Source organism: Modestobacter lapidis (assembly GCF_054780755.1).
In genome coordinates, this window is sequence record NZ_BAAGVS010000001.1 from 1 (window position 1) to 230,686 (window position 230,686).

The 230,686-nt window shown below is 74.1% G+C and carries 203 protein-coding genes, 5 tRNA genes and 1 riboswitch (1 of these 209 cut by a window edge); of the genes, 163 read left to right on the plus strand and 45 right to left on the minus strand.

Translation table 11 applies throughout. The annotated features are described in order from the left end of the window. The 17 genes from ACYVG5_RS00005 to ACYVG5_RS00085 form a co-directional block, all read left to right on the plus strand. Positions 1-1,805: peptidoglycan D,D-transpeptidase FtsI family protein (locus tag ACYVG5_RS00005; RefSeq protein WP_460682865.1), on the plus strand; the 1,805-nt coding region annotated here is incomplete at its 5' end. An 89-nt stretch (positions 1,806-1,894) separates the two neighbouring features. Further along, positions 1,895-3,451, plus strand: coding sequence for a UDP-N-acetylmuramoyl-L-alanyl-D-glutamate--2,6-diaminopimelate ligase (locus ACYVG5_RS00010; RefSeq protein ID WP_222044846.1), 1,557 nt, complete (start codon positions 1,895-1,897; stop codon positions 3,449-3,451). Continuing rightward, entirely contained in the window at positions 3,448-4,899 is a 1,452-nt protein-coding gene (locus ACYVG5_RS00015) for a UDP-N-acetylmuramoyl-tripeptide--D-alanyl-D-alanine ligase (protein WP_222044848.1), read from the plus strand. The genes ACYVG5_RS00010 and ACYVG5_RS00015 overlap by 4 nt, the downstream gene beginning before the upstream one ends. Beyond that, complete coding sequence (gene mraY / locus ACYVG5_RS00020) at positions 4,896-5,975, plus strand: phospho-N-acetylmuramoyl-pentapeptide-transferase (RefSeq protein ID WP_222044850.1); 1,080 nt, start codon at positions 4,896-4,898, stop codon at positions 5,973-5,975. Before ACYVG5_RS00015 ends, mraY begins: the two co-directional genes overlap by 4 nt. Before the next feature lie 23 nt (positions 5,976-5,998). Next, the gene (murD, locus tag ACYVG5_RS00025; RefSeq protein WP_222044852.1) at positions 5,999-7,405 is read left to right on the plus strand and encodes a UDP-N-acetylmuramoyl-L-alanine--D-glutamate ligase; all 1,407 of its coding nucleotides are present in this window, start codon (positions 5,999-6,001) and stop codon (positions 7,403-7,405) included. Between the two features lie 7 nt (positions 7,406-7,412). Continuing rightward, positions 7,413-9,044, plus strand: coding sequence for a putative lipid II flippase FtsW (ftsW, locus tag ACYVG5_RS00030; RefSeq protein ID WP_460682866.1), 1,632 nt, complete (start codon positions 7,413-7,415; stop codon positions 9,042-9,044). Next, positions 9,041-10,204: an undecaprenyldiphospho-muramoylpentapeptide beta-N-acetylglucosaminyltransferase gene (murG, locus tag ACYVG5_RS00035; protein ID WP_460682867.1), complete on the plus strand. Its 1,164-nt coding sequence runs from the start codon at positions 9,041-9,043 to the stop codon at positions 10,202-10,204. Before ftsW ends, murG begins: the two co-directional genes overlap by 4 nt. Beyond that, positions 10,201-11,646 carry a UDP-N-acetylmuramate--L-alanine ligase gene (gene murC / locus ACYVG5_RS00040; protein WP_222044854.1) on the plus strand — a complete coding sequence of 482 codons (1,446 nt, stop codon included), beginning with the start codon at positions 10,201-10,203 and terminating at the stop codon, positions 11,644-11,646. Before murG ends, murC begins: the two co-directional genes overlap by 4 nt. Beyond that, on the plus strand, positions 11,643-12,467 hold the full coding sequence (locus ACYVG5_RS00045) for a cell division protein FtsQ/DivIB (RefSeq protein ID WP_222044856.1): 825 nt from the start codon (positions 11,643-11,645) through the stop codon (positions 12,465-12,467). The genes murC and ACYVG5_RS00045 overlap by 4 nt, the downstream gene beginning before the upstream one ends. Before the next feature lie 52 nt (positions 12,468-12,519). Beyond that, complete coding sequence (locus ACYVG5_RS00050) at positions 12,520-13,104, plus strand: peroxidase-related enzyme (RefSeq protein WP_222044858.1); 585 nt, start codon at positions 12,520-12,522, stop codon at positions 13,102-13,104. Between the two features lie 329 nt (positions 13,105-13,433). Continuing rightward, positions 13,434-14,723 (plus strand): cell division protein FtsZ, encoded by a 1,290-nt coding sequence (gene ftsZ, locus ACYVG5_RS00055; protein WP_222044860.1) that lies wholly within the window; start codon positions 13,434-13,436, stop codon positions 14,721-14,723. An 87-nt stretch (positions 14,724-14,810) separates the two neighbouring features. Further along, on the plus strand, positions 14,811-15,542 hold the full coding sequence (gene pgeF / locus ACYVG5_RS00060; RefSeq protein WP_222044862.1) for a peptidoglycan editing factor PgeF: 732 nt from the start codon (positions 14,811-14,813) through the stop codon (positions 15,540-15,542). 94 nt (positions 15,543-15,636) lie between these two features. Continuing rightward, entirely contained in the window at positions 15,637-16,365 is a 729-nt protein-coding gene (locus ACYVG5_RS00065; RefSeq protein ID WP_222045395.1) for a YggS family pyridoxal phosphate-dependent enzyme, read from the plus strand. 89 nt (positions 16,366-16,454) lie between these two features. After that, complete coding sequence (locus ACYVG5_RS00070; RefSeq protein WP_222044864.1) at positions 16,455-17,198, plus strand: cell division protein SepF; 744 nt, start codon at positions 16,455-16,457, stop codon at positions 17,196-17,198. A gap of 53 nt (positions 17,199-17,251) precedes the next feature. Then, positions 17,252-17,551, plus strand: coding sequence for a YggT family protein (locus ACYVG5_RS00075; protein ID WP_222044865.1), 300 nt, complete (start codon positions 17,252-17,254; stop codon positions 17,549-17,551). Positions 17,552-17,657: 106 nt separating this feature from the next. Further along, positions 17,658-18,392 (plus strand): DivIVA-like cell division protein Wag31, encoded by a 735-nt coding sequence (gene wag31 / locus ACYVG5_RS00080; protein WP_222044867.1) that lies wholly within the window; start codon positions 17,658-17,660, stop codon positions 18,390-18,392. Between the two features lie 152 nt (positions 18,393-18,544). Further along, positions 18,545-19,621, plus strand: a complete 1,077-nt coding sequence (locus ACYVG5_RS00085; RefSeq protein WP_460682868.1) for a hypothetical protein — start codon at positions 18,545-18,547, stop codon at positions 19,619-19,621. A gap of 91 nt (positions 19,622-19,712) precedes the next feature. Here the strand turns inward: ACYVG5_RS00085 and ileS are convergent, their stop codons facing one another. Further along, positions 19,713-22,883 carry an isoleucine--tRNA ligase gene (gene ileS, locus ACYVG5_RS00090; protein WP_460682869.1) on the minus strand — a complete coding sequence of 1,057 codons (3,171 nt, stop codon included), beginning with the start codon at positions 22,881-22,883 and terminating at the stop codon, positions 19,713-19,715. 118 nt (positions 22,884-23,001) lie between these two features. Between ileS and ACYVG5_RS00095 the strand changes: the two genes are divergently transcribed. Continuing rightward, positions 23,002-24,513, plus strand: coding sequence for a potassium/proton antiporter (locus ACYVG5_RS00095; protein WP_222044871.1), 1,512 nt, complete (start codon positions 23,002-23,004; stop codon positions 24,511-24,513). Positions 24,514-24,667: 154 nt separating this feature from the next. On the opposite strand, the gene mqo is transcribed toward ACYVG5_RS00095, so the two are convergent. Further along, positions 24,668-26,149, minus strand: a complete 1,482-nt coding sequence (mqo, locus tag ACYVG5_RS00100) for a malate dehydrogenase (quinone) (protein WP_222044873.1) — start codon at positions 26,147-26,149, stop codon at positions 24,668-24,670. 246 nt (positions 26,150-26,395) lie between these two features. Between mqo and lspA the strand changes: the two genes are divergently transcribed. The 5 genes from lspA (at position 26,396) to ACYVG5_RS00125 (ending at position 33,547) form a co-directional block, all read left to right on the plus strand. Further along, the gene (lspA, locus tag ACYVG5_RS00105) at positions 26,396-27,010 is read left to right on the plus strand and encodes a signal peptidase II (RefSeq protein ID WP_222045399.1); all 615 of its coding nucleotides are present in this window, start codon (positions 26,396-26,398) and stop codon (positions 27,008-27,010) included. Between the two features lie 67 nt (positions 27,011-27,077). Then, on the plus strand, positions 27,078-28,040 hold the full coding sequence (locus ACYVG5_RS00110; protein WP_222044876.1) for an RluA family pseudouridine synthase: 963 nt from the start codon (positions 27,078-27,080) through the stop codon (positions 28,038-28,040). A 12-nt stretch (positions 28,041-28,052) separates the two neighbouring features. Further along, positions 28,053-28,844, plus strand: a complete 792-nt coding sequence (locus ACYVG5_RS00115) for a CPBP family intramembrane glutamic endopeptidase (protein WP_222044878.1) — start codon at positions 28,053-28,055, stop codon at positions 28,842-28,844. A gap of 286 nt (positions 28,845-29,130) precedes the next feature. Further along, positions 29,131-32,697: a DNA polymerase III subunit alpha gene (gene dnaE / locus ACYVG5_RS00120; protein ID WP_460682870.1), complete on the plus strand. Its 3,567-nt coding sequence runs from the start codon at positions 29,131-29,133 to the stop codon at positions 32,695-32,697. Between the two features lie 118 nt (positions 32,698-32,815). Next, positions 32,816-33,547: a DUF2567 domain-containing protein gene (locus ACYVG5_RS00125; RefSeq protein ID WP_222044880.1), complete on the plus strand. Its 732-nt coding sequence runs from the start codon at positions 32,816-32,818 to the stop codon at positions 33,545-33,547. Here the strand turns inward: ACYVG5_RS00125 and ACYVG5_RS00130 are convergent. Beyond that, complete coding sequence (locus tag ACYVG5_RS00130; protein WP_222044883.1) at positions 33,544-34,389, minus strand: LON peptidase substrate-binding domain-containing protein; 846 nt, start codon at positions 34,387-34,389, stop codon at positions 33,544-33,546. The two genes, ACYVG5_RS00125 and ACYVG5_RS00130, sit on opposite strands and share 4 nt — an antisense overlap. 104 nt (positions 34,390-34,493) lie before the next feature. On the opposite strand from ACYVG5_RS00130, the gene hisD reads away from it, so the two are divergent. Genes hisD through ACYVG5_RS00150 form a run of 4 tightly spaced genes read left to right on the plus strand, consistent with a single transcriptional unit; the run spans position 34,494 to position 37,698 of the window. After that, positions 34,494-35,798: a histidinol dehydrogenase gene (gene hisD, locus ACYVG5_RS00135; protein WP_222044884.1), complete on the plus strand. Its 1,305-nt coding sequence runs from the start codon at positions 34,494-34,496 to the stop codon at positions 35,796-35,798. 17 nt (positions 35,799-35,815) lie between these two features. Then, on the plus strand, positions 35,816-36,928 hold the full coding sequence (locus ACYVG5_RS00140) for a histidinol-phosphate transaminase (RefSeq protein ID WP_246629417.1): 1,113 nt from the start codon (positions 35,816-35,818) through the stop codon (positions 36,926-36,928). Next, complete coding sequence (hisB, locus tag ACYVG5_RS00145) at positions 36,925-37,521, plus strand: imidazoleglycerol-phosphate dehydratase HisB (RefSeq protein WP_222044888.1); 597 nt, start codon at positions 36,925-36,927, stop codon at positions 37,519-37,521. Before ACYVG5_RS00140 ends, hisB begins: the two co-directional genes overlap by 4 nt. Positions 37,522-37,524: 3 nt before the next feature. Next, positions 37,525-37,698 (plus strand): hypothetical protein, encoded by a 174-nt coding sequence (locus tag ACYVG5_RS00150; protein WP_222044890.1) that lies wholly within the window; start codon positions 37,525-37,527, stop codon positions 37,696-37,698. Between the two features lie 57 nt (positions 37,699-37,755). Here ACYVG5_RS00150 and ACYVG5_RS00155 read toward each other — a convergent pair whose 3' ends face one another. Together ACYVG5_RS00155 and ACYVG5_RS00160 are read right to left on the minus strand one after the other, a co-directional pair. Beyond that, positions 37,756-38,088: a MerR family transcriptional regulator gene (locus ACYVG5_RS00155; protein ID WP_246629541.1), complete on the minus strand. Its 333-nt coding sequence runs from the start codon at positions 38,086-38,088 to the stop codon at positions 37,756-37,758. A gap of 14 nt (positions 38,089-38,102) precedes the next feature. Beyond that, positions 38,103-39,578, minus strand: coding sequence for a SulP family inorganic anion transporter (locus ACYVG5_RS00160; RefSeq protein ID WP_222044894.1), 1,476 nt, complete (start codon positions 39,576-39,578; stop codon positions 38,103-38,105). Positions 39,579-39,723: 145 nt separating this feature from the next. Between ACYVG5_RS00160 and hisH the strand changes: the two genes are divergently transcribed. Beyond that, a complete protein-coding gene (hisH, locus tag ACYVG5_RS00165) occupies positions 39,724-40,359 on the plus strand; it encodes an imidazole glycerol phosphate synthase subunit HisH (RefSeq protein ID WP_222045403.1) in 636 nt (211 codons plus the stop codon). Between the two features lie 76 nt (positions 40,360-40,435). Here hisH and ACYVG5_RS00170 read toward each other — a convergent pair whose 3' ends face one another. Both ACYVG5_RS00170 and ACYVG5_RS00175 read right to left on the minus strand, forming a co-directional pair. Next, positions 40,436-41,212, minus strand: coding sequence for an SDR family oxidoreductase (locus ACYVG5_RS00170; protein WP_222045405.1), 777 nt, complete (start codon positions 41,210-41,212; stop codon positions 40,436-40,438). A gap of 10 nt (positions 41,213-41,222) precedes the next feature. Next, a complete protein-coding gene (locus ACYVG5_RS00175; protein WP_222044896.1) occupies positions 41,223-41,855 on the minus strand; it encodes a nitroreductase family protein in 633 nt (210 codons plus the stop codon). Positions 41,856-42,153: 298 nt separating this feature from the next. Here ACYVG5_RS00175 and ACYVG5_RS00180 point away from each other — a divergent pair, with 298 nt between their 5' ends. The 7 genes from ACYVG5_RS00180 to ACYVG5_RS00210 all read left to right on the plus strand — a co-directional run bounded on the left by ACYVG5_RS00180 (position 42,154) and on the right by ACYVG5_RS00210 (position 47,385). Beyond that, positions 42,154-42,333 (plus strand): hypothetical protein, encoded by a 180-nt coding sequence (locus tag ACYVG5_RS00180; protein ID WP_460682871.1) that lies wholly within the window; start codon positions 42,154-42,156, stop codon positions 42,331-42,333. Between the two features lie 20 nt (positions 42,334-42,353). Then, positions 42,354-43,088 (plus strand): bifunctional 1-(5-phosphoribosyl)-5-((5-phosphoribosylamino)methylideneamino)imidazole-4-carboxamide isomerase/phosphoribosylanthranilate isomerase PriA, encoded by a 735-nt coding sequence (gene priA / locus ACYVG5_RS00185; protein WP_222044900.1) that lies wholly within the window; start codon positions 42,354-42,356, stop codon positions 43,086-43,088. Next, positions 43,085-43,477 carry a RidA family protein gene (locus ACYVG5_RS00190; protein WP_222044902.1) on the plus strand — a complete coding sequence of 131 codons (393 nt, stop codon included), beginning with the start codon at positions 43,085-43,087 and terminating at the stop codon, positions 43,475-43,477. Before priA ends, ACYVG5_RS00190 begins: the two co-directional genes overlap by 4 nt. Beyond that, the gene (gene hisF / locus ACYVG5_RS00195) at positions 43,474-44,268 is read left to right on the plus strand and encodes an imidazole glycerol phosphate synthase subunit HisF (protein WP_222044904.1); all 795 of its coding nucleotides are present in this window, start codon (positions 43,474-43,476) and stop codon (positions 44,266-44,268) included. Before ACYVG5_RS00190 ends, hisF begins: the two co-directional genes overlap by 4 nt. Before the next feature lie 205 nt (positions 44,269-44,473). Then, positions 44,474-46,483, plus strand: coding sequence for an HNH endonuclease signature motif containing protein (locus ACYVG5_RS00200; protein ID WP_222044906.1), 2,010 nt, complete (start codon positions 44,474-44,476; stop codon positions 46,481-46,483). A gap of 166 nt (positions 46,484-46,649) precedes the next feature. Then, complete coding sequence (locus tag ACYVG5_RS00205) at positions 46,650-47,093, plus strand: hypothetical protein (protein ID WP_222044908.1); 444 nt, start codon at positions 46,650-46,652, stop codon at positions 47,091-47,093. Then, positions 47,083-47,385, plus strand: coding sequence for a transcriptional regulator (locus tag ACYVG5_RS00210; RefSeq protein WP_222044909.1), 303 nt, complete (start codon positions 47,083-47,085; stop codon positions 47,383-47,385). Before ACYVG5_RS00205 ends, ACYVG5_RS00210 begins: the two co-directional genes overlap by 11 nt. A gap of 6 nt (positions 47,386-47,391) precedes the next feature. On the opposite strand, the gene ACYVG5_RS00215 is transcribed toward ACYVG5_RS00210, so the two are convergent. After that, on the minus strand, positions 47,392-48,018 hold the full coding sequence (locus ACYVG5_RS00215; protein ID WP_222044912.1) for a TIGR03085 family metal-binding protein: 627 nt from the start codon (positions 48,016-48,018) through the stop codon (positions 47,392-47,394). A gap of 75 nt (positions 48,019-48,093) precedes the next feature. Between ACYVG5_RS00215 and ACYVG5_RS00220 the strand changes: the two genes are divergently transcribed. The 16 genes from ACYVG5_RS00220 to ACYVG5_RS00295 all read left to right on the plus strand — a co-directional run bounded on the left by ACYVG5_RS00220 (position 48,094) and on the right by ACYVG5_RS00295 (position 70,476). After that, positions 48,094-49,953 carry an ABC transporter ATP-binding protein gene (locus tag ACYVG5_RS00220; RefSeq protein ID WP_222044914.1) on the plus strand — a complete coding sequence of 620 codons (1,860 nt, stop codon included), beginning with the start codon at positions 48,094-48,096 and terminating at the stop codon, positions 49,951-49,953. Beyond that, positions 49,950-51,770: an ABC transporter ATP-binding protein gene (locus ACYVG5_RS00225; RefSeq protein WP_460682872.1), complete on the plus strand. Its 1,821-nt coding sequence runs from the start codon at positions 49,950-49,952 to the stop codon at positions 51,768-51,770. The genes ACYVG5_RS00220 and ACYVG5_RS00225 overlap by 4 nt, the downstream gene beginning before the upstream one ends. 66 nt (positions 51,771-51,836) lie before the next feature. Then, the gene (locus tag ACYVG5_RS00230; RefSeq protein ID WP_222044916.1) at positions 51,837-52,262 is read left to right on the plus strand and encodes a hypothetical protein; all 426 of its coding nucleotides are present in this window, start codon (positions 51,837-51,839) and stop codon (positions 52,260-52,262) included. A 68-nt stretch (positions 52,263-52,330) separates the two neighbouring features. Next, positions 52,331-53,986, plus strand: a complete 1,656-nt coding sequence (locus tag ACYVG5_RS00235; protein ID WP_222044918.1) for an FAD-binding dehydrogenase — start codon at positions 52,331-52,333, stop codon at positions 53,984-53,986. Then, entirely contained in the window at positions 53,983-54,603 is a 621-nt protein-coding gene (locus tag ACYVG5_RS00240) for a hypothetical protein (protein ID WP_222044920.1), read from the plus strand. Before ACYVG5_RS00235 ends, ACYVG5_RS00240 begins: the two co-directional genes overlap by 4 nt. A gap of 33 nt (positions 54,604-54,636) precedes the next feature. Further along, entirely contained in the window at positions 54,637-54,999 is a 363-nt protein-coding gene (hisI, locus tag ACYVG5_RS00245; protein ID WP_222044921.1) for a phosphoribosyl-AMP cyclohydrolase, read from the plus strand. Then, positions 54,996-56,522, plus strand: a complete 1,527-nt coding sequence (locus ACYVG5_RS00250; RefSeq protein ID WP_222044923.1) for an anthranilate synthase component I — start codon at positions 54,996-54,998, stop codon at positions 56,520-56,522. Before hisI ends, ACYVG5_RS00250 begins: the two co-directional genes overlap by 4 nt. A gap of 158 nt (positions 56,523-56,680) precedes the next feature. Next, a complete protein-coding gene (locus ACYVG5_RS00255; RefSeq protein WP_222044925.1) occupies positions 56,681-57,385 on the plus strand; it encodes a Trp biosynthesis-associated membrane protein in 705 nt (234 codons plus the stop codon). Positions 57,386-57,580: 195 nt separating this feature from the next. Beyond that, positions 57,581-58,390 (plus strand): indole-3-glycerol phosphate synthase TrpC, encoded by an 810-nt coding sequence (trpC, locus tag ACYVG5_RS00260; RefSeq protein WP_222044927.1) that lies wholly within the window; start codon positions 57,581-57,583, stop codon positions 58,388-58,390. Positions 58,391-58,437: 47 nt separating this feature from the next. Next, the gene (gene trpB, locus ACYVG5_RS00265; protein ID WP_460682873.1) at positions 58,438-59,802 is read left to right on the plus strand and encodes a tryptophan synthase subunit beta; all 1,365 of its coding nucleotides are present in this window, start codon (positions 58,438-58,440) and stop codon (positions 59,800-59,802) included. After that, positions 59,799-60,605 (plus strand): tryptophan synthase subunit alpha, encoded by an 807-nt coding sequence (gene trpA, locus ACYVG5_RS00270; RefSeq protein WP_222044929.1) that lies wholly within the window; start codon positions 59,799-59,801, stop codon positions 60,603-60,605. Before trpB ends, trpA begins: the two co-directional genes overlap by 4 nt. Next, a complete protein-coding gene (gene lgt / locus ACYVG5_RS00275) occupies positions 60,602-61,597 on the plus strand; it encodes a prolipoprotein diacylglyceryl transferase (protein ID WP_222044932.1) in 996 nt (331 codons plus the stop codon). The genes trpA and lgt overlap by 4 nt, the downstream gene beginning before the upstream one ends. Positions 61,598-62,011: 414 nt before the next feature. After that, positions 62,012-66,658, plus strand: coding sequence for a glutamate synthase large subunit (gene gltB, locus ACYVG5_RS00280; RefSeq protein WP_222044936.1), 4,647 nt, complete (start codon positions 62,012-62,014; stop codon positions 66,656-66,658). After that, positions 66,651-68,138 (plus strand): glutamate synthase subunit beta, encoded by a 1,488-nt coding sequence (locus ACYVG5_RS00285; RefSeq protein WP_222044938.1) that lies wholly within the window; start codon positions 66,651-66,653, stop codon positions 68,136-68,138. The genes gltB and ACYVG5_RS00285 overlap by 8 nt, the downstream gene beginning before the upstream one ends. A gap of 23 nt (positions 68,139-68,161) precedes the next feature. Further along, positions 68,162-69,577 (plus strand): pyruvate kinase, encoded by a 1,416-nt coding sequence (gene pyk / locus ACYVG5_RS00290; RefSeq protein WP_222044940.1) that lies wholly within the window; start codon positions 68,162-68,164, stop codon positions 69,575-69,577. Then, a complete protein-coding gene (locus tag ACYVG5_RS00295; RefSeq protein WP_246629550.1) occupies positions 69,577-70,476 on the plus strand; it encodes an acyl-CoA thioesterase in 900 nt (299 codons plus the stop codon). Before pyk ends, ACYVG5_RS00295 begins: the two co-directional genes overlap by 1 nt. Here ACYVG5_RS00295 and ACYVG5_RS00300 read toward each other — a convergent pair. Further along, positions 70,462-72,165 (minus strand): pyridoxal-dependent decarboxylase, encoded by a 1,704-nt coding sequence (locus ACYVG5_RS00300; RefSeq protein ID WP_460682874.1) that lies wholly within the window; start codon positions 72,163-72,165, stop codon positions 70,462-70,464. The genes ACYVG5_RS00295 and ACYVG5_RS00300 overlap by 15 nt on opposite strands. Positions 72,166-72,471: 306 nt before the next feature. Further along, a tRNA-Leu gene (locus tag ACYVG5_RS00305) sits at positions 72,472-72,545 on the minus strand. A 67-nt stretch (positions 72,546-72,612) separates the two neighbouring features. Here ACYVG5_RS00305 and ACYVG5_RS00310 point away from each other — a divergent pair. Continuing rightward, the gene (locus ACYVG5_RS00310; RefSeq protein WP_222044941.1) at positions 72,613-73,239 is read left to right on the plus strand and encodes an ANTAR domain-containing response regulator; all 627 of its coding nucleotides are present in this window, start codon (positions 72,613-72,615) and stop codon (positions 73,237-73,239) included. A gap of 220 nt (positions 73,240-73,459) precedes the next feature. After that, positions 73,460-74,797 (plus strand): ABC transporter substrate-binding protein, encoded by a 1,338-nt coding sequence (locus ACYVG5_RS00315; protein ID WP_222044944.1) that lies wholly within the window; start codon positions 73,460-73,462, stop codon positions 74,795-74,797. A gap of 192 nt (positions 74,798-74,989) precedes the next feature. Here the strand turns inward: ACYVG5_RS00315 and ACYVG5_RS00320 are convergent, their stop codons facing one another. The 5 genes from ACYVG5_RS00320 to ACYVG5_RS00340 all read right to left on the minus strand — a co-directional run bounded on the left by ACYVG5_RS00320 (position 74,990) and on the right by ACYVG5_RS00340 (position 79,783). Beyond that, complete coding sequence (locus ACYVG5_RS00320) at positions 74,990-75,853, minus strand: ABC transporter ATP-binding protein (protein ID WP_222044945.1); 864 nt, start codon at positions 75,851-75,853, stop codon at positions 74,990-74,992. Then, positions 75,850-76,896 (minus strand): ABC transporter ATP-binding protein, encoded by a 1,047-nt coding sequence (locus tag ACYVG5_RS00325; protein ID WP_222044947.1) that lies wholly within the window; start codon positions 76,894-76,896, stop codon positions 75,850-75,852. Before ACYVG5_RS00325 ends, ACYVG5_RS00320 begins: the two co-directional genes overlap by 4 nt. Beyond that, positions 76,886-77,884, minus strand: a complete 999-nt coding sequence (locus ACYVG5_RS00330; protein ID WP_222044949.1) for a branched-chain amino acid ABC transporter permease — start codon at positions 77,882-77,884, stop codon at positions 76,886-76,888. Before ACYVG5_RS00330 ends, ACYVG5_RS00325 begins: the two co-directional genes overlap by 11 nt. A gap of 3 nt (positions 77,885-77,887) precedes the next feature. Then, positions 77,888-79,135 carry an ABC transporter permease subunit gene (locus ACYVG5_RS00335; protein ID WP_222045415.1) on the minus strand — a complete coding sequence of 416 codons (1,248 nt, stop codon included), beginning with the start codon at positions 79,133-79,135 and terminating at the stop codon, positions 77,888-77,890. Between the two features lie 240 nt (positions 79,136-79,375). Further along, the gene (locus ACYVG5_RS00340) at positions 79,376-79,783 is read right to left on the minus strand and encodes a PaaI family thioesterase (RefSeq protein ID WP_222044951.1); all 408 of its coding nucleotides are present in this window, start codon (positions 79,781-79,783) and stop codon (positions 79,376-79,378) included. A 98-nt stretch (positions 79,784-79,881) separates the two neighbouring features. Here ACYVG5_RS00340 and polA point away from each other — a divergent pair, with 98 nt between their 5' ends. Then, positions 79,882-82,629 carry a DNA polymerase I gene (gene polA, locus ACYVG5_RS00345; RefSeq protein ID WP_222044953.1) on the plus strand — a complete coding sequence of 916 codons (2,748 nt, stop codon included), beginning with the start codon at positions 79,882-79,884 and terminating at the stop codon, positions 82,627-82,629. A gap of 25 nt (positions 82,630-82,654) precedes the next feature. On the opposite strand, the gene ACYVG5_RS00350 is transcribed toward polA, so the two are convergent. Both ACYVG5_RS00350 and ACYVG5_RS00355 read right to left on the minus strand, forming a co-directional pair. Beyond that, complete coding sequence (locus tag ACYVG5_RS00350) at positions 82,655-83,218, minus strand: XRE family transcriptional regulator (protein WP_222044955.1); 564 nt, start codon at positions 83,216-83,218, stop codon at positions 82,655-82,657. A 60-nt stretch (positions 83,219-83,278) separates the two neighbouring features. Continuing rightward, positions 83,279-84,133, minus strand: a complete 855-nt coding sequence (locus ACYVG5_RS00355) for a class I SAM-dependent methyltransferase (RefSeq protein ID WP_222044957.1) — start codon at positions 84,131-84,133, stop codon at positions 83,279-83,281. A gap of 235 nt (positions 84,134-84,368) precedes the next feature. Here ACYVG5_RS00355 and rpsA point away from each other — a divergent pair, with 235 nt between their 5' ends. Beyond that, positions 84,369-85,835: a 30S ribosomal protein S1 gene (gene rpsA / locus ACYVG5_RS00360; protein WP_222044959.1), complete on the plus strand. Its 1,467-nt coding sequence runs from the start codon at positions 84,369-84,371 to the stop codon at positions 85,833-85,835. 531 nt (positions 85,836-86,366) lie between these two features. On the opposite strand, the gene ACYVG5_RS00365 is transcribed toward rpsA, so the two are convergent. Further along, entirely contained in the window at positions 86,367-86,624 is a 258-nt protein-coding gene (locus ACYVG5_RS00365; RefSeq protein WP_222044961.1) for a hypothetical protein, read from the minus strand. A 165-nt stretch (positions 86,625-86,789) separates the two neighbouring features. Here ACYVG5_RS00365 and coaE point away from each other — a divergent pair, with 165 nt between their 5' ends. Then, positions 86,790-87,386: a dephospho-CoA kinase gene (gene coaE, locus ACYVG5_RS00370; protein ID WP_222044963.1), complete on the plus strand. Its 597-nt coding sequence runs from the start codon at positions 86,790-86,792 to the stop codon at positions 87,384-87,386. Positions 87,387-87,475: 89 nt separating this feature from the next. After that, positions 87,476-87,967 (plus strand): VOC family protein, encoded by a 492-nt coding sequence (locus tag ACYVG5_RS00375; protein ID WP_222044965.1) that lies wholly within the window; start codon positions 87,476-87,478, stop codon positions 87,965-87,967. Positions 87,968-88,030: 63 nt separating this feature from the next. Here ACYVG5_RS00375 and ACYVG5_RS00380 read toward each other — a convergent pair. The 4 genes from ACYVG5_RS00380 to ACYVG5_RS00395 form a co-directional block, all read right to left on the minus strand. Then, positions 88,031-88,105 (minus strand) — tRNA-Val (locus tag ACYVG5_RS00380). Positions 88,106-88,150: 45 nt separating this feature from the next. Further along, positions 88,151-88,221, minus strand: a tRNA-Cys gene (locus tag ACYVG5_RS00385). A 42-nt stretch (positions 88,222-88,263) separates the two neighbouring features. Beyond that, positions 88,264-88,336, minus strand: a tRNA-Gly gene (locus tag ACYVG5_RS00390). Between the two features lie 121 nt (positions 88,337-88,457). After that, positions 88,458-88,931, minus strand: coding sequence for an SsgA family sporulation/cell division regulator (locus tag ACYVG5_RS00395; RefSeq protein WP_222044966.1), 474 nt, complete (start codon positions 88,929-88,931; stop codon positions 88,458-88,460). 159 nt (positions 88,932-89,090) lie between these two features. Here ACYVG5_RS00395 and ACYVG5_RS00400 point away from each other — a divergent pair, with 159 nt between their 5' ends. From ACYVG5_RS00400 to ACYVG5_RS00515, 24 genes are all read left to right on the plus strand, one after another. Then, positions 89,091-89,720 carry a sigma-70 family RNA polymerase sigma factor gene (locus ACYVG5_RS00400; protein ID WP_246629418.1) on the plus strand — a complete coding sequence of 210 codons (630 nt, stop codon included), beginning with the start codon at positions 89,091-89,093 and terminating at the stop codon, positions 89,718-89,720. After that, positions 89,717-90,646 carry an anti-sigma factor domain-containing protein gene (locus ACYVG5_RS00405; protein ID WP_222044970.1) on the plus strand — a complete coding sequence of 310 codons (930 nt, stop codon included), beginning with the start codon at positions 89,717-89,719 and terminating at the stop codon, positions 90,644-90,646. The genes ACYVG5_RS00400 and ACYVG5_RS00405 overlap by 4 nt, the downstream gene beginning before the upstream one ends. 14 nt (positions 90,647-90,660) lie before the next feature. Beyond that, the gene (locus tag ACYVG5_RS00410) at positions 90,661-91,164 is read left to right on the plus strand and encodes a TIGR02611 family protein (RefSeq protein WP_460682875.1); all 504 of its coding nucleotides are present in this window, start codon (positions 90,661-90,663) and stop codon (positions 91,162-91,164) included. Between the two features lie 26 nt (positions 91,165-91,190). Then, positions 91,191-91,262 (plus strand) — tRNA-Val (locus tag ACYVG5_RS00415). A gap of 95 nt (positions 91,263-91,357) precedes the next feature. Further along, a complete protein-coding gene (locus ACYVG5_RS00420) occupies positions 91,358-91,738 on the plus strand; it encodes an HNH endonuclease (protein ID WP_222044972.1) in 381 nt (126 codons plus the stop codon). 40 nt (positions 91,739-91,778) lie between these two features. Continuing rightward, positions 91,779-92,351, plus strand: coding sequence for an MOSC N-terminal beta barrel domain-containing protein (locus tag ACYVG5_RS00425; RefSeq protein ID WP_222044974.1), 573 nt, complete (start codon positions 91,779-91,781; stop codon positions 92,349-92,351). A gap of 108 nt (positions 92,352-92,459) precedes the next feature. Continuing rightward, a complete protein-coding gene (thrS, locus tag ACYVG5_RS00430; RefSeq protein WP_222044976.1) occupies positions 92,460-94,514 on the plus strand; it encodes a threonine--tRNA ligase in 2,055 nt (684 codons plus the stop codon). Continuing rightward, a complete protein-coding gene (locus ACYVG5_RS00435) occupies positions 94,511-95,083 on the plus strand; it encodes an HIT family protein (protein ID WP_222044978.1) in 573 nt (190 codons plus the stop codon). The genes thrS and ACYVG5_RS00435 overlap by 4 nt, the downstream gene beginning before the upstream one ends. A gap of 1 nt (position 95,084) precedes the next feature. After that, positions 95,085-95,732 (plus strand): phosphatidylinositol phosphate synthase, encoded by a 648-nt coding sequence (pgsA, locus tag ACYVG5_RS00440; protein ID WP_222044980.1) that lies wholly within the window; start codon positions 95,085-95,087, stop codon positions 95,730-95,732. Beyond that, positions 95,729-96,688: a phosphatidylinositol mannoside acyltransferase gene (locus ACYVG5_RS00445; protein WP_460682876.1), complete on the plus strand. Its 960-nt coding sequence runs from the start codon at positions 95,729-95,731 to the stop codon at positions 96,686-96,688. The genes pgsA and ACYVG5_RS00445 overlap by 4 nt, the downstream gene beginning before the upstream one ends. Beyond that, positions 96,688-97,911, plus strand: coding sequence for a glycosyltransferase family 4 protein (locus ACYVG5_RS00450; protein ID WP_222044982.1), 1,224 nt, complete (start codon positions 96,688-96,690; stop codon positions 97,909-97,911). The genes ACYVG5_RS00445 and ACYVG5_RS00450 overlap by 1 nt, the downstream gene beginning before the upstream one ends. Before the next feature lie 9 nt (positions 97,912-97,920). Further along, on the plus strand, positions 97,921-98,457 hold the full coding sequence (locus ACYVG5_RS00455; protein ID WP_222044983.1) for a LemA family protein: 537 nt from the start codon (positions 97,921-97,923) through the stop codon (positions 98,455-98,457). Positions 98,458-98,510: 53 nt separating this feature from the next. Next, positions 98,511-99,425: a pyridoxal 5'-phosphate synthase lyase subunit PdxS gene (gene pdxS, locus ACYVG5_RS00460; RefSeq protein ID WP_222044985.1), complete on the plus strand. Its 915-nt coding sequence runs from the start codon at positions 98,511-98,513 to the stop codon at positions 99,423-99,425. Further along, on the plus strand, positions 99,422-100,081 hold the full coding sequence (gene pdxT / locus ACYVG5_RS00465) for a pyridoxal 5'-phosphate synthase glutaminase subunit PdxT (protein WP_460682877.1): 660 nt from the start codon (positions 99,422-99,424) through the stop codon (positions 100,079-100,081). Before pdxS ends, pdxT begins: the two co-directional genes overlap by 4 nt. Next, complete coding sequence (locus ACYVG5_RS00470) at positions 100,078-100,830, plus strand: YebC/PmpR family DNA-binding transcriptional regulator (RefSeq protein WP_222044987.1); 753 nt, start codon at positions 100,078-100,080, stop codon at positions 100,828-100,830. Before pdxT ends, ACYVG5_RS00470 begins: the two co-directional genes overlap by 4 nt. 209 nt (positions 100,831-101,039) lie before the next feature. Then, positions 101,040-101,990, plus strand: a complete 951-nt coding sequence (locus ACYVG5_RS00475; RefSeq protein ID WP_222044989.1) for a L,D-transpeptidase family protein — start codon at positions 101,040-101,042, stop codon at positions 101,988-101,990. An 86-nt stretch (positions 101,991-102,076) separates the two neighbouring features. After that, positions 102,077-102,646, plus strand: a complete 570-nt coding sequence (ruvC, locus tag ACYVG5_RS00480; protein WP_222044991.1) for a crossover junction endodeoxyribonuclease RuvC — start codon at positions 102,077-102,079, stop codon at positions 102,644-102,646. Continuing rightward, positions 102,643-103,287 (plus strand): Holliday junction branch migration protein RuvA, encoded by a 645-nt coding sequence (ruvA, locus tag ACYVG5_RS00485; protein ID WP_222044993.1) that lies wholly within the window; start codon positions 102,643-102,645, stop codon positions 103,285-103,287. The genes ruvC and ruvA overlap by 4 nt, the downstream gene beginning before the upstream one ends. Beyond that, complete coding sequence (ruvB, locus tag ACYVG5_RS00490; RefSeq protein WP_460682878.1) at positions 103,284-104,411, plus strand: Holliday junction branch migration DNA helicase RuvB; 1,128 nt, start codon at positions 103,284-103,286, stop codon at positions 104,409-104,411. Before ruvA ends, ruvB begins: the two co-directional genes overlap by 4 nt. A 147-nt stretch (positions 104,412-104,558) precedes the next feature. Then, entirely contained in the window at positions 104,559-104,903 is a 345-nt protein-coding gene (gene yajC / locus ACYVG5_RS00495; RefSeq protein ID WP_222044995.1) for a preprotein translocase subunit YajC, read from the plus strand. Positions 104,904-104,917: 14 nt separating this feature from the next. Then, positions 104,918-106,492, plus strand: coding sequence for a protein translocase subunit SecD (gene secD / locus ACYVG5_RS00500; RefSeq protein WP_222044997.1), 1,575 nt, complete (start codon positions 104,918-104,920; stop codon positions 106,490-106,492). After that, a complete protein-coding gene (gene secF / locus ACYVG5_RS00505; RefSeq protein ID WP_246629419.1) occupies positions 106,489-107,988 on the plus strand; it encodes a protein translocase subunit SecF in 1,500 nt (499 codons plus the stop codon). The genes secD and secF overlap by 4 nt, the downstream gene beginning before the upstream one ends. Beyond that, the gene (locus ACYVG5_RS00510) at positions 107,985-108,578 is read left to right on the plus strand and encodes an adenine phosphoribosyltransferase (protein WP_460682879.1); all 594 of its coding nucleotides are present in this window, start codon (positions 107,985-107,987) and stop codon (positions 108,576-108,578) included. The genes secF and ACYVG5_RS00510 overlap by 4 nt, the downstream gene beginning before the upstream one ends. 95 nt (positions 108,579-108,673) lie before the next feature. After that, positions 108,674-111,076, plus strand: coding sequence for a RelA/SpoT family protein (locus ACYVG5_RS00515; RefSeq protein WP_222044999.1), 2,403 nt, complete (start codon positions 108,674-108,676; stop codon positions 111,074-111,076). 61 nt (positions 111,077-111,137) lie between these two features. Here ACYVG5_RS00515 and ACYVG5_RS00520 read toward each other — a convergent pair whose 3' ends face one another. Then, positions 111,138-111,704 (minus strand): DUF3105 domain-containing protein, encoded by a 567-nt coding sequence (locus tag ACYVG5_RS00520; RefSeq protein WP_460682880.1) that lies wholly within the window; start codon positions 111,702-111,704, stop codon positions 111,138-111,140. After that, a complete protein-coding gene (locus ACYVG5_RS00525; protein ID WP_222045001.1) occupies positions 111,701-112,492 on the minus strand; it encodes a peptidylprolyl isomerase in 792 nt (263 codons plus the stop codon). The genes ACYVG5_RS00520 and ACYVG5_RS00525 overlap by 4 nt, the downstream gene beginning before the upstream one ends. A gap of 173 nt (positions 112,493-112,665) precedes the next feature. Here ACYVG5_RS00525 and ACYVG5_RS00530 point away from each other — a divergent pair, with 173 nt between their 5' ends. From ACYVG5_RS00530 to aspS, 4 genes are all read left to right on the plus strand, one after another. Then, a complete protein-coding gene (locus ACYVG5_RS00530) occupies positions 112,666-113,349 on the plus strand; it encodes an MBL fold metallo-hydrolase (protein ID WP_222045003.1) in 684 nt (227 codons plus the stop codon). Beyond that, positions 113,349-114,614, plus strand: coding sequence for a histidine--tRNA ligase (gene hisS / locus ACYVG5_RS00535; protein ID WP_222045004.1), 1,266 nt, complete (start codon positions 113,349-113,351; stop codon positions 114,612-114,614). The genes ACYVG5_RS00530 and hisS overlap by 1 nt, the downstream gene beginning before the upstream one ends. A gap of 79 nt (positions 114,615-114,693) precedes the next feature. Next, a complete protein-coding gene (locus ACYVG5_RS00540; protein WP_460682881.1) occupies positions 114,694-115,719 on the plus strand; it encodes an aldo/keto reductase in 1,026 nt (341 codons plus the stop codon). 28 nt (positions 115,720-115,747) lie between these two features. Beyond that, on the plus strand, positions 115,748-117,523 hold the full coding sequence (gene aspS, locus ACYVG5_RS00545) for an aspartate--tRNA ligase (protein ID WP_222045007.1): 1,776 nt from the start codon (positions 115,748-115,750) through the stop codon (positions 117,521-117,523). Between the two features lie 492 nt (positions 117,524-118,015). On the opposite strand, the gene ACYVG5_RS00550 is transcribed toward aspS, so the two are convergent. Further along, complete coding sequence (locus tag ACYVG5_RS00550; protein WP_222045009.1) at positions 118,016-118,891, minus strand: aldo/keto reductase; 876 nt, start codon at positions 118,889-118,891, stop codon at positions 118,016-118,018. Between the two features lie 60 nt (positions 118,892-118,951). Between ACYVG5_RS00550 and ACYVG5_RS00555 the strand changes: the two genes are divergently transcribed. The 15 genes from ACYVG5_RS00555 to nusB all read left to right on the plus strand — a co-directional run bounded on the left by ACYVG5_RS00555 (position 118,952) and on the right by nusB (position 133,339). Then, positions 118,952-120,304: a replication-associated recombination protein A gene (locus ACYVG5_RS00555; RefSeq protein WP_222045011.1), complete on the plus strand. Its 1,353-nt coding sequence runs from the start codon at positions 118,952-118,954 to the stop codon at positions 120,302-120,304. A gap of 131 nt (positions 120,305-120,435) precedes the next feature. Further along, entirely contained in the window at positions 120,436-120,861 is a 426-nt protein-coding gene (locus ACYVG5_RS00560; protein ID WP_222045013.1) for a DUF948 domain-containing protein, read from the plus strand. Beyond that, the gene (locus ACYVG5_RS00565) at positions 120,861-121,148 is read left to right on the plus strand and encodes a hypothetical protein (RefSeq protein WP_222045015.1); all 288 of its coding nucleotides are present in this window, start codon (positions 120,861-120,863) and stop codon (positions 121,146-121,148) included. Before ACYVG5_RS00560 ends, ACYVG5_RS00565 begins: the two co-directional genes overlap by 1 nt. A gap of 85 nt (positions 121,149-121,233) precedes the next feature. Continuing rightward, positions 121,234-123,921 carry an alanine--tRNA ligase gene (alaS, locus tag ACYVG5_RS00570; RefSeq protein ID WP_222045017.1) on the plus strand — a complete coding sequence of 896 codons (2,688 nt, stop codon included), beginning with the start codon at positions 121,234-121,236 and terminating at the stop codon, positions 123,919-123,921. 153 nt (positions 123,922-124,074) lie between these two features. Continuing rightward, positions 124,075-124,494: a Holliday junction resolvase RuvX gene (gene ruvX / locus ACYVG5_RS00575; RefSeq protein ID WP_460682882.1), complete on the plus strand. Its 420-nt coding sequence runs from the start codon at positions 124,075-124,077 to the stop codon at positions 124,492-124,494. Next, entirely contained in the window at positions 124,491-126,401 is a 1,911-nt protein-coding gene (gene mltG, locus ACYVG5_RS00580; protein WP_222045021.1) for an endolytic transglycosylase MltG, read from the plus strand. Before ruvX ends, mltG begins: the two co-directional genes overlap by 4 nt. 55 nt (positions 126,402-126,456) lie before the next feature. Beyond that, positions 126,457-127,260, plus strand: a complete 804-nt coding sequence (locus ACYVG5_RS00585; RefSeq protein ID WP_460682883.1) for a shikimate dehydrogenase — start codon at positions 126,457-126,459, stop codon at positions 127,258-127,260. Positions 127,261-127,270: 10 nt separating this feature from the next. After that, the gene (locus tag ACYVG5_RS00590; protein ID WP_222045023.1) at positions 127,271-127,927 is read left to right on the plus strand and encodes a prepilin peptidase; all 657 of its coding nucleotides are present in this window, start codon (positions 127,271-127,273) and stop codon (positions 127,925-127,927) included. 72 nt (positions 127,928-127,999) lie between these two features. Then, positions 128,000-129,214, plus strand: a complete 1,215-nt coding sequence (gene aroC, locus ACYVG5_RS00595) for a chorismate synthase (protein WP_222045026.1) — start codon at positions 128,000-128,002, stop codon at positions 129,212-129,214. Then, entirely contained in the window at positions 129,211-129,765 is a 555-nt protein-coding gene (locus ACYVG5_RS00600) for a shikimate kinase (RefSeq protein ID WP_222045028.1), read from the plus strand. Before aroC ends, ACYVG5_RS00600 begins: the two co-directional genes overlap by 4 nt. After that, positions 129,762-130,835: a 3-dehydroquinate synthase gene (aroB, locus tag ACYVG5_RS00605; protein WP_222045030.1), complete on the plus strand. Its 1,074-nt coding sequence runs from the start codon at positions 129,762-129,764 to the stop codon at positions 130,833-130,835. Before ACYVG5_RS00600 ends, aroB begins: the two co-directional genes overlap by 4 nt. Further along, positions 130,832-131,260 carry a type II 3-dehydroquinate dehydratase gene (aroQ, locus tag ACYVG5_RS00610; protein WP_222045032.1) on the plus strand — a complete coding sequence of 143 codons (429 nt, stop codon included), beginning with the start codon at positions 130,832-130,834 and terminating at the stop codon, positions 131,258-131,260. The genes aroB and aroQ overlap by 4 nt, the downstream gene beginning before the upstream one ends. Before the next feature lie 5 nt (positions 131,261-131,265). Beyond that, positions 131,266-132,366 (plus strand): M24 family metallopeptidase, encoded by a 1,101-nt coding sequence (locus tag ACYVG5_RS00615; protein ID WP_222045034.1) that lies wholly within the window; start codon positions 131,266-131,268, stop codon positions 132,364-132,366. Beyond that, a complete protein-coding gene (gene efp / locus ACYVG5_RS00620; RefSeq protein WP_222045036.1) occupies positions 132,367-132,927 on the plus strand; it encodes an elongation factor P in 561 nt (186 codons plus the stop codon). 7 nt (positions 132,928-132,934) lie between these two features. Then, positions 132,935-133,339 (plus strand): transcription antitermination factor NusB, encoded by a 405-nt coding sequence (gene nusB / locus ACYVG5_RS00625; RefSeq protein WP_222045038.1) that lies wholly within the window; start codon positions 132,935-132,937, stop codon positions 133,337-133,339. A gap of 107 nt (positions 133,340-133,446) precedes the next feature. Here the strand turns inward: nusB and bldD are convergent, their stop codons facing one another. Continuing rightward, positions 133,447-133,989: a transcriptional regulator BldD gene (bldD, locus tag ACYVG5_RS00630; protein WP_222045435.1), complete on the minus strand. Its 543-nt coding sequence runs from the start codon at positions 133,987-133,989 to the stop codon at positions 133,447-133,449. 210 nt (positions 133,990-134,199) lie between these two features. Between bldD and pyrR the strand changes: the two genes are divergently transcribed. The 15 genes from pyrR (at position 134,200) to ACYVG5_RS00705 (ending at position 151,074) form a co-directional block, all read left to right on the plus strand. Then, positions 134,200-134,820, plus strand: a complete 621-nt coding sequence (pyrR, locus tag ACYVG5_RS00635) for a bifunctional pyr operon transcriptional regulator/uracil phosphoribosyltransferase PyrR (RefSeq protein ID WP_460682884.1) — start codon at positions 134,200-134,202, stop codon at positions 134,818-134,820. Beyond that, positions 134,817-135,746, plus strand: coding sequence for an aspartate carbamoyltransferase catalytic subunit (locus ACYVG5_RS00640; protein ID WP_222045040.1), 930 nt, complete (start codon positions 134,817-134,819; stop codon positions 135,744-135,746). The genes pyrR and ACYVG5_RS00640 overlap by 4 nt, the downstream gene beginning before the upstream one ends. After that, on the plus strand, positions 135,743-137,047 hold the full coding sequence (locus tag ACYVG5_RS00645) for a dihydroorotase (RefSeq protein WP_222045042.1): 1,305 nt from the start codon (positions 135,743-135,745) through the stop codon (positions 137,045-137,047). Before ACYVG5_RS00640 ends, ACYVG5_RS00645 begins: the two co-directional genes overlap by 4 nt. Continuing rightward, the gene (gene carA, locus ACYVG5_RS00650) at positions 137,044-138,225 is read left to right on the plus strand and encodes a glutamine-hydrolyzing carbamoyl-phosphate synthase small subunit (RefSeq protein WP_222045044.1); all 1,182 of its coding nucleotides are present in this window, start codon (positions 137,044-137,046) and stop codon (positions 138,223-138,225) included. Before ACYVG5_RS00645 ends, carA begins: the two co-directional genes overlap by 4 nt. A 1-nt stretch (position 138,226) precedes the next feature. Then, positions 138,227-141,568: a carbamoyl-phosphate synthase large subunit gene (carB, locus tag ACYVG5_RS00655; protein WP_222045046.1), complete on the plus strand. Its 3,342-nt coding sequence runs from the start codon at positions 138,227-138,229 to the stop codon at positions 141,566-141,568. Between the two features lie 131 nt (positions 141,569-141,699). Continuing rightward, positions 141,700-142,533: an iron-sulfur cluster-binding protein gene (locus ACYVG5_RS00660; protein ID WP_460682885.1), complete on the plus strand. Its 834-nt coding sequence runs from the start codon at positions 141,700-141,702 to the stop codon at positions 142,531-142,533. Further along, positions 142,530-143,504, plus strand: a complete 975-nt coding sequence (locus tag ACYVG5_RS00665) for a dihydroorotate dehydrogenase (RefSeq protein ID WP_460682886.1) — start codon at positions 142,530-142,532, stop codon at positions 143,502-143,504. Before ACYVG5_RS00660 ends, ACYVG5_RS00665 begins: the two co-directional genes overlap by 4 nt. Then, positions 143,501-144,379, plus strand: a complete 879-nt coding sequence (pyrF, locus tag ACYVG5_RS00670) for an orotidine-5'-phosphate decarboxylase (RefSeq protein WP_222045049.1) — start codon at positions 143,501-143,503, stop codon at positions 144,377-144,379. The genes ACYVG5_RS00665 and pyrF overlap by 4 nt, the downstream gene beginning before the upstream one ends. After that, positions 144,376-144,669: a hypothetical protein gene (locus tag ACYVG5_RS00675; protein WP_222045051.1), complete on the plus strand. Its 294-nt coding sequence runs from the start codon at positions 144,376-144,378 to the stop codon at positions 144,667-144,669. The genes pyrF and ACYVG5_RS00675 overlap by 4 nt, the downstream gene beginning before the upstream one ends. A 239-nt stretch (positions 144,670-144,908) precedes the next feature. Continuing rightward, entirely contained in the window at positions 144,909-145,238 is a 330-nt protein-coding gene (mihF, locus tag ACYVG5_RS00680; protein WP_222045053.1) for an integration host factor, actinobacterial type, read from the plus strand. A gap of 47 nt (positions 145,239-145,285) precedes the next feature. After that, positions 145,286-145,897: a guanylate kinase gene (gene gmk / locus ACYVG5_RS00685; protein WP_222045056.1), complete on the plus strand. Its 612-nt coding sequence runs from the start codon at positions 145,286-145,288 to the stop codon at positions 145,895-145,897. A gap of 66 nt (positions 145,898-145,963) precedes the next feature. Further along, on the plus strand, positions 145,964-146,227 hold the full coding sequence (gene rpoZ, locus ACYVG5_RS00690) for a DNA-directed RNA polymerase subunit omega (protein ID WP_014741310.1): 264 nt from the start codon (positions 145,964-145,966) through the stop codon (positions 146,225-146,227). Positions 146,228-146,385: 158 nt separating this feature from the next. Further along, positions 146,386-147,636: a bifunctional phosphopantothenoylcysteine decarboxylase/phosphopantothenate--cysteine ligase CoaBC gene (coaBC, locus tag ACYVG5_RS00695; RefSeq protein WP_222045058.1), complete on the plus strand. Its 1,251-nt coding sequence runs from the start codon at positions 146,386-146,388 to the stop codon at positions 147,634-147,636. Positions 147,637-147,748: 112 nt separating this feature from the next. Then, positions 147,749-149,008: a methionine adenosyltransferase gene (metK, locus tag ACYVG5_RS00700; protein WP_222045060.1), complete on the plus strand. Its 1,260-nt coding sequence runs from the start codon at positions 147,749-147,751 to the stop codon at positions 149,006-149,008. A gap of 95 nt (positions 149,009-149,103) precedes the next feature. Then, on the plus strand, positions 149,104-151,074 hold the full coding sequence (locus ACYVG5_RS00705) for a primosomal protein N' (RefSeq protein WP_460682887.1): 1,971 nt from the start codon (positions 149,104-149,106) through the stop codon (positions 151,072-151,074). A gap of 186 nt (positions 151,075-151,260) precedes the next feature. Here the strand turns inward: ACYVG5_RS00705 and ACYVG5_RS00710 are convergent, their stop codons facing one another. Continuing rightward, positions 151,261-151,749: a hypothetical protein gene (locus ACYVG5_RS00710; RefSeq protein ID WP_222045062.1), complete on the minus strand. Its 489-nt coding sequence runs from the start codon at positions 151,747-151,749 to the stop codon at positions 151,261-151,263. Between the two features lie 62 nt (positions 151,750-151,811). Here ACYVG5_RS00710 and def point away from each other — a divergent pair, with 62 nt between their 5' ends. The 12 genes from def (at position 151,812) to ACYVG5_RS00770 (ending at position 161,465) form a co-directional block, all read left to right on the plus strand. Beyond that, complete coding sequence (gene def / locus ACYVG5_RS00715; RefSeq protein ID WP_222045064.1) at positions 151,812-152,369, plus strand: peptide deformylase; 558 nt, start codon at positions 151,812-151,814, stop codon at positions 152,367-152,369. Further along, positions 152,294-153,295, plus strand: a complete 1,002-nt coding sequence (fmt, locus tag ACYVG5_RS00720) for a methionyl-tRNA formyltransferase (RefSeq protein WP_460682888.1) — start codon at positions 152,294-152,296, stop codon at positions 153,293-153,295. The genes def and fmt overlap by 76 nt, the downstream gene beginning before the upstream one ends. Further along, complete coding sequence (locus ACYVG5_RS00725) at positions 153,292-154,692, plus strand: RsmB/NOP family class I SAM-dependent RNA methyltransferase (RefSeq protein ID WP_222045066.1); 1,401 nt, start codon at positions 153,292-153,294, stop codon at positions 154,690-154,692. Before fmt ends, ACYVG5_RS00725 begins: the two co-directional genes overlap by 4 nt. Positions 154,693-154,726: 34 nt before the next feature. Next, positions 154,727-155,224 (plus strand): hypothetical protein, encoded by a 498-nt coding sequence (locus ACYVG5_RS00730; protein ID WP_222045068.1) that lies wholly within the window; start codon positions 154,727-154,729, stop codon positions 155,222-155,224. A 280-nt stretch (positions 155,225-155,504) separates the two neighbouring features. Continuing rightward, positions 155,505-156,173 (plus strand): ribulose-phosphate 3-epimerase, encoded by a 669-nt coding sequence (gene rpe, locus ACYVG5_RS00735; RefSeq protein WP_460682889.1) that lies wholly within the window; start codon positions 155,505-155,507, stop codon positions 156,171-156,173. Then, a complete protein-coding gene (ribD, locus tag ACYVG5_RS00740) occupies positions 156,170-157,243 on the plus strand; it encodes a bifunctional diaminohydroxyphosphoribosylaminopyrimidine deaminase/5-amino-6-(5-phosphoribosylamino)uracil reductase RibD (RefSeq protein ID WP_460682890.1) in 1,074 nt (357 codons plus the stop codon). Before rpe ends, ribD begins: the two co-directional genes overlap by 4 nt. A 1-nt stretch (position 157,244) precedes the next feature. After that, positions 157,245-157,877, plus strand: coding sequence for a riboflavin synthase (locus ACYVG5_RS00745; RefSeq protein WP_222045070.1), 633 nt, complete (start codon positions 157,245-157,247; stop codon positions 157,875-157,877). Continuing rightward, complete coding sequence (locus ACYVG5_RS00750; protein WP_222045072.1) at positions 157,874-159,169, plus strand: bifunctional 3,4-dihydroxy-2-butanone-4-phosphate synthase/GTP cyclohydrolase II; 1,296 nt, start codon at positions 157,874-157,876, stop codon at positions 159,167-159,169. The genes ACYVG5_RS00745 and ACYVG5_RS00750 overlap by 4 nt, the downstream gene beginning before the upstream one ends. A gap of 73 nt (positions 159,170-159,242) precedes the next feature. Continuing rightward, positions 159,243-159,773 (plus strand): 6,7-dimethyl-8-ribityllumazine synthase, encoded by a 531-nt coding sequence (ribH, locus tag ACYVG5_RS00755; RefSeq protein ID WP_222045074.1) that lies wholly within the window; start codon positions 159,243-159,245, stop codon positions 159,771-159,773. Then, positions 159,770-160,033, plus strand: a complete 264-nt coding sequence (locus ACYVG5_RS00760; protein ID WP_222045076.1) for a phosphoribosyl-ATP diphosphatase — start codon at positions 159,770-159,772, stop codon at positions 160,031-160,033. The genes ribH and ACYVG5_RS00760 overlap by 4 nt, the downstream gene beginning before the upstream one ends. A 98-nt stretch (positions 160,034-160,131) precedes the next feature. Then, positions 160,132-160,995 (plus strand): ATP phosphoribosyltransferase, encoded by an 864-nt coding sequence (gene hisG / locus ACYVG5_RS00765; RefSeq protein ID WP_222045077.1) that lies wholly within the window; start codon positions 160,132-160,134, stop codon positions 160,993-160,995. Between the two features lie 11 nt (positions 160,996-161,006). Then, positions 161,007-161,465 (plus strand): SSI family serine proteinase inhibitor, encoded by a 459-nt coding sequence (locus ACYVG5_RS00770; protein WP_222045079.1) that lies wholly within the window; start codon positions 161,007-161,009, stop codon positions 161,463-161,465. A gap of 42 nt (positions 161,466-161,507) precedes the next feature. Here ACYVG5_RS00770 and ACYVG5_RS00775 read toward each other — a convergent pair whose 3' ends face one another. After that, positions 161,508-162,521 (minus strand): oxamate carbamoyltransferase subunit AllH family protein, encoded by a 1,014-nt coding sequence (locus tag ACYVG5_RS00775; protein ID WP_222045081.1) that lies wholly within the window; start codon positions 162,519-162,521, stop codon positions 161,508-161,510. A 330-nt stretch (positions 162,522-162,851) separates the two neighbouring features. Between ACYVG5_RS00775 and ACYVG5_RS00780 the strand changes: the two genes are divergently transcribed. From ACYVG5_RS00780 to ACYVG5_RS00790, 3 genes are all read left to right on the plus strand, one after another. Then, a complete protein-coding gene (locus ACYVG5_RS00780; RefSeq protein WP_460682891.1) occupies positions 162,852-164,750 on the plus strand; it encodes a helix-turn-helix domain-containing protein in 1,899 nt (632 codons plus the stop codon). Between the two features lie 129 nt (positions 164,751-164,879). Next, a complete protein-coding gene (locus ACYVG5_RS00785; RefSeq protein ID WP_222045086.1) occupies positions 164,880-166,397 on the plus strand; it encodes a uracil-xanthine permease family protein in 1,518 nt (505 codons plus the stop codon). A 91-nt stretch (positions 166,398-166,488) separates the two neighbouring features. Then, positions 166,489-167,247, plus strand: a complete 759-nt coding sequence (locus tag ACYVG5_RS00790) for an SDR family NAD(P)-dependent oxidoreductase (protein ID WP_222045088.1) — start codon at positions 166,489-166,491, stop codon at positions 167,245-167,247. Positions 167,248-167,293: 46 nt separating this feature from the next. Here the strand turns inward: ACYVG5_RS00790 and ACYVG5_RS00795 are convergent, their stop codons facing one another. Continuing rightward, the gene (locus ACYVG5_RS00795; protein ID WP_222045090.1) at positions 167,294-168,226 is read right to left on the minus strand and encodes a LysR family transcriptional regulator; all 933 of its coding nucleotides are present in this window, start codon (positions 168,224-168,226) and stop codon (positions 167,294-167,296) included. Between the two features lie 97 nt (positions 168,227-168,323). Between ACYVG5_RS00795 and ACYVG5_RS00800 the strand changes: the two genes are divergently transcribed. The 6 genes from ACYVG5_RS00800 to ACYVG5_RS00825 all read left to right on the plus strand — a co-directional run bounded on the left by ACYVG5_RS00800 (position 168,324) and on the right by ACYVG5_RS00825 (position 174,629). Then, positions 168,324-169,970, plus strand: a complete 1,647-nt coding sequence (locus ACYVG5_RS00800; RefSeq protein WP_222045092.1) for an FAD-dependent monooxygenase — start codon at positions 168,324-168,326, stop codon at positions 169,968-169,970. A 52-nt stretch (positions 169,971-170,022) separates the two neighbouring features. Continuing rightward, on the plus strand, positions 170,023-171,051 hold the full coding sequence (locus ACYVG5_RS00805; protein ID WP_222045094.1) for an Atu2307/SP_0267 family LLM class monooxygenase: 1,029 nt from the start codon (positions 170,023-170,025) through the stop codon (positions 171,049-171,051). 158 nt (positions 171,052-171,209) lie between these two features. Then, a complete protein-coding gene (locus ACYVG5_RS00810) occupies positions 171,210-172,727 on the plus strand; it encodes an HNH endonuclease signature motif containing protein (protein ID WP_460682892.1) in 1,518 nt (505 codons plus the stop codon). Positions 172,728-172,899: 172 nt separating this feature from the next. After that, positions 172,900-173,499 carry a class I SAM-dependent methyltransferase gene (locus ACYVG5_RS00815; RefSeq protein WP_222045451.1) on the plus strand — a complete coding sequence of 200 codons (600 nt, stop codon included), beginning with the start codon at positions 172,900-172,902 and terminating at the stop codon, positions 173,497-173,499. A 72-nt stretch (positions 173,500-173,571) separates the two neighbouring features. Continuing rightward, on the plus strand, positions 173,572-174,486 hold the full coding sequence (locus ACYVG5_RS00820; RefSeq protein WP_222045096.1) for an alpha/beta fold hydrolase: 915 nt from the start codon (positions 173,572-173,574) through the stop codon (positions 174,484-174,486). Then, on the plus strand, positions 174,483-174,629 hold the full coding sequence (locus ACYVG5_RS00825; RefSeq protein ID WP_222045098.1) for a hypothetical protein: 147 nt from the start codon (positions 174,483-174,485) through the stop codon (positions 174,627-174,629). The genes ACYVG5_RS00820 and ACYVG5_RS00825 overlap by 4 nt, the downstream gene beginning before the upstream one ends. Here the strand turns inward: ACYVG5_RS00825 and ACYVG5_RS00830 are convergent. The 3 genes from ACYVG5_RS00830 to ACYVG5_RS00840 are packed head-to-tail and all read right to left on the minus strand — an operon-like array spanning position 174,598 to position 180,610. Then, positions 174,598-176,994, minus strand: a complete 2,397-nt coding sequence (locus tag ACYVG5_RS00830; RefSeq protein WP_222045100.1) for a penicillin acylase family protein — start codon at positions 176,992-176,994, stop codon at positions 174,598-174,600. The genes ACYVG5_RS00825 and ACYVG5_RS00830 overlap by 32 nt on opposite strands. Beyond that, complete coding sequence (locus ACYVG5_RS00835) at positions 176,991-178,322, minus strand: M20 family metallopeptidase (RefSeq protein ID WP_222045102.1); 1,332 nt, start codon at positions 178,320-178,322, stop codon at positions 176,991-176,993. The genes ACYVG5_RS00830 and ACYVG5_RS00835 overlap by 4 nt, the downstream gene beginning before the upstream one ends. A 56-nt stretch (positions 178,323-178,378) precedes the next feature. Then, positions 178,379-180,610 carry a hypothetical protein gene (locus ACYVG5_RS00840; protein ID WP_222045105.1) on the minus strand — a complete coding sequence of 744 codons (2,232 nt, stop codon included), beginning with the start codon at positions 180,608-180,610 and terminating at the stop codon, positions 178,379-178,381. Positions 180,611-180,851: 241 nt separating this feature from the next. Between ACYVG5_RS00840 and ACYVG5_RS00845 the strand changes: the two genes are divergently transcribed. After that, entirely contained in the window at positions 180,852-181,721 is an 870-nt protein-coding gene (locus ACYVG5_RS00845; RefSeq protein WP_460682893.1) for a tryptophan 2,3-dioxygenase, read from the plus strand. A gap of 79 nt (positions 181,722-181,800) precedes the next feature. Here the strand turns inward: ACYVG5_RS00845 and ACYVG5_RS00850 are convergent, their stop codons facing one another. Next, the gene (locus tag ACYVG5_RS00850) at positions 181,801-183,663 is read right to left on the minus strand and encodes an AAA-type ATPase lid domain-containing protein (protein WP_222045107.1); all 1,863 of its coding nucleotides are present in this window, start codon (positions 183,661-183,663) and stop codon (positions 181,801-181,803) included. 324 nt (positions 183,664-183,987) lie between these two features. On the opposite strand from ACYVG5_RS00850, the gene ACYVG5_RS00855 reads away from it, so the two are divergent. The 9 genes from ACYVG5_RS00855 to ACYVG5_RS00895 all read left to right on the plus strand — a co-directional run bounded on the left by ACYVG5_RS00855 (position 183,988) and on the right by ACYVG5_RS00895 (position 192,451). Beyond that, positions 183,988-185,643: a ferritin family protein gene (locus tag ACYVG5_RS00855; protein ID WP_222045109.1), complete on the plus strand. Its 1,656-nt coding sequence runs from the start codon at positions 183,988-183,990 to the stop codon at positions 185,641-185,643. Between the two features lie 127 nt (positions 185,644-185,770). Then, positions 185,771-186,841 (plus strand): 2Fe-2S iron-sulfur cluster-binding protein, encoded by a 1,071-nt coding sequence (locus ACYVG5_RS00860; protein ID WP_222045111.1) that lies wholly within the window; start codon positions 185,771-185,773, stop codon positions 186,839-186,841. 92 nt (positions 186,842-186,933) lie between these two features. After that, positions 186,934-188,064, plus strand: a complete 1,131-nt coding sequence (locus ACYVG5_RS00865) for an aromatic/alkene monooxygenase hydroxylase subunit beta (RefSeq protein WP_222045113.1) — start codon at positions 186,934-186,936, stop codon at positions 188,062-188,064. Further along, positions 188,061-188,417 carry a propane 2-monooxygenase effector subunit MimD gene (gene mimD, locus ACYVG5_RS00870; protein WP_222045115.1) on the plus strand — a complete coding sequence of 119 codons (357 nt, stop codon included), beginning with the start codon at positions 188,061-188,063 and terminating at the stop codon, positions 188,415-188,417. Before ACYVG5_RS00865 ends, mimD begins: the two co-directional genes overlap by 4 nt. Before the next feature lie 125 nt (positions 188,418-188,542). Then, on the plus strand, positions 188,543-190,192 hold the full coding sequence (groL, locus tag ACYVG5_RS00875; RefSeq protein ID WP_222045117.1) for a chaperonin GroEL: 1,650 nt from the start codon (positions 188,543-188,545) through the stop codon (positions 190,190-190,192). A 43-nt stretch (positions 190,193-190,235) separates the two neighbouring features. After that, positions 190,236-191,564, plus strand: coding sequence for an Nramp family divalent metal transporter (locus ACYVG5_RS00880; protein ID WP_460682894.1), 1,329 nt, complete (start codon positions 190,236-190,238; stop codon positions 191,562-191,564). Positions 191,565-191,775: 211 nt separating this feature from the next. Beyond that, positions 191,776-191,982: a hypothetical protein gene (locus ACYVG5_RS00885; RefSeq protein WP_222045119.1), complete on the plus strand. Its 207-nt coding sequence runs from the start codon at positions 191,776-191,778 to the stop codon at positions 191,980-191,982. Between the two features lie 5 nt (positions 191,983-191,987). Beyond that, positions 191,988-192,278 carry a hypothetical protein gene (locus ACYVG5_RS00890; protein ID WP_222045121.1) on the plus strand — a complete coding sequence of 97 codons (291 nt, stop codon included), beginning with the start codon at positions 191,988-191,990 and terminating at the stop codon, positions 192,276-192,278. Beyond that, positions 192,275-192,451: a hypothetical protein gene (locus tag ACYVG5_RS00895; protein WP_222045122.1), complete on the plus strand. Its 177-nt coding sequence runs from the start codon at positions 192,275-192,277 to the stop codon at positions 192,449-192,451. The genes ACYVG5_RS00890 and ACYVG5_RS00895 overlap by 4 nt, the downstream gene beginning before the upstream one ends. 93 nt (positions 192,452-192,544) lie before the next feature. Here ACYVG5_RS00895 and ACYVG5_RS00900 read toward each other — a convergent pair whose 3' ends face one another. From ACYVG5_RS00900 to ACYVG5_RS00910, 3 genes are read right to left on the minus strand one after another with little or no spacing between them, the layout of a single operon-like run. Then, a complete protein-coding gene (locus ACYVG5_RS00900; protein ID WP_222045124.1) occupies positions 192,545-193,570 on the minus strand; it encodes an NAD(P)-dependent alcohol dehydrogenase in 1,026 nt (341 codons plus the stop codon). Further along, positions 193,567-194,340, minus strand: a complete 774-nt coding sequence (locus tag ACYVG5_RS00905) for a metal-sulfur cluster assembly factor (protein ID WP_222045126.1) — start codon at positions 194,338-194,340, stop codon at positions 193,567-193,569. The genes ACYVG5_RS00900 and ACYVG5_RS00905 overlap by 4 nt, the downstream gene beginning before the upstream one ends. Continuing rightward, entirely contained in the window at positions 194,340-195,383 is a 1,044-nt protein-coding gene (locus tag ACYVG5_RS00910) for an amidohydrolase family protein (protein WP_222045128.1), read from the minus strand. The genes ACYVG5_RS00905 and ACYVG5_RS00910 overlap by 1 nt, the downstream gene beginning before the upstream one ends. A gap of 176 nt (positions 195,384-195,559) precedes the next feature. Here ACYVG5_RS00910 and ACYVG5_RS00915 point away from each other — a divergent pair, with 176 nt between their 5' ends. Both ACYVG5_RS00915 and fahA read left to right on the plus strand, forming a co-directional pair. Next, positions 195,560-197,455: an FAD-dependent oxidoreductase gene (locus ACYVG5_RS00915; RefSeq protein ID WP_222045130.1), complete on the plus strand. Its 1,896-nt coding sequence runs from the start codon at positions 195,560-195,562 to the stop codon at positions 197,453-197,455. A gap of 17 nt (positions 197,456-197,472) precedes the next feature. Then, on the plus strand, positions 197,473-198,657 hold the full coding sequence (gene fahA / locus ACYVG5_RS00920; protein ID WP_222045132.1) for a fumarylacetoacetase: 1,185 nt from the start codon (positions 197,473-197,475) through the stop codon (positions 198,655-198,657). 2 nt (positions 198,658-198,659) lie between these two features. Here the strand turns inward: fahA and ACYVG5_RS00925 are convergent, their stop codons facing one another. Beyond that, positions 198,660-199,949, minus strand: a complete 1,290-nt coding sequence (locus ACYVG5_RS00925) for a D-arabinono-1,4-lactone oxidase (protein WP_460682895.1) — start codon at positions 199,947-199,949, stop codon at positions 198,660-198,662. Positions 199,950-199,983: 34 nt separating this feature from the next. Further along, complete coding sequence (locus ACYVG5_RS00930) at positions 199,984-200,136, minus strand: hypothetical protein (RefSeq protein ID WP_222045134.1); 153 nt, start codon at positions 200,134-200,136, stop codon at positions 199,984-199,986. Between the two features lie 2 nt (positions 200,137-200,138). Between ACYVG5_RS00930 and ACYVG5_RS00935 the strand changes: the two genes are divergently transcribed. The 4 genes from ACYVG5_RS00935 to ACYVG5_RS00950 all read left to right on the plus strand — a co-directional run bounded on the left by ACYVG5_RS00935 (position 200,139) and on the right by ACYVG5_RS00950 (position 202,816). Continuing rightward, on the plus strand, positions 200,139-200,348 hold the full coding sequence (locus tag ACYVG5_RS00935) for a hypothetical protein (protein WP_222045136.1): 210 nt from the start codon (positions 200,139-200,141) through the stop codon (positions 200,346-200,348). Positions 200,349-200,436: 88 nt separating this feature from the next. Next, a complete protein-coding gene (locus tag ACYVG5_RS00940; RefSeq protein ID WP_222045138.1) occupies positions 200,437-201,324 on the plus strand; it encodes a polysaccharide deacetylase family protein in 888 nt (295 codons plus the stop codon). 55 nt (positions 201,325-201,379) lie between these two features. After that, entirely contained in the window at positions 201,380-202,033 is a 654-nt protein-coding gene (locus ACYVG5_RS00945; protein WP_222045140.1) for an N-carbamoylsarcosine amidohydrolase, read from the plus strand. Between the two features lie 93 nt (positions 202,034-202,126). Beyond that, the gene (locus ACYVG5_RS00950; RefSeq protein WP_222045142.1) at positions 202,127-202,816 is read left to right on the plus strand and encodes a class II aldolase/adducin family protein; all 690 of its coding nucleotides are present in this window, start codon (positions 202,127-202,129) and stop codon (positions 202,814-202,816) included. Positions 202,817-203,047: 231 nt separating this feature from the next. Here ACYVG5_RS00950 and ACYVG5_RS00955 read toward each other — a convergent pair whose 3' ends face one another. Together ACYVG5_RS00955 and ACYVG5_RS00960 are read right to left on the minus strand one after the other, a co-directional pair. Next, entirely contained in the window at positions 203,048-204,622 is a 1,575-nt protein-coding gene (locus ACYVG5_RS00955; RefSeq protein ID WP_222045143.1) for an ATP-dependent DNA ligase, read from the minus strand. Between the two features lie 84 nt (positions 204,623-204,706). Beyond that, entirely contained in the window at positions 204,707-205,735 is a 1,029-nt protein-coding gene (locus ACYVG5_RS00960; RefSeq protein ID WP_222045145.1) for a YihY/virulence factor BrkB family protein, read from the minus strand. A 135-nt stretch (positions 205,736-205,870) separates the two neighbouring features. Here ACYVG5_RS00960 and ACYVG5_RS00965 point away from each other — a divergent pair, with 135 nt between their 5' ends. Next, positions 205,871-206,209 (plus strand): PspC domain-containing protein, encoded by a 339-nt coding sequence (locus ACYVG5_RS00965; protein WP_222045147.1) that lies wholly within the window; start codon positions 205,871-205,873, stop codon positions 206,207-206,209. Here the strand turns inward: ACYVG5_RS00965 and ACYVG5_RS00970 are convergent. Continuing rightward, positions 206,192-209,038 carry an ATP-binding protein gene (locus tag ACYVG5_RS00970; RefSeq protein WP_222045149.1) on the minus strand — a complete coding sequence of 949 codons (2,847 nt, stop codon included), beginning with the start codon at positions 209,036-209,038 and terminating at the stop codon, positions 206,192-206,194. The two genes, ACYVG5_RS00965 and ACYVG5_RS00970, sit on opposite strands and share 18 nt — an antisense overlap. A gap of 131 nt (positions 209,039-209,169) precedes the next feature. Here ACYVG5_RS00970 and ACYVG5_RS00975 point away from each other — a divergent pair, with 131 nt between their 5' ends. Both ACYVG5_RS00975 and ACYVG5_RS00980 read left to right on the plus strand, forming a co-directional pair. After that, positions 209,170-210,264: a class I SAM-dependent methyltransferase gene (locus tag ACYVG5_RS00975; RefSeq protein ID WP_222045152.1), complete on the plus strand. Its 1,095-nt coding sequence runs from the start codon at positions 209,170-209,172 to the stop codon at positions 210,262-210,264. A 51-nt stretch (positions 210,265-210,315) separates the two neighbouring features. Further along, positions 210,316-211,710, plus strand: coding sequence for an FAD-dependent oxidoreductase (locus ACYVG5_RS00980; RefSeq protein ID WP_222045154.1), 1,395 nt, complete (start codon positions 210,316-210,318; stop codon positions 211,708-211,710). A gap of 147 nt (positions 211,711-211,857) precedes the next feature. Here the strand turns inward: ACYVG5_RS00980 and ACYVG5_RS00985 are convergent, their stop codons facing one another. After that, complete coding sequence (locus ACYVG5_RS00985; RefSeq protein WP_222045155.1) at positions 211,858-212,484, minus strand: TetR/AcrR family transcriptional regulator; 627 nt, start codon at positions 212,482-212,484, stop codon at positions 211,858-211,860. A gap of 229 nt (positions 212,485-212,713) precedes the next feature. On the opposite strand from ACYVG5_RS00985, the gene recC reads away from it, so the two are divergent. From recC to ACYVG5_RS01005, 4 genes are all read left to right on the plus strand, one after another. Further along, positions 212,714-215,959, plus strand: a complete 3,246-nt coding sequence (recC, locus tag ACYVG5_RS00990; RefSeq protein ID WP_222045158.1) for an exodeoxyribonuclease V subunit gamma — start codon at positions 212,714-212,716, stop codon at positions 215,957-215,959. After that, a complete protein-coding gene (locus ACYVG5_RS00995) occupies positions 215,956-219,204 on the plus strand; it encodes a UvrD-helicase domain-containing protein (RefSeq protein ID WP_222045160.1) in 3,249 nt (1,082 codons plus the stop codon). Before recC ends, ACYVG5_RS00995 begins: the two co-directional genes overlap by 4 nt. Beyond that, positions 219,201-220,955, plus strand: coding sequence for an exodeoxyribonuclease V subunit alpha (recD, locus tag ACYVG5_RS01000; protein WP_222045162.1), 1,755 nt, complete (start codon positions 219,201-219,203; stop codon positions 220,953-220,955). The genes ACYVG5_RS00995 and recD overlap by 4 nt, the downstream gene beginning before the upstream one ends. A 117-nt stretch (positions 220,956-221,072) precedes the next feature. Continuing rightward, positions 221,073-221,378: a hypothetical protein gene (locus ACYVG5_RS01005; protein ID WP_460682896.1), complete on the plus strand. Its 306-nt coding sequence runs from the start codon at positions 221,073-221,075 to the stop codon at positions 221,376-221,378. Between the two features lie 87 nt (positions 221,379-221,465). Here the strand turns inward: ACYVG5_RS01005 and ACYVG5_RS01010 are convergent, their stop codons facing one another. Together ACYVG5_RS01010 and ACYVG5_RS01015 are read right to left on the minus strand one after the other, a co-directional pair. Then, entirely contained in the window at positions 221,466-223,325 is a 1,860-nt protein-coding gene (locus ACYVG5_RS01010; RefSeq protein ID WP_222045166.1) for a phosphoenolpyruvate carboxykinase (GTP), read from the minus strand. Between the two features lie 181 nt (positions 223,326-223,506). Beyond that, positions 223,507-224,214, minus strand: a complete 708-nt coding sequence (locus tag ACYVG5_RS01015) for a class I SAM-dependent methyltransferase (RefSeq protein WP_222045168.1) — start codon at positions 224,212-224,214, stop codon at positions 223,507-223,509. Positions 224,215-224,301: 87 nt separating this feature from the next. Between ACYVG5_RS01015 and ACYVG5_RS01020 the strand changes: the two genes are divergently transcribed. The 4 genes from ACYVG5_RS01020 (at position 224,302) to ACYVG5_RS01035 (ending at position 228,895) form a co-directional block, all read left to right on the plus strand. Then, complete coding sequence (locus ACYVG5_RS01020; protein ID WP_222045456.1) at positions 224,302-226,038, plus strand: bifunctional 3'-5' exonuclease/DNA polymerase; 1,737 nt, start codon at positions 224,302-224,304, stop codon at positions 226,036-226,038. Positions 226,039-226,222: 184 nt separating this feature from the next. Beyond that, a riboswitch (cyclic di-AMP (ydaO/yuaA leader) is annotated at positions 226,223-226,375 on the plus strand. Positions 226,376-226,578: 203 nt separating this feature from the next. After that, entirely contained in the window at positions 226,579-227,484 is a 906-nt protein-coding gene (locus ACYVG5_RS01025) for a hypothetical protein (protein ID WP_460682897.1), read from the plus strand. Between the two features lie 129 nt (positions 227,485-227,613). Next, positions 227,614-228,078 (plus strand): RidA family protein, encoded by a 465-nt coding sequence (locus ACYVG5_RS01030; protein ID WP_222045173.1) that lies wholly within the window; start codon positions 227,614-227,616, stop codon positions 228,076-228,078. 49 nt (positions 228,079-228,127) lie between these two features. After that, on the plus strand, positions 228,128-228,895 hold the full coding sequence (locus tag ACYVG5_RS01035; RefSeq protein ID WP_222045175.1) for a creatininase family protein: 768 nt from the start codon (positions 228,128-228,130) through the stop codon (positions 228,893-228,895). A gap of 37 nt (positions 228,896-228,932) precedes the next feature. Here the strand turns inward: ACYVG5_RS01035 and ACYVG5_RS01040 are convergent, their stop codons facing one another. Then, positions 228,933-230,686: the 3' portion of a thiamine pyrophosphate-requiring protein gene (locus ACYVG5_RS01040; RefSeq protein ID WP_222045177.1), read on the minus strand. Its footprint extends 34 nt past the window's final position; only the last 1,754 of its 1,788 coding nucleotides appear in the window; its start codon lies off the right edge, out of view — the gene reads right to left on this strand; it ends in the stop codon at positions 228,933-228,935.

The window sequence follows — 230,686 nt, forward strand, 5'->3', positions numbered from 1 at the left end:
GCGGCAGCGCTGCCCGCCCGCGCCGCCCGGTCGCCCCCGGCGCGCCTCCCGCGGCCGGCGGCGGGAGCGGGCGAGGCTCGGCTCCCGTGCGGGTGCAGCGGGAACGGCGCAACCGGATCGGCCTGGCCTTCATGGTCTCCCTGCTGGTCCTCGTGGTCGGCCGGCTGGTGCTGGTGCAGGGCGTCGACGGCGCCGCGTACGCCCAGGCCGCCGAGGACTCCCGGATGCGGACCAGCCCGATCACCGCCGTCCGCGGCGAGATCACCGACCGCGACGGCAAGGTGCTGGCCTACTCGGTCGCCGCCGAGCGGGTCGTCGCCGACCCCACCGTGGTCACCGACCCGGCACGCACGGCCCTGGCGCTCACCACGCTGCTGGACGTGCCGGCCGCCGAGCTCACCGAGCGCCTCTCCCGCGACGGCCGCTACGTCGTGCTGGCCGGTCAGGTCGCCCCCGACGTCACCGACCGGATCCGCGACCTCGGACTGGGCGGCATCTACTTCGAGGACGACCCGGTGCGTCTCTACCCGGCCGGCGCGGTCGGCGGGCAGGTCGTCGGGTTCGTCGGCCAGGAGGGCGAGGGCCTGGCCGGCATCGAGCAGACCTACTCCGACCAGCTGGCCGGCACCGATGGCGTGGAGCGGGTGGAGGTCGACGGCAGCGGCAACCCGATCCCCTCCGGCATCGACGACACGACCCCGGCCACGGACGGCGGCACCGTCCAGCTCACCCTGGACGAGGACCTGCAGTTCGTCGTCCAGGAACGGCTGGCGACCGCGTGCGCCGACGGGGCCACCACCGCAGCGTCCGCCGTCGTCCTCGACGCCCAGACCGGCGAGGTCGCCGCGATGGCCTCCTGCCCGGGCTACGACCCCGGCGCCTATGGCGACACCGACCCCGAGCTGCTGGGCAACCCGGTCGTCTCCGAGGTCTACGAGCCCGGCTCGGTGATGAAGGCGGTGACCCTGGCCGCGGCCATCGAGGAGGGCAAGGCCGACCCGGACCGGGTACTGCAGGTGCCCGGCCACATCCAGGCCGGCGACACCGTCGTCACCGACGCCCACGACCACGCGCCGATCGGGTTCACCGTGACCGGCATCCTGGCCAAGTCCAGCAACGTCGGGTCGATCATGCTGGCCCGCGAGATCGGCGACGACAAGCTCGAGGAGTACCTGCGGGCTTTCGGCATCGGCTCCCGGACCGGCATCGAGCTGCCGGGGGAGAGCGCCGGCATCCTCGAGGACTCCGCGGACTGGACGGCCAGCCGGGCGGCGAACGTGCCGATCGGGCAGGGCGTCTCGGTGACCACGCTGCAGATGGCCTCGGTGTACCAGACGCTGGCCAACGGCGGCGTGCGCGTACCGCCGCGGGTGGTGAGCTCGGTGACCGCCGCCGACGGCACGGTGACCGCCGCGCCGCGGCCGGCCGGCACCCGGGTGGTCGGTGAGCCCACCGCCGCGGCGATGACCCACATGCTCGAGGCGGTCGTCGGCAAGGGCGGTACCGCGCCGCTGGGGGCGGTCGACGGCTTCCGGGTGGTCGGCAAGACCGGCACCGCGCAGCGCGCCAACCCCGACTGCAGCTGCTACACCGGCGGCGGCTACTTCACCACCTTCGTCGGCTACGCCCCCGCCGACGACCCCCAGTACGTGGTCGCCGTCGACCTCGAACGCCCCACCAGCTCGGCCGAGGGCGGCCAGGTCGCCGCCCCCGTCTTCGCCGACGTCATGCGCTACGCGCTGACCGCCGGAGGTGTCGTCCCCTCCGGCACGCCCCGACCCGAGTTCACCCTGACCGCCCCCTGACCGCACCGGCGTCCGCCCGCCGGGAGCCGGTGTCCCGGCCCCGGGTGCGGCCCGGGCACCCACCGGCACCGCCGGTAGATTGGACACTCGTGAGTCCGACCGTTGCCGGTTCGGTGCCCCGGCCATCGGGCACCGGCCGGCTCCCGCTCGCCGATCTCGGCGATCTCGTCGGCGTCCCCGTCTGCGGCGACCCGGCGACGACGGTCTCCGGGGCCACCCTCGCCTCGACCGACGTCCGCCCCGGTGACCTCTACGCCGCGCTGCCCGGCGCCCGCACCCACGGGGCCCGCTACGCCGCCGACGCGGCCGCCCGGGGCGCGGCCGCGGTGCTCACCGACCCGGCGGGGGAGGCCGACGCCCGCGCCACCGGCCTGCCGGTGTGCGTCGTCGCCGATCCCCGTGACCTGCTGGGTGCGGTTGCGGCCCGGGTGTACGGCTCGCCCAGCGAGCGGCTGACGATGCTCGGCATCACCGGCACCAACGGCAAGACGACGACGGCCCACCTGGTCGAGGCAGGCCTGGCCGCCGCCGGCTGGACCAGCGGGCTGCTGGGCACCGTGCAGACCCGGACCCGCGGCCGGGACGCCACCGGCGAGCCGGTCACCACCACCTTCCCCAGCGTGCGCACCACACCCGAGGCGCCCGACCTGCACGCGCTGCTGGCCAGCATGGTCGAGTCCGGGGTGCGCGCGGTGGTCATGGAGGTCTCCAGCCACGCCCTCGTCCAGGGCCGGGTCGGCGGCGTCCGCTTCGCCGCCGCCGGCTTCACCAACCTGTCCCGCGACCACCTGGACTTCCACGGCGACGCGGAGAGCTACTTCCAGGCCAAGGCCCGGCTCTTCGACGGCCGCGCCGAGGTCGAGGTCGTCGACGTCGACGACCCGGCCGGCCGGCGGTTGCTCGCACCGCGGACGATCACCGTCTCCACCCGGGGCGCCGACGGCGCGCACTGGTCGGCCACCGACGTCGCCCCCGGCCCCCAGGGCGGCTCCGTCTTCACCCTGCACCACCGGGACGGCGGCAGCTGGCCGGTGCAGCTGCGGCTGCCCGGCGCCTTCAACGTGGCCAACGCGGTCCTGGCGGTGGCCCTGCTGGACGCCGTGGGCGTCCCGGTCGAGGCCGCCGTCGCCGGGCTGGCCGAGGCCGTCGTCCCCGGCCGGATGGAGCCCGTCGTCGCCGGTCAGCCGTTCGCGGCCGTCGTCGACTACGCGCACACCCCCGACGCCGTCCGCACGGCGCTCGAGGCGCTGCGGGCAGGCACCCCCGGACGGCTGCTGACCGTGCTGGGCTGCGGCGGCGACCGCGACGCCGGCAAGCGGCCGGACATGGGCGCCGTGGCCGCAGCCGGCAGCGACCTGCTGGTCATCACCGACGACAACCCCCGGTCCGAGGACCCGGCCGAAATCCGGGCGGCCATGCGCGCCGGCGCCGACGGCGTTCCGACCGACCGGCGGGCCGAGGTGCTGGAGATCGGCGACCGGCGCGCGGCGCTGGCCGCCGCCGTGCGACGCGCCCGCCCAGGGGACACGCTGTTCGTGGCCGGCAAGGGCCACGAGACGGGGCAGGAGGTCGGGAGCCGGGTGCTGCCCTTCGACGATCGAGAGGTGCTGCGCGAGGTGCTCGGCGAGCTCGGGGTGCGTCCGTGATCCGGCTGTCGCTCGCCGAGGTGGCCGAGGCCGTCGGCGGGGAGCTGGTCGGGCTCCCGGGCGAGGTCACCGGTTCCGTCACGGTCGACTCCCGCACCATCTCACCCGGCGACCTGTTCGTCGCGCTGCCCGGCGAGCGGGTCGACGGCGCCGACTTCCTCCCCGCGGCCGCGGCTGCCGGGGCCGCCGGCGCACTGAGCACCCGGCCGCACCCGGCACTGCCCTGCGTGGTCGTGCCTGATCCGGTGCCTGCGCTGGGCCGGCTGGCCGCCGCAGCGCACGCGCGGCTGGTCGGCGGCGGGCTGGTCACCGTGGGCGTCACCGGGTCGTCCGGGAAGACGTCGACCAAGGACCTGCTCGGCCAGGTGCTGGCCACCGCCGGCCCGACGGTCAGCCCCCAGGGCTCGTTCAACAACGACATCGGCCTCCCGCTCACCGTGCTCACCGCCGGCCCGGACACCCGCTACCTGGTGCTGGAGATGGGCTCGCGCGGACCGGGGCACATCGCCCGGCTGTGCGGCGTCGCCCGCCCTCTGATCGGCGTGGTCCTCAACGTCGGGTCCGCCCACCTCGGTGAGTTCGGCAGCGCCGACGCCATCGCCACCAGCAAGGGCGAGCTGGTCGAGGCGCTGCCGGCCGAGGGCACCGCCGTGCTCAACGCCGACGACCCCCGGGTGCTCGGGATGGCCGGCCGGTCCCGCGCCCGGGTGGTCACCACCGGGGTCGACGCCGCCGGGGCCGACGTGCGGGCCACCGGCGTGGAACTGGACGAGCAGGCCAGGGCCCGGTTCACGTTGGTCGCCGCGGGGGAGGAGCACCCGGTCACGCTGCAGGTGGTCGGCGCCCACCAGGTCGCCAATGCGCTCTCCGCGGCCGGGGCAGCGCTGGCCGCCGGGCTGTCGCCGGCGCAGGTCGCCGCCGGGCTGTCCGCCGCGGGGGCGCGCAGCCGCTGGCGGATGGAGGTCAGCCGCCGCGCCGACGGGGTGACCGTGGTCAACGACGCCTACAACGCGAACCCCGAATCGATGCGCGCCGCCCTGGCTGCGCTGGCCGGGCTGGCCGCGCGGCGGCGGGTCGCCGTCCTCGGCGCGATGGGCGAGCTGGGCCCGGGCGCCGACGCCGCCCACGCGCGGCTCGGCCGCGACGCGGTGCGCGCCGGGGTGGACGTGCTGGTCTCCGTCGGCCCGGATGCCATCGGCGTGCACACCGGTGCGGTGGCCGAGTGGTCGGCCGCCGGCCGCGGACCCGGAGGAGAGCCCGTGCACGTGGCCGACCGGGACGCCGCCCGGCGGCTGCTCGCCGCGGAGCTCTCCCCGGGGGACGTCGTCCTGGTGAAGGCCTCCCGCTCCTACGCTCTCGAGGTGCTCGCCGCCGACCTGCTCACCGACGACCCCGTCGTCCCCGGCACGGACACCGACTCCGCCGGCGCCTGGAAGGGAACCGCGTGAAGTCGGTCCTGATCGCGGCCGCCTTCGGCCTGGTCATCTCCATCCTGCTCACCCCGCTGGCCATCAAGGCGTTCCGCCGGCGGGGATTCGGGCAGGAGATCCGGGACGACGGCCCGGAGAGCCACCTGTCCAAGAAGGGCACGCCCACCATGGGCGGCACCGTCATGGTGCTGGCCACCGTCGGTGGCTACCTGATCGCGCACCTCTTCCTGATCAACCAGGAAGGGCGCGGGGTCACGGCCACCGGCCTGCTGCTGCTGTTCCTGCTGATCGGGCTGGGCACGGTCGGCTTCCTCGACGACTACCTGAAGATCCGCTACCGCCGCAGCCTGGGCCTGAACAAGACGGCCAAGTTGATCGGCCAGCTGGTGATCGGGCTGACCTTCGCCCTCCTGGCCCTGTGGCAGGAGAACGACCAGGGGGTGCCGGTCGCGTCGCCGGCGGTCTCCTTCGTGCGCGACATCGCGCCGCTGACCTTGCCGACCGTGCTGTTCGCCGTCCTGGCCTACCTCTTCATCGCCGGCTTCTCCAACGCGGTGAACCTCACCGACGGCCTGGACGGGCTGGCAGCCGGCTGCTCGGCGATGGTCTTCGCGTCCTACGTGATCATCTCGTTCTGGCAGTTCGGCCACGACTGCAGCGCCGCGCTGGTCGACGGCTGCTACACCGTGCGCGACCCGCTCGACGTCACCCTGATCGCGGCCGCCGCGATGGGGGCGTGCCTGGGCTTCCTGTGGTGGAACACCTCCCCGGCCCGGATCTTCATGGGCGACACCGGGTCGCTGGCCCTCGGTGGCCTGATGGCCGGGCTGGCCATCGTGACCCGCACCGAGCTGCTGCTCGTGGTGCTCGGTGGGCTGTTCGTGGCGGTGACCCTGTCGGTGGTCATCCAGGTGGCCTTCTTCCGGGCCACCCGGCGGCGGGTCTTCCGGATGGCCCCGCTGCACCACCACTTCGAGCTCGCCGGCTGGGCGGAGAGCACCGTCATCGTCCGGTTCTGGCTGGTGACGGGCATGGCGGTAGCGTTCGGGATCGGCCTGTTCTACGCCGACTGGCTCTCCTTCGCGGGCCTGTGAGGACGAGGACGGGGGAGCAGCCGATGGGCACCGTGCTGGTCACCGGCCTGGGCGTCTCGGGGGCCGCGGCGGCCCGGGTGCTGCTGGCCCGCGGTGACGAGGTGCTGCTGACCGACGCCGCCGTCCCGGCCGCCCTCGACGAGCTCGTCGCCGCCGGCGCGACCTGGCTGGGGCCGGTGTCCACGCCGCCCGAGGGGATCGACCTGGTGGTCACCTCCCCGGGCTGGCGACCCGATCACGCGCTGCTGGCCGCCGCCGCCCACCAGGGCATCGAGGTCATCGGGGAGCCCGAGCTCGCCTGGCGGCTGCGGATCGGCACCGGCCCGGACGGCGCCGGCCCGCCCGCGCCCTGGTACGCCGTCACCGGCACCAACGGCAAGACGACGACGGTCACCATGCTGGAGGCCGTGCTGCGGGCCGGTGGGCTGCGGGCCGTGGCCGCCGGCAACGTCGGGCGGCCGCTGGTGGAGGTGGTCACCGCCCGCGACGAGCACGGCGCGCCCGCCTACGACGCCATCGCGGTCGAGCTGTCCAGCTTCCAGCTGCACTGGTCGTCCTCGATCGCCCCGGCGGCGGCCTGCGTGCTCAACGTCGCCGACGACCACGTCGACTGGCACGGGTCCTTCGAGGCCTACCGGGACGCCAAGGCCGTGCTGCTGCGGCTGGCGCCGATCGCGGTCGCCGACGCCGGTGACCCGCAGGCGGCCGCCCTCGTCGCCGCGCACCGGCACCCGGTTCCGGTGACCCTCGACGAGCCCGCCCGCGGGCAGCTGGGCGTGCGGTCGGGCGCGCTCGTAGACCGGGCGTTCTCCGCGACGCCGGCCGGTGACGTGCTGGTCGACATCGCCGCGCTGCAGGTCCGCGGACCGCACAACACGGTGAACGCGCTGGCCGCCGCGGCGCTCGCGCTGGCCGCCGGGGTGGACGCCGAGGCCATCGGTCGCGGCCTGGCCGGCTTCCGGGGCGGTGCCCACCGCAACGTCCTGGTCGGCACCGTCGACGGCATCGACTACATCGACGACAGCAAGGCGACCAACCCGCACGCGGCCGGCGCGTCCCTCGCCGCCTATCCGCGGGTGGTCTGGATCGCCGGCGGACTGCTCAAGGGAGCCGACGTCGATCCGCTGGTCGCTGCGGTCGCCCCCCGGCTGGCCGGGGTGGTGTTACTGGGTCGTGACCGTGCGGAGTTGGCGCGATCACTCTCGCGACACGCCCCCTCGGTGCCGCGCGTCGTGGTGCCCAGCGGCGACGATGGCGAAGTGGACCGGACCCCCGAGCAGGTGATGGCCGAGGTCGTGGCGGCCGCCGCGCGCCTGGCCGGCCCCGGCGACACCGTGCTGCTGGCCCCAGCCGCCGCCTCCATGGACGTCTTCGCCGACTACGCGCACCGGGGCCGGGCCTTCGCCGACGCGGTGCGCGCGCTCGGGTGACCTGCCGGTGAGCACCACCCGGGGCACCGACTCCCGCGTGCGCAGCACCCGCCCGGCCACCCGGGACGTCCTCCCGGACCGGCGCCGCCTCCGGGGACCGGCATGGCTGGACGGCCCGATGACCAGTTCGCACCTGGTGCTGGGCTCGGCCGGGCTGCTGCTGGTCATCGGGTTGATCATGGTGTTCTCCGCCTCCTCGATCGAGTCCGCGCTGGCCGACCAGCCGGCGTGGCTGCCGGGGGTGCGGCAGATCGTCTTCGCCGCCATCGGCCTCGGCGGCATGTTCTTCGCGCTGCGCTTGCCGGTGGGCCGGCTGCGGCAGTGGTCCGGCCGCGGCATGCTCCTCGTCCTCGGGCTGCTGGTGCTGGTGCTCATCCCCGGCCTGGGCATCCGGCTCAACGGGTCCCGGGCCTGGTTCGATCTGGGCTTCACGCACTTCCAGCCCTCCGAGCTCGCCAAGCTCGTCTTCGCGCTGTGGGGCGCGCACGTCCTCGCCCTCCGCGAGCGGTACCTGACCACCCGGTCGCTGCTGGTGCCGATCCTGCCGGTGTTCGGGTTGGTCTCGGTGCTCCTGCTGCTCGAGCCCGACATGGGCGCGGTGGTCAGCCTGGGCCTGGTGGTCGCCGGCCTGCTGTGGGCCGGGGGGCTGAACTGGCGCTTGATCACCGTCGGGATCGCCGCCGTGGCCGGCGCGGTGTTCCTGATGGTGATGACGGCCGACTACCGGATGGCCCGGATCACCTCGTTCCTCGACCCGTGCGCCGACGCCGGTGACGGCGGCTACCAGGCCTGCCGCGGGCTGCGCGCGCTGGCCACCGGCGGGCTGGGGGGCGTGGGACTGGGCAACAGCGCGATGAAGTGGAACCTGCTGCCGCACGCGGAGTCCGACTACATCTTCGCGATCATCGGCGAGGAGCTGGGGCTGCTGGGCTGCGTCGTGGTGGTCAGCCTCTACGGCATCCTGGCCTACGCCGGCTTCCGGATCGCCCACCGCTCGACCGACCGGTTCGTCCAGCTGGCCAGCGTCGCGATCACGGTCTGGCTGATCGGCCAGGCGGCCATGAACATGGGTTACGTCGTCGGCCTGCTCCCGGTCACCGGCGTCCAGCTGCCACTGATCTCCGCCGGCGGCACCTCCCTGGTGCTCACCCTGTTCATCGTGGGGCTGCTGGCCCGGTTCGCCCGGTCCGAACCCGAGGCCATCGCCGCGCTGACGGCCCAGCGGCGCGGCCGGCTGGCCCGGCTGCTGCTGCCCGTGCCGGCTCGCGCCGTCGACCCGGTTCCCTCGCGCCGGCGCCGGGGGAGCCGTCCCCGCACGTCACCGCGTGACGGCGGCCGGACCGTCGCCCGGGTGCCCGGTCCCGACCGGCGGCCCGCCGACGGCCGCGGGGTGCCCGGTGACGACGCTCCCCGGTCCGCGGCGGCCCGGCCCGCGGCGCCCCGGCCCCGACGCGACCCGCTGCCCCCGGCCGAGCCACCGGGGCGGCGGGACCGGCAGACTGTCCGCGGCCGGCCTCCCGCCGGTGACCGCCTCCCGGCACGCGACCGGACCGGTACGGCCGACCCGACCAGCGGGCGGGGGCGCTCGGCGCCCCGGTCCCGCACCCCGAGAACCGAACGGCCAGGACGCCCGCAGTGACCTCTGCCCAGCCAGCCCCCGACCACCCCATCGAGGGCTCCGCACCCGCCCGCCCGCTCTCGGTCGTCCTCGCCGGTGGGGGCACCGGCGGGCACATCGAGCCGATGCTCGCCCTGGCCGACGCCCTGACCCGGTGTACCGGCGCTCCCGGCGGCCCGCCGCGGGTCACCTGCCTGGGCACCAGCCGCGGCATGGAGACCCGGCTGGTTCCCGCCCGCGGCTACGACCTGCGGCTGATCCCGCCGGTTCCGCTGCCGCGCAGGCCGACCCTCGACCTGCTGCGGGTGCCCGGCCGGGTGCGCCGGTCGGTCGCCGAGACCAGGGCCCTGCTGGCCGAGCTCTCCGCCGACGTGGTGGTCGGCTTCGGTGGCTACGTCGCCCTGCCGGCCTATCTCGGCGCCTGGCGCAGCGGTGTGCCCGTGGTCGTGCACGAGCAGAACGCCCTGCCGGGTCTGGCCAACCGGGTGGGCGCCCGGATCGCCGCCCGGGTCGCGGTCACGGTGCCCGGCACGCCGCTGCGCGGTGCGGAACACGTGGGCATGCCGCTGCGCCCGCAGCTGACGTCGCTGGACCGGGCGGGGCTCCGGGCCGGGGCCCGGGCGCACTTCGGCCTGGACGCCGACCGTCCCACGCTGCTCGTCTTCGGCGGCTCGCAGGGCGCTGCCTCGCTGAACCGGGCCGCGGCCGGCGCCGCCGATGCGCTCACCGGCGCCGGAGTGCAGGTGCTGCACGCCCGCGGTCCCAAGAACACCGACGTCACCGTGGCCACCCGGCCGGTCGGGCAGGCGCCCTACGTGGTCGTGGACTACCTGGAGCGGATCGACCTGGCCTATGCCGCCGCCGACCTGGCGCTGTGCCGGTCCGGTGCGGTCACCGTGGCCGAGCTGAGTGCGGTCGGGCTGCCGGGGGTGTTCGTCCCGCTGCCCATCGGCAACGGGGAGCAGCGGCGCAACGTGCTGCCGCTGGTCCAGGCCGGCGGCGGGCTGCTCGTCGAGGACGCCGAGCTGTCGCCGTCCTGGCTGGTCGACCACGTGCTCCCACTGGTCACCGATCCGGCCGCGCTGGCCGGATACGCCGAGCACGCGCTGGCCGCGGGCACGCCGGACGCCGACGACCGGCTGGCGGAGATGGTGCTGCAGGTCGCGGGCGGGCGAGCATGAGCGCCGACGACGTGGCCGCCTGGCGCGACCCCATCCCATCCCTGCCGCAGCTGGGCCGGGTGCACTTCATCGGCATCGGCGGCGCCGGGATGAGCGGCATCGCCCGGATCCTGCTGGCCCGCGGTGTCCCGGTGTCCGGCAGCGACCGCCGCGACTCCCCGGCGCTCCTGGCCCTGGCCGCCCTGGGCGCGCGGGTGCTGGTCGGGCACGATGCCGCGCACCTCGGCGATGCCGACACCGTCGTCGTCTCCACCGCCATCCGGACGGACAACCCCGAGCTCAGCGCCGCCCGCGCCGCCGGGCTGCGCGTCCTGCCGCGGGCGGTCGCGCTGGCCGCGGTGATGGCCGGCCGGCGCAGCGTGGCGGTGGCCGGCACCCACGGCAAGACCTCGACGACGTCGATGCTCACCGTCGCCGTGCAGGCCTGCGGTGTCGACCCGTCCTTCGCCATCGGCGGCAACCTGAACGAGTCCGGCTCCAACGCCCACGCCGGGCAGGGCGACGTGTTCGTGGCCGAGGCCGACGAGAGCGACCGGTCCTTCCTGCTGCTGGCCCCCTACGGCGCCATCGTCACCAACGTCGAGGCCGATCACCTGGACAACTACGGCGACCTGGCGGCGGTGGAGGCCGCCTTCGACACCTTCCTGTCCACCCTGCACCCCGACGGGTTCCTGGTGCTGTGCGCCGACGACCCCGGCGCCGCCCGGCTCCGCGGCGTCGCCACCCCCGCCCGGGTGCGGAGCTACGGGCAAGGCGAGGGGGCCGACCTGCGGCTGACCGGGCTGCACGTCGGCCCCGAGGGCACCCGCTACACCGCCACCCTGGACGGCGCCGACCTCGGCCAGGTCACCATCCGGCTGCCGGGCGCGCACATGGCGCTCAACAGCGCCGCGGCGCTGCTGGCCGGCACCGAGCTGGGCCTGCCGGCGACGGGGCTGATCGGCGGACTCGCCCGGTTCGGCGGGGTGCACCGCCGGTTCGAGCTCAAGGGCACCGTCGCCGGGGTGCGGGTCTACGACGACTACGCCCACCACCCGACCGAGGTGACCGCCCAGCTGCGCGCCGCCCGCGCGGTCGCCGGCACCGGCCGGCTGGTGGTCGCCTTCCAGCCGCACCTGTACAGCCGGACCGCCGAGTTCGCCGACGGGTTCGGGGCGGCCCTGGGCCTGGCCGACGAGGTCGTCGTGATGGACGTCTACGGGGCCCGCGAGGACCCCGTCCCCGGCGTCACCGGGGCGCTGGTCGCCGACGCGGTGCCGCTACCGGGCGGGCAGGTGCTGTTCGAGCCGTCCTGGTCGGCCGCGGCGCCGGCGCTCGCTGCGCGGGCCCGCCCCGGCGACCTCGTGGTCACCATGGGTGCGGGGGACGTGTCGATGGTCGGCCCCGAGGTCCTCGCGGCGCTCGCCGAGCTCGACCTCCCGGGGGAGGCCGGGACACGGTGAGCCGGGCGGCCACCACCCGCGACCGCGCCCGGTCGGGCGGCCGCGGCCGGCGGCCGCACGGTGGGGCGTCCGAGGTCACCCCGCTGCGCAGCCGTCGCCGGCGCCCCGCACAGCGCTCCGGGCGCCGCCTCGACCCGCGGCGGCGCTGGCTGGTGCGCGCTGCCGTGCTGGCCGTCGTCGTCGCGCTGGCCGGCTGGGTGGTGCTGGCCAGCCCACTGCTGGCCGTCCGCAGCGTGCAGGTCGACGGAGTGTCCACGCTCTCCGCCGACCTGGTCGTCGAGGCGGCCGGTATCGGCCCGGGCACACCGCTGGTCCGGGTGGACACCGCCGCCGCCGCCGCCCGGGTCGCCGGGCTCCCGCAGGTGGCCGCCGTCGAGGTCACCCGGGGCTGGCCGCAGACCGTGGTGGTCACCGTCGTGGAGCGGGTGCCGGTGGCCGTGGTCGAGGACGCCGGCAGCCGGGCGCTGGTCGACCGGGAGGGCGTGCTGTTCGACACCATCACCGGCGACCCGCCGCCCGGCGTCGTCCCGTTGACGGTGGCCGACCCGGGCCCGGACGACGCGGCCACCACCGCGGCCCTCGGCGCGCTCGTCTCCCTGCCCCGCGACGTGCGTGCCCAGGTCACCGGGGTGTCGGCGACCTCGGCCGACGACGTGACGCTCACCCTGACCGACGGCCGCACCGTGCTGTGGGGCACCGCCGACCAGACCGACCGCAAGGCCCGGGTGCTCGACGGGCTGCTCGACCAGATCGACGCGGGGACGCTGGAGCCGGCCGGGACGCTGGACGTCAGCACGCCCGACGCCGTCGCCCTGCGCTGAGGAAGGGTCCGCGGGGGGCCGGACGAGCCCGGCCGTGCGGGACAGTGGCGAGATGAGCTCCCAGCCGATCAGCCGCTTCCCGCTCGTGCCGGCCGAGGACCTGCCGCCCGACCTCCGCGACCGGTTCGCCGAGGTGGCCGGCGCCAGCGGATTCCTCCCCCACGTCTTCGCCGCGCTCGCCTGGCGCCCGGCCGAGGCCCGGGCGTTCTTCGCGCTGCACGACGCGCTCATGGACAAGGACACCCCCGGGCTGAGCCAGGCCGACCGCGAGGTCGTCGTGGTGGCCACCAGCGCGGCGAACGACTGCCTCTACTGCGTGGTGGCCCACGGAGCGCTGGTCCGGATCCGGGCCCGCGACCGCTACCTGGCCGACCAGGTGGCGGTCGACTGGCGGAAGGCGCCGCTGCCGGCGCGCTTGCACGCCGTCGTGGAGGTCGCCGTCCGCCTCGCGGTCGCGCCGGTGACCGTGGTCCCGGCCGACCTGGACGCGCTGCGCGCGCACGGGCTCACCGAGGACGACGTGTGGGACGTCGGCGCGATCGTGTCGCTCTTTGCGCTGTCGAACCGCCTGATGCACTGGGCCGCGGTGCCGCCGAACGAGGAGTTCCACCTGATGGGCCGGGTGCCGCGGAGCTGACCGTCGAGCGCGGTGGCCGCGACACACGCATGCGCCCGACACGCCCGAGCAAAAGGTCCGCTTTCGAGTTCCCGTTCCGGGCGCGTCGGGCGTACGTCACAGGGCTCGACCCTGGCGTGAGACGCCCAGGGGGCGGGTCGTCACGCCTCGTGAGTCGTACGTGACAGTGGGGTCGGCCGAGGTGGGTGTGTTGGCACCGTCTGGACACGCCGAGCCCATGACGGTGCTTGCTGCACCGATCCAGCACACCTAACTTCGTCCACAACGCCACTAGTTGACATAACTATAAGGCTTAACCTGAGGATGAGGGTCCAGTTGGGGAGCGCAGCATGACACCTCCGCACAACTACCTCGCGGTCATCAAGGTCGTCGGCATCGGCGGCGGCGGGGTGAACGCGGTCAACCGCATGATCGAGGTCGGCCTCAAGGGGGTCGAGTTCATCGCGATCAACACCGATGCGCAGGCGCTGCTGATGAGCGACGCCGACGTCAAGCTCGACGTCGGTCGTGAGCTCACCCGCGGCCTGGGCGCCGGTGCGCAGCCCGACGTGGGCCGCCAGGCGGCCGAGGACCACCGCGAGGAGATCGAAGAGGTGCTCAAGGGCGCCGACATGGTCTTCGTGACCGCCGGCGAGGGAGGTGGCACCGGCACCGGCGGGGCCCCGGTGGTCGCCTCCATCGCGCGCAAGCTCGGCGCGCTGACCATCGGCGTGGTCACCCGACCGTTCTCCTTCGAGGGCAAGCGGCGGGCCGTCCAGGCCGAGTCGGGCATCGAGGAGCTGCGCAACGAGTGCGACACGCTCATCGTGATCCCGAACGACCGGCTGCTGCAGCTCGGCGACCGGAACGTCAGCGTGATGGACGCCTTCCGCACCGCCGACCAGGTGCTGCTCTCCGGTGTCCAGGGCATCACCGACCTGATCACCACGCCCGGCCTGATCAACCTCGACTTCGCCGACGTCAAGTCGGTCATGTCCGGTGCGGGGTCGGCGCTGATGGGCATCGGCAGCGCGCGCGGTGACAACCGCGCGCTGCTGGCTGCCGAGCAGGCCATCGCCAGCCCGCTGCTGGAGGCGTCGATGGAAGGCGCCCACGGTGTGCTGCTGTCGATCAGCGGTGGTTCGGATCTCGGCCTGTTCGAGATCAACGAGGCGGCATCGCTGGTCTCCGACGCCGCGCACCCCGACGCCAACATCATCTTCGGCGCCGTCATCGACGACGCCTTGGGCGACGAGGTGCGGGTGACGGTCATCGCCGCCGGCTTCGACAACAGCAAGCCGGGTACCCGCAAGGACGGCGCAGCCACCACCGTGACGGCGACGGCGCCACCCGCGTCGGTCGCCGCCGCACCGGCGGCACCGGCCCGGACCTCGGCGCCGGCCCAGGCGGGGGAGCGGCCGGCCGGCCAGCCGGAGGCCCGTCCGGCGGCGGCCACGCCGGCCGCGCCGGTGCCCTCCGCTCCGCGGCCGGGGCAGCCCGGTGCGGCACCGCAGGGGAGCGGCATCACCGTGCCCCCGCTCCCGCCGATCCCCGGTGCGGGCAACGGCAGCCGCCGTCCGCTGGCACAGGAGGACTTCGAGGAGGAACTCGACATTCCCGAGTTCCTCCGCAGCCAGTAAGAGGACCCCCGTGCCCCCCACCACTCGCGAGCTCGCGGCGGGCCCCTGCACGAGGGCCGTTCCAGCCCCCGTCAGGGGGCCGCTCACGTGAGCAGCAGTCCGGCCGCCTCGTCGGCGGTGCGACCCCGACGGGTCGTCACCGACCGGCGGGGCGGCCGTTCTGCGCCGCCCTACGAGTCGTTCAACCTCGGCGAGCACGTCGGGGACGACCCGGTCGCGGTGGCGGCCAACCGGGACCGGCTGGCCGGCGGGCTCGGCGTGCCCGCCACCGCTCTCGTCTGGATGACCCAGGTGCACGGCACCGGGGTCGCCGTGATCGAGGACGCCGGGGAGAACCCGGTCGCCGACGTCGACGCGCTGGTGACCGCGACGCCGGGGCTCGTGCTGTGCGTGCTGGTCGCCGACTGCGTGCCCGTGCTGCTGGCCGATCCGGTCGCCGGGGTGGTCGCCGCGGTGCACGCCGGCCGGGAGGGCGTCCGGCGGGGCGTCGTCCCCGCGACGCTGGCGGCGATGACCCGGCTGGGTTCCCGCCCGGGCGACGTGGAGGCACTCCTGGGCCCGGCCGTGTGTGGCGCCGACTACGAGGTACCGCTGGCCATGCAGGCAGAGGTGGCCCGGGTCGCCCCGGCCGGCGCGGTGCGCACCCGGCGGGGCACCCCTGGTCTGGATCTGCGGGTCGGGCTGGAGCAGGTGCTGCGCGGCGCCGGGGTCGGCCAGGTCGTGCACGACCCCCGGTGCACCGTCGAGGATCCCCGGCTGTTCAGCCACCGCCGGGACGGCGTGACCGGCCGCCAGGCCGGCGTGGTCTGGCTCGCGTAAGGACCCCGTCCTCCCCGCCCTTCGCAAGCTCAGGGCGGTGCCCGGGACGGGGCCGTTCCAGGAGCCCGAGGGCTCGCGGCCGGCGGGTTGCATGATGGCGTCCGTGGACCGGCTCCAGCACAACCTCCGGAACGTCCGCGAGCGCATCGACGCCGCCGCCCGCGCCGCCGGGCGCGACCCGGCCGAGGTGCGGGTGCTCGCGGTGAGCAAGACCAGGCCGGCTGCGGACATCCGTGCGCTGGCGGCCCTGGGGCAGCGGGAGTTCGCCGAGAACCGGGTGCAGGAGCTCACCGGCAAGGTGGCAGACCTCGCCGCCGACCCCGGCGGCCCGGAGCTCCGCTGGCACCTGGTGGGACAGCTGCAGCGCAACAAGGCCGGTGCGGTGTGCCGGATCGGCGCGGTGGTGCATTCGGTGGACCGGCTGCCGCTGGTCGCCGCCCTGGACCGGGCCGCCCAGCAGGCGCAGCGGCCGCTGGACGCGTTCGTCCAGGTGGACCTGGGCGGCCCGCCCGGCCGGGACGGGACCCGTGGCGGAGCGCCGCCCGACGACGTCCCGGCCCTGGCCGACGCCGTGGCAGAGATGGCGGGCCTGCGGCTGCTGGGCCTGATGGCGGTCGCGCCGCGGAACGCGGACCCGGCCCCGGCGTTCGCCCGGCTGGCGGAGCTCGCCGCTCGGGTGCGCGCCGATCATCCTGGGTCCAGGGAGTTATCGGCAGGCATGAGCGCCGACCTGGAGGCTGCTGTGACTGCTGGTGCCACTGTGGTGCGTGTCGGAACCGCGTTGTTCGGCCCGCGAGTCCTATCTTCCGAACCGGACGTGTGACCACCAGCCCCACCGGTCACGCCGGCACCACCCGTTCCACGAGCTCTGCGGTCCGCACCGCGGAGGACGAGACCAGAGGGAGACGTCCGATGGCCGGAGCCATGCGAAAGATGGGGGTCTACCTCGGCCTCGTCGAGGACGACGACGCGCGCGGGGGGTACGACCGCTACGCCGCCCGCCAGTCGGACTACGACGAGCGTGGGTACGACCGGTACGCCCCGGCCGGCGAGTACGACGCGGTCGACCCGCGCTACGACACCGGCTACCCCGATACCGAGCACCCGGCCGGCTATGACGCGGGGTACGGCGCCGCGCCGTCGGAGGAGCCCGCCCCGGAGCCGGAGCCCACGCCGCTGACCCGTCGTCCGGTGGCCGCGCGGTCGCTGGGGCTGGCGGGCGCACCCGCTGCGCCCTCCGCGGGCGGCGCCGGGGCGACCCGCCTGGGTGGCTCGGGTGGGGGCGCTGCGCTCGGCGGCTCGGCCGGCCTGGCCGTGCGCGAGCCCCTCGTCGCGGCGCCGGCGCCGGCCCCGGCCCCGGCGAAGAAGGCGCCGCAGCCCTACCGGATCACCACGCTGCACCCGCGCACCTACAACGAGGCGCGCACCATCGGCGAGCGGTTCCGCGAGGGCATGCCGGTCATCATGAACCTGACCGAGATGAACGACGCCGACGCGAAGCGACTCGTGGACTTCGCTGCGGGTCTGTCCTTCGGGCTGCACGGTAGTATCGAGCGGGTCACGGCGAAGGTCTTCCTGCTCAGTCCGCAGGACGTCGACGTGACCGCCGAGGACAAGGCCCGCATCCGTGAGGGCGGGTTCTTCAACCAGTCCTGAAACAGCGCGTCACGCCGGGTCCGCCCGCGAGGCGCCCCGAACGAGCGAGGACCGTGGCTCTACTCCTGCAGATCGTCTCGTCGGTCCTGCTCGTCTTCCTGATCCTGCTGTTCGCGCGCTTCGTCGTCGACTGGGTGATGGTGCTGGCGCGCAGCTGGCGTCCGTCCGGTCTGGTCGCCGCCGGGCTCGAGGTCGTGTACGCGACCACCGACCCGCCGCTGAAGGCCGTGCGCAAGGTCATCCCACCGCTGAACCTCGGGTCCATCCGTCTGGACCTCGGGTTCATGGTCTTATTGATCCTGGTGTTCCTCCTGCGCGGCCTGGTCAACGGCCTGGCTCTGAACCTCGCATGAGCCACCCGGTGAACTCGTGCCCACCCGGGACGAGGTGCTGGTCCGCCGAGATCCGCTGCCCGTCTGTGTCCGCCCCGTCCCACTCGTCCGACCTGAGGTGAGCCCCATGCCACTCACGCCCGCCGACGTGCACAACGTCGTCTTCAAGAAGCCGCCGATCGGCAAGCGCGGTTACGACGAGGACGAGGTCGATGCCTTCCTCGACGTGGTGGAGGCCGAGCTCGCCCGGTTGATCGAGGAGAACAACGACCTCCGCGCCTCCGGTGGTGGCGGCTCGCGCGCCGACGAGCGACCGGCCGAGGCCGCGCCGCTCACCGTGGCAGCGCCACCGCCGCCACCCGCCGCTGCTCCCTCGTCCGCCCGCGAGGACGACAGCGTCCGGGCATCGCGGATGCTGTCGCTGGCCAGCGAGACGGCCGAGCGGTACGTCAACGAGGCGAAGGCCCAGGCCGACCAGATGGTCGGCAGTGCCAAGACCAACAGCGAGCGGATGCTCGCCGAGGCCCGCTCGAAGAGCGAGCAGATGGTCACCGAGGCGAAGTCGCGGGCCGATGCCATGATCACCGACTCCCGCACCCGGGCCGACACGATGGAGCGCGAGGCCCGGGCCAAGGCCACCGCCCTGGCCCAGGATGCCGAGCGCAAGCACGTGGAAGCGATGGGGTCGCTGGAGGAGAAGCGCGCCAGCCTCGATCGCAAGGTCGACGAGCTGCGCACCTTCGAGCGGGAGTACCGGACCCGGCTGCGGTCCTACCTCGAGTCGCACCTGCGCGACCTGGACAGCCGTGGCTCGGCCGAGCCGTCGGCCAACAACCGGCAGAACCAGCACGTCGGGGCCTGAAGAAGGACCACCCTTCCCCCACGCCTCGCACGCTCGGCGCGGGCCCCTGAAGGGTGGCCGCGCACCCGAGCCCCGCCGGACACCGTCCGGCGGGGCTCGGTCGCGCTCGGGGGGCCCGAGCCGTCCCGGTGGCGGCGCACTAGCATCAGTCCGTGATCTTGCTCGCGGCCGTCCTGGTAGTCGCTGCGGTCGGCCTGCTCGCCGCCGGGCTGATCGAGGGGTCCGCCATCCTCCAGTGGGCCTCCTTCGGGGCCAGCGCGCTGGCCGCGCTCGTCGTCGTCGGCGGTGAGGTGCGCCGGGGCATCGCGGCACGCCGCGGGGAGGGCCCGGACGGCCACGACGGGCAGCATCGCCGGCAGCCGGCCGGGCAGGCGGCCGGCCGGGGGCGGCACGATCGGGACCAGTTCCCGGCTGCGCCACCCACCGGCCCGCCCTCGCGCCCCCAGCCGAGGGCGGATCAGCCCGAGGAGGGCGACCAGAACCAGCCGCAGTGGCAGCCCCAGCAGGACCACGACGCTCAGGAGCACGAGCGCCAGGGCTACGACCAGTACGGCTACGGAGCGCACCGCTCCGACCAGCACCGCTCCGACCAGCAGGGCTATGGCGACCAGCAGGGCTATGGCGACCAGCAGGGCTATGGCGACCAGCAGGGCTATGGCGACCAGCAGGGCTATGCCGACCAGCAGGGCTATGCCGATCCGCAGGGTTATGCCGATCCGCAGGGCTACGCCGGGCACGGTGACGACCGGCAGGACCACGGGCCGCAGCCGTACGCGGGGCCGCCGTACGGTGCGCCGACCGATGACCCGTACCAGGCGCAGGGGTACGACGAGCCCTACGAGCCGTACGGCGCCTCGCGGTACGTCCCGCCGTCCACCCCGCCGGGCGATGACGAGACGTCGATGAGCGCAGCCGCCGGGGGCGGCCCCGACACGGAGCACCCGGCGGGCGGGCAGCAGTCCGCACCGGGCACCGACGCCGACGGTGAGCCCCCGGTGGAAGAGGTCGAGGTGACCGACCTGCTGGTCGTGCTCGACCTGACCGACGAGGTCCTGGTCGTCGACGAGCACCCCCGGTACCACCTCGGCGGGTGCCCGCACCTGAGCGGCCAGCCGACCTTCGGCATGCCGATGGTGGAGGCCCGGACGGACGGCTTCACCCCGTGCGGCACCTGCGCCCCGGATCGGAACCTGGCCCGGGTGGAGCGGGCCCGCCGCTCCCGAGGCTGAGGAAGGACCCCCTCCTCCCCACCCCTCGCAGGCTCGGGGCGGGACCCGGGATGGGGCCGACGACCGGGCGCTGCGCCCCGCAGCGCCCCGTTCAGTTGTCGGCGGCGCGGGCGATCCAGACCCGGGAGCCCTGCGGGCCCTCGACACCTTCCCCCGAACCGGCGGTGGCGGCGTGCAGGCTCGTGGCCAGCACCTCACCGGACAGCTGCCCGGCGTGCTCGGTGAGCGCCTGGGCCACCGGACCCTCGCCGGTCCACCACAGCTCGATCCGGTCGCTCACCGCCAGGCCCGCGCTCTTGCGCGCGTCCTGCACCAGGCGGACCACCTCGCGGGCCAGGCCGGCGCGCTCCAGCTCCGGGGTCAGGGTGAGGTCCAGTGCCACGGTGAGGCCGGTCGCGGATGCGACGGTCCAGCCCTCCCGCGGGGTTTCGGTGACCACCAGGTCGCCGTCCTGCAACGCGACGGCCGTGCCGTCCACGTCGACGGTGGCCGTGCCGGCCCGGTAGGCGGCGACCAGCTCGGCCGGGTCCGCGGCGGCGACGGCCGTGGCGACCGCCTGCACCTGCTTGCCCAGCCGCCGGCCCACCGCCCGGAAGTCGACCTTCACCGTGATGTCGACCAGCGAGCCGCCCACCGCCGACAGGTCGGTCAACTCCGCCACGTTCAGCTCGTCGGCCACCTCGGCGACCAGGTCCCGCGGGAGTTCCGACCAGCCCGGTGCGGCCACCAGGGCACGCGCCAGCGGCTGCCGGGTGCGGGCCTTGGCCTGGGTCCGCGCCGAGCGGCCCAGCTCCACCAGCCGGCGGACCAGGGCGACCTGCTCGACCAGCGTGTCGTCGCGGGCGTCCTCGTCGACGAGGGGCCAGCTGGCCAGGTGCACCGAGTCGACGGCCGCCCCCTGTCCGTCCCGCCCGACCGCCCCTGGCACGACCACGGTGCCCCACACCCGCTCGGTGATGAACGGCGTGAACGGGGCCATCAACCGGGTCAGTCCGTCGAGCACCTCGTGCAGCGTGCCCAGTGCGGCCGGGTCACCCTCCCAGAACCGGCGCCGGCTGCGGCGCACGTACCAGTTGGACAGGTCGTCGACGAACTCGGCGAGCAGTCGCCCGGCGGTCTGGGTGTCGAACGCCTCGAGGGCGTCGGTGACCCCGGCGGTGACCGACGCCAGCTCGGCCAGCGCCCAGCGGTCGAGCAGCGGCCGGTCCGCCCGGGCCGGCGGCGGGGTCGAGGCCGGGTCCCAGCCGTTGGTCTCGGCGTAGAGGGTGAAGAAGCTGGCGGTGTTCCAGTAGGTCAGCAGCACCTTGCGCACCACCTCGGACAGCGTCTCGTGCCCCACCCGGCGGGCCGACCACGGTGAGCCGCCGGCCAGCATGAACCAGCGGACGGCGTCCGCGCCGTGCCGGTCCATCAGCGGCATCGGCTCCAGGATGTTGCCCAGGTGCTTGCTCATCTTCCGGCCGTCCTCGGCCAGGATGTGCCCCAGGCAGAGGACGTTCTCGTAGGAGCTGCGCTCGAAGACCAGCGTGCCGACCGCCATCAGCGTGTAGAACCAGCCGCGGGTCTGGTCGATCGCCTCGCAGATGAACTGCGCCGGGTAGGCGGCCTCGAACTCCGCCCGGTTCTGGTGCGGCGCCCCCCACTGGGCGAACGGCATCGACCCGGAGTCGTACCAGGCGTCGATGACCTGGCGGACCCGGCGGTAGGTGCCCTCCTCGCCGGGCACGGTGAAGGTCACCTCGTCGATGAACGGGCGGTGCGGGTCGAGGTCGGCGAGGTCGCGGCCGGTCAGCTCGGACAGCTCCGCGAGCGAGGCGACGGCGACAAGCTTGGCGGGGTCGGCGTCGTTGCGCCAGATCGGCAGCGGGGTGCCCCAGTACCGGTCACGCGACAGCGCCCAGTCGACGTTGTTGCGCAGCCAGTCGCCGTAGCGGCCCCACTGGATGTTCTCCGGGTGCCAGGACGTCTTCTCGTTCTCCGCGAGCAGCTGGTCCTTGATCGCGCTGGTGCGGATGTACCAGGACGGCTGCGCGTAGTACATGAGCGGGGTGTGGCAGCGCCAGCAGTGCGGGTAGCTGTGCTCGTACCGCAGCTCCCGGTACAGCACCCCCCGGGCCAGGAGGTCCTCGACCAGGGCGGGGTCGGCGGCCTTGAAGAAGTGGCCGCCGACCAGCGGCACCTCGGGAAGGAAGTGCCCGGAGGCGTCGACCGGGTTGACCACCGGCAGGCCGTAGCCGCGGCAGACGACGAGGTCATCGGCGCCGAAGGCGGGGGACTGGTGCACCAGGCCGGTGCCGTCGTCGGTGGTGACGTAGTCGGCGAGGACGACGAAGTGCGCGTCGCCGGCGGGGAACTCCACCAGCTCGAAGGGCCGCTGGTAGTGCACGAACTCCCACTCCCGGCCCACGGTGCGCGCGAGTACCTCCACCTCGGCGTCGCCGAAGACGGCGCCCAGCAGCGGCTCGGCCACGACCAGGGTGTCGGCACCCGAGCGGGCGACGACGTAGGTGACCTCGGGGTTCATCGCCACCGCGGTGTTGGACGGCAGCGTCCAGGGCGTCGTCGTCCAGACCAGCAGGTCGGCGCGGCCGGCCCACTCGCCGCTGGTGACCGGCAGCCGCACGTACACCGAGGGGTCGGTGATGGTCTCGTAGCCCTGGGCGACCTCGTGGTCGGACAGGCCGGTTCCGCACCGCGGGCAGTAGGGCGCCACCCGGTGGTCCTCCACCAGCAGCCCCTTGTCGAACACCTGCTTGAGCGACCACCAGACGCTCTGCACGTAGCTGGAGTCCATCGTCCGGTACGCGGTCGACATGTCGACCCAGTAGCCCATCCGATCGGTCAGCTCCGCGAAGGCACCGACGTGCCGCTCCACCGACTCGCGGCAGCGGGCGTTGAACTCGGCGATCCCGAACCGCTCGATGTCGGGCTTGCCGGCGAAGCCGAGCTCCTGCTCCACGGCGATCTCCACCGGCAGGCCGTGGCAGTCCCAGCCGGCCCGGCGCGGCACGTGCCAGCCCTGCATGGTCTTGAACCGGGGGAAGACGTCCTTGAACGCCCGGGCCTCGATGTGGTGGGTCCCGGGGCGGCCGTTGGCGGTCGGCGGCCCCTCGTAGAACACCCACTGCGGCTTGTCGGCCGAGCCCTCGAGCGTGCGGGCGAAGACCTTGCCGGCCTCCCACTGCTCGAGCACCTCGTGCTCGAGGGCGGGCAGGTCGACCTGGGGTGGGAGGGCACGGAACGGACCAGCGGCAGAGCTCACGGCAGCCATCATCCCCGATCCCGCCGACGCCCCGGCCACCCAGCCCGGCCGGCGGGCGCGGCGCCGGTCACCGGGGCGGGACGCCGGTACGGGAGACTGCGCCCATGGGAGGGCGCGGGTGAACACCACGGTCACCGTCGCGCTGGCCGTCGGTGCCCTCGTGGTGCTGGTCGCCGCGGTCGCGCTGCGGCTGGCCGACCGGCTCGGTCTGCCCTCCCTCCTGCTGTACCTGGCCCTGGGCGTGGCGCTGGGGGAGGGCGGCCTCGGCGTGCAGTTCGAGGACTTCGCCCTGGCCCAGACGCTGGGCATCGCGGCGCTGGTGGTGATCCTCGCCGAGGGTGGGCTGACGACGCGCTGGCCGGAGATGCGGCGGGCCCTGGGGCCGGGCCTCAGCCTGGCCACCATCGGCGTCGGGGTGTCGGTGGGGGTCACCGCGGCCTTCGCGGTCTGGCTGCTGGACCTGGAGTGGGGGGTCGCCCTGCTGCTGGCCGCGGTGATCGGTTCGACCGACGCGGCGGCGGTGTTCGCGGTGCTGCGCCGGATGCCCCTGCCGCGGCGCGTCGTCGCGGCCGTCGAGGCGGAGAGCGGGCTCAACGACGCGCCGGTGATCCTGCTGGTGAGCGCCCTGATCGTGCAGGTGGCCGGCGGCCAGCCCGACCCCTGGTGGCTGGTCGGGCTCACCGTCGTGGGGCAGCTGGCCGGTGGCGGCCTGCTCGGGGTGGCCATCGGGTTCGGCGGCGCCTGGGTGCTCCGCCGGGCGGCGCTGCCGCTGGCCGGGCTCTACCCGCTGGCGACCCTGGCCATCTGCGTGCTCGCCTTCGCCGTGGCCACGCTGGCGTGGACCTCCGGCATCGTCGCGGTCTACCTCTGCGGTGTGGTGCTGGGCAACGCCCACATGCCACACCGCTCGGCCAGCATCGGGTTCGCCGAGGGGACCGCCTCGCTGGCCCAGATCGGGCTGTTCGTGCTCCTCGGACTGCTGGTCTCGCCGTCCCGGCTGATCGACGCACTGCTGCCCGCGCTGCTCATCGGCGGGGTGCTGCTGCTGGTGGCCAGGCCGCTGTCGGTGCTGCTGAGCCTGGTCTGGTTCCGCTGGCCGCTGGCCCAGCAGGCGTTCGTGTCCTGGGCGGGCCTGCGGGGCGCGGTGCCCATCGTGCTCGCCACCTTCCCGCTGACCGGTCAGGTCCCCGGCGCGACCGTCATCTTCGACACCGTCTTCGTGCTGGTCGTCGTCTTCACGGTGCTGCAGGGCGGCCTGCTGCCGCGGATGGCCCGGTGGCTGCGGATCGCCACCCCGACGACCCCGCGCGAGGTGGAGGTGGAGTCCGCGCCCCTGGACGAGCTGGACGCGGACCTCATGCAGCTCACCGTGCCCACCGGATCGCGACTGCACGGGGTGTACCTGCCCGAGCTACGGCTGCCGGAGGACGCGGCCGTAGTGCTCGTCGTCCGCGACGGGCGGCCGTTCGTGCCCGACGCGACCACCCGGCTGATGCGCGGGGACCAGGCGCTGCTGGTCTCCTCCCGCGCCTCCCGCCCGGAGGCCGAACGACGGCTGCGGGCAGTCAGCCGGGCCGGCCGGCTGGCCACCTGGCGGGGGGAGACGGGCGGGGCGACCGGGCTGGACTGATGAAGGACCCCCTGCCCCCACCACTCGCAAGCTCGCGGCGGGACCCTGCAGGGGGCCAAGCCGCTGCGAGCCCTGCCGCCGGGGAGCCGCCGGCCCCCGCGCCGGCAGACCACAGCGGTCCTCTCCGACCGCATCGTGGTCCCGTCGTGTCTCTCTACCCGTTCAGTTCCAGCGTGCGCTTGGTGTCCTCGCGCACCTGGACCAGCAGGGCGGGCTCCTCGGACAGCTTGTGCCCGTAGGAGGGGATCGCCTCCTGGATCAGCGGACGCCAGAAATCCACGCGGTCGGGGAAGCAGCGCTCCAGCAGGTTGAGCATCGCCGCCACCGCGGTCGAGGCGCCCGGGGAGGCGCCCAGCAGGCCGGCGATCGTGCCCTCACCACCGACGACCAGTTCGGTGCCGAACTGCAGCACGCCGCGCCCGTCCGGGTCCTGCTTGATGACCTGCACGCGCTGTCCGGCCGTGATCAGCTCCCAGTCACCCGCCTCGGCCGTGGGTACGAAATCGGTGAGCGTGGCGTGCCGGGCGCCGCGGGACTGCAGCACCTGCCCGATCAGGTACCTGGTCAGGGGGATGTTGTCCTTCGCCACGCCGAGCATCGACCCGAGGTTGTTGCCGCGCACCGACTTCGGCAGGTCGAACAGCGAGCCGCCCTTGAGGAACTTCGGCGAGAAACCGGCGTAGGGGCCGAACAGCAGCGACTGGTCGTTGTCTATGTAGCGCAGGTCCAGGTGCGGCACCGACATGGGCGGCGCGCCGACGGCGGCCTGACCGTAGACCTTGGCCTGGTGCCGGCCGACCAGCTCGGGGGAGCGGGTGCGGAGGAACTGGCCGCTGACCGGGAAGCCGCCGAAGCCGCGGATCTCGGGGATGCCGGCCTTCTGCAGCAACGGCAGTGCGCCACCGCCGGCGCCGACGAAGACGAACCGGGAGCGCACGGTGCGGCGCTCACCGGTGCGGGTGTCGCGGGCGCCGATGGTCCAGCGGCCGTCGGTGCCGCGTTCCACCCGGTCGACCCGGGTGGAGGTGTGCACCTGCACGCCCCGGGCGGTGGCCGCGTCGAACATCAGCCGGGTCAGCGACCCGAAGTCGACGTCGGTGCCGGCCACCGAGCGGGTGGCGGCCATCTTCTGGCCCGGGTCGCGGCCGGCCATCATCAGCGGCACCCACTCGGCGAGCACCGCCGGGTCCTGGGTGTGCTCCATCCCGTCGAACAGCGGCTCGGCCGACATGGCCTCGAACCGGGTCCGCATGTACTTCTGGCCGGCCGCGCCGGTGACGAAGCTGATGTGGGGGACCGGGGTGATGAAGTCCTTCGGTGAGCCGGTGAGGCCCTTCCGCACCAGGTGCGACCAGAACTGGCGGGACACCTGGAACTGCTCGTTGATGGTGACGGCCTTCGCCGGGTTCACCCGCCCGTCCGGGCCGGCCGGGGTGTAGTTCAGCTCGCACAGAGCGGCATGGCCGGTGCCCGCGTTGTTCCAGGGGCCCGAGCTCTCCTCGGCCACCGCGTCGCCGGACTCGAAGACCGTGACGCTCCAGTCGGGCGCCACCACACCGAGCAGGGCGCTCAGGGTCGCGCTCATGATGCCGCCGCCGACGAGCACTACGTCGGGGTTCGCGGCGTCCGTGGTCAAGATGTGCCTCCAGGAGCTCAGGACCGTCTCGATGTCCCATCGTCGTCCGCGCTTCGGGCCTCCATGCCCCGAAGGAGGGGCGCAGACCCATCTGGTCCCATGAGATCTGTCACAGTGTCGCCCCCCGGGACCCTGACCTGCGCGTCGAGGTGGGCGTCGGAGGTGGCGACACGCCCCTGCCCGCCCGGGCCGGGCCGCCCGCGATCCGGGACGGCGGTGGGCGGCGCGGCTATCGTCGGGAACGACGTGGCCGCAGGTGCTGCGCTGGAGGAGGCGGCGGCCATCGTGAACGAGCAGCCCGACCCGTCCGGCCGGACCCGGCCGGCCGGGACGCCGGGCGTGCCACGCCGGCCGCGCACCCGGCTGCTCCTCGCGCTCGCCGCGGTCGTGTTCGCCCTGGATCTGGGCACCAAGGTGCTGGTCGTCGCCACCCTCTCCGACCGGGAACCGGTGCGGCTGTGGGGCGGGGCGCTGTACCTCACCGAGGCCCGCAACACCGGTGCGGCCTTCTCCCTGGCCGAGGGCGCCACCGTGGTGTTCACCGTCATCGCCGCCGTCGTGGTGGTGGTCATCGTGCGGGTGGCCCGGCGGCTGTTGTCCACCGGCTGGGCGGTCGCGCTGGGCCTGGTGCTCGGTGGAGCGCTCGGCAACCTCGCGGACCGGATCTTCCGCGACCCGGGCTTCCTGCGCGGTGGGGTCGTCGACTTCCTGTCGCTGTTCGCCCCCGACGGCAGCGTGTGGCCCATCTTCAACGTCGCCGACTCCGCGATCGTCTGCGGCGGGTTGCTCGGCGCGGTGCTGGCCTTCCGCGGCATCGAGTTCGACGGCGGGCGGGCCGGGGACCGCAGTTCCGCCGACTGACCGCGGCCCCGTCCAGAGGCTCGCCGCGAGCGTGCGAGCGGTGAGGAGGACGGGGTCCTTCTGCACAATGGACGGCGTGACCAGCAGCCCGAGCCCGGCGGCACCCGGCGAGCACCGCGCCCTGCCGGTCCCCGACGGCCTCGAGGGGCAGCGGGTCGACCAGGCGCTGTCCCGGCTGTTCGGGGTCTCCCGCACGGTCGCCGCCGAGCTCGCCGACGCCGGCCGGGTGGTGGTCGACGGGCGCGCCCGCGGCAAGGGTGACCGGCTCAGCGGCGGGAGCTGGCTGGAGGTGGAGCTGCCCCCGCCGCCCGGCGAGCCGGCCCCGCCCCGGCCGGTGGCCGGGATGACCGTCGTGCACGACGACGACGACATCGTGGTGATCGACAAGCCGGTGGGCGTCGCCGCCCACGGCAGCCCCGGCTGGGACGGCCCCACCGTGACCGGCGGGCTGGCCGCGGCCGGCTACCGAATCTCCACCAGCGGTGCGGCCGAGCGGCAGGGCGTGGTACACCGCCTGGACGCCGCCACCACCGGGCTGATGGTGGTGGCGAAGAGCGAACGGGCGTACACGCTGCTGAAGGCGGCCTTCAAGGAGCGCACCGTCGACAAGGGCTACCACGCGCTGGTCCAGGGCCACCCCGACCCGTCGAAGGGCACCATCGACGCCCCCATCGACCGGCACCCCAAGCACGACTGGCGGTTCGCCGTCGTCTCCGGTGGGCGCCCCTCGGTGACCCACTACGAGGTGCTGGAGGCCTTCCCGGCCGCCAGCCTGGTCGACATCCACCTCGCAACCGGCCGCACCCACCAGATCCGCGTGCACTTCTCCGCGCTGCGGCATCCCTGCGTCGGCGACCCGACCTACGGCGCCGACCCGACGCTGGCCGCGCGGCTGGGCGTCGAGCGCCAGTGGCTGCACGCCGTCCGGCTCGGTTTCGCCCACCCGGCCGACGGGTCATGGGTCGAGTTCACCAGCGAGTACCCCGCCGACCTGGCCGGCGCCCTGGCCATCCTGCGCGCCGAGAACTGACCGACCGCCGCCGTGGGTCTCGAGGGGGCAGCGGGCCTGCCCGACGCACTGTCGGACTGGGGGCCGGCGCAGCTGGCCGCGGTCGTCATCGCCGGGTACCTGGTCATCGGGGAGCCCTTCGTCGGGCACGCGCTGCACCGGCGGTTCGAGGGTCGGCTGGGTACCGACCCGGTCGCCCGGCGCTCGCTGTACCGCAGGCTGCTGGTGCTGGAGTGGGGGCTGGCGCTCATCGCGCTGATGGTCTGGTTGTCCGCGCCGGGGGTGTCGGCCGGGCACGTCGGGCTCGGCTGGCCGCAGCGCTGGCCGGGCGTGCTCACCACGGCGGCCTGCCTGCTGCTGCTCGGCCTGGTGGTGTACTCCACCCTCGCCCTGCGCTCCGGGGCGCTCTCCGGTCCGCCGGCGCCGGCGCGGCCGGGCGAGGCCCGGCACGCGGAGCCGCCGGGTTCGTCGACCCTCGCGCTGCTCCCCCGGACCCAGCCGGAACGGCGGCTGTTCGCGGTGGTGGGCGTGACGGCCGGGGTGTGCGAGGAGTGGCTCTACCGCGGCTTCTTCCTGGCCCTGGTCGCCGCGGTCGCCCCGGGGCTGCCCGGGCCGGCGCTGGTGGGTGTCGCCGCGGTCGCCTTCGGCCTGGCGCACGCCTACCAGGGCGTCTCCGGGATGGTCACCACCGGCGTGCTCGGCGGGGTGCTCGCCGCGGTCTACCTGTCCAGCGGGTCACTGCTGCTCCCGGTCCTGCTGCACGCCGTGATCGACCTGCGCTTCCTGCTGGTGCCGGCCTCGGCCCTCCCCGCGGGAGCCCGGTGAGCCCCGCCGGGCGGCCGGTATCGCGAACGTCACCATCCACCGCGAGCCGGTCGCCGGGCCACGGTCCGCAGGTGGGCGGGCCGCGGCGTGACGGATCGGTCCCCGGGGTCGAGACACGTCCTGTCAGACCCTCGGAGTAGGACGTCCCTAGTGCGAGGATCGGGTCCGGTCCACGCACATGCCCGAACATCCCACGCGACACGGCCTTCCCCGCCGGTCAGCAGGAGCGTCCCGTCCCCGTCGGGTGGACGGGCGACAGCACGACCCGTGAGGAGCACACCGCACCGTGAGCAGCGCGCCGTCAGCATCGTCGTCGCAGAACTTCGTGCACCTGCACGTGCACACCGAGTACTCGATGCTCGACGGGGCGGCCAAGCTCGGTGAGGTCACCCGGGCCGCCGCCGAGGAGGGCATGCCGGCCCTCGCGATGACCGACCACGGCAACGTCTTCGGCGCCTACGACTTCTACAAGACGGCCAAGGGCGCGGGCGTCAAGCCGATCATCGGCATGGAGGGCTACTACACCCCCGGCTCGCGCTTCGACCGCGCCCCGTTCGAGTTCGGCGACAAGCTGATCGACGAGGAGGGCGACGGCGGGTCCAACCGCGGCAAGGCCGCCTACACGCACATGACCCTGCTGGCCAAGACCACCGAGGGCATGCACAACCTGTTCCGGCTCTCCTCGCTGGCCAGCCTGGAGGGGCAGTACCGCAAGCCGCGCTTCGACCGCGACCTGCTGGAGAAGTACGGCACGGGCCTGATCGCCACCACCGGGTGTCCCTCCGGCGAGGTCAACATGTGGCTGCGCGCCGGCAAGGTCGAGCGCGCCCGCCAGGCCGCCGCGGACTTCCAGGACATCTTCGGGCGGGAGAACTTCTACGCCGAGATCATGGACCACGGGCTGTCCATCGAGAAGAAGACCAAGCCCGCGCTGCTGGAGATCGCCAAGGACCTCGGCATCCCGCTGCTGGGCACCAACGACCTGCACTACACCCACCGCGAGGACGCCGAGGCGCACGACGCCCTGCTGTGCATCCAGACCGGCTCCCGGCTCAACGAGCCCAACCGCTTCAAGTTCAACGGCGACGGCTACTACCTGAAGTCCGCCGCCGAGATGCGCGCGCTGTTCGCCGAGCACCCCGAGGCGTGCGACAACACGCTGCTGGTCGCCGAGCAGTGCGAGGTCGGGTTCACCGAGGGCGCCGACCTCATGCCCCGGTTCCCGCTGCCCGAGGGCGAGGACGAGACGTCCTGGTTCATCAAGGAGGTCGAGCGCGGCCTGCACAAGCGCTGGCCGGGCGGCATCCCCGACCACGTCCGCAAGCAGGCCGACTACGAGGTCGGGATCATCGTCCAGATGGGCTTCCCCGGGTACTTCCTCGTGGTCGCCGACTTCATCAACTGGGCGAAGGAGCAGGGCATCCGGGTCGGTCCCGGCCGGGGCTCGGCAGCCGGTTCGCTGGCCGCCTACGCGATGGGCATCACCGACCTCGACCCGCTGGCGCACGGCCTGATCTTCGAGCGGTTCCTCAACCCCGAGCGCGTCTCCATGCCCGACGTCGACATCGACTTCGACGACCGCCGCCGCGGCGAGGTCATCCGGTACGTCTCGGAGAAGTACGGCGAGGAGCGGGTCAGCCAGATCGTCACCTACGGCACGATCAAGGCGAAGGCCGCGATCAAGGACGCCGCCCGGGTGCTGGACCGCCCCTACTCGGTGGGTGACGAGCTGACCAAGCTGATGCCGCCGGGCGTGATGGGCAAGGACATCCCGCTGTCGGGGATCTTCGACCCCAAGCACGAGCGCTACAAGGAGGCCACGGAGTTCCGCGCCCGCTACGAGTCCGACCCGGGCGCGGCCGAGGTCATCGACCAGGCCCGCAAGCTCGAGGGCCTGAAGCGCCAGTGGGGCGTGCACGCGGCCGGCGTCATCATCGGCCGGTACCCGCTGATCGACAGCGTGCCGATCATGCGCCGCGAGGCCGACGGCGCGGTCATCACGCAGTTCGACTACCCGACCTGCGAGACGCTCGGCCTGCTCAAGATGGACTTCCTGGGGCTGCGCAACCTCACCGTGATCGACGATGCGCTGCGCAACATCGTCATCAACGGCAAGGCGGCCATCGACCTCGACGAGCTCAGCAAGGACCTCACCGACCCGGCGACCTACGACCTGCTGGCGCGCGGGGAGACCCTGGGCGTGTTCCAGTTCGACGGCGGGCCGATGCGGTCGCTGCTGCGGTTGATGCGGCCGGACAACTTCGAGGACATCTCCGCAGTCGGTGCGCTCTACCGCCCGGGCCCGATGGGTGCGAACTCGCACACCAACTACGCGCTGCGCAAGAACGGCCAGCAGGAGATCACCCCGATCCACCCGGAGCTGGCCGAGCCGCTGGAGGAGATCCTCGGCCAGACCTACGGCCTGATCGTCTACCAGGAGCAGGTCATGGCGATCGCGCAGAAGGTCGCGGGGTACTCCCTCGGCAAGGCCGACCTGCTGCGCCGCGCGATGGGCAAGAAGAAGAAGTCGGTGCTGGACGCCGAGTACGTCGGCTTCGAGGCCGGGATGAAGGAGAACGGCTTCTCCGCCGCGGCGGTCAAGACGCTCTGGGACATCCTGGTGCCCTTCGCCGACTACGCCTTCAACAAGGCGCACTCGGCGGCCTACGGCCTGATCTCGTACTGGACGGCGTACCTCAAGGCCAACTACCCGGCCGAGTACATGGCCGCCCTCCTCACCAGCGTCGGCGACGACAAGGACAAGCGACCCATCTACCTGGCCGAGTGCCGCCGGATGGGCATCAAGGTGCTCCCGCCCGACGTCAACGAGTCCTCGGCCGACTTCACCGCCGTCGGCACCGACATCCGCTTCGGGCTGGCCTCGGTGCGCAACGTCGGGCACAACGTCGTGGAGTCGATCTCCCGGGCCCGCGAGGAGAAGGGCGCGTTCAAGGACTTCGCCGACTTCATGCGGAAGATCGACACGGTCGCCTGCAACAAGAAGGTGATCGAGTCGCTGGCGAAGGCCGGCGCCTTCGACTCCCTCGGCCACTCGCGGCAGGGGATCGCGGCCATCCACGCCAACGCCGTGGATCAGGCGATGGGCCTCAAGCGCAAGGAGGCCGAGGGTCAGTTCGACCTGTTCGGCAGCTTCGGTGAGACGGCCGAGGACCCGTTCGGCTCGTCGCTGGACATCGCGATCCCCACCGCCGACTGGTCGAAGTCGGAGAAGTTGGTCTTCGAGCGCGACATGCTGGGCCTCTACGTCTCCGACCACCCGCTGCACGGGGTGGAGCACGTGCTCACCTCGCACGCCGACACCGCGCTGGCCGAGATCATCGCCGGGAACGTCGAGGACGGCGCCAACGTCACGATCGCCGGGATCCTCACCGCGGTCGGGCCGCGTACCAACAAGCAGGGCGCCCCGTGGGCCATCGCCACCGTCGAGGATCTCGAGGCGGGCCTGGAGGTGCTGTTCTTCCCCAAGACCTGGGCGCAGGTGTCGGACAAGGTGGTCCGCGATCAGATCGTGGTGGTCAAGGGCCGGGTCAGCCGCCGCGACGACACCCCGTCGCTGTTCGCCTCCGAGGTCACCATCCCCGAACTCACCGAGGGGCCGCGCGGTCCGGTGCTGGTGTCGATGCCGGCCGCCCGCTGCACCCCGCCGGTCGTCGAGCGGCTGCGCGAGGTGCTCGGCAGCCACCCGGGCACCACCGAGGTGCAGCTCAAGCTGCTCAACGGCGGCCGGGAGACCGTGCTGCGGCTGGACCAGGGGCTGCGGGTGCGGCCGAGCACCGCGCTGATGGGCGACATCAAGGCCCTGCTCGGTCCGACGAGCGTCGCGCTGCTGTGAGGAAGGACCACCCTTCCCCCCACGCTTCGCAGGCTCAGCGCGGGCCCCTGAAGGGTGGCCGTTCCAGCACGTCACCACCGGCCGGATGCCGCACAGCCGGGCCAGCGACACTGGGTCCGTGACCGACCCGTTCCCCGCCGGCTCCCGGCCGGCCGGACGACCGCCGCTGCCGGGGCTCCCGCCGGTGCCGCCGGCGCGCACGCCGTCCCCGGGGCCCCTGCCGCCGGTGCCGGGGGCGCCGCGCCCACCGGCGCGGCCGGCCGGCTGGATCGGGTTCCGGGACGCCCGCACCGACCTGCGCGGCGGGCTGGGCACGGTCGTCGTCCTGGCGCTGACCGGGCTGCCGGCGGCGCTGCTGTGGCTCCGGCTGGCACCCCGGGCGTCCTTCCGGGTCGCCGAGGGTGAGCTGGTCCCGCTCGGGGCGCCGCCGTCCAACGAGCTGTTCATGGCCGACGACGGCGTCTACCTGCTGGTGCTCGCCGGCCTCGGGTTGCTCGCCGGGGTGGCCGTGTGGCTGCGCCGCCGCGCCCGGGGAGTGGTCGCGCTCGCCGGGCTGGCGACCGGCATGATCGCCGCCTCCCTGGTCGCCTGGCAGGTGGGGGAGCTGCTCGGCCCCGGCCCCACCGACGAGCAGCTGGCCGAGGTCGGCGCGACCGTCACCACCGGGCTGCAGCTGGGCGCGGTCGCCGCGGTGGCGGTCGGTCCCTTCGTCGCCGTCCTCACCTACCTGGTGGCCACCACGATGGCAGCCCGCGACGACCTGGGCCGCGAGGACGAAGCCGCGACCGGCGCGATTCCCGCGCAGCCGGTGGCGGCGCCGGTCCAGGCCGAAGGGGCCCGCAGCTCCTAGTTCGGCGTCATCGGGCCGGCGAACTCCTGCAGCGGCACCGGCACGGCGCCCACGGTGCGCAGCAGGACCAGTTCGCGGCGCAGCAGGCGTGACTCCAGCGCCAGCCGCCGCCGGGTGGCCGACTCGGCCAGCAGGGCCTGCCGGTCCTCGGTGGTCAGCAGCGCCGCGGAGGCGACCAGGTAGGACAGCCCCCGCGGATCGTCGGTGACCTCCTGCAGCATCGCGGCGGGGGAGCCGGCCTCGGTCCCGGCCGTGGCGAGGTCGGCCAGCTCCTCCGCGGACGCGCCGGCCTGCCGGCGGGTGACCTCGGTGACGTAGCGGGCGAAGAGGTCCCGCACGTTGCCGGTCAGCACCTCCAGCGAACCCCGGGCGACGGAGGCCGCCACGTCGTCGGCCGCCGCGGCGAGCCCGCCGTCGGGCCCGACCAGCCCGTCGGCGTTCCCGGCCGCCTCCTCGGCGGCCTCCTCCTCGTCCAGCCACTCCACCCGGGCCTGCAGGTAGGGCGGGTCCTCGGTGACCAGCACGTCGAGCAGCCGGAAGCGGTCGCTGCCCACGGTGACGACCTGGTAGCCACCGTCCGGCTGGAGCGCGACCGCCCGGAGCACGGCGGTGCACCCCACGTCGTAGAGCGCCTCGGCGGGGGCGACCCGCTCGACCTCCCAGCCCTGCCGGATGGCGACGACGCCGAAGCGGCGCCCCTCGCTGTCGGCGGGCAGCCCGGTGAGGTCGGCCATCAGACGCCGGTAGCGGGGCTCGAAGACCTGCAGCGGCAGCACCACCCCCGGGAACAACGGGGTGCCCAGCGGGAACAGCGGGATGACCTCGACCTGACCGCCGTCCACGCGCGCAGCCTACGGGCGGTCGCTGCTCCTGCGGCCACGTGACCTGCTGCCCACCGCGCCGACTACCGTGAGGTGTTCTCCCACCGCTCTTCCCGGAGGTCCCCGTGCTCAGCCGCATCGACCTGCGCGGGTCCGCGCTGCCCGGGCCGCGCGAGCTCGCCGCCCTGCTGCCGCGGGCCGCCACCGACATCGACTCGGTGCTGGCCGTCGTGCGCCCGATCTGCGAGGACGTCCGGCTGCGCGGCGCCGAGGCCGTCCGGGAGATCACTGCCCGGCTCGACGGCGTCGACGCCCCGGACTTCGCGGTTCCGCAGTCGGCGCTCGACGAGGCGCTGGCCGGCTGCGACCCGACGCTGCGCGCCGCGCTGGAGGAGGCGGTCCGCCGGGTCCGCACCGTGCACGCCGACCAGCGGCGCACCGACGTGACCACCGACGTCGTCCGCGGCGGCACGGTCACCGAGCGCTGGGTCCCGGTCCGCCGGGTCGGGCTCTACGTGCCCGGTGGCCTGGCGCCGCTGCTGTCCTCGGTCGTGATGAACGTCGTCCCGGCCCAGATCGCCGGCGTGCAGTCGATCGCCGTCGCCACCCCGCCGCAGCGGGACAACGGCGGCCTGCCCGACCCCGGCGTCCTCGCCGCATGCGCGCTCCTCGGCGTCACCGAGGTCTACGCCGTCGGTGGCGCCCAGGCGATCGCCGTGCTGGGTTACGGCGCCGGGTCCTGCGACCCGGTCGACATGGTCACCGGCCCCGGCAACGTCTACACGACGGCGGCCAAGCGCTTGCTCCGCGGCCTGATCGGGATCGATTCGGAGGCCGGCCCCACCGAGGTCGCGGTACTTGCCGATGACACCGCCGACCCGGTGCACGTGGCCGCCGACCTGATCAGCCAGGCCGAGCACGACCCGCTGGCGGGCGCCGTCCTGGTGACCACCAGCGAGCAGCTGGCCGATGCCGTGCTGGCGCTGGTGCCCGGTCAGGTGGCGGCCACCAAGCACAGCGACCGGATCACCACCGCCCTCGACGGCAGCCAGTCCGGGGTCGTGCTCGTCGACGACCTGGACGCCGGTCTCGCCGTCGTCGACGCCTACGCCGCCGAGCACCTGGAGATCCAGACCCGGGACGCCCGCGCGGTGGCGATGCGGGTACGCAACGCCGGCGCGATCTTCGTCGGGCCGTGGGCGCCGGTCTCGCTGGGCGACTACTGCGCCGGCTCCAACCACGTGCTGCCCACCGGCGGGTGTGCGCGGCACTCCAGCGGCCTGAGCGTGCAGTCCTTCCTGCGCGGCATCCACCTGGTCGAGTACGACGAGCAGGCCCTCGCCGAGGTCGCCGGCCACATCGACGCCCTCGCCGGTGCGGAGGACCTGCCGGCGCACGCCGCCGCGGTGCGGGCCCGGCAGCGGGGCTGACCGGCGGCATGACGAGCATGGACGAGCTCCCGCTGCGGCCGGAGCTGCGCGGCCGCACGGCCTACGGCGCCCCGCAGCTGACGGTGTTGCACCAGCTGAACACCAACGAGAACCCGTACCCGCTGCCCGAGGCGCTGCTCGCCGACCTGGGCTCGGCGCTGGCCGAGGCCTCCCGCGGGCTCAACCGGTACCCCGACCGCAACGCCCTGGCGCTGCGCGCCGACCTGGCCGCCTTCCTGGCCCGCACCAGCGGGGAGCCGATCACGGCGGCGCAGGTATGGGCGGCCAACGGCTCGAACGAGGTGCTGCAGCAGCTGCTGCAGACCTTCGGCGGCGGGGGTCGGACCGCGCTGGGCTTCACGCCGTCCTACTCGATGCACCCGATCATCAGCGCGGCGACCGGCAGCCGCTGGGTCGACGGGCACCGCAGCGCGGACTTCACCATCGACCCGTCCGCCGCCGTCGCGCAGCTGCGCGAGGCGCGGCCCGACGTGGTGTTCGTGACCAGCCCGAACAACCCCACCGGGACGGCGGTCGACCTGGCGACCATCGCCGAGCTCTACGACGCCACCGAGGGCGTGCTGGTCGTCGACGAGGCCTACACCGAGTTCGCCCGGGCAGGCACCCGCTCGGCGCTGTCGCTGCTGCCCGGGCGTCCCCGGCTGGTGGTCAGCCGGACGATGAGCAAGGCCTTCGGGATGGCCGGGCTGCGGCTGGGCTACCTGGCCGCCGACCCGGCGGTGGTGGACGCCGTCCAGCTGGTCCGGCTGCCCTACCACCTGTCCAGCCTGACCCAGGCCGCCGCCCGCACCGCGCTGGCGCACACCGATGAGCTGCTGGCCAACGTCGACGCGGTCAAGGCCGAGCGCGACCGGATCGTCGCCGCGCTGCCCGGGATGGGGCTCACCAGCGTGCCCAGCGATGCGAACTTCGTGCTCTTCGGCCGGTTCGCCGACGCCCCGGCCGCCTGGCAGGCGCTGCTCGACCGGAACGTGCTGGTGCGCGACGTCGGGCTGCCCGGCTGGCTGCGCGTCACCGCGGGCACCCCCGAGGAGACCGAGGCGTTCCTCACCGCGCTGGGTGAGATCGCACCGGCGCACCGCAGCTCTCTGGGAGGATCGACGGCATGAACCGCACTGCACGGGTCGAGCGCGCGACCAACGAGACCAAGCTCGTCGTCGAGGTCGACCTCGATGGCACCGGTGCCGGCGACATCGCCACCGGCGTCGGGTTCTACGACCACATGCTCACCTCGTTGGCCAAGCACAGCGGCATCGACCTCACCGTGCGGGCCGATGGCGACCTGCACATCGACGCGCACCACACCGTCGAGGACGTCGCGATCGCCCTGGGTCAGGCGTTCGCCGAGGCGCTGGGCGACAAGCGCGGCATCACCCGCTACGGCGACGCCACCATCCCGATGGACGAGGTGCTGGTGCAGGCCGCCGTCGACCTGTCCGGCCGGCCGTACTTCGTGCATGCCGAGCCCGCGGACATGACACCGATGATCGGGCCGGACTACCCGACCAGCCTGACCAGGCACGTGCTGGAGTCCTTCGCGTTCAACGCCCGGATCAGCCTGCACGTGCGGGTGCTCTACGCCGGCCGCGATGCCCACCACATCGTCGAGGGGCAGTTCAAGGCCCTGGCTCGCGCGCTGCGGACGGCGGTCGCCCTGGACCCGCGGGTGACCGACGTGCCCTCCACCAAGGGCGCTCTGTAGCCGGTGAGCTTCGGCGGTCTGCTGCTCATCGTCGGTGGCTTCCTGCTCGGCGGGGCGTACAGCATCTTCCGCGCCGACTCCGACGCCCGGGGGCGCACCGGCCCGCAGGTCGCCTTCGCGGTGCTCCTCCTGCTGGCCGCGCTCGTCGCGACGGCGGCCGGCGTGCTCTGGCTGTAGAAGGACCCCCTTCTCCGCACCCCTCGCAAGCTCGGGGCGGTGCCCTGAAGGGGGCCTTCAGCCGAGTCGGGCGGCGAACTCCTCGGCCGTCCGCAGCCGGGTGCGCAGCGTCTCCACCCGCTCGGCCGCCTGGCCCCGGAAGTGGGCGAGCCGGGCGGGGTCGGCGTCCCGCCCGGCGTCGAGCAGGCCGAGCAGCTCGCGCATCTCGTCGAGGCTGAAGCCCAGCGGCTTCATCTGCATGATCACCCGCAGCCGCTCCACGTCCGCGTCGACGTAGAGCCGGAAGCCGCCCTCCGACCGGGCAGAGGGCACGGCCAGGCCGACCTCCTCGTAGTACCGGATGGTCCGCAGCGACAGGCCGATCCGCTCGGCGACCTGCCCGATCTGCATCCGCCCGTGCCCGCTCACTCGCCGCCGCCGAGCCGCCCGGCCAGCCGCTGGTGGTAGTGCCCGGTCACGTCGGTCAGCCCGGTGATCTCCACCGACTTCCCGCGCAGCGCGTACTTGTGCTCGATCGCGTCCAGGACCGCGACCGACGAGGCGTCCCAGATGTGGGCGTCGGACAGGTCGACGACGACCCGATCGGGATCACCGGCGTAGTCGAACTGGCCGACCATGTCGTTGGTCGAGGCGAAGAACAGCGCACCGTCGACGACGTAGACCCGCGATCCCTCCGGGCCGTCGTGCGGGGTCACGGTGACCAGGTGGGCGACCCGTCGGGCGAAGAGCACGCAGGCGACCAGGACGCCGACGCCCACGCCGACCGCCAGGTTCTCGGTGGCGAGCACCACGGCGACCGTCGTCAGCATGACCGTCGTCTCGCTGCGCGGCATCCGGCGGATGGAGCGCAGACTGTGCCAGTCGAACGTCGCGATCGCCACGAAGATCATCACGGCGACCAGGGCGGCCATCGGGATGACCGCGACCACGGGGCTGAGCACCACGACCAGGACCAGCAGGAAGACCCCGGCGAGGAACGTCGACAGCCGGGTGCGTGCGCCCGCGCGGACGTTGATCATGGTCTGGCCGATCATGGCGCAGCCGCCCATGCCGCCGAAGAAGCCGGTGACCAGGTTCGCGATGCCCTGGCCGATCGACTCCCGGGTCTTGCCCGACGGGGTGTCGGTGATGTCGTCGACGAGCTTCGCCGTCATCAGCGACTCCATCAGGCCGACCAGCGCGATGCCGAGGGCGTACGGCGCGATGATGTCGAGGGTCTCCAGCGAGAACGGGACGTCGGGCAGGCCGAGACCGGGCAGGCTGCCGGGCAGTTCACCCTCGTCGCCCACGGTCGGGATGGCGACGCCGACGGTCACCGTGAAGATCGTCAGCAGCACGATCGCCACCAGCGGCGCCGGGACGGCGGTGATCAACCGGGGCAGGCCGAAGATGACGAGCAGGCCCACCGCCGTCAGCGGGTAGACCGGCCACGGGACGTCGATGAGCTGCGGCAGTTGCGCCGTGAAGATCAGGATGGCCAGTGCGTTGACGAAGCCGACCATCACGCTGCGCGGCACGAAGCGCATCACCCGCGCCACGCCGAGCAGGCCCAGGGTGACCTGGACGAGGCCGCCCATCAGCACCGCGGCGATCAGGTACTCGACGCCGTGGTCGCGTACCAGCGGCGCGATCACCAGGGCGATCGCGCCGGTGGCCGCCGAGATCATCGCCGGCCGGCCGCCGGTGAAGGCGATCGTGACCGCCATGGTGAAGGAGGCGAACAGCCCGACGCGGGGGTCGACGCCGGCGATGATGGAGAACGAGATGGCCTCGGGGATCAGCGCCAGGGCGACCACGAGCCCGGCGAGGATCTCGGTGCGGGCGACCCGTGGGGCCAGCCAGGCGGGGCGGGACAGGCGAGAGCGCAGGGCAGCGGTCATGGCACCGTTCGATCGGGAGGGAGCTCGGGAACCGCTGCGTCGCGGGAGCGTGGTGACCCTACCCTGACGTGACGGGAGAGTTCGCGTGATCGTCGCCACGGGAACACGGCGGGCCCCGTCCGGGCTGATGGGTAGCGTGGCTGCTGTGAAGAAGGTCGTCGTGCTCGACTACGGGTCGGGCAACCTGCGCTCCGCCGAGCGCGCCCTGTCCCGGGTCGGCGCCGACGTGACGGTCACCGCCGACCCGCAGGCGGCGCTCGACGCCGACGGCCTCGTGGTGCCCGGCGTCGGCGCCTTCGCGGCCTGCATGGACGGCCTCCGGGCCGTCGACGGCCCCAAGGTGATCGGCCGCCGGCTGGCCGGTGGCCGGCCGGTGCTCGGCATCTGCGTCGGGATGCAGGTGCTGTTCGAGCGCGGCGTGGAACACGGCCAGGACACCGAGGGCTGCGGCGAGTGGCCCGGGGTCGTGGAACAGCTCCACGCGCCGGTGCTGCCGCACATGGGCTGGAACACCGTGCAGGCGCCGGAGGACTCGACGCTGTTCGCCGGGCTCGAGGACCAGCGCTTCTACTTTGTGCACTCCTACGGCGTGCGCCGCTTCCCGCTCGCCGAGGAAGGGGTGACCGGGCGGCTGACCCCGCCGTCGGTCACCTGGGCCGAGCACGGTGACCGGTTCGTCGCCGGGGTGGAGAACGGCCCGCTGTCAGCGACCCAGTTCCACCCGGAGAAGAGCGGCGACGCCGGCGCCCAGCTGCTCACCAACTGGCTGGAGAGGCTGTGACATCGCGATCCTCTCGGATCGCACCGCAGCCAGGTGCCCTGCCCGGTGGAGGTCAGCCGGCGGCTGCCGTGAGCGCTCAGCTGCGCAGGTAGGAGGCGCCGTTGACGTCGACGATGGTGCCGGTGGAGAAGCGCGCGTCCGGCGAGGCCAGCCAGAGCACCGCGGCGGCCACCTCCTCGGGACGGGCCACCCGGCCGTAGGGCGACTGCGCGCGGACGGCGTCGCCGCCGGGGCCGTCGAGCACCTCGCGGGCCATCTCGGTCTGCACGAAGCCCGGGGCCACGCAGGTGACGGAGATGTCGTGCGGGGCCAGCGCGATCGCCATCGACTGCGCGAATGCGTTCAGCCCGGCCTTGGAGGCGCCGTAGGCGGGGGTGTTCGGCTCACCCCGGAACGCGCCCCGGCTGGAGACGTTGACCACCGCGCCGCCGCCGGCGGCGATCAGGTGCGGCACCGCCCGGAAGGTCGCGTTGGCCGCGGCCACCAGGTTGACGGCCAGGGTGCGCGACCAGGCCGCCTGCCAGTCGGCCCAGGAGGTCTCCAGCGGAGGATGGGCGGTGAAGACGCCGGCGTTGTTGACCAGCACGTCGAGGCCGCCGAGCCGCTCGGCCGCGTCGTCGACCATGCGGCCGACGGCCTCGGCGTCGGCGAGGTCGGCCCGGACCAGGACATGCCCGTCGCCGGGAAGCTCGGCCAGCACCTGCTCGGCCCGGTCGCGGGAGGTGCTCCAGTGCACCGCGATCCGGTCGCCGCGGCCGGCGAAGGCGGCGGCGACCGCCCGGCCGATGCCACGCGAGGCACCGGTGACCAGGACGGCGCGGGACTTCTCATCGGGCTGCGAGGGAGAGGACACGGCCCGGGAGTCAACCACCGATTCCCGCCTCCCAGTGCCCGCGGTGCACCACCTCCCCGACCCCCCGCCGGCCGCGCCGCAGCGACGGTGACCGCTTGTCCTCCGTGCCCGCGTAGCCGACCGAGACGCAGCCGACCGGCGTGTACCCGTCCGGGACGCCGAACGCGGCGCGGAAGCCGGCGAGGCGCTCGGGCGGAACGCCGAAGAAGCAGGCGGCGAGCCCCTCGTCGACGGCGGTCAACAGCATCAGCAACGAGGCCATGCCGGTGTCGACGTCCCAGTAGGGGACCGGCCAGCGGGACTCGTCGCGGTCGGTCCAGCCCTTGTCGGCCTCGGCGTACCGCTCGAGGTAGTCCGCCTTGTGCGACATCGGGACGACGAGCAGCGGCGCCCGGCGCATCCGGGTCAGCCACCCGTCGGGGGCGCCGCCCGGGTGGGTGGGGGAGGGCGCCGTCGCCGTCCAGAAGCGGTCTCGTTCCTCGGGCGTCTCCAGCACCAGGAACGCCCAGCCCTGGCTGAAGCCCGCGGAGGGTGCCCGGATGGCGTGCTGGAGCAGCCGCTCGCGCACGTCGGGGGGTACCGGACGGTCGGGATCGTAGTCGCGGACCATGCGACGGCGGCGGACGACCTCAGCGAACTCCACGGAGCACCTCCATACCGCCACCCTGCCGCAGCGGTACGACAGGACCATCGGCGGTGTCGAACTGTCGGTGGTGCCGGGCACGGTGCCGGCATGGACACCGCAGGCCCTGACCTGTCCGGCCGGGTCGCGGTCACCCGGATCGACGCGGCGTCCGGCCGGCTGGACGTGCTGGTCAACGGCGTCTGGGGCGGGGAGAAGCTCCTCGCCTGGGCACGCCGCTGTGGGAGCACGACCTGGCCGACGGGCTCCGGCTGCTGCGGCTGGCGGTCGAGAGAGCCCGCGGTTCGTCGGGCGGGCGGTGGCGGCGCTGGCCGCCGACCCCGACCGGTCGCGCTGGTCGGGGCAAGCGCGGTCCTCGGGGCAGCTCGCGCAGGTGTCCGGCTTCACCGATGTCGACGGCACCCGGCCCGACGCCTGGCGGTACGTCGTGGAGGTCCAGGACGCCGGCCGACCGGCCGGTGACGAGGGCTACAGGTGAGCGGTCCCTACGCTGTCGGCGTGCCGAAGCTGCAGCTGCTCCCCGCCGTCGACGTCGCGGACGGCCTCGCCGTCCGCCTGGTGCAGGGGGAGGCCGGGAGCGAGACGTCCTATGGCGATCCGCTGGAGGCCGCGCTCGCGTGGCAGCGCGACGGGGGCGAGTGGGTCCACCTGGTCGACCTGGACGCCGCTTTCGGCCGCGGCTCCAACCGCGAGCTGCTGGCCCGCGTCGTCGGGAAGCTGGACGTCGACGTGGAGCTGTCCGGTGGGATCCGGGACGACGAGTCACTGGCCGCGGCGCTGGCCACCGGCTGCCGACGGGTGAACCTGGGCACCGCCGCGCTCGAGTCGCCCGAGTGGTGTGCCCGGGCGATCGCCGAGCACGGCGACCGGATCGCGGTCGGCCTGGACGTGCGGGGCACCCGGCTCGCGGCCCGCGGCTGGACCAAGGAGGGCGGCGAGCTGTACGAGACGCTGGCCCGCCTCGACGCCGAGGGCTGTGCTCGCTACGTGGTCACCGACATCACCAAGGACGGCACGCTCCGCGGCCCGAACCTCGAACTGCTGCGCGAGGTGTGCGCGGCGACGGCCCGTCCGGTCATCGCTTCCGGTGGGGTCAGCTCGCTGCTCGACATCCGGGCGCTGGCCGGCCTGGTGCCGGTCGGGGTGGAGGGGGCGATCGTCGGGAAGGCGCTCTACGCCGGGGCGTTCACGCTGCCCGAGGCGCTGGCGGTCACGGCCGAGGCGGCTGGATGACCGCCCAGCGGATCGGCTCGGGCGCCCCCTGGGAGGAGGTCGTCGGCTACAGCCGCGTCGTCGTCAGCGGCGACAGCGCCTGGGTGAGCGGCACGACCGCGACCGTCGACGGCGTGGTGGTGCACCCCGGCGACGCCGGCGCCCAGACGCGCGTGGCGCTGGCCGGCATCGCCCGGGCGCTGGAGCAGGCCGGGTTCACGCTCGCCGACGTCGTCCGGACGCGGATGTACGTGACCGACATCGGCCGTTGGGAGGAGGTCGGCCGGGCGCACGGGGAGGTCTTCGGCGATATCCGGCCGGCGACGTCGATGGTGCAGGTAGCGGGGCTGATCGACCCCGCGATGCTGGTCGAGGTGGAGGCGGACGCCGTTCGGGGAGCAACGACATGAGCCTGGCGGTGCGGGTCATCCCATGTCTGGACGTCGACGCCGGCCGGGTCGTCAAGGGCGTGAACTTCGTCGATCTGGTCGACGCCGGCGACCCGGTGGAGATGGCCCGGGTGTACGACGCCGAGGGCGCCGACGAGCTGACCTTCCTCGACATCACGGCCAGCTCCGGCAACCGGGAGACCACCTACGACGTGGTGCGCCGGACCGCGGAGAGCGTGTTCATCCCGCTGACCGTCGGTGGCGGGGTGCGGGCGGTCCAGGACGTCGACCGGCTGCTGCGTGCCGGGGCCGACAAGGTCGCGGTGAACACCGCGGCGGTCACCCGGCCGGAGCTGATCGCCGAGATCGCGCACCGGTACGGCAACCAGGTGCTGGTCCTGTCGCTGGACGCCCGGCGCTGCCGCGACGGCGGAACCACCGACTCGGGCTTCGAGGTCACCACCCACGGCGGACGGCGCGGCACCGGGCGCGACGCCGTGGAGTGGGTGGTGCAGGCCGCCGAGCTCGGCGTGGGCGAGGTGCTGCTCAACTCGATGGACGCCGACGGCACCCGGGCCGGGTTCGACACCGAGCTGATCGCCGCGGTGCGCCGGGAGGTCACCGTCCCGCTGATCGCCAGTGGGGGAGCAGGCGCAGTCGACCACTTCCCGCCGGCGGTGGCCGCCGGGGCGGACGCGGTGCTCGCCGCCAGCGTCTTCCACTTCGGGCAGCTGCGGGTGGGCGACGTCAAGCGGGGGCTGGCGGACGCCGGCGTCCCCGTCCGCCGGGAGGCGGACCACCCGCTCGGCTGAGGGCGGTCCCGGGGGTCGGGGCGGCCGGCGTGCGTGTGTCCGAGCGCCGACCGGTCACCCGACGGAGGCGTGCGGTGGGCGTCGGTCGGCTCGCTCCTCGGCCGCCGGCCCGCTCGGACCCATGGAGCGGAGGGCCGCCCGGCCAGCTGTCCACAGCCCGTATTCCGGCTGGTGGCCGCAGCGGGCCCGGCGTATCATCGAACATGTGTTCGATGACGGCGTCGCTGCCCTGACCCCGCAGTCACGGCCGTCATTCGAGGACGAGCTGCGGAGGTTGCTGGAATCGTTGACGCCCGTTTCGGTCGGGCCGCCCGCGGTCGAGTTCGAGCTGGCGGAGAACTTCCGGTGGCACCGGCCGAGCCCGGCGTCCACCGCCCGACCAGAGGCCGGGCCACGGCATGACCCGGCGGCGGCGTCAGCCGCCGAGACCGTTCCGCCGCTGGTCGCCGGCGACTCGGCGGCCGGTCCGGGGCAGCCGGAGTCGGAGTTCCTGCCTGGTGCGCTGGCCTGGGATGCGCAGTTCGCGGCGGGTGCGGCGGCGTTGGACCAGGTGCGGGCGGCGCAGGCGGGAATCGGGCGGGAGCAGGCGCGGCAGGCCCGCGGGCTGGTGGCATTCGCCCGGTCCCGGCCGGTGTCGGGCGACCTGCCCGACGCGGAGGTGGGCGCGGCTGCCGCGGCGTCGCGGGCGGCGCGGCCCGCGACGCTGGCCGCGGTGAGCGAGTGGGCGGTGGATGAGGTCGCGGTGGCGCTGAGCCTCACCGGTGCGGCGTCGTCGGTGCTGCTGGTCCAGTCGGTGCTGCTGGTCGACGCACTGCCCGCGACCCTGGTTGCGCTGGAGGAGGGTCGGATCTCGTGGGCGCACGTGCGGGTGATGACCGACCTGGTCGCCCCGCTCCCGGACCCCGGGGTGCGCGCTGAGGCCGAGCGTCGGCTGCTGGCCCGGGTGGCCGGTAAGACCCACACCCAGCTGCGGGAGGCCGCCCGGCGGGTGATCGCCCGGCTGGACGCCCAGGCGATCACCGAGCGCGTGAAGGCCGCGGCCCGCGAACGCGGAGTCAGGCTGTATCCAGGTGAGGACGGCATGGGAACCCTGGTCACGGTGCTGCCCCTGCCCATCGCCCGGGCGGTGTACGACGTGCTGGAGCAGTACGCCGACGCCGCGGCCACCCCCGGGGACGAGCGGACCAAGGCTCAGCGGATGGCCGACTGCCTGGTCGACCTCGTCCTGCGCCCCGGCGAGCACGGCATGGGCCCGGTCCAGGCCAGGCTCACCATCGTCGCCGCCGTGCGGACCCTGCTCGGCGGCGACCACCCCGGCGGCGATGAACCCGGCGAGGTCGACGGTGACCTGGTGCCCGCCGCGATGGTCCGCGAACTCGTCGCCGCCCTCGACCTCATGCCACCAGAAGGCACACTGCTCCGCCCAGCCGAGGCCGATGACGCCGGCGAGGCCGATGACGCCGGCGAGGCCGATGACGCCGGCGAGGCCGCAACAGACGGCTCGGACGCCGCCGACGCAGCCGCCACGGATAGCCAGACCGAGGACACGGGTGGCGGCACCGGAGGCACCGGCACGGACGCCGACGAGGCTGCCGCTGCCGCTGCCGCTGCCGCTGCCTCTGCGGCTGCGGCTGCGGTGCAGGCGGCCGCGCGCCGGGCCGCGCTGGCCCGGCTGCTGGACATGCGCTCGATCGTCGGCACCGCCCTCGCCCACCGCCCGCACCTCGCGCTGGTCGACCAGGACACCGGCGCGCTGGTCTGCCTCACCGACACTTCCGGCCTGCGGTCCGCCGCCCGTGCCGGCCGCGGCCTCGGCCCACCACCACCCTCACCTGGCTACCGGCCCAGCCACGCCCTGGACCGGTTCGTCCGGCACCGCGACCGCCGCTGCCGCTTCCCCGGCTGTCGCGCCCGCGCCCGACGCTGCGACCTAGACCACACCACCCCCTGGCCACACGGCGACACCACCGCCGACAACCTCTGCTGCCTGTGCCGCCACCACCACCGCCTCAGCCACCAGGCCCCCGGCTGGCAGGTCCGCGCCCTCCCCGACGGCGGCCTGCACTGGACCACCCCCACCGGCCAGACCCTCACCACCCACCCGCCCGACCACGGCACCGCCCGCGATGCGCCGAACGGCGATCTGCCCACCAGCGATCCACCGGCCGTGTCACCATCCCGGGACGACTCGAGCGACGACCCCCCGCCGTTCTAGGAAGTCAGCCGCGGCCCGGTGGCCCTGCGGGTGTCTTCACCGACGTCGAGTGCCGTTCGGTCTGTCTCCCGCGAGCAGGATGTCGGAAGCGCCGGGAGCGTCCCCTTCTCGGAGGATTCGGACACCCAGTGTTGCCATGTAGGAAACTCCAACTAATGTTTCCCTCATGGAAACAGGAGGAGATCGGGACCCGTCCGCCGGAGAGGCCGCGCAGCTGCTCGGCCGGCTCGCCGAGGACGAGAGCGCGGTGCGCTACCCGCCGCTTCCGCGGTGGTTCTTCCCCGCCATGGCAGCAGTGGTCGCCACCCTGTATCTGGTCCAGCTCCTGCCGCCGTCCGACACGAGTAAGGCGACGTTCGCCGTGGCCGTCGTGGCGCTCGTGCTCGGCAACAGGTACTGGCTCAACCGCGACGGCGTCTCCTGGGTCTCGCCCGATCTGGGCGACATGCTCCCGTTCCTCGTCGCCCTGCTCGGCACCTTCGCGGCCTGCTGGGCCGTCTCGGAGACCACCGGGGTCTGGTGGTGCTGGCTCGCCGGGGCGGTCGTGGGAGCCGGGGTCGTCCTGGGCACCGGGCGCCGCTACCGTCGGGAGTTCGGCGATGGCCACTGACGCGCCGGTCTTCGACGAGGTGATTCACGCCCCCCAGCGGCTGCGGATCTGCGCGATGCTCAGCGCCGCGGAGAAGGTCGAGTTCGGTCTGCTGCAGGAACACCTGGGGTTGTCGAAGTCCGCGCTCAGTAAGCAGCTCGCCGCCCTGGTGGCGGCGGGCTACGTCGAGCAGCGGCGCGCCGTCCGCGACGCCCGGAGCAGGCTCTGGCTCGCACTCACGCCCGAAGGAGCCCGCGCCTATGCGGCCCACGTGCGCGTGCTCCGGCAGCTCATCGACACCGGCGGGAGCTGACCCGGCTCAGCCGGTGGTCACCGTCACCCGCGCGACGCCGTCCCGCCCGCTCACCCACAGCAGCACCTCGAGCGGGTCGCCGGTCACCGTCGTGGTCGGCGACCCGTCGCGCAGTCGCCGCTGCGACGAGTCGCCGGACGGCCGGTCGGTCCGCCGTACCACCAGCCCGGCCGGCGTTCCCGGCAGGTGCCCGCCCCGCGCCATCAGCGGCACCGCCGACCACAGCCGGTCCTGCACGTCCGCCGGCAGCTCCCGCGGCGCCCAGTCCGGCTGCGCCCGGCGCACATCCTCGTGGTGGATGACCATCTCCACCCCGTTCATGGCCCGGTCCACCGCCGGCCAGGCCGTCGGTGCCCACGCCGCGGGCCCGGAGCGCACCTGGTGCACCAGTTGCGCCCACAACCGGGTCCGTCCCGCCCGCGACCGCACCCGTTCGGTCCATGCCGCGAACGGCCCACCCAGCACCAGCCCCGGCATCGAGTCCGGCCGCCGGTCCCGCACCACGAGGTGCGCGGCCAGGTCCCGTGTCCGCCATCCCTCGCAGCACGTCGGCTGGTCCGGCCCGAGCACCTCCAGCAGGTCGGCGAGCGCTGCCCGCTCCGACTGCGACAACGACTCAGCGGGGGTCGGCATCCGGCGAGGCTAGATCAGCGCGGCCCGCTCTGCCGACGGGTGCCCGGCCGCTCGGGTAATCCGTTAGGAGAGGTAATGAGCGCGCGTACGCTGACCGGGCTCAGCGCACCACCGTCGAAGGGGGCAACCGTGCCGCGCCGCAGAGACGCCGTCGTCCGGCGCGGGCTCCGCCACATCCGACGCGCCGTCGTCGAGCAGCCCCGGATCTTCGTGCTCGCCTTCCTCGGCAGCAGCCTGTACGGCGGGATGACCGTCGCCAGTGCCTACGTCATCGGCGGCATCACCGAGCGCGTCCTGCTGCCCGCCTTCGACGACGGCGCCACCACCACCGCCGCCCTCACCCTGGCGGCCACCGCGATCCTCGCCGTCGCCGTCCTGAAGATCATCGGCATCCTCGGCCGTCGCCTCTTCGCCGGCATCATGAGCTACCGGCTGATGGCCGAGTACCGGCGCCGGGTCACCGGCCAGTACCTGCGCCTCCCGTTGTCCTGGCACCAGCGCCACCCCACCGGCCAGCTCCTCTCCAACGCCAACTCCGACGTCGAGGCGAGCTGGTTCTTCGTCTCCCCGCTGCCCTTCGCCTGCGGGGCCCTGGTCATGGTGGCCATCACCGTCGCCGCGCTGTTCCTCACCGACCCGCTGCTCGCCCTGGTCGGCGTCGTCGTCTTCCCGCTCGTCTTCGTCCTCAACGCCGTCTACAGCCAGGTCATGTCGCCGCGCATGGAGCGCGCCCAGCAGCTCCGCGCCGAGGTCAGCGAGATCGCCCACGAGAGCTTCGACGCCGCCCTGGTGGTCAAGACCCTCGGCCGTGAGGCCGACGAGACCACCCGCTTCGCCGTCAAGGCCGACGAGCTCCGTGACGGCCTGGTCGCCGTCGGCCGCGTCCGCGGGCTGTTCGACCCGCTCATGGAGGCGCTGCCCAACCTGGGCACCCTCGCCGTCCTCCTCATCGGCGCCGACCGGGTCGCCGCCGGCGCCGCCGACGCCGGCGACCTGGTCTCCGTCGCCTACCTCTTCACGCTCCTGGCGCTGCCCATCCGCGCCATCGGCTGGGTGCTCGCCGACCTGCCGCGCGCGCTCGCCGGCTTCGACCGGGTCACCCCCGTGCTGGAGGCCACCGGCGAGACCCGGCACGGCCCGGACGCGGCCCCGGCCGGCACCGGCGGTGCCGCACTCGGCCTCGCCGACGTCGACTTCCGCTTCGACGGCGCCCAGCGGCCCACCCTGGACGGCGTCACCTTCGACGTGGTCGCCGGCCGCACCGTCGCCGTCGTCGGCCCCACCGGCTCGGGGAAGTCCACCCTCGCCGGGCTCCTCGTCCGGCTCGTCGATCCGCACAGCGGTGCCGTGCTCCTCGACGGCATCGATCTGCGCTCCCTGCGCGAGGGCGAGGTCAGCGGTCAGGTGGCCTTCGTCCCGCAGTCGACGTTCCTCTTCGACGACACCGTCCGCGACAACGTGACCCTCGGCGCCCCGTTCGACGACGCCGAGGTCGGCGAAGCGCTCCGGATCGCCGCCGCCGACGAGTTCGTCGCCCGCCTGCCCGCCGGCCTCGACACCCGCGTCGGCGAGCGCGGCGCCACCCTCTCCGGCGGCCAGCGCCAGCGCCTCGCCCTCGCCCGGGCCGTGGTCCGCCGCCCCCGGCTGCTGGTCCTGGACGACGCCACCAGCGCCGTCGATCCCTCGGTGGAGGCCCGCATCCTCGACGCCCTCCGGGCCAGCGACCGACCGGCCACCGTCGTCGTCGTCGCCTACCGGCAGGCCACCATCGCCCTCGCCGACGAGGTCGTCTGGCTCGAGGGCGGCCGGCTCGTCGCTCGAGGCAGCCACGCCGAGCTGCTGGCCACCGTCCCGGGCTACGCCGGGCTGGTGCAGGCCTACCAGCCACCGGAGGCCGTCGAGCGTGCCGCCGGGTCCGTGGAGGTGGGCGCGTGAGCGAGCCGCTCCTCGCCGCCGACCGGCGTCCCGAGGGTGCGATGGCCACCCTGCGCCGCGGCCTCGCGATGATGCCGGAGTTCCGCCAGGGCCTCCCGGTCACCTTCCTGCTCGCGCTGCTGGCCACGGCCGGCCGGGTCGTCGTGCCCATCGCGGTGCAGCAGACCCTCGACCGCGGCCTCGGCGCCCCCGGGGGGCCCGACATCCCGCTGGTCCGCGACCTCGTCCTGGTCAGCGCGCTCGTCGTGGTGGTCACCAGCTTCGCGGTCTACCGGATGAACGTCCGGCTCTTCCGGACGACGGAGACCGCGCTGGCGGGCCTGCGGATCCGCGCGTTCCGCCACGTCCACGACCTGTCGGTGCTGCACCAGCAGGGTGAGCGGCGCGGCTCGCTCGTCTCCCGGGTCACCAGCGACGTCGACCAGCTGTCGGTCTTCATGCAGTGGGGCGGGGTGCTGGGTCTGGTCAGCGTCGGCCAGCTCGTCGTCGCCACCGTCGTCATGGCCGTCTACAGCTGGCAGCTCACGCTGCTCGTGATCGTGTGCTTCGTGCCGCTGGCGATCGCCGTCAAGTACTTCTCCCGCCGGCTCGCCGCCGTCTACGGCGTGGTCCGCGAACGGGTCGGCGACGTCCTCGGTGCGGTCGCCGAATCCGTCGTCGGCGCACCGACCGTGCGGGCCTACGGGATCCGCGGCCGGACGGCGGCCCGCATCGACACGGCCATCGACCGGCACTACCGGGCCTCCGTCGACGCGCAGAAGGTCACCGCGGCCGTCTACGTCAGCGGCGAGCTCGTCGCCGCCGTGGCCAACGCCGCCGTCGTGGTCGTCGGTGTCCTGCTGGGCATCGCCGGCGACATCTCCGCCGGCACCCTGGTCGCCTTCCTGTTCCTGGTCACCCTGTTCGTCGCGCCGGTGCAGACCGCCAGCGAGGTGCTCAACGAGGCGCAGAACGCCGTCGCCGGGTTCCGCCGGGTCCTCGACGTGATCGACACCGAGCCCGACGTCCGCGACCCCGCCCTCGCCGATCCGGCGCGCGCCCGTGCCCTGCCGCCCGGGCCGCTGGACGTCCGGTTCGAGCGCGTCTCCTTCGCCTACACCGCGGGCGGCCGGGCGGCCCTCGACGACGTCGACCTGACCATCGCGGCGTGCCGCCGGGTGGCCGTCGTCGGGGAGACCGGATCGGGCAAGACGACGTTCGCCAAGCTCGTCACCCGGCTGATGGACCCCACCGCGGGCCGGGTGCTCGTCGGTGGCGTCGCGCTGACCGACGTCGCGTTCTCCTCGCTGCGCGAGCGGGTGGTCATGGTGCCGCAGGACGGCTTCCTGTTCGACGCCTCGGTCGCCGACAACGTCCGCTACGGCCGCCCCGGCCTGACCGACGCCGCGGTCACCCGGGCATTCGGCGAGCTGGGCCTGCGCGACTGGCTGCGGACCCTCTCCGACGGCGTGGCCACCCCGGTGGGCCAGCGCGGGGAGTCGCTGTCCGCGGGGGAGCGGCAGCTCGTGGCCGTCGCCCGCGCCTACGTCGCCGACCCCGACCTGCTCGTCCTCGACGAGGCCACCAGCGCCGTCGACCCGGCCACCGAGATGCGGCTGACCCGGGCGCTGGACACCCTCACCACCGGCCGGACGACGCTCACCATCGCGCACCGGCTGTCCACCGCCGAGCGGGCCGACGAGGTGCTCGTCGTCGACGCCGGGCGGGTGGTGCAGCGCGGCCGGCACGACGAGCTGGTCCAGGTCCCCGGTGCGTACGCGCGGCTGCACGCCTCGTGGCGGCGCTCCTCCGGCCGCCAGCCGGAACCCGCGGCCTGAGGAGAGGTTCCCGGACCGGTGCGGGGAAGGGCCCCACGGCGGCGGCCGCCGTCCTACCGTGCCGTCATGACGCCACCGGCCGCCCTCCCGCGGCACGCCCGCCCGGTCGACCCCGCGCCCCGGGCCGCCCTCCTCGCCGTCGTGCTCGCCGGAGTCGGTGCCCTGGTCCTGCTCTTCCTCGCCTTCCTCATCTTCGCCCTCGGTGGGCTCGGCTCCGACGGCGCCGACCGGGAGTGGGCGCTGCTCCCGCTCGCCGCCGGCCTGGCCGCGGGCACCGGCGCGATCCGGCTGCTGCGCCGGCGCGGCTGGGGCGTGCTCGCGGTGGCCTGCCTGCTCGCGGCGGCGTTCGTCGCCCTGCTGGTCGCGCGGACCGCCGACGTCGGGGAGGACCCGCCGGTGGGCCTGGCACTGCTGCTGCTGGCCGGTCCGGTGCTCGCGCTCGGCCTGGTGCTCACCCCGACGGTGCGGCGCTGGCTGGCCACGGCCTCCTGAGCAGCACCGGCGCGCCGCTCGGCGCGCGGCGCCCGCGTGGCGGGTCCGTGCCCGATAGCGTCGCTCACGTGGTCATCGACGCGGACGTCATCGTGGTCGGGGCGGGGCTGGCCGGGCTGGTCGCCACCGCCGAGCTGGCCGACGCCGGGAAGCGGGTGCTGCTGCTGGACCAGGAGCCGGTCGCCTCCCTCGGCGGGCAGGCGCACTGGTCCTTCGGTGGGCTCTTCCTCGTCGACACCCCCGAGCAGCGGCGGCTGCGGGTCAAGGACTCCCTGGAGCTCGCCCGGCAGGACTGGCTGGGCACCGCCGGGTTCGACCGGCCAGAGGACCACTGGCCCCGGCAGTGGGCCGAGGCCTACCTGCAGTTCGCCGCCGGCGAGAAGCGGGCGTGGTTGCGCGGTCAGGGCATCCGGTTCTTCCCGGTGGTGGGCTGGGCCGAGCGCGGCGGCTACACGGCCACGGGGCACGGCAACTCCGTGCCCCGGTTCCACATCGTCTGGGGGACCGGCCCCGGCCTGCTCGCGCCGTTCGCCGGCCGGGTGCTCGACGCCGTCGACCAGGGCCTGGTCGAGGTGCGCTCGCGGCACCGGGTCGACGGGCTGGTGGTCACCGACGGCGCGGTCACCGGCGTGCGGGGTGCGGTGCTGGAACCCAGCGACGTGCCCCGCGGGGTCGCCAGCTCCCGCAGTCCGGTCGGCGACTTCGAGCTCTCCGCGCAGGCCGTCGTCGTCACCGCCGGCGGGATCGGCGCCAACCACGACCTGGTCCGCCGCAACTGGCCGGCCCGGCTGGGCCCTGTCCCGGAGAAGCTGCTGTCCGGCGTCCCGGCGCACGTCGACGGCCGGATGCTCGGCATCGCCGCCGACGCCGGGGCCAGCGTGGTCAACCCCGACCGGATGTGGCACTACACCGAGGGCGTCACCAACTGGGATCCGGTCTGGGCGCGGCACGGCATCCGGATCCTGCCCGGCCCGTCCTCGCTGTGGCTGGATGCCACCGGCGCCCGGCTGCCGGTCCCGCTCTTCCCCGGCTTCGACACCCTGGGCACCCTGGCGCACATCGGGACGACGGGGCACCAGCACACCTGGTTCCTGCTCACCCGGAAGATCATCGAGAAGGAGTTCACCCTCTCCGGCTCCGAGCAGAACCCCGACCTGACCGGCAAGGACATCCGGCTGCTGCTCACCCGGCTCCGGTCCGGCGCCGCCGCCCCCGTGCAGGCCTTCCTCGACTACGGCGAGGACTTCGTCAGCGCCGGCACGCTGCCCGAGCTGGTCGCCGCGATGAATCGGGTCACCGGCGACACCCCCCACCTGGAGCTGGCCACCGTCGAGCGGGAGGTCGTCGCCCGCGACCGGGAGATCGCCAACACCTTCAGCAAGGACCTGCAGGTCACCGCCATCCGGCAGGCCCGCACCTTCCTCGGCGACAAGCTGATCCGGGTGGCCGCGCCGCACCGGTTGCTCGACCCCGACGCCGGCCCGCTGATCGCCGTCCGGCTCAGCGTGCTCACCCGCAAGACCCTCGGCGGGCTGGAGACCGACCTGTCCGCGCGGGTCGTGCGGCCCGGCGGCGACGTGTTCCCCGGCCTGTACGCCGCCGGGGAGATCGCCGGCTTCGGCGGCGGCGGGATGCACGGCTACCGCTCGCTGGAGGGCACCTTCCTCGGCGGCTGCCTGTTCTCCGGGCGCACCGCCGGCCGGGCGCTGGCGGCCGCCCTGTGACGCAGCGGCCGGAGGAGGAACCGGACTGGGACGCCGTCGTCCCGTACACCGGGCCGCCGAGCTCCCGGCCGGCGCCGGGCTGGGCGCCGCCGGTGTACGCGCCGCCGCCGGCCCCGTACGGACTGCCCTACGCGCCACCGACCGGCTGGGCCTGGGCGCCGCCGCGGCCCGTCCGTCCGCAGCGCCCCGGGGCCTCCATCGCCGCCGCCGTGCTCGCCTTCGTGCTGGCGGCGCTGACCCTGTTCGGCACCGTGTACGCGATGGCGTTCAGCGCGCTGCTGGCCGTCTCGCGCCGCTCCGCCGGCGGCCTGGGCCCGTGGATCGCCCTGGTCCAGCTCGGCGTCGTCGGGCTGCTCGTGGCCGGCGGTCTGCTGGTGCTCGGCGGCCGGCGGGCCTGGCTGTTCGTCGCCGCGGGTGCGGAGGTCGCCCTGTCGGTCTACTGGGTGGTCGTGCTCGACGCCGCCGCGCTCCCCGGCCTCGGCGACGGGGTGCTCACCGTGCCGGTGGTCTTCGTCGTGCTCGCCGCCGCCTCCGCCGGGCTGGCCTGCACGCCGGCCGCCCGCGCCTGGGAGCGGAGCCAGGCGGCCCGCCGGGCCGGCGCCGCGTCCAGGGGCTGAGGTCCGGCCGACGCGGGGTGGGACGATCGGGGCATGCCCGCCCCCACCCTCGACCCCGCTGTGGCCGAACTGCTCCGCCGGGACGACGCCGGCCTGGTCGCCGCCGTCGTCCAGCAGCACGACACGGGGGAGGTGCTGATGGTCGCCTGGATGGACGACGAGGCACTGCACCGCACCCTCACCACCGGCCGGGCCACCTACTGGTCACGCAGCCGGGGCGAGTACTGGGTCAAGGGCGAGACCTCCGGGCACCGCCAGTGGGTCCGCGACGTGCGGGTCGACTGCGACGGCGACGCGCTGCTGCTGCTCGTCGACCAGGAGGGCCCGGCCTGCCACACCGGGGAGCGCAGCTGCTTCCACCGCGCGCTGCCCGCGGTCCCCGGGAAGGCCCGGTGACCCCGCGGCTGGGCGCCACCTCCCCGAGCCGCGAGGAGTTCGCCGCGCGGGGGGCGGGAGCCGGTGCCATGGTCCCGGTCACCCGGCGGCTGCTGGCCGACAGCGAGACCGCCGTCGGCATCTACCGCAAGCTCGCCGGCAACCGGCCGGGCACCGTGCTGCTCGAGTCCGCCGAGCAGGGCAAGCAGTGGTCGCGCTACAGCTTCGTCGGGGTGCGCAGCGCCGGTGTCCTCACCGAGCGCGGCGGGACGACGGTGTGGCTGGGCGCCCCGGTCCCCGGGCTCACCGACGACCTGCCCGCCGACCCGCTGGCCGCCGTCCGGGTGCTGGCCCGGGCGCTGCGGTCACCGCGCACCGCCGGGCTGCCGCCGCTGACCGGCGGGCTGGTGGGCTACCTCGGCTACGACGTCGTCCGCCGGCTGGAGCGGCTGCCGCAGACGAGCACCGACGACATGGGCATGCCCGAGCTCGCCCTGATGCTGGTCACCGACCTGGCCGTCCTCGACCACACCGACGGCACCGTGCTGCTCATCGCCAACGCGCTGCGCGGCGCCGGTGGCTACGACAGCGGCTACGACGACGCGGTGGCCCGGCTCGACGCGATGGCCGCCGACCTGACCAGGGCGGTGCCCCCGGGGGTGGCCGTGCTCGGCGCCGGTGACGCCGGGCCGCAGTACCGCAGCAACATGGCGCCGGGCGTCTTCGCGGCCGGGGTGCAGCGGATCCGCGAGCACGTCCGGGCCGGCGACGTCTTCCAGGCCGTGCTGAGCCAGCGGTTCGAGGTGCCCACCGGCGTCGAGGCGCTGGACCTGTACCGGGTGCTGCGGGCCACCAACCCCTCGCCGTACATGTACCTGCTGCGCTTCGAGGGCCGGGAGTCACCCTTCGACGTCGTCGGATCCAGCCCCGAGGCGCTGGTCACCGTCACCGGTGACCGGGCCGTCGTGCACCCCCCGGCCGGCACCCGGCCACGGGGCGCGACCCCCGAGGAGGACGTGCGGCTCACCGAGGAGCTGCTGGCCGACCCCAAGGAGCGGGCCGAGCACGTGATGCTCGTCGACCTGGCCCGCAACGACCTGGGCCGGGTCAGCGTCCCGGGCACCGTGGAGGTCGCGGACTTCATGCGGGTCGAGCGCTACAGCCACGTGATGCACCTGGTCTCCACCGTGGCCGGCCGGCTGCTGCCCGGCCGGGACGCCCTCGACGTCGTCGACGCCACCTTTCCGGCCGGCACGGTCTCCGGTGCGCCGAAGCCCCGGGCGATGGAGATCATCGAGTCGCTGGAACCCACCCGGCGGGCGCTGTACGCCGGCACGGTCGGCTACGTCGACGCCAGCGGCGACATGGACATGGCGATCGCCATCCGCACCGCCGTGCTGCACGACGGGCAGGCGTACGTGCAGGCCGGCGCGGGCATCGTCGCCGACAGCGATCCGGCCGCCGAGGAGGCCGAGACCCGGCACAAGGCCCGGGCGGTGCTGGCCGCGATCGCCGCGGCAGAGGGGCTGCGGGAGCTTCCGTGAGCGGACAGGGGCGTGAGCATCTCAGCGAGCGTCGGAGCCGACAGGGCGTGAGCATCGCAGCGAGCGCCAGCGAGCGAGGAGCGGAGCGACCGCGGAGGCGACCTGTGACAGAGCGAGCGAGGAGCGGAGGGCCCCGCGGGAGCGAACCATCCGATGCCATGACTGCCCGCCGGGAGATGACCCTGGCGCTCGCCGGCTGCGCCACCGCCGGTGGTCTGGCGCTGTCCGCCTCCGCCCAGCGCTGGCTCACGGTCACGATCACCCGGCCGCGCCCGCTGCCGCCGGTCGTGGAGACGCTCACCGGTGGCCAGGCCGCCCCGCTGGTGACCGCCTGCGGCCTGCTGCTGCTCGCCGCCGCGGTCGCGGTGCCGGCGGTGCGCGGCGCCGGCCGGGTGGCCGTGGGGCTGCTCGTGGCCGCCGCCGGCGCCGGGCTGGGCTGGTCGGGCGTGCGCGGCCTCACCGGCGCCCTGACCGACGCGGCCGCCGTCGACGCGGCCGGCCGGATCGGTGGCGGCACGGAGATCTCCGGTGCGGCCGCTGCCGGGTGGCCGGCGGTCGCCGTCGCCGCCGGCCTGGTCGCCCTGCTGGCCGGGCTGCTGGTGGCGGTCCGCGGGCGGGCCTGGCCGGGGATGGGCCGGCGCTACGAGCGGGCCGGCAGTGCCACCACGACGGCGTCCGCCGCGGCGGCCACCGGTCGCCCGCAGACGCCGGAGGACCGCCACCAGGCGGCCTGGCAGGCGCTTGACCGCGGTGAGGATCCCACCGTGGATGCCCCCGTGGATGCCCTGCTGGACCCGGCCGGGGACGGCCCGGGGGAGGACAGCGGGCCCGGGCCGGCGGGGCGGGGCGGGGCGACAGTGTGACCCCCTCGTCCGGGGTGCCCGCACCGAGCCCCCGGCGGCTGCCCGCCCCGGCGTCTCTAGAGTGATCCCACCGATCCGACTGGTGAGGAGACGTCCGGTGGCACATCCTGAGGGGTCCACGCTCCTGCGCGAGCCCGCGGCCCTCGTCGACACCGTCCCGCCGGTACGCCGTGCGACCCGCAGCGGGGAGAGCTCATGACCGTCCTCGACGACATCCTGGTCGGCGTCCGGGAGGACGTCGCGGCCCGCCAGGCCCAGACCCCCCTCGCCGAGGTCCAGGCCGCCGCAGCCGATGCCCGGCCGGCGCTCGACGGGCTGGCGGCGCTGCGTGCACCCGGCGTCGGCGTCATCGCCGAGGTGAAGCGCCGCAGCCCGTCCAAGGGCGACCTCGCCGAGATCACCGACCCCGCGTGGCTGGCCACCCAGTACGCCGCCGGGGGCGCCCGGGTGATCAGCGTGCTCACCGAGCGCCGCCGCTTCGGGGGCTCGCACGCCGACCTGGCCGCCGTCCGCGCCGCCGTCGACGTGCCGGTGCTGTGCAAGGACTTCGTGGTGAGCAGCTACCAGGTGCACGAGGCCCGCGCCCACGGCGCCGACGTCATCCTGCTGATCGTCGCTGCGCTGGAGCAGAACGCGCTCACCGGCCTGCTGGAGCGGGTCGAGTCGCTGGGCATGACGGCCCTGGTCGAGGTGCACACCGAGGCCGAGGCCGACCGGGCACTGGCTGCCGGTGCCGCCGTCATCGGGGTCAACGCCCGCGACCTCACCACCCTCGACGTCGACCGGTCCACGTTCGAGCGGATCGCGCCGGGGCTGCCCACCGACGTGGTCAAGGTGGCCGAGTCCGGGGTCCGCGGCCCGCACGACCTGATCGGCTACGCCGCGGCCGGCGCCGACGCCGTGCTCGTCGGCGAGGGCCTGGTCACCGCCGGCGACGCCCGCCAGGCGGTCGCCGACCTGGTCACGGCCGGGTCGCACCCCGCGACGCCGCGCGCCACCCGCTGAGGACACCCGGACGCCGCCCGGCAGCCGATCCGCGAGACACTGACCGGGTGACCGCGCTGCATCCTCCGGCCCCTGACGTCCGCGACCTGCCCGCGCGTCCGGCGTGGCCGGACGCGACCGGGCACTTCGGTCCCTACGGCGGCCGGTTCGTGCCCGAGGCCCTGATCGCCGCGCTCGACGAGCTGACCGAGGCGTACGAGGCCATGCGGGTCGACCCGGGGTTCCTCGAGGAGTTCGCGCGCCTGCAGCGCGACTACACCGGCCGGCCGAGCCCGCTCACCGACGTCCCGAGGTTCGCCGAGCACTGCGGCGGCGCCCGGGTCCTGCTCAAGCGCGAGGACCTCAACCACACCGGCTCCCACAAGATCAACAATGTGCTGGGCCAGGCGCTGCTCACCCAGCGGATCGGCAAGACCCGGGTCATCGCCGAGACCGGCGCGGGGCAGCACGGCGTCGCGACCGCCACCGCGGCGGCGCTGATGGGTCTGTCCTGCACCGTCTACATGGGCGAGGAGGACACCCGCCGGCAGGCGCTCAACGTGGCCCGGATGCGGTTGCTGGGTGCCGAGGTCGTTCCGGTCACCACCGGGTCGCGCACCCTCAAGGACGCGATCAACGAGGCCTTCCGCGACTGGGTCACCAACGTGGAGACGACCAACTACGTATTCGGCACCGTCGCCGGCCCGCACCCCTTCCCGGCGATGGTCCGCGACTTCCAGCGGGTGATCGGCGACGAGGCCCGCGAGCAGGTGCTCGAGCGGACCGGCCGGCTGCCCGACGCCGTGCTGGCCTGCGTCGGCGGCGGCTCGAACGCCATCGGAATCTTCACCGCCTTCGTCCCCGACGACGGCGTCCGGCTGGTCGGCCTGGAGGCCGGCGGGGACGGCGTGGCCACCGGGCGGCACGCGGCCAGCATCACCGGCGGCGACCCGGGCGTGCTGCACGGCGCCCGCTCGTACCTGCTGCAGGACGCCAACGGCCAGACCATCGAGTCGCACTCGATCTCCGCCGGCCTCGACTACCCCGGGGTGGGGCCCGAGCACTCCTACCTGCACGACCTCGGCCGGGCCGAGTACCGGCCGGTGACCGACAGCGAGGCCATGGAGGCCTTCGCGCTGCTGTGCCGCACCGAGGGCATCATCCCGGCCATCGAGTCCGCGCACGCCCTGGCCGGGGCGGTGCAGGTCGGGCGTGAGCTCGCCGGGCGGGTGGGGGAGGGCCCAGCGGTGCTGCTGGTCAACCTCTCCGGCCGCGGCGACAAGGACGTGGAGACCGCCAGCGCGTGGTTCGGGCTGGGCGACCGGGAGCAGGTCGACCCGGGGCCGGGGATGGACACCGACCAGCAGCCCACCGAGGGCGCGGTCAGCAACGACGACGCCACCGCCGGCCAGGACTCCGGAGACCTCGCATGAGCCGAGGCATGCTGCAGACCCGCATCGCTGCGGCGAGGACCGAGGGCCGGGCGGCGCTCATCGCCTACCTGCCGGTCGGCTACCCCGACGTGGACGCCTCGATCGAGGCGATGACCGCCGCCGTGGACGGCGGCGCCGACATCGTCGAGGTCGGGGTGCCCTACTCCGACCCGGGGATGGACGGGCCCACCATCCAGGAGGCCGTGGACGTCGCCGTGCGCGCCGGGGTGGGCATGCGGGACGTGCTGCGCGCGGTCGAGGCCGTCGCCGCCGCCGGTGCGGTGCCGGTGGTCATGAGCTACTGGAACCCCGTCGAGCGCTACGGCGTCGACCGGTTCGCCGACGACCTGGCCGCCGCCGGGGGAGCGGGGGCGATCACTCCCGACCTCATCCCCGACGAGGCGGGCCCGTGGCTGGCCGCCACCGACCGCACCGGCCTGGACCGGGTCTTCCTGGTCGCGCCGTCCTCGACCGACGCCCGGCTGGCCTCGACCACCGCCGCCTGCCGCGGCTTCGTCTACGCCGCCTCGGCGATGGGCGTGACCGGCACCCGGGCGGCCGTCGGCGACGCCGCCGGGCGGCTGGTCGCCCGCACGCGCACGGTGACCGACCTGCCGGTCTGCGTCGGGCTGGGCGTCTCCGACGGCGACCAGGCCGCCGAGGTCGCCGGCTTCGCCGACGGCGTCATCGTCGGCTCGGCTTACGTCCGGGCCCTGCTCGACGGCGGCGGCGCGGCCGCGGTCCGCGCGCTCTCCGCCGACCTGGCCGCCGGGGTGCGGCGGCGCGTGGGGAAGCCCGCATGACGGTCCTCGCGGCGATCCCGAGCCCCACCCAGGGCGTGTGGGAACTGGGCCCCTTCCCGCTGCGGGCCTACGCGCTGTGCATCATCGCCGGGATCATCGTGGCGTGCTGGATCGGCGAGCGCCGGTGGGTGGCCCGCGGCGGGGCCCCCGGCGAGATGCTCGACATCGCGGTCTGGGCGGTGCCCTTCGGGATCGTCGGCGGCCGGATCTACCACGTGCTCACCACCCCCGACCCGTACTTCGGCGAAGGCGGCGACCCGCTCAAGGCCTTCGCCATCTGGGAGGGCGGCCTGGGCATCTGGGGGGCCATCGCGCTCGGCGGGGTCGGTGCCTGGATCGCCTGCCGCCGCCGCGGCATCCCGCTGCCCGCCTACGCCGACGCCATCGCCCCGGGCATCGTCGTCGCCCAGGCCATCGGTCGGCTGGGCAACTGGTTCAACAACGAGCTCTACGGCCGGGCCACCGACCTCCCCTGGGCGCTGACCATCTACGAGTGGCTGCCCTCCGCCGGCCGGGCGGCCACCGACGGCGACGGCCAGGCCATCGTCCAGGGCACCTACCACCCGACCTTCCTGTACGAGCTGCTGTGGAACCTCGGCGTCGCGGTCCTCGTGGTCTGGGCCGACCGGCGCTTCCGGCTCTCCCACGGGCGGGCCTTCGCGCTCTACGTCGCCGCCTATTGCGCCGGCCGGCTGTGGATCGAGCTGCTGCGCATCGACGCGGCCGAGCGCATCCTCGGCGTCCGCATCAACGTGATCACCTCGGTCGTCGTCGGCCTGCTGGCCGTGGCCTACCTGATCTGGCAGCGCGGTCGTCCCCGTGAGGTGATCACCCGCGGTGCGGCGGCCCGGGCGGGGCAGGGCCCGTCGACCGGCGCAGCTCCCGCGGACACCGCTGTCCTGGCCGGCGACGACGTCCCGGCCGGCGACGACCCCCCGGCCGGCTCCGACGACGGCCGGGATCCGGGCCACCGGCGGCCCCCGGCGGACTGAGCCACCAGCCCCGCCGCGGCCGGTCTGCGGCACCGGGCCGCGGGGGGCCGGACGAGAGACGTTCACGACATCCGCCGGACATGTCGCGGAAGCGATGTGTCTGTGTACGCTCATCGCGGCCGACCAGTGATCCTGGGCCGGCCGGCGACGTCGGACCGGGCCAGTGACGCCCCGCGCACGACCAGCCCCGCGGCCACCCGAACGCCGGGGTGCGCGGGACCCAGCCGGGGCGGACCCACCGTGTCCCCGCCGGCCCTGCCCTGCCCCACCCGTCCGACCTCATCGGGTCCCGTACCGCCCTGCACCGCTCTGACCACCCGGCGGGGCTCATGCCCCCCGCACCAGCGCCCTCCACGGCCCCTCCCCGGGTGCCGTGCGCAGGAGACGCCGCGGCCAGCCGACGACGGGAGTGACATGTCCGACCTCTCCGCCCCCGCCACTGCGCCCGCCTTCTCGGCGCTGCCCGCTGCCTCCGGTCTCTACGACCCGGCCGCGGAGCACGACGCCTGCGGCGTGGCCTTCGTCGCCGACGCCCGGGGCCGCCGGTCGCGGACCGTCGTGGCAGCCGGGCTCACCGCCCTGCACAACCTCGACCACCGCGGTGCGGCCGGCTCCGAGCCCAACTCCGGTGACGGCGCGGGCATCCTCACCCAGGTCCCCGACGGCCTGCTGCGGGCCAGCGTCGACTTCGACCTGCCGCCGCTGGGCGAGTACGCCGTCGGCATCGCCTTCCTGCCGGCCGACACCGCGGAGCGGGCCGGCGTCGTCGACGCCGTGTCCCGGGTCGCGGCCGAGGAGGGGCTGACGGTCCTGGGCTGGCGGGAGCTGCCGGTCGACCCGGACGGCGCCGACCTCGGCCCGACCGCCCGCGCGGTGATGCCGCACTTCGCCCAGCTGTTCGTCGCCGAGACCATCGGCGCCCGCGCCGACGCCGCGGCCTTCGGCGGGACCGCCGCCCACCACGGGGTCACCCGGCTGGAGCGGCGGGCCTTCGTGCTGCGCAAGCGGGCCGAGCGGGCCGCCCGCGAGGTGGGCAGCAACTGCTACGTGGTGTCGCTGTCCTCCCGGACGATCACCTACAAGGGCATGCTGACCACCGACCAGCTGCCCGCCTTCTTCCCCGACCTGCGTGACGAGCGGTACGAGTCGGCCATCGCGCTGGTCCACAGCCGGTTCTCGACCAACACGTTCCCGAGCTGGCCGCTGGCCCACCCGTTCCGGTTCATCGCCCACAACGGCGAGATCAACACCATCAAGGGCAACCGCAACCGCATGCGGGCCCGCGAGGCGCGGATCGACACCACGCTGTTCGACGGTCCCGCCGGGCCGGCCAGCGAGCTCGGCATCGACCGGATCTTCCCGGTGACCGCCAGCGACTTCAGCGACTCGGCGACCTTCGACGAGGTGCTCGAGCTGCTGCACCTGTCCGGCCGCTCGCTGCCGCACGCGGTGCTGATGATGATCCCCGAGGCCTGGGAGAACCACGACGAGATGGACCCGGCCCGCCGGGCCTTCTACCGGTTCCACTCCTCGATCATGGAGCCCTGGGACGGCCCGGCCTGCGTGGCGTTCACCGACGGCACCCTGATCGGCGCGGTGCTCGACCGCAACGGCCTGCGGCCGGGCCGCTGGTGGCGGACCAAGGACGACCTGGTCGTGCTCGCCAGCGAGGCCGGCGTGCTGGACATCCCGGCGGGTGACGTCGTCGCGAAGGGCCGGCTGCAGCCGGGCCGGATGTTCCTGGTCGACACCGCGCAGGGCCGGATCGTCTCCGACGAGGACGTCAAGGGCGCCCTCGCCGCCGAGCACCCCTACGAGGACTGGCTGCACGCCGGGCTCGTGCACCTGCCCACGCTCCCCGCCCGCCGTCGCTCGCGGCCCAGCCACGAGTCCGTCGTCCGCAGGCAGATGCTCTTCGGCTACACCGAGGAGGAGCTGCGGGTGCTGCTCACCCCGATGGCGTCGGCCGGCGCCGAGCCGATCGGCTCGATGGGCACCGACACCCCGGTGGCGGCGCTGTCGGACCGCTCCCGGCAGCTCTACGACTACTTCGGGCAGCTGTTCGCCCAGGTGACCAACCCACCGCTGGACGCCATCCGCGAGGAGCTGGTGACCAGCCTGGGCCGCACCTTCGGGCCCGAGCAGAACCTGCTGGAGGCGACCCCGGCCTCCTGCCGCCAGGTGTTCCTGCCCTACCCGGTGATCGACAACGACGAGCTGGCCAAGATCCTGCACATCGACGACGACGGCGACCTGCCCGGTTTCGCCGCCGTCCGGATCACCGGTCACTTCGACGTCACCGGCGGCGGCCCCGCGCTCGCCCGGGCGATCGAGGAGCTGCGCACCAAGGTCAGCAAGGCCATCGCGGCCGGCGCCCGGATCATCGTGCTCTCCGACCGCGACTGCGACGAGAAGCGCGCCCCGATCCCGTCGCTGCTGATGACCGCCGCCGTCCACCACCACCTGGTGCGCGAGCGCACCCGGATGCAGGTCGGCCTGGTGCTCGAGTCCGGCGACTGCCGGGAGGTGCACCACGTCGCGCTGCTGCTCGGCTACGGCGCCGCCGCGGTCAACCCCTACCTGGCCTTCGAGTCCATCGAGGACCTCATCCGGGACGGCTCGCTCACCGGTGTCCAGCCCGCCCAGGCCGTGCGCAACATGGTCAAGGCGCTGGGCAAGGGCGTGCTGAAGGTGATGAGCAAGATGGGCATCAGCACCGTCGGCTCGTACACGATGGCCCAGATCTTCGAGGCCGTCGGTCTCTCCCAGGACCTGGTCGACGAGTACTTCACCGGTACCTCGGCCCCCCTGGGCGGCGTCGGCATCGACGTGCTCGCCGAGGAGGTGGCCATGCGCCACCGCCGGGCCTACCCGCAGAACCCGGCCGAGCGGGCGCACCGCCGGCTGGAGACCGGCGGGGAGTACCAGTGGCGCCGCGAGGGCGAGGTGCACCTGTTCAACCCGGAGACCGTGTTCCTGCTCCAGCACGCCACCCGCTCCCGGCAGTACGACGTGTTCAGGAAGTACACCGACACCGTCGACGCGCTGTCCGCCGACGCGGCGACCCTGCGCGGCCTGTTCTCCTTCAGGACCGGTGACCGGCCGCCGGTGCCGCTGGCCGAGGTGGAGCCGGTCAGCGAGATCGTCAAGCGCTTCCAGACCGGGGCGATGAGCTACGGCTCGATCTCCCAGGAGGCGCACGAGACGCTCGCGATCGCGATGAACCGGCTCGGCGGCAAGTCGAACACCGGTGAGGGCGGCGAGGACCCCGACCGGTTCGCCCGGGACGAGAACGGCGATCTGCGGCGCTCGGCCATCAAGCAGGTGGCCAGCGGCCGGTTCGGGGTCACCAGCGAGTACCTGGTCAACGCCGACGACATCCAGATCAAGATGGCCCAGGGCGCCAAGCCCGGTGAGGGCGGGCAGCTGCCCGGCGGCAAGGTCTACCCGTGGGTCGCCCGCACCCGGCACTCCACGCCCGGGGTCGGCCTGATCAGCCCGCCGCCGCACCACGACATCTACTCCATCGAGGACCTCAAGCAGCTCATCCACGACCTCAAGAACGCGAACAGCGAGGCGCGGATCAACGTCAAGCTCGTGGCCGAGGTCGGGGTGGGCACGGTCGCGGCCGGGGTCAGCAAGGCCCACGCCGACGTCGTCCTGATCTCCGGGCACGACGGCGGCACCGGCGCCGCGCCGCTGACCTCGCTGAAGCACGCCGGTTCGCCCTGGGAGCTCGGCCTGGCCGAGACCCAGCAGACGCTGCTGGCCAACGGGCTGCGCGACCGGATCACCGTGCAGGTCGACGGCCAGCTCAAGACCGGCCGGGACGTCGTCGTGGCCGCGCTGCTGGGCGCCGAGGAGTTCGGCTTCGCCACCGCGCCATTGGTGGTCAGCGGGTGCGTCATGATGCGCGTCTGCCACCTGGACACCTGCCCGGTCGGCGTGGCGACGCAGAACCCGGAGCTGCGCAAGCGCTTCACCGGCCAGCCGGAGTTCGTGGTGACGTTCTTCGAGTTCCTGGCCGAGCAGGTCCGCGAGTACCTGGCCGAGCTCGGCTTCCGCTCGATCGACGAGGCCGTCGGCCACGCGGAGGTGCTCGAGACCCGGGTCGCCGTCGACCACTGGAAGGCCCGCGGTCTGGACCTGGCCAAGATGCTGGTCGTGCCCACGCTGCCCGAGGGCGCCCCGCGGCACCGGGTGCGCGCGCAGGACCACGGCCTGGACGTGGCCCTGGACCAGACGCTGATCCAGCTCTGCGAGGGCGCGCTGCTCGACGCCCGACCGGTCAGCCTGCAGCTGCCGGTGCGCAACGTGAACCGCACCGTGGGGACGATGCTGGGCTCGATGGTCACCCGCCGCTTCGGCGGCGAGGGCCTCCCCGACGGCACCATCGACCTCAGCTTCGAGGGGTCGGCCGGTCAGTCGTTCGGGGCCTTCCTGTCGCGCGGCATCACCATGAGGCTGTTCGGTGACGCGAACGACTACGTCGGCAAGGGCCTGTCCGGCGGCCGGATCGTCGTCCGCCCGGCCCGCGAGGCCACCTTCGCCGCCGAGGACGCCGTCATCGCGGGCAACGTCATCGGCTACGGCGCCACCGCCGGCGAGGTCTTCCTCCGCGGCCGGGTCGGCGAGCGGTTCTGCGTGCGCAACTCCGGCGCGCTGGCCGTCGTCGAGGGCGTGGGCGACCACGCCCTGGAGTACATGACCGGTGGTTCCGCGGTCATCCTGGGCCCGACCGGCCGCAACGTCGCGGCCGGCATGTCCGGCGGCATCGGCTACGTGCTCGACCTGGCCCGGCACCGGGTCAACGGCGACATGGTGGAGATCGAGGCCCTGGACACGGAGTCCTCGCAGTGGCTGCGCGACGTGCTGGTGCGTTACCAGCGCGACACCGGGTCGACCGTGGCCGCCGCGCTGCTGGCCGACTGGGGCCGCTGGGCCGACCGGTTCAGCGTGATCATGCCGCGCGACTACCGTCGCGCGATGGAGGCAAGGCGCGCCGCGGAGGCCGCCGGCTACGACGTCGACCGAGCCGTCATGGAGGCAGCACGTGGCTGACAGCACGGGGTTCCTGAAGTTCGAACGCAAGTCCCCGCCGCGCCGGCCGGTCGACCTGCGCCTGCTGGACTGGAAGGACGTCTACCTGGACCGGGAGACCGGCGAGGACGCCGTCTTCCCGGTCGCGGCGGTGCGCGAGCAGGCCGCCCGTTGCATGGACTGCGGCATTCCGTTCTGCCACCACGGCTGCCCGCTGGGCAACCTCATCCCGGAGTGGAACGACCTCGCCCGCCGGGACGACTGGCGCGAGGCCATCGAGCGGCTGCACGCGACGAACAACTTCCCCGAGTTCACCGGCAAGCTGTGCCCGGCGCCGTGTGAGGGCGCCTGCGTGCTGAACCTGCAGGAGTCGCCGGTCACGATCAAGCAGATCGAGTTCGAGATCATCGATCAGGCGTTCGCCAAGGGCTGGGTCACCCCGCAGCCCCCGCAGGAGCTGACCGGCAAGAAGGTCGCCGTCGTCGGCTCGGGACCGGCCGGGCTGGCCGCCGCCCAGCAGCTGACCCGCGCCGGGCACGAGGTGACCGTGTACGAGCGGGCCGACCGGATCGGTGGGCTGCTCCGCTACGGCATCCCCGAGTTCAAGATGGAGAAGCGCTACGTCGACCGGCGCCTGGACCAGATGCGCGCCGAGGGCACCCGGTTCGTCTCCGGCGTCGAGGTCGGTGGCCCCGGTGAGCACGACCTCCCGGTCGAGCAGCTGCGGTCGGACTTCGACGCCGTGGTGCTCGCCGGCGGGGCGACCACCGGCCGCGACCTGACCGTCCCGGGCCGGGAGCTGGGCGGCATCCACCTGGCCATGGAGTTCCTGCCCTACGGCAACCTGCAGGCCCTCGGCGAGCTCGACGAGCCGCCGATCAACGCCGCCGGCAAGCACGTCGTCATCATCGGCGGCGGTGACACCGGCGCCGACTGCCTGGGCACCTCGCACCGTCAGGGGGCGGCCTCGGTCGCGCAGCTGGAGATCATGCCCCAGCCCCCGGGCACCCGTGGGCAGACCAACCCGTGGCCGACCTACCCGCTGGTCCTGCGCGTCTCCAGCGCCCACGAGGAGGGCGGGGAGCGGCTGTACTCCATCAACACCGAGCGCTTCCTGGGTCATGAGGACGGCAACGTCCGCGCGCTGCTGGTGCACGACGTGGAGATGGTCGACGGACGCTTCCAGAAGGTCGAGGGCACCGACCGGGAGCTCCCCGCCGACCTGGTGCTGCTGGCCATGGGCTTCACCGGCGCCCAGCGGGCCGGCCTCGTCGACACCCTGGGCGTGGACGTCGACGGGCGGGGCAACGTCGTCCGCGACAGCGAGTTCATGTCCACCGTGCCCGGCGTCTTCGTCACTGGGGACATGGGCCGCGGCCAGTCGCTCATCGTCTGGGCCATCGCCGAGGGCCGCGCCGCCGCGGGAGCGGTGGACGACTGGCTCACCGGCGACTCGGCGCTGCCCCGCCCCGTCACCCCCTCCGCCGTTCCGCTCCGCTGACCCCCGACCGATAGGTTCCCACCATGTCTCGCCGCGCCAAGATCGTCTGCACGTTGGGGCCGGCGACCGGCACCCAGGAGCAGATCACCGCCCTGGTCGAGTCCGGGATGGACGTCGCCCGGCTCAACTTCAGCCACGGCAAGCACGCCGACCACGCGGCCGCCTACCGCATGGTCCGGGAGGCCTCGGACAAGGTCGGCCGCGCCGTTGCGGTGCTCGCCGACCTGCAGGGCCCGAAGATCCGGCTCGGCACGTTCGCCGACGGCCCGGTCACCTGGGCCGCCGGCAGCCGGGTCTGCATCACCGTGGAGGACGTGCAGGGCACCCACGACCGGGTCTCCACCACCTACAAGGACCTCGCCAACGACGTCCGCGTCGGTGACCGGCTGCTGATCGACGACGGCAAGCTCGCGCTCACCGTGGTCGAGGTCGAGGGCCCCGACGTGTGGTGCCTGGTGCTCGAGGGCGGACCGGTGTCCAACAACAAGGGCCTGTCGCTGCCCGGGGTCGCCGTCAGCGTCCCGGCGCTGTCGGAGAAGGACGCCGAGGACCTCCGCTTCGCGCTGTCGCTGTCGGTCGACTTCGTGGCGCTGTCGTTCGTGCGCTCGCCCCGCGACGCCGATCTGGTGCGCGAGATCATGCGCCAGGAGGACGTCGAGGTACCGATCATCGCCAAGCTGGAGAAGCCCGAGGCGGTGGACAACCTCGACGCGATCGTGGAGGCCTTCGACGGCATCATGGTCGCCCGCGGCGACCTGGGCGTGGAGCTGCCGCTGGAGCGGGTCCCGCTGGTGCAGAAGCGCGCCGTGCAGGCCGCGCGGGAGCGCAACAAGCCGGTGATCGTCGCCACCCAGATGCTGGAGTCGATGATCGAGGCCTCCCGGCCGACCCGGGCCGAGGCCTCCGACGTCGCCAACGCCGTGCTCGACGGTGCGGACGCGGTGATGCTGTCGGGGGAGACCTCGGTGGGGAAGTTCCCGATCGCCGCGGTGCGTACGATGGACCGGATCATCGACGCCGTCGAGTCCGACGGCATCCGCACTCCGCAGCTGCTGCGGGTGTCCTCGTCCCGGTCGGGCGCAATCGTGCGCGCGGCCAAGGACATCGGTGAGTCGATGAGCGTGTCCGCGCTGGCGGCCTTCACGCTGACCGGGAACACCGCCCAGCGGCTGGCGGCGCTGCACACCCGGCTGCCGATCCTCGCCTTCACCACCGACCCCCGGGTGCGTAGCCGGCTGGCCCTGTCCTGGGGCGTCGAGACGTTCCTGGTGCCCACCGTCACCCACACCGACGACATGGTGGGCCAGGTCGACTTCTCGCTGCTGTCGATCGGCCGGCTGAAGGAGGGCGACCGGGTGGTCATCGTCGCCGGCAGCCCGCCCAACACCGAGGGCTCCACCAACCTGGTGCGCGTGCACGAGGTGGGGGCCGACGCGTGATGATGCGGGAGGGCCGGCCGGCCGACCGCCCGGGGGCGACGCCGGCGTCGGATCTCATGGAGGTGCTGGCGCTCCAGCCGCGGGGGGAGGACCGCTTCGTCGGCATGACGCCGCCGACCCCGCTGCAGCGGATCTTCGGCGGGCAGGTCGCCGGGCAGGCGCTGATGGCGGCGATCGCCACCGTGCCGGCCGACCGGCCCGTGCACTCGCTGCACTCCTACTTCCTGCGGCCCGGTGACACGCAGGAGGAGATCCGCTTCGAGGTGGAGCGGCTGCGCGAGGGCCGGTCGTTCAGCACCCGGCGGGTGCTGGCGAGGCAGACCCGCAAGGGCGAGGACGTCGCCATCTTCGCGTTGACCGCGGACTTCCACGCCGGCGAGCGACCGGTGGTCGAGCACTCCCTGCCGATGCCCGACGTCCCCGGCCCCGAGTCGCTGCCCGGACTCGAGGAGGTGGCGGCCGCGCACCCGGCCATGGTGCAGGGCCTGCGGGCGCTGGCCCGGGCGGTCGAGCAGCGGTACCTGTCCGACCCGTTCGACCCCACGCCCCGGCACCCCCCGGACACCGTCTCCCGGGTCTGGTTCCGGGTGACCGGGACACTGCCGGAGGCCGAGGCCGTGCACGCGGCCGCACTGACCTTCGTCAGCGACCTCACGTTGCTGTCGGCCGGGGTGGCCCGGGTCGGTGGCGGGCTGGGCGGTTCGATCGTCGGTGCCAGCCTCGACCACGCCGTGTGGTTCCACCGGCCGGTCCGTGCCGACGAGTGGTTCCTCTACGAGACCGACAGCCCGTCGGCCTCCAGCGGGCGGGCCATGTGCCTGGGCAACGTCTGGGCGGCGGACGGCACGCACGTGGCCACCGTCGCCCAGGAGGGGCTCATCCGGTCACTCGACGGCTGACCGTGTCGGCGTCGGTCCCGGCTCGAGGTCTGCTTGCGCCGCGGCCTGCTCGGCGGTTTCGTCCTGCGCCGCCGGGGTCTCGAGGGTCGGGATCTCGACGCCCGGGCTGTCGTCGGCCGGGGTGTCGTCGGTCGCCGGTTCCGCGGAGACATCGGCCGCTGCCCGTGCCGCTGCCGCTGCCGCCGCGGCCTCGTCGCGCGCGCGCTGCTCCGCCGCGCGGCGCTCCTGCGCCTGCTCCTCGAAGTCGTTGGCCAGCCAGTCGTGGGCGCCGCGGAGCAGCTCCCACAACCGCTCGACGTGCGCGCGGGTGGTGGTGGGGGTGCCGATCGCCACGCGCAGGACCACTTCGCCGGAGATGGTCGTGTGGGTGAGGAAGACCTCGCCGCCGTCATTGAGCCGCTCGAGCAGGGTCATGGTCGCGACGTCGCCGTCGACGCCCGCTGCCCAGCGCGGCTTGAGGCAGACCAGGGACAGCGGGTGCGGGGCCACGACGTCGAAGCGATCATCCGCGGCCGCCCAGCCGGCCAGTTCCTGGGCCAGGGCGACGCCGCTGCGCACGTGCTCGCGCAGCCCCTCCGCGCCGTACCAGCGCAGCACGAACCACAGCTTCAGCGAGCGGAACCGGCGGCCGAGCTCGATCTGCCAGTCGCGGTAGTCCACCACGGCACCGGCGTCGGTGGCGGCGTTGCGCAGGTACTCCGGCAGGATCGCCAGCGCGCCGGTCAGTGCGGCCCGGTCGGCGACGTAGAACAGCGTCGCGTCGAATCCGGTGAGCAGCCACTTGTGGGCGTCGGTCGTGTAGCTGTCGGCCCACTCGACGCCGGCCTGCAGCGGCCGCAGCTCCGGGGCGACGGCACTGATCCCGGCGTAGGCGGCGTCCACGTGCAGCCACACGCCGTACCGCTGGCAGATCGGGCCCAGCTCGGCCAGCGGGTCGATCGCCGTGGTGGACGTCGTCCCGACGGTGGCGCACACCATCACCGGGGTGAGCCCGCGCGCCACGTCGCGCTCCAGCCGGGCGGCCAGCGCGGCCGGCCGCATCGCCAGGTCGCCGTCGACCTCCACGATCCGCACCGCGTCGCTGCCCAGCCCGGCGATCCGGACGGCCTTCTCCATCGACGAGTGGGTCTCCGCCGAGACGTAGACGGTGTAGTCGTCGGGCTGCACCCCCGCGCGCACGGTGGCGCCGCGGCTGGCCCGGTGCAGGGCCGCCAGCAGGGCGACCAGGTTCGCCCCCGAGCTGGAGTCCTGGACGACGCCACCACCGCTGCCCGTGGACCTGAACGCGGCGGGCAGGCCGAGCAGGTCGGCGAGCCAGTCCAGCACGTGCTGCTCGAGCTCGGTGGCCGCCGGACTGGTCACCCAGGACATGCCCTGCACGCCGAGCCCGGCCGACACCAGGTCGCCGAGCACCGAGGGGCCGGACGTGTTGGCCGGGAAGTAGCCGAAGAAGCCGGGGTGCTGCCAGTGGGTGACGCCGGGCAGCACCACCCGGTCGAGGTCGGCCAGCACGGCGGAGAACGGCTCACCCTGCTCCGGAGCGGCGTCGGGCAGCGCGGCGCGCACGTCACCGGGGGAGACCTGCGAGCGGACGGGCAACGACCCGATCCGCGACCAGTAGTCGGCGATCCAGTCGACCACCTCGTGTCCGTGCTGGCGGAACTGGTCGGGTGTCATGTGTCCGGTCACCCCGTCACCGTATTGACCGTCAGGTCCGGTCGTGAGGAGTGGGGGCCGGAGGCCTCCAGCGATGGCGGGCCGGTAGCGGCTCACGCAGGCCGGGATGGCGCTCGGCCGTTGTCCGGTCCTGCGATCGAGCGGCGCAGCGGCTTCGCGCGGGCCGGGGACGGCACCTGGCCGGGGTGCGCCGTGGCAAGGGCTCGGGTTGCCGAGCGGGGGCCGGAGGCCTCCAGCGATGGCGGGCCGGTAGCGGCTCCACGCGAGCCGGGGACGGCACCTGGCCGCGGTGCGATCCGAAGGATCGCCATGTCACAGTGCCCCCGGTGCGACTCGAACGCACACTGTGCGGGTTTTGAATCCGCTCCCTCTGCCGATTGGGGTACGGGGGCCGGCCGGTCTGCCGCAGCGCAGCCTATCGGGCGGCCGGGCGGCAGCTGCGCTCGCTAGGCTCTGCCCGTGAGCAGCGAGCCGACCCGGGTCCTCATCGCCGAGGACGAGGCACTGATCCGTCTCGACCTCAAGGAGATGTTGGAGGAGGAAGGCTACGTCGTCGTCGCCGAGGTCGGCGACGGGCAGGCCGCGGTCGACCAGGCGGTCGCCCTGCGGCCCGACCTCGTCGTCCTGGACGTGCAGATGCCCGTCCTGGACGGCATCTCCGCCGCTGAGCAGATCGCCGCCGCCCGGGTGGCGCCGGTCATCGTGCTCACCGCGTTCAGCCAGCGTGAGCTGGTCGAGCGGGCGCGTGACGCCGGCGCCATGGCCTACCTGGTCAAACCGTTCTCCAAGAACGACCTGGTCCCGGCCATCGAGGTCGCCCGGGCGCGCTTCCTGGAGATGACCGCGCTGGACGCCGAGGTCGGCGACCTCAAGGAGCGGCTCGAGGCGCGCAAGGTGGTCGAGCAGGCCAAGGGCCGGCTGATGGCCGAGCGTGGCATGACCGAGGCCGAGGCGTTCCGGTGGATCCAGCGCACTGCCATGAACGAGCGGACGTCGATGAAGGCCCTCGCCCAGGCGATCCTGGGGCTCGACACCGCGGCCGGCCTCCCGGGCGACCCGGCCGCCGCCGGGCCAGCCGGGAGCTGAGTCGCCGGTCCCGGCGCTCATGCCCTGTGACGCCGGGTGACGGGAGCCGGGACGGCGTGGTGCGCGGCGAGAGCCAGGTCACAACGTCATCACGGTCGGCAGAGGGGTGACTCAGTGGCCCGGACCAGCGGTTAGGTTCCTCGCACTGATCGGTCCCCCGACGGGTGATCTTGCCTGCTGGGTGGCCAGTGCCAACGGAATCCACACTGGGAGTCACTTGATGCGCACAGGCACGTTCGCCCGCGCGGTCGCGGTCTCCGGTGCCACCCTGCTCGCGCTGACCGCCTGTGGCGGCGACAGCGACTCGGGGGAGAGCACCGGCGGCGGCGGCGACGCAAGCAGCGAGAAGCAGGTCAACGTCTACGGCACCGACGGCAACATGGGCAACGCCCTGGGGGAGTCGTTCACCGAGCAAGGCGCTCTTGTCGGTATGAGTGGAACTCTGCCCCTCACGGACCTGTCGTCCGAGTTCCGCGACCGGCTGATGGCGATCGACCCGAATCTCCAGGACTACAACTACGCCGGTGAGACCTACGACGCCATCGTCGTCTCCGCGCTCGCGGCCGAGCTGGCCGGCAGCAGCGTGCCCACCGAGTTCGCTCCCTACATCAATGGCGTCACGTTCGGTGGGGAGAAGTGCACCGACATCGCCTCGTGCATGGAGATCGTCAACTCCGGCGGCAACCCGGACTACGACGGTGTCTCCGGCCCGCTCAGCTTCACTGAGCCGGGCGAGCCCGCCCAGGCCAGCTTCGGTCTCCAGCAGTTCGGCGAAGACAACCAGATCGACGCCTCGGCCACCGAGTTCGTGATCGCTGGCGATGAGGCCAATGCGGCGAGTGACGAAGGCCCTGCTCCGGCGGCGCCGGACACCACGTCCACCGATCCGCTCGTCATCGGCACGCTGTTGCCGCTGACCGGTAGCCTCGCCTTCCTCGGCCCGCCCGAGGTCGCCGGGGCCCGGCTGGCCGTGCAGGAGATCAACGCGGCCGGCGGTGTCCTGGGCGCCCCGGTGCAGCTGGTCGAGGGTGACTCCGGTGACGCGTCGACCGACACCGCGACGCAGACGGTCGACCGGCTGCTGCAGGCGAACGTGGACGTCATCATCGGCGCGGCCGCGTCCGGCGTCAGCCTCACCGTCATCGACGCCATCACCGGTGCCGGTGTCGTGCAGTTCTCGCCGGCGAACACGTCGGACACCTTCACCACCTACGACGACAACGGGCTGTACTTCCGTACCGCCCCGCCGGACACCCTGCAGTCCCGCGCGCTCTCCGACCTGATCATCGAGGACGGCAACAACACGGTCGGGATCATGGCGCTCAACGACCCCTACGGCACCGGCCTGATGGAGAACACCGTCGAGAACCTGATCGCCAGTGGTCTCTCGGAGGACAGCATCGAGACGCTGACCTATGACCCGCAGGCGGCGAACTTCGACGCCGAGATCCAGCAGATGGTGGACTTCAACCCGGACGCCATCGTGGTCATCGGTTTCGAGGAGTCGGCCCGGATCATCGAGGGCCTCAACGCGCAGGGCATCGGCCCGCAGCGCTGATCGCACCAGGCGCTGTGATCCGACAGCGCTGATCCCGCCCCGGCACTGCGGCCCGGCCTCCCTCGGAGGCCGGGCCGCACTGCTGTCCGGGCGAGCGAGGCGGGGCGACCGGTCGCCAGCGCCCCCCAGCGCGAACGGCGCCGGACCCTGGGGGACCGGCGCCGTAGCTGGAAAGAGGGAGTCGCTGGACTCCTACTGGGCCTTGGCGAGCGTGCCCAGGTAGAGCTCGATGACCTTCGGGTCGTTCATCAACGACCGGCCGGTGTCGGTGTAGGCGTTGCGGCCCTGGTCGAGCACGTAGCCCCGGTCGCAGATCTGAAGGCAGCGGCGGGCGTTCTGCTCGACCATGATGATCGAGACGCCGGTGGCGTTGATCCGCCGGCAGCGGATGAACACCTCGTCCTGGTAGGCGGGGGAGAGCCCCGCCGAGGGCTCGTCGAGCAGCAGCACCGACGGGTCCATCATCAGCGCCCGGCCCATCGCCACCATCTGCCGCTCGCCGCCGGACAGCGACCCGGCCTTGCCCTTGCGCCGCTCACCGAGCAGCGGGAACAGGTCGACGACGTAGTCGAAGCGGTCCTTGAACGACTTGGGCCGCAGGTAGACGCCCATCTGCATGTTCTCCTCGATGGTGAGGGAGGGGAACACGTTGTTGTTCTGCGGCACGTACCCCACACCCAGCTGCACGAGGCGGTGGGCGGGGGCCGAGGTGATGTCCTCACCACGCAGGGTCACCGCCCCCGAGCGGACCGGGATCAGCCCGAACAGCGCCTTCAGCAGGGTCGACTTCCCGGCCCCGTTGGGCCCGATGATGCCCACCAGCTCGCCGTCCTGCAGGTAGAAGTCGCAGCCCCGGAGGATGTTCACCCCGGGGACGTAACCGGCGACCAGGTCGTCGGCGCGCACGAGCGCGCCCTCGGCCAGCCGCTGGTGCTCCTCGCGGGTGGCGGCCTTCTCGGCGGGGGAGATGTCCTCGCCGGCCCGGGCCGCCGGGCCCTGGTCGGATCCGACCTGGAACATCGGGTCCTCGCTGGCCGGGTCGTCGAGGGTGCTCATCGCTCCGTCCTCTCCTGGTGCGGCCCGTCGGAGCTCAGGACGTCGCTGCCGGGGCGCTCCTCACGGGCGATGGACGCCTCGGCCTCGGCCAGCACCCGGTCCTCCTCCTCGACGGTCAGCGGTGCGTCGTGGTGGGCTCCGAGATAGGCGTCGACGACGGCGCGGTTCTGGCTGATCGACTCCGGCGGCCCCTCGGCGATGATCTTGCCGGCGGCCATGACGACCACCCAGTCGCTGATGTCCCGGACGACGTCCATGTCGTGCTCGACGAAGATCACCGTCATGCCCTGCTCCCGGAGGTCCTTCACGTGGCCGAGCAGGCTCTGGGTCAGCGCCGGGTTCACCCCGGCCATCGGCTCGTCGAGCATGACGACCTCGGGGTCGCTCATCAGCGCCCGCGCCATCTCCAGCAGCTTCCGCTGGCCCCCGGAGAGGGTGCCGGCGAAGTCGTCCTTCTTGGCGTCCAGCTTGAACCGGGTGAGCAGGTCCATGGCCTTCTCGGTGTTGGCGCGTTCCTGCGCGCGCCAGATACCGGGTACCAGGGCGCGGAAGAAGCCCTCGCCCTTCTGCCCCTGGGCGCCGAGCAGCATGTTCTGCAGCACGGTCAGCCGCGAGAGTGCCTTGGTGAGCTGGAAGGTGCGCACCACTCCGAGCCGCGCGACCTGGTGGGGGGAGAGCTTGCCGAGTGACCGCCCGTTGAACGACCACGTGCCGGTGTCGGGCTGGTCGAAGCCGGTGAGCAGGTTGAACAGCGTGGTCTTGCCCGCACCGTTCGGCCCGATGAGGCCGGTGATGCCGCCCCGCTGGACCTCCAGGTGGTCGACCGACACCGCGGTGAGACCCCCGAAGGACCGGGACACGCCGTCGACGACGACGACCGGATCGGGCTTGGCGACGCCGATCTCCCAGGGGAGGTCCTTCAGGGCTGCCTGCGCGACCCGCTGGGGTGGTCGGCCCGCCGCGGACTCCGCCGTGGGCCTGGCCACCGGGGACTCGTCGGGTCGGGCGGCGTGCGCGCCGTGGGCTGCCGGGTCAGCGGGCATCGAGCATCACCTCTCGTCGGTCCCCGAAGATGCCCTGCGGGCGGAAGATCAACAGCAACATCAGCCCGAGTCCGATGATCACGAAGCGGATCTGTGCCACGTCGGTCGCCGACAGCAGGGCCTCGGGGATGACCCCGTTGGAGATGAGCGTACGCAGACCGGTGTCGGCGAACTGGATGATGAAGTACAGCAGGATCGCCCCGATGACGGGGCCGAGCACCCTGGCCGCGCCGCCGAGGATGAGGGCGGCGTAGGCGAGGAAGGTGTTGGCGTTCTGGTACTGGTCGGGTGTCGCCGAGGCGGTGCCGAGGGCGTAGATCATCCCGCCCAGCGCACCGAAGACGCCGCCGAGCACGAGGGACTGCATCTTGTAGACGTAGACGTTCTTGCCCAGCGCGCGGACGGCGTCCTCGTCCTCGCGGATCGACTTGATCACGCGGCCCCACGGGCTGCGCACCAGCGCCCACACCAGCAGGCAGGCCAGGGCCACCAGGACCCAGCCCACCAGCGTGACCCAGAGTTCGGCGCCGCTCCACCGCGAGCCCAGCAGCTCGTACCGACGGCCGGTGTCCCACGGGGCGAGGGCGACGAACTCGTCGTTGAACCCGGACAGCCCGCGGGTGGCGTTGGTGACCGGCGTGGCCGAGACGGACCGGAACGTCAGGCGCAGCCCTTCTGCCGCGGCGATGGTGGCAATGGCCAGGTAGTCGGCCCGCAGGCGCAGGGTCGGGAGGCCGAGCAGCAGCGCGAGCACGACGGCCGCGCCGATGCCGATCAGCACCCCCCACCAGAAGGAGAGCCCCCACTGGGCGACGGAGATCGCGATCCCGTACCCGCCCAGCATCGCGAAGGCGATCTGGCCGAAGTTCAGCAGCCCGGTGTACCCGAACTGCAGGTTGATGCCGATGGCCAGCAGGGCGAACAGGACGGCCTGGAAGCCGAGGCCGGCCTTCAGCGCGGTGGCCAGCGCGTCGATCAACTCGGTCATCGCTCAGCCCACCCGGGCCCGGCTGCCCAGGATGCCCTGGGGGCGGACGACGAGGATGACGATCAAGAGCAGCAACCCTCCGACGTACTTCATGTCACTCGGGATGACCAGCGTGGACATCTGGACGAAGACGCCGACGACGATGCTGCCGACCAGGGCGCCGTACGCGGTGCCCAGCCCGCCGAGGGTCACGCCGGCGAACATGAGCAGGAGCAGCCGGAAACCCATGTCCCACTGCACCTCGTCGGAGAGCCCCAGCAGGACCCCGCCGAGCGCGGCCAGCCCGCCACCCATCATCCAGACGAACAGGATGACCCGGTCGACGTCGATGCCCGACGATGCGGCGAGGTCCCGGTTGTCCGACACGGCGCGCATCGCCTTCCCGATCTTGGTGCGCTGCAGCATCAGCGCCACCAGGACCAGGACGACGAGCGCGATCACCAGCGAGGCGAGATCCTTGTTGGTCATCGTGAACGGGCCGTAGTCGACGGCGCGCTGACCGCGGTAGGCATCGAAGGGGTTCGACCGGCCGCCGTAGACGATCTGGTAGAGGTAGCGCAGCAGCAGCGACAGCCCGATGGAGATGACCAGCGCCGCGACCAGGCCGGTCCCGCGGCGGCGCAGCGGGCGCCAGAGCCCCAGCTCGTTCAGCGCACCGAAGCCCGCCCCGATGACCAGCGCGATCAGGGCCGCCGGGATGAACGGCACGCCGGCCCCGACGTTGACGAACCAGGCGGCGATGGCGCCGACGGTGACCAGCTCGCCGTGGGCGAAGTTGACCAGCCCGGTCGTGCCGAAGATGAGGGACAGGCCGACCGCGGCCATGGCGATCAGCAGGCCGAAGCGCAACCCGTCGACGAGCAACTGCACCCACTGGACTGTTCCGCCGCCGGAGTTGCGACTGCCGTCGTTGAGCCCGATGAGCACGCCCTGGTCGCGGCCGGTGTCGACCGTGACGGTGCGGCTGTTGGCCCCGTTCAAGGTGACGCCGTCGGGGAGGTCGCTCTCGTCGATGGTCACCGTGTACTGCCCGGGACCGGGGACGTCGACCGACCAGCGGCCGGCTTCGTCGGTCTCCACCGAGTCGATCTCGGTGCCGTCGGCGGTGGAGACGGTCACCTCGATGCCCTCGATCGGCCCGCTCACGCTGGTCCGCAGCGTGCCGGAGACCGCCTCGCCCACGGCGTGCGCGACGCCCGGGGTGAGGATGGCCAGGACGGCCGCGAAGGCGGCGACCAGCAGCGCGAGCACGAGCGGACGCCGGCCGGTGCGCCACCGGGCGCGTCGGGCACCCGCCGGGAGCACCTCCCGGGGTGTCGTGCGGTCCCCGTGTCGACGGACACGGTGGGGCGCGTGCGTCACTCGACCTCCCAGCCGTTTGGTTGAGCCGGGACAGTAACGCACGGTGGCGAAGGTCACGCCCCCTTCGGGACACACCGTGATGCATCTGCGACACGCCGGGCACCGGCACCCGGAGGCCGGCCCCCGGGCTCAGCGGGCGCGGCGGATCATGCAGGTCAGCCGGGCGGTGGCGGCGGCGTGGCCGTGGTCGTCGTGCACGTCGACCAGGAAGGTGGCCAGCGTCCGGCCGCGACGCACCGGCGTGCACACGGCGGTCACGACCCCGGACCTCGTCCCGCGCAGGTAGCTCGCGTTCAACTCGATGCCCACCACGGTGCCGCCCGGGCCGGCGGCCAGCGCTGCGGCGTGGGAGCCGACGGACTCGACCAGCGCGCAGGTGGCACCCCCGTGGAGCAGGCCGAAGGGCTGCGTGTTCCCCTCGACCGGCATCCGGGCGACCACCCGGTCGGGGTCCCAGTCGACGATCTCGATGCCCAGCTTGTCGTCCAGCGGGCTGGTCAGGTCGGCGGGCAACCAGGTCGGGGCAGCGGTCGTCACCTGCCGCACGGTAGCCAGCGGCGGCCCCGCTGCAGGAACCCGACCCGGGCGGGCGAGGGTCGGGGGACCGCGGGGTCCGCTCACTAGGATCGCCGGTGATGTCAGCTCCGGTCAGCACCTCCGCCCCCGCCCCGTCCGCCGCCGGTGCAGCCGCCGGGCCGCGGCCCCGGCTGCTCCTCCTCGACGGCCACTCGCTGGCCTACCGGGCGTTCTTCGCGCTGCCGGTTGAGAACTTCTCGACCACCACCGGGCAGCCGACCAACGCCGTGTACGGCTTCACGTCGATGCTGATCAACGTGCTGCGGGACGAGCAGCCCACACACCTGGCCGTCGCCTTCGACGTCGGGCGCAAGACGTTCCGCAGCGAGATCTACGCCGAGTACAAGGCCAACCGCGCCGAGAGCCCGACCGACTTCCGGGGCCAGGTGAGCCTCATCCAGGAGGTGCTGGCCGCCTTGCACGTGCCGGTGCTCACCGCCGAGGGGTACGAGGCCGACGACGTCATCGCCACGCTCACCGTGCAGGCCGTCGAGGCCGGCATGGACGTGCTGATCTGCACCGGCGACCGCGACGCGCTGCAGCTGGTCAACTCCCACGTCACCGTGCTCTATCCGCGCAAGGGTGTCTCCGACCTCACCCGTTTCACCCCGGAGGAGGTCGAGGCCAAGTACGGCCTGACCCCGGCCCAGTACCCCGACTTCGCCGCACTGCGGGGCGACCCCAGCGACAACCTCCCGAACATCCCCAGCGTGGGGGAGAAGACGGCGGCCAAGTGGGTGCGCGAGTACGGCTCGCTCGACGCCCTCGTCGACCAGGTCGACACGGTCAAGGGCAAGGTCGGGGAGAAACTGCGCGAGCACCTGTCCTCGGTGCTGCAGAACCGGCGGCTCACCGAGCTCGACCGGGCCGTCCCGCTGCCGATGGAGCCCACCCAGCTCGCCGTCCGGCCCTGGGACCGCAACGAGGTGCACACCCTCTTCGACAACCTGCAGTTCCGGGTGCTGCGCGACCGGCTGTTCGCCACGCTGACCAGCGCCGAGCCGGAGGTCGAGGGTGGCTTCGACGTCGCCGAGGACGTCGTCGGTGCCGGTGGGCTGGCCGATTGGCTCGCCGCCCACGCCCGCACGGGGCGCACCGGCGTGGTGTTCCGCGGCACGTGGGGACGCGGTACCGGCGAGCTGGCCGGCCTGGCGCTGGCCGCGGCCAACGACCACGCCACCTTCGTCGACCTGGGGCCGGATCTCGACGTCGCCGATGAGCAGGCGCTCGCGGCCTGGCTGGCCGACCCGGCCACCGCCAAGGTCGTCCACGACGTCAAGGGCCCGTTGCTGGCCGTCGCCGCCCGCGGGTGGGAGCTGGCCGGGGTGGTGAGCGACACCGCGCTGGCTGCCTACCTCGCGTTGCCCGGTCAGCGGTCCTTCGACCTCGGTGACCTGGCGGTGCGCTACCTCAAGCGCGAGCTGAAGGACGACGCCGCCCCCGAGGCGCAGCTGACCCTGGACGGACTCGGGCCCACCGAGGAGGACCTGGCCGCAGAGGCCCGGCACGCCGACGTCGTCAAGGCCGTCGCGGTCAACGACCTGTCCGACGCCCTCGAGCAGGTGCTCGGCCAGAAGGGCGGCGACCACCTGCTCGGCCAGATCGAGCTGCCGCTGACCCACGTGCTGTCCGCGATGGAGCGGCGGGGGATCGCCGTCGACCTGGACTTCCTGCATGAGCTGCAGAAGGAGTTCGCGGCCGGCGTGGCCGAGGCGGCCGAGGAGGCCTACGCGGTCATCGGCAAGGAGATCAACCTCGGCTCACCCAAGCAGCTGCAGGCCGTGCTGTTCGACGAGCTCGGCCTGCCGAAGACCAAGAAGAACAAGACCGGCTACACCACCGACGCCGAGGCGCTGACCTCACTGCTGGCCTCCACCGGGCACCCGTTCCTCGAGCACCTGCTCCGGCACCGCGACGTCACCCGGCTGCGCACCGTGATCGACGGGCTGATCCCGATGGTCGACGAGGTGGGCAGGATCCACACCACGTTCCAGCAGACGGTCGCGGCCACCGGCCGGCTGTCGTCCACCGACCCGAATCTGCAGAACATCCCGATCCGCAGCGCCGAGGGGCGCCGGATCCGGCAGGCGTTCGTCGTGGGCAACGGCTACGAGTCGCTGATGACCGCCGACTACAGCCAGATCGAGATGCGGATCATGGCCCACCTCTCCGAGGACGCCGGCCTGATCGAGGCCTTCACGTCGGGGGAGGACCTGCACTCCTTCGTCGCCTCGCGGGCCTTCGCCATCCCGATCTCCGACGTCGACCCGGAGATGCGCCGCCGGATCAAGGCGATGAGCTACGGCCTGGCCTACGGGTTGTCGGCCTACGGGCTGGCCCAGCAACTGCGCATCTCCCCGGAGGAGGCCCGCGGGCAGATGCAGGCCTACTTCGAGCGTTTCGGCGGCATCCGCGACTACCTTGACGGCGTCGTCGACGACGCCCGGCAGACCGGCTACACCGAGACGACGCTGGGCCGGCGGCGCTACCTGCCCGACCTCACCAGCGACAACCGGCAGCGCCGGGAGATGGCGGAGCGGATGGCGCTCAACGCCCCGATCCAGGGCTCGGCCGCCGACGTCATCAAGGTCGCCATGCTCAACGTGGAGAAGGCGATCGCCGCCGAGGGGCTGCGTTCCCGGATGCTGCTGCAGGTGCACGACGAACTCGTGCTCGAAGTGGCTCCCGGCGAGCGCGAGCAGCTCGAGGCGCTGGTGCGGCGGGAGATGGCCGGCGCCGCCGAGCTGACCGTCGCGCTGGAGGTCTCGGTCGGCTCCGGCCCCAGCTGGGATGCCGCGGCCCATTGATCTCCGCCGGCGGTCGGCCCGCCGGTCAGCCGGGGCTGAACTGCTGGACCTGGGGCACCGTGGTGACCAGGTGCAGCTCGGCCGTGGCCGAAGGCGACCAGGCCACGTGCGGGACGTCCCCGGGAAAGCGGATGAAGTCGCCGGCCTGCAGCTTGCGGGGGTCGTCCACGGGGCCGGCCACGACATCGCCGGAGACGACGTAGGCGTGCAGCAGGGTGCCGGGGGACAACGCCGGCCGCACCACCGCGGACTGCCCGGTCAGCTCCAGCAGCGTCGTCGTGACCTGTCCCGTGCCGTGCACCCGGTCCAGTTCCCGCTGCCGGCCCGATGGCGCGTGCGCCCACCCGGCCTCCTCCCGACGCTGCACCAGCACCGGACTGCCCCACTCGGTCACCAGCCAGTTGACCCCGACCCCCAGGGCGCGCGCCACGGCCAGCATGGTCTCCACGGTCGGGTTGCCCGCACCGTTCTCCAGGTTGGCCAGGGTCTGCTTGGCCAGGCCGGCCTCCCGGGCCAGGTTGCCCAGGCTCAGCCCTCGTTCCTGCCGGATGCGCCGCACGTTCCGGCCGAGGGTGCGCACGTCCGTCATGTGTCCATTGTGCTGGACCGCTGTCCATCTTGACCGGTCGGTAGGTGCGTGGCCTTCCGGTCAGCCCGGGAGGTCGCAGACCAGGATGAGGGTCCCGGGTACCAGGGCGCCGCGCTCGGGCGACCACTGACCCCAGGTCTGCGTACGGCCCGGCGTCCACTCCGGCTCGAGCAGGTCGGTGAGCACCAGGCCGGCACCGATGACCGCGCGCACCCAGTCGCCGACGGTGCGGTGGTGCTCCACGTAGACCGTCCGCCCGGCGCCGTCGGTCTCCACGTAGGGACGGCGGTCGAAGTAGGACCCGGTCACCCGCAGGTCCTCCGGGTCGGGGGAGTCGGGCAGCGGCCAGCGCAGCGGATGGTTCACCGAGGCCACGAACCGGCCGCCCGGGCGCAGCACCCGGCGCACCTCGGTCAGCACGGCCCGTGCGTCGGCGACGAACGGCAGCCCGCCGAACGCCGAGCAGGCCAGGTCCATGCTCCCGTCGGCCAGCGGCAGCGCACCGGCGTCGGCCTGCAGCAGGGGCACCGGCACGCCGGTGGCCCGGTTCAGCTCGGCCGCCCGGGCCAGCATCCCGCCGGAGACGTCGAGGGCGGCCACCTCGGCCCCGGCCCGGCGCAGCCAGCGGGCGCAGGGCGCCGAACCGCAGCCGATCTCCAGCACCCGCCGCCCCGCCACGTCACCGAGCAGGTGCGCGTCGGCCTCGCGCAGCCCCTCCGGGCACCACAGGAAGTCCACGTCGCCGAGATCGGCACCGTGCTCTGCCAGGTAGGCCGGTGCCGCGGCGTCCCACCACCCCCGGTTGGCCCGCGCGGACTCCGCCGGGCCGGTGCCGCGGCGGGTCACGCCGCCGGCCATCGGATAGCCGTCGGCGCCCAAGGGCAGCGGGGGAGGCAGCGGGGGCGGCAGGCTCATGTCGCGCCGATGGTGACACGCCGGGCCGGGAGGGCGGTCGGGAACCCAGGTGGACCCGGCGGCGTCGACGTCCGTACCATGGGGAGTGCGCCAGAGGTCTGTGGTGTCGTCCCCCGTACGCTGAACGTGGCGCACGGAGGACGTCCGACACCTCTCCCGTGCACCTCCCCACGACCGGTCCGGTCGTGGCTCCTGTCCTGTCCCTGCGCACCCCCCGTCCGGAGCACTCGACCACATGACCTCCACCCAGGTCCGTCCCGACAGCACCCCCCAGATCGCGGTGAACGACATCGGCACCGCCGAGGACTTCCTCGCCGCGATCGACCAGACGATCAAGTACTTCAACGACGGCGACATCGTCGAAGGCATCATCGTCAAGGTCGACCGGGACGAGGTGCTGCTGGACATCGGCTACAAGACCGAGGGCGTCATCCCCTCGCGCGAGCTGTCCATCAAGCACGACGTCGACCCCACCGAGGTCGTCCACGTCGGTGACGAGGTGGAAGCCCTGGTCCTCCAGAAGGAGGACAAGGAAGGGCGGCTGATCCTCTCCAAGAAGCGCGCACAGTACGAGCGCGCCTGGGGCACGATCGAGGCCAAGAAGGAAGCCGACGAGGTCGTCACCGGCACCGTCATCGAGGTCGTCAAGGGCGGCCTCATCCTCGACATCGGCCTGCGCGGGTTCCTCCCCGCGTCGCTGGTGGAGATGCGGCGCGTCCGCGACCTGCAGCCCTACGTGGGCCGCGAGCTCGAGGCTAAGATCATCGAGCTCGACAAGAACCGCAACAACGTGGTCCTGTCCCGCCGTCAGTGGCTGGAGCAGACCCAGTCCGAGGTGCGCAGCGAGTTCCTCAACAAGCTCGCCAAGGGCCAGGTCCGCACGGGCGTCGTCTCCTCGATCGTCAACTTCGGTGCCTTCGTGGACCTGGGCGGCGTCGATGGCCTGGTGCACGTCTCCGAGCTGTCCTGGAAGCACATCGACCACCCTTCCGAGGTCGTCGAGGTGGGCCAGGAGGTCACCGTCGAGGTTCTCGACGTCGACCTGGACCGCGAGCGGGTCTCGCTGTCGCTGAAGGCGACGCAGGAGGACCCGTGGCGTCAGTTCGCCCGCACCCACCAGATCGGTCAGGTCGTGCCGGGCAAGGTCACCAAGCTCGTTCCCTTCGGTGCGTTCGTGCGCGTCGACGAGGGCATCGAGGGCCTGGTGCACATCTCCGAGCTGGCCGAGCGGCACGTCGAGATCCCGGAGCAGGTCGTGCAGGTCGGCGACGAGATCCTGGTCAAGGTCATCGACATCGACCTGGACCGCCGCCGCATCTCGCTGTCGCTCAAGCAGGCCAACGAGGGCGTCGTCGGCGACGAGGAGCAGTTCGACCCGGCTGCGTACGGCATGGCCGCGCAGTACGACGAGCAGGGCAACTACGTCTACCCCGAGGGCTTCGACGCCGACACCGGCGAATGGCTCGAGGGCTACGACACGGCCCGCGAGACGTGGGAGAAGCAGTACGCCGAGGCCCAGGCCCGTTTCGAGGCGCACCGCAAGCAGATCGCGGCGGCCAAGGAGGCCGACGCCGAGGCTGCGGCCGGTGGCAGCTACTCCAGCGAGCCGGTCGAGACGCCGGACGCCCCGTCGACCGGCGGCACTCTGGCTTCCGACGAGGCGCTGGCGGCTCTGCGGGCCAAGCTCGCCGGCGGCGAGTGACCCTGCAGCTCGCCTGAGCAGCACCTGACAGTGCGCCGTCCACCGCAACCGGTGGGCGGCGCACTGTCGTCTGTCGAGGGCTCGTCCGGCCGGCGGCTCGCCGGAACGCACGCCACGTAGCTCACGGGGTCGGGCACGGGGCCGGCCGGACGGTGACGACCCCGCCGACCGTGAGGTCGACGGGGTCGTCGGGTTCCTTGAGCTCAGCCGTGAGCCGTCAGCGGGCGGACAGCGGGAGCGTGGCGCCGTCGCCCTCGGTCAGGCCCTCCTGCAGGGGCCCGCCGCGAGCTTGCGAGCGGTGGGGGGCAGGAGGGTCCTTCTTCTGCAGGGGCCCGCCGCGAGCTTGCGAGCGGTGGGGGGCAGGAGGGTCCTTCTTCTGCAGGGGCCCGCCGCGAGCTTGCGAGCGGTGGGGGGCAGGAGGGTCCTTCTTCTGCTGGGGCCCGCCGTGAGCTCGGCGAGCGGGTGGGGGCAGTGGCCCCGTCCGGAGGCTCGCCCCGAGCTTGCGAGGGGTGAGCGGGACGGGGTCCTTGATCAGAGGCTCAGGATGATGGCGAACGCGGTGCGGGGGCGCCCGCCGGCGTTGGCCAGGAAGTCCCAGGTGTGCCGGCCGGCGGGCACCGCGGGCAGCAGCGCCCGGAGGAACGCGAAGCCGCGGCGGCGGGTCTGCAGCCGCTTGGCCACCGCCGGGAGGTCCGAGCAGCGGACGCCGGCGGGCCGGTCGATCCGGTGCCGACCGCGGCGCTGCGTGCCAGGGACCGACGGGGTGTCGACGAGCTCGGTAACGGCCATGATCGACATCTGCCTCTCTGCTGTGGCGGGGGAAGTCCACCGGGACAGAACGTAGGTCGTGGGGCGCGTGTGACTCCAGCGACTCGCCGGGACCTCGCCGTGCCGTGACCTTCCTGAGATCTGGCCCCGCCGGGGCCGCCCGCGCCCCGGGCCTAGGTTGGTGCGGTGTTGAGGATCGGGCTGACCGGCGGCATCGGATCGGGCAAGAGCACCGTGGCCGCGCTGCTGGCCGAGCGTGGCGCCCGGGTGGTGGACGCAGACCGGATCGCCCGCGAGGTCGTCGCGCCGGGCACCCCCGGGCTGGCCGCCGTCGTAGCGGAGTTCGGCGAGCGCGTCGTGGCGCCGGACGGGTCGCTGGATCGCCCCGCGCTGGCCGCCGTCGTCTTCGGGGACCCGGCGGCCCGGGCCCGGCTCGATGGCATCGTCCACCCACTGGTGCGTGCCCGTGCCGCTGAGGCGGTTGCTGCGGCCCCCGCGGACGCCGTCGTCGTCCAGGACGTCCCACTGCTGGTGGAGACCGGCCAAGCCGGGTCCTACGACCTCGTGCTGGTCGTCGAGACCGACGAGGAGGTGCGGGTCCGGCGGCTGGTCGAGCGAGGGCTGTCCGCGCAGGACGCCCGGGCCCGGATCGCCAGCCAGGCGACCGACGAGCAGCGCCGGGCGGTCGCCGACGTCGTCCTGCGCAACGACGGGGACCGGAGCGCCCTGGCCGCCGGGGTCGATCGCTTCTGGAGCGAGCACGTGGCGCCGGCGGCCGGGTGAGGAGCACGGCAGGCGACCGATCAGTTCGGCCCCCGGGGGAGGTCTGACCCGTACGCGCCACGTGGGCGCACGGACCGGGAGGACCCGACATGGCCGAGCAGAAGATCGTTCCCAACCTGTGGTTCGACACCCAGGCCGAGGAGGCGGCGCAGTACTACATCGACGTCTTCGGCTCCGGCCGCATCCTCGGTGTCGCCCGTTACCCAGAGGGCGCCCCCGGCCCGACGGGTGGGGTGATGACGGTGGAGTTCGAGGTGGCCGGCATGCGTCTGGTCGGGATCAACGGCGGCCCCCAGTTCAGCTTCACCGAGGCGGTGTCGCTCCAGGTGAACTGCGCCGACCAGGCCGAGGTGGACCGCTACTGGGACCGGCTCGTCGGTGACGGCGGCTCGGAGAGCCAGTGCGGCTGGCTCAGGGACAGGTACGGGTTGTCCTGGCAGATCATCCCGGCGGGGATGGAGGAGCTTTTCGCCCACCCCGACCCGGGGCGTGCCCAGCGGGCCATGCAGGCCATGCTCGGGATGCGCAAGCTGGACGTCGCGGTCATGCGGGCCGCCGCCGACGGGATGCCGGTCGGCTGACCGGGACCGCCACGGACGACGAAGACCCCAGGACCCGTCTCCGGGTGCCTGGGGTCTTCGGTGTGGTGGGCGATACTGGGATCGAACCAGTGACCTCTTCCGTGTCAGGGAAGCGCGCTACCGCTGCGCCAATCGCCCGTTCCGGCCGCGCGGCCGGATCGACTCACCGCGGGGGTGGGCCTGAGGTGGAGACGGGATTTGAACCCGTGTAGACGGCTTTGCAGGCCGTTGCCTCGCCTCTCGGCCACTCCACCGCACACCGGGCGCCGGTCTTGCGACCAGCGCCCGGAGTTCCGAGCGGACGACGGGATTCGAACCCGCGACCCTCACCTTGGCAAGGTGATGCTCTACCAGCTGAGCCACGTCCGCAGTGCGTGTTGAACTCTAACCGACCCGTTCCGGAGGGCCAAACCCGGGGGGTCCGCACCCCGGGTTTGGGGACGTCCGTGCAGGTCAGCGGTGCATCAGCGGGGCCGGAAAGCCGTCCACGTCAGGGCAGGGTCGGGTCGGTGCCGCCGCCCTGGAGCAGGGCGATGAGCTCGTCGTCGACCTGGAGCCGCCCGCTCTCCTCGCCCACCGGAACCAGCCGCTCGGTCTCCCGGAGGAATTCGCCGACGACGGCCGCGGACAGCTCGAACAAGGCCTCCCCGGAGGGTGCGCGCAGCTGCAGGAACAGCACGTCCAGCGCGGCTCTGGCCGGCCAGATGCGAACGTCGCCGTCGCCGACCGGCGCCGAGAGGCCCGCGCGCAGCAGTTCGCGCGACAACAGCCACTCGACCCCGCCGTCGTCGGGCTCGTCGAACTCCGGCTCCTCCGGCTCGCCGCCGTCGCCGAAACGCACCTGGACCGCGTAGGGGTCCGCTGCCTCGTAGACCAGGGCCGCGGAGACCGACGTCCAGGACTGCGGGCCGACCAGGTGGAGGGTGGTGCGGGTCGTACAACCCGACCTCGGAGAGCGCGCCATGACCCTGCAACGACCGGCGGGCCGGTAGGTGACGCCCGGGCCCGGCGTGTCGCGCCCCGATCGCCTCACCTGTCACACATGTCACATCAGCCTCTGGTCACGGCCCCCCGCGGCGTGCTGAACCGGGAGGACTGGGTTCTGCGAACACACCGTGTGACCATGGGACTCGTGACCCGACCAGCCCGGCGTCCGGAGGGCAGCGCTGCCGACGTCGAGTTGCTCCGGCGGATGGCTGCGGGTGACCGCAGCGCCGTCGACGACCTGTACGAGCGCTTCCGCCGTCCGGCGTTCGCCCTGGCCCGCCGGGTCCTGGGCGACGACGCGCTGGCCGAGGACGTGGTGCAGGAGGTCCTCGTCACGGTCTGGCGCGACCCCGGCGGCTTCGACGGGGCGCGCGGCAGTGTGTCGTCGTGGCTGTTGGCGATGGTCCACCACAAGGCCGTGGACGCCGTCCGCCGGGAGGAGTCCCACCGCCGCCGGCAGGTCCGCGTCGGGGACGACCTGGCGCTCGCCGCGCCCAACCAGGTCGCCGACGTGGCCGACGAGGCGTGGGCCGGCGTGGTCGCCGGCCGGGTCCGGGCCGCCCTGCACGCACTGCCGGAGGCGCAGCGGGAGGCCCTCACGCTCGCCTACTACGGCGGCTACACCCAGCGCGAGGTGGCCGCGCTCACCGGCGCCCCGCTGGGCACGGTCAAGACCCGGATGCTCGCGGGCATGCGCCGGCTGAAGGACCAACTCGGCACGGGCGTGCCCGGCGGCGCGGTCACCCGGGACGGAGGCGTCCGATGAGCGGGCCGACCCACGAGGAGCCTCGGGACGAGCACGAGACCTTCGACGAGCTCGCCGTCGGCTGGGCGCTGCACGCCCTCGAGCCCGAGGACGAGGCCGCCTTCGCCGCCCACCTGGCCGGCTGCCGACGGTGCGCGCAGACCGTCGCGGAGACCGCGGAGGTGATGGCGGCCCTGGCCGCCGACCTGCCGCCCGCGGAGCCGTCGCCGGCGCTGCGGGACCGGCTGCGGGCGGAGGTGGAGCGAACCGAGCAGGTGCCGGCTCCTCGCGATGAGTTGCCGGTCGAACCACCGCTGCCCGGGCCGGCCGCGCCGTGGCCACCCCCGCCGGCGCGCCCTTCCGAGCGCGCCCCGTCCCGGCACCCGGCCGGCGGCATGCGGGCGGCGCCGGTGGACGGGCTGCGGCCGCCCGGCGTGCCGAGGCTGCCCAACGCCCGCCCGGCGTGGCGACGGGTGCTCCCGCACGCGCTGGTGGCCGCCGCGGTCGCAGCGGTGCTGGCGCTCGGCGCGTGGAACGTGGTGCTGTCCAGTGACCGGGCCGACGCGCAGGCCATGGCCGCGGAGCGGGCCGAGATGATCGAGTCGCTGCTCGAACCGGGCCGGGCGACGATCGCCCCGCTGGCCACGGACGGCGAGGAGGTGGCCACGGTGGTGGCCCGCGAGGAGCAGGTCCAGGTGGTGGCCGACGGGCTGCCGGTCAACGACGGCAGCAGCGACACCTACGTGGTCTGGGGCGTCCCGAGGTCGGGGGCGCCCGTGGCGCTCGGCACGTTCGACGTGGTTTCTCGGCAGATCGACCTCCGAGCCGTAGGCTCCACCGAGACCGGGCTGGACGACTACTCGACGTTCGCCGTCAGCATCGAGCCAGGTCGGGAGGCTCCGTCGGAACCGACGGAGATCGTGGCGAGCGGGCAGGTGACCAGCTGAGCGACCAGGACACCGTGACCGCGCCCGACGAGCCCCTCGAACGGCCCGGCCGCCCCCTCGGCGGCCGGCCACCGCGGGAGTCCGCCGACGCGCGTCGGGCACGGTACGACGCCGACGAGGTGCACAGCCTGCGTGAGCGGGTGGCCGAGTCGCGGTGGCGCCGCCGCCTGGCGGCCCGCCGCAGCCTGGACGCCCCGTACCGGGTCGGGGTCGGCGTGGTCGGCGGCCTGGTTCTCGCCGTGGGGATCGTCACCATCCCGCTCCCGGGTCCCGGCTGGCTGACCGTCATCGCCGGGCTGTTCGTGCTGGCCACCGAGTTCACCTGGGCCGAGCGGCTGCTTGAGTTCACCCGGAAGCACGTGGCGCGCTGGACCGAGTGGCTGGGCCACCAGCCGTTCGCCGTCCGGCTCGGGGTCGGGTTGCTGACGGCGGTGTTCGTCTACGGGGTGCTCGTGCTGACCCTGCACCTCTTCGGCGTCCCGGACTGGGTGCCGGGGTGGGTGCCACTGTGGCGCTGAGCATCTGGCAGACTGTTCGACGGCACGGGCGATTGGCTCAGCGGTAGAGCGCTTCGTTCACACCGAAGAGGTCACTGGTTCGATCCCAGTATCGCCCACTCCCGACAGGCCCGGCCCGCTCAGCGGCGCCGGGCCTTCGTCGTCCCGGCCGGCCCCGTGCGCCGGCCGCGGTACCGGCGCACCATGGACGGCGATGCCTCCGGACCGGGCCGCCCGCCTGCAGGCCGCTCTCGAACGGGACGGACCGACGTGCATCTGGTGCGGCCGAGAGTTCGCCGGCCTGGTCCTGCCGACCACCGAGCACGTCGTCCCGCGGGTCAAGGGCGGGCCCTCCTGGCTGGCGAACGAGGTGGCCGCCTGCCGGCGGTGCAACGCCGCCCGTGGGCACACCGCGCCGGTGGAGTGGCTGGAGGAGTGCCGGGGCCGCGGCTGGCAGCCTGACGAGCCGCGGCTGGCCCGGGTGCTGGGTGACCTGGCGCGGGCCATCGAGGCGCGGGGCGGCCAGCGTCGCGCGCGCCCGTACCTGGACGCGCAGGTGCGCCGGCTCCGCCGGCGCGGAAGGGCCGCCTCCTGAGCGCTGCCGGCGGGGCTGCCCGGGCGTAGCGTCGGCCGCCGTGACCCCCACCGAGCCGCAGGACGTCGTCGGCACCGTCGGTGAGATCGCGGTCTACCCGGTGAAATCCCTCGGCGGGCGCACGGTCCCGGCTGTCCAGGTGGGGCCGGGCGGGCTCGCCGGCGACCGCGCCCACTCCGTCCTGGACGCCACGACGGGGGAGCGGGTGACGGTGAAGACGACGCCGCGGATGCGCACGGTCGTGGCCACCGGCGACGTCGAGCAGGACACGATGACACTCACCGAGGTGCTCGGTCGCCCGGTGCGCCTGGCCGCGGCCGACGCCGGCCCGCAGGCCGACGCGGCGGCGGCGGTGCACCTGGTGTCCCGCGCGGCGATCGAGCGGGCCGCGGCCGGCGAGGTCCCCGACGGCTGCTCCGCCGAGGACCCCCGGGCCAACCTGCTGCTGAACCTGGCCGAGGGGCAGGACGAGCGCTCCTGGGTGGGGCACCGGCTGCAGGTGGGCGAGGTGGTCCTCGACGTCGTCCGCACCCCCAAGCACTGCCTGGGCGTCTACGCCGAGGTGGCGGTCCCGGGCCGGGTGGCGGCCGGGGATGCCGTCCGGCTGCGCTGAGCTCGCCCGGTTGACCGGTCCCCGCTGCCCGGCGCACTAGTCTCGGAGGTCTCCGGCCATCCGGCCGGAGGGCTTCCGGGCCGCCCCGCCACCTTCCAGGAGCACCTCGTGTCCAGCGCGCCCCCGCCGACCGCCACCACCCCGATCCGGGTGCCGGCCGGGACGACGGCCCAGCAGGCGCTCAAGGACGCCGGGGTCCCGCTCAAGGGGCCCGACGGCGCCGTCGTCGTCCGGGAGACCGGCTCCGGCGACCTGCGCGACCTGGCCTGGGCCCCCGACGTCGACAGCGAGGTGGAGCCGGTCCCGGCCGCCAGCGCCGACGGCCGGGCGGTCATCCGGCACTCCACCGCGCACGTCCTCGCCCAGGCCGTGCAGGAGCTCTTCCCGGGCACCCGGCTGGGCATCGGCCCGCCGGTGGAGAACGGTTTCTACTACGACTTCGATCCCGAGCGGCCCTTCACGCCCGAGGATCTGCAGGCGCTGGAGAAGCGCATGCAGGCGATCGTCAAGCAGGGGCAGCACTTCTCCCGCCGGGAGATCGACGACGACGAGGCCCGGGCCGAGCTCGCGCACGAGCCGTACAAGCTGGAGCTGATCGGGCTCAAGGGCGGCGCGGCCGACGCCGAGGGCGCCGACGTGGAGGTCGGCGGCGCGCAGCTGACCATGTACGACAACCTCGATCCGCGCAGCGGCGAGCGGGTCTGGACCGACCTGTGCCGCGGCCCGCACCTGCCGCGCACGAGTGGCATCCCGGCGTTCTCGCTCACCCGCAGCGCGGCGGCGTACTGGCGGGGGAGCGAGAAGAACCCCCAGCTGCAGCGCGTGTACGGCACCGCGTGGGAGAGCAAGGACGCCCACAAGGCGTACCTGGAGCACCTGGCCGAGGCCGAGCGGCGCGATCACCGCCGGCTGGGCGCCGAGCTGGACCTGTTCAGCTTCCCCGACGAGATCGGCTCCGGGCTGGCCGTCTTCCACCCCAAGGGCGGGGTGGTGAAGCGGGAGATGGAGGACTACGTCCGGCGTCGGCACATCGAGGAGGGCTTCGACTACGTCGGGACGCCGCACATCAGCAAGGGCGGCCTGTTCGAGACCTCCGGGCACCTGCCGTACTACGAGGAGACGATGTTCCCGGGCATGGACCTGGAGAACAGCACGTACTACCTCAAGGCGATGAACTGCCCGATGCACAACCTGATCTTCCGGTCCCGCGGGCGGTCCTACCGGGAGCTCCCGCTGCGGTTCTTCGAGTTCGGCTCGGTGTACCGGTACGAGAAGTCCGGTGTCGTCCACGGGCTCACCCGGGTGCGCGGGCTGACCCAGGACGACTCGCACAGCTACGTCACCCCCGAGCAGGCGCCCGGCGAGATCCGGCACCTGCTGGCCTTCGTGCTGGGGCTGCTGCGCGACTTCGGACTGGACGACTACTACCTCGAGCTGTCCACCCGCGGGGAGTCGGAGAAGTTCATCGGCTCGGACGAGGAGTGGGCGGTGGCCACCGCCGTGCTCGAGGACGCGGCCAGGGAGACCGGGCTCGAGCTCGTTCCCGACCCGGGCGGGGCGGCGTTCTACGGGCCGAAGATCTCCGTCCAGGCCCGCGACGCGATCGGCCGCACCTGGCAGATGTCGACCATCCAGTACGACTTCAACCAGCCCGCCCGCTTCGGCCTGGAGTTCAGCGCCTCCGACGGCACCCGCAAGCAGCCGGTGATGATCCACTCGGCGAAGTTCGGTTCGATCGAACGGTTCTTCGGCGTGCTCACCGAGCACTACGCCGGCGCCTTCCCGGCCTGGCTCGCCCCGGTGCAGGTCGTCGGCATCCCGATCACCGACGAGCAGGTGCCCTACCTGACCGACGTGGCCCTGCAGCTGAGGACCCGCGGCATCCGGGTGGAGATCGACGACTCCGACGACCGGATGCAGAAGAAGATCCGCACCGCCAGCAAGCAGAAGGTGCCGTTCGTGCTGCTCGCCGGCGCCACCGACGCCGAGGCCGGCGCGGTGTCCTTCCGCTACCGCGACGGGTCGCAGCGCAACGGGGTCCCGGTCGCCGACGCCGTCGAGCAGGTCCTCGCCTGGGTCACCGCCCGGCACAACGACGATCCCCGTGCCGAGACGCCCCACCCGGTCGACCCGGCGGCCGGCGTCCCGCTGGAGGCCGGATGACCTCCGACCCCCGGCCGGTGTCCACCGACGAGGGCGGCCCCACCTCGCCGTTCGAGCACCTGTGGACGCCCTACCGGATGGCCTACATCCGCGGGGCGGGCAAGCCCACCGGCGACCACGACTGCCCGTTCTGCCTCATCCCCGCGATGAGCGACGAGGACGGCCTGGTCGTGGCCCGCGGTGAGACGGTGTTCGCGGTGCTGAACCTGTACCCCTACAACGCCGGCCACCTCATGGTGGTCCCGTACCGCCACGTGCCCGACTACACCGATCTCACGACGGCGGAGGTCGCCGAACTGGGGGCGTTCACCCAGACGGCGATGCGGGTCGTGCGCGCCGTCAGCGGCGCCCACGGGTTCAACATCGGCATGAACCAGGGCTCGGTCGCCGGTGCCGGCATCGCCGACCACCTGCACCAGCACGCGGTGCCGCGGTGGGGTGGGGACACCAACTTCATGCCCGTGCTGGGGCTGACCCGGGTGCTGCCGCAGGTGCTGACGGAGACCCGCGCGCTGCTGGCCGACGCCTGGGGCGCGGCCGTCGACCCGGCTCCCGCACAGGAGGCCTGACGTGCTCGGTGTCAACCTGCGGCCGGCGGTCGGCCGGTTCTGGGCACCCGTGGTCGGCGGCCTCGTGAAGCTCGGGGTCACCGCGGATGCGGTGACCCTCACCGGAACCGTCGGCGCGGTCGCCTCCGCGGCCTTCCTGATCGGCACCGGCTGGCTGTTCTGGGGCGCGTTCGCGGTGACCGTCTTCGTCCTGCTCGACATGCTCGACGGAGCGCTGGCCCGGGCGCGCGGCGGGGGTTCGTTGTTCGGTGCGGTACTCGACTCCACCGGCGACCGGGCCGCCGACGCGGCCATCTTCGGCGCGCTGGTCTGGTGGTTCTCCGGGGCCGGCGACAACCGGCTGATCGTGCTCCTCGCGCTGCTCTGCCTGGTGCTCGGCGTGCTGACCTCCTACGTCAAGGCGCGCGCCGAAGGCGTGGGCATCCCGTGCGACGTGGGCGTCGTCGAGCGCACCGAGCGGCTGATCCTGGTGCTGGTCGGCACGGGCTTCACCGGCCTGGGCATCCCCTACGCCCTGCACGTCGCGCTGTGGGTCCTGCTGGTGGGCAGCGCCGTCACCGTCGGGCAGCGCTTCGTCGCGGTGCACCGCGGCTCCCGGGGCCGCCGCCTGCCGGAAGCCCCGGCCCCGTCGGGACCTCCCGCATCGTGACCCGGGCGGGCGACCTGCGGGAGCGGCTCGCCGACGCCGGCTACGCGGCGGGCTGGGGCGCGGTGCAACGGCTGCCCGAGCCGCTGGCCCGCGCCGCCTTCGCCGCCGGCGGCGACCTCGCCGCGCGGCGAGCGGGCCGCGGCGTCCGCCAGCTGCGCGCCAATCTGGGCGTGGTCACCGGCGGGCAGCTGGACGACGCCGCGCTCGACGGGCTCACCCGGCGGGCGATGCGCTCCTACGCCCGCTACTGGCGGGAGGCCTTCCGGCTCCCCACGATGGACCCCGTCCGGGTCCTCGCCGACGCGCACCTGGTCGGCCGGGAGCACCTGGACGCCGCCCGGGCCGCCGGCCGCGGCATCGTGCTGGCGCTGCCGCACAGCGGGAACTGGGACGTCGCCGGGATGTGGCTGGTCCAGTGGCTCGGCGGGCCTTTCCTGACCGTGGCCGAGCGGCTCCGGCCGGAGTCGCTGTACCGCCGTTTCGTGGCCTACCGGGAGAGCCTGGGCTTCGGGGTGGTCCCGCTCACCGGCGGCGAGCGCCCGAGCTCCGTGGTGCTGCGCGAGTGGCTGGCCGCCGGGGGGACCACCTGCCTGCTGGTCGACCGCGACCTCACCGGCGGCGGGGTGCCGGTCACCTTCTTCGGCCGGGCCACCACCATGCCCGGCGGGCCGGCGCTGCTGGCCGCCCGGACCGGGGCGGCGCTGCTGCCGGCGGTCTGCCAGTTCGACGGAGCGGGCTGGCGCTTCGTCGTCCATCCGCCGGTGACCGTCGACGGCGCCGGCCGGCTCCGCGACCGGGTGACCGGCGCGATGCAGCAGGTCGCCGACGCCTTCGCCGGCACCATCGCCGAGCGGCCCGAGGACTGGCACGTGCTCGGCCGCATCTGGGCCGACGTCGGGCCGGCTGCGGTCTCCGCGGTCCCTCCGGCGTCACCGGCCGGCGGGGTGGGCGGCTGATGCGCATCGGCCTGGTCTGCCCCTACCCGTGGGACGTCCCCGGCGGTGTCCAGTACCACGTGCGCGACCTGGCCGAGACCCTCGCCGGCCTGGGCCACCACGTGGAGATCCTCACCCCGGCGGAGCACGAGGAGTCCCTGCCGCCGCACGTCACGTTCTCCGGCCGCGCCGTGCCGGTGCCCTACAACGGCTCGATGGCCGGCGTGCAGTTCGGGCTGGTGTCCGCCGCCCGCGCGCGGCGGTGGCTGCGGGAAGGCCGCTTCGACGTCGTCCACGTCCACGAACCGGCGTCGGTGTCGTTGTCCCTGCTGGTCTGCATGATCGCCGACGGGCCGATCGTCGCCACCTTCCACGCGGCCACCACCCGGTCCAAGGTGCTGGCCGCGCTGGGCCCGTGGGCCCGGCCGTGGCTGGAGCGGGTCACCGGGCGGATCGCGGTGTCCGACTTCGCCCGCCGGGTGCAGGTGGAGCACCTCGGCGGGAACGCAGTGATCATCCCCAACGGCGTGCACGTCGGTGCCTTCGCCGACGGGCCTCCGCTACCCGGGTACCGACGCGGCGGCGCCGTCCCCACGGTCGGCTTCCTGGGCCGCTACGACGAGCCCCGCAAGGGCCTGCCGGTACTGCTGCAGGCGATGCGCGCGGTGGTCCGCGAGCACCCGACCGCCCAGCTGCTGGTCGCCGGCCGTGGCGACCCGGCCGAGCTGGACCGGCTGGTCGGGGACGACCTGCGCGCACACGTCCAGCTGCTGGGCGAGTTGCGCGAGGCCGACAAGGCCGCCTTCCTCCGGTCGGTCGACGTGTACTGCGCGCCCAACCTGCTCGGCGAGAGCTTCGGCATCGTCCTCGTGGAGGCGATGGCCGCCGGCGCCCCGGTGCTGGCCGGGGACCTGGACGCCTTCGCCCGGGTGCTGGAGGACGGCGCCGCCGGCGTGCTGGTCCGCCGCGGCGACCCCGACGCCCTGGCCCGGGAGCTCTCGGCGCTGCTGGGCGACCCGGCCCGCCGGGCGCAGCTCTCGGCGGCCGGCAGCCGGGTTGCCACCACCTACGACTGGTCGGTGGTGGCAGCCCGCATCCTCACCGTCTACGAGACCGTCGCCCCGGCCGGTGGGGCGGCCGTGCACGGCAGCCGGGACGGCGACGCGGCGTTGCTGGGGCCACCGGCCGGCAGTGAGCGCGACAGCACGTTCCACGGTCCCTTCCGCCGGCGGGTCCGCCACTAGCCTGATTCCGTGATCCCCGGGACCTGGCTGTTGCTCGTCGCCGGCGTCCTGCTGCTGATCCTGCTGGGCTGGACGGCGTGGACGCTCACCCGGCTGCGCCGGCTGGAGGGCCGGGTGCGGCGGTCGGGGGAGGTGCTGGACGGGGCGCTGCTGCGACGGGCCGAGCTGGCCGCCGCGCTCGCCCGGGAGCGCGCCCCGGAGCTGGGGGAGCAGCTGCGCGCCGAGCTCGCCGCCGCCGCGGCCGGCGCCCGGTCACCAGCGACGGGTGACCGGGAGGCCGCCGAGAACACGCTGGGCCGGGTGCTGCGCCGGGTCCCCGCCGAGCTGCAGTGGCCCGAGAGCGCCGACGCCGACCTGCGGGTGGGGCTGGCCCGGCGGTTCTACAACGACGCCGTCCGCGACAGCCGCTCGCTGCGGGCGCAGCGGCTGGCCCGGGTGCTGAAGCTGCACGGCCGGCGCCCGCTGCCCCGCTATTTCGACATCGACGACGGTCAGGACGCCGTCACGACCGGCCCCGCCGCCGGCAGCGGTCGGACGGGGAGCTGACCGGCCGTACGATGGGCCGTCCCGCTCCCGCGACCCGTGAGGCAGTGCACCCCGTGGCCCAGCAGTCCGAACAGTCCAGCGCCACCCCCACCACCGGCACCGACCGGGTCAAGCGCGGCATGGCCGAGCAGCTCAAGGGCGGCGTCATCATGGACGTCGTCACCCCCGAGCAGGCGAAGATCGCCGAGGACGCCGGCGCGGTGGCCGTGATGGCCCTCGAGCGGGTGCCCGCCGACATACGCGCGCAGGGCGGCATCGCCCGGATGAGCGACCCCGACATGATCGAGGGCATCATCGGCGCGGTCTCCATCCCGGTGATGGCCAAGGCCCGGATCGGGCATTTCGTCGAGGCGCAGGTGCTGCAGGCCCTGGGGGTCGACTACATCGACGAGTCCGAGGTGCTCACCCCGGCCGACGAGGCGCACCACATCGCCAAGAGCGGGTTCACCGTGCCGTTCGTGTGCGGGGCCACCGACCTGGGTGAGGCGCTGCGCCGGATCTCCGAGGGTGCCGCGATGATCCGTTCCAAGGGCGAGGCGGGCACCGGCAACGTCGTGGAGGCCACCCGGCACATGCGGTCGATCCGGGCCGGCATCAAGGCGCTGGGCACCCTCGACGAGACCGAGCTGTTCGTGGCGGCCAAGGAGCTGCGCGCCCCGGTCGACCTGGTCCGCGAGGTCGCCCGGCTGGGCAAGCTCCCGGTCGTGCTGTTCACCGCCGGCGGCATCGCCACCCCGGCCGACGCGGCGATGATGATGCAGCTGGGCGCCGAGGGCGTCTTCGTCGGCTCGGGCATCTTCAAGTCCGGCGACCCGGCGCTGCGCGCGGCCGCGATCGTGCAGGCCACCACCTTCTCCGACGACCCCGACGTGATCGCCAAGGTCTCCCGCGGGCTGGGCGAGCCGATGGTCGGCATCAACGTCAGCACGCTGCCCGACAGCGAGCGGTACGCCACCCGCGGCTGGTGACCGCCCCCGTCATCGGGGTGCTGGCGCTGCAGGGCGACGTTCGCGAGCACCTCGCCGCGCTCCGCGCCCAGGGTGCCGAACCGGTTCCCGTCCGCCGTCCCGAGGAGCTGGCCGCGGTCGACGGACTCGTCGTCCCCGGCGGTGAGTCGACGACCATGGTCAAGCTGGCCGACCGGTTCGGGCTGCTGGAGCCGCTGCGCGCGGCGGTGCGCCGCGGGCTGCCCGCCTACGGCTCCTGCGCCGGGATGATCCTGCTGGCCGACCGGGTGCTGGACGCCCCGGCCGACCAGCAGACCATCGGTGGTCTCGACGTGACCGTGCGGCGCAACGCGTTCGGCCGGCAGATCGACTCCTTCGAGTCCCGGGTCGAGCTGGCCGGCGTGCCGGGCGGGCCGCTGCACGCGGTGTTCATCCGCGCCCCGTGGGTCGAGCAGGCCGGCCCCGCGGTGGAGGTCCTCGGCCGGGTCGTGGGCGGACCGGCCGACGGTAAGATCGTCGCCGTCCGGCAGGGCCGGCTGGTCGCCACCAGCTTCCACCCCGAACTCACCGGGGACACCCGGGTGCACGCGCTGTTCGTGGACCTGGTCCGAGCTGCCCGGGACGCAGACCCAGACGGGGCCGACCTCGGCGCCGATGACGGAGGGACACAGCCGTGAGCGGCCATTCCAAGTGGGCGACGACCAAGCACAAGAAGGCCGGCATCGATGCCAAGCGAGGCAAGCTCTTCGCCAAGCTGGTCAAGAACATCGAGGTCGCCGCGCGGACCGGTGGCGGTGACCCGACGGGCAACCCGACGCTGTTCGACGCCATCCAGAAGGCGAAGAAGACCTCGGTGCCCAACGACAACATCGACCGGGCGGTCAAGCGCGGCGCGGGCCTGGAGGCCGGCGGCGTCGACTACCAGTCGATCACCTACGAGGGGTACGCCGCCGGCGGCGTCGCCGTGCTGATCGAATGCCTCACCGACAACAAGAACCGGTCGGCGATGGAGGTGCGGACGGCGATGACCCGCAACGGTGGGTCGATGGCCGACCCCGGCTCGGTGTCCTACCTGTTCTCCCGCAAGGGCGTCATCGTGGTCCCGCAGGCCGGCACCACCGAGGACGACGTGCTGATGGCCGTCCTGGACGCCGGCGCCGAGGAGGTGCGGGACCTGGACGACACCTTCGAGGTGGTCTGCGAGCCGACCGACCTGGTGGCCGTGCGCACCGCGCTGCAGGAGTCCGGCATCGAGTACGACTCCGCGGACGCCGGCTTCGTGCCCAGCGTGCAGGTGGAGCTGGACGAGGACACCGCGGGCAAGGTGTTCCGGCTGATCGACGCGCTCGAGGACTGCGACGACGTGCAGAACGTGTACGCGAACTACGAGGTGTCCGACGAGGTCATGGAGAAGATCGACGCCTGACGGTGCCGGGAGCATCGCAGCGAGCGCCAGCGAGCGAGGAGCGGACCGGGGCCGGAAGGCGTCGGAGGGGCATCGACGCCTGACGGTGTCGGAGGCTGCGCCGCCTCGTCCGTCACCCGAGCCCCGGCCGTTTCGCGACGCGGCCGGCCTCCTCGCGTGCTCGCCGCGCGTCTGTCCCACTGCGGGAGGAACCCGCACGGGGCGGGTCCGTGGAGCTCGCGGGGGTGGCGATGGCGGGGCACCGTCCGGCGCGTCCCCGCAGCCGCTGGCGGGCCGTCCCGGCCGGGCTGGTGCTGGCCGCCGTGGGGCTGGTCGGCCCGGCCGCCCCGGCCCTCGTCCCGGTGGCCGCGGCCGTCCCGGCTCCCGACCGCCCCGCGCCTGAGCTTCTCGGCCTGCTCGCCGTCCCCGACGAGCCGGTGGCCCACCTGCCGGGTGTCGGGGTCGTGCCCCGGGTGACCGCTGCCCCCGCGGCCGCTCCGGCGCCCGCCGACGTGCCGCCCGCCGCACCGCCGACCGCGTCCGCGCCACCGGCGGCCACGATCGCTCCGGAACCGGCCGCCCCTCCGGCGCCGCCGCGGCTGCCCCTGGACGTGGCCCCGCCGGGCGGCCAGGTGGTCACCGTCGTCGCGTCGTCCCGCGGCGCGACCGTCGCCGAGCTCACCGCCTGGGAGCTCGCGCCGCACGGGTGGACGCCGGTTCTCGGACCGGTGCCGGCCCGGCTCGGGTCCAGCGGGGTCGGTGCGGCCAGCGAGAGCTCGACCCGCACCCCGGCCGGTACGTTCGGGCTGACCGAAGCCTTCGGGCGCGCCGGGGACCCGGGTACCGCCCTGCCGTACCGGGTCGTCGACGGGGACGACTGGTGGGTGTCGGACATCGGTAGCCCCCGGTACAACCAGTACGCCCAGTGCGCGCCCGGGGCCTGCGACTTCGACGAGTCGACGAGCGAGCACCTCGCCGCGATGGGCGCCGTCTACGACCACGCGGTGGTGATCGACTACAACCGCGACGGCCGGCCCGGTGCCGGCTCGGCGTTCTTCCTGCACGTCGCGAACGGCGCACCGACCGCGGGGTGCGTGGCGATCGACCGGGGCAGCCTGGCGGCGGTACTGCGCTGGCTGGACCCCTCGGCGCGCCCGGTCATCGCGATCGGCGTCGGCTGAGCCGCACGGGCGTGTCGCAGGCGGAGCGGTCCACGCCCCGGCTAGCGTGGTCGGTCGAACACATGTTCGTCGGCGGAGGAGGGTCCATGCGGGTGCTCGGCATCGACCCCGGTCTCACCCGGTGCGGATGGGGTGTCGTGGCGGGCCGGCCCGGGGCGCGGCCCACCCCCCTCGGCGTCGGCGTCATCCGCACGTCGCCGGACCTCGACCTCGAGCTGCGGCTGCTGGAGGTGCACACTGCGGTGACGGCGCTGGTGCGCGAGCACCGGCCCGCCGCGGTGGCGATCGAACGGGTCTTCACCCAGAACAACAAGGGCACGGCGACGGGCACCGCCCAGGCCGCCGGGGTCGCGGCGCTGGCGGCCGCGCAGGCCGGGCTGCCGGTCGCCTGGCACACCCCGAGCGAGGTCAAGGCCGCCATCTCCGGCAGCGGCCGTGCGGACAAGGAGCAGGTCACCCTGATGGTCACCCGGGTCCTGGGGCTCTCCTCCCCACCCAAGCCGGCGGATGCCGCCGACGCCCTCGCGCTGGCCATCTGCCACGTGTGGCGCGGTCCGGCCCAGGACCGGTTGCGGGTGGCCGCGCTGGCCACCGGCGCCGGCGTGGTCGGCTACCGCGCCCCGGCATCGACCCGCTGGACGGGGGTGGGTCGGTGATCGCCAGCGTCGCCGGCCGGGTGGCGGCGGTCTCGCCCGACGGCGCGGTGGTCGAGGTCGGCGGGGTCGGGCTGTCGGTGCAGTGCACCCCGGGCACGATCGCCCGGCTCACGGTGGGGGAGCAGGCCCGGCTGTCGACCAGCCTGGTCGTCCGCGAGGACTCCCTGACCCTGTACGGCTTCGCCGACGACGACGAGCGGCAGCTGTTCGAGCTGCTGCAGACCGCCAACGGCGTCGGTCCCCGGGTGGCCCAGGCCGTGCTGGCCATCCATCCGCCCCGCGAGGTGCGCCGTGCGGTCTCGATGGGCGACCTCAAGGCCCTCATGCAGGTGCCCGGGATCGGGAAGAAGGGCGCCGAGCGACTGGTGCTGGAGCTGCGCGACCGGCTCGGCGTCACCACCACCGACACCCGGCTGGACGGCGGTGGCGCGCTGCCGGCCGGTGCCGGGCAGATCACCCCGGTCGCTCCGTGGCGCGACCAGCTCACCGCGGCGATCGTCCAGCTCGGCTGGTCCTCCCGGGAGGCCGAGACCGCGCTGGCCGCGCTCGACCCGGTCGCCGAGGAGCAGCAGACCTCCGCCGGCGCCGTCGACGTCGCCGTCCTGCTCCGGCAGGCGCTGCAGCTGCTGGGGCGGGCGTGAGCTCGCCGTTCGACAGCAGGCTCGCTGCGGAGGTCGCAGGCCCTGGCCGGCTGCCCGACGACGCCGTCGACCCGCGTGCCGGTGACGAGGAACGGGTCGTCGAGTCCGCGCTCCGGCCGCACTCGCTGGCCGAGTTCATCGGCCAGCCGAAGGTCGCCCGCCAGCTGGACCTCGTTCTGGAGGGCGCCAAGCGGCGGGGCCGGCCGCCGGACCACGTGCTGCTGTCCGGGCCGCCCGGGCTGGGCAAGACGAGCCTGGCGCTGATCATCGGCTCCGAGCTCGGCACCGCGGTGAAGATCACCAGCGGGCCGGCGATCGAGCGCTCCGGCGACCTCGCCGCCATGCTGTCCAACCTCGGCCACGGCGACGTCCTGTTCATCGACGAGATCCACCGCATCGCCCGCCCCGCCGAGGAGCTGCTCTACATGGCGATGGAGGACTTCCGGGTCGACGTCGTCGTCGGGAAGGGGCCGGGCGCCACCGCGATCCCGCTGGAGATCAGCCCGTTCACCCTGGTGGGCGCCACCACGCGGGCCGGCCTGCTGACCGGGCCGTTGCGCGACCGGTTCGGTTTCGTCGGGCAGATGGAGTTCTACGAGACCGCCGATCTGCAGAAGGTGCTGGTGCGCAGCGCCGACCTGCTCGGCGTCGACATCACCGCCGACGGGTCGGCGGAGATCGCCGGCCGCTCCCGGGGTACCCCGCGGATCGCCAACCGGCTGCTGCGCCGGGTGCGCGACTTCGCCGAGGTGCGGGCCGACGGGCGGGTCACCCGCGCGGTCGCCGAGGCGGCGCTGGCGCTCTACGACGTCGACGACCTCGGCCTGGACCGGCTGGACCGGGCCGTGCTCGAGGCGCTGGTGGTCCGGTTCGGCGGGGGACCGGTCGGCGTGGCCACGCTGGCCGTCTCGGTGGGGGAGGAGCCCAACACCGTCGAAGAGGTCTGCGAGCCGTTCCTCGTCCGGGCCGGGCTGCTCGCGCGCACCCCGCGCGGCCGGGTGGCGACCGAGGCGGCGTTCCGCCACCTGGGGCACCCGGTTCCCCGCGGCGGCCTCACCCTCGGTGGGGGGGCCGGCGACCCGCCGTCGGACGGGCCTTCGTCACAGACGCTGTTCGACGCCTAGACTCCACGGCGCTGGCGCGCAACCCGGCGGCGTCCGGGCATCCCCGCGCCCCGACCGTCGTGCGCCGGTGCCGATGCACCCCGAGCGGCCCGACTCCCGGGCCGCACCGACCGCGCGAGTCCGCCGCGGTAGAGAGGCTTCTCAGTCGTGGAACAGTTCTTCCCGTTCATCCTGCTCGCCATCGCGCTCGTCGTGCTGATCGTGCTCCCGGCCCGGCAGCGCAAGGCGATGCAGGCGAAGGCGCAGGCGCTGCAGGAGTCGCTCACCGTCGGCAGCCCGATTCTGCTGACCAGCGGCATGTACGGCACCGTGACCGATCTCGGCGAGGGCACCGTGGATGTCGAGATCGCCCCGGGGGTCGTCGTCACCTTCGTCCGGGCGGCCGTGCTGGAGATCCGCCGGCCCGCCGTCGGGGACGACGTGGCCGGCCCGGCCGGCGGGGCCACGCCGTACTCCGACGGCGACGGCGACCCCACCGACCGCTCCCGCTGAGCCGGGGTCCGTCGATGGCTGCCCGTCAGTTGCGCGCGCGCAACTACTTCGCGGCGTTCGTGGTGATCGTCGCCGCGATGTACGCGCTCATCTTCCTCACCGGTGACCAGCGGACCCCCCAGCTGGGGTTGGACCTGCAGGGCGGGACCACCGTCACGCTGACCGCCCGCACGCCCGATGGGGAGGCCCCGGACGCCGAGGACCTGGAGCTGGCCCGCCAGATCATCGAGCAGCGGGTCAACGGCCTCGGCGTCGCCGAGGCCGAGGTGGTCACCGAGGGTGACAGCAACATCGTCATCTCGGTGCCCGGTGACGATGGCGAGAGCGCCCGCGAGCTCGGCGCAACCGCGCAGCTGAGGTTCCGCCCGGTGCTCGACGCCGCCGCGGCCACGCCCGCGCCCACCGACCCGGCAGCGCCCACCGACCCGGCAGCGCCCACCGACCCGGTCGCCGACCCGGAGCTGCCGGACGCCGACGCGCCGGTGGTCACGTTGGAGGAGGCAACCGCCGAGTTCGCCACGTACACCTGCGGCGCCGACACGACCTCCGACGACGTCGACCGGTCCGAGGACCACATCGTCGCCTGCTCCGCGGACGGGACGGCGAAGTACCTGCTGGGCCCGGCCGTGCTCGAGGGCACCGCGATCACCGACGCCTCGGCCGGCACCGAGACCGGTACCGGCGCGTGGGTGGTCAACCTCGACTTCGACAACGAGGGTTCGGGTACCTGGGCGACCTACACCACCGCCAACGTGGGCAACCAGGTCGCGATCACCCTCGACGGCCGGGTCGTGTCCGCCCCCACGATCAACAACGCGATCTCCGGCGGCACCACCCAGATCACCGGCGACTTCACCCAGGAGGACGCCACCACGCTGGCCAACCAGCTGAAGTACGGCGCCCTGCCGCTGACCTTCAGCCAGGCCAATGCCCAGTCGGTGTCCACCGAGCTCGGCAGCGAGCAGCTGCGGGCCGGGCTGATCGCCGGCGCGCTCGGCGTGCTGCTGGTGTTCGTCTACGCGTTGTTCTACTACCGGCTGCTCGGGCTGGTGATGATCGTCAGCCTGATCCTGTCGGCGGTCGTCGTCTACGCCACCCTCGTGCTGCTGGGCCGGGAGATCGGCTTCGCGCTGAGCCTGGCCGGGATCGCCGGCTTCATCGTCTCGATCGGCATCACGGCCGACTCCTTCGTCGTGTACTTCGAACGGCTCAAGGACGAGGTGCGTGAGGGGCGCACGTTGCGCAGCGCGACGCCGCGCGCCTGGGTCCGGGCCCGCCGGACGATCCTGTCCGCCGACGCGGTCAGCTTCCTGGCCGCGGTGATCCTCTACGTCCTGGCGATCGGCGACGTGAAGGGCTTCGCGTTCACCCTGGGCATGTCCACGGTGCTCGACCTGGTCGTCGTCTTCCTCTTCACCCACCCGCTGATGGCCGTGCTCAGCCGGGTCAAGGGCTTCGGCAGCAACCGGTTCAGCGGGCTGGGCCAGGTCGGCCACAGTCCCCGCCCACCGGCCAGTGCCGCGACCCCCGACCGGGAACTGGTCGCCGCCGGCAGCGCGAGCAGCAGCACCGACAGGAGCACCCGATGACCGGCACGCCCCGCGAGCCCGCGGGATCCGAGGGCGCCGGCCGGCCGGCCGGCGCCGCCGACACCCCGGACGCTCCCGACACCCCCGACACCCCCGACGCCCGCGTCCACGGGACGGTTGCCGACGGGGCGCCGGCCGGTGACGACGTGGCCGGGGAGGACGTGGCGGGGGACGCGGCAGCGGAGGACGTGGCGGCCGACGACGTCCGGGACGACGCGGCCGACTCCGCCGACGACACCACGCTGGCCGAGGCCGGCCTGCCGGCCGAGGGCGAGCCCGCTCCCGGCCCGGCCCGGGCGTCACTGGCGCACCGGCTCTACAACGGCGAGGCCGGGCTCGACGTCGTCGGCCGGCGGCAGTTCTGGTACCGGGTCACGGCCGTCGTGGTGCTGCTGTGCCTGCTGTCCATGGTCGTCCGGGGCTTCAACTACGGCATCGACTTCGCCGGCGGCAACAGCATCCGGGTACCGGCCACCGCCTCCCAGCTCACCGACATCCGCGAGTCGGCGGAGGACGCCGGGGCAGCGGTGGCCAGCGCCCAGGTGGTGGGCGGCAACTCGGTGCTGCTGCGCACCTCGGCGCTGGACAACGAGACCGAGACCGCCGTCGTCGCGGCGGTCGCCGAGGCCGCCGGCGTCGACCCCACCCAGGTGAGCCCGCAGTCGGTGAGCGCCGACTGGGGGCAGGACGTCACCGAGCAGGCGCTGGTCGCCCTGGTGGTCTTCCTGGTCGCGGTCATGCTCTTCCTGGCGATCCGGTTCCAGCCGAAGATGGCGGTCGCCGCGATCGCCGCACTGGCCCACGACCTGCTGGTGACGGCGGGGCTCTACGCGCTCATCGGTTTCGAGGTCTCGCCGTCCACGGTGATCGGCCTGCTCACCATCCTCGGCTTCTCGCTCTACGACACCGTCGTGGTGTTCGACAAGGTCGAGGAGAACACCAAGGACCTCACCAAGAGCGCTCGGATGACCTACGGCGAGGCGGCGAACCTCGCGGTCAACCAGACGCTGATGCGGTCGATCAACACCTCGGTGATCGCACTGCTGCCGGTCGCCGGGCTGCTGTTCGTCGGTGCCGGGCTACTCGGGGTCGGAACGCTCAAGGACCTCGCGCTGGTGCTCTTCGTCGGGCTGGCCGCCGGTACCTACAGCTCCATCTTCCTGGCCACGCCGGTGCTGGTCTCACTCAAGGAGCGCGACCCGGAGCAGCAGGCGCTGCGCAAGCGGGTGCTCGCGCGCCGGTCGGCGGAGGCACGCCAGGGCGGTGTCCGCACCGCGGCGCCGGTCGCGTCGGCCCGCCGCGCGCGCGGTGCCGGCGGCGGCGCCACGTCGGTCGCGGTGGCCGAGCGACCCGGGGCGCTGCCCGGCCGCCCGACGGCCGACGTGCCCGTCGAGTCGCCGGACTCCGTCCGGCCGGCGCCCCGGTCGGGGGCCCGGACCACGGCACCCCGGCCGGGCCAGCGACCGCAGCGCGGTCCGGGCAAGAAGCGCCGGTGACCTCCGCTGCGGCACGGGACGGCGGGATGCCGGTCGACGAGCTGATCGCCGCCCTGTCCGTCGACGTGCCCGACTTCCCGGTGCCCGGGGTGGTCTTCCGCGACCTGACGCCGGTCTTCGCCGACGGCGAGGCGTTCCGCCGGGTCGTCGACGGGCTGGCCGAGCCGGCGGTCGTCGATCCGCGGGCCGCGGCCGTCGGCGGGGGCCGGGGCGGCGGTGCCTTCGACGTGGTCGCCGGCGTCGAGGCGCGTGGCTTCCTGCTCGCCGCGGCCGTGGCGCTGGACGCGGGCACCGGCGTGGTGCCCATCCGCAAGGCGGGCAAGCTGCCGCGCGAGCGGGTGTCGGCGGAGTACGCCCTGGAGTACGGGACGGCGACGCTGGAGATGCACACCGACTCCGTCCGGCCGGGTCAGCGGGTCCTGCTCGTCGACGACGTGCTGGCCACCGGCGGGACGCTGCTGGCCGCCATCGGGCTGGTCGAGCAGCTGGGCGGTGTCGTCACCGGGGTGTCCGTCGTGGCCGAGCTGGTCGCCCTCGGCGGCCGGCAGCGGATCGCCCCACACCCGGTGCACGCCCTCTGGAACACCTAGGCCACCCGGACGAGGGGAGTGCCTGCAGCGCGCCGGCGAGTGGCCCGGTTAGCATGGTGACGGTCCCACCTCTCCTCAACAGAGCAGGAGTCCCCGTGGCCTCGGACGTCGTCGCCCCGCGGACGTCCGGCGCGCCCGTGGCCGAGGACGAAGCCGCCCGCGCCGCCCGGGCCGCCCTGCCCGAGCGCCCGGCCGTACGTCGTCCCGACGACGTGGCGCCGGAGCCGCCGACCGGTGCGGAGATCGCGCCGCGCCGCCGGGTACGCGACCGGCTGGCCCGCCGCATCGTGGCCAGCCAGCGGGCCACCGACATCCGTCCGGTGCTCGAGCCGCTGGCCTCGCTGCACCGGCAGAGCCACCCGAAGGCCGACCTGGTCCTGCTGCAGCGGGCTTACGACGTGGCCGAGGCCGCCCACGCCGAGCAGAAGCGCAAGAGCGGCGACCCCTACATCACCCACCCGCTCGCCGTGGCCACCGTGCTGGCGGGGCTGGGGATGGACACCACCACGCTGGTCGCCGCGCTGCTGCACGACACGGTCGAGGACACCGGCGCGACGCTGGAGTCGATCACCACCGACTTCGGCTCCGAGGTGGCCTACCTCGTCGACGGCGTCACCAAGATCGACAAGGTCACGTTCGGCGACGCGGCCCAGGCCGAGACGATCCGCAAGATGATCGTCGCGATGGCCCGCGACCCCCGGGTGCTGGTCATCAAGCTGGCCGACCGGCTGCACAACATGCGCACGCTGCGTTTCCTCCCGCCGGAGAAGCAGGAGAAGAAGGCGCGCGAGACCTTGGAGATCCTCGCTCCGCTGGCGCACCGGCTGGGCATGAACACGATCAAGTGGGAGCTGGAGGACCTGGCCTTCGCCACCCTCTACCCCAAGCGTTACGACGAGATCGTCCGGCTGGTGGCCGAACGGGCGCCGTCGCGGGACACCTACCTCACCGAGGTCACCTCGGCCGTCACCGAGCAGCTCAAGGCCGCGCACATCGAGGCCACCGTCACCGGCCGCCCCAAGCACTACTACTCGATCTACCAGAAGATGATCGTCCGCGGCCGGGACTTCACCGACATCTGGGATCTGGTCGGCATCCGGGTGCTGGTCGACTCGGTGCGCGACTGCTACGCGGCGCTGGGCATCATGCACGCCCACTGGCAGCCCGTGCCGGGGCGGTTCAAGGACTTCGTGGCGATGCCGAAGTTCAACATGTACCAGTCGCTGCACACCACGGTGATCGGCCCGCAGGGCAAACCGGTGGAGCTGCAGATCCGCACCCACGACATGCACCGCACCGCCGAGTACGGCATCGCGGCGCACTGGAAGTACAAGGAGAAGGCGCGCGCGGCCGGGGCGCCCGCCACGCCCAGCCCGGCCGGCGACGACATGCTGTGGCTGCGCCAGCTGCTGGACTGGCAGCGGGAGGCGCAGGAGCCCGGCGAGTTCCTGGAGACGCTGCGCTACGACCTCGGCCCGCAGGAGGTCTTCGTCTTCACGCCCAAGGGCGACGTGATCAGCCTGCCCGGGGAGTCCACGCCGGTCGACTTCGCCTACGCCGTGCACACCGAGGTCGGTCACCGCTGCATCGGCGCCCGGGTGAACGGCAACCTGGTCTCGCTGGAGAGCAAGCTGTCCAACGGTGACGTCGTGGAGGTCTTCACCTCCCGCTCACCCACCGCCGGCCCCTCCAAGGACTGGCTGTCCTTCGTCGGCTCCTCCCGGGCGCGCACCAAGATCCGGCAGTGGTTCACCAAGGAGCGCCGCGAGGACGCCGTCGAGGACGGCAAGGACGCGCTCACCAAGGCGATGCGCAAGGCCGGGCTGCCGCTGCAGCGGCTGCTCGGGGGCGAGGCGCTGGCGACGCTGGCCGCCGACCTGCACTACCCCGACGTCAGCGCGCTGTACGCGGCGGTGGGTGAGCACCAGGTCTCGGCGACCTCCCTGGTGGAGAAGCTGCTCGCGGCGCTCGGCGGGTCCGAGGGGGCCGCGGAGGACATCGCCGAGACGGCGATCCCGACCAAGCGGAGCGTCGTCCGCAGCGCCGGCGGCGACCCGGGCGTGCTGGTGCGGGGCATGACCGACGTGTGGGCCAAGCTGGCCAAGTGCTGCACGCCGGTGCCCGGCGACGAGATCCTCGGGTTCGTCACCCGCGGCGGTGGGGTCAGCGTGCACCGCACCGACTGCACCAACGCCGCGGACCTGCGGCGCACGCCCGAGCGGCTGGTCGAGGTCGAGTGGGCCAGCCAGCCGGGCGCGGTCTTCCTGGTGGCCATCCAGGTCGAGGCACTGGACCGGCACCGGCTGCTCTCCGACGTCACCCGGGCGCTGGCCGACGAGCGGGTCAACATCCTGTCCGCCTCGGTGCAGACCAGCCGCGACCGGGTGGCGGTCAGCCGGTTCACCTTCGAGCTCGCCGACCCGGCGCACCTGGGTGCGGTGCTGCAGACGGTGCGCAACGTGGAGGGCGTCTTCGACGTGGAGCGCGTGACCGCATGACGAAGGACTGCCCGCCCCCACCGCTCGCGAGCTCGCGGCGGGCTCCTGCAGGAGGCCGAGGCTAGGCGGGCAGCGGCCGGTCCGGCAGGAAGAACGGGTTCTCGCAGGTGGCGCCGGGTTCCGGCGTCGTCTCAGGGTTGAACACCAGCAGCTCGGCGAACTCGGCGACCCGCGGGTCGCCGGCGTCGTCGACCCGGAGCTGGTGGTCCCAGGCCTGCAGCGACACCGCCACGCCCTGGCCCGGGTAGGGCGACAGCATCAGCCCGGGCCGGCCGGTGACCAGTCCGGTCAGGGTCTCGACGTCCGCGGCGCCGGCCAGGTCCGGGTCGTAGGTGACCCAGACGGCGCCGTGCTCCAGGGAGTGCACCGCGTTCTCCCGGCGGATCGGGGCGTCGTAGACAGTCCCGGTGCAGTCGGCCCATGCCGCATCGTGCTCGCCGCCGACCGGCGGGCTCTCCGGGTAGTCGACGGTGTCCCGGGTGTGTGCCTGTCCCCCCGGGTACGCCGCGACCTGCGTGTCGGCCAGGGTCATCGCCGGACGGCCCTGGCCGGCCACCAGCGACGTGCAGCCGGCGAGGAGCAGGCAGACCGCGGACGCCGCCACCCACGTCCCCGCCGGTGGGGTCACCGGGCGATCGCCATCGACTCGATGGTGACCGGCTGTGCCGGGGCGCCGTCGGCGGCGCCGTCGGCGATCCCGTTGGCGGCGATGGTGTCCAGCGTGGCCAACCCGGCCTCGTCGATGGTGCCCACGACGGTGAAGTCGGGGCGCAGCTGGCTGTCGCCGTGGACCAGGAAGAACTGGCTGCCGTCGAAGCCGTCACCGGCGTTCGCCATGGCGAGCGTGCCCCGCGGATAGGTCTCGTCACCGGTCACCTGGGTCGGGAACTCGTAGGTGGGACCTCCTCCTCCCGTGCCGCTCGGGTCGCCGCACTGCAGCACCTTCAGGCCCGGGGAGTCGGTCAGCCGATGACAGGGCGTCCCGTCGAAGAAGCCCTGCTGGGTGAGGTACACGAAGCTGGCCGCGGCGCACGGCGCCGCGGCCTGGTCCAGGGTCAGCCCGATGTCGCCCACGTTGGTGGTCATCGTCAGCTGGGTGGTGCCCGAGGTCGGCACCTCCGCCGGCGGGATGCCGACATCGGTCGCGTCGGGGTTGGCCGCGGGCTGCGGGGTGAAGTCGCAGGTCCCGTCGCTGCCGTCGACCACCGGGCTGGCACCGGCGGCCGTCCCGGCGTCGTCGTCCCCGCCCACCACGCCGGTGATCAGCACGGCCGCACCCACCACGACCAGCACGGCGATCGCCGACACCAGGACCAGCAGGTTGCGCCGCCGTCTGCGGGCGAGCTGCTCGCGCCGCTCGAGCTGGCGCTGCAGACGGCGCTGGGCGGCCTCGCGGCGCTGCTTGTTGGTCGGCACTCTTCTCGGGCTCCTCTTGCATCTGCGCTGTGGGTCGGCGCGCTCTCGGGGGCGACCGCACCAGCCCGGTCCGGCCACACACCCCGCGGTGTCGAGGAAGCAGTCTAGGTGTGGCACCTGGCCGGCCCCTGGGAGCGCCACCTGCACGGATCACCGCCGCGTAGCCTGCACGGGTGCTCATCCGCTCGTTTCCCGCCGGCGCGTTCGGCACCAACTGCTACGCCGTCGCCAGCGGGCCGAACGCCGAGTGCGTCGTCGTCGACCCGGGGATGGAGGCCGTCGAGCCGCTGGCCCGGATGCTGGCCGATGACGGGCTCAAGCCCGTCGCCGTCGTCCTCACCCACGGCCACCTCGACCACACGTTCTCCGTGCTGCCGGTCTGCGACGGCTACGACATCCCTGCCTACCTGCACCCCGCCGACAGCGGGATGCTCGCCGACCCGCTGCGCTGGCACGGCCCGGCGCTGGCTCCGCTGATCGGCCAGGTGGCGCTGCCCGACCCGGCCGACGTCCTGCCGCTGGACGACGGCGCGATCCTGTCGCTGGCCGGGGTCGAGCTCACCGTGCGGCACGCGCCGGGGCACACCGAGGGCTCGGTGGTCTTCACCTTCGCCACCGACGACTCGCCGGCGTTGCTGGCCGGTGACGTGCTGTTCGCCGGCTCGGTGGGCCGGGTCGATCTCCCCGGCGGCTCGTGGGCGTCGATGCTCAGCTCGCTGCGCGACGTCGTCCTGCCGCTGGACGACGAGACGCTCGTGCTGCCCGGGCACGGCCCGGCGACGACGATCGGCCGCGAGCGCGCCACCAACCCCTACCTCGCCGAAGCGACGAGCGCACCCAAGGGACGAGGTCTCTGATGAGCGAGCCCATGCGGGCTCCGAAGGGCACGTTCGACACGCTGCCCCCCGACTCGGCGCAGTTCCTCGCCGTCCGCGACACCCTCACCGCGCCGATGCGGCGGGCCGGCTACGGGTACGTCGAGACGCCCGTGTTCGAGGACACCGCGGTCTTCGCGCGCGGCGTGGGGGAGTCTACCGACGTCGTCTCCAAGGAGATGTACACGTTCACCGACCGCGGTGGCCGGTCCCTCACCCTCCGCCCGGAGCTGACCGCCGGGCTGATGCGGGCCTTCATCGAGCACCGCCTGTACAGCGGGGCGCTGCCGGTGAAGGTGTGGACCGTCGGGTCGGCCTTCCGCTACGAGCGGCCCCAGGCCGGCCGGTACCGCCACTTCACCCAGGTCGACTGCGAGGCGCTGGGCGTCGACGACCCGGCGCTGGACGCCGAGATGGTGGCGTTGGCCGCGCAGGGCTTCCGCGACCTGGGGCTGGCCGACTTCGAGCTGCTGCTCACCTCCCTGGGCGACGCGACCTGCCGGCCGCAGTACCGCGAGCTGCTGGTCGGCTTCCTCGGCGGGCTGGACCTGGACGAGGACACCCGGCGCCGTGCGGAGATCAACCCGCTGCGGGTGCTCGACGACAAGCGCCCCGAGGTGCAGGCCCGGCTCGACGGCGCGCCGCTGATGGTCGACCACCTGTCGGACTCGACGAAGGCGCACTACGACGCCGTCCGCCAGCACCTCACCGACCTCGGTGTCCCCTGGACCGAGGCCCCCAGGCTGGTGCGCGGGCTGGACTACTACACGAAGACGACGTTCGAGTTCGTGCACTCCGGCCTGGGTGCGCAGTCGGCGATCGGCGGCGGCGGCCGCTACGACGGGCTCTCGGCGGCGCTGGGCGGGCCGGACGTGTCGGGCATCGGCTACGCCGTCGGGGTGGACCGCACGCTGCTCGCCGTGCAGGCCGAGGGGCTCGACGTCGTCGCGTCGGCGGGGGTGCAGGCGTTCGTGGTCCCGCTGGGCGCGGAGGCCAAGCGGCTCGCCGTCCGGCTGGTCGGGCAGCTGCGCTCGGCCGGGATCTCCGCCGACACCGTCTACGGCGACCGGGGGCTCAAGGGCGCGATGAAGGCCGCGGACCGGTCGGGTGCCTCGCACGCCGTCGTCCTCGGCGACCGGGATCTGGCCGACGGGGTGGCCCAGTTGCGTGACCTGCGCACCCACGAGCAGGTGGCCGTCCCCCTCGGCGAGCTGTTCGAGCGGGTGCGTGCGACGGTGAGTGCGTGAGGATGACGCGCGAGCGAGCATCGCGGGGAGCGTCAGCGACCGAGGCGCGGAACGAGTGCGGAATCGAACGGGGAACAGCGTGACAGTGACCGACGGCATCGCAGAGGCCTCGAACACCCCGATGGAGACCCGGCCGCTGGGCCGGACCGGCGCCGACGTCTCCGTCGTCGGCCTGGGCACCTGGCAGCTGGGCGGTGACTGGGGCGACGTGGCCGAGGACGACGCCGCCGCCGTCCTCGACGCCGCCCTGGACGCCGGGGTGACGCTCCTGGACACCGCCGACGTCTACGGCGACGGCCGCTCCGAGGAGCGGATCCGCAGGGCGCTGGCCGCCCGTGGCGAGCGCCCGTTCGTGGCCACCAAGGCCGGCCGCCGCGCCGACCCGTTCACCGCCGAGACCTACACCCCGGCGAACCTGCGGGCCTGGATCGACCGGTCGCGGCGCAACCTCGGCGTGGACACCCTGGACCTGGTGCAGCTGCACTGCCCGCCGCCGACCGTGTACTCCGACGAGCGCGTATACGAGACCCTCGACAGCCTCGTGGAGGAGCAGGCGATCGCCGCCTACGGCGTCTCGGTCGAGACCGTCACCGAGGGGCTCACCGCGCTGCAGCACCCGGGGGTGCAGTCGATCCAGGTGATCCTCAACGTCTTCCGGCGCAAGCCGCTGGAGCAGTTGCTCCCGGCCGCCCAGCGCGCCGAGGTGGGCATCCTCGCCCGGGTGCCGCTGGCCAGCGGCCTGCTGACCGGCAAGTACGACGAGTCGACGACGTTCGCCGCCGATGACCACCGAACCTTCAACCGCCACGGCGAGGCCTTCGACGTGGGGGAGACGTTCGCCGGGGTGCCGTTCGAGGTCGGCGTCGCCGCGGCCCGCGAGGTCGCGGAGATCGCCGGCCCGGACGTGACCACCGCGGCCTTCGCGCTGCGCTGGGTCATCGACCAGCCCGGCGTCACCACGGTCATCCCCGGCGCCCGCAACGTCGCGCAGGCGCTGGGCAACGTGGCCGCCGCCGCCATCCCCTCCCTCACCGCCGGCCAGCTGGCCGACCTCGAGCGGGTGTACGACGAGCGCATCCGCGCCCATGTACACGACCGCTGGTGACCCACCCCACCTCCTGAAAGGCACTCCCTTGCTCCGCACCCACGACGCCGGCGCGCTCCGCGCGACCGACGCCGGTTCCACGGTCACCCTCGCCGGCTGGGTCGCACGCCGACGTGACCACGGCGGGGTCGTCTTCCTCGACCTGCGCGACGCCTCGGGTTATGCCCAGGTCGTCGTCCGCGAGGAGGAGGCACATGCGCTGCGCAACGAGTACTGCGTGCTCGTCACCGGCGACGTGCAGCGCCGCCCCGCCGGGAACGAGAACCCGGAGCTGCCGACCGGTGACATCGAGGTGCTCGCCGCGACGTTGGAGGTGCTGTCGGCATCGGCGCCGCTGCCGTTCCCGATCGAGACGGCCCAGGCGGCCGGGGACGACGTCCGCTACACCTACCGCTACCTGGACCTGCGCCGGCAGGGGCCGGCGAAGGTGCTGCGGCTGCGCTCGGAGATCAACCGCATCGCGCGTGAGGTGATGGCCGGGCACGGGTTCGTCGAGGTGGAGACGCCGACGCTGACCCGCTCGACCCCGGAGGGCGCCCGTGACTTCGTCGTCCCGGTGCGGCTGCAGCCCGGCTCCTGGTACGCGCTGCCGCAGTCGCCGCAGCTGTTCAAGCAGCTGCTGATGATCGGTGGGCTCGAGCGGTACTACCAGATCGCCCGCGCTTTCCGGGACGAGGACTTCCGCGCCGACCGGCAGCCGGAGTTCACCCAGCTGGACTTCGAGATGAGCTTCGTCGACCGGAACGACGTGCTCGCCGTCGCGGAGGACGTCGTCCGCTCGCTGTGGGCGGAGCTGGCCTCCTACGAGGTGCCGGAGATCCCGCGGATGACCTACCGCGAGGCGATGGACCGGTTCGGCTCCGACAAGCCCGACCTGCGGTTCGGCATCGAGCTCACCGAGCTGACCAGCTACTTCGCCGAGACGCCCTTCCGGGTGTTCCAGTCGCCCTACGTCGGCGCGATCGTGATGCCCGGTGGCGGCTCGCAGCCGCGGCGGGCGTTCGACGCCTGGCAGGACTGGGCCCGCTCGCGGGGGGCCAAGGGCCTGGCCTACGTCACCGTGGCCGAGGACGGCACCCTCGGCGGGCCGGTGGCCAAGAACATCTCCGAGTCCGAGCGGGCCGGGTTGGTCGAGGCGGTCGGCGCGCAGCCGGGTGACTGCGTGTTCTTCGCCGCCGGGGCCCGGCGTCCGTCCCAGGAGCTGCTGGGCGCGGCGCGCAACGAGGTGGCCAAGCGGCTGGAGCTGATCCCCGAGGGCTCCTGGTCGTTCCTGTTCGTCGTCGACTTCCCGATGTTCGAGGAGACCGAGGACGGCAACTGGACCTTCATGCACCACCCCTTCACCTCCCCGACCCCCGAGTGGCGCGACCGGTTCGCCGAGGACAAGGGGGCCGCGCTGTCGGACGCCTACGACCTGGTGGTCAACGGCAACGAGCTGATGAGCGGCTCGGTGCGTATCCACGATGCCGCGCTGCAGGAACGCGTGTTCGAGACCCTGGGCATGTCGAAGGAGGAAGCCCGCGAGCGGTTCGGGTTCTTCCTCGAGGCCTTCGCCTACGGCCCGCCGCCGCACGCCGGCGCCGCGCTGGGCTGGGACCGGCTGACCGCGCTGCTGGCCGGGGCGGAGTCGATCCGCGAGGTCATCGCCTTCCCGAAGACCGGCGCCGGCTACGACCCGCTGACCGGCGCGCCGACGCCGATCACCGACGCGCAGCGCAAGGAAGCGGGGATCGACGTCGTGCCCGAGGCGAAGCCGATCCCGGGCGAGCCGGGTGCCCCCGGTCCGACCGACCCCACCGCCTGAGGCTTCCGCCGGGGGTTCACCACCGGGCACCGCGGCTGATCAGCGCGCCCGCCACCCGGTCCACCACGGCCGTTCGGCGGCCCAGGTGCACCGCGCCAAAGCGGAGCACGAGCCACCCGTCGGCGGCCATGAGTGAGTATCGATCGGGGTCACGCCCGAACTGACGCAGGTCAGCGTGCTGCCGTCCCTCGTACTCGACCAGGATCTTCCAGCGGCTGTAGCCGAGGCCGGTACCGGATGAGGCTCTCGGGGCCGGGAGGCGGCCAGCGGGGGGGACCTCCGGGCGCGGACCACACCTCGGACGCCGTCCCGGAGCTGGGCGCGGGTCAGCCCGGCGGCCCGAGCGTCCTGGCGGGTGTAGACGGGTGGCAGTTCACCGGCAGTCATCGCTCGACGGTTGGGTGCGCGGGTCCGACTGCTCACCCGGCCGGAGCCGGCCCGGCGGCACCCCGCCCCTGACCCTCACCCTCGACTCGAGGTCGAGATGGAGGGTCAGGTGGCGTCGAGGCGGGCGAGCTGGTCGGCGGTCAGCTGTAGGTGTGCCCCGGCCGCCGAATCGGTGATCGACTCCTGCCGGGAGGCGCCCGGGATGGGCAGGACGACGTCGGATTGGGCCAGGTGCCAGGCCACGGTCACCCGGTACACCGACACGCCGAGCTCGGCGGCGACGGCGGCGAACCCGCCGGCGGTGGCGTCCAGCGACTTGGCCGCCGAGATCCCGCCGAACGGACTCCACGGCAGGAACGCCAATCCATGCCGGGCGCAGTGCGCCAGTTCACCGGCCGACGAGCGGTATCCCGGCGAGAACTGGTTCTGCACGCTGACCAGGGCGTCGCCGACGATCTCGCGGGCCACGTCGATCTGGCCGACGTCGGCGTTGGAGATCCCGACCATCCGCACCAGCCCGTCGTCGGCCAGTGCCCGCAGCGCGCCCATCGACTCCTCCCACGGCGTGGCCGGATCGGGGCGGTGGAACTGGTAGAGCCCGATCGCCTCGACGCCGAGCCGGCGCAGCGACGCCTCGCACGCCCGGCGCAGGTACGCCGCCGTCCCGTCCAGCTCCCACTCCGTGCCGCGCCGGGTGTGGCCGCCCTTGGTCGCCACCAGCACGCCGGAGCTGTCGCCGCCGTAGGAGGACAGCGCCGCGGCCACCAGCGACTCGTTGTGGCCGAACTCCGCCTCGTCGCGGGCGTAGGCGTCGGCGGTGTCGATCAGGGTCACCCCGGCATCCAGGGCGGCGTGGACGACGGCCTGCGCGTCGGTGGCCGACGGGCGCGGGTCCTTGGTGGACAGCGGCATCGCGCCCAGCCCGACCGCCCCCACCTCGATCCGGCCGACGGTGTCGTTGCCGATGGTGCGCTGCTGCACGGAGGCCTCCGGGGGATGGAAGGGACGGGACCGTCGTGCCCCGCGGGTAGCGTCGCAACCGTGAGCGTGGGCGGAACGACCCTGTTCGACGGGTCCCCGGAGGAGGACCCGGCCGCACCGGCGGTCGACCCCGGCGCCCCGTTGGCGGTACGGATGCGCCCGCGCGCGCTGGACGAGGTGGTCGGCCAGCAGCACCTCCTCGGCCCCCGCGCCCCGTTGCGCCGCCTGGTCGAGGCCGACGAGCCGATGTCCCTGGTGCTCTACGGGCCGCCCGGCACGGGCAAGACGACCCTCGCGCACGTCATCTCGCTGGCCACCAAGCGTTCCTTCGTCCAGTTGTCGGCGCTGGATGCCGGGGTCAAGGAGGTGCGTGCGGTCATCGCGCACGCCAAGCGGGAACTGACCCACGCCGGCCGGCGCACCGTGCTGTTCATCGACGAGGTCCACCGGTTCTCCAAGACCCAGCAGGACTCCCTGCTGTCGGCGGTGGAGGACCGGATCGTCAGTCTGATCGCCGCGACGACGGAGAACCCGTTCTTCTCGGTGGTCAGCCCGCTGCTGTCCCGCAGCCTCGTGCTCGCGTTGCAGCCGTTGAGCGACGACGACGTCCGGGCGGTGCTGCGCCGGGCTCTGGCCAGCGACCGCGGGCTGGACGGCGCGGTCACGCTCGCGCCCGAGGCCGAGGAGCACCTGCTGCGGGTGGCCGGCGGCGACGCCCGCAAGGCGCTGACTGCCCTGGAGTCCGGCGCCGGCGCTGCCCGGGCGGCAGGGAGCACCGTGCTGGACCTGGCCACCCTGGAGACGGCGGTCGCCCAGGCGGCGGTGCGCTACGACCGGCAGGGCGACCAGCACTACGACGTGGCCAGCGCGCTGATCAAGTCGATCCGCGGCAGCGACGTCGACGCCGCGCTGCACTACCTGGCCCGGATGGTGTCGGCGGGGGAGGACCCGCGCTTCATCGCCCGCCGGCTGGTCATCTCTGCCAGCGAGGACATCGGCATGGCAGACCCGACCGCGCTGCTCGCCGCGGTGGCGGCGGCCGACGCGGTCGCCTTCATCGGCATGCCCGAGGGACACTTCCCGCTGGCCCAGGCCGTCGTCCACCTGGCCACCGCGCCGAAGTCCAACGCCCTCACGGTGGGCATCAGTGAGTCGATGGCCGACGTGCGCGCCGGGCTGGCCGGGCCGGTCCCGCCGGGGCTGCGCGACGCCCACTACGCCGGGGCGAAGAAGCTGGGGCACGGCAGCGCCTACGCCTATCCGCACGACCACCCCGACGGCGTGCTGCCGCAGCAGTACCCGCCCGACGCGCTGGTCGGCCGGGACTACTACCGGCCCACCACCAGGGGGGTCGAGAGCCAGTTGTCCGCCCGGGTGGCCAAGCTCCGGGCGATCGTGCGCCGCCGCCGCTGAGCCCGGCGCGTGCAGCGCGGACGACGGCGGTCGGTGCCCCCGACTAGTGTTGCCCCACCGGCCGGGCCCCGACGGGACGTGGGGGCCGGGCACAGTCGAACGAGAGCAAGCCGATCCAGAGGAGTGCACGCGTGTCCGCAGGAGAGTGGGCCGGGCTGATCGCAGCCATCGCCTTGGTGCTGCTGGTCGTCCTGCTGGCGGTGCCGCTGCTCAAGCTCGGGCGCACGCTGGACGAGGCGACGCTGACCATCCGCCAGGCCCGGGAGCAGGCGATGCCGATCCTCGGCCAGGCGTCCACGACGGTCGCCCACGTAAACTCCAACCTGGAGCGGGTGGACGACATCACCGGCAACGCCGCCAACGTGTCGAGCAACGTCGCCGCACTGACCAGCGTCGTCGCCGCGACCATCGGCAGTCCGCTGATCAAGGTCGCCGCGTTCAGCTACGGCGTGCGCAGCGCGGCCAGGAAGAAGCGCGAGGGCCAGGCCGTGGTCGACGCCAACCGGGCCGCCAAGGACGAGCGCCGCGCCCGTCGCGCCGCCCGGCGGGCCGCCTGATGCGCCGGCTGTTCTGGCTGGCGATGGGCATCACCATCGGCGCCCTCGTCGTCCGCAAGCTGAGCCGCGCCGCGGAGAAGATGACCCCGCAGGGCATCGCCGGCCAGCTGGCCGACGGCCTGCGCGACCTGGCCGAGGCGATCGGCGACTTCGGCGCCGACGTGCGCGCCGCGGCAGCCGGCCGCGAGGAGGAGCTGCGTGCCGGCACCGGGCTGGACGCCCCGCTGCCCGAGCGGTCCGAGAACGCACTGCCCGGTCGCCGCGGCGCCCACGCCGCCGACAGCTGAGCCCACCACCCCACCCCACGCAGCGGACCGAGGCTCCCCGCCACCCTCCTGCCGGAGCGTCCGCTCGAGCCGAGACTGAGCCCTGATGCAGACCGCCGAGATCCGCCGCCGTTTCCTGGAGCACTTCGAGCAGCGGGGGCACACCGTCGTCCCCAGCGCCTCGCTGGTGTCCCCGGACCCCTCCCTGCTCTTCACCGTCGCCGGGATGGTCCCGTTCATCCCGTACCTGACCGGCCGCGAGCCGGCCCCCTACCCGCGGGCGACCAGCGTGCAGAAGTGCGTGCGCACCCTCGACATCGAGGAGGTCGGCAAGACCACCCGGCACGGCACGTTCTTCCAGATGAACGGCAACTTCTCCTTCGGCGACTACTTCAAGGCCGAGGCCATCCAGTACGCCTGGGAGCTGGTCACCGGCCGCGTCGAGGACGGCGGGCTCGGATTCGACCCGGAGAAGATCTGGGTCACCGTCTACCTCGACGACGACGAGGCGGCGGATGCCTGGCACCGGATCGCCGGCGTGCCGAAGGACCGCATCCAGCGGCTGGGCATGGAGGACAACTACTGGTCGACCGGCGCCGCCGGGCCGGCGGGCCCGTGTTCGGAGATCTACGTCGACCGGGGTCCGGAGTACGGCCCCGACGGCGGCCCGGCCGTCGACCGCGCCGGCGACCGGTTCCTGGAGATCTGGAACCTGGTCTTCATGCAGTACGAGCGGGGGCCGGGGGAGGGCAAGGACTTCCCGATCCTCGGCGAGCTGCCGAAGAAGAACATCGACACCGGCATGGGACTGGAGCGGGTGGCGTTCCTGCTGCAGGGCGTCGACAACATGTACGAGATCGACGAGGTGTCGCCGGTCCTGCGCCGGGCGGCCGAGCTCGCCGGCGTCCGATACGGCGCCGACCACGGGTCCGACGTCCGGCTGCGGGTGGTCGCCGACCACGTCCGCAGCGGGCTGATGCTCATCGGTGACGGTGTGACCCCCGGCAACGAGGGTGGCGGCTACATCCTGCGGCGGTTGCTGCGCCGGGCCGTGCGGTCGATGAAGCTGCTCGGGGTCGAGGAGGCCGCGTTGCCGGAGCTGCTGCCGGTGTCCCGCGACGCGATGAGCGGCAGCTATCCCGAGCTGACCGGCGACTTCGCCCGCATCTCCGGCATCGCCTACGCCGAGGAGGAGGCGTTCCGGCGCACCCTCACGGCCGGGACGGCGCTGTTCGACACCGCGGTGGCGCAGGCCAAGGCGGCCGGGACGCCGGCGCTCTCGGGTACCCAGGCGTTCTCCCTGCACGACACCTACGGGTTCCCGATCGACGTGACCCTGGAGATGGCCGCCGAGCAGGCCGTCACCGTCGACGAGGCCGGCTTCCGGGCGCTGATGACCGAGCAGCGCGAGCGCGCCCGGGCCGACGCCCGGGCCAAGCGCACCGGCGCGGTCGACGTGCTGGCCTACCGGCGGCTGCTGGCTGAGCACGGGCCGACCGACTGGCGGGCCTACGACGCCCTGCGCACCGACTCCCGGGTGCTGGGCGTGGTCGACGAGGGCCATCCCGGGAACGGCGACCAGAGCGACCCGGTCGCCGGGCCCGGCCAGGTCACCCGGGTCGTGCTGGACCGGACGCCGTTCTACGCGGAGTCCGGCGGGCAGGTCGCCGACGCCGGTGAGCTCAGCTGGGACGGCGGTCGCGCCGAGGTCATCGACGTGCAACGGCCGGTCAAGGGGCTGGTCGTCCACCAGGTGCGGGTGCTCGACGGCGAACTGCGCACCGGTACCGAGCTGTCCGCCGCGGTGGACCGCGAGTGGCGGCTGTCCGCGTGCCAGGCGCACTCGGGCACCCACGTCGTGCACGCTGCGCTCCGGCAGGTGCTCGGCCCGCAGGCGCTGCAGTCCGGGTCCTACAACCGGCCCGGCTACCTACGGCTGGACTTCGCGTGGCAGGGCGCGTTGACGGGGCAGCAGCGCACCGACATCGAGGACGTCGCCAACGCCGCGGTCCGCACCGACCACGGTGTGCGCGCGCTGTACATGACGCTGCCCGAGGCGCGCGACTTCGGCGCCCTGGCGCTGTTCGGCGAGACCTACGGCGAGCAGGTGCGCGTGGTCGAGATCGGCGGGGAGTGGTCCCGGGAGCTGTGCGGTGGCACCCACGTGCGCGGCAGCGCCCAGATCGGCACCCTCGCGCTCACCGGCGAGAGCTCGGTAGGCTCCGGCGCGCGGCGGGTGGAGGCCGCCGTCGGCCTGGAGGGCTTCCGCTACCTGGCCCGCGAGCGGGACCTCGTCCGCCAGCTGGGCGACCTGCTCAAGACCCCGCAGGACGGGATCGTCGACCGGGTCAGCGGCATGCTCGAGCGGCTCCGCGACGCCGACCGGGAACTGGCCGCGCTGCGCGCCCAGCAGACGCTCGCCGCGGCGGGCGACCTGGCCTCGGGGGCACGGGATGTCGGTGGCATCGCGGTGGTGACCGGCTCGCCGGCCGGGCTGTCCGGCGGTGACCTGCGCGGCCTGGCCCTCGATGTGCGCGGCCGGCTGGGCGAGCGCCCTGCCGCCGTGCTGCTGGCCTCGGCCGCGGACGGCAAGGTGGCGCTGGTGGCTGCGGTCAACCCCGCGGCGCAGCAGCGGGGAGTGTCGGCCAACGACCTGCTGAAGGCCGCGGCCGCCCCGGTCGGTGGGCGTGGCGGAGGCAAGCCCGACGTGGCCCAGGGTGGCGGAACGGACCCCGCCGGCATCCCCGCCGCCCTCGCGGCCGCCGAGCAGGCGATCGAGGCGGCATCCCCGTGACCCCGACGCGCGACGGTCCCTGCCCGGGAGGGCGGCGGCCCTCCCGGCCGGTGCCCGGTCCACCTCACGGGCTGGCGTCGGACGACCGGAGCACCGACGATGGTCGCTGAGGGCGAGCGCGACGCCGTCCGGCTACCGGGCCGCAGGCTGGGCGTGGACGTCGGCACGGTGCGCGTCGGGATCGCGCTCTCCGACGCCACGGGGATGCTCGCCAGCCCGTTGGAGACCCTCCGCCGGGCGAAGGACGGCAGCGACCTGGACCGGCTGGCTGGGCTGGTTGTGACACACGAGGTGGTCGAGGTGGTGGTGGGATTGCCGAGACACCTGTCCGGAGCGTCGGGCGCCTCGGCAAGAGATGCCAGCACCTACGCTGCGGCCTTGACCAGCCGTATCGGGGACGTCCCGGTACACCTCGTCGACGAAAGGCTCTCCACCGTGACCGCAGCCAGTCATCTGCGAGCAGGCGGCATCGACAGCCGCCGGCAGCGCGCGGTGATCGACCAGGCGGCCGCCGTGGTCATCCTGCAGACCTATCTCGACAGTCGTCCCCGCTCCGCCGGGACCCAGCCGTGAGCGCCCCGGCAGGTCGGCGTCCGGGGCGGCACTCCTCGCCCGACACCGACGCCGGCATGCCCCGCTCGGCGGCCGAGCTGCTCGCCGCGTGGGCCACGGATCGCGACGGCGCGACCGGCGACGGCACGAACGGCCAGGGCGTGGTCGAGGCCACCGACGCGGTGCCCGCACCGCGTACCGCTGAACTGCGCACCGCTGAGATGCGGGCCCTGCCGGGAATGCCGCCGCGGTCACCCGCCACCCGTGCGGACAGCGACCGTCCGACCGACGGTCGCCCCGCTGCCCGCCCCACCGGCAACCGGCCGGCCGGCGCCCGTTCCGCCGGCGGCCGGTCCGCCATCTCCCGGCCGGCGCCCGACCGGATGTCGCCGGCGCCGTGGGCGACCGTCGACGCGCCGCCCGCCCCGGCCGGTGAGCCGGACCGGGAGCTGGAGCGCTTCGCCGACGACGAGACCGCCCCCGGCATCCCGTCGGGCGCCCGGCGTCCGCTGCTCGGTGGCCGGCGGTCCTCCGACGCCGGCGCCGCCATCGCGCTCGCCACCCCCGAGGCCGGCCCGGCCGCACCGGCGTGGCCCTCGCGCTCCCCGTTCGCTGCTGCCCTGGCCGCCATCGACGCCCGGCACTCCACCGACGACGAGGACGACGAGTCGGCCACCGTGGCGCGCCCGCCCGCCGACGACCGGGACGACGATCCCCGTCCCGGCGTCTTCGACGTCACGGGCGGCCTCGAGGTCGTCGTGGCCGACGACCACGCCGACGACCGCTTCGACGACCACGACGACGACCACTCCGGTGGCGGCGGTGGCGGGGGTGGGCGGCGCGGCGGTGGTCGGCGCGGCGGTGGTGGTTCGCCCCGAGGCCGTCGTCCGCTCGCGATCGTGCTGTCCCTGGTCGTGCTGCTGGGCCTGGTGGGCGGCATCGTCGTCGGCGGGCAGGCGCTGCTGCGCGCCATCAACCCGGCCGCCGAGGACTACGCCGGTGCCGGCACCGGCAGCGTGGACATCCGGATCAACAGCGGCGACAGCCTGCGGACGATCGCCGGGACGCTGGTGGAGTCCGACGTGATCGCCTCCTCCGGCCCCTTCCTCGACGCGGCCGAGGCCAACGAGGCCGCCACCGGTATCCAGCCCGGCGTCTACGCGATGCGCAGCCAGATGTCCGGACAGTCGGCCCTCGACCTGCTGCTCGACCCGGCCACGCGCATGGTGACCCGGGTCACGGTGCCCGAGGGGCTGACCGTCGCCGAGACGCTGCAGCGACTGGCCGAGGGCACCGACACCCCGATCGAGGAGCTGCAGGCGGCTGCCGCCGACACCAGTCGCCTGGGGCTGCCCGCGTGGTCCAACGGGCAGCTCGAGGGCTTCCTCTATCCGCTCACCTACGAGTTCGAGCCGGGCACCCCGGCGGTGGAGATGCTGCAGGAGATGGTCGGGGCGTTCAACGGGACGGCCGCGGAGCTGAGGCTCGAGGAGCGTGCGGCTGCCCTGGGCCGCACGCCCTACGAGGTGCTGACGGTGGCCTCGATGGTGCAGTCGGAGACCCGGCTGGATGCCGAGCGGGCGGACGTGGCCCAGGTGATCTACAACCGGCTGTCGCAGGGCATTCCGCTGGGCATCGACGCCACCCTCGCCTACGGGCTGGACAAGAGCGGCAACGAGCTCACCACGACCGACCTGCAGACCGACGGGCCCTACAACAGCCGGACCCGTACGGGGCTCCCGCCTACCCCGATCAGCGCCCCCGGCGAGGCCAGCCTGGTGGCAGCTCTGCAGCCCAGCACCGGGGACCTCCTCTACTACGTGCTCCAGTCCGAGGACGGAGCACACTTCTTCACCGACAGCTACCCGGAGTTCCAGGCCGCCCGTCAGCGGTGCGCGGACGCCGGCCTCGGCTGTGGGGCAGGCTGACGAGCGGGCCGGGGACGGGCGGGTCGCCGGATCCGGGGACGGGACAATCGCCCACGTGTCCGCGGTGCGGCGCGCAGCCGTCCTCGGTCGCCCGGTCTCCCACTCCCTGTCGCCGCTGATGCACCGCGCCGCCTACGCGGCGCTGGGGCTCACCGACTGGACGTACGACGCGCTCGATGTCGGCGCCGACCAGCTCCCCGACCTGGTGGCCGGCCTCGGCCCCGAGTGGCGCGGCTTCTCGGTGACGATGCCGTGCAAGCAGGTCGCGGTGCAGGTGGCCGACCAGGTGGAACCGCTGCCCCGGCTGCTGGGGGCGGCGAACACCCTGGTCCGCACCGCGACCGGCTGGCGGGCGGAGAACACCGACGTCACCGGCGTCGGCATGGCGCTCCAGCTCGGTGGGGTGGAGCAGGTCGAGCACGCGGCGATCCTGGGCGCCGGGGGCACGGCGGCCGCAGCCGCGGCCGCGCTGGCCTCGCTCGGTGCCCGCCAGGTCGACGTCCTGGTGCGCGATCCGGCGCGGGGAGCAGATCTCCTCCGCGTGCTGGAGGTCCTCGATGTGCCCGCCACCGTCGCCCCGCTGACCGCGGGTGGCCCGGTCGAGGCGCCGGTCGTGGTGAGCACCGTGCCGGTCGACGGGCAGCCGGCGGTGGCCGCCCTGGACTGGCGGCCCGGGCAGACCGTGCTCGACGTGCTCTACGACGGCTGGCCCACCCCGCTCGCCCAGCGCGTCCAGGCCGTGGGTGGCACCGCGATCAGCGGCCTGGAGGTGCTGTTCTGGCAGGCCACGCTCCAGGTCGAGCTGATGACCGGTCGTCCGGCGCCGATCGCGGCGATGCGGGCCGCGCTCGACGGCTGAGCCGAACCGGGTGACCACCGCGCTCCCCGTGGGTGCCGCCCTGCTGGGGTTGCTGCTGGGCCCGTGGCTGGCCGCGGTCACCGTGCGGTTGGCCGGCCGGGACGATGCCGCGGTGCCGTCCCGCCGGCGGATCGTGCTCACCGCCCTGCTCGCTGCCGCCGCGCTGGCGGCCGCGCCCGCGCTGGCCGGGGCCCGCCCGGCGGTCGTGGCGCTGGGGTGGCTCGGTGCGGCCGCGGTCGTGCTCGCCGGGGTGGACCTGGCCAGCCACCGGTTGCCGAACCGGGTGGTGTTCCCCGCAGCGGCCGCCTGTGCCGCGGCGCTCCTGGCCGACGCCGTGGTCACCGGTACGTGGCCGGCGCTGGCGCGATCCGTCGCCGCGGCCGCGGTCACCTTCGCCGTCGCCGCCGGAGCGGCCACGATCAGCCCCGAGGGCCTGGGCTTCGGCGACGTGAAGCTGCTCGGGCTGCTCGGGCTGGTGCTCGGCTGGGCCGGCTGGGGGGTGCTGCTGCTGGGCGTGCTCGCCGGCCTGGTCCTCGGCGCGGTCGGCTCGCTGCTGCTGCTGGCCACCCGGCGCGCCGGCTGGCGCACCGCCGTCCCCTTCGGCCCCCCGCTGCTGGCCGGCGCCTGCCTGGCGCTGGCCGTCGGCGGCCCCCTGCCCGTGCCGTGAGGCCCCCTTCCAGGGACCCGTCCTGAGCCTGCGAAGGACGGGGGGAAAGGGGGTCCTTCTAGAATCACCGGCATGTTGCGCTGGTTGACCGCAGGTGAGTCCCACGGTCAGCAGCTCACTGCTGTGCTCGACGGAATGCCGGCCGGGGTGCAGGTGCAGACCTCCGACGTCGACGAGCAGCTGGCCCGCCGCCGGCTCGGGCACGGTCGCGGTGCGCGGATGAGCTTCGAGCAGGACGCCGTCGCCCTCACCGGCGGCGTCCGGCACGGGTGCACCCAGGGCGGCCCGATCGCGATCCAGGTGGGCAACACCGAGTGGCCGAAGTGGTCCACGGTGATGTCCGCCGATCCCGTGGACGCCGAGGTGCTGGCCGGCCAGGCGCGGAACGCGCCGCTCACCCGGCCCCGTCCCGGGCACGCCGACCTCGCGGGGATGCAGAAGTACGGCTTCGACGACGCCCGGCCGGTCCTGGAGCGGGCCAGCGCCCGCGAGACCGCCGCCCGGGTCGCCCTCGGCACGGTCGCCCGAGCGTTCCTGCACCAGGTGCTCGGTGTGCGGGTGGTCAGCCACGTGGTGGGCATCGGGCCGGTCGCCGTCCCCGACGGCGTGCTCCCGGGTCCCGAGGACAACGACCGGATCGACGCCGACCCGGTGCGCTGCGCCGACCCGGCCACCAGCGAGTTGATGGTCGCCGAGGTCGACGACGCCCGGAAGACCGGCGACACCCTCGGCGGGGTCATCGAGGTCGTCGTCCACGGGCTGCCGCCGGGCCTGGGCAGCCACGTGCACTGGGACCGGCGGCTGGACTCCCGGTTGGCCGGTGCCCTCATGGGCGTGCAGTCGGTGAAGGCCGTCGAGGTCGGTGACGGGCTGCAGACGTCCCGCCGCCGCGGCTCGGTGGCCCACGACGAGATCCAGCCGGCCGACCCGGTGGGCGGGCAGCGGAGCGTGGCCCGGGTGACCGACCGGGCCGGCGGCATCGAGGGCGGGATGACCAACGGCGAGGCGCTGCGGGTCCGCGCGGCGATGAAGCCGATCAGCACGGTGCCCCGGGCGCTCTCGACCGTGGACGTGGCCACCGGTGAGCCTGCCGTCGCGATCAACCAGCGCAGCGATGCGTGCGCCGTTCCGCGCGGCAGCGTGGTCATGGAGGCGATGGTCGCGCTGGTGCTGGCCGACGCGGTGCTGGAGAAGTTCGGCGGTGACTCGGTTCCCGAGACCCGCCGCAACGTGCGCTCCTACCTCGACGCGCTGGCGTTCCGGTCCCGTCCGGCCGACGCGCCGTGAGCGAGCCCACCGGGCCGGTGCTGGTGCTGGTCGGCCCGCCCGCGTCGGGCAAGACCACGGTCGGTACCGCGGTCGCCACGGCGCTCGGTGTCGCGTTCCGGGACACCGATGCCGACGTGCAGGCCGAGACCGGGACGACGGTCGCCGACCTGTTCGTCCAGCACGGCGAGCCGCACTTCCGGGTGCTGGAGGAGCGGGCGGTGGCCCGGGCCGCCGCCGAGCACGACGGCGTCCTCGCCCTCGGCGGTGGCGCGGTGACCAGCGCCGCCACCCGCCGGCTGCTCGTCGCCCACGGCGCTGCGGGATCCGCCGTCGTCTGGCTCGATGTCGACCTGGCCTCGGCCGCCCAGCGGGCCGGGCTGTCCCGCGACCGGCCGATCCTGGGGGTCAACCCGCGCGCCATGCTCCGCCACATGCTCGCCGAGCGGGCGCCGCTCTACGCCGAGGTCGCCACCGCCACCGTCGCCACCGGCGGCCGGTCGGTGCAGGAGGTCGTGGCCGACGTGCTGGTCGCGCTGGGCGCCCCGGCCGGGTCCGGGGCCGGCTCGTGAGGGCGGACGTCCGCCGGGTGGCCGTCGCCGGCGACCGGCCCTACGAGGTGGTGATCGGCCCCGGTGCGCAGGTCGAGCTGGGCCTGGTGCTCGCCGGCACGGCGCGCGCCGTGGTGGTGCACGCCGCGCCGCTGGCCGGAGCCGCGGGGGCCGCCGTCGAGACGCTGCAGCAGGCCGGGGTCGCTGCCGAGGCCCTGGTCGTCCCCGATGGCGAGGCGGCCAAGACCGCCGAGGTCGCCGCCGGGGCGTGGGAGGAGTTCGGCCGGCTGGGGCTGACCCGCTCCGACGCCGTCGTCGGGCTGGGCGGGGGAGCGGTCACCGACCTGGCCGGCTTCCTGGCCGCCACCTGGCTGCGCGGCGTACGGGTGGTGCAGGTGCCCACCAGCCTGCTGGGCATGGTCGACGCCGCGGTCGGGGGCAAGACCGGCATCAACACCGCCGCGGGCAAGAACCTGGTGGGCGCCTTCCACCCGCCGGCCGCCGTGCTCGCCGACACCGACGCGCTCGCCGCGCTCCCGGCCGCGGAGTTCCGCGCCGGCCTGGCCGAGGTGGTCAAGTGCGGTCTCATCGCCGACCAGCGGGTGCTCGAGCTGCTCGAGGCCGACCCCACCGGCCGCGCCGGCACCACCGAGCTCATCACCCGGGCCGTCCAGGTCAAGGCCGACGCCGTCGGCGAGGACCTCTACGACACCGGCCGCCGCGAGTTCCTCAACTACGGGCACACCCTCGCGCACGCCATCGAGCGGGTCGAGGACTTCGGCTGGCGGCACGGTGAGGCAGTGGCGGTCGGTCTCCTCTTCGCCGCCGAGCTCGCGGTCGCGGCCGGCCGGCTGTCCCGCGCCGAGGCCGACCGGCACCGCGACCTGGTTGCCGCGATGGGGCTGCCCACCGGCTACCGCGGCGACTGGGCGCGGCTGCAGTCGGTGATGCGGGTGGACAAGAAGGCCCGGGGCGCCGCGATGCGCTTCGTCGTCCTCGAGGGCATCGGCAACCCGACCATCCTCACCGACCCCGACCAGGCGTGGCTGAACGCCGCCTGGGCAGCCGTCTCCGAAAGTGGGAACCCATGACCATCCAGGTGCTGAACGGGGCCAACCTCGGCCGGCTCGGCAAGCGCGAGCCGGAGAAGTACGGAACGACGACGCACGCCGAGCTGGTGCAGCTGATCGAGGCAGTGGCCGTCGAGCTGCGTCTCGACGTGCAGGTGCGGCAGACCGACTCCGAGGCCGAGCTGCTCGGCTGGGTGTTCGATGCCGCCGACGCCGGCGACCCGGTGGTGGTCAACCCCGGCGGCTGGTCGCACACCTCGGTGGTGCTGCGTGACGCGCTGGCCGGGCTTTCCGCGCCGCTGGTCGAGGTGCACCTGACCAACATCCACGCCCGCGAGTCGTTCCGGCACCACTCCTACGTGTCCGGGATTGCCGACGGCGTGATCGTCGGGCTCGGGGTGCAGGGGTACGAGCTGGCGCTGCGGTACCTGGCTGGTCGAGCGTGACCCGGATGGACCACGCGGGTCGCCGGGACCGGCTCCGGGCCGTCGCGGGCGGCGCCGGGCTGGACGCCGTCCTGGTCACCAACCTGCTCAACGTCCGCTACCTGACCGGGTTCACCGGCTCCAACGGCGCGCTGCTGCTGCGCGCCGACAGCGACGACGTGTTCGGCACCGACGGCCGGTACACCACCCAGGCCGGTGTCCAGGTGCCCGACCTGGAGCTGCTGGTCGACCGGTCGACGGTGTCCGCACTGGCCACCCGGGCGGCCCACCTGGGCACCGGCCGGCTGGGCTACGAGTCGCACGACGTGACCGTCGACGGGCTGCACGCCCTGGAGCGGGTGCTCGGCGAGGCCGCCGGCGGCGGCGCCGTGCCCGAGCTGGTCAGCATCCGGCGGGCCGTGGAGACGCTCCGGGCGATCAAGGACGGCGATGAGGTGGAGGCGCTGCGCCGGGCCTGCACCGTCGCCGACCGGGCGCTGGCCGAGCTCGCCGCCGAAGGGGCGCTGCGGCCGGGGCGCACCGAGCTGGACGTCGGCCGCGAACTGGACGCCCGGATGCTGCAGCTGGGCGCCGAAGCGCCCTCGTTCGAGACCATCGTGGCCACCGGCGCCAACTCGGCCGTTCCGCACCATCGACCCGACGCCACCGTGCTGCGGGACGGCGACCTCCTCAAGCTCGACTTCGGTGCCACCGTCGACGGTTACCACTCCGACATGACCCGCACGCTCGTGCTGGGCCATGCCACCGACTGGCAGCAGGAGGTGTACGCGCTGGTCGCCGCCTCGCAGGCGGCCGGGCGGGCGGCTCTGGCGGTCGGTGCGGAGGTGGCCGCGGTGGACGCCGCCGCCCGGGACGTCATCGTGGCCGCCGGCCACGGGGAGCACTTCACCCACGGGCTCGGGCACGGCGTCGGCCTGGAGATCCACGAGGCTCCGGGCATCTCGGCGCTCGGCGCAGGTACGCTTGCCGCCGGCATGGCCGTCACCGTGGAGCCAGGCGTCTACCTGCCTGGCCACGGCGGAGTCCGGATCGAGGACACGCTGATCGTCGCGGATGGCGAGCCGGAGTTGTTGACCCTCACGAGCAAGGAACTGCTGGTTCTCTAGATGGCTACCACCAATGACCTCAAGAACGGCATCGTCCTGAACCTGGACGGTCAGCTGTGGACAGTGACCGACTTCCAGCACGTGAAGCCGGGCAAGGGTGGCGCCTTCGTGCGCACCACGCTGAAGAACGTGCTCTCCGGCAAGGTGGTCGACAAGACCTTCAACGCCGGCACCAAGGTCGACACCGCAACCGTCGACAAGCGGTCGATGACCTACCTGTACAAGGACGGCGCCGACTACGTCTTCATGGACGGCGACACCTTCGACCAGATCCCGGTGTCACCGGAGACCCTCGGTGACGGCGCGAACTACCTCCTGGAGAACACCGAGGTCATCGTGGCCGTCCACGACAGCACCCCGCTGTACGTCGAGCTGCCCGTGACCATGGAGCTCGTCGTCGAGCACACCGACCCGGGTCTGCAGGGCGATCGCTCCACCGGCGGCACCAAGCCGGCCACCCTGGAGACCGGCGCCCAGATCCAGGTCCCGCTGTTCATCACCACCGGCGAGAAGCTGAAGGTCGACACCCGCGACGGTCGGTACCTCGGCCGGGTCAGCTGACGTCGGCGTGGCTGCCCGTTCCAAGGCCCGCAAGCGCGCGGTCGACGTCCTCTACGAGGCCGACCTGCGCAGTGTCGACCCGTTGGCCGTGCTGCGGGACCGCATCGCCGACGGCAACCCGCCGGTCCCCGAGCACGCCGTCCGGCTGGTCCAGGGCGTCGTCGAGCAATCCGCCCGGATCGATGAGCTGATCGAGGTGCACGCCTCCGGCTGGTCGCTGGACCGGCTGCCCGACGTCGACCGCGCCGTCCTGCGGATGGCGGTGTACGAGCTGCTCTGGGTCGACGACGTCCCCGACGCGGTCGTCATCGACGAGGCGGTGGAGCTGGCCAAGGCGCTGTCCACCGACGACTCGCCGGCCTACGTCAACGGCGTGCTCGGCGGGATCGTCAAGGCCGAGATCCCGACGTAGCCGCAGGACCCCCCGCAGCGCTGTGCAGTCAGGGCCCGTTCCGTGATCGGAACGGGCCCTGACTGCACAGCGCCCCCGGTGGCTCCGACGAGCACCGGGGTCCTTCGTCAGCGCGGCGCGCGGCGGCGGTCGCCCCAGGCGGGCTCGTCGGCCTCTGCGTCGGCGTAGATGCTGCCGTCGGCGCCGGGGGAGAGCACGCCCCACTCGATCAGCCGGGTGGTCAGCTCGTCGGGGCTCATGTCGTAGATGATCGCCAACGACTTGAGGTCCTCGGCGCGGATCGACAGCACCTTGCCGTTGTAGTCGTGCCGCTGGGCCTGGATCGTCGAGGCGTACCGGGCCAGCGGACCGGCCTCGTCGGCAGGCAGCGAGCCCAGCGACTCGAGGTTCAGGACGATCTTGGTGCTCTTGGTGACCGCCGAGCTGGGCCGCGGGTCGGGCAGCAGCTCGGACACGGGCACGCCGTAGAAGACGGCGAGCTCGGAGAGCCGCTGAACGGTGACCGCACGGTCACCGCGCTCGTAGGAACCGACCACGACGGCCTTCCAGCGACCATGGGACTTGTCCTCGACGCCCTGCAACGACAGCCCCTGCTGGTTGCGGATCGCCCGGAGGCGGGCGCCCAGCGCCCTGGAGTAGTCGGTGCTCATGCTGCCGCTCACTGACTGTCGTCGGATGGGGGGAAAGCTCGTGACGCAGAGTACTCATACCTGCCGTCGCGCAACAGTCGGCTACTCCGGGGGAGTCACACCGTCCTCAATCGGGCGAGACGCGGCTCACCCGGACACGTGCAGTACCGTCGGCGGCGCTCCCCTTCTCCTTTAACGACCCGTCCCGTGAGGCGGGGAAGGAGGCCCCTCGTGGCCGAGCCTGCCCTCGGTGCGCCCACCCCCGGCGCGCTGATGTCCGCCGACGACGTCGCCCGTGTGGTCGACCGGGTCGCGCACCAACTCATCGAGCGCGCGGCCGCCGGCCGGGCCGGAACTTCCCAGGGAGCGGCGCCCGACGGTGGCCTCACCGACCTGGTCCTGGTCGGTGTCCCCACCCGCGGCGCCCCGCTGGCCCGTCGGCTGGCCGGCCGGATCGAGGCGTTCACCGGCACTGCCGTCGACGTCGGCACCGTCGACATCACCCTCTACCGCGACGACCTGCGGCTCCGCGGTGTGCGCGCGCTGGAGGACACCCGGCTGCCCGCCGCCGGCATCGACGGCCGGCTGGTCGTGCTGGTCGACGACGTGCTCTTCTCCGGCCGCTCGGTGCGTGCCGCGCTGGACGCGCTGCGCGACCTGGGCCGGCCCCGCGCCGTCCAGCTGGCCGTGCTGGTCGACCGTGGCCACCGCGAGCTGCCGATCCGCGCCGACTACGTGGGCAAGAACGTACCCACGTCGCGTACTCAGCAGGTCAAGGTGAAGCTGGCCGAGATCGACGGGGTCGACGAGGTCGTGGTGGCCGATCCGGCCGGTGCGGAGGCGACCCGATGAGGCGCCACCTGCTCGAGGCCGCCGATCTCGATCTCGGCGACGCGACGCTGGTCCTCGACACCGCCGCGCAGATCGATGCCGCGCTGGCCGGCCGCGAGGTGAAGAAGCTCCCCACCCTGCGCGGCCGCACGGTGGTCAACCTCTTCTACGAGGACTCCACCCGGACCCGCATCTCCTTCGAGCTGGCCGCCAAGCGGCTGTCCGCCGACGTCATCAACTTCTCCGCCAAGGGCAGCAGCGTGTCCAAGGGGGAGAGCCTCAAGGACACCGCGCAGACGCTGGAGGCGATGGGCTCGGACGCGATCGTCATCCGGCACGGGGCCTCCGGCGCCCCGCACCGGCTGGCCCAGTGGGTGCGTGGCAGCGTGGTCAACGCCGGCGACGGCACCCACGAGCACCCGACCCAGGCCCTGCTGGACGCCTACACGATCCGCCGGCGTCTGGGCCGGCTCGACGGGGTCCGGGTGGTCCTCGTCGGTGACGTGCTGCACAGCCGGGTGGCCCGCTCCAACGTGGGGCTGCTGCACACCCTCGGCGCCGACGTGACCGTGGTCGCGCCGCCGACGCTGCTGCCGGTGGGGGTGGGCAGCTGGCCGGTGACGGTCAGTTACGACCTGGACACCGTCCTGCCCAAGGCCGACGTGGTGATGATGCTGCGCGTGCAGGGCGAACGGATGAACGCCTCGTTCTTCCCCTCCGCCCGGGAGTACAGCCGGCGCTACGGGCTGGACGCCCGGCGGATGGCGTTGCTCCCCGACGACACGATCGTCATGCACCCCGGCCCGATGAACCGCGGCATGGAGATCGCCGCCGAGGTCGCCGACTCGGTGCGCTCCACCATCGTCGAGCAGGTCGGCAACGGCGTGAGCGTGCGGATGGCCGTTCTCTATCTCCTGCTCGGCGGCGCTCCGGAGGGCTCCTCGTGACCACGTACCTGATCAAGAACGCGCGCCCCTACGGCGAGGACGCCGTCGACCTGGTGCTGCGCGACGGCGACATCGCCTCCATCGGCGAGAACCTCACCGCGCCCGGCGCCGAGGTGGTCGACGGCACCGGGCTGGTGCTGCTGCCCGGCCTGGTCGACCTGCACACCCACCTGCGTGAGCCGGGCCGCGAGGACGCCGAGACGGTCGAGTCCGGCAGCCGCGCGGCCGCGCTGGGCGGGTTCACCGCGGTGCACGCCATGGCCAACACCGACCCGGTCGCCGACACCGCCGGCGTGGTCGAGCAGGTGTGGCGGCTGGGCCAGGAGGCCGGCCTGGTCGACGTCGTCCCGGTCGGTGCGGTGACCGTCGGTCTGGCCGGCGCCCAGCTGGCCGAGCTGGGCGCGATGGCCGACTCCGCCGCCCGGGTGCGGGTCTTCTCCGACGACGGGCACTGCGTCGCCGACCCGGCGCTGATGCGCCGCGCGCTGGAGTACGTGAAGGCGCTCGACGGGGTCGTGGCCCAGCACGCGGAGGAACCGCGGCTGACCGTCGGCGCCCAGATGCACGAGGGCGACCGGTCGGCCCGGCTGGGGCTCACCGGCTGGCCGGCGGCCGCGGAGGAGGCGATCATCGCCCGCGACGTGCTGCTCGCCCAGCACGTGGGGGCCCGGCTGCACGTCTGCCACGTCTCGACGGCCGGCTCGGTGGAGCTGCTGCGCTGGGCGAAGTCGCGCGGGGTGCAGGTCACCGCCGAGGTGACGCCGCACCACCTGCTGCTCACCGACGAGTGCGCCGAGGGCTACGACCCGGTGTTCAAGGTGAACCCGCCGCTGCGGACGGACGTGGATGTGGCTGCCGTCAGGCTCGGATTGGCCGACGGCACGATCGACGCCGTCGCCACCGACCACGCCCCGCACGCGGTGGAGGACAAGGAGTGCGAGTGGGCCATGGCCCGGCCCGGGATGCTGGGGCTGGAGCAGGCACTCTCCGTCGTCGTCACCACGATGATGAGCCCGGACGGGCCGGGCCCGGGCCGGCTGGACTGGCGGGCGGTCGCCGATCGCATGTCGGTCCGGCCCGCCGCCATCGGCCGGCTGGCGGGCCACGGCCGGCCGATCGCCGCCGGCGAGCCGGCCAACCTGGTGCTGGTCGACCCGGCGCACCGGGGGACGGTCGACCCGGCCGCGCTGGCCAGCCGCAGCCGCAACAGTCCCTACGCCGGCCGGGAGCTCCCCGGCCGCGTGGTCGCGACGTTCCTGCGCGGAACGCCGACCGTTCTCGATGGAAAGGCAGTGAAGTGAGTTCGAGAGAGGCGCTCCTCGTCCTGGAGGACGGGCGCGTGTTCCGGGGCGAGGCCTACGGCGCGATCGGCACGACGGTCGGTGAGGCGGTGTTCTCCACCGGGATGACCGGCTACCAGGAGACGCTCACCGACCCCAGCTACCACCGCCAGGTCGTGGTGATGACCGCCCCGCACGTGGGCAACACTGGCGTGAACGGCGAGGACGACGAGAGCCGCCGGATGTGGGTGGCCGGCTTCGTCGTGCGCGACCCGGCCCGCCGCCCGGCGAACTGGCGGGCCACCGGCAGCCTGGACGACGAGCTGATCGCCCAGGGCGTGGTCGGGATCAGCGGCATCGACACCCGTGCGCTCACCCGGCACCTGCGTGACCGCGGCGCGATGCGGGTCGGGATCAGCAGCGAGACCACCGACAGCGACGCCCTGCTGGCCCGGGTCACCGCCAGCGAGAGCATGACCGGCGCCGACCTCGCGCCCGAGGTCAGCGTGGCCGAGCCCTACGTCGTCCCGGCGGTGGGGGAGAAGCGCTTCACCATCGCCGCACTCGACCTGGGTATCAAGACCGCCACGCCGCGCTACCTGGCCGAGCTCGGCGTCGAGACCCACGTGCTGCCGGCGACCGCCACGGCCGCGGACCTCCTCGAGCACGGCCCGGACGGCGTCTTCCTGTCCAACGGACCCGGCGACCCGGCGGTCGCCGACTACGCCGTCGCCGCCGTGCGCGGGGTGCTCGACGCCCGCCGCCCGCTGTTCGGCATCTGCTTCGGCAACCAGATCCTCGGCCGAGCCCTGGGGCTGGGTACCTACAAGCTGCGCTTCGGCCACCGCGGGCTCAACCAGCCGGTGCTCGACCGGGTCAGCGGCACGGTGCGGGTCACCAGCCACAACCACGGCTTCGCCGTCGACGCCCCGCTCGACCGCGCGGTCGACACGCCCTACGGGCGGGTCGAGGTCAGCCACGTCGGGCTCAACGACGACGTCGTGGAGGGCCTGCGCTGCCTGGAGGTGCCGGCGTTCAGCGTGCAGTTCCACCCCGAGGCCGCGGCCGGCCCGCACGACGCCAATCCGCTGTTCGGCCGGTTCGTCGAGCTGATGGCCGCCGAGCACGACCAGCCCAGCGGCGAGCACGCGGTATCCCCACCGCCGATCGTCGAGCACACGACCGGGGAGAAGAGCTGACATGGCCAAGCGCACCGATCTGCAGCACGTGATGGTGATCGGCTCCGGGCCGATCGTCATCGGGCAGGCCAGCGAGTTCGACTACTCCGGCACCCAGGCCTGCCGGGTGCTCAAGTCCGAGGGCCTGCGGGTCAGCCTGGTCAACAGCAACCCCGCGACGATCATGACCGACCCCGAGGTCGCCGACGCCACCTACGTCGAGCCGCTGACCCCCGAGTTCGTCGAGCGGGTCATCGCCGCCGAGCGGCCCGATGCCCTGCTGGCCACGCTTGGCGGTCAGACGGCGCTGAACATCGCCATCGGCCTGTTCGAGAACGGCGTGCTGGAGAAGTACGGCGTGCAGCTCATCGGCGCCGACGTCGACGCGATCAACCGGGGCGAGGACCGCCAGGTCTTCAAGGACATCGTCCGCTCCATCGGCGCCGACGCACCCCGCTCCACCGTCTGCTCCACCGTCGACGAGGCGATCGCGACGGCCGGCGAGGTCGGCTACCCCGTCGTGATCCGGCCCAGCTTCACCATGGGCGGGCAGGGCTCGGGCATCGCCACCGACGAGGCGATGCTGCGCCGGATGGCCGGCCACGGGCTCAACGACTCCCCGGTGCACACCGTGCTGATCGAGGAGTCGGTGCTGGGCTGGAAGGAGTTCGAGCTGGAGCTGATGCGCGACCGCAGCGACAACGTGGTGGTCATCTGCTCGATCGAGAACATCGACGCAATGGGGGTGCACACCGGAGACTCGGTGACCGTCGCCCCGGCGATGACCCTCACCGACCGCGAGTACCAGGAGATGCGCGACGTCGGCATCGCGGTGCTCCGCGCGGTGGGCGTCGAGACCGGCGGCTGCAACATCCAGTTCGCCGTCCACCCGCACACCGGCCGGCTGGTCGTCATCGAGATGAACCCGCGGGTGTCCCGGTCCAGCGCGCTGGCGTCGAAGGCGACCGGCTTCCCGATCGCCAAGATCGCCGCGAAGCTGGCCATCGGCTACACCCTCGACGAGATCACCAACGACATCACCGGGGTCACCCCGGCCTCGTTCGAGCCGTCGCTGGACTACGTGGTGGTGAAGATCCCGCGGTTCGCGTTCGAGAAGTTCCCCGGCGCGGACCCGCGGCTGACCACCACGATGAAGAGCGTCGGCGAGGTGATGGCCATGGGCCGCAACTTCACCGAGGCGCTGGGCAAGGCGATGCGCTCCACCGAGACGAGCGCCGCCGGCTTCTGGACCGACGGTGCCGGGGACGGGAACACGGGCGGGAACGCGGCCGGGCGCACCGCCGACGAGCTGCTGGACCAGTTGCGGGTGCCCGTCGACGGCCGGCTCTACCTCGCCGAGCGTGCGCTGGCCGCCGGCGCCACGGTCGGGCAGGTCAGCGAGGCCAGCGGATTCGACGAGTGGTTCGTCGACCAGATCGCTCTGGTCCATGAGATCGGCACCGCCGTCCGGGACGCCCCGTCGCTCACCCCCGAGCTGCTGCGCCGGGCCAAGCGGCACGGGTTGTCCGACCGGCAGGTGGCCGCGCTGCGGCCCGAGCTGGCCGGTGAGGACGGCGTCCGCACGCTGCGCTGGCGGCTGGGCATCCGGCCGGTCTACAAGACCGTGGACACCTGCGCCGCCGAGTTCGCCGCCACCACGCCGTACCACTACTCCTCCTACGACGAGGAGACCGAGGTACGGCCGCGTACCAGGCCGGCCGTGCTGATCCTCGGCTCGGGTCCGAACCGGATCGGCCAGGGCGTGGAGTTCGACTACTCCTGCGTGCATGCGGTGATGGCCCTGCAGGACGCCGGCTACGAGGCGGTGATGGTCAACTGCAACCCCGAGACCGTCTCCACCGACTACGACATCGCCGACCGGCTGTACTTCGAGCCGCTGACCTTCGAGGACGTCCTCGAGGTGGTGGAGGCCGAGCGCGCGGCCGGCCCGGTGACCGGGGTCATCTGCACGCTGGGGGGCCAGACGCCGCTGGCGCTGGCGCAGCGGCTCAAGGACGCCGGCGTGCCGGTGCTGGGCACCTCGCCGGAGGCCATCGACGCCGCCGAGGACCGCGGCGCCTTCTCCCGGGTGCTGTCCGACACCGGGCTCACCGCGCCGAAGCACGGCATGGCGACGACGTTCGCCGAGGCCAGGGAGATCGCCGCCACCATCGGCTATCCGGTGCTGGTGCGCCCCTCGTACGTGCTCGGCGGGCGCGGCATGGAGATCGTCTACGAGGACGCGACGCTGGAGGCCTACATCACCAAGGCCACCGACGTCAGCACCGACCACCCGGTGCTGGTCGACCGGTTCCTCGAGGACGCCGTCGAGATCGACGTCGACGCGCTCTACGACGGCACCGAGCTGTTCCTGGGCGGGGTCATGGAGCACATCGAGGAGGCCGGTGTGCACTCCGGCGACTCGGCGTGCGCGCTGCCGCCGATCACCCTGGGCGTCACCGACGTGGCGGCGATCCGGGCGGCCACCGAGGCGCTGGCCGTCCGGATCGGCGTGCGCGGGCTGATGAACGTCCAGTACGCGCTCAAGGACGACATCCTGTACGTGCTGGAGGCCAACCCGCGGGCCAGCCGCACGGTGCCGTTCGTGTCCAAGGCGACCGCCGTCCAGCTGGCCAAGGCGGCGGCCCGGATCGCGGTGGGGGAGACCATCGCCGACCTGCGGCTGGCCGGGGTGTTGCCCGACGGCGACGGCGCCGACCTTCCGGCGGACGCCCCGATCGCGGTGAAGGAGGCGGTGCTGCCGTTCCACCGGTTCCGCACCATCGAAGGCCAGGGCGTGGACACCGTGCTGAGCCCGGAGATGAAGTCCACCGGCGAGGTGATGGGCCTGGACACCGAGTTCGGCACCGCGTTCGCCAAGTCCCAGGCCGCGGCCTACGGCGACCTGCCCACCGGGGGCACGGTGTTCGTGTCGCTGGCCAACCGGGACAAGCGGTCGGCGGTCTTCCCGGTCAAGCGGCTGGCCGACCTCGGCTTCTCGGTGCTGGCCACCGCCGGCACCGCCCAGGTGCTGCGCCGCAACGGGGTTGTCTGCGAGGTCGTCGGCAAGTACGGCGACGGGCCGGGCAACTGCGTGGAGCGGATCCTGGCCGGCGACGTCGCCATGGTGGTGAACACCCCGTTCGGGGCGCCCGGCAACGGCGGGCCCCGGCTGGACGGCTACGAGATCCGCACCGCCGCGGTCGCCGCCGGCATTCCCTGCATCACCACCGTGCAGGGCATGGCGGCGGCGGTGCAGGGCGTGGAGGCCCTCCAGCGCGGGGACATCGGGGTGCGCAGCCTGCAGGACCTGCACGCGTCGCTGGCCGCCTCCCGCGTCGCCACCCGGGCGGCCCGGCCGTGACCGTCCCCGACGGAGGCCAAAGTCGCGACTTTGGCCCAGAAGGGCCCGACGTCGCGGGCCCGAGTAGGGGCCAAAGTCGCGACTTTGGCCCCCTGCTGACCCGGCCGGCGCCGCCGGCCCGCTCCGCGCCGGTGCAGCGCACTGCCCGGGTCGCCGCGACCCGGCCGGTCGGGGCCTACGTCGAGCTGGCGCTGGACGCCCCCGACATCGCCGCGACCGCGCAGCCGGGGCAGTTCGTCGCCTTCGCCGTCGGCGGGCCCACCTCGGCGATGCTGCTGCGCCGCTCGATCGCGATCGCGGGGGTCGGCGAGGGCCGGGTCACCGTCGTCGTCGCACCGCACGGGCCCGGCTCGTCCTGGCTGGCCGGGCGCCGGGCCGGCGACGACGTCGACGTGCTGGGCCCGCTCGGCCGGCCCTTCCCGATGCCGCCGCCCGGCACCCCGGCGTTGCTGGTCGGCGGCGGGTACGGCGCGGCGGCGCTGGTCGGGCTGGCCGCCGAGCTGCGCGCGGCCGGGTCGAGGGTGGCCGCGGTGTCCGGAGCGGCCACGGCCGGGCGGCTGTGCTCGGTCGATGAGCTCACCGCCCTCGCTGACCCGGTCGTCGTCACCACCGACGACGGCAGCGCCGGCCGGCAGGGCCGGGTCACCGACGCCGTCGCCGAGCTGGTGGGCGAGGCCGGCGTCGTCTACGCCTGCGGCCCGATGGGCATGCTGCGCGCGGTGGCCGAGGACGCCGGTGCGGCCGGCGTGCCCTCCTACGTGGCCGTGGAGGAGTCGATGGCCTGCGGTATCGGGGTGTGCATGACGTGCGTGCTGCCGGTGGTCGGCGCCGACGGGTGCACGCGCCTGTCCCGGTCCTGCGTCGAGGGCCCGGTGTTCGGCGGTGATCGCGTGCGGTTCGCCGACGTCGGCACGCTGACCTGGGACGTCGTCGGCGCCGATGCGATGGGGGTGGGGGCGCCGTGACCGGCTTGGCCGTCCCGTGGGGCCAAAGTCGCGACTTTGGCCCCACGGGGGACGTCGACATGTCGACCGCCCTGGGCAGCGCGCCGCTGGTCAGCCCGGTGCTCACCGCTTCGGGTTGCTCGGCCTTCGGTCGCGAGCTCGAGCCGTTCTTCGACCTGCGCTCCATCGGCGCGGTGGTGACCAAGTCGGTGCAGCTGCGCACCCGGTCCGGGCGGCCGACGCCGCGGATGGCCGAGACCCCCAGCGGAATGCTCAACTCGATCGGCCTACAGGGGCCGGGGATCGACGGGTTGCTGGCCGAGGACCTGCCCTGGCTGGCCGAGCGCGGCGTGCCGGCGTTCGTCTCCATCGCCGGCACCCGGGTCGAGGACTTCGCCGAGCTCGCCGCCCGGCTGCGCGGCGTGCCCGGCGTGCTGGGCCTGGAGGTGAACATCTCCTGCCCGAACGTGGAGAGCCGTGGCGAGGTGTTCGCCTGCGACCCGGTCGCCGCCGCCGACGTGGTCGCCGCGGTGCGGGCCGCGGCCGATCCCGCGCAGCCGGTCTACGCCAAGCTCAGCCCGGACGTCACCGACATCGTTCCGGTGGCCCGCTCCGTCGCCGCGGCCGGCGCCGACGGCCTGTCGATGATCAACACCCTGCTGGGGCTGGTCATCGACCCCGACACGATGCGCCCGGTGCTGGGCGGGGTCACCGGTGGCCTGTCCGGGCCGGCGATCCGGCCGGTCGCGCTGCGGTGCGTGTGGCAGGTGCACCAGGCGCTGCCCGAGGTGCCGATCCTGGGCATGGGCGGCATCCGCACCGGCCTGGACGCGCTGCAGTTCGTGCTGGCCGGCGCCCGCGCGGTCTCGGTCGGTACGGCGGTGTTCAACGACCCCTCCGCCCCCGCGCGGATCCACGCCGAGCTGGCCGCGGCGCTCGGCGCGCGCGGTTTTCCCTCGCTGCGCGACGCCGTCGGGTACGCGCACCGATGATCGCACCGTTCGGGCAGCGGCTGGCCGACGCGGTGGCCGCCCGGGGGCCGCTGTGCGTGGGCATCGACCCGCACGCGCGGCTGCTGGCCGCCTGGGGGCTGACCGACGACCCTGCCGGGCTGGCCCGCTTCACCGACACCGTCGTCGAGGCCCTCGCCGGGCACGTGGCGGTGCTCAAGCCGCAGCTGGCGTTCTACGAGCGGCACGGGTCCGGCGGGATCGCGGTCCTGGAGGAGGCGGCGGCCCGGGCCCGGGCCGCCGGCGCGCTGGTGCTGCTGGACGCCAAGCGCGGCGACATCGGTTCGACCATGGAGGCCTACGCCGACTACCTGCGCCCCGGGCACCCCCTCGCCGTCGACGCGATGACCGTCAGCCCGTTCCTCGGCCCCGGATCGCTGCAGCCGGCCGTCGACACCGCCCGGCTCACCGGCGGCGGGCTGTTCGTGCTGGCCCGGACGTCCAACCCGGACGCCGGCACGCTCCAGCACGCGCTGGTGGCCGATCGCAGCGCCGCCCAGGTCGTGGTGGACGCCGTGCGCGGCTGGAACACCCCGGGCTGGGTGGTGGGCGACCCGCTGCCCGACATCGCCGCCGTCCGAGACGTGCAGAGCCGCTGGGGCTCCGCCACCGGGTCGTTCGGCGTCGTGGTGGGCGCGACCCTGCGCGACCTGGACGTGGACCTCGACGGGCTCGGCGGGCCGGTGCTCGCGCCCGGGCTGGGCGCGCAGGGTGGCTCGGTGGCCGACCTGCGGCGGCTGTTCGGTGCCGGCACCGCCGTCGTCCCCACCGTCTCGCGCGACGTGCTGGACGCCGGGCCGGACGCCGCCGCGCTGCGGGCCGCGGCCGACCGGTGGACGGCCGAGCTCGCCGGGTGAGGCGCGCCGGACCCTGGCTGGTGCTCGGCCTCGGCGTCGTCCTGGCGGCGGCCGGTGTCGGGGTCTTCTGGGTGACGAACCTGGCGCCCGGCGGCGGTGCGGGCTGGTCGGCCTACGCGCCGCTCGAGCCCGGTGACCCGGCCCCGCCCGGTGCCGGCTGGCGCGTGCTGTGGACCCGCGGGCACCTGGTGGGCGCCGCGCTGCTCGTCCTGGGGCTGCTGCTGCTCGCCGCCGTCGGCGGGTGGCTGCTGGGCCGGCGGTCGGGTGGACGGCCGGTGTCGGGAGGGTGACGCGCCGGTGACCCGGCGTTGTGCTGCGCGTACTGACCGATAGCGGAACCCGCCGGTCCGGCGTGTCGCGGGGGGAGCACACCGTTCCGGCGCCGGGAACACCGGGCCCAGCGTGACCAGCGCGTTCGCAGTGACTAGGTTGGCGCCCAGGCTCGTGTCCCGGGCCCGTTCCGCGTACGACCACCGACCAGCACACCGCGCCGGCGACCTCGCCGGCATGAGATTGATTGGGTTGCTCCGTGCCCCTTCCTGAGTTGTCTCCCGAACAGCGCGCTGCCGCCCTGGAGAAGGCCGCCGCGGCCCGCAAGGCCCGCGCCGAGCTGCGCGAGAAGCTGAAGAGCAAGGGCGCCACCGTCGGTGACGTGCTCAAGCAGGGCGAGACCGACGAGGTCATCGGCAAGATGCGGGTCTCGGCGGTGCTGGAGTCCCTGCCCGGCGTCGGCAAGGCCCGGGCCGCCAAGATCATGGAGCGGCTGGAGATCTCCCCGACCCGCCGGGTCCGTGGGCTGGGCGCGAACCAGCGCAAGGCGCTGGAGGCCGAGTTCGCCGACGAGGTCGTCGAACCCTGAGTTCCGTCCCCACCCCGACCAGCACGCACTCCTCGAGGACGCCGAGAGTGGCCCGCCCCTCTGCCCGTCTGACGGTGCTCTCGGGTCCGTCGGGGGTGGGGAAGGGCACCGTCGTGGCCGAGGTCCGGCGCCGGCACCCGGAGGTCTGGGTGTCGGTGTCGGTCACCACGCGTCAGCCGCGGCCGGGTGAGGTGGACGGCGAGCACTACCATTTCGTCGATGCCGAGTACTTCGACTGGCTGGTCGCCAACGACGGCCTGCTGGAGTGGGCCGAGTACGCGGGCAACCGGTACGGCACGCCCAAGGCCCCGGTCGACGAGCAGCTGACGGCCGGGGCGCCGGCCCTGCTGGAGATCGAGCTGCAGGGCGCCCGTCAGGTGCGGGTCCGGGCGCCGGACGCCCAGCTGGTCTTCCTGGCGCCGCCCTCGTGGGCCGCGCTGGTCAGCCGGCTGGCCGGCCGGGGCACCGAGCTGCCGGAGGTCCAGTCCCGCCGGCTGGCCCTCGCCCAGGCCGAGCTGGATGCCGCGGGGGAGTTCGACGTGGTGGTCGTCAACGACGACGTGGCCCGGGCTGCCGACGAGTTGGTAGGCTTGTTGACTGCGCCCCCGCCCAGCCGCCGTTCCGCCCGGAACGCGGCCGAGCGGAGCGCCCCCGAGTGAGAACGGTGTCCCGGCCACCCCGGCCCCCGGTCCGCTCCCGCAATCGAAGAAGGAGCACGCTCGCCCGTGTCCGGAGTCGCACCCGCCCCTGAGGGCATCACCAACCCGCCCATCGACGAGCTGCTCGAGCGCACCAGCAGCAAGTACGGGCTGGTCATCTACGCCGCCAAGCGCGCGCGTCAGATCAACGCCTACTACAGCCAGCTCTCCGAGGGTCTGCTGGAGTACGTCGGCCCGCTGGTCGACACCGCTCCGCAGGAGAAGCCCCTGTCGATCGCGCTGCGCGAGATCAACGAGGGCCTGCTGACGCACACCGCCGGCGAGAACTAGGAGAAGGACCCCTCTGCCCCCCACGCCTCGCGAGCTCGGCGCGGGACCCTGCAGAGGGGCCGACGGCTGGTGGCGTTGCCACCGGCTGTCCCGCCCGTTGTGATGACGCCCCTGGCAGCTGCCGGGGGCTTCGTCGCGCCTGGGGGAGGATGGGTCGCATGAGCCGGATCGTGCTGGGCGTGGGTGGCGGCGTCGCCGCGTACAAGTCCGCGCTGCTGCTGCGGGAGCTCACCGAGGCCGGGCACGACGTTCGCGTCGTGCCGACCGCCTCGGCGCTGCGCTTCGTGGGCGCGGCGACCTTCGAGGCATTGTCCGGCCACCCGGTGAGCACCGAGGTCTGGGACGACGTCCCGGAGGTGGCCCACGTCCGGATCGGCCAGACCGCCGACCTGGTGGTGGTCTGCCCGGCCACCGCCGACCTGCTGGCCCGGGCCGCGGCCGGCCGCGCCGACGACCTGCTCACCGCCACCCTGCTCACCGCGCACGCACCCGTCGTCTTCGTGCCGGCCATGCACACCGAGATGTGGCTGCACTCCGCGACCCAGGACAACGTGGCGACGCTGCGCCGCCGCGGCTCGGTGGTCCTGCCGCCGGCGGTCGGCCGGCTCACCGGACCCGACTCGGGGCCCGGGCGGCTCCCCGAGCCCGCCGACGTCGCCGCGCTGCTGTCGGTGGTGCTCTCCGGTGGTGCCGCGGCGCTGGCGCCCGACCTCGGCGGCCGGCGGGTGGTGGTCAGCGCCGGTGGCACCCGGGAGCCGCTGGACCCGGTGCGGTACCTGGGCAACCGCTCGTCGGGGCGGCAGGGCTGGGCGCTGGCCCGGGTCGCCGCCGCCCGCGGCGCCGAGGTGGTGCTGGTCGCCGCCAACGTGGCGGATCCCGCGCCGTTCGGCGTGCGCACGGTCCCGGTCGGGACGGCGGAAGAGCTGCGCGCGGCGATGCACGCCGAGTGCGCCGGGGTCGACGGCTCCCGGCCCGCCGACGCGGTCGTGATGACCGCCGCGGTGGCCGACTTCCGGCCGGCGACGGTGGCGGACACGAAGCTGAAGAAGGGCAGCGCCGCGGAGCCCAGCTCGGTCGCGCTGGTCCGCAACGCCGACGTCCTTGCCGAGCTGGTCAGCGCGCGTCCGGCCGGTCAGCTGGTCGTCGGCTTCGCCGCCGAGACCGGCGATGCCGAGGGCGACGTGCTCGCCCACGCGCGGGCGAAGCTGGCCCGCAAGGGCGTGGACGTGCTGGTGGTCAACGACGTCTCGGCCGGTCAGGTGTTCGGGCACAGCGACAACGAGGTCACCGTGCTCGGCGCCGACGGCAGCACCACCGCGGTCCCGTCCGGGCGCAAGGACGCCGTGGCCGCGGGCATCTGGGACGCCGTCGTCGGCCGGCTGCCCGCCGCGGCCCCACCCGCCGGCTGACCCGTCGTCCACCGGGAGTCGATGCGACCGGGCGGGCCGACGGCGGGCACCGGTACCGTCAACGACCGGGCCCCGGCCCACCGCCGCTGTCGACCGACGCAGGGAGAACCCAGTGCCACGCCGTCTCTTCACCTCCGAGTCGGTGACCGAGGGCCACCCCGACAAGATCGCCGACCAGATCAGCGACTCCATCCTCGACGCGATGCTGGCGCAGGACCCGCGCAGCCGGGTCGCCGTCGAGACCCTGATCACCACCGGGCAGGTGCACATCGCCGGTGAGGTGACCACCTCCGGCTACGTCGACATCGCCGACATCGTGCGCAAGACGGTGCTGCGGATCGGCTACGACTCCTCCCGCAAGGGCTTCGACGGCGCCTCCTGCGGGGTGAGCGTTTCCCTCGGCGCCCAGTCCCCGGACATCGCCCAGGGCGTGGACATCGCCTACGAGGCCCGAACCGGCGGGCTCGCCGACCCGGACCGGAACGCCGAGGTGCGGGCGGCGATCGCCGAGGACCTGATCGACAAGCAGGGCGCCGGTGACCAGGGCCTGATGTTCGGCTACGCCACCGACGAGACCCCCGAGCTGATGCCGCTGCCGATCGCGCTCGCCCACCGGCTGTCCAAGAGGCTGTCCGCGGTGCGCAAGGACGGGTCGGTGCCCTACCTGCGGCCCGACGGGAAGACCCAGGTCACCGTGGTCTACGAGGACGACCGGCCGGTCGCCGTCGACACCGTGGTCGTCTCCTCCCAGCACGCGGAGGACATCTCGATCGAGACGTTGCTGGCGCCCGACGTGCAGGAGCTCGTCGTCGAGCCGGAGCTCGCCGCGCTCGGGCTGCCCACCACGGGCTACCGGCTGCTGGTCAACCCCACCGGCAAGTTCGTCATCGGCGGCCCGATGGGCGACGCCGGCCTGACCGGACGCAAGATCATCGTCGACACCTACGGCGGCATGGCCCGGCACGGCGGCGGCGCGTTCTCCGGCAAGGACCCGTCGAAGGTCGACCGGTCCGGCGCCTACGCCATGCGCTGGGTGGCCAAGAACGTCGTCGCGGCCGGGCTGGCCCGCCGCTGCGAGGTGCAGGTCGCCTACGCGATCGGTGCGGCGCACCCGGTGGGCCTGTTCGTCGAGACCTTCGGCACCAACACGGTGCCCGAGGAGGCGCTGGAGAAGGCGATCGGCGCGGTGTTCGACCTGCGCCCCGGCGCGATCGTCCGCGACCTGGACCTGCTCCGCCCGATCTACGCCCCGACGGCGGCCTACGGTCACTTCGGCCGCACCGACCTCGACCTGCCCTGGGAGCGGCTGGACCGCGTCGAGGCACTGCGCGCTGAGTTCGGCCCCCAGGCGCCCGGCTCCTCGTCCCACTGAGGAAGGACCCCTCTGCCCCCCACGCCTCGCGAGCTCGGCGCGGGCCCCTGCAGAGGGGCCGTTCCACGCGATAGCAACGACGGACTGGAGCGTTGGTGATCGCCCGGGTCGTCGTCGACGTGCCCCTGGCCCACCTGGACCGGCCCTTCGACTACGCGGTGCCCGACGAGCTGGTCGCCGACGTGCGTGCCGGCTGCCGGGTGCGGGTGCGCTTCGCCGGGAAGCTGGTCGACGGGTTCGTCCTGGAGCTCGCCGACACGACCGAGCACACCGGCAAGCTGGCGCCGCTGGCCAAGCTGGTCTCCGGTGAGCAGGTGCTCACCCCCGAGGTCGCCGCGCTCGCCCGCTCGGTGGCCGACCGGTACGCGGGCTCCATGACCGACGTGCTGCGGCTGGCGCTGCCGCCGCGCCGGGCCGCGCCGGAGAAGCGACCGGTCGCCGACCGCCCGGCCCCGCCGCCCGCACCCGACCCGGCCGGCTTCGGCCGCTACCCGACCGGTGCCGCGCTGCTGACCGCGGTCGCCGAGGGACGCCCGGCCCGGGCGGTCTGGACGGCGCTGCCGGCCGAGGACTGGCCGACCCGGCTGGCCGAGCTGGCCCAGGCGGCGCTGTCCGGCGGCCGCGGCGCGCTGCTGGTGGTGCCCGACGGCAAGGACCTCGATCGGCTGGCGGCCGCCGCCGAGCGGCTGCTGCCGCCCGGCTCCGTCGCCGTGTTGCGCGCCGACTCGGCACCCGACACCCGGTACGCCCGCTTCCTGTCCGCCTCGCGCGGCAGCGCCCAGGTGGTGCTCGGCACCCGTGGTGCGGTGCTCGCCCCGGTCCGGGACCTGGGTCTGGTGGTGATCTGGGACGACGGCGACGATCTGCACGCCGAGCCCCGCGCCCCCTATCCGCACGCCCGCGACGTGCTGGTGCACCGAGCCCACCTGGCCTCCTGCGCGGCGGTGGTCGCCGGAACGGCCCGGACCGCAGAGGCCGCGCTGCTCGTCGAGTCCGGCTGGGCGCACGAGCTGGTGGCCGACCGGGCCACGCTGCGTGCAGCCGCGCCGCGCGTGCAGGCCGTCGGCGACGAGTTCGAGCAGGCGCGGGATCCGGCAGCCCGCAGCGCCCGGCTGCCCAGCCTCGCTTTCCGGGTGGCCCGGGAGGCGCTGGCGGCGGGCACCCCGGTGCTCGTCCAGGTGCCCCGCGCCGGGTACGCGCCCGGGCTGTCCTGCGAGCGGTGCCGTGCGCCGGCCCGCTGCACCCACTGCGCCGGGCCGCTCGGCGTGTCCGCGACATCCGGCGCCGGTGGCTCCCGGGTGGCGGCCTGCCGCTGGTGTGCCCGCCCGGCGGCCGGCTTCTGCTGCCCGCACTGCTCGGGCACCCGGCTGCGCGCTTCGGTGGTCGGCTCGGCCCGCACCGCGGAGGAGCTGGGCCGGGCCTTCGCGGGGGTCGTCGTCCGGATGTCCGGCCGGGGCTCGGGCGTGCTGGCCACCGTTCCACCCGGTCCCGCGCTGGTGGTCGCGACGCCCGGCGCGGAGCCGGTCGCCGAGGGCGGCTACGGCGCCGCGCTGCTGCTGGACGCCTGGGCGCTGCTCGGCCGCGCCGACCTGCGCGCCGGGGAGGAGACGATGCGCCGGTGGGCGAACGCCGCCTCGCTGGTCCGCTCCGGCGGGCAGGTGGTGGTGGCCGCGGACGCCGGGCATCCGGTGGTCCAGGCGCTGGTGCGCTGGGACCCGGCCGGGCTGGCGGCCCGTGAGCTCGCCGACCGGCGGGAGCTGGGCTTCCCGCCGGTCACCCGGATCGCCGCCCTGTCGGCGTCCCCGGCGGCGCTGGCCGACTTCCTGGGCGCCCTGCGGCTGCCCGAGGGCGCCGACGTGCTGGGCCCGGTGCCCGAACCACCGCGACCGGGTGCCGGGGCGCCCGGTGCGGGGCCGGACGACGAGCGCGAGCGCTACCTGGTGCGGGTGCCGCGCACGCAGGGAGCGGCGCTGGCCCGCGCGCTGCACGACGTGCAGGGGGTGCGCAGCGCGCGCAAGGCGAACGAGCACGTGCGCGTCGAGCTGGACCCGCTGGACCTCGCGTAGCACATGGCGACCCTTCGGGCCGCACCGCGGCCATGAGCCGTCCCCGGCCGCCGCAGAGCCGTTGCCCGCAGTGCCGGCGGGAGCCTCCGGCCCCGCGCCGGCCCTCCGGAGCCGACTGGCGTCGGCGGCCGTGTCCGGTCAGGTGCCTCTCTTGGGCAGCGGGCGGCCCGCAGGGTCGCGATGTGCTCAGCTCTCGGACAGCAGTGCCTCGAGCTCGCGGTCCAGGGCCTCGGACGCGTCGTCGGCGGCGGCGCGGGCGGCGGCCCGCTCCCACCAGATCGGCAGCGTCGACAGGGCGGTCGCCACCCCGGCCAGCGCACCGAGCAGCAGGTGCGGGTGCCGGGAACCGCGGCGGGACAGCGCCCGTGCCGCGGGCCCGTCCACGACGGTCACGGCCAGCCCCCACGCGCCACAGACCAGCCCCGACGCCATCGCCGCGGTGGTGTCGGACGCCGGCGCCGGTTCGGAAGGTAGCCCGCGGGCCATCCGGCGCAGCGTGGGCAGCTCCTTGACCAGCATGTCGGCGCAGGTGACGGCGAGCAGCCCCGCGTAGACGGTGGCGCGCTGCCGGGACCGGGCGGGGAGATCCAGCGCTGCCTCGGCGCCGCCGACGAGGAGCCCGTCGACGAGGCTGCTGAGGAGGGCGCGCAGGCGATGGCGGAGGTGCGGGGCCATGCCCCGCACCCTAGCCAGGTGCGGCCCGCCGGCCCCGTGCGCGCGCCGCCTAGGATCGTCCGGTGAGCGTGACCCCGATCCGGATCATGGGCGACCCGGTGCTGCGCGCCCCGGCCGCCCCCGTCGTCGACTTCGACGCCGAGCTGCGGCAGCTGGTCGCCGACCTGACCGACACCATGCACGCCGCCGGCGGCGCCGGCATCGCCGCGCCGCAGATCGGTGTCGGGCTGCGGGTGTTCACCTGGTACGTCGATGGCGAGGTCGGCCACCTGGTCAACCCCGACGTGACGCCGGTGGGCGAGGAGACCGAGGAGGACGCCGAGGGCTGCCTGTCCATCCCGGGCTTCCGGTTCGACTGCCGTCGGCACCTGTACGTGGCCGCCACCGGCTGGAACATGCACGGCGAGCCGATCCGGGTGGAGGGCTCGCACAAGCTGGCCCGCGCCATCCAGCACGAGACCGACCACCTCGACGGCGTGCTGTTCGTCGACCGGCTGGACGCCGAGGCCCGGGCCGCCGCGCTCGCGGTGCTGCAGGACGCCGCGTGGCAGGGAGAGCAGGCCTGGCTCCCGTCGGGCGAGCCGCTTCCGGCGCCCGTGGTGAAGGTGAGCCCGCACTGAGGCTCCTGTTCGCCGGCACCCCGGCGCCGGCCGTCGTCGCGCTCGAGGCGCTGCTGGCCTCCGAGCACGAGGTGGTCGCCGTCCTGACCCGGCCGGACTCGCGGTCGGGGCGGGGGCGGAAGACCAGCCGGTCCCCGGTGGCCGAGCGCGCCGACGCCGCCGGCATCCCGCTGCTCCAGCCCCGCTCGCCGCGGGACCCGGACTTCCTCGAGCAGCTCGCCGCCCTCGACGTCGACTGCGCGCCCGTGGTGGCCTACGGCGCGCTGGTGCCGCCGGCAGCCCTCGGCGTCCCGAGGCACGGCTGGATCAACCTGCACTTCTCGCTGCTGCCCGCCTGGCGCGGCGCCGCGCCCGTGCAGCACGCGATCATGGCCGGTGACGAGGTGACCGGCGCCGCGACGTTCCGGCTCGAGGCCGGGCTGGACACCGGTCCGGTGTACGGCGTCGTGACCGAGCCGATCGGCCGCACCGACACCGCCGGCGACCTGCTCGACCGGCTCGCGGTCAGCGGCGCCCGCCTGCTGGTGGCCACCCTGGACGGCGTCGGGGCAGGCACGCTCGTCCCCGAGCCGCAGCCGGCGGAGGGGGTCAGCCTGGCGCCGCGGATCGAGACCGCCGACGCCCGCGTCGACTGGAGCCTGCCCGCGCACGTGGTCGATCGGCGGGTCCGCGGGGTCACCCCCGCTCCCGGCGCCTGGACGACCTGGCGCGGCGATCGGCTGCGGCTGGGCCCGGTCCGGCCCGAGGCCGGCGCCCCGGAGCTGGCGCCCGGGGAACTGGCGGTCGGACCGGACGGAGTGTTCGTGGGCACCGGGCGCGGCGGCGTCCGCCTCGGGCAGGTGCAGCCGGCCGGAAAGCGGATGCTCGGTGCCGCCGACTGGGCGCGCGGCGCCCGGCCGGCACCGGGGGAGAGGTTGGGCGCATGAGCCAGCCACCACGGCGCGGACCGGGCCGGGGCCCGGGCAACCAGCGCCCGCCGCAGCGGCGGCACCGTCCCGTCCTGGACGGCGCGCGGCTCACCGCCTACGACGTGCTGGACGGCGTGACCAGCCGTGCGGCCTACGCCAACCTGCTGCTGCCCCAGCTGCTGCGCGAGCGGCAGCTGGAGCCGCGCGACGCCGGTTTCGCCACCCAGCTGGCCTACGGCGCGCTGCGGGCCACCGGCACCCTGGACGCGGTGCTGTCCACGCTGGTGTCCCGGCCGCTGGCCGAGCTCGACCCGCGGGTGCTCGACCTGCTCCGGTTGGGCGCCTACCAGCTGATCGACCTGCGGGTGCCGGCGCACGCCGCGGTCGACACCACCGTCGCCCTCACCCGGGCGATCGTCGGCACCGGCGCCTCCGGCCTGGTGAACGCGGTGCTGCGCAAGGTGGCCGCCGGCGGCGACCGGGACGCCTGGGTGGCCGCCCTGGCCCCGGCGGACGAGGACTCCCGGCTCGCGTTGACCACCGACCATCCCCGCTGGATCGTCGACGCCTGGCGCGACGCCCTGGACGATCCCGCCGAGGTGGAGGCTGCGCTGCTCGCCGACGACGCCGCCCCCGAGGTGCACCTGGTCGCCCGGCGGGTCGGCCGGGACGAGCTGGTGGCCGAGTCCGGGGGCGAGCCGGGCCCCTGGTCGCCGTACGCGGTGCGGCTGGCCGGCGGCGACCCCGGCCGGATCGGTGCGGTGCGCTCCGGCGACGCCGCCGTGCAGGACGAGGGCAGCCAACTGGCCGCGCTCGCGCTGGCCCGGGTGCCGCTCGACGGTCCGGACACCGCCTGGCTGGACATGTGTGCCGGCCCCGGTGGCAAGGCTGCGCTGCTGGCCGCCGTGCGTCCCGGCGGCGTGCACCTGACCGCGGCCGACCGGGCCGAGCACCGGGCCGAACTGGTCCGCTCGGCGCTGGCCGGGAACGCCGACGTCGACGTCCGGGTCGTCGACGGCACCGCGCCGGACTGGCCGGCCGGCTCCTTCGACCGGGTGCTGCTCGACGCCCCGTGCACCGGGCTGGGCGCGCTGCGTCGCCGTCCCGAGGTCCGCTGGCGGCGCACTGCCGCCGACGTCGCCCCGCTGGCCGACCTGCAGCGGGCGCTGCTGGACAGCGCGCTGGCAGCGGTCCGGCCCGGGGGAGTGGTCGCCTACGTGACCTGCTCCCCGCACACCGCCGAGACCGTCGACGTGGTGGGCGCGGCGGCCGGGCGGGAGGACGTGGAGGTGCTGCCGGTGGCCCCGCTGTTCCCCGAGCTGCCGGGGCTGGCCCGCGGCGGGTACGGGCAGCTGTGGCCGCACCGGCACGGCACCGACGCGATGTTCATCGCGCTGCTGCGCCGCACCCGGTAGCCGGCGGCGGGGCGGGGCGCTAGCTTCCGACGCTGTGCCGTGGCTGCCCGACGACTTCGTCCACCCGCTCCGCGCCGATCTGCCGACCGGTGAGCACCTGCGGCCGATGGGCGCGGCGGACACCGGGATCGACTTCCCGGCGGTGATGGGTTCCCGGGAGCGGCTGTGGTCGATCTACGGCCGCGCGTGGGGGTGGCCGCCGGCCACGATGACGCCCGCGCAGGACCGCGCGGACCTCGCCCACCACGAGCGGGACATCGCCGCGCACGCGAGCTTCCTGTACGGGTTGTTCGACCCGGCGGAGACCGAGCTGCTGGGGTGCGTGTACATCGATCCGCCGGAGAAGACCGGCGGTGCCGACGCCGAGGTCTCCTGGTGGGTGGTCGACCGGCTGGTGGGCAGCGACGTCGAGCGGGCCCTGGACGAGCTGGTGCCCCGCTGGCTCGCCGCGGAATGGCCGCTGCGCCGTGCCCGGCTGGTGGGCCGGGACATCAGCTGGGACGACTGGTCCGCGCTACCGGACCTGCCGTGAGCCGCCGGGCGCGACGGATCAGCCCGGCTCGCCACGCCTGCCGACCGTCGGGGGCATGCTCGTCGGGCCGGTGGTCCTCGGTCGGCCGTGGCCGGGATGGAGCGAGCACCAGCTCCCGCCGCCGCCCCACCGGCGGAGGGCGCCCGCGACCCCGCTGACCAGCGTCGCGGCGGGGTGAGCTGCGGGCGATGCAGCCGCTGTTCCGCACCGCCGTGACGGGCGTCACGACGGTGCGTCGACCGGGTCGGGAGGCCCGCCGCCCGGGCCCTACGATCATCCGGTGGCCAGGGAACCGATGATCGCGCCCAGTCTGCTGTCCGCCGACTTCGCCCGCCTGGCCGACGAGGTGCAGCGGGTCGCCGACGCCGACTGGCTGCACGTCGACGTCATGGACGCCCACTTCGTGCCGAACCTGACCCTGGGCCTGCCCGTCGTCCAGGCGATCCAGGCGGTCAGCCCGGTGCCGCTGGACTGTCACCTGATGATCGAGGCCCCCGAGCGCTGGGCGCCGGGCTACGCCGAGGCCGGCGCCCGCAACGTCACCGTGCACGCCGAGGCCTGCCGCGACCCCCGCGCCGTCGCCCGCGACCTGCGGGCCGCCGGTGCCCTGGCCGGGCTGGCGATCAAGCCGGGCACGCCGCTGGAGGCCTACCTCGACGTGCTCCCCTACTTCGACACCCTGCTGGTGATGACCGTCGAGCCCGGCTTCGGCGGCCAGTCGTTCATGTCCGAGGTGCTGCCCAAGGTCCGCGAGGCCCGCCGGCTGGTCGACAGCGGCCACCTGACGCTGTTCCTCGAGGTCGACGGCGGCATCAACGCCGACACCATCGAGGCGGCCGCGCAGGCCGGCGCGGACGTGTTCGTCGCCGGGTCCGCGGTCTACGGCGCCGACGACCCCGCGGCCGCGATCGCCGCGCTGCGGGCGCAGGCCGCCGGCGTGCGCGGGTGAGCCCGTCCGCTGCCGAGCGGACCGCGATGGCCCGGGCCCGCGAGCTGGGCGCGCGCGTGCTGGGCAGCACCAGCCCGAACCCGGCGGTGGGCGCCGTCGTCCTGGACGCCGCCGGCCGGATCGCGGGGGAGGGGGCGACCTCGCCGCCGGGCGGCGCGCACGCCGAGGTGCACGCCCTGGCCCAGGCCGGCGAGCGCGCCCGCGGCGGCACCGCCGTCGTCACGCTCGAGCCGTGCGCGCACACCGGTCGCACCGGCCCGTGCGCCGACGCCCTGCTGGCCGCCGGGGTCGCCCGGGTGGTCGTCGCCGTCCCCGAGCCCACGCAGCTGGCCGGTGGCGGCGCGACCCGGCTGCGGGCAGCCGGGGTCGACGTCGAGCTGGGGGTGGAGCAGGCCGCGGCGGAAGCGGGCGCGCTCGGCGCCTGGCTCACCGGCGTCCGGGAACACCGGCCGCAGGTCGTGTGGAAGGTGGCCGCCACCCTCGACGGCCGGGTCGCCGCCGCCGACGGCACCAGCCGCTGGATCACCGGGCCGCAGGCCCGGGCCGAGGTGCACCGGCTGCGCGCCACCTGCGACGCGGTGCTGGTCGGCTCGGGCACCGCCCTCACCGACGATCCGCAGCTGACCGTGCGCGACGCCGAGGGGCGCCCGGCCGAGCGGCAGCCGCTGCGCGTGGTGCTGGACCGGCGCGGCCGGTTGCCCGCCACCGCCCGGGTGCTGGACGACGCCGCCCGTACGCTGGTCAGCCGGGCGGCGACGCCCGCAGCGCTGCTGGCCGAGCTGTTCGACCGCGATGTCCGGCGGGTACTGCTGGAGGGTGGGCCCACGCTGGCCGCCGCCGTCCTCGGGGCGGGGCTGGTCGACGAGGTCGTGGTGCACCTGGCGCCCCAGCTGCTGGGCGCGGGTCCCTCGCTCGTCGGCGACCTGGGAATTCCCACGATGGGCGGGGCGCTGCACCTGCAGGTCGTCGACGTCACCCTGATGGGCGGGGACGTGCAGGTCAGGTTGCGGCCCACCCGGCACACTGGTGGCAGGACCGCAGCGGCGGTCCCGACCGGAGGAGGGAGCTGACGTGTTCACCGGCATCGTGGAAGAGGTCGGCACCCTCGTCGTCCGCCAGGAGGCGGGCGACAGCGCCGTGCTGCGCATCCGGGCCCGCAAGGCCGTCGACGGTGTCGCCCTCGGCGACTCGATCGCGGTCAACGGCGTGTGCCTGACCGTCACCGGCGTCGAGCCCGGGTCGGACGGCACCGGCGTGTGGAGCACCGACGTGATGGCCGAGACGCTGCGCCGCAGCAGCCTGGATGCCGTGGGTTGCGGCGACCGGGTCAACCTGGAGCGCGCCGTCACCGTGCAGACCCGGCTGGGCGGGCACCTGGTGCAGGGGCACGTCGACGGCGTGGGCACCGTGGTCTCGCGCACGCCCGGGGAACACTGGGAGGTCGTGCGGATCTCCGTTCCGGCCGACCTCGCCCGCTACGTGGTGGAGAAGGGCTCGATCACCGTGGACGGCGTCTCGCTCACCGTCAGCGCGCTGGCCGGGGGCGGGGCGGGCGACCCGACACCGCCGTGGTTCGAGGTCAGTCTCATCCCCACCACCCTGCGCGAGACCACCCTGGGCGAGCGAGCCCCCGGTGACCGGGTCAACCTGGAGGTGGACGTCATCGCCAAGTACGTCGAACGACTGTTGGGGGCACGTTCATGACCGGCTCGCACCTGGAGCAGCTGGACTCGATCGAGAGCGCGATCGCCGCGATCAAGGACGGCCGGCCGGTCGTCGTGATCGACGACGAGGACCGGGAGAACGAGGGCGACCTGATCTTCGCCTCCGAGCTCGCGACGCCCGAGCTGGTCGCCTTCATGGTCCGGTACACCTCGGGCTACATCTGCGTCGCGGTCACCGAGGCCGACGCCGACCGGCTGGATCTGCCGCCGATGTTCCGGGTCAACCAGGACCGCCGCGGCACCGCCTACACGGTCACCGTCGACGCCCGCGAGGGCGTCACCACGGGCATCTCCGCCTTCGACCGGGCGGCGACCATCCGGCTGCTGGCCTCGGCCGAGACCGCGTCGGTCGACCTGGCGCGGCCCGGGCACATCGTGCCGCTGCGGGCCAGGGACGGCGGCGTGCTGCGCCGGCCCGGGCACACGGAGGCCGCCGTCGACCTGGCCGTGCTGGCCGGGCTGCGCCCCTCGGGCACGCTGTGCGAGGTGGTCAGCGAGAAGGACCCGACCGGCATGGCCCGCGGCGACGAGCTGCGGGTGTTCGCCGACGAGCACGACCTGGTGATGGTCTCGATCGCCGATCTGATCGCCTACCGCAAGCGCTTCGACAAGCTCGTCGAGCGGGTCGCCGAGGCCCGCGTGCCGCTGCGGCCCGGGGAGTTCACCGCCGTGGGCTACCGCAGCTCCTACGACGACCGCGAGCACGTGGCCTTCGTCTACGGCGACATCTCCAGCGGCGACGACGTGCTGGTCCGGGTGCACTCCGAGTGCCTGACCGGCGACGTCTTCGGCTCGCTGCGCTGCGACTGCGGCCCGCAGCTGGACGCCGCGCTGGCCGCGGTCGCCCAGGAGGGCCGGGGCGTGGTGCTCTACATCCGCGGCCACGAGGGCCGCGGCATCGGCCTGCTGCACAAGCTGCAGGCCTACCAGTTGCAGGACGCCGGCGTGGACACCGTCGACGCCAACCTGGACCTGGGGCTGCCCGCCGACGCCCGCGACTACGGCACCGGTGCGCAGATCCTGGTCGACCTGGGCGTGCACACGATGCGGCTGCTCACCAACAACCCGGCCAAGCGCGCCGGGCTGGAGGGCTACGGTCTGAAGATCACCGGTCGTGTCGCGCTGCCGACGCACGTCACGCCCGAGAACGTCGGCTACCTGCGCACCAAGCGCGACCGGATGGGACACCTGTTGGAGATCATCGAGCCGGACGGCCACCCGGCCGGCCAGGGGAGCGACATCCCGATGCGCCACGACGAGCAGCCCGTATGAGCGAGCTTGCGAGCGAATTCATGAGCGCAGCAGTGTCACGAATGTGGTCGACGAGCGCCAGCGAGGAGATCTCATGAGTGGCGGAGGAGCTCCCCGTCAGGAGCCGGTCAACGCCTCGGGGCTGACCCTGGGCATCGTGGCCGCCAGCTGGCACGCCGACATCACCGATTCCCTGCTGGCGCGGGCCCTGGCCTGCGCGCAGGCCTCGGGGGTGGCCGAGCCCACCGTGGTCCGGGTGCCGGGTGCGATCGAACTGCCGGTCGTCGCCCAGGCGCTGGCGAGCACCCACGACGCCGTCGTCGCGCTGGGCGTGGTCGTCCGCGGCGGCACGCCGCACTTCGAGTACGTCTGCGACTCGGTGACCGCCGGGCTCACCCGGGTGTCGCTGGATGCCGCCACCCCGGTGGGCAACGGTGTGCTGACCACCGAGGGCGAGCAGCAGGCCCGGGACCGCGCCGGCATGGACGAGTCGGCCGAGGACAAGGGCTGGGAGGCCACGGCCGCCGCGCTGGCCACCGCGCTGGTGCTGCGCGACCTGCGGGGCCCCGAGCGGACGACAGGTTTCCAGGCCATGCCGTTCAGTACCCGGGGGCCCGGCGCGTGAAGACGTTCGACAGCTTGTTCGCCGAGCTCACCGAGAAGGTGGCCGCCGGTGACCAGGCGTCCGGGACGGTGACCGCCGTCCGGGACGGCGTGCACGCGGCGGGCAAGAAGGTGGTCGAGGAGGCCGCCGAGTCGTGGATGGCGGCCGAGCACGAGGGCGAGGAGCGGACGGCGGAGGAGATCAGCCAGCTCCTCTACCGGGTGCAGGTGCTGATGCTGGCCCGCGGCCTGACGCTGCAGGACGTCTACGCTCACCTCTGAAAAAGTAGAAGGACCCCGCTGCCCCCCACCGCTCGCGAGCTCGCGGCGGGGCCCCTGCAGCGGGGCCATAGCCGCCCGTCACCCGAAGGAGCAACAACGTGCTGCGCGTGGCCGTGCCCAACAAGGGTGTCCTGAGCGAGCCGGCCGCGGCGATGCTGGCCGAGAGCGGCTACCGGCAGCGGCGCAGCACCAAGGACCTCGCGGTCTACGACCCGGACAGCGACACCGAGTTCTTCTACCTGCGCCCGCGGGACATCGCCGTCTACGTGGCCGCCGGGACCCTCGACGTCGGCATCACCGGCCGGGACATGCTGCTGGAGACCACGCCGCCCGACGGGGTCGGCGCCGCGGCCGAGGTCATGCCGCTGGGCTTCGGCCGGTCCTCGTTCCGCTTCGCCGCGCCGGCGGACTCAGCCATCGACGGGCCCGAGCGGCTGGCGGGCACCCGGATCGCCACGGCGTACCCGGGCCTGCTGGAGCGGTATCTGGACGAGACCGGCATCAAGGCCACCGTGGTGAAGCTGGACGGCGCGGTGGAGACCGCCTGCCGGCTGGGCGTGGCCGACGCGGTCTGCGACGTCGTCGAGACCGGGACGACGCTGCGGGCGGCCGGGTTGCGGATCATCGGCGAGCCCGTGCTCGCCAGCGAGGCGATCCTGGTCCGCCGGGCCGGCGCCGAGGAGATCCCCGCGGTCGCCCAGCTACGTCGCCGGCTGCGGGGGGTCCTGGTGGCCCGCCAGTACGTGATGCTCGACTACGACTGCCCCAACGACATCCTCGCCGAGGCGACCGCGATGACCCCGGGCCTCGAGGGCCCGACGGTGAGCCCGCTGCAGACCGAGGGCTGGTCGGCGGTGCGTGCGATGGTGCGGCAGAGCGACACCAACCGGGTGATGGACGAGCTCTGGGAGCTCGGCGCCCGCGCCATCCTGGTCACCAGCATCCACGCCTGCCGCATCTGAGGAAGGCCCCGATGCCCCCCACCACGCGCAGGTTCGCGGTGGGGCGCCGCAACGGGGCCATCGTGGGACTGCTGCTCCTGCCGTTGGCCGTGCTGGCCGGCTGCGCGTCGGGCAGCACGGCCGGCGGGGTCCCCGCCGGCACCGACCGGCCGGAGAACGACCTGGTGGTCGAGATCGACCGCGGCGCCGGCAGCCCGGTGGAGCGGTACACGCTGACCTGCGCCGGGCCCGGCGAGGGCGACCTGCCCGACGCCGCGGCGGCCTGCACGCACCTGCAGCGGATGTCCGAGCCCTTCGCGCCGCTGCCGGCCGACGTGATGTGCAGCCAGCAGTACGGCGGCCCGCAGACCGCCCGGGTCACCGGCCGGTGGGGCGGGGAGCCGGTGGACCTGACGCTGTCGCGCACCGACGGGTGCCGGATCTCCCAGTGGGATGCGCTGGGCCCGCTGCTCCCCGGGCCGGTCGGGTAGCGGCGGGCGCCCGTCGGCGTCAGCGCGACGGGCCCCCGCCGTTCAGCGGGGGCGGGTGGTCCGGTCGACGAGGTCGATCGCGGTGCACAGGCCCAGCGCCAGGGCCCGGCCGCTGGTGGAGCCGGTGCGCAGCAGGGCGTCGATCGCCGGCGGCAGCGAGCCGTCGCCGACCAGGGCGCGGAGGACGGCGGCGAACTCGCCGCTCACCCGGCCGGCTGCGGCGTGTCGCAGCAGCGCCCGGGACAGCTCGGTGGTGCGGCCGGCGGCCAGTCCGGTGACGCCGGCGCCGAAGCGCTCGGCCGCCGGGTGACCCAGCAGGACCAGGCCCGCGGTGGTGCCGGCCAGCACGTCGTCGCCGGCGGGGGTGAGGCCCGGGCCCAGCCCGACCAGCCGGGTGGCGGTGCGGAGCGCGGCATCGAGGTCGGCCCGGCGGACCGCCCCGCGCAGCGCGGCCAGCGGGCCGCTCGGGCCGCTGGGCAGCCCGGGGAGGGTGAAGGCGCTGTGCGGCACGCCGTCGCCGTAGACGGCGGTGCGGAGCAGCCGGACCCCCTCGGGTAGCAGTGCCGGACGGGCAGTGGGCAGCTTGGGGCGGGGATCCCACCAGGCGGCGGCCCGCACGGTGAGGTCGCCGACGGTGACCCGGCCGCCGCCGACCTGCGCCGGTGCGCCGCTGGGCACCGCCACCAGGGGGCGGCCGTTGGAGGGGCGGAACAGCACGCAGCCCAGTGGTAGCCGGGCGGCGTCGGCCGTGAGGACGCCGACGACGTCGGGCCCCGCCGGGGTCTGCACGGTGAGGTAGATCGCCGCAGGCGCCGAGAGCAGGACGCGCGCCTCGCGGACCGGCCCGCGAAGCAGGTCGGCCACGCCGGTACTGGCCTGCGCCGGAACCACCTGGCCCGCTGTGCGGAGGGCCGCCCCGGTGGCCGCGGCTGCCGCCGCGGACTCGCGGGGCAGCGGGATGGTGGGCACGCCGGCCCGGGCGGCCCGCCCGCCCTGTGCGGTCCGTTGCGCTCCGGCGTCGCCCTGCCCGCCGGAGCCTCCGTCGATGGTGCGCATGCGGCCTCCCACCCCTTCGGTGGACGGGGCAGGCAGATGCCGCCAGCCCCGTCCCGGTCAGCTGATCACAGGTGGCGGGGAGGCTCCCCCGTCTCGCGGGAGCGCCCTACCATCCGACCCGGACCAGTGCCGGAACACGAACCTAGATGGCGCGTCCTCCGGCCCTGTATGGCGATTCTCGCCAAGGATGGGTGTGCTCGTCCAGGGACGTCTGACAGAATCCATCCGACGGAGGTCCCGTCGTGGCACTTGGGGGAACGTAGAGTGACTGAGCGTGACACATCCGTGAGTTTCCTTGCGCAACGCGACCGGATGGCTACGTTGAGTCCCGTGCCACCGTCCACCGAACCGGTGCTGTCCCAGGTCCCGCCGGCCGACCGCAGCGCGTTGCAGAACAGCATGGGCCTGGCCGTCGAGCAGGTGCTCGCCCTGCCGGGCATGACCGGCACCGTCATCGTCGCCGGGGCGACGGGTGAACGCCGCGTGGTGCGGCACGTGGTCGTCGACGACCCGGCCGATCCACTCGGGGGCGCCGGGCCGGACGTCCTCATCATGCTCGCGGGCCCGTTGCCGAAGGCCGATCCCGCGCACTACCGCGCGCTGGTCGAGCGGCTGCACCGCGGCGGCAGTGCCGCGCTGGCCTACCGCACCGGAGACCGGTCCACGTCCGGTGACGTCGTCACCGGGCTGCCGGCCGAACTGCTCGCCGAGGCCGACCGCCGCGGCTTCCCGGTGTTCGCCCTGCCGGCCACCGCCCGGCTCGACGAGGTCGTGGCGGAGGTGCTCGGCGCGATCATCAGCCGGCAGACCCAGGCGCTGAGCCTGGCCAACCGGATGCACAACCAGTTCATCGACGTCGCGCTGTCCGGTGGCGGGCTCGCCGAGGTGACCGGTCAGGTGTCGACGTTCCTGGACGGCGCGGCCGTGCTCGGGCTCGGCCCCGACCGGGAGCTGGCCACCAGCGCCGGTCCGGCCCAGGACGTCGAGGAGATCCGCGACTGGCTGTGGCTGCTCGACGCCGCCGCGGACGACGCCTTCGCCGACCTGACCCCCTCCCGGCGGCTGTCGGGCAACCGGGCCGACCAGAGCGTGGTCACCCCGGCCAGCGTGCTGGCCGGGGCCGACCTGTCGCCGGCCGACGGCATCCTGCTGGTGCCCGGCCACCACGAGCTACCCGGCGGGGTCGGGGAGTACGCGGTCGCCCCGATCATGGCCGGCGACCAGCGGCACGGCTGGCTGGTGGCGGTGAACCGGCACGGCCCGATGCTGGTGGGCGCCGGGGTCGTGCTCGAGCAGGCCGCGGTCATCGCCGCGCTGTCGGAGATCCGGCACGCGGCGGTGCACTCGGTGGAGCTGCGGTTCCAGGGTGACCTGGTGCGGCGGCTGGTCGGTGGCACGGTGCGGCACACCGAGCGGGTGCTGGCCTACACGCGGTCCTTCGGGTGGCGGCTCGACGGCCCGGTCGTCGTCCTGGTCACCGCCACCGAGACCGTGGAGTCCGGCAGCGACCCCACCCGGGCACTGGACGTGCTCGACCGGCTGGCCGACGGCTGGCGGGCAGCGGTCGACGCCGAGGTCGCGGGTGCCGCCGTCGCGGGCCTGTCCACCGAGATCGTCACCGTCCTACCGCTGGACGGGCGCACGCCCGAGGAGATCTCCGGGCTGGTCGCTGCGGTCACCGCCAGGGTGAACGGCCGGCTGCGGCGGGTCGGTCGGCTGCTGGGCACCGGCATCGGCCGGCCGGCCGAGACGCTGACCGCGCTGGCCGACGCCTACCAGCAGGCCCAGCGGGCGCTGGTGGTCGGGCAGGAGATCCACGGCGGTCACGCGGTGACCCACTTCGACCAGCTGGGGGTGTTCCGGCTGCTGTCGCTGATCCCCGACAGCAACGAGCTGCGTTCCTACGTCGACGAGGTGCTCGGCCCGCTGGCCGAATCGGCGGACGCGGACTCCAGCGACCTGCGCGAGACGCTGCGGGTGCTGCTGGAGACCAACCTCAATGTGGCCGAGTCCGCCCGCCGGCTGCACTTCCACTACAACACGATGCGCTACCGGATCGGGAAGCTCGAGCGCATGCTCGGGCCCTTCACCACCGATCCGACGCTGCGGCTGAACCTGCTCCTGGCGCTGCACGCCGCCCGCATGCGGGGGCTCGACTCCTCGCACCGCCCACCGCTGGAGCACGTGGCCGCGACGGTCGTCGACGACGGGCTCGAACAGCTCGCCTGATCGAGGACCTGCTGCCCCCACGGCGGGGCCGCGCGCGCGGGTGCCGACGCGCGGTCTGGCACGGTGCGGTTCCTCAGCGCTGAGCTACTCGGCTCGGCCCTTGCCGGTGGTTGGTTCCGAGGAGGACCCATGACGTTCGGGTGGAAGCTCTACGGGGACGGCAGCACGCCGCCGCTGGGCGAGGCCGTCGCCCCCGACGAACGGCTGTCCTGGCCGCGCACCGTCGGCATCGGTGCCCAGCACGTGGTGGCGATGTTCGGGGCGACCTTCGTCTTCCCGCTGATCATGGGGCTGGACGCCAACCTGGCGATCATGATGAGCGGGATCGCCACGATCCTGTTCCTGCTGATCGTCAAGGGGCAGGTGCCGAGCTACCTGGGCACGTCCGCGGCCTTCGTCGGCGGGGTGCTGGCGGTCCGCGCCGCCGGCGGGGACGACAGTGACGTCGTCGGCGCGATCCTGGTGTCCGGTGTCGTGCTGGCCGTGGTCGGCGCGCTGATCCACGTGCTGGGGCCCCGGGTGGTCAACGCCGTCCTGCCCCCGGCGGTCACCGGCGCGGTCATCATCATCATCGGGTTCAACCTCGCGCCGGTGGTGGCCAACACCTACTGGCCGCAGGACCAGTGGGTCGGCCTGGCCACCATGGTCTTCGTCATCGTCGCCTCCCTCCTGCTGCGCGGCTTCTGGGCCCGCGTCTCGATCCTGCTCGGCCTGGTCTTCGGCTACCTGCTGTCGCTCCTGCTCGACGTCCTGGCCGGGCCGATCACCTCACCCGACGGCACCGGCGCGGTCGTCACCCGGGACCGGATCGACTTCGGCGCGGTCGCCCAGGCCGACTGGGTGGGCCTGCCGGAACTCACCTTCCCCTCGTTCTCGGTGAACTACTCGCTGCTGGTGCTGCCCGCCGTCATCGCGCTGGTCGCGGAGAACGCCGGGCACGTCAAGGCGGTCGCGGCGATGACGAAGCGGGACCTCGACCCGGTCATGGGCCGCGCGATCTTCGCCGACGGGGTCGGCACCGTGGTCGCCACGGCTGTCGGGGGCTCGCCGACCACCACCTACGCGGAGAACATCGGCGTCATGGCCGCCACCCGGGTCTACTCCACCGCGGCCTACTACGTCGCCGCGATCGTCGCGATCCTGCTCGGGCTGTGCCCGAAGTTCGGCGCGTTGATCAACATCATTCCAGGCGGGGTGCTCGGGGGCATCACGGTGATCCTCTACGGGATGATCGGCCTGCTCGGCGCGAAGATCTGGAAGGAGAACCGGGTCGACTTCGCCAACCCGATCAACCTGGTGCCGCTGGCCGCCGGGATCATCATCGGCATCGGCAACGTCAACCTGGTGTTCACGGACGAGTACTCACTCGGCGGCATCGCGCTGGGCTCGATCGTCGCGGTCGCCGGGTGGCACCTGGCCAAGGTGCTCGCACCGGCGGACATGCAGGCCGCGCTCAGCGCCGAGAGCGGCTTCGATGCCGGCACCGGCCCGGCCCTGGACGCCACCGGTGGTCACCGGGTCGATGGCGGTGGTCACCGGGTCGATGGCGGTGGTCACCGGGTCGACGGCGGTGGTCACCGGGTCGACGGCGGTGACCCGGGCAGCGCCGATCCCTCCGACGTCGACCGCGGCGCCCAGCGGTCCTGACCCGACCGGCGTGGCCGCTGACGCGTGCCGGGCGCGGGATCGGGGCACGGGGCACGGGGGCCGCACCCGGCGGCCCGCGGAGGAGGAACGCATGACGGAGCGCAGCCAGCCCCTGACCGGCAAGGTCGCCCTGGTCACCGGAGCATCGTCGGGCATCGGTGCGGCCACGGCGATCGCGCTGGCCGAGGCGGGTGCGGCGGTCGCGATCGGCGCCCGGCGGCGCGACCGGCTGGACGCGCTGTCGGCCACGCTGTCCGACCGTGGCGCCCGGGTCGTGACCCTCGACCTCGATGTCACCGACGAGCAGGCGTGCACCTCAGCGGTGGCCCGCACCCGGGAGGAACTCGGCGGGCTCGACGTCCTGGTCAACAACGCCGGGGTGATGCTGCTGGGCACCATCGTCGGTGCCGACACCGACGACTGGCGCCGGATGATCTCCACCAACGTCCTCGGGCTGATGTACACCACCCACGCCGCCATCGACGGCATGGTCGCGCAGGGATCGGGCGACATCGTCAACATCTCCAGCGTGGCCGGCCGGACGGCCCGCAAGGGGGCCGGCGTCTACAACGCCAGCAAGTGGGCGGTCAACGCCTTCAGCGAGTCGTTGCGCCAGGAGGTCACCGGTCGCGGGGTGCGCATCGGGCTGGTCGAGCCGGGCGCGGTGGCCACCGAGCTGACCAGCCACATCACCCAGCCCGATGCGAAGGCGGCCGCGGCGCGGACGGCGGCGGACATGCGCACGCTGCAGGCCGAGGACATCGCCCGGGCCGTGCTCTACCTGGTGACGCAGCCGCCGCACGTGGCGGTCAACGAGGTGCTCGTCCGACCCACCGACCAGGAGCGCTGACCGGGCCGGGGCGCGCACCGTCCGCGCGCCGGGCCCCGGGGAGGGATCAGCCCGCCGGTGCGCTGCCGCCGGCGACCTCGTGGGCGATCCCGGCCAGCTGGGACCGGACCCAGGCGTGCGCCGGGTCGGCCGTGTTCCGGGGGTGCCACCACTGCGCCTCCACGAACGGGGGGACGGCGACGGGTGGGGCGAGGAAGCGGAGCTCCGCGGTCCGCGACAGGTGGGACGCGGCCCGTGCCGGGACGACGGTCATCAGGTCGGTGCCCTGCAGGACGTAGGGGGCGAGCAGGAAGCTCTCGACGGTGACGTCCACCTGGCGCGCGGCGCCGAGCCGGCCCAGGTGGACGTCGGCGAGCGAGACCGGGTGGCCGGCGCCCATCGAGTAGACGACGTGGCCCAGCTCCAGGTACTGCGCCTCGGTGACGGCGTTCCCCACCCGCTCGCTCCCGGCCCAGACGCAGCACAGCCAGGAGTCCTCGAAGAGCGGCTGGTGCGGGAGCGCCGCCCCGGCCATGACCGCGGTCGGTTCGATGACCAGGTCCGCGCGTCCGTTCCGCAGCAGCCCGACCGGGTCCAGCGCCCGGGGGAGGACCTCGATCCGCACGTACGGCGCGCGCCGTCGGAGCGTCCGGACCAGCGGCCCGATGAGCATGAGCACGCTGTAGTCGGAGCAGCTGATCCGGTAGGTGCAGGGGTCGGTCGACGGGTCGAAGCCCAGCCGCTCGTCGAGCGCATGCTGCAGCAGGGCGAGGGCCTCGCGGACCGGGTGGACCAGCGTCTCCGCCCGCGGGGTGAGCACCGACGCCGCGCCCTCGCGCACCAGCAGGGGGTCGTCGAACATCCGGCGCAGCCGGGCCAGCGCGTTGCTCATCCCCGGCTGGCTCAGCCCGACCCGGCGCGCGGCCCGGGTGACGCTGCGCTCGGCCAGCAGCGCATCGAGGGCCACCAGGACGTTGAGGTCGACCGAGCTCAGCTGCACGGAGCGGATCCTGGCCCGTCGACATCACTGATGGCAATGCCGAGCATTGACAGCACTTGCTTGTCCAATGTCATCGTCCGCACCTAGCGTCCGCTGCATGTCGAACAGCCCGGTCCAGGAGGTCCCCGTCCTCGTCATCGGCGGCAGCATGGTCGGGTTGGCCACCGCCGTCTTCCTGACCTCCCACGGGGTGACCCCGTTGGTGGTGGAGCGGCACGACGGCACCGCCATCCACCCGCGGGCCGGGCACTTCCACCTGCGCACCCTCGAACTCCTCCGTTCCGTGGGCCTCGAGGACCCGGTCCGGGAGATGTCGGCGGCGCACTTCTTCCCCAACGGCGGGGTGAACGCCGTCGAGACGCTGGCGGGTGGCGAGATCGCGTCCTACATCGCCGACCTCAACGCGGGAGTCGAGGAACTCAGCCCGTCGCGGCGGCTGTTCGTGGCCCAGCAGGCGCTGGAGCCGGTGCTACGCCAGGCGGCGGAGCGCTCCGGCGCGGAGTTGCGGTACGGCACCGAGGGCCGGCTCCTCACCCAGGACGCCGACGGGGTGACCGCGGTGGTCCGCGACCGGGCCACCGGGGCCGAGCAGACCGTGCGTGCCCGGTACCTCGTCGCCGCCGATGGGTGGCGCAGCCCGATCCGCGCCCAGCTGGGCATCGGGATGGAGGGCCACGGCTGGCTGTCCGACAGCGCGACGATCTACTTCCGGGCGGACTGCCGGGGCCTGCTCGCCGACACCGATCTCGGGGTGATCTACGTCAGCAATCCCGCCGTCCGCGGCTTCTTCCGGTTCGAGCGGACCGGCACCGGTGGCTTCCTGGCGGTGAACACCCTCGGCGACCCGACCCGGCCGGGCGCCCTCGACGTGACGGCGGGGCTCACCACCGAGGGCGCGGCCGGCATCCTCCGTGCCGCGATCGGGGTGCCGGACCTCGACGTGGAGGTGCTGGACGTGGCGCCCTGGCAGGCCCGGGCAGACGTGGCCGAGCGCTACCGGGACGGCCGCGTCTTCCTGGTCGGGGACGCCGCCCACGTCGTTCCGCCCAACGGTGGGTACGGCGGCAACACCGGCATCCAGGACGCGCACAACCTGGCCTGGAAGCTCGCCCTCGCCGTGCAGGGTTCCGCCGGCGACGGCCTGCTGGCCACCTACGACGCGGAGCGGCGGCCGGTGGGCCGGCTGACCATCGACCAGGCGCACACCCGGTACCGGCGCCGGACCACCCCCGAGCTGATGGAGCCCGACGTCGCCGCCGTGGTGGACGACGTCAGCATGGAGATCGGGTACCGCTACTCCTCCGCGGCGGTCGCGGTCGAGGACGACGCCGACCGGGATGTCGTCGGCGACCCGCGGACGGCCGGCGGACGTCCGGGCACCCGGGCGCCGCACGTCCCGCTGCTCCGCGACGGTGCCCCGATCTCGAGTCTCGACCTCTACGGGGTCTCCTTCACCCTGCTCGTGGGCCCCGATGGCACGGCCTGGTGCGCCGAGGGCGAGCAGGCAGCCGTCCGGATCGGCGTGCCCGTGGCCGTGCACGTCATCGGACCGGACACCGACGTGGCCGACCCGCAGGGCGTGTTCCCTGCCGCCCACGGGATCACTGCCGCGGGCGCGGTGCTGGTCCGGCCCGACGGGTTCGTCGCCTGGCGTTCGCCGGGGGCCGCCGGCGGGGACGGGCCGACGCTGCCGCGGGTGCTCGGGGCACTGCTCGGCCGGGCAGGTCACCTGGTTCACTGGTGATTGAACGCTCTACCGATGCCGGTCCGGCCGGCGCAACCCTGGAGGACGGTCCATGCACCTCGGCGTCGACAGCTTCGTCTCGGCGGTGACCGACCCCGCCTCGGAACGCGTCATCGGAGCGCAGGAGCGGATGGAGCACCTGCTGGAGGAGATCGCGCTGGCCGACCGGGTCGGCCTGTACTCCTTCGGCATCGGGGAGCACCACCGCAGCGAGTACTACGACTCCGCACCGGCGGTCATCCTGGCGGCCGCGGCGGCCCGGACGTCCCGGATCCGGTTGGGCAGCGCGGTGACCGTGCTCAGCGCCGCCGACCCGGTGCGGGTGTTCCAGGAGTTCGCCACGCTCGACCTGATCGCCAAGGGGCGGATCGACCTGGTCGTCGGGCGTGGCTCGTTCACCGAGGCATTCCCGCTGTTCGGACTGTCGCTGGGCGACTACGACACGCTGTTCACCGAGAAGCTCGACCTGCTGCTCCGCATCCGGGAGTCCGAGCGGGTGACCTGGTCCGGCCGGCACCGCCCGTCGCTCACCGGGCAGGGCGTCTACCCGCGGCCGGTGCAGGACCCGCTGCCGATCTGGGTGGGCGTCGGCGGCAGCCCCGAGTCCTTTGCCCGCGCCGGCCTGCTCGGCCTGCCGCTCATGGTGGCGATCATCGGCGGTGAGCCGCGGCAGTTCGCACCGCTGGTCGACCTGTACCGCCGGGCCGGGGCGCAGGCCGGGCACGCTCCCGAGGAGCTCAAGGTCGGGCTGCACGTGTTCGGGTTCGTCGGCGAGAGCACCCAGGCCGCATCGGACGCCATCTACCCGGGCTGGCACGAGATGTTCACCAAGGTGTCCCGGGAGCGGGGGTTCTCCCCGCCGTCGCGCGCCCAGTTCGACGCCACCTCGGGTCCCGACGGGGCCTTCTTCATGGGTGACCCGGACACCGTGGCCGCAAAGATCGCCCGGGTCTCCGAGCAGCTCGGCGGGGTCGACCGGATCTCCCTGCAGATGACCAACCCGCGGCTGGCCCACGACGACCTGCTGCGCGGCATCGAGTTGCTCGGAACCGAGGTCGCGCCGACGGTCGCCGGACTCTGACCGGCCGGTTCGTCCGACCGGCCGGTTCGTCCGGAAATGTCGTACCGCTCCCATAACGTGAGGGCGTGTTCGAGGCCGGTGGGTTCGGGGTGGCGGTGACGGTGTCGCCTGCCTCTCCGGTGCCTGCGGGACGGCGACGGCGGTCTCGGCTGGCCGAGGTGTTGGACCCTCGTGGCTTCGACGATGCCGGGCTGGTGGCGGAGCTGGGGTCGGTCGCGGATCTGCGGGCGCAGCTGGCGGCGTACGAGGCGGGGCTGGTGGCGGAGTTCGCGCGCCGCCGCCCGGCGCAGACGGACCTGACCGGCGACCGGCCGGGGCACGGGGTGGACGGCTGGCTGCCGGATCGTGCGCCGGTGGGGGTGAGTGAGTTCTTCGCCGACGAGCTGGCGATGGTGACGCGGTCGTCGCGGGCGGCGGCGGTGACGTTGGCAGAGCGCTCGGTGGCGTTGGTGCACGAGTTGCCGGCCACCTGGGGCGCGCTGGCGGACGGGCTGGTCGACCCGTCGCGGGCGAACGCGATCGTGCGGGCGCTGGCCGGGCAGTCGACGGCGGCTGGCGGGGCGGTGGATCCGGGCGTGGTCGCCGAGGTGGAGGCGCAGGCGTTGGGCTGGGCGGTGGCGGGGGACACGCCGAGGCGATTGGCGGAGCGGGTGGCGGCGGCGTTGATCGCGGTGGACGCCGGGGCGGCCGACCGGCGACGGAAGAAGGCGGAGCGCCTCGCGGATGTGACCGTCCGGTCGTTGCCGGACGGTCTGGCGCAGCTGGTGGCGGACATGCCGGCGCCGGTGGCGACGGCGTGCCGGGAAACCATCGACGGGTATGCCCGGATGCTGAAGGGCGACGGTGACGTGCGGCCGATCGGTCAGCTGCGGGCGCTGGTCCTGGCCGATCTGGTGCTGCGCCCGTGGGATGTCTCGCGCCCGCCGGTGACCGCGCACGTGACCGTGCTGGCGCCGTTGCCGGTGCTACGGAATCGGTCGGATCCTGACCCGGGGCCGGCCGCGGCGCCGACCCGCGCCGTGACCGCGCCCACTGACGCCGATGCGGCGTCGGTGGAGGGGGTGCCGATCACCGGCGGGCAGTTGCGGGAGCTGCTCGGGCAGCTGGACGCGGTCTGCCCCGGTGGGCTGCAGGCCCCGGCCGGGGGCGTGCTGGACATCAACCTGACCGACCCGGACACCGGGGCGTTGCGCGCGACGGTGACCCGGGGGGAGCTGGCCCGGCTGGCCCGCCGCGGCTGCCCCGCTCACCCCCGAGCTTCCGGATCGCCTCCGACCGACTGTGGCTGTGCGGTGCTGGACCGGCCACCGTCGGTCGACCGCTACGTGCCGACCCCGGGGCAGCGCCGGTTCGTGCGGGCCCGGGACCGGACCTGCCGGCATCCCGGCTGCCGCCGACCGGCCGCGCGCACCGACCTGGACCACGTCGTGCCCCACGGGGCGGGTGGGTCGACCGACTGCGCGAATCTCTGTTGCCTGTGCCGCCGGCACCACCGGCTCAAGACCCACGCACCCGGCTGGCGGTTCACCATGACCCCCGACGGGGTCCTGTCGGTCACCACCCCCTCCGGGATCACCCGCACCACCCGGCCACCGGGCCTCGGGCTGCCCGAGAACCTCCTCCCGGTCCGGAACGGCGGACCACCCGGACCCGACGACGACCCGCCGCCCTTCTAGCGGTCGGGGTGGTTCCCGCGCCGCGCCGCCCGCCTGGTGCGTTCCCGGCAACGAGGATTGCCATCCAGGCCGCCGTCGGGGCAGGTTGCCGGGGAAGTGCTGCCGCCGGCCTGGCTTCCACCCGGTGCCGGCGGTGGGACCCCACCTGGATCCGACGAGCGAGGCAGGAACGATGGACGCGCAGTTCTGGGACGACCGGTACCGCAGCCAGGAGCAGCTCTTCAGCGGCAACCCGAACGGGGTGCTCGTCACCGAGGTCGCCGACCTGCCCCCCGGGCACGCGCTCGACGTGGGCTGCGGTGAAGGCGCCGACGCGTTGTGGCTGGCCCGACGGGGCTGGCAGGTCACCGCGGTCGACATCTCCCGCGTCGCCCTGGAACGCGCCGGCGCGGGTCCGGACGTCGCGGATCGCGTTGCCTGGACCTGTGCGGACCTGACCACCACGCCACCGCCGGCCGGCCCGTTCGACCTCGTGTCCGCGCAGTACTACCCGCTGGCGCGCCGGCCGGACCACGCCACGCTGCGCGGCCTGCTCGACGTCGTCGCCCCCGGCGGCACCCTGCTCGTCGTCGGTTACGACCTCGCCGATCTGACCCCGGGCCACGAGCCCGGTGTCGACTTCCGCGACTTCTACCAGCCCGCGGACATCGCCGACCTCCTCGGCGACGACTGGATCGTCCTGGTCGACGAGACCCGCCCGCGAACCGCCGCTGCCCCCGCCGCCACCCCGCACACCCACGACACCGTGTTGCGGGTGCAACGCCGGCGCTGATCCGATGCAGCGCGGCCCCGAGGCGGGGGACGATCGGCGCGCTCATCCCCCGACCACGAGACGGAGCCGCTGATGTTCCCGGAACCGGTACCCGATCCCGACCCGGCCTTCGCCGGCTTCGAGCTGTCCCTGCAGCAGGTGGCGGACGCGGCACTCCGGGTCCGGGTGGGCGGCTCCGGCCCGCCGCTGCTCCTGCTGCACGGCTATCCGCAGACCTCGGCGATGTGGGGCGAGGTCGCCGCCGGACTGGCCGCGGCGTTCACCGTCGTCGCGTCCGACCTGCGCGGGTACGGCGGCAGCTCGGCGCCGCCGACGGTGCCCGGGCACGAGACCTACGGCAAGCGGGCGATGGCCGCCGACGGGCTCGCCCTGATGCGCCGGCTCGGGTTCGACCGGTTCGACGTCGCCGGGCACGACCGCGGAGGCCGGGTCGCCTACCGCATGGCGCTGGACTCCCCGGACGCCGTCCGCCGGCTCACCGTTCTCGACATCGTCCCGACCGCGGAGGTGTGGGCCCGGGCCGACGCCCGCTTCGCCCTCGGCTACTGGCACTGGGCCTTCCTCGCCCAGCCGGCCCCGCTGCCGGAGACCCTGATCGGGTACGACCCCGAGCAGTTCTTCTTCGGCGGCGGGTTCGGACGTGCCATCCGCGGCTTCCGGCCCGCAGCGGTCGCCGACTACGTCCGCGCCGTCCGGGACCCCGCGGTCGTGCACGCCATGTGCGAGGACTACCGGGCCGGCGCCGGTCCCGACCGGGCGCTGGACGAGGAGGACCGGGCCGCCGGGCGGCGCATCGCCGCGCCGCTCCAGGTGCTGTGGGGCGCCCGGGGGGCGCTGCCCGCCTGGTACGACACCCTGGCGGTGTGGCGCGACTGGGCCGACGACGTCACCGGCGCCGCTCTGGACTGCGGCCACTTCCTGCCCGAGGAACTCCCCGCCGAGACCCTCGCCGCGCTGCTCGACCACCATGGCCGTGCCAACGCATGACCCTCGAGTGCCGGCCCACCTGCGCGTGCTCCGGGAGCACGGTGGCGCTGGCCAGCGGGACGACGAGCGACGAGGAGGTCACGGCCATGGTGGAGCCGGCCCGGGGGCAGTTCACCCCTGACCCGGCCGCTGCCGACGGCTGACGGTCCCGTCCGGGCTCGCCGGACGCAGCCGGATGCGGCTGCCCACGTTCGCCTCGACAGCTGCACGGCTGTAGACCAGTGGGAAACTGCCGCCTGCCGCCCAGGTGTCGAACAGGTCGGTGTAGTGCGGGGAGCGCGGGTCGCCGGACTGGCCCGGCGAGTTGACCGCCCGGCTGAGGTCCCACTCGCCGACGTCGATCACCATCCGGAAGGTCGAGCCCATCGTCTGCCGGAAGTCCGGTCCGTAGCCGGTCAGGCCCACCGTGTCGCCGCTGCCCGCGCGCGGCGCCGGCCCCACCTCGACCCAGCCGGGTGGCACGTCGCCGGCCGAGGCGAGCGCGCCGTTCACCAGCCGGGTGTGGTGCACCGCACCCCACTGCCAGGCGGAGCGGTCGCCGCCCAGCATCGCCTCGATCTCCTCGAGGGCCGCCCGCAGGGTGCTGTCGACGCCGGTCGTGAGCTCCGCGACGTCGGCCGGGGAGTCCGGGTCGTAGGCGGCGAGCATCCTCAGGTCCCCGCGCAGGTCGGAGTCCATCGACTCGTCCCGCTCCAGGGCGGCGGTCGCCCGAGCCCGCTGCTCCTCGGGCACACCCTCCCGCTCCAGCAGGCCGGCCACCAGCCAGGGGCGCAGGTGCCGGCGCAGCCAGATCTCGAAGACCAGCGCCTCCATCGAGTCGACGGTCTCGGCGCCGTCCCAGCGCTGCAGGGTCCGGAGCACGTCGGCGTCCCGGACGGCGCCGGCGTCGACTACGGCGAGCACCGAGCAGACCCGCCGGGCGTGCACGCTGACGCAGTCCCACTGCATCGCCAGGCTGTCCTCGACGCTCACCGCTGCGGTGGAATCGAGCCAGGCGGACAGCCGCTCGTACCGGGCGGGGGAGTACCAGTCGTAGGTGAACGGGAGCGAGGGGTCCCGGTCGGCGGGCAGGTTCATCTGGTTGGCCGTGGCGAACCAGCCCGACGCCGGGTTGCGCACCCCGGGCAGCTCGTCGGCGAGGGCGAAGCCGTTCCAGTCGTACCGCCCGTCGCCGGGGACCGGCACGCTGCCGTCGTACCCGACGCGGCGCGGGACGAGCGCGCTGGCCTGCCAGCCGATGTCGCCGTCCACGCTGGCGTAGATCTGGTTCACCCCCGGGGCGCCCCACCGGCCCAGCGCCTGGACGAACTCGTCGGCGGTGGCGGCGGTCTGGTACTCGAGGCTGGCCAGGTACGGCGACATGCCGGGCTCCAGCCACACGGCGCGCAGGGCGACGGCGAAGCCCCGGGCCGGATCGTGGTGGATCACCGGGCCGTGCCGGGTGAACAGCAGCTCGACCTCCACCGGCGCGGCGCCGGCGACCGCGACCGTGTCGGTCTCCCGGGTGAGGAACTCCCAGCCCTCGCCGTAGCGGTACCGGAACGGATCGTCGGGGTGCAGTTCGTAGACGTAGAGGTCCTCGTGGTCGGCGGGCCAGATGGTGAGCCCGAAGGCGACCTTCTCGTTGTGTCCGATCGAGATCCCCGGCAACCCGGGCTCGCCCGCACCGATCACGCTCATCCCAGGAGCCTCGAGGTGGGCGAGGTAGCGCAGCGAGGGCAAGGTGACCATCCGGTGCGGATCGTCGGCCAGGATCGGGCGCCCGGTCGACGTGCGCGAGCCGGAGACGACCCAGTTGTTGCTGCCGCCGAGCGACTCCTGCCAGGCCCCTGGCCGCGGGGCGCCGGTGAGGTCGACCGGGGAGAAGGCCAGCCGGTACACCCGCAGCACCTCGTCGGACAGCTCGGCGAGCGCCGTGCCGTCGGGCAGGACGAGCGGGTCCGCCGGCTCCCGGACGCGCCGCACCGCATCGATCTCCGGCCCGAAGTCGCGCACGGTCGTCGCGCGGGCCAGTTCGTGCTCGGCGTTGGCGAACAGGCCGTGGGTGCGGAAGCGGACCACGTCCTCGGGCTCCCACAGTGCGGGGGAGTGGCCGTACACGCCGAACTCCGGCGGCAGGTGCTCCGGATGCTCCAGCACCCAGCGCACGTAGGCGTTGACGCCGCGGGTGTAGGCGGTCACGACCCGCCGGGTGGCCGTGCCGTAGGCCAGCCACTCGGCGCGCATGTCCCCGCGGTACCGCAGGAGCCGGCCGGCCCGGTCCTGCTCCACGAAGGCCGGCCCGAACACCTCGCTCAGCAGCCCGTTGCCGCGGCGTCGCCACAGGTCGATCTGGAAGAGCCGGTCGCGAGCAGCGTTGAAGCCCTGGGCCAGGTACACGTCGTCCCGAGAGCTCGCGTAGACGTGCGGGACGCCCCAGGTGTCCACGATGATCTCGACGTCGTCGCCCAGCCCGTCGACCACGTACTCCTGCTCTCCGACGGCCGGCGCCCCGGGTGCGTCGGTCATCGCAGCATCTCCGCCACGTCGAGCACCCCGCCGGCCGCCTCGAACTCGGCCCTTGCCGCGGCGAGCACCGCGGGATCGGCCAGCACGTCGAGAGCCGTGAGCGCCAGACCGACCGCGCCGTCGAGCACGGCCCGGTCACCGGCCGGGGAGGCGGCCGCCGCGGCGAAGCCGGTGGTGTGCATCGACGTCTCGGGCCCGGCGATGGCGATCATCGGGTGGATGGACGGCGTGCGCACGCTCACGTTGCCGAGGTCGGTCGACCCGGCCAGCGACGCCGGCGTCACCCCCGGCGGGAGCGCGCTGCGCCCGCGCCGGGCCTGGTGCCGGGTCCAGCGGGCGGCGAGCTCCAGGTTGGCGCGGATGGGCAGGTAGGCGGGTTCCTCGTCCCACGCCAGCTCGTACCCGCAGCCGGTCATCGCGGCCGCGGCCACCACGATCGCCTCCACCCGGCGGCACAGGTCGGTCAGCGTCTCGGGGGTCGCCGACCGCACGTAGTACAGCGCGGCCGCGGTGTCCGGGACGACGTTGGGCCGCTGCCCGCCGTCGGTGATGACGCCGTGCACCCGGTCGGTGTCGGGGACGTGCTGGCGCAGCATCGCGATGCCCTGGTACCCGGCCACGACGGCGTCCAGCGCGTTGCGGCCCATGAACGGCTGGGCCGAGGCGTGCGCGGCGATGCCGGTGTAGGTGACCCGCAGCTGACGTCGGCCGAGGAACGGCTGGACCGCGGCGTCGTAGGAGAAGGGGTGCAGCATCACCACCGCGTCGATGCCGTCGAAGGCCCCGTCGCGGGCCATCACCTCCTTGCCGCCGCCGCCCTCCTCGGCCGGGGTGCCCAGCAGCACCGCCGTTCCGCCCACCTCGCCGCCGGACAGCACGGCGTGCAGGCCGAGGAAGGCCCCCACGGCGGCCGAGCAGATGACGTTGTGCCCGCAGCCGTGCCCGATGCCCGGCAGGGCGTCGTACTCGGCGAGCACCGCCACCGTCGGCCCGCCGCGCCCGGTCCGGGCCCGCAGTGCGGTTTCCAGGCCGTGCACCCCGACCTCGGCGTCGAGGCCGTGGCGGGCCAGCAGGTCGGCCACGGCCCGCACCGACCGGTGCTCGGCGTAGCCCTCCTCGGGGTGGGCGTGCAGGTCGTGGCTGAGGCCGAGCAGGTCCTCGGCGGCCGCCTCGATCGTCTGCTCGGCCCGGGCCAGCAGGTTCTCGGCTGCGCCGGCGCGCGGCGAGGACAGCGGCGCGGCGAGCTCGGCGGCCCGGTCGGTCGCGGCCCGCAGCGCCTCGAGGTGCTGGGTGTCCGGGGGGCGGGGAACGGAAGGGTCCGCGGTCATGAGGCGGTTGTACTGGACGGCGGGCGCTCCCGCAGGGGCGCCCGCCGCCCGCGGAGCTACTCCGCCATCGTCACCACGGTGATCGAGGAGGGCGGCAGGTCGACGACGGCCCCCTCGGCGGCCTCGAGCGTCTCGCGGAACGGTGGGTCGTTCCTGGACGGCCTACCGCGCGAGTCCGTGCCCTGCGTCGGGTCCCACTGGTACTGCAGTCCCGAGTACTGGGCGACGTCGACCGATCCGGTGACGACCTCGCGTTCGGCACCCTCGAGAGTCTCCAGCCGCACGGAGGTCGACTGCTGGGGGTCCTTGTTGAACATCAGCACCGACAGGCGCCCGTCGGGACGTCGCAACGCGTAGGCAGTGACCGCCGGGTCGCCCTGGCCGGTTGCCGTGCTGGCCACCTCGGTCGCCAGGACCTCGTGTGTGCCGTCGCCGGGCTGGACCCAGACCGTGTTGACCAGGTGCGCCCCGTGGAAGGCAGCGACGGGGCGCGTCTCCCACTCGTCGTAGAACTGCCAGAGCATGAGGTTGCCCCAGGTGTCGCAGGGTCTGCCCTCGTCCTCCTGGAACACCCAGTTCGGCTCGAGCCCGTAGAAGTAGACGGTGTCGCCCCCCAGCTCCAGGAACTTCGCCGTCGTCTCGGTGTTCAGGATGGCCCCGGCCAGCTCGACCTCCGGCTGCCCCGCGAACGCCGAGTAGCCGAGCTCGGTGATGACCGTCGGGATCTCCGGCGGCAGGCCCGCCTCCTCCTGCTTGCGCAGGATGTCCGCGAGCAGCCGGGGATTGTCCTGCAGCGGCTGGGCAGTGTCGGCGCAGACGTCGTCGAACGGGTACCACTCGAACGAGAAGAAGTTGAAGTCCGCCATCCGGTCGTGCTCGCGCAGGTGCGAGACGAATCGTCCGGTCCACGACTTGACGCCGTCCTCGTCCGGCCAGTGGATCCAGTCCGGCAGCGTGGTCTGGTAGCCGGGCCCGCCGAGCTGGATGTCCGGGTCCACCTCCTTCAGGGCGTCGGCCACCTGTCCGTAGAGCGCGGCGTAGTGCTCGGGCTGGGCCAGCTGCCCGTCCGGCTCCTCACCCATCTCGATCTGCTCGACCGGATAGTTGCGGCTGCGGACGTAGCGCAGCAGCGCGGCCGCGTCCTCCGGGACCCCGTAGAGCACCGGGACGGCGGCCAGGAGCGGTTTGCCGGACGTCAGCCCGCTCTCGAACACGCGGTCCAGGCTGGCGTGCTCGTAGTTGCCGTCGATGTCGCCGGCGCGGTGCCACGGATCCGTCGACGAGGTGTACGTGATGGTCTGCTCCTGGGAGGGCACGTGGACGACCTGGTCCTGGAACCCGCCGTTCGCCGTCTCACCGAGCGACACCTCGCGCACGGCGTAACCGAGCCGGTCCCGGATGTCCCGGGAATCCGCCGGGCCGGTTCCGGAAGCGCCCGTGAGCTGCACGCGTACGTACTGCACCGAGACGGGCTCCGGGGCGAGGACGAACGTCTCCTCGCCCCCAGCGGCGGAGAACTCCGACGTGGGGAAGTCGAGCCATTGCCCGTCCGGGGCCGCGGGGTAGATGGCGCCGCCCTCGCCGACCCAGTACTGGACCTTGATCGCCTGCGCGTAGGGCTCGCCCCAGGACACCTTCAGGGTGTCCACCGGAACGGGGCCGCGCGGATAGGCGAGCATCATCCACTGCGGGTACTCGGTGTCGCTCTCGCCCGTGAAGTGCGGATCGAGGTACGGGTTGGACTTCCAGAAGGTCGACTCGTCGCCGTCGGTGAGCCGGGAGTAGCCGTCGTTCTTCGCCTGGTCGATGGTGTGCCCGCGCCGTGGGAGGTCGTACCCGTAGCTGACCCCGTGATCCTTGGTGGACGTGGAGCTCGAGACCCAGTACCCCTGCTCGTTCTGCGGATCGCTCCAGGTGCCCTCGGGGTTCCAGTGCCAGGCCTTCACGCCGAGCTCGGTCCGCAGCCGGAAGCTGAGCGGGCCGAACCCCGCGGACTCCATCAGGTCGATGTTCTCCGGCGTCCAGACGATGTCGATCTCGCCGGCCTCGAGACCGTCGACCCCGGCGCCCAGCGCGTCGGTCCCGTCGAACTCGCTGACCGACCGGTCGCTGTTGATCGTGGCGACCATGTCGGAGTACGGCGGGGCGGCCGGTTCCCGCGCGGCGACGAGCGTGGAAACTCCGGTCACGGCCACGGCGATCGCCGCCAGCGCCGCCACGACCACCACCACGCGTCGCGTCGCCGGCCGCCGCCCGGCGGTCGACGTGCGCTCCTCCGGGGTCGGCACTAGATTCGTCCTCCGTCGGCGGTGAGGCGTGCCGGCTCTCCATGCGCCTCGGGCTGCTGCTGTGCGGTGGGCGTAGTCACGACATCCCCGTATCGACTCTCACGTCTCTGGACCCGGCCATGGCTGTGCCCGGACGCCTCGAAGGCGTCCGGGCAGCCTAGATCGCGCTGGCCGGTGTCGGAGCACCTCCGGGAGCGCCGGCACCCGGACGGGGTACGGACGACGGGCTAGGTTCGCAGGCGTGGCGCCACCCGAGCAGGAGCCCGACAGGGCGGTCCGGCCGATCGAGAACTCGATGGTCACCGACCTGAGCGGCACCATGAGCTACGGCGACTACCTCGACCTGGACCGGCTGCTCGCGGCGCAGCATCCCCGCAGCAGCCCGGAGCACCACGACGAGCTGCTGTTCATCGTCCAGCACCAGACGAGCGAGCTGTGGCTCAAGCTGATGCTGCACGAGCTGCGCGGCGCCCGCCGGTCCCTCGGTGCCGACGGGCTGGCTCCGGCGCTGAAGTGTCTGGCCCGGGTCAAGAACATCCAGCGGACGCTGACCGAGCAGTGGTCGGTGCTGGCCACGCTGACCCCGCGGGAGTACGCCGAGTTCCGCGGGTCGCTGGGCAGCGCATCGGGCTTCCAGTCCGCCCAGTACCGGGCCGTGGAGTTCATCCTCGGCAACAAGGACGCCGCCGTGCTGACGATGTTCGAGCACGAGTGCGACGCCGCCAGGGTGCTGGGGGAGCTCCTGGAGTCCCCGACCCTGTACGACGAGTTCCTGCGGTTCCTGGCGCGTCGGGGCCTGGATGTCCCCGCCGGCGTCCTCGAGCGGGACGTGCGGGAGCCCTGGACGTTCCAGCCGGCGCTGGTGCCGGTGTTCCGGCAGGTCTACGAGTCCACCGACACGCCGTGGGCGATCTACGAGGCCTGCGAGAGCCTCGTGGACCTGGAGGACAACTTCCAGCTGTGGCGGTTCCGCCACCTGCTGACCGTGCGCCGCACCATCGGGGTCAAGACCGGCACGGGTGGATCGTCCGGGGTGGGCTTCCTGCAGCGGGCGCTGGGCCTCACGTTCTTCCCGGAGCTGTACGCGGTGCGGACGGAGATCGGGGCCTGAGCAGCCCCTCGCCGGCGTTCCGGCGTCGGCGCTCCGGCCCGGCGGGCATGCTCCGGTCCGTGGCACCTGGGCCCACGGATCAGAGATCCGTGATGCCGTAGTCCCGGATCTTCCGGTAGATCGACGAGCGGGACATCCCCAGTTCCGCGCTGGCCAGCGGCTTGCTGCCCGCGTGCGCGGCCAGGCTCCGGACGATGGCGTCCCGCTCGAGCGACTCCAGGGGGCTCAGCCGGCGGCGCACCGCCGACCGGGTCTCCGGTGGTAGGTCGGCCGCGGTGACCAGCCCGGTCCGGCGGCGGGCCACCACCTCGGCGAGCACCTTGCGCAGCTGGGTCACGTTGCCCGGCCAGGTCGCCCGGCTCAGCTGCTGCAGGGCGCCGAAGTCGAACGTCAGCCGGTGGTCGCGGGACAGCTGCTCCAGCAGCGCCGTCACCAACTCGGGGACGTCGTCGCTGTGGTGCCGCAGCGAGGGCACCTCGAGGGTGTGCGGGAAGTGCGGCAGCAGGCAGCCGGCCAGCTCCGTGGGCTGCTCGCCGTCGCCGACGGTCAGCGCCACCCACACCGACCCGCGCTGCCCGGCGTCGTCGGCGTGCTGCTGCAGCACCTCGCCGAGGGCGTGCAGCGCGTCCGGTGGCATCCGGTCGGCGTGCGTGACGGCCAGCGTCCCGAGGTCCCGGCCGAGCTCGTCGGCGACCACGTCGAGGAAGGCGTCGACGCGGTCGGGGTCCGCGCCGACCTGGGCGCCGTCGAGGGCCCGGAAGTGCCCGGCGGGCTCGGCGTGCTGTTGCACGGCGGCCAGCAGGGTGCGTTTCCCGGTGCCGGCCTCCCCGCGCAGCACCAGCCACTCGCCGGCCCGGCGGCACTCCAGGGTCGCCGAGACGCAGCGCTGCCAGGCTGCGCTCGACCCGACGATCCCGCGCAGTCGCGGCTCCGACCGTGGGCGGCTCACGGACTGTCCCCGGACGGCGCCGGCCGGGCCGGTCTGCGGTCCGGCGGACGGGCGCGGGTGAGCGGCGAGCGAGACCACGAAGATGCCGCCGGCCACTTCCCGGCGCCCGGCGATCGGCCGGTAGCTCATCCGGGCGCTGACCCCCGACGGCAGCCCGGCGACGACCGTCCCGGCGAGAGTGGTGCCCAGCATGTCCGTGGCCCGCTCGACCAGAGCGCTCTGATCGGCTGCGGACAGCGAACGGCGGGCGGCGCCGTTGAGCATGACGACGTTGCGGTCCAGGGCGAGCACGATGCCCGGGCTGTGCCGGCAGGCGTGCAGGTACTCGCGGAACAGGGTCAGGTCGGCCTGACCCAGCCGGCCCAGCATGCCCTTCTCGATCCGCTCGACGGTGGAGGTGGCCAGGGCGAGCATCAGCCCGCTCGATCCGTCGGACCACGAGGTGAGGTCCAGGGCACCCACCAGCTCGCCGCTCACCGGGTGGTGGATCGGCGCTCCCGCGCAGGACAGCCGCTCGAGGTGATCGGCGTAGTGCTCGAAGCCGTCGACCCAGGTGGGCCGGCGTTCGGCCAGCGCGGTCCCGATGCCGTTGGTGCCCACGGCCGACTCGGCGTAGCTGAAGCCGGGGGCCAGGGCCACCGCGTCCAGGTAGCGGCCGATCGCGGCGTCGTTGTCCGCCCGCCGCAGCACCGTCCCGGCGGCGTCGGTGAGCAGCACGCTGACCGGCTCGTCGGCCAGCTGCTCGCCCAGTTGCCTCAGCACCGGCCCTGCGGCAGCGAGCAGCGGGTCCTCGCGATCCCAGACCCGCACCTGCTGTGCCGGCAGGCGGTCGGCGGCCACCTCCAGCGACTGGCTCCGCCGCCAGGACGCCAGGATCGTCTCCCGCACCGCGCCTCCGGCGACCTCGTCGGCGGACAGGAACCGTGACCGTGCCTCGGCCAGCCGGCGCTGCTGCTGCGCCGGCCGCCTTCCCGCTCGTGAACCAACCCTCATGTCGGAGGCGCTCCGTCGTCGTCGACCTGCTGTCGGCCAGCAGTGGTGGCCCGGATCGACGGGGGCACCACTGCTGGTTGTGTGTCCTAGATCACCCGGCACGGACGCTAGTCCGCGGCGCAACCCCCGTGGGGCGCCCGGACGGTTCGTCCCAAATTGGGACACGTGGCAGGTGTCGCAGGCGGTCTAGTCCGGGTCACGACGAAGCAGGCCGGTTTCCCGACGGCCCCGGACCCCCGGGACGGACCTGGTCTGCAGGCGGTCACCGACCGCCCTCGTCACCGCCCGCGTCTTCCGACCCGGGCCCGGACCTCGGAGGCGTCCTTGAGCAGGCAGAGTCTCAGCAAAGCCCACAAGAAGATCACCGAGCTCTCGTGGGAGCCGACGTTCGCCACTCCGGCGACCCGATTCGGCACCGACTACAACTTCGACAAGGCGCCGAAGAAGGACCCCCTCAAGCAGATCCTGCGCTCCTACTTCCCGATGGAGGAGGAGAAGGACAACCGCGTCTTCGGGGCCATGGACGGCGCCATCCGCGGGAACATGTTCCGGCAGGTGCAGGAACGCTGGATGGAGTGGCAGAAGCTCTTCCTGTCCATCATCCCGTTCCCGGAGATTTCGGCGGCCCGGGCGATGCCGATGGCCATCGACGCGGTGCCCAACCCGGAGATCCACAACGGGCTGGCGGTCCAGATGATCGACGAGGTCCGGCACTCGACGATCCAGATGAACCTCAAGCGCCTGTACATGAACCACTACATCGACCCGGCCGGCTTCGACATGAGCGAGAAGGCCTTCGCCAACAACTACGCCGGCACGATCGGGCGCCAGTTCGGCGAGGGGTTCATCACCGGTGACGCGATCACCGCGGCGAACATCTACCTGACCGTCGTGGCCGAGACCGCGTTCACCAACACGCTGTTCGTCGCCATGCCCTCGGAGGCCGCGGCCAACGGGGACTACCTGCTCCCGACGGTGTTCCACTCCGTGCAGTCCGACGAGTCCCGGCACATCTCCAACGGCTACTCGATCCTGCTGATGGCCCTGGCCGACGAGGACAACCGGGTGCTGCTGGAGCGGGACCTGCGCTACGCCTGGTGGAACAACCACTGCGTGGTCGACGCCGCGATCGGCACGTTCATCGAGTACGGCACCAAGGACCGCCGCAAGGACCGGGACAGCTACGCGGAGATGTGGCGGCGGTGGATCTACGACGACTACTACCGCAGCTACCTGATCCCGCTGGAGAAGTACGGCCTGAAGATCCCGCACGACCTCGTCGAGGAGGCCTGGAACAGGATCTGGAACAAGGGCTACGTGCACGAGGTGGCGCAGTTCTTCGCCACCGGGTGGCCGGTGAACTACTGGCGGATCGACCCGATGACCGACGAGGACTTCGACTGGTTCGAGTACAAGTACCCGGGTTGGTACAACAAGTACGGCAAGTGGTGGGAGAACTACAACCGCCTCAAGCACCCGGGCCGGAACAAGCCGATCGCCTTCGAGGACGTCGACTACCAGTACCCGCACCGATGCTGGACCTGCATGGTGCCCTGCCTCATCCGTGAGGACATGGTGACCGAGAAGGTCGACGGGACCTGGAAGACCTACTGCTCCGAGACCTGCGCCTGGACCGACATCAAGGCGTTCCGGCCGGAGTACGAGGGGCGCCCCACCCCGAACATGGGCCGGCTCACCGGCCACCGGGAGTGGGAGACGCTGCACCACGACAAGGACCTGGCCCAGGTGATCCTCGACCTCGGCTACGTCCGCGACGACGGGAAGACTCTGATCCCGCAGCCGCACCTGGACCTGGACGACCCCAAGAAGCTGTGGACGCTCGACGACGTCCGCGGCATCAACTTCCAGAGCCCCAACGTGCTGCTCAACGAGATGAGCGACGCCGACCGGGAGGCCGCGGTCGCGGCCTACACCGCCGGCGGCCCCGCCGGGCGCCCGGCGCCTGCTCCGGCCGCCTGACGCACGGCGCCACCCGCGGACCGGATCGCGGCGGCAGGGGTCCTCAGCTACCTCTGCCGCCGCGATCCCTCCCACCGCTGTTCCCACCGTGCCCTTCCCACCCCACCTGTCAGGACGGGAGCCAGCCATGGGCGAGACGCCCAAGAAGCACCGGGTGCAGTTCGAACCGGTCGACCTGGAGATGGAGGTCACCGAGGACGAGACGGTCCTCGACGCGGCCTTCCGGCAGGGGATCATGCTCATGCACGGGTGCCGGGAGGGGCAGTGCTCGGCCTGCAAGTCCTTCCTGCTCGACGGCGACGTCGAGATGGACCGCTACTCCACCTTCGCGCTGCCGGACTTCGAGTCCGACGAGGGCTACGTGCTGCTGTGCAAGACGCGGGCCTACAGCGACCTCACCGTCGAGCTGATCAACTTCGACGAGGAGGCGCTGCGCAACGCGGTGCCGATCCAGACGCTGACCGCCACCGTCGTCGAGCTGGACGAACTCACCCACGACATCGTGTCGCTGGCGGTGCGGCCGGACGCCCCGTTCGAGTTCAAGCCCGGGCAGTACGCCGACCTGACCATCCCCGGAACCACGGAGCACCGCTCCTTCTCGATGGCCACGTTGCCCGACCAGTCCGCCGATCGGGTGCAGTTCATCATCAAGAAGTACCCGGGCGGGCACTTCTCCGGGCTGCTCGACGGCGTCCTCCAGGTCGGGCACAGCCTGCAGCTGATCGGCCCGTACGGCTCCTTCACCCTCCGCGAGAAGTCCGACCGCAAGATCGTGTGCATCGGCGGCGGCGCCGGGATGGCGCCGATCCTGTCCCTGCTGCGGCAGCTGGCGGCCCAGGAGAGCCAGCGGGAGATCGTCTTCTACTACGGCGCCCGCACCGCCCGGGACCTCTTCCACTTCGAGGAGCTGGCCGGCCTGTCCGCGCGGCTGCCGCACTTCACGTTCGTCCCGGCGCTGTCGGATCCGAGCGCGGCGGAGGACGCCTCCGTCGAGGAGCTCGCCGCCCGCGGGCAGACGTCCGAGCTGGGGCTGATCACCGACGTGGTGGACCGGCGGGAGGGCGATCTCGCCGACAGCGACTGCTACCTGTGCGGGCCGCCGCCGATGGTCGACGCGGCCCTCGCGCTGCTGGACCGCCGCAGCGTTCCGCAGGAGCAGGTCTTCTACGACAAGTTCACCACCTCCACGGCGAGCTGACCTGCCGTGCCCCGTCCGACGGCGCTGCCCGTCGGCCTCCGCCGCTGGACCCTCCAGCGCCGCCCCTCCCACCGATGAGAGAGAGAAGCCTGATGACAGCCACGGCAGAGCCGACCACCTCCAGCGCACCCCCGGAGAACGTCCGCAGCTTCCCGAAGCCGGCCTTCACCGACGCCGAGGCCGGCGCCAAGACCTTTCCCAGCTCGACCAGCCGGTCCTACAACTACTTCACGCCGGCCAAGAAGCGGGCGACGACGTACGAGGACGTCACCTTCGACGTCCAGCCGGACCCCGCCCGGCACCTCACCCAGGGCTGGATCTACGGCTTCGCCAACGGCCCCGGCGGCTACCCGCAGGACTGGACGGTGCTCAGGTCGAGCGACTGGCACCAGTTCCGGGACCCCAACGAGGAGTGGGAACAGACGATCTACCGGAACAACGCCAACATCGTCCGGCAGACCCAGCAGAACCTGGAGAACGCCAAGGCCGCCCGGGCCTACGACTCGTGGACCCGCGGATGGACGACGTTCGTCGAGCGGGACCTGGGTGCGTGGATGCACTGCGAGAACGGCCTGGGAATGCACGTGTTCACCGCAGCCCAGCGCTCGGCGCCGACCAACATGATCAACAACGCGATGTGCGTGAACGCCGCGCACAAGCTGCGCTTCGCCCAGGACCTGGCGCTGTTCAACCTGGACATCTCCGAGAGCGGCCTGCCCTTCGACGGCTCGGTGCACAAGGCCGTCTGGCACGAGGACCCGGTCTGGCAGGGCGTGCGCGAGAACGCCGAACGGCTCACCGCGATCGGCGACTGGGCGCAGGCGCTGTTCGCCACCAACGTGGTCTTCGAGTCGCTCGTCGGGGTGCTGTTCCGCAGCCATCTGGTCATGCAGGTCGCCGCCCGCAACGGCGACTACATCACCCCGACCATCGTCGGCTCCGGTGAGCACGACTACTCCCGGGACCTCGCGTACACCCGGGTGCTCTTCAGCATGCTCGCCCGCGACGAGGAGCACGGCGAGGCCAACCGGGAGGTGCTGCAGGGCTGGCTGGCCGAGTGGGTGCCGGTCAGCCTGCACGCCGCCCACCAGCTGCAGCCGATCTGGAGCCACCCCGGGGAGCGGGTCGTGCCGTTCGCCGAGTCCCTGGCGGCCGCCACCGCCGACCTCACCAACCTGCTGACCGAACTCGACCTCGACGTCCCGAAGGAGCTCTCCGAATGACCGACGACCAGTTCGGCGCCGCCGACCGCAGCTTCTCCAACATGTGCGGCGTCACCCTGATGAACAACCAGATCGGCTACATCGTCGCCGACGTGATGCGCCAGAAGGAGAACGTCACCGTCTCGGAGTTCCCGTCGATGATCCGCGTCGACGGGGTCGGGAAGCTGGAGTTCGACTTCGCCGAGATCACCGACGCGGTCGGCGCGGACTTCGACGTCTCGGACTTCGAGGAGATCATGTCCACCCACTACGGGCGGATGGTCCACCTCGATGACCGCACGATGCTGTTCTCCAGTCCCGAGGAAGCAGCGGAGTACATCGACTTCGACCTGAAGGTCGTCGAGCAGGTCTGAGCCGGCGCCACGGCGCCCCGCCCCTGCCCCCGGCCGGCGCTGCCCGGCCGGGGGCCCACCGCACCGCGTTCCGCGTTCCACCCGACCCGATCCCGCCGCACCCCCGACCGAAGGACAAAGCTGAGATGTCGAAGGACCTGCGCTTCAACGCCGATGCGCGCGCGCTGCTCGAGATCGGGGTCAACGCCCTGGCCGACGCGGTGAAGGTGACCCTCGGACCCAAGGGCCGCAACGCGGTCATCGAGAAGCTCACCGGCGCGCCCACGATCACCAATGACGGCGTCACCATCGCCCGGGAGATCCAGCTGCGCGACCCGTTCGCCAACATGGGCGCCCAGCTGGTCAAAGAGGTGGCCATGAAGACCGACGGGGTCGCCGGGGACGGGACGACCACCGCGACGGTGCTCGCCCAGGCGCTGGTCCGCGAGGGGCTGCGGTCGGTGGACGCCGGAGCCAACCCGATGCAGGTCAAGCGCGGGATCGAGAAGGCCGTCGCGGCGGTCGTCCAGGTGCTCGCCGACCGCACCGTCACCATGGGCGGGGACTCCGACCTGCGGCACGTCGCGCTGCTGTCGGCGAACAACGACCCCGAGATCGGCGACGTCATCGCCACCGCGCTCGGCCGCGTCGGCGAGACCGGCGTGGTGACGGTCGAGGAGTGGCCCCAGTTCGGGATGGACGTCAGCTTCGTCGACGGCGTGGAGTTCGACCACGGCTTCATCTCGGCCTACTTCGTCACCGACAAGGACCGGATGGAGGCGGTGGCGGAGAACCCCTACGTGCTGCTCACCAACGAGAAGATCACGTCGGTCCAGACGCTGATGCCGCTGCTGGAGCAGGTGCAGCGGGCCCGCCGGCCGCTGGTCATCCTCGCCGAGAACGTCGACGGGCCGGCGCTGTCGATGCTGGTGACCAACCACGTGCACGACACCTTCCAGTCCATCGTGGTGCGCGCCCCCGGATTCGGGCACCGCCGGCTCGCCGAGCTGGAGGACTTCGCCACCGTGCTCGGCGGCCGGGTGATCAGCTCGGCATCCGGGATCAGCCTGGAGACGGTGAAGCTGGAGCACCTCGGCCAGGCGAAGAAGGTCGTGGTCACCGAGAACAGCACCACGATCGTCGGTGGGGCCGGCGAGGCGCGGGAGGCCGGGCTGCGCGTGCAGCAGCTCAAGCGCGAGCTCGAGCGGGCCGAGAACGAGCACGACCAGGACAGCCTCACCCTCCGGATCGCGCGGTTGAGCGGCCGGGTGGCGGTCATCCGGGTCGGGGCGGCCACCAACGTGGAGCTCCGGGAGAAGCAGCACCGGCTGGAGGACTCGCTGCAGGCGACCCGGGCCGCGCTCCAGGAGGGCGTGGTCGCCGGGGGCGGCGTCAGCCTGCTGCAGGCGCAGGCCGACCTCGATCAACTGGACTTCACCGGGGACGCCGCCGTCGGCCGGGACATCGTCCGCCGGGCGCTGGAGGAGCCGCTGCGCTGGATCGCCATCAACGCCGGCTACGACGGCGACGAGGTGGTGAAGCGGGTGGCCGAGGCGCCGCTCGGGCAGGGCTTCGACGCCCAGACCGGCGAGTACGGCGACATGTTCGACCTCGGGATCATGGACCCGCTCAAGGTGACCCGGTCCGCGCTGCAGAGTGCGGCGTCGATCGCGGCCCTGCTGCTGACCACCGAGACGCTCATCGTCGAGCAGGTGCTGGGCAACCCCGGGGCCATCATCGCGCCCGGCTTCGGTGACCTGGCCGAGGGGATGGTCCGCCCCTCGAACATCTACTGACCGTGGCCGGCCACGAGCACCGACCGGTGCGGCAGGTGGACCGGTGAGCCCGCCGTTCGGCACGGGGGACACGGCGGCACCGGAGCTGACCGGGGCGGGCCCGGCCGTCGACCTGCTCCGCGCGGGGAGGCGGCCGCCCGGATCGGACGTGGCCGGACCGGGCGGCCGGCGGCGGGGGAGCGGCTCCCGCTGGCGGCTGCCGGTCGCGACGCTGGGGCCGGCGTTCCTGGCCGCGGTGGCCTACGTCGACCCGGGCAACGTGGCCACCAACCTGGCCGCGGGCTCCCGGTTCGGCACAGCGCTGCTGTGGGTGGTGGTCACGGCCAGCGCCGTGGGCATCCTGGTGCAGTACCTGTCGTGCAAGCTCGGGCTGGTCAGCGGCCGGAACCTCCCGGAGCACTGCCGGGACGCCATGCCGACCCCCGTCCGTCTGGGCATGTGGGTGCAGGCCGAGATCGTCGTGGTGATGACCGACCTGGCCGAAATCGTCGGCGGGGCGATCGCGCTGTACCTGCTGTTCGGTCTGCCGTTGCTCGCCGGTGCGGTGGTCATGGTGGTGGCGGCGTGCGTCGTGCTGGCGGGGACCGTCCGCGGGCACGGGCTGTTCCGGCCGGTGGTCTTCGCGTCCCTGGGCGTGGTCGCGGTCGGCTTCGTCTACCCGGCGCTGATCTCCGGCGTCACCGCCGCGGAGATCGGCTCCGGGCTGGTGCCCCGGCTGGCCGACGCCGACAGCGCCTACCTGGCGGCCGGTGTCGTGGGGGCGACGGTGATGCCGCACGTGGTGTACCTGCACTCCGGCCTCACCACCGGGGTGCGCGCCGCCAGCGGGCGGGGGGTGCGGCGGTTGCTGCACGTCAGCCGGGCCGAGGTGCTCCTGGCCATGCTGCTGGCCGCCGTCGTCAACATCTCGATCATGCTGGCCGCCACCGCGCTGACCCCGGCGGAGGGCGCCTCCATCGAGTCGGCCCACCGGGCCTTCGGGGCGTCGGCCGGGGCGGTGGTCGCGGCGCTCTTCGCCCTGGGGTTGCTCGCCTCGAGCTTCGCCTCGACCTGCGTCGGCGTCTACAGCGGTCAGATGATCATGCAGGGGTTCCTCGACCGGTCGGTGTCGATCTGGGTCCGGCGGGCGGTGTCGGTCGTGCCGGCGCTGGCGATCCTGGCGGTGGGGATGGACCCGACCGACGCGCTGGTGCTCAGCCAGGTGGTGCTGTCCTTCGGCCTGCCGTTCGCCCTCGCGCCGCTGATCTGGTTCACCGCCCGCCGTGCCTCGATGGGCGAGGACCGGAACGCCCCGGCCACCACCGTCGTCGCCGTCGTCGTCCTCTGCGCGGTGGTCGCGCTGAACGCCTTCGTGCTGGGAAGTGCCCTGTGAGGACACCGTGAGGACGCCGTGACCGTCCGGGCCAGGGACCGGGCGCGCGCGCCGCCGGTGCCGGCAGCCGCGACGTCGCCGCCCGTGTCGCGGCGGGCGGGCGTCGCAGCGTCCGCGTCCCGGATCCCCCATGTTCCACATCCCACGTCCCGCGTCCTGCCACCGAGCCCGTCCACCCGCTGCCGTCCACCCTGCTGCCATCGGAGTTCCGATGTCCTTCGCCGTTGCGTTGCTCTCCCTGGGCCTGCTCGTCGGTCTGGGATCCGTGCTGACCGTCGCCGCCGCCGGCCGCACCCCCACCGACGCGGTGCCCGCGTGCTGCCGGCGGCGGGTCGAGGCCTTCGCCCGGCGGGCCCGGGTGACCGTGCTGGCCGGGGTGCTGGCCGCCCTGGTCGGCGCCGCCTTCCTGAGCAGCTGACCCCGGTGACGGGCCCCGCGGCCGATCCGCACCCCGATCCGCACTTCGCCCTGGCGTGGAGCCGCTACGCGCTCACCCGGATCCGCGAGGTGGTCGACAAGCCGCGCGCGGAGATGACCGACGCCGAGCTGACCGTCTACACCCACGCGGCGAACGCGCTGGCCGGCGGGGATCCGACCATCGCGCTGTTCGTCCGCGGCCCGGGACACCGGCTCTGCCGGGTCTGCGGCGCCGAGTGGAGCTCGCTCATGACCCCCGACCACGTGGCCGGCTGCCCGCTGGGCTCCGGGGCATGACGCGCTACCGGTTCCTCGACGGGATGGGCGACGTCGTCGCCGAGGGCGAGTTCACCCGGCACGACGACGCGCTCGCCTGGGCCGAGGACCCCGACCGCGAGGAGGACGTGCAGCGCGTGGAGCACCTCGGGCCCGCGGGGGAGTGGCGCTGGGCCGGCGCCCTGCGCGGCTGACGTCTCTCCGAAGTTCCTCCGAAGCGAGACGGACGGGGGCGTACCGGCCGCCTGGCCGGTACGCCCCCGTCCCGGGGGACGTACGCCCCCGTCTCAGGGGACCAGGATCGCCCGGCCGCGCACCCGGCCGCCATCGAGGTCGTCGATCGCGGACTGGAAGTCGTCCAGGGCGTACCGCTGGGTGTGCAGCACGACCTTCTGCCGCGCCGCCAGCGCCATCAGCTCGACCAGGTCGTTGTAGCTCCCGACCAGGTTGCCCAGGATGTTGATCTCCGCCGAGATCAGGTCGATGGTCGGGACGTCGACGTTCTCGCCGTAGCCGACCACCAGGTAGTCCCCGGCCCGGCGGGTCATCGCCAGCCCCTGCGCCGTCGAGCCACCTTCACCGACGAAGTCGATCACCACCTCGGCGCCTTTCCCGCCGGTCGCCTCCAGCACCTGATCGACCTGGCTGCCGTCGGCGACGATGCCGGAGTCCGCCCCGATCGACAGCGCCAGCTTCACCGCGTCGGCGTTGCGGTCGACGACGATGAGCTCGGCGGGGGAGATGGCGTCCAGCACCTGGATCCCGATGTGCCCGAGGCCGCCGGCGCCGATGATCACGCACCGGTCGCCGGCCCGCAGCCGCGCCGCTGCCTTGGCCGCGGCGTGGTAGGCGGTGAGCCCCGCGTCCGCGAGCGCCGCCACCCCCGCCGGCTCCAGCGAGTCGTCGATCTTCACGCAGCTCCGCGCGGATGTCTTCAGGTACTCGGCGTACCCGCCGTCGCTGTCGATCCCGGGGAACGCGGAGTTCTCGCAGTGCACGTCGTCCCCGGCCCGGCAGGCGCGGCACAGCCCGCAGGTGGCCAGCGGGTGCAGGATCACCTTGTCGCCCTCGGCCACGTTGGTCACCGCCGACCCCACCGCGTGCACCCAGCCGGCGTTCTCGTGCCCGATCGTGTACGGCAGCGCGACGCCGGACTTCTCCGCCCACTGCCCCTCGAGGATGTGCAGGTCGGTGCGGCAGACCCCGGCACCCCCGATCCGGACGACGACGTCGTGCGGCCCGGTGACCTCCGGGACCGGCACGTCGTCCATCTGCAGCTTCTCGTGGTACCCGGTCACGCGGACGGCCTTCATGAGCTCACCTTCTGGTCGAGGAGGAGGGGCAGGACGGTGCGGTCGGCGGCGCGCGGGACCTGGTCGTCCTGGGCGCCGGGGTAGCGGGTGGCCAGCAGCCCGCGGCAGAAGTGCGCGTTCCCGTCGACGGAGATGCGCACCGAGCGGGCCTTGCGCACCGCCATCGGGACGGCGGCCCGGTCCGGTCGGCGCCCCTCGGCGTCCACCAGCACCGCGGCATCCCCGGCCACGGGCAGGCCGAGGGCGGCCCGGCGCTGCAGCAACGCATCGGTGGTCGGTCCCGGCGGGAGGTCGGCCAGCGTGACCTCCCCGAGATCGGCCTCCGCCAGCGTGGGGTCGGCCCGCAGCAGCGCGGTCAGCGCCCGCTCCATCGCTGCGGTGTGCGCCTTGCGCTGGAAGGTCAGCCGGAGCTCGTCCAGGCTCTCCTCCGCCTCGTGGCCGAAGGTCCCGACGTACCCGGCATCGGCGGCCAGCCCCCGGTTGATCAGGTCGGAGTCGGAGTGGTCGTCGAGCTGCACCACGACCCGGCCCACGCCGGGCACCGCGGCGACCGCGTCCCGGGCGTCGGACACCATCAGCCAGGCGAAGTTCGGTGCGCAGAACGACGTCGGCAGGCGCAGGTGCACCTCCACCGTCCCGCCGTCGGCCACCGCCACCGACCGGACGAACCCCAGGTCGGTGATCGGCTCGTCCAGCTCCGGGTCGACGACGGCACCCAGCGCCGCGCGGACCCCCGCCTCGGTCAGCTGCCCGCTGAGGACCGCGGTCATCAGGCCATCGCCAGGTCGGCGCTCTCGGGCTGCCGGGGGCCGGTCGCCGTCTCGTCGGCGTCGGGCAGCTGCAGCTCGGCCGGCACCGGGATGTCGTACATCTTGGCCGCGTTGAGCCCCAGCACCTTCTTCTTCTGCTCGGTGCTCAGCGGCCCGTACTCGCTCATGTCCGCCGGGATCTGGAAATCGACGAAGGCCTCCACCAGCCACTTCGGCGTCCACAGCGCGTAGTCGCTGGAGAACTGGATCCGGTCCTCACCGATCCAGTACATGAGCTCGCCGATGATCTGCGCGAAGTACCGCGGCCGGGTGTGGATGAACGGCAGGGCCACCGCGAGGCCGGCGTGCACGTTGGGCTCCTGGGTGGCGATCCAGCAGAAGTCCTCGAGCCGGGGCAGCCCGCAGTGCTCCACGACGAAGTTCAGGTCGGTGAAGTCGGTGGCCACGTGGTCGACGTCGGCCACGTCGAAGGCGTCCCGGTCCAGCGGCCGGATCGTGGGCCCCTTGTGCACGTGGACGTTCCTGATGCCCAGCTCCCGGCACACCTCGAAGTACCGGTAGGCCATCGGGTCGTCGAGCTTCCAGCCACGGGACTCCCCGTGCCAGTCGGCGGTGTAGAGCTTCACGCCCTTCAGCCCGAACCGCTCGGCGTCCGCGCGCAGCTGGTCCAGCCCCCGCTCGCCGTCCCGCGGGTCGAACCAGTGGTTGTAGGTCAGCTTGTCCGGATTGGCCTGGGTGAGCGCGAACGACTCCTCGGTCTGCCCGAAGTCGTTGGCGTAGAACTCCCCCAGCCGGGCCGGCTGGAAGATCGCGTGGTCGACGTACCCGTCGGTGAAGATGTCCTTCATCAGCCGCTCGCCGCCCTGGTAGAGGTACTCCTCGTAGGGCCACACCTCGGCCTCCGGGCTGAGGTTGCGGTGGTAGTCGTAGAAGCAGTCGATGAACTGCTTGCCGTGCACGTTCAGCTGGTTCTCGGGGCGCGCGTCCCAGAGTGCGATGTGCGCGTCCACGATGAAGTACTTCTCGCCGTCCTTGGTGTACACGAGGGCCTCCTCGACCGGGTCTGGCTAGGGTTGCGAGCTGGATCACACTGGTCGGGACGCTAGGCGCGGAGGGCGTTCCCGCGGCACGGTCCGGCTGTCCCACTTTGGGACAACCCGTCGGGAAGGTGGTCCGGTGCTCGAACGTCCCGCACGGCCGTCCGGGGCGGTCCGCTGACATGACCGGGTCGCCCTACCACCGGCCGTGCACCTACGCCCCTGCGCAGCTCGCCTCGATGACCGCGACGGACCGGGCGCTGCCCGTCGTCGTGGTCGGCGCCGGACCGGTCGGCATGGCGGTGGCCCTCGGCCTCGCCCAACGCGGCATCGCCGTCACCGTGCTGGAGGCGGCCACCCAGGTCTCCTTCGGCAGCCGGGCCATCTGCATCTCCCGGCACAGCCTCGAGGTCGCCGACCGGCTCGGCTTCGGGGCGGAGCTGTCCCGGCTCGCCCTGCCCTGGGAGGGCGGCCGCAGCTTCCACCGCGACGTGGAGGTGCTGCGGTTCCGGATGGCGAACGAGGCGCACGCCGTCCGGGGCCCGATGGTCAACGTCTCGCAGTCCGAGCTCGAGCAGCTCATGGTCGATGCCCTGCTCGCCCACCCCCTGATCACCCTGCACTGGGGCGCGGGCATCGCCGGGGCCATCCCCGCCGGTGACGAGGTCGGCCTGCTGGTCGACACCGCCGGCGGCCGCCGGACCCTGCGGGCCCGCTGGGTCGTCGCCGCGGACGGCGGCCGCAGCCGGATGCGCGAGCTCACCGGGGTCCGGCTGCGGGGTACCAGCTACGAGGGCCGGTACGTCATCGCCGACATCCACTGGCAGTCCGAGCTGCCTCCCGAGCGGATGGTCTGGTTCGACCCGCCCAGCAACCCCGGCTCGACGGTGATCATGCACCGCCAGCCGCACGACATCTGGCGCATCGACTACCAGCTCGACCCCGCCGAGGACGCCGACGCCGAGACGCAGGAGCACCGGATCCGGGCCCGCATCGCCGGCCACCTCCAGTGGCTGCGGAACGACCGCCCCTGGTCCCTGGAGTGGCACGGGCTCTACCAGGCGCACGCCCTCGCACTGGACGACTTCGTCCACGGCCGCGTGCTCTTCGCCGGCGACGCCGCGCACCTCGTCCCGATCTTCGGGGTGCGGGGGCTCAACTCCGGCATGGAGGACGCCGAGACCCTGGCCTGGATGCTCGCCGCGGTGGTCAGCGGCGCGGCCGACCGGACGCTGCTCGACACGTACTCGACGGAGCGGCGCCACGCCTGGGAGCAGAACGTGGCCAACGCCGGGAAGTCGACGCTGATCATGACCCCCGGCACCCACGGCCACCGCACCACCCGGGACGCCCTGCTCGCGCTGGCCACCGTGCGCCCGGAGTTCGGCTCGCTCATCGACCCGCGGCAGAGCAGCGCCACCTCCGCGCGATCCTCGCCGCTGACGGTGCCCGCCGCCCCGGGCACCGGCGGACTGCTGCCCGGTGACCCGGTGGAGGACCGCCGGGTCCGGCTCGCCGACGGCACGCAGACCTCGCTCCACGAGGTGCGGGGCGCCGGCGTGGGGCTGTTCGGGTTCGGTCTCGGCCCCGCAGCGATCGAGGCCGCGGTCCGGCTCCGCGACGACCTGGCCGGCGCCCTGCCGCGGGAGGGCGGCACGCTGGCGCTCGTCGGTGGGGCGACGGGTACGCCACCGGCCGGAACGGTGCCGGACGACGCCGGCGACCTGGCGCGCGCCTGGGGCGCCGACCCCGGGGAGGTGTTCGTCGTCCGTCCCGACGGGCTGCTCCTGGCGCGCGGCCCCGTGGCCGACCTGACGGGGCTGCCGGCGCGGGTGCGCGCCGGGCGCGGCCCCACCACCGGGACCCCCGTGGCCGACGGGGTCGACGGGGTCGGCCCACCGCTCACCGCCGGCCAGCAGCGCCGTGAGGCGGCCTGGCTCGCGCTGTCGGCCGCCCTCGACACGGTGCTCCCCGACGACCGCGAGGGGTTCCTCGCCCGGCTGGCCCTGCTGCTCGCCGACCAGGTCGACACCGACGCCCTGGCCGCCGCCGTCGCAACCGCGGCCACCACCCGCTGACCCCGAGGAGAACCGTCATGACCACCGTCCCCGTTCCCGCCGGCTCGCTCTTCGGGCCGGACAACCTGCCCTACGGCGTCTACTCGGTGGCCGGCTCCGCCCCCCGGGTCGCCACCCGGCTGGGCGACACCGTCGTCGACCTCGCCGTCCTGCTCGACGACGAGGTCTTCGCCCGGCCGGATCTGAACGCCTTCATGGCGCAGGGGCACGGCCGGTGGGTGGCCGTTCGCCGGCAGATCGCCGACCGGCTGGCCGGGGAGGTCCCGGACGAGGCGCTGCACGCCCTGGCCGACGTGACGCTGCACCTGCCGATCGCGGTCGCGGACTACGTCGACTTCTACGCCTCCGAGCACCACGCCGCGAACCTCGGCCGGCTGTTCCGCCCGGACAACCCCGACCCGCTGATGCCCAACTGGAAGCACCTGCCCGTCGGCTACCACGGCCGGGCCGGCTCCATCGTCGTGTCGGGCACCGACATCGTGCGGCCGTGCGGCCAGCGGAAGGGCGCGGACGACCCGGTTCCGGTGTTCGGGCCGTCGGTGCGGCTGGACATCGAGGCCGAGCTCGGCTTCGTCGTCGGCACGGGGTCGGCGATGGGCGACACCGTCCCGGTGACCGAGGCCGAGCGGCACGTCTTCGGGGTGGTGCTGTTCAACGACTGGTCGGCGCGCGACATCCAGGCCTGGGAGTACGTTCCGCTCGGCCCCAACCTCGGCAAGTCGTTCGCCTCGACGATCTCGCCGTGGGTGGTGCCGCTGCTGGCGCTGGAGGCGGCCCGGATCCCCACCCCGGTCCAGGAGCCGCGGCCGCTGCCCTACCTGGCGATGGAACCGCCCTGGGGGCTGGACGTGGAGCTCTCGGTCGAGTGGAACGGGGTCGAGGTCAGCCGCCCGCCCTACCGCGAGATGTACTGGTCACCGGCGCAGATGCTGGCCCACCTGACCGTCAACGGCGCCCCGTCCCGGACCGGTGACCTCTTCGCCTCCGGCACGGTCTCGGGCCCGGCCAAGGACACCCGGGGCGCGTTCATCGAGCTGACCTGGGGTGGCACGGAGCCGGTGACCGTGGGCGGGGAGCAGCGCACGTTCCTCGAGGACGGCGACGAGGTGGTCCTCACCGCCTCGGCTCCCGGCCCGCGCGGCTCCCGGCTGGGCTTCGGCGAGGCCCGTGGACGGATCGTGCCGGCCCGCGGGGTCGGCTGAGTTCACCGCCCGCCGAGGACGTGCCGCTCCAGCCAGGCGTTCCGGAACGCGCCCCGCGGGTCCAGCCGCTCGGCGAGGCGGACGAAGTCGGCGTGCCGCTCGTACCGCGCCGCGATCACCGCGGCGTCGGCGAGGAAGAGCTTGCCCCAGTGCGGGCGCGCGTCGAACGGGGCCAGCGCGGCCTCCAGGGCCACGAGCAGTGCCTCCACCGCGGCCTGCGCCGGCAACCAGGTGAAGTGCAGCGCGACGCTGGGCCGGCCGTGGCTGGTGCTCATCCAGAGGTCATCCGCGGCCACCGTGCGCACCTCGCACACCTGGAGCAGCGGCCGGATGCTCGGGGCGAGCGCGCGCACCGCCTCGAGCGCCTCGGCGGCGTGCCGGCGCGGGACCAGGTACTCCGACTGGAGCTCGTCGCCGTTGCTGGGGGTGAAGCCCATCCGGAAGTGCGGCAGGCGGTCCGACCACAGGCCCGGGCTGGCCAGCTGCGGGGTGGCCGGCACCGGGTCGAGGCCGGGGATGGGGTGCCGCTCACCTCGCGCGGCCGGCGCCCCGAACAGCTCGCCCCCGGGGTGGCCAGGGGCGTCGGTCCGGGATTTCACCCAGACCATGTCGACGCCCTCGCGCCAGGTCGTGAACAGGCTGACGCTGTAGCCGGCCGAGGTGATCTCGTCGAAGTGCTCGTGGACGGTCTCCCAGCTCAGCCCCTCGAACACCCGCTGCTGCACCTCGAAGGCGGGTTCGACGTCCAGGGTGACCCGGGTGACGGCGCCCAGCGCACCGAGCCCGACGACCATGCCGTCGAAGTCGGCGTCGCTCCGCGCGGCGTGCACGATCTCGCCGCTCGACGTCACGACGTCCAGGGCCGCGACGGCGGCGGCCAGGTTCCGGTTGCCGACGCCGGAGCCGTGGGTGGCCGTGGCGACGGCGCCGGCGATGGAGATGTGCGGCAGCGAGGCCAGGTTGTGCAGGGCGAGCCCCTCGTCGCGCAGCGCCTCGGCCAGCCGGCCGTACGTCAGGCCCGCGTCGACCGAGACCGTCCGGCGTCCCGGATCGACCACGACATCGGCGGGGGACGTCGCCCGGCCGGTCATCGCCTCCAGCGAGACGAGCTCGACGGAGTCGGCGACGCCGGTGAACGAGTGCCGGGAACCGAGCACCCGCACCCGGAGGGCGCCGGCGAGGACCTCCTGCAGCTCGGCGAGGGACGTCGGCCGGTGCAGCCGCTGCGCCGTGTAGGTGTAGTTGCCGGCCCAGTTCGTCGCCAGGGCGGAGCGGGCAGCCAGGTCGGTCACGCCCCAGTGTCCCGCGGGCCCGCCGGCCGGGCGCTCAGAGCAGCTCGTCGAGGTCGTCGGGCCCGGGTCCGGTACCGCCGGAGTCCTTCAGCGGCGACGCCTCGGGCAGATCGTCGTCCGGAGGTTCGGCAGCGACCGGGCCCTCGGCGTACAGGCTGTCGGGGTCCTTCGGGTCCATCTCGCGCATGGGTGCGGCCCTACCCCCGGCGTCGAGGCGGAACCCCGGCCGGCCGGGCGGACGCCCGCACGACGACGGCGGTCACCGGGGCGGCGGGCCGGCTGGGCCGGACCTTCCGCGGCGATGCCGCCGGCTACGCGCTGGTGGCCGGTGCCCGTACGGGCGTGGACTTCGAGGAGCACCCGGGCGGGGCGTTGACATCCCCGGGGCCGGTGCTCTAGGAATTCCGGCAGAAGACCGTTCTGTTTTGCAGAAGATCCCTCGCGAACGACCGGCCCAGCTGGCCCCGACCCGACAGGACGACAGCCCATGGACAACGAGCTGTTCACCTACAGCCCCATCCCCGAACGCCCGGCGATCACCTGGCCCAACGGCGCCAGGGTCGCCTTCTACCTCGGACTCAACGTCGAGCACTACCAGGTCGACAAGCCGTCCACGAGCATCTTCGGCGGCACCGCCGGTTTGGCGCCCGACCCGCTGAACTACGGATGGCGGGACTACGGCCCGCGGGTAGGGATCTGGCGGTTGATCGAGAGCCTGGACCGGCACGGTGTGCCGGCCACCGTGCTGCTGAACTCCGACGTCTGCAGCCGGTACCCGCAGATCATCGAGGCCGGCCGGGAACGCGGCTGGGCGTGGCTGGCGCACGGCCGGGACAACTCCACGTTCCAGGCCGGGATGACGCGCGAGGAGGAGCTGGCCTACCTCACCGAGGTCGTCGACACGATCGAGGCCGCGACCGGCCGGCGACCGCAAGGTTGGCTGGGGCCGGCGCTCACCGAGACCTTCCAGACGCCCTCGCTGCTGGCTGAGCTCGGCCTGGGCTACACGCTGGACTGGACGAACGACGACCAGCCCTACGAGCTCGCCGTGCCCGGGATGCTCAGCGTCCCCTACTCCATCGAGATGAACGACGTCACGCTGTTCGTGAGCAAGAGCTACACGGGTCCGGAGTTCCTGGAGGCGGTCCGCGACCAGCTCGACCAGCTCCACGCGGACTCCGGCGACAGCGGTCGGGTGATGGCGCTGTGCGTGCACCCCTTCAGCGTCAACCAGCCGTTCCGGCACAAGTATTTGGACCAGGCGCTGGAGTACATCGCCGGCCACGAGGGCGTGTGGCTGACCACGGCCGACGAGATCGCCGAGGCCTACCGGGCCCAGCGCTCCTCGGCAGAGCCGACGAGAGAGGTCGCCTGATGAACAGCTCGGCAGCCCGGCGTTGCCGGTCCGTTGCTGCACTGGAGGTGGGACGATGAGCGAGGTCGTCGAGGAGTACGCGCGGCTGCGCAAGGAATTCCAGGACAAGGGCTTCGGTAGCCGGGTCGGGTTCGGGCAGCGGCCGGCGCTGCTCGCCGTCGACTTCATCACCGGATTCACCGACCTGCGCTCGCCGCTCGCCGGCGATCTGGACAGCCAGCTCGCCGCCACGAACGAGCTGCTGGAACCCGCCCGTGCGGCGGGGGTCCCGGTCATCTTCTCCACCGTCGCCTACGACCCGGAGCTGCAGGAGGCCGGGGTCTGGGTGCGCAAGATCCCCGCGAACAGCTGGCTGGTCGAGGGCAGCGAGTGGGTGGCGGTCGACGGCCGGCTGGGCCAGCGCCCGCACGAGACGACGCTGGTGAAGAAGTACGCGTCGTGCTTCTTCGGCACCGACCTGGCCGCCCGGCTGGTCTCCCGCCAGGTCGACACCCTGATCATCACCGGCTGCACCACGAGCGGGTGCGTGCGGGCGACGGCGGTGGACGCCTGCTCGTACGGCTTCCGCACCATCGTGGTGGAGGAGGCGGTCGGGGACCGGGCGGCGCTGCCGCACGCGGCCAGCCTCTTCGACATCGACGCCAAGTACGGCGACGTCGTCAGCCTGACCGAGACACTCACGTACCTGCGGGGTCTGCCGTCCGCGTGACCCCCTGGCGCGTCGCCGGACCTGCGTCCGGCGGCGCGCCCACCCGTGGCCCGACTCCGGGCCGGCCATTCCCACCGAACGGAGACCCCTGCGTTGAGCATCGATGTCCGCGAGCTGGTTGCCCTCTCGTCCCGGGTCCTGGCTGCCGCCGGGCACGGGGACCTGATCTGGGGGCATGCCTCAGTCCGCGATGACGAGGGCCGGGGAGTGTGGATCAAGTCCGCCGAGTGGAGCCTGGACGAGGTCACCGCCGACCGGGTGCAGCTGGTCGACCCGGATGGTGCGGTGCTCGCCGGCGTCGGCCCTCGGCACAGCGAGTACCCGATCCACACCGAGATCTTGGCGGCCCGGCCGGACGTCGGTGCGGTCGTGCACACCCACTCGCCGCAAGCGGTGGCCCTGGCGGCCACCGGGCAGCCGCTACGCCCGGTCAGCCACGCCGCCAACTACTTCGTGCCGCCCGCCGTACCCCGGTTCACCGAGACCGCGGACCTCGTCCTCACCCGGGAGCTGGGGCGGTCCCTGGCGCTGACGCTGGCGGATGCCCGGGCGGTCTTCCTGGTCAACCACGGCATCGTGGCCGTGGGGCCGACGCTGCAGGAGGCGACGGTGGCCGCCGTCCTGCTGGAGCGGGCCTGCGCGCAGCAGATCCTCACCCGGTCCGCCGGCGGGTGGCCGACCTGGTCGCCCCCGGAAGAGTCCCTGGCCAAGCGGGAGAACATCTACAACGCGCGGGCCGTGGCCGCGGTCTGGGACCACCTGGTCCGCCAGTTGCCTGCCTGACGGCCCCCGCCTTCGGCTGGCTGGTCGCGCCCGGGCGGTCATCGGCCCCGGCACCGGCGCGGTGTACCCAGCAACGGTCGCCATGGTCGGGGAACGGGCACCGGCTCGGGGCCCAGGCCCGGGCGCGCGTTCGCGGCAGACTGCACGGCTGGGCTGGATCATCGGTGCGGTGGGTGCCTTGCTGATCATGACCACCATGACCACCATGACCACCATGGCCGGCCGGACCCGCTACCGACGTGTCGATCGACTCGCATCGTGACCGGCGGCCGGCTCACGGCCGGCGAGCAGCGCGCGGACGTCGTCGACGGTGTCGGCCTCGGCCGGGGTCTTGTCGGGCCGGTAGCGCAGCACGCGGGCGAAGCGCAGCGCGACGCCGCCGGGGTAGCGGACGCTGCGCTGGGCGCCGTCCACGGCGATCTCGACGACGAGCTCGGGCCGGAGCAGCACGCCCCAGGCCGGCTGCTCGCGGGCCAGCCCGGGGAAGGTGCGGGTCTGCCAGTCCAGCAGTTGATCGGTCATGCCCTTGAAGGTCTTGCCCACCATGACCGGCTCGCCTCCGTCGGGGTCGCGGGCGCCGAGGTGGATGTTGGACAGCGTCCCGGACCGCCGGCCGTAGCCCCACTCCGCGCCGAGCACCACCAGGTCGAGGGTGTGCACCGGCTTGACCTTCTGCCATGCCCTGCCCCGCCGGCCGGCGGCGTAGGGCGCGTCCAGCGCCTTGACCACGACCCCCTCGTGCCCGGCCGACAGCGCCGCGTCGAGCACCCCGGCCGCCTGCTCGGGGCTCGGCCGGCGCACGGCGGGCATCCGCAGCGCCGCCTGCTCGTCGTCGGCCAGCAGGCCGGCCAGCGCGTCGAGCCGCACGGACAGCGGCTCGTCGATCAGGTCGCGCCCGTCCAGGTGCAGGAGGTCGAACAGGAACGGGCTGAGCAGCACGCCCGCGTCGGCGGCGGCACTGCCGAAGCGGCTCATCGTGTCCTGGAACGCGCGCGGCCGGCCGTCGTCGTCCAGGGCGAGGGTCTCCCCGTCGAGCACCGCCGTCTCGCAGGGCAGCGCCCGGATCCGCGCCACCAGCTCGGGCACGCCGTCGGTCACCTCGCGCAGCGTGCGGGTCCACACCCGGACGGCGTCGCTGTTCCGGTGCACCTGGATGCGGGCGCCGTCGAGCTTGAACTCCACGGCCACCTCGGTGCCCAGGTCGGCCAGCGCGGCATCGAGCGAGGATCCCGGCGCGGCCAGCATCGGCCGGACCGGCCGGCCGACCTGCAGCCGCACCGCGTCGAGCGCCTCGACCCCACCGGTGAGCGCGGCGGCCGCGGTCTCCGGGAGGCGGCCGGAGAGCATGAAGGCCCGGCGGACGGCGGACGGCGGGACCTCCGCGGCGGCGGCGACGGCGTCCAGCGCGACACCCTCCAGGGCGCCCTGGCGGAGCTCGCCGGTCAGCAGCCGGACGAGGAACAGCTGCTCGCCGGCCGTGGCGGCGGCGAGCAGGTCGCCGAGCAGCGCGTCGCGGCGGGCGGCCGACCCCGGGCCGGACGTCGCGGCGAGCGCGGAGAGGGTCGATTCGAGGTCGCCGACGGTCAGCGACGGGCTGGGAGCGGGCTCGTGCGCCACCGTGGTCAGGGCGCGCCGGCCCAGCCCGAGGCGGCCCTGCCGCGGCTCACCGGCCAGCCAGGCGGTGACCGGCTCGACCTCGTCGGGGGCGGCGGCCCGCAACAGCCCGGCGATCGCTGCGGCCTTCGCCGTCCGGGACCGGGTGGCCGCGACGGCGGCGGAGGCGGCGAGCACGTCGGCGAGCAGCACCGCGCCATCGTGGCAGCCGTGCATTCCTCGCGCCGCCCTGCACCGCCTACACCGCCGTGCACCGCGGTGCCCCGGCGCTGCGGGTCAGCGGCGCACGCCGTGCGGGCGGTCCACCCCGCGGTGCCCGTGCTCGCCCGGGTACGGCGGGGCGCTGTCGGCCACGACGGCCCCGCGCTCGCCGAGCGGCTGCTCGGGCCCGACGGTCGAGTCGCGGGTGGTCTGGCGCTCGGCCTCGGCGTTGACCGCCGCCCCCACGAAGACCAGGAAGACGGTGATCCACAGCCAGAACATGCTGATCGCCACGCCGGCGAGCGAGCCGTACGTGGACTCGTAGCTGCCCAGGCGCTGCACGTAGGCGAACAGCGCGAGCGAGGTGGCCAGCCAGAGCAGCGTCGCGACGGCGGCCCCGCCGCTGATCCACCGCCAGCGGGCCTGGTTCCGGTCAGGGGCGAAGCGGTAGAGCACCGCGAGCACCCCGGCCATCAGGGCGGCGAGCAGCACCCAGGACAGCACCGGGGCGACGGCCCGGACCGGCCCGGTCGCGCCGGGCAGCGCCCGGGAGACGATGCCGGCCACGGCGATGGCGGCGCCCAGGAGCAGGGCGCCGCCGAGCACGAAGGCCAGCGCGAGCCCGCTGCGGCGCAGGAGCCCCCGGGTCTCGGTCTCGTGGTAGGCCAGCGTCAGGCCGTCGATGAGGTAGGTCATGGCGGTGGTCGCCGTCCAGAGCGCCACCACGAGCCCGGTGAGCCCCCGGAAGGTGAGCACCTGCCCGGAGGCGGTCGTGATCGTGGTGAGCTGGTCGGCGACCACCGGATCGAGGTCCTCGGGAAGCATCCCGGCCAGGCTGGACAGCTGCTCGAGGGCCTGCTGCGGGGTGTTCACCGCGCCGTACACCGAGATCGCCGTCACCAGCACCGGGGCGATCGACAGGACGGCGAAGAAGGAGACGCCCGCGGCCTGCACCATCAGCCGGTCGCTCAGCACGTGCCGCCCGACGCGCCGCAGCACCCGTCCCCAGGCCCGCACCGGGATCTGATGCGGCGAGCCGGCGTCGGCACCGTGTCCCGGCGCGGGGGGTCCGGTCGCGGCGCGGTCGTTCCGGGCCAGCGTCATGGCCCATCCCACCGCGCGCCCGGCAGGCCCGCAAATGCCAGCCGTCCCCCGACCCGCGGCCCCGAGCCGAGAGCCAGGGTCGGGTCCGGGTGTTCCCCGATGGTCGGCCGCCCGTCCGCTCGGCAGGCTCGTGCCATGACATCAGCCATCCCCGCCCCGCCGGCCGACCCCGGTACCCCGCAGCCATCCGCGCCGCCCACGCCCGCACCGCCGCCGCTGCGCCGCAGCAGCACCGACCGGATGGTCGGCGGGGTCTGCGGCGGCCTGGCCGCGCACCTGGGCATCGACGCGCTGCTCTGGCGGGTCGGGTTCGTCGCCCTCACCTTCGCCGGCGGCTGCGGTGTGCTGGTCTACCTGCTGCTGTGGGTGCTCCTGCCGCCGGCCCCGCGGGGGCCGGGCGAGCAGGTCGGGCCGCTGGACCGGCTGGCCGAGAAGCTGCACGCGCTGCTCCCGGGGTCAGCGCCGGGCCGGTGAGGGCACGGCCTGCTGCTGGGCGGCGACCGCCGCGGCCGCGGACCGGGTGGGGACGCCGAGCTTGCCGAAGACGTGCACCAGGTGGGTCTCGACCGTGCGCCGGGAGATGTACAGCCGTTCACCGATCTGCCGGTTGGTGAGCCCCTCGGCGAGCAGCGCGGCCACCCGGGTCTCGGTCGGGGTCAGCGCCGACCACCCGGTGTCGGCCGTCCGCGTCGGCGTCCGTGCGCGGCGGCGCACGCCCAGTTCCCGGAGCCCGGCGAGCGCCCGCGCGGCCGCCCGGGGGGCACCGCAGCGCTCGTAGAGGCCGAGCGCCTCCTGCAGCACGGGCACGGCCTCCGCCGGGCGGCCGAGTGCGACCAGCGCCCGTGCGGTGTCCTCGGCGGTGGCCGCGACGTCGAGCGGACGCCCGGCCCGCCGGCTGGCCGCCAGCGCCTGGAGCAGCACGTCCGGATCGCCGGTGAGGATTCCCTGGCACCGCAGCGCCACGGCACGGGCGCCGGGGACGTCGGGTCCGGCCAGGTCGGCTCCGCGGGAGGCGTCGGCCACGACGCTCTCCGCCGTCGACCGGTCGGCCACCCTGGTGAGCCGGACGATGTCCCCGGCCATCAACCGCCAGCCGTAGAGGTAGTGCAGCCCCGGCAGTGTCCACCACGCCTCGGCGGCGCGGGCGGCCGCGTCCTGCGGCCGGCCGGCGGCGTCGGCCAGCAGGGCCCGCACCCACACCAGCCAGTCGTCGGCGTAGGTCGGTGGTCCGGACCGGACCCCGCGGGCGGCGTCCAGCTCGGCCGCGGCGCCCGGCAGGTCGTCGGCGTACAGCCGGCACCGCGCGCGCAACGCCGAGCCCACCGCCGCGCCCCAGGTGTCGCCGCCCTCCGCGGCGAGGACCAGGCCGGTCTGGGCCTCCACCTGCACGTCGTCGAGGCGGCCGGCGAGGTAGTGCACGCCGACCAGGCCCCAGTGGAAGCTGGGCGCCGGACCGTCGGTGGCGTCGCTGTGGCGGAGCGCCGAGTGGAACGCGGCTTCGGCATCGGCCAGCCGGTCCGCGTTCGCCAGCACCACCCCGAGGCTGGTCCGGGGGTCGTTGGCGAACTGCAGCCAGGGATCCCGGGCTGCCCGGGCGGCTGCCTGGCCGGCGAGGGCGAGGCCGCCGGGGACGTCCCCGCGCGCTGCAGCGGCCAGCGCACGGGTGGCCCAGACGGCGCACCAGGTCTGCGCGTCCTGGGACGCCTCGGCCGCCTCGGCGGCCCGGCCGGCGTCGCGGTCGGCCCCGGCGGCGTCCCCGGTGTAGAGCCGCAGGGCGGCGCTGAAGGCCAGCACCTGGGTGGCCGCCGGGCCCGCGGCGGGAAGGCCGGCGAGCTGGTCCAGTTCGTGCAGTGCCCCGGCCACGTCACCCTGGGCCTGCCTGGCCGCGGCCAGCATCCCCCGTACGGCCGTCTCCTGGTCCGGGCCGACCAGGCGGGGGAGGAGATCGGCCGCCAGGCGGGCCGCCTGACCGGCCCGGCCGGTCGCCAGCAGGGACGGGAGCAGCTCGGCGGCCACGGCATCGCGGGTGGGGCCGGTCCGGGCGGTGAGCGCCAGGGCGCGCTCGAGCAGGGCGGCGGTCGTGGATGCCGGCGCGGCCGGGTCGGCGGCGGCCCGGCGGAGCCAGTCGACCGCCCGGTCGGCCGAGGCCTCCCCCGCGTAGGCGCCGAGCGCCAGTTGCTGGGCCACCCGGGCCGCCGGCGCCGCCGCGGCGGCCAGGGCGGCCCCGGCCCGCTGGTGGAGCCCGGCGCGGACGGCAGCCGGGAGATCGGTGTAGAGCGCCTCGCGGATGAGGTCGTGCCGGAAGGACAGCGCGCCGGGGAGCCCTGGCGCCCGGTCGCCGTCGGTCAGGAAGCCGGCCTCCGCGGCGGTGCGGAGGGGCCCGGCGAGCGCCACCGCGTCCCGGCCGGTGAACGCTGCGAGGTCCGCGACGCTGAACGAGCCGCCCAGGACGGCCGCCAGCCGGAGCACCTCCTGCACATCGGTGGGCAGCGCGGTGAGGCGGTGCAGGACCAGCCGGCGGACCGAGCTGGGGAGCAGCTGGTCCCGGCACTCCGAGCGCCCTGCGCGGACCTCCAGGGCGCGGTCCTCGACGAGTGCGCGAACGGTCTCCACCACGTAGAACGGATTGCCCCCGGCCTTCCGCACGCAGGCCCGGAGCACCGGCCCCGGGGGCGCGCCGGTGAGGTGCGCGGTCAGCCCGTCGACGTCCTCGGCGGGCAGCGCGTCCAGGTGCACCGGGATCCCGCCGACGGCGAGCAGCACCTCACCGAGCCGTTCCAGCGGGCGGCTGCGGGGGAGCGGGCGGGACGCGGTGAGCAGGAGCACCGGGTCGGCCGCCGTCCGGCGGGCCACCGCGGCCAGCGCGCGGAGCGACGCCCCGTCGCACCAGTTCAGATCGTCCACCGCGAGGACGACGGGTCCGCGCGCGGCCAGCGAGCTCACCCCGTCGACGAAGGTGTCGACCAGCGCGTGCTCCGTGCCCCGGGCCGGGTCCGGCCGGTGCCCGGCGGGCACCCCCGCCACCATTCCGGCGAGGGCGTGCAGGGGCCGGTGCCGCTCGAGCTCCTCGGCCCGGCCGGACAGCGTGCACCAGCCCCGGTCCGACGCCTCGGAGAGCACCTGGTGCAGCAGCCGGGTCTTGCCGATGCCCGCTTCGCCCTCCAGCGCGATCGCGGCGCCCGCCCCGGTCTGCACCCGGTCGAGAGCGGCGCGCAGGAGGTCCTGCTCCCGGCGTCGACCCGTCAACGGCGGGGAGTCCGGGATGCCTCGGAGGCGGCAGGAGCCGCCGGGCCGGCGTTCCATCCACCGAGGCTACGTGCCGGGGACCGCCCCGCGGGAACGCCTCGACCCGTCGATCTCCGTGATCTGCCGGATGTCGGCGCGCGCCGGTCCGGCCACGGTGGGGTTCCCACGACCGACCGGAGGAGAGAACGATGACCGTCGACATGGCACGGGTGGAGCAGTTCGCGAACCAGGTGATCGGTGACATCGCGGCCGCCGAGGCCGGCGTCCTGTCCTACGTCGGTGACCGGTTGGGGTTGTACCGGGCGATGGCCGGCGCCGGCCCGCTGACCCTGGCCGAGCTGGCCGACCGGACGACGACGCACCCCCGCTACCTGCAGGAGTGGCTGGCCGCCCAGGCGGCGGGTGGCTACGTCACCTACCAGCCGGGCGGGAACGGTGGTGGAGGCACCTTCACCCTGCCCGACGAGCACGCGGCCGTCCTCGCCGATGACGCGAGCCCCGTCTTCCTGGCCGGCGCGTTCGGCATGGCGGCCAGCAGCTGGGCCGACGCCGACGTCACCGCCGACGCGCTGCGCACCGGGGCGGGCATCGGCTGGGGCGACCACGATCCGCGGCTGTACCCGGCCACCGAGCGCTTCTTCCGCACCGGGTACGCGGCCAGCCTGACCAGCGAGTGGATCCCGGCGCTGGACGGGGTGGAGGACAAGCTGGTCCGCGGTGCCCAGGTGGCCGACGTCGGCTGCGGGCACGGCGCCTCGACGACGATCATGGCGCGGGCGTTCCCCGCGTCGTCCTTCGCCGGCTTCGACGTCCACGATGCCTCGATCGACGCCGCCCGGACCGCCGCGGCCACCGCGGGGCTGTCCGACCAGGTGCGCTTCGACGTCGCCACGGCCGACGCCATCCCGGCGCCGGCCGGTGGCGGCTACGACCTGGTGTGCTTCTTCGACTGCCTGCACGACATGGGCGACCCGGTGGCGGCCGCCCGCCGTGCCTGCGCGGTGCTGGCCGAGGGCGGCACCGTGCTGCTCGTCGAGCCGCGGGCCGGCGACCGGCTGGAGGACAACCTGCACCCGCTGGGCCGGCTGATGTACGCCGCCTCGACCCAGCTGTGCACACCCAACGCGGTCGCCCAGGGCGGGGAGACCGTTCCCGGTGGGCGCACGCTCGGCGGGCAGGCCGGCGAGGCCCGGCTCACCGAGGTGCTGCACGAGGCCGGCTTCGGCCGGGTCCGCCGGGCGGCCGAGACGCCGTTCACCATGGTGCTCGAGGCCCGCCCCTGACCCCGCCAGGCCCTCCGCTGCACCGGGAGCCCGCGGAAGGGGCGCCGAATCATGGACCAGCGCCTCGGCCGGCGGGCCGTCGTCCTCGGGGCGAGCATGGCGGGGCTGCTCGCGGCCCGGGTGCTGGCCGACGCCTACGCGGAGGTCACGGTCCTGGACCGGGACGACCTGCCGGCCGGTGCCCGGGCCCGGCGGGGCGTGCCGCAGGGGCGCCACATCCACGCCCTCGTCGCCCGCGGCCAGCAGGAGCTGGAGGAGCTGCTCCCCGGCCTGACCGGCGAGCTGGCCGGGCAGGGGGTGCCGGTGATGGACGCCCAGCGCGACGTCCGCTGGTTCATGAGCGGTCACCGGCTGGCTCAGGGGCCGGCCAGCGGCCTGCGCGCCGCCAGCGCCAGCCGACCTCTGCTGGAGGCCCAGGTGCGGGCCCGGGTCCGCGCGCTGCCCGGGGTGACGGTGACCGGGTGCGTCACCGCCACCGGCCTGACGGCGACCGCGGACGGGAGCCGGGTCACCGGCGTCCGGGTCCTGCCCAGGGCGGAGGGTGGCGCGGAGCAGGTGCTGCCCGCCGACCTCGTGGTGGACGCGACCGGTCGCGGCTCCCGCGTCGAGGGATGGCTGGCGGCCCTCGGCCACCCCCGGCCGGCGACCGAGCGGGTGGCCATCGGGCTGCACTACGCGACGCGGTCCTACCGGTTGCGCCCCGGCGCGCTCGGGGACGACCTCGCGGTGCTCGCCGCCCCCACGCCGGCGCACCCGCGGGGTGCCGCGCTCGCCGTCGTGGAAGGCGGCCGCTGTCTGGTGACCCTCGCCGGGGTGCTGGGCGACCGGCCGCCGACGGACCCCGACGGCTTCCTGGCCTTCGCCCGGTCACTGCACTGCCGCGACGTCCACGAGGCGGTCCGGGACGCAGAGCCGCTCGACGAGGCCGTCGCATTCCACTTCCCGGCCAGCGTCCGCCGCCGGTACGAGCGGCTGCCGCGGTTCCCCGCCGGTCTGCTGGTGATCGGTGACGCCGTGTGCAGCTTCAACCCGCTGTATGCCCAGGGCATGAGCGTGGCCGCGCTGGAGGCCCAGGTGCTGCGCCGGCACCTGCGCCGGGGAGCCGCCCCGGAGGCGGGCCGGTTCCTCGCCGACATCGCCCGCGTCATCGACGTCCCGTGGGACATCGCGGTCGGCGGTGACCTCGCCTTCCCCGCCGTCGAGGGACGGCGGACCCCCAGGGTGCGACTGCTCAACGCCTACGTCCCCCGGTTGCACGCCGCCGCCGCGGACGACGCGACGCTCGCCCGTGCCTTCGTCGGGGTGACCGGTCTGGTGGACCACCCGGCGACCCTCCTCCGGCCGGGTGTCGCGGCCCGCGTGGTCCGGCACGCGGTACGGGCCGCGCTCCGGCCGGCCGGCCCCGGCCCCGTCCGTGGTGTTGCGCCGGACGACGACGCCGGCTGACGTAGGACCGCATGGTCGTGGACCAGCCGGGCCACACCGCCGCACCCGCTGGAGTTCCCGGACGGGCTGCCGAGCGGCCGGCCGACGGCGGGGGTGGGTCGGGGGGGCCGGTGCCGGGAGCCCGACCCGTCCGGACCCGGGACCCAGCTACCCCCGGGGTGTGCCGTCGCCGGACAACAGGTGCCACCAGCTGTCGGCGAGCACCCCCATCATCCGGTCGACCTCGGCCGCCGGCCTGCCGTGCGCCCAGGTCCGGGCGACGAAGTCGAGCTGGGCGAAGGCCAGCGCGCCGCGGGCGTGCCGGGTGTCGGGATCGAAGCGGCCGGCCCCGGCGAGGCCCTCCTCGATGTCGGCGACCACCTCCTCGATCCACTGGCCGACCAGGCTCCGCAGCTCCGGGTCGACCGTCGCGGCCTCGTTGGCGGCGTTGGTGTAGGGCCGGATGGTGTCCCACTGGCCGGAGACGTCGGTCAGCCAGGCGGAGATCGACTCCCGGGTGCCCTCCCGGACGGCGGCCACCAGCGTGTTCGCCGTCGAGCCGTGGGCCGGTGAGTTGATCCGGTCGAGAATGCCGTTCAGCTCCGCGATCAGCTCCCGCATCAGGTCGCTGCGGGAAGGGAAGTAGGCGTAGAAGGTCACCCGCGTGGTGCCCGCCGCCGCGGCGATGTCGTCGACCGTCGTCGCCGCGTACCCCTGCGACTCGAACAGCGTGAGCGCCGTGGAGAGCAGCAGCTTGCGGGTCATCTCCTTCTGCGCGGCGCGCAGACCCGCCACGTCAGCCGACCTCTCCGCCGGAGCGTCCCGGCGGCTGCGCCGCAGGGGCCGGTCGCGTCGTCATGCGGCCCAGCGTAGGTCAGCACGGCGGAGGTCAGGATTCCACTCCTCGCTGCGCGACCGCGGCGCTGCTCGCCACCCGGTGCGCGATCGGCGGCCCGACGGCGCTCTCGCCGTCCGGTGGACGTGTCCGGCCGGAACTGTCGGGAGGCTCGGGTAGACAGGCCCCGTGCTGCACCTCCACCGCGCCGAGCGGACCGCGCGCCTCGCCGACGGTCTGGCCGACGTCCTGCGCACGCCACTGGCCGATCCCTTCGCCGAGGAGGTCGTCGCCGTTCCGGCGAAGGGCGTCGAGCGATGGCTGGCCCAGCGGCTGTCCACGGCGCTGGGCGCCGGGGCCGCCGCCGACGGCATCTGCGCCGGCGTCCGCTTCCCGTCGGCGGGCCGGCTGGTCGACGAGGCCCTGTCGGCGGCCCGCGGCATCGATCCCCGGGACGATCCGTGGGCGCAGCCGCTGTGGCCGCTGCTGGAGGTCGTCGACGAGTGCACGGCCGAGCCGTGGTGCGCGGTGCTCGCCCAGCACCTGGGCGCCGGCACCGGCCCCGACGATCACCGCCGCGGCCGTCGCTGGGCCAGCGCCGCCCACCTGGCCGGCCTGTTCGGCTCCTACGGCACGCACCGTCCGCACATGCTCCGCGACTGGGCCGCCGGCGCCGACACCGACGGCGACGGGCCGCTGCCCGACGACCTCCGGTGGCAGGCCGAGCTGTGGCGTCGGCTGCGCGGGCGGCTGGGCCCGAGCCCGGCCGAGCACCTCGAGCCCGCGTGTGCCGCCCTGCGCGCCGACCCCGGGCTGTCCGACCTGCCCGGCCGGCTCAGCGTCTTCGGCCCGACCCGGCTGTCCGCGGTGTCGCTGGCGGTGCTCGACACCCTCGCCGAGCACCGCGACGTGCACGTCTGGCTGCCGCATCCCAGCCCGGTGCTGTGGCAGGAGCTGAGCGGCCGCACGGCCGTTCGCCGGCGCGACGACCCGACCGCCACGCTGGCCCGGCACCCGCTGCTGCGCAGCCTCGGCCGCGACGTCCGCGAGCTGCAGTTGCGGATCCCGCCGCACACCGCCTCCCACCACCGGGACGACGACCGGCCCGCCACGCTGCTCGGCCGGCTGCAGGCCGACCTGCGCGACGACCGCGTGCCCGAGGCGGGCGCCGCCGCCGACACGGTGCCATTCGACGACAGCGTGCAGGTGCACGCCTGCCACGGGCCGGCCCGGCAGGTCGAGGTGCTCCGCGAGGTGCTGCTGCGGCTGTTCCAGGACGACCCGACCCTCGAGCCCCGCGACGTCCTCGTGCTGTGCCCCGACGTCGAGACGTTCGCTCCGCTCATCTCGGCCTCCTTCGGCCTGGGGCCCGGCCTGCCGCACCCGGGCAACGCCCTGCGGGTCCGGCTCGCCGACCGCAGCCTGCGCCGGACCAACCCGCTGCTGGACACCGTCGCCGCCCTGCTCGACCTCGCCCAGAGCAGGGTCACCGCCAGCCAGGTGCTCGACCTGGCCGCCACCCCGGGCGTCCGGGCGATGTTCGCCTTCACCGACGAGGAACTGGAGCGGGTGCGCGACTGGGTCGCGCGGTCCGGCGTGCGCTGGGGCCTCGACACCTCCACGCGGGCCGCCTACCAGCTCGGTTCCGTCGCGCAGAACACCTGGCGGGCCGGGCTGGACCGGATCCTGCTCGGGGTGACCACCTCCGAGGACCAGCCGGTGTGGCTCGACCTCGCCCTGCCGCTGGACGACGTCGACAGCAGCGACATCGAGCTCGCCGGCCGGCTCGCCGAGCTGCTCGACCGCCTGGAGGACGTGCTGACCGCGCTGACCGGGGAGCACCCCGTCGGGCACTGGGCCGACACCCTCGCCGCCGCGCTCGACACCCTGACCTCGACCGACCCCGCCGACGCCTGGCAGCTGGCCCAGGCTCGTCGCGAGCTCGCCGAGGCGGCCGAGGGCGGTACCAGCCCGGTACGGCTCGCCGACGTCCGCGCCATGCTGGCCGAGCGGCTGCGCGGGCGGCCGACCCGGGCGAACTTCCGCACCGGCAACCTGACCGTCTGCACCCTGGTGCCGATGCGGTCGGTACCGCACCGGGTCGTCGTCCTCCTCGGGCTGGACGACGGCGTCTTCCCGCGCACCAGCGGGGTCGACGGCGACGACGTGCTGGCCCGCGACCCGCGCATCGGCGAGCGCGACGTCCGCAGCGAGGACCGCCAGCTGCTGCTGGACGCCCTGCTGTCGGCCGGCGAGCGGCTGGTCGTCCTGTACACCGGTGCGGACCCGGTCAGCGGTGCCCCGCGCCCGCCCGCGGTCCCCGTCGGCGAACTGCTCGACGTGCTGGCCGCGATGGCTCCCGGCAGCCGGGCCGACGTCGTCCGGCACCACCCGCTGCAGCCCTTCGACGCCCGGCAGTTCCGCGGGCCCGCGCCGTTCAGCTTCGACCCGGTGAGCCTGGCCGGCGCCCAGCAGGCCGGCCGGCCCCGCCGGCCGGCGCGGGCGCGCACGGCGCTGCCACCCCGCACCGGCCCGGTCGCCCTCGACGACCTGGTCGCCTTCGCGGAGAACCCGGTCCGCGCGTTCCTGCGGCACCGGCTCCGGATCACCCTGCCCGGCGAGGACGACGAGGTCGAGGACGCGCTGCCGGCCGCCCTGGACGCGCTGCAGGAGTGGGCGGTGGGGGAGCGGCTGCTCGCCGCCGGCCTGCGCGGCGTGCCCGCGGCCGACGCCGAGCGCAGCGAGTGGCTGCGCGGCACGCTCCCGCCCGGGGCGCTGGGCTCCGCGGTGCTGACCAGGGTCGGCGGGCGGGTCGCCCCACTGGTCTCGGTGGGCGCCGCACTGCTGGCCCCACCCGCCCGCTCGGTGGACGTGCGGCTCGACGTCGCCGGCCGCGAGGTGAGCGGCACGGTCAACGGGGTCCGGGACGACGCCGTCGTCACCGTCACCTACGCCAGCCTGTCGCCGCGGCACCGGGCGCGGGCCTGGGTGCAGGCCCTGGCACTGGCGGCCGCCGAGGGGGGCGGTCGCGCGGTCACCGTCGGCCGGTTCGGCAGCCGCGTCCGCACCTCGACGATCGTTCCGCCCGCCGACCCGACCACGGCCCTGTCCGACCTCCTCGACCTCTACGACCGGGGGATGTGCGAGCCGCTGCCGATGGCGACGAAGACCTCGGCCGCGTACGCGACAGCCCGGCTCGGCGGCGGCACGGTCGAGCAGGCACTCGAGAGCGCCGGGCGGGAGTGGATCAGCGCCTTCGGCGGGGAGCGCGAGGACAGGCACGCCCGCTACGTGTGGGGCGGGTCGGCCGCGCTGACCGACCTGCTGGCCGCGCCGCCGGGAGACGGCGAGCAGTGGCCGGGGGAGGCCACCCGGTTCGGCGCACTCGCCTGCCGGCTGTGGGCCCCGGTCCGGGACGCGGAGCAGCTGGCATGAACGCCTTCGACGTCTGCGGTCCGCTGCCGGAGGGCACCACCGTGCTGGAGGCGAGCGCCGGCACCGGCAAGACCTTCACCATCGCCGCGCTGACCACCCGGTACGTGGCCGAGGGCGCCGCCGACCTGTCGGAGGTCATGCTCGTGACCTTCGGCAACGCCGCCTCCCGCGAGCTGCGCGACCGGGTCCGGGAGCGGTTGGTCACCGCGGAGGCGGGGCTGCGTGACCCGGCCGCCGCCCGCTCCGACGGGCACTCCGACGAGGTGCTCCGGCTGCTGGCCGGTGCCCCCGACGCGGAGGTGGAGGCCCGCCGGCAGCGGCTCGCCCGGGCGCTGGCCGGATTCGACGCGGCCACCATCGCGACCACCCACTCGTTCTGCTCGCAGATGCTCGCCGGGCTGGGCATGGCCGCCGACGCCGACCGGACCGCCACCTTCACCGAGGACGTCGACGACCTGGTCCGCGAGGTCGTCGACGACCTGTACCTGCGCACCTTCACCGCCGGAGCGGGCGGCCCGCCGTTCCTCACCTCCACCGAGCTGCTGGAGCTGGGCCGCCGGGCCGTCGGCAGCGACCGGCAGGCCGACCTGTGGCCGCTGTCGGACGAGGGCGTGCCCGGCCGGCGGCGCAAGGCGGCGCAGGCGGTGCGCCGCGAGGTGGAACGGCGCAAGCGGCGGCTCGGCCTGGTCGACTACGACGATTGGCTGTCCCTGCTCCGCGACGCGCTGGCCGACCCGGCCTCCGGCGCGGTGGCCTGCGACCGGGTCGGCTCCCGCTACCGGGTGGTGCTGGTCGACGAGTTCCAGGACACCGACCCGGTGCAATGGGAGGTGCTGCGGCGCGCCTTCCACGGCCGCACCACGCTGGTGCTCATCGGCGACCCGAAGCAGGCGATCTACGCCTTCCGGGGTGGCGACGTTCCCACCTACCTGGCGGCGGCCGGCGTGGCCGGCGCGCAGGCGACGCTGACCTGCAACTGGCGCAGCGACGAGCCGTTGCTCGGCGCCCTCGACCAGGTGTTCGGCGGCGCCGCGCTCGGCGACCCCCGGATCGTCGTCCGGCCGGTGGGTGCCGCCCATCCCGAGCCGCGGCTGGCCGGCGCCGGCGCCCCGCTGCGCCTGCGGCGGCTGGCGCGCACCGGCCACGGGCCGCTGTTCCGGGGCCTGCCCAAGGTCGACCGGCTGCGCGACGCCGTCGCCGCCGACGTGGCCGCCGACGTGGTCGCGTTGCTGTCCGGTCCGGCGCAGCTCACCGGTCGGCCGGTGCAGCCGGGGGACGTCGCCGTCCTGGTGCGTACCAACAAGCAGGGGCAGCTCGTCCGTGCCGCCCTCGGCCGCGCCGGCGTGCCGGCCGTGCTCGCCGGCGGCGGCAGCGTCTTCACCACCGCCGGCGCCGAGTCCTGGCTGGTGCTGCTCGAGGCGCTGGAGCAGCCGCACCGCGCCGGCCGGGTGCGCGCGGCGGCGCTGTCGGTCTTCCTGCCCGACGACGAGGCGTCTCTCGACTCCGGCGGCGACGACCTGGCGGACCGGCTCGGCCCGCGGCTGCGCCGGTGGGCCGACCTGCTCGCCGAGCGGGGTGTGGCCGCGTTCCTCGAGGTGCTCACCGCCGAGGAGCAGTTGCCCCGCCGGGTGCTCGCCCGCCCCGACGGCGAGCGCGTGCTCACCGATCTGCGGCACATCGGCCAGGTGCTGCACGCCGCCGCGATGCGGGAGTCGCTGGGCCTGACCGCGCTGGTGGAGTGGCTGCGCCGGCGGATCGCCCAGGCGGCCGTCGAGGGCAGCGACGAGCGGAGCCGGCGGCTGGAGTCCGACGCCGCCGCCGTGCAGGTGATGACCGTGCACGTCAGCAAGGGCCTGGAGTTCCCGGTCGTGTACGTCCCCTTCGGCTGGGACCGGTGGGTGCCCGACAAGCCCGAGGTGCTCCGGCTGCACGACGACGCCGGCCGCCGGGTGCTCGACGTCGGCGGCCAGGCCGCACCCGGCTACGCCGCGGCGCGCGCCCGGCACGAGGCCGAGGAGTCCGGCGAGGACCTGCGGTTGCTCTACGTCGCGCTCACCCGGGCCCAGTGCCAGGTGGTCGCGCACTGGGCGCCCAGCAACAACACCGTGGCCGCGCCGCTGCACCGGTTGCTCCTCGGCGCCGCCGGCCCCGGCGCGCAGCCGGCCGACCGCGTTCCGCTGCCCCCGGACGACGACGTGGCCGTCCGGCTGGCCGCGGTCGCCGCGGGCTCCGGCGGTCGGATCGCCGCCGAGGAGGTCATTACCGCGGCACCGGACCGGTGGGAGCCACCCGCCGGCGCCCGCACCGAGCTGTCGGTGAGCACGTTCACCCGCACGCTGGACGACGACTGGCGGCGCACCTCCTACAGCGCGCTGACCCGCTCGGCCCATGACCAGCCGCTGGCCAGCGAGCCCGACACGACGGTCAAGGACGACGAACGGGACGCCGAGCCGGTCCTGCCCGAGCCCGCGCCCGAGGGGCGGCCGTCACCGCTGTCCGACCTGCCCGGCGGCGCCGCGTTCGGCACGCTGGTGCACGCAGTGCTGGAGGACCCCGACCCGGCGGTCCTCGACGAGCGGTGTGCCGACGCCGTCGCGCGGGGGCTGGTGCCCGACGTCCCGGCCGAGGCGCTGGCCGACGGCCTGCGCCCGGTGCTGCACACCCCGCTGGACGACCGGGGCACCACCCTGGCCCGGATCCCGGCGGCCGACCGGCTGGCCGAGCTGGACTTCGAGCTGCCGCTGGCCGGCGGTGACCGGGCCGTTCCGCACGCCACCCTGGCCGACGTCGCCGCGGTGCTGCGCCGGCACGACCTGGGGCCGGTGGCCGGCTATCCGGATCTGCTCGCCGGGCTGGAGCCGCAGGCGTTGCGCGGATTCCTGACCGGCAGCATCGACGCCGTCCTCCGGCTGCCGGGCCCGACGTACGCCGTCGTGGACTACAAGACCAACCGGCTGGGGGCCGAGCCGTTGACCACCTGGCACTACCGGGCCGAGGCGATGGCCGAGGAGATGCAGCGCACCCACTACGTGCTGCAGGCGCTGCTCTACTCGGTGGCGTTGCACCGGTACCTGCGCTGGCGCCAGCCCGGCTACGACCCGGCCCACCACCTCGGCCCGGTGCTGTACCTGTTCGTCCGCGGCATGACCGGCCCCGACGGCCCGCCGGGCGCCGGCGTGTTCACCTGGACCCCGCCCCCCGCGCTGGTCACCGAGCTGTCCGACCTGCTGGCGGGGCGAGCGTGATCCCGGTCCGGGCCGCCGGCCTGCTCGCCGATTTCGCCGTCGCCGGGGTGCTGTCGGCCGCCGACGTGCACGTCGCGCTGCGGCTCGCCCGGCTGGGCGACGAGCGCGACGAGACGGTGCTGCTCGCCGCGGCGCTCGCCGTCCGCGGGGTGCGCACGGGGTCGGTCTGCGTCGAGCTGGCCACCGTGGCCGGCTCCGTGGTGCCCGAGGAGGACGCCTCCCCGGTCGACCTCGCCTGGCCCCGCGACTGGTCGGCGCTGGACGCCAGTGCGCTGGTCGCTGTCGGGCCGGCCGCGCCGTGGCGCCCGCTGCGGCTGGTCGACGGGCTGCTCTACCTCGACCGGTACTGGCAGCAGGAGCAACTGGTCCGCCGCGAGCTCGACGAGCGCGCCGCCCGGCCGGCACCCGAGGTCGACCTGTCCTCGCTGGCCTCGCTCTTCCCCGGCCCGGCACCCGACCGGCAGCGGCTCGCGGCCGCCGTCGCCGCCGGGCGCTGGGTGAGCGTGCTGACCGGCGGCCCGGGCACCGGTAAGACGCACACCGTGGCGCGCCTGCTCCGGCTGCTGCTCGACCAGCCGGGGCCGGTGCCGCGGATCGCGCTGGCCGCACCCACCGGCAAGGCCGCTGCCCGGCTGCAGGAGGCGGTCCAGGAGCAGGCGGCCGCGATCGGTCTCCCCGTCGACCTCGCCGCGTCGACGCTGCACCGGCTGCTCGGCTGGCGGCCCGACAGCCGCAGCAGGTTCCGGCACGACGCGGGCAACCACCTGCCCTACGACGTGATCGTGGTCGACGAGTCGTCGATGGTGCCGCTGACGATGATGGCCCGGTTGCTGGAGGCGGTGCGCCCCACCGCCCGGCTGGTGCTGGTCGGCGACCCCGACCAGCTGACCCCGGTGGAGGCGGGCGCGGTACTCAGCGACCTGGTGCACCGCCCGGCCGCGGCCGGGGCCGTCAGCGGCGTCCCGGCCGGGGTGGCGGCGGCCGACCTGGACCTGAGTCCCGTCGAGCAGGCCCAGCTGCGCAACGGGGTCGTGCGGCTGCGGGTGCCCCACCGGTTCGGCGCGGCCATCGGCGGGCTGGCCGAGGCGGTCCGCGCCGGGGACGCCGACCGGGTGCTGGAGCTGCTCGCCGGCGAGGACGCGCTGTCCCTGGAGCCGGGCACCGACCAGCTCGAGGCCGAGGTGCGCGCGGTGGCCGACGAGCTGCGGGTGGCCGCCGAGTCCGGTTCCGCCGGGGCGGCCCTGCTGCTGCTCGGCCGCCACCGGCTGCTGTGCGCCCACCGGCACGGGCCGGCCGGTGTCTCGCACTGGAACGACCGGGTCACCCGCTGGACCGGCGCCGCGCCGGGGGAGTGGCGCCCCGGGCAGCCGCTGCTGGTCACCGCCAACGACTACGAGAACGCCCTCTACAACGGTGACACCGGCGTGGTGGTCGCCGACGGCGACGGGCTGCGCGCAGCGTTCCCGCGGAGCGGTGGAGTCGAGCTGGTGCCGCTGTCGCGGCTGTCGTCGGTCACCACCGCGCACGCGCTCACCGTGCACCGCAGCCAGGGAAGCCAGTACGAGGCGGTCACCATCGTCCTGCCGCCGGAGACGTCGGCGATCCTGACCCGCGAGCTGCTCTACACCGCCGTCACCCGGGCCGGCCGGCGGGTGCGCGTCGTTGGTTCGGTGGCGGCGGTGCGGGCCGCCGTCGGCCGCCAGGTGGTCCGGGCCAGCGGCCTGCGCCGGCTACCCTCCGGGGCGCGGTGACCAGGACGCCGTGCGTCGGATCGGCCGCACCGCGCCGACCTTTGCGATCCTGTGAAGGTCCCCGGACACGGCCGTGACGCGCTTGGCCAGCCCGCGCCCTACCTCGAGGCTGAACGCATGGTCTCCGTCTGGATACTCTCCGTACACAACTTGCACTGCCCGTCGTGCGACACCCGGTTGATCGAGCGGGCCGGCCGGTTCGCCGTGCCGGGCCGTCCGGGCCCGGTGCACGTCGGCGAGGTGGGCACCTTGTGCTGCCGTGCCGGCCACCCGCTGCCGAGCCGCGAGGACCTCTACGCGCACCGCGACGCGCAGGGGCATCCGTGGACGGCACCGGTGCTGGAAGTGGCGCCGCCGTCCGGCGTCCGGTCCGAGGCCGGGCCCAGCAGCGCGTCGCTCGTCCCGGCCGGATCCGGCCGCTGACCAGGCCGGTCGCCCCCGGAACACCGCGGGCGGGCCGGCGACGACGCCGACCCGCCCGCGAGGCGCCGGGCTACTGCCCGTAGGCGCTCACGACTCCTGGGCGTCCAGGGCGGCCGCCACCCGGCGGTGCGCCTCCCAGATCGCCTCCGGCAGCCCCTCGAACTTCGACAGGTGCTCCTCGCGGTGCGCCATCTCCTGCTGCCAGCGCGCGGTGTCGATGGTGAGGATCTTCGCCAGGTCCTCCGGCCGCACGTCCACGCCGACGAGTTCGAGCTCCTCCTCGGTGGGGATGATCCCTACCGGGGTCTGCGTACCGGTGACCTCGCCGTTGCGCAGCTGCATCAGCCACAGCAGCGGGCGCAGGTTGTCGCGGTACCCGGGCCACAGGAAGTGGCCGTCCTCCGGATCCCGCTGGAACCAGTTGACGTGGGCGAACAGCGGCTGGTCGGTCGCGGCGCCGATGATCTTCAGCCAGTGGGCGGCGTAGGCGCCCTCGGGGTAGGCCATGAACGGCCGCATCGACATCGGGTCGTAGCGCAGGACGCCCTCGGTGCCCTCCGCCGCGAACGTCGCCTCCGCACCGAGGGTGAGCCCGTCGTAGACGCCCTCGGCCAGGTCGGTGATGGCGCGGATCAGCGGCTCGCGGTCGCGGGTGCGGCCGCCGAAGATGATCCCGTCGATCGGCACGCCCTTGGCGTTCTCGTAGTCCGGCGCGATGTTGGGCACGTTGGCCAGCGTGGTGGTGAAGCGGCTGTTCGGGTGCGCCCAGGGGGCGTCCTTGGCGTCCGCGGGCCGCTCGGAGATCAGCTGGCCGGTCCAGTCACGCCAGCCCGTGACGTCCGCCGGCGGCTGGGGTGTCTTGCCCTCCCACCAGACGTCCTGGGCGTCGGCGTTGTACGCGACGTTGGTGAAGATCGTGCCGGTGCCCTCGCCGATGGCGTCGACGGCAGTCGGGTTGGTGACCTCGTTGGTGTCCTTCGCGACGCCGAAGGCGCCGAACTCGGGGTTGATGCCGTAGACCCGGCCATCCTCGGGGTCGACGCGCAGCCAGGCGATGTCGTCGCCGTAGAAGTGGACCGTGTAGCGGTCCCCGAGCGCGTCGGGGGCCAGCATCATCGCCAGGTTGGTCTTGCCCGAGGCGCTGGGGAACCCGCCGCAGATGTGGTACGCGCGGCCGGTCTCCTTGTCGGTGATCCCCAGCAGCATGAACTGCTCGGCCAGGAACTCACCGGACACCCAGCCGTCGTAGGTGGCCTGGCGCAGGCCGTGCGCGATCTTGCCGAGCAGCGCGTTGCCCCCGTAGGAGGACCCGTAGTGCAGGATGGTCCGCTCGTCGGCGACCGTGACGAACCAGCGCTGATCGTCCGGGGTGCCCTGGCCGAGGTTCTCCAGGTCGCCGGTGACGTGCACCGCACGGACGAAGCTGTCCTGGTCGGCCAGGTTGTTGACGTGGGCCACGCCGACCCGGGCCATCCGGATCATGTGCAGGACGACGGTGCGGGAGTCGGTGACCTCGACGCCGGCCGCGTAGGCCTCGAGCGGGGACCCGGGCGGCGCCATCAGGTACGGGACGACGTACATCGTCTTGCCGGCCGACGCGTCCTTCATCCGCCCCTCGAGCAGGGGGCGCATCTCCGACGCCGGGCGCCAGTTGTTGTAGACCCCCTTGTCGGCGGGGTTGTTCGTGGCGACGACGGTGCGCTCCTCGGAGCGAGCGGTGTCCTTGACGTAGCTCCGGGAGTAGTAGCGACCCTCACCTGCGGGAAAGATCTCGCCGGCCTCGAGCGACTCGCGCAGCAGCCGGGCGTCGTCGGAGGCATTGATCACCTCGACCCGCTCGACACCGGTGTGTCGGGCCCAGTGCTGGACGTAGGACCGGACGGGTTCGTTCGTCAGTCCCGCTTCGTCGAGTACGGCATCAATGGCGTCCACGAGCATCCTCTCCATCCGGCACGTCCCGCCTTCTCTGGCAGGACGCGGTACAGCCACCGCGCCACTCGTTCGGGGCCGAGCACGGCGCTTGTGCGGGAAGACTGCCTGATGACGCCGTCGGCCGACCAGCGGGGTCCGGTGGCCGCACCCGACAGGAGGAGGATCCGGCCCCCGAACGGCTGGTCAGCGGTGCAGGTCATGCCGCGACGGCGGACACGAACACGCAGACGCCGTCCCGGTCATCGGCTCGTTTCCGCAGGCCGACGACCCGCAGCAGCGCGAGCTCGACCCGGTGCGCCAGCCGGCGGACGCCGGAGTACTCCATCTCGCCGCCCCGCCGGACCTCGATGCGGTCGAACCCCGCCTGACGGACGTGCTCGGTCAGCATCCAGTCGGGCAGGATCGTGATGTGCCCCGGCTGGTAGTAGTGCCTGGGGCCGAAGAAGACCGGAGCGCCCCTCAGCACCATCTTCAGCAGTGAGTGCGGGTGGGTGACGTTCGGGGTGCTGACCAGGAGGCGGTCGCCGGTGCGGAGCAGCGCCCGGATCGACCGCAGGACCTGCCGGGGGTTCTCCACGTGCTCCAGCGTCTCGACGCAGACGACCAGGTCGAACGGGCCGCGGGTCTCGTCGCTCCACTCGGGATGGTCCAGGTCGAGGCGGTGGATCCACTCGTGCGGCGGGAACAGGTCGGTCGGCACCACGTCGAAGCCGGCGTCCCGGAGCCGGAGCGCCAGCGCACCGCAACCGGCGCCGACCTCCAGGATCCGGCCGCCGTCGGGGAGCGCCGCTCGCACCAGGTCGACCGCGTACTCGTGCACGCCCGGAGCGGCGTGCACGGAGTGGCCCTGGTAGGACCGGACGCTCGCCGTCCGCTGGATGGTCTCGGGCTGTGGCCGCGTCACCCGTCCAGGCTCTCATCCCTGGCCCGCGTCCGCGTGGGCTGCGCGCGTGGCGGCATCGAGGTGCCGGCCATCGGCGAGACTGCACCGGTGAACCGGATCGTCCTCGTGCGTCGCGGCGGGAGCACGGTCGAGGCGCGCGAACGCGCCGACGACGGCCCGGGCGTCCGGGTCGCCAGGCTCCCGGCCGCCGATCTACCGGGGTTCGTGGCGGAGCGGGAACGCTCGCCGGTCCGCTGGGTGTGGGACGACACCACCCGGTGGTACCCGGCGCTGCTGGCCGCCGGCGTCCGGATCGGACGCTGCTGGGACCTGCGGCTCAGCCACGCGGTCCTCCGCCGGTCGCCGTTCGCCGATCAGGCGTTGCTCGCCGACGACCAGACCCCGGGCTGGGACGCCCTCCAGCCGGTCACCACCGCCGACCCGGCGCTGTTCCCGCTCGCCGACCCCGCCGACCGCCTCGATCCGGCCGCCGAGCACGCGCGCCAGCAGGCGGCGCTCGCCGCGTCACCGGCACGTGCGCGGTTGGAACTGCTGCTCGCCGCGGAGTCCTCCGGCGCGCTGGTGGCCGCCGAGATGACCTCTGCCGGGCTGCCGTGGCGGGTCGACGTGCACCACCGTCTGCTGCGCGAGCTGCTGGGCCCGCGCCCGGCACCCGGCCGGCGGCCGGCGGTGCTGGCGCGACTGCTGACCGACGTCCAGGCGGCCTTCGCGGCGCCCGGGCTGAACCCCGACTCGCCGGGTGGGCTGCTGCGTGCGCTGCAGGCCGCGGGACTGCCGGTGGACGACACCCGCTCCTGGACGCTCGAGCAGCTGGAGCACCCGGGCATCCCGGCGTTGCTGGAGTACAAGAAGCTCTCGCGGCTGCTCCAGGCCAACGGCTGGAGCTGGCTGGACACCTGGGTGAGCGGTGGCCGGTTCCGCTCCACCTTCCTGCCCGGGGGCGTGGTGACCGGGCGGTGGGCCGCCAACGGCGGCGGCGCGCTGTCGGTCCCCGTCCAGGTCCGCCCCGCGGTGGTCGCCGACGACGGCTGGCGCTTCGTCGTGGCCGATGTGGCGCAGCTGGAGCCGCGGGTGCTCGCCGGCATGAGCGGCGTCGCGGCGATGGCCGAGGCGGCCCGGTCGTCCGACCTGTACCAGGGGATGGTGGCCGGCGGCGCGGTGGCGACCCGGGCAGAGGCCAAGGTCGGCATGCTCGGGGCGATGTACGGCGGTACCCGCGGCCAGAGCGGCCGGATGATGCCGCGGCTGACCCGCCGGTATCCCCGGGCGATCGGACTGGTGGAGGAGGCTGCCCGCGCGGGGGAGCGCGGCGAGGTGGTGCACACCCTGCTCGGCCGCGGGTCGCCGCCGCCCACCGGCGCGTGGGCGGATCGCCCGGTGGGGCTCGGCGAGCACCCGGACGGGGTCGGGTCGGACGGGGTCGGGTCGGACGGGGTCGGGTCGGACGGGGTCGGGTCGGACGGGGTCGGGTCGGACGGGGCCGGGTCGAGGGAGGACCGGGCCCGCCACCGCCGCGCCTGGGGCCGGTTCACCCGCAACTTCGTCGTCCAGGGCACCGGGGCCGAATGGGCGCTGTGCTGGCTGGCCGGCCTGCGCAACCGGCTGTGGCACCTCGGCGGCGCCGGCACCCTGGATCAGCGCCCGCACCTGGTGTTCTTCCTGCACGACGAGGTGCTCGTGCACACGCCGGCGCACCTGGCCGATGCGGTCGTCGAGGAGGTCCGCAGTGCGGCGGCCGAGGCCGGCCGGCTGCTCTTCGGCGGGTTCCCCATCGACTTCCCGCTCGATGTCGCGGTGGTCGGGTCGTGGGCCGACGTGGACTGAGGGCCCGGCGCCGGCTCGGAGGCCGGGCGGCGGGAACGTCAGCGGGTACACCGCCCGGCGGCCGAGCGGGGGAGCAGCGACGCTCGTCACCTGACGAATCGTCGGCCGATGATTGTCACGACTGCATAACGGCGGTTACCGTGGCGGCGTCCAGTCGGTCGTCACGCCCCCGCCCGGGGAGTCCGAGCGGACGCCGCCGAGTCGCCCTCCGGGGCGAGCCGGGGACCCATCGAAGTACTGGGGTGAATCCTGCTCCCGGGCGCACCGTCCGGGGCGGGTAGGGCCGCTTCCCGCCCGAACCCGTCAGCTAACTCGGTAGGCGGCAACCGGAAGAACGGAGAGCCGCCGGATGGCGCGCCCTTGCCCTGCCGTACCACCTCGTCTCTCCCGGTACTCCTCCCGCCGGATGCGCCCGCGCAGCTGACCGGGCGCGGCCGTCCCGTACGGACGCCGCAGCCCTCGCTGCCCGCACATCCCGGAACAGCCGCCCCGCCCTCGGGGCCACCGCTGTGCCCGTACCCCCTCGGAGCTCTCGTACCCATGGACCGCCGCACCACCACCTCCGGCCGCGCTGCCGACCGCCGCAGCCGGGCCACCCGCTCGCGACACCGCCCGCCCACCGCGGCCCGCCGGCCCGGGCTGTACCTGGGTGCCGCCGTCGCCGGCGCCCTCCTGGTCGGTGCCGGAATCGGCACCGACCCCGCTGCGCAGGCCGATGCCACGGCGACGGAGCCGGTCAGCGTCGCCCAGGAGCTCGGGCTGACCGCCGGATCCGGCCCGGTCGATGTGGCCGAGGAGCTCCAGCCGCTCGAGGAGCTGGCGGTCAGCCGCAGCACCCGCGAGGCCGCGGAGGTCGCGGCACAGCAGGCGCAGGCCGCGGCCGACCGGGCCGAACTGGACCGGCGGGCCGCCGAGGCGGAGGCCGCAGCGCCCGCTGCCGCCGACGCCGAGGCCGCCGAGGCCGCCGCCGCCGAGGCCGCCGGGGCGGCCGCCGCGGAGACTGCGGCCCGGTCCAGCGCCGTTGCCGGCCGCACGACCGGTAACGCCGCGGCGCCGGCTGCCGGGGCGCCGGCTGCCGCGGCGGCGGGCGTGGCCGCGCGGATCAGCAACAGCGCCGGGAAGGTCAAACCGCACGTGCAGGCGGCCGCCAACACCGTGATGGGCAACGTGCCCGGCATCCGGTCCATCGGCGGCACCCGCGCCAGCGCGGCCGATCCGAAGGGCCACCCGTCCGGGCTGGCGCTGGACTACATGACCAGCCCCGCCGTCGGCGACGCGGTCGCCCAGTACCACATCGCCCACTGGGACGAGCTCGGCGTGGACTACATCATCTGGCAGCAGCGGATGCTCTCCTCGCCGAACGGCTCCTGGAAGCAGATGGAGAACCGGGGCAGCGCGACGGCGAACCACATGGACCACGTCCACGTGAACCACCGGGCCGGCTGACCCGTCGCCGGCGAGCTCGCCGGGCAAGGTCCACGACAGCACCACGGTGCTCGGGCTCTCGTACCGATCGCCGGGTTCCCGGCACCGCCCGCCCTGCCGTTCCCATCGAAAACAGGCCAGGATCTGCCCATGGACGTCGAGAGCTTGCTGCGCGAACGCGGCATCGAGTTGCCGGAACCGATGGGGCCGGGCGGCAACTACGTGCCTGTCATGGCCGCCGGAGATCTGCTGTTCCTGTCCGGGATGGGGCCCGTCCGGGCCGACGGTGGCCTGGTGACGGGCAAGGTGGGGGAGGGCGGGCTCGACCTGGACACCGCGCGGGAGGCCGCCCGGCTCACCGGCCTGCAGCTGCTCGCCGCGCTGCGCGCGGAGCTGGGCGACCTCGGGCGGGTCCGGCAGGTCGTCAAGCTGTTCGGGATGGTCAACTGCCGCCCCGGTTTCAACCGGACGCCGGCCGTGATCGACGGGTGCTCGGACCTGTTCGCCGAGGTGTTCGGGAACGCCGGCCGGGGAGCTCGCTCCGCCGTCGGCATGGCCGAGCTGCCCTTCGACATCGCCGTCGAGATCGAGGCCGTCGTCCGCGTGGCGCCGTGAGCTGCGGTGCGATGCACTCCGGGGATCCACGACGAACGGGAGAACGCACGTGCTGCTGGAGAAGATGACGTTCGGCGAGGTCCAGGCAGCGCTCAGCGAAGGACGGCGCGACGTCGTCGTCCCGTGCGGAGCGGTGGAGCAGCACGGCCGCCACCTGCCACTGGACGTGGACGCGGTCCACGCCGAGCGACTGGGTCAGGAGGTCGCCCAGCGACTGGGAACGGCACTGGTGGCCCCGACGATCCGGGTGGGTGTGTCCCCCCACCACATGGCCTTCCCCGGAACGGTCAGCCTCCAGCCCGCCACGTTCGAGGCGGTCTACTCCGACTACTGCCGCAGCCTGGCCGCGCACGGCTTCCGCACCATCCTGTGCTTCTCCGCGCACGGCGGGAACTTCGCGCCGCTCGCGGAGATGGAGCAGCGGCTGGACGACCTGGTCGGCCCCGACTGCCGGGTCATCGTGTTCGCCGACCTGAACGGGCTCATCGAGACCTGGCGGACCGCCGTCGCGGAGGCGGGAGGGAACCGCGACGACGTCGGCGGGCACGCGGACGTCGCGGAGTCCTCCGTCTACTCCTACATCCGGCCGGGCGAGGTGCGCACCGGCCACCTCGCCCGGGGCTACACCGGGCCGGTGGACGACGCGGTGCTGCAGCGCCTGTTCACCGGTGGGATCAAGGCGCTGTCGGACACCGGGGTGATGGGCGACCCGCACGGGTTCTCCAGCGCCATCGGTGAGCTGTGCGTGCAGCGGGTGGCGGACATGATCGCGGCGCACTTCGCCGGGCGGATGCAGGCCGGCGGGCGCGGGACCTGACGCGACCCGGGACCGGTGACCGACGCGGCGGCGGTGCTCAGGGCTGCCGGCGGCGCTCCTGCTCGGCGTACGTCTCGAGCAACCGCTGCGCGCCCTGGCCTGCCGCTCCCTCCTGCGCCAGCCCGGCGCGGAAGGAGTCCAGCTTCGACCTCCCTGCCGGGAACGGTGGCAGCAGGGGTACGTCCGGGTCGACCAGCACCTCGAGCACGACCGGCCGGTCCGCGGACAGCGCGCGGTCCCACGCGCGACCCAGCTCCGCCGGGTCCTCGACCCGGATGCCGGTCAACCCGAGCAGGTCGCCGTAGCCGGCGTAGGGAAAGTCCGGCAGCGACTGGCTGTCGTCGAACCGCGGGTCACCCTCCATCTCGCGCTGTTCCCAGGTGACCTCGGCCAGGTCGCGGTTGTGCAGCACGCAGACGACGAACCGGGGGTCGGCCCACTGCCGCCAGCGGTGCGCGACGGTGACCAGCTCCGCGTTGCCGAGCATCTGCATCGCCCCGTCACCGCTGAGCACCACCACCGGGCGGTCGGGCGAGGCGAGCTTGGCGGCCAGCCCGTAGGGCACCGAGCAGCCCATCGACGCGAGCGTGCTCGACAGGTGCGCCGGCACACCGCGGGGCAGCCGCAGCTGCCGGGCGTACCAGTACGTCGACGAGCCGACATCGACGGCGACCTGGGCGTCGGCGGGCAGCCGCGGGGAGAGCTCCGCGACCACCAGCTCGGCGTTCACCGGCCGCGCCGGGGTCCGGGCCCGTTCGGCCGACAGGTCGTGCCAGGAGCGGACGGCGGACTCGACGTCGTCCCGCCAGGCGTGGTCGGCGCGTTCGGTCAGCAACGGGAGCAGAGCACGCAGCGTGCCGGCGGCATCCCCGGGAAGCGGCACCTCGACCGGGTACCGGTTGCCCAGGTGCCGGCCGTCGATGTCGATCTGGACCGCCCGGGCCTGCCCCGGTGCGGGGTAGTACTCCGTCCAGGGGTCGTTGGTGCCGACCATCAGGAGGGTGTCGCAGCCACCGAGGAGGTGCCCGCTGGCGCTGGTGCCCAGGTGGCCCATGACGCCGGTGGCGAAGGGCAGGGCCTCGTCGACGTACGGCTTGCCCAGCAGGCTGGTGGCCACGCCCGCGCCCAGCCGTTCGGCGACGGCCACCACCTCCTCCTGCGCCGCGCGGGCGCCCTGCCCGACCAGGAGCGCCACCCGCCGGCCGGCGTTGAGCACGTCGGCCGCCGCGCGCAGGTCGTCGGCCTCGGGCAGCACCCGGGCCGGCCGCCACACCGGGGCGGTCACGACCACGCCGTGCGACTGCTCGGGCTCCGGGGCCGGCTGCTGCTGCACGTCGTGGGGCAGGACGACGACGCACGGGGACCGGGTCGCCAGCGCGGTGCGCATCGCCCGGTCGAGCACCAGCGGCAGCTGCTCGGCCGTCGTCACGGTCTGGGCGAACTGGGCGGCGACGTCCTTCACCAGCGAGAGCAGGTCGATCTCCTGCTGGTACTCCGCGCCGAGCACCGAGCGCTCCTGCTGGCCCATGATCGCGACGACCGGCACGCCGTCGAGCTTCGCGTCGTAGAGCCCGGTGAGCAGGTGCACCGCACCCGGACCCTGGGTCGACAGCACGACCCCGACCCCGCCGGTGTACTTGGCGTGGGCCACCGCCATGAAGGCGGCGGCCTCCTCGTGCCGGGCCTGCACGAACGCCGGCTCGCCGGCCCGGCGCAGCGCACCCAGCACCGCGTTGATGCCGTCGCCGGAGTACCCGTAGACCCGCGGCACCTGCCACTGGCGCAGCCGGT

Excerpts from the sequence above, each read along its gene's own strand:
- murD (WP_222044852.1), top strand. The coding sequence starts at position 5,999 with ATGGGCACCGTGCTGGTCACCGGCCTGGGCGTCTCGGGGGCCGCGGCG.
- murC (WP_222044854.1), top strand. The coding sequence starts at position 10,201 with ATGAGCGCCGACGACGTGGCCGCCTGGCGCGACCCCATCCCATCCCTG.
- ACYVG5_RS00050 (WP_222044858.1), top strand. The coding sequence starts at position 12,520 with ATGAGCTCCCAGCCGATCAGCCGCTTCCCGCTCGTGCCGGCCGAGGAC.
- ftsZ (WP_222044860.1), top strand. The coding sequence starts at position 13,434 with ATGACACCTCCGCACAACTACCTCGCGGTCATCAAGGTCGTCGGCATC.
- ACYVG5_RS00065 (WP_222045395.1), top strand. The coding sequence starts at position 15,637 with ATGGCGTCCGTGGACCGGCTCCAGCACAACCTCCGGAACGTCCGCGAG.
- ACYVG5_RS00070 (WP_222044864.1), top strand. The coding sequence starts at position 16,455 with ATGGCCGGAGCCATGCGAAAGATGGGGGTCTACCTCGGCCTCGTCGAG.
- wag31 (WP_222044867.1), top strand. The coding sequence starts at position 17,658 with ATGCCACTCACGCCCGCCGACGTGCACAACGTCGTCTTCAAGAAGCCG.
- ACYVG5_RS00110 (WP_222044876.1), top strand. The coding sequence starts at position 27,078 with ATGGACGGCGTGACCAGCAGCCCGAGCCCGGCGGCACCCGGCGAGCAC.
- ACYVG5_RS00140 (WP_246629417.1), top strand. The coding sequence starts at position 35,816 with ATGGACGAGCTCCCGCTGCGGCCGGAGCTGCGCGGCCGCACGGCCTAC.
- hisB (WP_222044888.1), top strand. The coding sequence starts at position 36,925 with ATGAACCGCACTGCACGGGTCGAGCGCGCGACCAACGAGACCAAGCTC.
- ACYVG5_RS00155 (WP_246629541.1), bottom strand. The coding sequence starts at position 38,088 with ATGCAGATCGGGCAGGTCGCCGAGCGGATCGGCCTGTCGCTGCGGACC.
- ACYVG5_RS00160 (WP_222044894.1), bottom strand. The coding sequence starts at position 39,578 with ATGACCGCTGCCCTGCGCTCTCGCCTGTCCCGCCCCGCCTGGCTGGCC.
- ACYVG5_RS00190 (WP_222044902.1), top strand. The coding sequence starts at position 43,085 with ATGACCGCCCAGCGGATCGGCTCGGGCGCCCCCTGGGAGGAGGTCGTC.
- hisF (WP_222044904.1), top strand. The coding sequence starts at position 43,474 with ATGAGCCTGGCGGTGCGGGTCATCCCATGTCTGGACGTCGACGCCGGC.
- ACYVG5_RS00205 (WP_222044908.1), top strand. The coding sequence starts at position 46,650 with ATGGAAACAGGAGGAGATCGGGACCCGTCCGCCGGAGAGGCCGCGCAG.
- ACYVG5_RS00210 (WP_222044909.1), top strand. The coding sequence starts at position 47,083 with ATGGCCACTGACGCGCCGGTCTTCGACGAGGTGATTCACGCCCCCCAG.
- ACYVG5_RS00215 (WP_222044912.1), bottom strand. The coding sequence starts at position 48,018 with ATGCCGACCCCCGCTGAGTCGTTGTCGCAGTCGGAGCGGGCAGCGCTC.
- ACYVG5_RS00220 (WP_222044914.1), top strand. The coding sequence starts at position 48,094 with ATGAGCGCGCGTACGCTGACCGGGCTCAGCGCACCACCGTCGAAGGGG.
- ACYVG5_RS00230 (WP_222044916.1), top strand. The coding sequence starts at position 51,837 with ATGACGCCACCGGCCGCCCTCCCGCGGCACGCCCGCCCGGTCGACCCC.
- hisI (WP_222044921.1), top strand. The coding sequence starts at position 54,637 with ATGCCCGCCCCCACCCTCGACCCCGCTGTGGCCGAACTGCTCCGCCGG.
- ACYVG5_RS00255 (WP_222044925.1), top strand. The coding sequence starts at position 56,681 with ATGACTGCCCGCCGGGAGATGACCCTGGCGCTCGCCGGCTGCGCCACC.
- trpC (WP_222044927.1), top strand. The coding sequence starts at position 57,581 with ATGACCGTCCTCGACGACATCCTGGTCGGCGTCCGGGAGGACGTCGCG.
- trpA (WP_222044929.1), top strand. The coding sequence starts at position 59,799 with ATGAGCCGAGGCATGCTGCAGACCCGCATCGCTGCGGCGAGGACCGAG.
- lgt (WP_222044932.1), top strand. The coding sequence starts at position 60,602 with ATGACGGTCCTCGCGGCGATCCCGAGCCCCACCCAGGGCGTGTGGGAA.
- gltB (WP_222044936.1), top strand. The coding sequence starts at position 62,012 with ATGTCCGACCTCTCCGCCCCCGCCACTGCGCCCGCCTTCTCGGCGCTG.
- pyk (WP_222044940.1), top strand. The coding sequence starts at position 68,162 with ATGTCTCGCCGCGCCAAGATCGTCTGCACGTTGGGGCCGGCGACCGGC.
- ACYVG5_RS00295 (WP_246629550.1), top strand. The coding sequence starts at position 69,577 with ATGATGCGGGAGGGCCGGCCGGCCGACCGCCCGGGGGCGACGCCGGCG.
- ACYVG5_RS00315 (WP_222044944.1), top strand. The coding sequence starts at position 73,460 with ATGCGCACAGGCACGTTCGCCCGCGCGGTCGCGGTCTCCGGTGCCACC.
- ACYVG5_RS00320 (WP_222044945.1), bottom strand. The coding sequence starts at position 75,853 with ATGAGCACCCTCGACGACCCGGCCAGCGAGGACCCGATGTTCCAGGTC.
- ACYVG5_RS00325 (WP_222044947.1), bottom strand. The coding sequence starts at position 76,896 with ATGCCCGCTGACCCGGCAGCCCACGGCGCGCACGCCGCCCGACCCGAC.
- ACYVG5_RS00330 (WP_222044949.1), bottom strand. The coding sequence starts at position 77,884 with ATGACCGAGTTGATCGACGCGCTGGCCACCGCGCTGAAGGCCGGCCTC.
- polA (WP_222044953.1), top strand. The coding sequence starts at position 79,882 with ATGTCAGCTCCGGTCAGCACCTCCGCCCCCGCCCCGTCCGCCGCCGGT.
- ACYVG5_RS00350 (WP_222044955.1), bottom strand. The coding sequence starts at position 83,218 with ATGACGGACGTGCGCACCCTCGGCCGGAACGTGCGGCGCATCCGGCAG.
- ACYVG5_RS00355 (WP_222044957.1), bottom strand. The coding sequence starts at position 84,133 with ATGAGCCTGCCGCCCCCGCTGCCTCCCCCGCTGCCCTTGGGCGCCGAC.
- rpsA (WP_222044959.1), top strand. The coding sequence starts at position 84,369 with ATGACCTCCACCCAGGTCCGTCCCGACAGCACCCCCCAGATCGCGGTG.
- ACYVG5_RS00365 (WP_222044961.1), bottom strand. The coding sequence starts at position 86,624 with ATGGCCGTTACCGAGCTCGTCGACACCCCGTCGGTCCCTGGCACGCAG.
- ACYVG5_RS00375 (WP_222044965.1), top strand. The coding sequence starts at position 87,476 with ATGGCCGAGCAGAAGATCGTTCCCAACCTGTGGTTCGACACCCAGGCC.
- ACYVG5_RS00395 (WP_222044966.1), bottom strand. The coding sequence starts at position 88,931 with ATGGCGCGCTCTCCGAGGTCGGGTTGTACGACCCGCACCACCCTCCAC.
- ACYVG5_RS00400 (WP_246629418.1), top strand. The coding sequence starts at position 89,091 with ATGGGACTCGTGACCCGACCAGCCCGGCGTCCGGAGGGCAGCGCTGCC.
- ACYVG5_RS00405 (WP_222044970.1), top strand. The coding sequence starts at position 89,717 with ATGAGCGGGCCGACCCACGAGGAGCCTCGGGACGAGCACGAGACCTTC.
- ACYVG5_RS00420 (WP_222044972.1), top strand. The coding sequence starts at position 91,358 with ATGCCTCCGGACCGGGCCGCCCGCCTGCAGGCCGCTCTCGAACGGGAC.
- ACYVG5_RS00435 (WP_222044978.1), top strand. The coding sequence starts at position 94,511 with ATGACCTCCGACCCCCGGCCGGTGTCCACCGACGAGGGCGGCCCCACC.
- ACYVG5_RS00450 (WP_222044982.1), top strand. The coding sequence starts at position 96,688 with ATGCGCATCGGCCTGGTCTGCCCCTACCCGTGGGACGTCCCCGGCGGT.
- ruvC (WP_222044991.1), top strand. The coding sequence starts at position 102,077 with ATGCGGGTGCTCGGCATCGACCCCGGTCTCACCCGGTGCGGATGGGGT.
- secD (WP_222044997.1), top strand. The coding sequence starts at position 104,918 with ATGGCTGCCCGTCAGTTGCGCGCGCGCAACTACTTCGCGGCGTTCGTG.
- secF (WP_246629419.1), top strand. The coding sequence starts at position 106,489 with ATGACCGGCACGCCCCGCGAGCCCGCGGGATCCGAGGGCGCCGGCCGG.
- hisS (WP_222045004.1), top strand. The coding sequence starts at position 113,349 with ATGAGCGAGCCCATGCGGGCTCCGAAGGGCACGTTCGACACGCTGCCC.
- ACYVG5_RS00565 (WP_222045015.1), top strand. The coding sequence starts at position 120,861 with ATGCGCCGGCTGTTCTGGCTGGCGATGGGCATCACCATCGGCGCCCTC.
- alaS (WP_222045017.1), top strand. The coding sequence starts at position 121,234 with ATGCAGACCGCCGAGATCCGCCGCCGTTTCCTGGAGCACTTCGAGCAG.
- aroC (WP_222045026.1), top strand. The coding sequence starts at position 128,000 with ATGTTGCGCTGGTTGACCGCAGGTGAGTCCCACGGTCAGCAGCTCACT.
- aroQ (WP_222045032.1), top strand. The coding sequence starts at position 130,832 with ATGACCATCCAGGTGCTGAACGGGGCCAACCTCGGCCGGCTCGGCAAG.
- ACYVG5_RS00615 (WP_222045034.1), top strand. The coding sequence starts at position 131,266 with ATGGACCACGCGGGTCGCCGGGACCGGCTCCGGGCCGTCGCGGGCGGC.
- efp (WP_222045036.1), top strand. The coding sequence starts at position 132,367 with ATGGCTACCACCAATGACCTCAAGAACGGCATCGTCCTGAACCTGGAC.
- bldD (WP_222045435.1), bottom strand. The coding sequence starts at position 133,989 with ATGAGCACCGACTACTCCAGGGCGCTGGGCGCCCGCCTCCGGGCGATC.
- ACYVG5_RS00640 (WP_222045040.1), top strand. The coding sequence starts at position 134,817 with ATGAGGCGCCACCTGCTCGAGGCCGCCGATCTCGATCTCGGCGACGCG.
- carB (WP_222045046.1), top strand. The coding sequence starts at position 138,227 with ATGGCCAAGCGCACCGATCTGCAGCACGTGATGGTGATCGGCTCCGGG.
- pyrF (WP_222045049.1), top strand. The coding sequence starts at position 143,501 with ATGATCGCACCGTTCGGGCAGCGGCTGGCCGACGCGGTGGCCGCCCGG.
- coaBC (WP_222045058.1), top strand. The coding sequence starts at position 146,386 with ATGAGCCGGATCGTGCTGGGCGTGGGTGGCGGCGTCGCCGCGTACAAG.
- ACYVG5_RS00710 (WP_222045062.1), bottom strand. The coding sequence starts at position 151,749 with ATGGCCCCGCACCTCCGCCATCGCCTGCGCGCCCTCCTCAGCAGCCTC.
- ACYVG5_RS00725 (WP_222045066.1), top strand. The coding sequence starts at position 153,292 with ATGAGCCAGCCACCACGGCGCGGACCGGGCCGGGGCCCGGGCAACCAG.
- ACYVG5_RS00750 (WP_222045072.1), top strand. The coding sequence starts at position 157,874 with ATGACCGGCTCGCACCTGGAGCAGCTGGACTCGATCGAGAGCGCGATC.
- ribH (WP_222045074.1), top strand. The coding sequence starts at position 159,243 with ATGAGTGGCGGAGGAGCTCCCCGTCAGGAGCCGGTCAACGCCTCGGGG.
- ACYVG5_RS00770 (WP_222045079.1), top strand. The coding sequence starts at position 161,007 with ATGCCCCCCACCACGCGCAGGTTCGCGGTGGGGCGCCGCAACGGGGCC.
- ACYVG5_RS00775 (WP_222045081.1), bottom strand. The coding sequence starts at position 162,521 with ATGCGCACCATCGACGGAGGCTCCGGCGGGCAGGGCGACGCCGGAGCG.
- ACYVG5_RS00785 (WP_222045086.1), top strand. The coding sequence starts at position 164,880 with ATGACGTTCGGGTGGAAGCTCTACGGGGACGGCAGCACGCCGCCGCTG.
- ACYVG5_RS00790 (WP_222045088.1), top strand. The coding sequence starts at position 166,489 with ATGACGGAGCGCAGCCAGCCCCTGACCGGCAAGGTCGCCCTGGTCACC.
- ACYVG5_RS00800 (WP_222045092.1), top strand. The coding sequence starts at position 168,324 with ATGTCGAACAGCCCGGTCCAGGAGGTCCCCGTCCTCGTCATCGGCGGC.
- ACYVG5_RS00805 (WP_222045094.1), top strand. The coding sequence starts at position 170,023 with ATGCACCTCGGCGTCGACAGCTTCGTCTCGGCGGTGACCGACCCCGCC.
- ACYVG5_RS00815 (WP_222045451.1), top strand. The coding sequence starts at position 172,900 with ATGGACGCGCAGTTCTGGGACGACCGGTACCGCAGCCAGGAGCAGCTC.
- ACYVG5_RS00820 (WP_222045096.1), top strand. The coding sequence starts at position 173,572 with ATGTTCCCGGAACCGGTACCCGATCCCGACCCGGCCTTCGCCGGCTTC.
- ACYVG5_RS00825 (WP_222045098.1), top strand. The coding sequence starts at position 174,483 with ATGACCCTCGAGTGCCGGCCCACCTGCGCGTGCTCCGGGAGCACGGTG.
- ACYVG5_RS00830 (WP_222045100.1), bottom strand. The coding sequence starts at position 176,994 with ATGACCGACGCACCCGGGGCGCCGGCCGTCGGAGAGCAGGAGTACGTG.
- ACYVG5_RS00835 (WP_222045102.1), bottom strand. The coding sequence starts at position 178,322 with ATGACCGCGGACCCTTCCGTTCCCCGCCCCCCGGACACCCAGCACCTC.
- ACYVG5_RS00850 (WP_222045107.1), bottom strand. The coding sequence starts at position 183,663 with ATGAGGGTTGGTTCACGAGCGGGAAGGCGGCCGGCGCAGCAGCAGCGC.
- ACYVG5_RS00860 (WP_222045111.1), top strand. The coding sequence starts at position 185,771 with ATGGGCGAGACGCCCAAGAAGCACCGGGTGCAGTTCGAACCGGTCGAC.
- ACYVG5_RS00865 (WP_222045113.1), top strand. The coding sequence starts at position 186,934 with ATGACAGCCACGGCAGAGCCGACCACCTCCAGCGCACCCCCGGAGAAC.
- mimD (WP_222045115.1), top strand. The coding sequence starts at position 188,061 with ATGACCGACGACCAGTTCGGCGCCGCCGACCGCAGCTTCTCCAACATG.
- groL (WP_222045117.1), top strand. The coding sequence starts at position 188,543 with ATGTCGAAGGACCTGCGCTTCAACGCCGATGCGCGCGCGCTGCTCGAG.
- ACYVG5_RS00885 (WP_222045119.1), top strand. The coding sequence starts at position 191,776 with ATGTCCTTCGCCGTTGCGTTGCTCTCCCTGGGCCTGCTCGTCGGTCTG.
- ACYVG5_RS00895 (WP_222045122.1), top strand. The coding sequence starts at position 192,275 with ATGACGCGCTACCGGTTCCTCGACGGGATGGGCGACGTCGTCGCCGAG.
- ACYVG5_RS00900 (WP_222045124.1), bottom strand. The coding sequence starts at position 193,570 with ATGAAGGCCGTCCGCGTGACCGGGTACCACGAGAAGCTGCAGATGGAC.
- ACYVG5_RS00905 (WP_222045126.1), bottom strand. The coding sequence starts at position 194,340 with ATGACCGCGGTCCTCAGCGGGCAGCTGACCGAGGCGGGGGTCCGCGCG.
- ACYVG5_RS00915 (WP_222045130.1), top strand. The coding sequence starts at position 195,560 with ATGACCGGGTCGCCCTACCACCGGCCGTGCACCTACGCCCCTGCGCAG.
- fahA (WP_222045132.1), top strand. The coding sequence starts at position 197,473 with ATGACCACCGTCCCCGTTCCCGCCGGCTCGCTCTTCGGGCCGGACAAC.
- ACYVG5_RS00930 (WP_222045134.1), bottom strand. The coding sequence starts at position 200,136 with ATGCGCGAGATGGACCCGAAGGACCCCGACAGCCTGTACGCCGAGGGC.
- ACYVG5_RS00940 (WP_222045138.1), top strand. The coding sequence starts at position 200,437 with ATGGACAACGAGCTGTTCACCTACAGCCCCATCCCCGAACGCCCGGCG.
- ACYVG5_RS00945 (WP_222045140.1), top strand. The coding sequence starts at position 201,380 with ATGAGCGAGGTCGTCGAGGAGTACGCGCGGCTGCGCAAGGAATTCCAG.
- ACYVG5_RS00960 (WP_222045145.1), bottom strand. The coding sequence starts at position 205,735 with ATGACGCTGGCCCGGAACGACCGCGCCGCGACCGGACCCCCCGCGCCG.
- ACYVG5_RS00965 (WP_222045147.1), top strand. The coding sequence starts at position 205,871 with ATGACATCAGCCATCCCCGCCCCGCCGGCCGACCCCGGTACCCCGCAG.
- ACYVG5_RS00970 (WP_222045149.1), bottom strand. The coding sequence starts at position 209,038 with ATGGAACGCCGGCCCGGCGGCTCCTGCCGCCTCCGAGGCATCCCGGAC.
- ACYVG5_RS00975 (WP_222045152.1), top strand. The coding sequence starts at position 209,170 with ATGACCGTCGACATGGCACGGGTGGAGCAGTTCGCGAACCAGGTGATC.
- ACYVG5_RS00980 (WP_222045154.1), top strand. The coding sequence starts at position 210,316 with ATGGACCAGCGCCTCGGCCGGCGGGCCGTCGTCCTCGGGGCGAGCATG.
- ACYVG5_RS00995 (WP_222045160.1), top strand. The coding sequence starts at position 215,956 with ATGAACGCCTTCGACGTCTGCGGTCCGCTGCCGGAGGGCACCACCGTG.
- ACYVG5_RS01005 (WP_460682896.1), top strand. The coding sequence starts at position 221,073 with ATGGTCTCCGTCTGGATACTCTCCGTACACAACTTGCACTGCCCGTCG.
- ACYVG5_RS01010 (WP_222045166.1), bottom strand. The coding sequence starts at position 223,325 with ATGGAGAGGATGCTCGTGGACGCCATTGATGCCGTACTCGACGAAGCG.
- ACYVG5_RS01025 (WP_460682897.1), top strand. The coding sequence starts at position 226,579 with ATGGACCGCCGCACCACCACCTCCGGCCGCGCTGCCGACCGCCGCAGC.
- ACYVG5_RS01030 (WP_222045173.1), top strand. The coding sequence starts at position 227,614 with ATGGACGTCGAGAGCTTGCTGCGCGAACGCGGCATCGAGTTGCCGGAA.